The organism is Streptomyces sp. NBC_00104 (genome assembly GCF_045160825.1).
GTDB lineage: Bacteria > Actinomycetota > Actinomycetes > Streptomycetales > Streptomycetaceae > Streptomyces.
Map to the genome: position 1 here is coordinate 7,295,605 of NZ_CP108215.1, position 228,132 is coordinate 7,523,736.

The 228,132-nt window shown below is 70.7% G+C and carries 209 protein-coding genes, 2 tRNA genes, 2 pseudogenes and 1 riboswitch (1 of these 214 only partly in view); of the genes and pseudogenes, 124 read left to right on the forward strand and 89 right to left on the reverse strand.

Annotated elements, in window-relative coordinates; genetic code table 11:
• A protein-coding gene (locus OG272_RS32110; RefSeq protein WP_405895356.1) for a SpoIIE family protein phosphatase crosses the window boundary here: on the forward strand, positions 1-2,714 show its 3' portion. Its footprint begins 67 nt before the window's first position; only the last 2,714 of its 2,781 coding nucleotides appear in the window; its start codon lies beyond the left edge, outside the window; the stop codon is at positions 2,712-2,714.
• 50 nt (positions 2,715-2,764) lie between these two features.
• Here OG272_RS32110 and OG272_RS32115 read toward each other — a convergent pair whose 3' ends face one another.
• Complete coding sequence (locus tag OG272_RS32115) at positions 2,765-5,089, reverse strand: hypothetical protein (protein WP_405895357.1); 2,325 nt, start codon at positions 5,087-5,089, stop codon at positions 2,765-2,767.
• Positions 5,090-5,214: 125 nt separating this feature from the next.
• Between OG272_RS32115 and OG272_RS32120 the strand changes: the two genes are divergently transcribed.
• Positions 5,215-5,493 carry a hypothetical protein gene (locus OG272_RS32120; protein ID WP_405895358.1) on the forward strand — a complete coding sequence of 93 codons (279 nt, stop codon included), beginning with the start codon at positions 5,215-5,217 and terminating at the stop codon, positions 5,491-5,493.
• A gap of 261 nt (positions 5,494-5,754) precedes the next feature.
• On the opposite strand, the gene OG272_RS32125 is transcribed toward OG272_RS32120, so the two are convergent.
• From OG272_RS32125 to OG272_RS32140, 4 genes are all read right to left on the reverse strand, one after another.
• Positions 5,755-6,531, reverse strand: coding sequence for a succinate dehydrogenase/fumarate reductase iron-sulfur subunit (locus OG272_RS32125; RefSeq protein WP_327727956.1), 777 nt, complete (start codon positions 6,529-6,531; stop codon positions 5,755-5,757).
• A 22-nt stretch (positions 6,532-6,553) separates the two neighbouring features.
• A complete protein-coding gene (locus OG272_RS32130) occupies positions 6,554-8,521 on the reverse strand; it encodes a fumarate reductase/succinate dehydrogenase flavoprotein subunit (protein WP_327727955.1) in 1,968 nt (655 codons plus the stop codon).
• Positions 8,521-9,357, reverse strand: coding sequence for a hypothetical protein (locus OG272_RS32135; protein ID WP_405895359.1), 837 nt, complete (start codon positions 9,355-9,357; stop codon positions 8,521-8,523). The genes OG272_RS32130 and OG272_RS32135 overlap by 1 nt, the downstream gene beginning before the upstream one ends.
• 73 nt (positions 9,358-9,430) lie before the next feature.
• Positions 9,431-9,721, reverse strand: coding sequence for a hypothetical protein (locus OG272_RS32140; RefSeq protein WP_326577962.1), 291 nt, complete (start codon positions 9,719-9,721; stop codon positions 9,431-9,433).
• 508 nt (positions 9,722-10,229) lie between these two features.
• Between OG272_RS32140 and OG272_RS32145 the strand changes: the two genes are divergently transcribed.
• From OG272_RS32145 to OG272_RS32210, 14 genes are all read left to right on the forward strand, one after another.
• The gene (locus tag OG272_RS32145; RefSeq protein ID WP_405895360.1) at positions 10,230-12,596 is read left to right on the forward strand and encodes an ABC transporter family substrate-binding protein; all 2,367 of its coding nucleotides are present in this window, start codon (positions 10,230-10,232) and stop codon (positions 12,594-12,596) included.
• A gap of 125 nt (positions 12,597-12,721) precedes the next feature.
• Positions 12,722-13,072: a type II toxin-antitoxin system RelE/ParE family toxin gene (locus tag OG272_RS32150; protein ID WP_326577958.1), complete on the forward strand. Its 351-nt coding sequence runs from the start codon at positions 12,722-12,724 to the stop codon at positions 13,070-13,072.
• A 47-nt stretch (positions 13,073-13,119) separates the two neighbouring features.
• The gene (locus OG272_RS32155; protein WP_327732126.1) at positions 13,120-13,374 is read left to right on the forward strand and encodes a helix-turn-helix transcriptional regulator; all 255 of its coding nucleotides are present in this window, start codon (positions 13,120-13,122) and stop codon (positions 13,372-13,374) included.
• A gap of 143 nt (positions 13,375-13,517) precedes the next feature.
• The gene (typA, locus tag OG272_RS32160; protein ID WP_326577955.1) at positions 13,518-15,425 is read left to right on the forward strand and encodes a translational GTPase TypA; all 1,908 of its coding nucleotides are present in this window, start codon (positions 13,518-13,520) and stop codon (positions 15,423-15,425) included.
• Between the two features lie 702 nt (positions 15,426-16,127).
• Entirely contained in the window at positions 16,128-17,168 is a 1,041-nt protein-coding gene (locus OG272_RS32165; protein ID WP_327727952.1) for an ABC transporter permease, read from the forward strand.
• Between the two features lie 105 nt (positions 17,169-17,273).
• Complete coding sequence (locus OG272_RS32170) at positions 17,274-19,076, forward strand: ABC transporter substrate-binding protein (RefSeq protein WP_327727951.1); 1,803 nt, start codon at positions 17,274-17,276, stop codon at positions 19,074-19,076.
• 108 nt (positions 19,077-19,184) lie between these two features.
• Positions 19,185-20,162, forward strand: a complete 978-nt coding sequence (locus OG272_RS32175) for an ABC transporter permease (protein WP_327727950.1) — start codon at positions 19,185-19,187, stop codon at positions 20,160-20,162.
• Between the two features lie 10 nt (positions 20,163-20,172).
• Positions 20,173-21,234, forward strand: coding sequence for an ABC transporter ATP-binding protein (locus tag OG272_RS32180; RefSeq protein WP_328223981.1), 1,062 nt, complete (start codon positions 20,173-20,175; stop codon positions 21,232-21,234).
• A 13-nt stretch (positions 21,235-21,247) separates the two neighbouring features.
• Positions 21,248-22,390 (forward strand): oligopeptide/dipeptide ABC transporter ATP-binding protein, encoded by a 1,143-nt coding sequence (locus OG272_RS32185; RefSeq protein ID WP_327727948.1) that lies wholly within the window; start codon positions 21,248-21,250, stop codon positions 22,388-22,390.
• Between the two features lie 204 nt (positions 22,391-22,594).
• Positions 22,595-23,227 carry an HAD-IA family hydrolase gene (locus OG272_RS32190; protein ID WP_328223982.1) on the forward strand — a complete coding sequence of 211 codons (633 nt, stop codon included), beginning with the start codon at positions 22,595-22,597 and terminating at the stop codon, positions 23,225-23,227.
• Between the two features lie 54 nt (positions 23,228-23,281).
• Positions 23,282-23,404: a hypothetical protein gene (locus OG272_RS32195; protein WP_326577941.1), complete on the forward strand. Its 123-nt coding sequence runs from the start codon at positions 23,282-23,284 to the stop codon at positions 23,402-23,404.
• An 8-nt stretch (positions 23,405-23,412) separates the two neighbouring features.
• Positions 23,413-23,712: a hypothetical protein gene (locus tag OG272_RS32200; RefSeq protein WP_327727946.1), complete on the forward strand. Its 300-nt coding sequence runs from the start codon at positions 23,413-23,415 to the stop codon at positions 23,710-23,712.
• The gene (locus tag OG272_RS32205) at positions 23,709-24,908 is read left to right on the forward strand and encodes a zeta toxin family protein (protein ID WP_327727945.1); all 1,200 of its coding nucleotides are present in this window, start codon (positions 23,709-23,711) and stop codon (positions 24,906-24,908) included. The genes OG272_RS32200 and OG272_RS32205 overlap by 4 nt, the downstream gene beginning before the upstream one ends.
• Before the next feature lie 69 nt (positions 24,909-24,977).
• The gene (locus tag OG272_RS32210) at positions 24,978-25,361 is read left to right on the forward strand and encodes a VOC family protein (RefSeq protein ID WP_405895361.1); all 384 of its coding nucleotides are present in this window, start codon (positions 24,978-24,980) and stop codon (positions 25,359-25,361) included.
• A gap of 29 nt (positions 25,362-25,390) precedes the next feature.
• Here OG272_RS32210 and OG272_RS32215 read toward each other — a convergent pair whose 3' ends face one another.
• A complete protein-coding gene (locus tag OG272_RS32215) occupies positions 25,391-25,975 on the reverse strand; it encodes a Uma2 family endonuclease (protein ID WP_405895362.1) in 585 nt (194 codons plus the stop codon).
• Between the two features lie 62 nt (positions 25,976-26,037).
• Positions 26,038-26,472, reverse strand: coding sequence for an ATP-binding protein (locus OG272_RS32220; RefSeq protein ID WP_405895363.1), 435 nt, complete (start codon positions 26,470-26,472; stop codon positions 26,038-26,040).
• 123 nt (positions 26,473-26,595) lie between these two features.
• On the opposite strand from OG272_RS32220, the gene OG272_RS32225 reads away from it, so the two are divergent.
• The 7 genes from OG272_RS32225 to OG272_RS32255 all read left to right on the forward strand — a co-directional run bounded on the left by OG272_RS32225 (position 26,596) and on the right by OG272_RS32255 (position 33,755).
• Positions 26,596-27,480, forward strand: coding sequence for a helix-turn-helix transcriptional regulator (locus OG272_RS32225; protein WP_327750221.1), 885 nt, complete (start codon positions 26,596-26,598; stop codon positions 27,478-27,480).
• 11 nt (positions 27,481-27,491) lie between these two features.
• A complete protein-coding gene (locus OG272_RS32230) occupies positions 27,492-27,701 on the forward strand; it encodes a DUF397 domain-containing protein (RefSeq protein WP_327727941.1) in 210 nt (69 codons plus the stop codon).
• A gap of 394 nt (positions 27,702-28,095) precedes the next feature.
• Positions 28,096-29,742, forward strand: a complete 1,647-nt coding sequence (locus OG272_RS32235) for an ABC transporter substrate-binding protein (protein ID WP_327727940.1) — start codon at positions 28,096-28,098, stop codon at positions 29,740-29,742.
• A gap of 6 nt (positions 29,743-29,748) precedes the next feature.
• Positions 29,749-30,672 (forward strand): ABC transporter permease, encoded by a 924-nt coding sequence (locus OG272_RS32240; protein ID WP_327727939.1) that lies wholly within the window; start codon positions 29,749-29,751, stop codon positions 30,670-30,672.
• Complete coding sequence (locus OG272_RS32245; RefSeq protein ID WP_327727938.1) at positions 30,665-31,678, forward strand: ABC transporter permease; 1,014 nt, start codon at positions 30,665-30,667, stop codon at positions 31,676-31,678. Before OG272_RS32240 ends, OG272_RS32245 begins: the two co-directional genes overlap by 8 nt.
• A 9-nt stretch (positions 31,679-31,687) precedes the next feature.
• On the forward strand, positions 31,688-32,689 hold the full coding sequence (locus OG272_RS32250; RefSeq protein WP_405895364.1) for an ABC transporter ATP-binding protein: 1,002 nt from the start codon (positions 31,688-31,690) through the stop codon (positions 32,687-32,689).
• Positions 32,664-33,755, forward strand: coding sequence for a dipeptide ABC transporter ATP-binding protein (locus OG272_RS32255; protein WP_327727937.1), 1,092 nt, complete (start codon positions 32,664-32,666; stop codon positions 33,753-33,755). The genes OG272_RS32250 and OG272_RS32255 overlap by 26 nt, the downstream gene beginning before the upstream one ends.
• 160 nt (positions 33,756-33,915) lie before the next feature.
• Here the strand turns inward: OG272_RS32255 and OG272_RS32260 are convergent, their stop codons facing one another.
• Entirely contained in the window at positions 33,916-36,033 is a 2,118-nt protein-coding gene (locus OG272_RS32260; protein WP_327727936.1) for a prolyl oligopeptidase family serine peptidase, read from the reverse strand.
• Positions 36,034-36,257: 224 nt separating this feature from the next.
• Between OG272_RS32260 and OG272_RS32265 the strand changes: the two genes are divergently transcribed.
• From OG272_RS32265 to OG272_RS32280, 4 genes are all read left to right on the forward strand, one after another.
• Positions 36,258-36,452 carry a hypothetical protein gene (locus OG272_RS32265; RefSeq protein WP_005480627.1) on the forward strand — a complete coding sequence of 65 codons (195 nt, stop codon included), beginning with the start codon at positions 36,258-36,260 and terminating at the stop codon, positions 36,450-36,452.
• 127 nt (positions 36,453-36,579) lie between these two features.
• Entirely contained in the window at positions 36,580-37,551 is a 972-nt protein-coding gene (gene mshB / locus OG272_RS32270) for an N-acetyl-1-D-myo-inositol-2-amino-2-deoxy-alpha-D-glucopyranoside deacetylase (RefSeq protein ID WP_327727935.1), read from the forward strand.
• Between the two features lie 64 nt (positions 37,552-37,615).
• On the forward strand, positions 37,616-38,047 hold the full coding sequence (locus OG272_RS32275; RefSeq protein ID WP_326577914.1) for a DUF6113 family protein: 432 nt from the start codon (positions 37,616-37,618) through the stop codon (positions 38,045-38,047).
• A gap of 250 nt (positions 38,048-38,297) precedes the next feature.
• On the forward strand, positions 38,298-40,376 hold the full coding sequence (locus OG272_RS32280) for a hypothetical protein (RefSeq protein WP_327727934.1): 2,079 nt from the start codon (positions 38,298-38,300) through the stop codon (positions 40,374-40,376).
• A 201-nt stretch (positions 40,377-40,577) separates the two neighbouring features.
• On the opposite strand, the gene OG272_RS32285 is transcribed toward OG272_RS32280, so the two are convergent.
• Genes OG272_RS32285 through OG272_RS32295 form a run of 3 tightly spaced genes read right to left on the reverse strand, consistent with a single transcriptional unit; the run spans position 40,578 to position 42,723 of the window.
• Entirely contained in the window at positions 40,578-40,706 is a 129-nt protein-coding gene (locus OG272_RS32285; protein WP_405895365.1) for a hypothetical protein, read from the reverse strand.
• Between the two features lie 29 nt (positions 40,707-40,735).
• Complete coding sequence (locus OG272_RS32290) at positions 40,736-41,587, reverse strand: transglutaminase-like domain-containing protein (RefSeq protein WP_326577910.1); 852 nt, start codon at positions 41,585-41,587, stop codon at positions 40,736-40,738.
• A gap of 17 nt (positions 41,588-41,604) precedes the next feature.
• Positions 41,605-42,723 carry a GNAT family N-acetyltransferase gene (locus tag OG272_RS32295; protein ID WP_327727932.1) on the reverse strand — a complete coding sequence of 373 codons (1,119 nt, stop codon included), beginning with the start codon at positions 42,721-42,723 and terminating at the stop codon, positions 41,605-41,607.
• Between the two features lie 140 nt (positions 42,724-42,863).
• Between OG272_RS32295 and fdxA the strand changes: the two genes are divergently transcribed.
• Together fdxA and OG272_RS32305 are read left to right on the forward strand one after the other, a co-directional pair.
• Positions 42,864-43,181: a ferredoxin gene (gene fdxA, locus OG272_RS32300; RefSeq protein WP_005480604.1), complete on the forward strand. Its 318-nt coding sequence runs from the start codon at positions 42,864-42,866 to the stop codon at positions 43,179-43,181.
• A gap of 177 nt (positions 43,182-43,358) precedes the next feature.
• Complete coding sequence (locus OG272_RS32305; RefSeq protein ID WP_405895366.1) at positions 43,359-44,459, forward strand: bifunctional succinyldiaminopimelate transaminase/glutamate-prephenate aminotransferase; 1,101 nt, start codon at positions 43,359-43,361, stop codon at positions 44,457-44,459.
• Between the two features lie 65 nt (positions 44,460-44,524).
• Here OG272_RS32305 and OG272_RS32310 read toward each other — a convergent pair whose 3' ends face one another.
• Both OG272_RS32310 and OG272_RS32315 read right to left on the reverse strand, forming a co-directional pair.
• Positions 44,525-44,938 (reverse strand): ATP-binding protein, encoded by a 414-nt coding sequence (locus tag OG272_RS32310; RefSeq protein WP_326577900.1) that lies wholly within the window; start codon positions 44,936-44,938, stop codon positions 44,525-44,527.
• Positions 44,939-45,250: 312 nt separating this feature from the next.
• Positions 45,251-46,201: a heavy metal transporter gene (locus tag OG272_RS32315; protein ID WP_326577898.1), complete on the reverse strand. Its 951-nt coding sequence runs from the start codon at positions 46,199-46,201 to the stop codon at positions 45,251-45,253.
• Between the two features lie 208 nt (positions 46,202-46,409).
• Between OG272_RS32315 and dapE the strand changes: the two genes are divergently transcribed.
• Both dapE and OG272_RS32325 read left to right on the forward strand, forming a co-directional pair.
• A complete protein-coding gene (dapE, locus tag OG272_RS32320) occupies positions 46,410-47,489 on the forward strand; it encodes a succinyl-diaminopimelate desuccinylase (RefSeq protein ID WP_327727930.1) in 1,080 nt (359 codons plus the stop codon).
• A 132-nt stretch (positions 47,490-47,621) separates the two neighbouring features.
• On the forward strand, positions 47,622-48,380 hold the full coding sequence (locus OG272_RS32325; RefSeq protein WP_326577894.1) for a TIGR00730 family Rossman fold protein: 759 nt from the start codon (positions 47,622-47,624) through the stop codon (positions 48,378-48,380).
• Between the two features lie 186 nt (positions 48,381-48,566).
• On the opposite strand, the gene folP is transcribed toward OG272_RS32325, so the two are convergent.
• The gene (gene folP, locus OG272_RS32330) at positions 48,567-49,427 is read right to left on the reverse strand and encodes a dihydropteroate synthase (protein ID WP_327727929.1); all 861 of its coding nucleotides are present in this window, start codon (positions 49,425-49,427) and stop codon (positions 48,567-48,569) included.
• 119 nt (positions 49,428-49,546) lie between these two features.
• Here folP and OG272_RS32335 point away from each other — a divergent pair, with 119 nt between their 5' ends.
• Positions 49,547-49,897: a DivIVA domain-containing protein gene (locus OG272_RS32335; RefSeq protein WP_326577890.1), complete on the forward strand. Its 351-nt coding sequence runs from the start codon at positions 49,547-49,549 to the stop codon at positions 49,895-49,897.
• Complete coding sequence (locus tag OG272_RS32340; protein WP_327727928.1) at positions 49,894-50,481, forward strand: DNA-3-methyladenine glycosylase I; 588 nt, start codon at positions 49,894-49,896, stop codon at positions 50,479-50,481. The genes OG272_RS32335 and OG272_RS32340 overlap by 4 nt, the downstream gene beginning before the upstream one ends.
• Before the next feature lie 70 nt (positions 50,482-50,551).
• Here the strand turns inward: OG272_RS32340 and OG272_RS32345 are convergent, their stop codons facing one another.
• Positions 50,552-51,355, reverse strand: coding sequence for an enoyl-CoA hydratase-related protein (locus tag OG272_RS32345; protein WP_326577886.1), 804 nt, complete (start codon positions 51,353-51,355; stop codon positions 50,552-50,554).
• Between the two features lie 373 nt (positions 51,356-51,728).
• Between OG272_RS32345 and OG272_RS32350 the strand changes: the two genes are divergently transcribed.
• Positions 51,729-51,896: a DUF3117 domain-containing protein gene (locus tag OG272_RS32350; protein WP_003966491.1), complete on the forward strand. Its 168-nt coding sequence runs from the start codon at positions 51,729-51,731 to the stop codon at positions 51,894-51,896.
• Positions 51,897-52,008: 112 nt separating this feature from the next.
• Here OG272_RS32350 and OG272_RS32355 read toward each other — a convergent pair whose 3' ends face one another.
• A complete protein-coding gene (locus tag OG272_RS32355) occupies positions 52,009-52,710 on the reverse strand; it encodes an O-methyltransferase (protein ID WP_326585633.1) in 702 nt (233 codons plus the stop codon).
• A gap of 270 nt (positions 52,711-52,980) precedes the next feature.
• Here OG272_RS32355 and sigE point away from each other — a divergent pair, with 270 nt between their 5' ends.
• The 5 genes from sigE (at position 52,981) to OG272_RS32380 (ending at position 59,244) form a co-directional block, all read left to right on the forward strand.
• Positions 52,981-53,682, forward strand: a complete 702-nt coding sequence (gene sigE, locus OG272_RS32360; RefSeq protein ID WP_086755380.1) for an RNA polymerase sigma factor SigE — start codon at positions 52,981-52,983, stop codon at positions 53,680-53,682.
• Entirely contained in the window at positions 53,679-54,884 is a 1,206-nt protein-coding gene (locus tag OG272_RS32365; protein WP_327727927.1) for an anti-sigma factor, read from the forward strand. Before sigE ends, OG272_RS32365 begins: the two co-directional genes overlap by 4 nt.
• A 1,011-nt stretch (positions 54,885-55,895) precedes the next feature.
• Positions 55,896-57,581 (forward strand): trypsin-like peptidase domain-containing protein, encoded by a 1,686-nt coding sequence (locus tag OG272_RS32370; RefSeq protein ID WP_405896103.1) that lies wholly within the window; start codon positions 55,896-55,898, stop codon positions 57,579-57,581.
• A 234-nt stretch (positions 57,582-57,815) separates the two neighbouring features.
• A complete protein-coding gene (locus tag OG272_RS32375) occupies positions 57,816-58,283 on the forward strand; it encodes a sec-independent translocase (protein WP_327727925.1) in 468 nt (155 codons plus the stop codon).
• A gap of 283 nt (positions 58,284-58,566) precedes the next feature.
• Positions 58,567-59,244, forward strand: a complete 678-nt coding sequence (locus OG272_RS32380; protein ID WP_327727924.1) for a hypothetical protein — start codon at positions 58,567-58,569, stop codon at positions 59,242-59,244.
• Between the two features lie 119 nt (positions 59,245-59,363).
• Here the strand turns inward: OG272_RS32380 and OG272_RS32385 are convergent, their stop codons facing one another.
• From OG272_RS32385 to OG272_RS32395, 3 genes are read right to left on the reverse strand one after another with little or no spacing between them, the layout of a single operon-like run.
• Positions 59,364-60,497: an Mrp/NBP35 family ATP-binding protein gene (locus OG272_RS32385; RefSeq protein WP_326577728.1), complete on the reverse strand. Its 1,134-nt coding sequence runs from the start codon at positions 60,495-60,497 to the stop codon at positions 59,364-59,366.
• A 43-nt stretch (positions 60,498-60,540) separates the two neighbouring features.
• Entirely contained in the window at positions 60,541-61,245 is a 705-nt protein-coding gene (locus OG272_RS32390) for a DUF1003 domain-containing protein (protein ID WP_326577727.1), read from the reverse strand.
• Entirely contained in the window at positions 61,235-62,539 is a 1,305-nt protein-coding gene (locus tag OG272_RS32395; RefSeq protein WP_326577726.1) for a magnesium transporter MgtE N-terminal domain-containing protein, read from the reverse strand. The genes OG272_RS32390 and OG272_RS32395 overlap by 11 nt, the downstream gene beginning before the upstream one ends.
• Positions 62,540-62,715: 176 nt before the next feature.
• On the opposite strand from OG272_RS32395, the gene OG272_RS32400 reads away from it, so the two are divergent.
• Positions 62,716-63,474 carry a hypothetical protein gene (locus OG272_RS32400; RefSeq protein ID WP_327727923.1) on the forward strand — a complete coding sequence of 253 codons (759 nt, stop codon included), beginning with the start codon at positions 62,716-62,718 and terminating at the stop codon, positions 63,472-63,474.
• Positions 63,475-63,778: 304 nt separating this feature from the next.
• Here OG272_RS32400 and OG272_RS32405 read toward each other — a convergent pair whose 3' ends face one another.
• Both OG272_RS32405 and OG272_RS32410 read right to left on the reverse strand, forming a co-directional pair.
• Positions 63,779-64,336: a hypothetical protein gene (locus OG272_RS32405; RefSeq protein ID WP_405895367.1), complete on the reverse strand. Its 558-nt coding sequence runs from the start codon at positions 64,334-64,336 to the stop codon at positions 63,779-63,781.
• A 101-nt stretch (positions 64,337-64,437) separates the two neighbouring features.
• Entirely contained in the window at positions 64,438-65,562 is a 1,125-nt protein-coding gene (locus tag OG272_RS32410; protein WP_327727922.1) for a magnesium and cobalt transport protein CorA, read from the reverse strand.
• Between the two features lie 587 nt (positions 65,563-66,149).
• Here OG272_RS32410 and OG272_RS32415 point away from each other — a divergent pair.
• The 4 genes from OG272_RS32415 to OG272_RS32430 all read left to right on the forward strand — a co-directional run bounded on the left by OG272_RS32415 (position 66,150) and on the right by OG272_RS32430 (position 69,519).
• Positions 66,150-66,734 carry a suppressor of fused domain protein gene (locus OG272_RS32415; RefSeq protein ID WP_326577723.1) on the forward strand — a complete coding sequence of 195 codons (585 nt, stop codon included), beginning with the start codon at positions 66,150-66,152 and terminating at the stop codon, positions 66,732-66,734.
• Between the two features lie 242 nt (positions 66,735-66,976).
• Positions 66,977-67,618: a DUF6758 family protein gene (locus OG272_RS32420; RefSeq protein ID WP_326577722.1), complete on the forward strand. Its 642-nt coding sequence runs from the start codon at positions 66,977-66,979 to the stop codon at positions 67,616-67,618.
• A 251-nt stretch (positions 67,619-67,869) separates the two neighbouring features.
• Positions 67,870-68,730, forward strand: a complete 861-nt coding sequence (locus tag OG272_RS32425; RefSeq protein WP_327727921.1) for a PHP domain-containing protein — start codon at positions 67,870-67,872, stop codon at positions 68,728-68,730.
• A 183-nt stretch (positions 68,731-68,913) separates the two neighbouring features.
• On the forward strand, positions 68,914-69,519 hold the full coding sequence (locus tag OG272_RS32430) for a MarC family protein (RefSeq protein ID WP_327727920.1): 606 nt from the start codon (positions 68,914-68,916) through the stop codon (positions 69,517-69,519).
• Between the two features lie 106 nt (positions 69,520-69,625).
• Here the strand turns inward: OG272_RS32430 and OG272_RS32435 are convergent, their stop codons facing one another.
• Positions 69,626-69,778 carry a hypothetical protein gene (locus OG272_RS32435; RefSeq protein ID WP_327727919.1) on the reverse strand — a complete coding sequence of 51 codons (153 nt, stop codon included), beginning with the start codon at positions 69,776-69,778 and terminating at the stop codon, positions 69,626-69,628.
• Positions 69,779-70,016: 238 nt separating this feature from the next.
• On the opposite strand from OG272_RS32435, the gene OG272_RS32440 reads away from it, so the two are divergent.
• Entirely contained in the window at positions 70,017-70,922 is a 906-nt protein-coding gene (locus tag OG272_RS32440; RefSeq protein ID WP_326585630.1) for an NYN domain-containing protein, read from the forward strand.
• Here the strand turns inward: OG272_RS32440 and OG272_RS32445 are convergent.
• The 3 genes from OG272_RS32445 to OG272_RS32455 form a co-directional block, all read right to left on the reverse strand.
• Entirely contained in the window at positions 70,919-72,010 is a 1,092-nt protein-coding gene (locus tag OG272_RS32445; protein ID WP_405892648.1) for an IS630 family transposase, read from the reverse strand. The two genes, OG272_RS32440 and OG272_RS32445, sit on opposite strands and share 4 nt — an antisense overlap.
• 112 nt (positions 72,011-72,122) lie before the next feature.
• Positions 72,123-73,001 carry an alpha/beta fold hydrolase gene (locus OG272_RS32450; protein WP_327727917.1) on the reverse strand — a complete coding sequence of 293 codons (879 nt, stop codon included), beginning with the start codon at positions 72,999-73,001 and terminating at the stop codon, positions 72,123-72,125.
• Positions 73,002-73,305: 304 nt separating this feature from the next.
• On the reverse strand, positions 73,306-75,768 hold the full coding sequence (locus tag OG272_RS32455; protein ID WP_405895368.1) for a DEAD/DEAH box helicase: 2,463 nt from the start codon (positions 75,766-75,768) through the stop codon (positions 73,306-73,308).
• A gap of 481 nt (positions 75,769-76,249) precedes the next feature.
• On the opposite strand from OG272_RS32455, the gene OG272_RS32460 reads away from it, so the two are divergent.
• A complete protein-coding gene (locus OG272_RS32460; protein ID WP_326577716.1) occupies positions 76,250-77,017 on the forward strand; it encodes a ferritin-like fold-containing protein in 768 nt (255 codons plus the stop codon).
• A gap of 143 nt (positions 77,018-77,160) precedes the next feature.
• Here OG272_RS32460 and OG272_RS32465 read toward each other — a convergent pair whose 3' ends face one another.
• The 4 genes from OG272_RS32465 to OG272_RS32480 all read right to left on the reverse strand — a co-directional run bounded on the left by OG272_RS32465 (position 77,161) and on the right by OG272_RS32480 (position 79,135).
• Entirely contained in the window at positions 77,161-77,433 is a 273-nt protein-coding gene (locus OG272_RS32465) for a hypothetical protein (protein ID WP_326577715.1), read from the reverse strand.
• Between the two features lie 209 nt (positions 77,434-77,642).
• Positions 77,643-77,870 (reverse strand): DUF3107 domain-containing protein, encoded by a 228-nt coding sequence (locus OG272_RS32470; protein ID WP_326577714.1) that lies wholly within the window; start codon positions 77,868-77,870, stop codon positions 77,643-77,645.
• 202 nt (positions 77,871-78,072) lie between these two features.
• A complete protein-coding gene (locus OG272_RS32475) occupies positions 78,073-78,714 on the reverse strand; it encodes a TetR/AcrR family transcriptional regulator (RefSeq protein WP_326577713.1) in 642 nt (213 codons plus the stop codon).
• 202 nt (positions 78,715-78,916) lie between these two features.
• Positions 78,917-79,135, reverse strand: coding sequence for a hypothetical protein (locus OG272_RS32480; protein ID WP_326577712.1), 219 nt, complete (start codon positions 79,133-79,135; stop codon positions 78,917-78,919).
• 308 nt (positions 79,136-79,443) lie between these two features.
• Here OG272_RS32480 and OG272_RS32485 point away from each other — a divergent pair, with 308 nt between their 5' ends.
• The 7 genes from OG272_RS32485 (at position 79,444) to moeZ (ending at position 89,543) form a co-directional block, all read left to right on the forward strand.
• Entirely contained in the window at positions 79,444-80,745 is a 1,302-nt protein-coding gene (locus OG272_RS32485) for an alpha/beta fold hydrolase (RefSeq protein WP_405895369.1), read from the forward strand.
• 446 nt (positions 80,746-81,191) lie between these two features.
• Positions 81,192-82,589 carry a DUF3152 domain-containing protein gene (locus tag OG272_RS32490; RefSeq protein ID WP_405895370.1) on the forward strand — a complete coding sequence of 466 codons (1,398 nt, stop codon included), beginning with the start codon at positions 81,192-81,194 and terminating at the stop codon, positions 82,587-82,589.
• A 210-nt stretch (positions 82,590-82,799) separates the two neighbouring features.
• On the forward strand, positions 82,800-84,953 hold the full coding sequence (locus OG272_RS32495; RefSeq protein ID WP_405895371.1) for a DUF3492 domain-containing protein: 2,154 nt from the start codon (positions 82,800-82,802) through the stop codon (positions 84,951-84,953).
• A complete protein-coding gene (locus tag OG272_RS32500) occupies positions 84,950-86,407 on the forward strand; it encodes a hypothetical protein (RefSeq protein WP_405895372.1) in 1,458 nt (485 codons plus the stop codon). Before OG272_RS32495 ends, OG272_RS32500 begins: the two co-directional genes overlap by 4 nt.
• 197 nt (positions 86,408-86,604) lie before the next feature.
• Entirely contained in the window at positions 86,605-87,564 is a 960-nt protein-coding gene (locus OG272_RS32505; protein ID WP_326577707.1) for an NAD-dependent epimerase/dehydratase family protein, read from the forward strand.
• The gene (locus tag OG272_RS32510; RefSeq protein WP_327727911.1) at positions 87,552-88,301 is read left to right on the forward strand and encodes a spherulation-specific family 4 protein; all 750 of its coding nucleotides are present in this window, start codon (positions 87,552-87,554) and stop codon (positions 88,299-88,301) included. The genes OG272_RS32505 and OG272_RS32510 overlap by 13 nt, the downstream gene beginning before the upstream one ends.
• Before the next feature lie 63 nt (positions 88,302-88,364).
• Complete coding sequence (gene moeZ / locus OG272_RS32515; protein ID WP_326577705.1) at positions 88,365-89,543, forward strand: adenylyltransferase/sulfurtransferase MoeZ; 1,179 nt, start codon at positions 88,365-88,367, stop codon at positions 89,541-89,543.
• Between the two features lie 101 nt (positions 89,544-89,644).
• Here moeZ and OG272_RS32520 read toward each other — a convergent pair whose 3' ends face one another.
• The 3 genes from OG272_RS32520 to OG272_RS32530 all read right to left on the reverse strand — a co-directional run bounded on the left by OG272_RS32520 (position 89,645) and on the right by OG272_RS32530 (position 95,771).
• The gene (locus tag OG272_RS32520) at positions 89,645-91,159 is read right to left on the reverse strand and encodes an alpha/beta hydrolase (protein ID WP_327727910.1); all 1,515 of its coding nucleotides are present in this window, start codon (positions 91,157-91,159) and stop codon (positions 89,645-89,647) included.
• Between the two features lie 118 nt (positions 91,160-91,277).
• Complete coding sequence (locus OG272_RS32525) at positions 91,278-92,828, reverse strand: alpha/beta fold hydrolase (RefSeq protein WP_327727909.1); 1,551 nt, start codon at positions 92,826-92,828, stop codon at positions 91,278-91,280.
• Positions 92,829-92,960: 132 nt separating this feature from the next.
• Entirely contained in the window at positions 92,961-95,771 is a 2,811-nt protein-coding gene (locus OG272_RS32530; protein WP_326577702.1) for a lysylphosphatidylglycerol synthase transmembrane domain-containing protein, read from the reverse strand.
• Between the two features lie 185 nt (positions 95,772-95,956).
• On the opposite strand from OG272_RS32530, the gene OG272_RS32535 reads away from it, so the two are divergent.
• Positions 95,957-96,322, forward strand: coding sequence for an MGMT family protein (locus tag OG272_RS32535; protein ID WP_405895373.1), 366 nt, complete (start codon positions 95,957-95,959; stop codon positions 96,320-96,322).
• Positions 96,323-96,633: 311 nt separating this feature from the next.
• A complete protein-coding gene (locus OG272_RS32540) occupies positions 96,634-100,023 on the forward strand; it encodes an ATP-dependent DNA helicase (RefSeq protein WP_327727907.1) in 3,390 nt (1,129 codons plus the stop codon).
• A gap of 48 nt (positions 100,024-100,071) precedes the next feature.
• On the opposite strand, the gene OG272_RS32545 is transcribed toward OG272_RS32540, so the two are convergent.
• Entirely contained in the window at positions 100,072-101,286 is a 1,215-nt protein-coding gene (locus tag OG272_RS32545) for an IS110 family transposase (protein ID WP_405893262.1), read from the reverse strand.
• Between the two features lie 246 nt (positions 101,287-101,532).
• Here OG272_RS32545 and OG272_RS32550 point away from each other — a divergent pair, with 246 nt between their 5' ends.
• The 3 genes from OG272_RS32550 (at position 101,533) to nudC (ending at position 107,631) form a co-directional block, all read left to right on the forward strand.
• A complete protein-coding gene (locus OG272_RS32550) occupies positions 101,533-105,165 on the forward strand; it encodes a UvrD-helicase domain-containing protein (RefSeq protein WP_327727906.1) in 3,633 nt (1,210 codons plus the stop codon).
• Positions 105,166-105,175: 10 nt separating this feature from the next.
• On the forward strand, positions 105,176-106,588 hold the full coding sequence (locus tag OG272_RS32555; RefSeq protein ID WP_327727905.1) for a dipeptidase: 1,413 nt from the start codon (positions 105,176-105,178) through the stop codon (positions 106,586-106,588).
• Positions 106,589-106,683: 95 nt separating this feature from the next.
• Positions 106,684-107,631, forward strand: a complete 948-nt coding sequence (gene nudC, locus OG272_RS32560; protein ID WP_326577697.1) for an NAD(+) diphosphatase — start codon at positions 106,684-106,686, stop codon at positions 107,629-107,631.
• Positions 107,632-107,644: 13 nt separating this feature from the next.
• Here the strand turns inward: nudC and OG272_RS32565 are convergent, their stop codons facing one another.
• Complete coding sequence (locus OG272_RS32565) at positions 107,645-107,887, reverse strand: mycoredoxin (RefSeq protein ID WP_086758502.1); 243 nt, start codon at positions 107,885-107,887, stop codon at positions 107,645-107,647.
• 219 nt (positions 107,888-108,106) lie between these two features.
• Between OG272_RS32565 and OG272_RS32570 the strand changes: the two genes are divergently transcribed.
• The 5 genes from OG272_RS32570 to OG272_RS32590 all read left to right on the forward strand — a co-directional run bounded on the left by OG272_RS32570 (position 108,107) and on the right by OG272_RS32590 (position 112,039).
• The gene (locus OG272_RS32570; protein ID WP_327727904.1) at positions 108,107-110,329 is read left to right on the forward strand and encodes an ATP-dependent DNA helicase UvrD2; all 2,223 of its coding nucleotides are present in this window, start codon (positions 108,107-108,109) and stop codon (positions 110,327-110,329) included.
• A 164-nt stretch (positions 110,330-110,493) separates the two neighbouring features.
• Complete coding sequence (locus OG272_RS32575) at positions 110,494-110,817, forward strand: hypothetical protein (protein ID WP_326577695.1); 324 nt, start codon at positions 110,494-110,496, stop codon at positions 110,815-110,817.
• Between the two features lie 173 nt (positions 110,818-110,990).
• On the forward strand, positions 110,991-111,359 hold the full coding sequence (locus OG272_RS32580) for a WhiB family transcriptional regulator (RefSeq protein WP_005480495.1): 369 nt from the start codon (positions 110,991-110,993) through the stop codon (positions 111,357-111,359).
• Positions 111,356-111,679 (forward strand): hypothetical protein, encoded by a 324-nt coding sequence (locus OG272_RS32585; RefSeq protein ID WP_326577694.1) that lies wholly within the window; start codon positions 111,356-111,358, stop codon positions 111,677-111,679. The genes OG272_RS32580 and OG272_RS32585 overlap by 4 nt, the downstream gene beginning before the upstream one ends.
• 150 nt (positions 111,680-111,829) lie before the next feature.
• Complete coding sequence (locus OG272_RS32590; protein WP_327727903.1) at positions 111,830-112,039, forward strand: hypothetical protein; 210 nt, start codon at positions 111,830-111,832, stop codon at positions 112,037-112,039.
• A 76-nt stretch (positions 112,040-112,115) separates the two neighbouring features.
• On the opposite strand, the gene OG272_RS32595 is transcribed toward OG272_RS32590, so the two are convergent.
• Both OG272_RS32595 and OG272_RS32600 read right to left on the reverse strand, forming a co-directional pair.
• Positions 112,116-113,471: an AarF/ABC1/UbiB kinase family protein gene (locus tag OG272_RS32595; RefSeq protein ID WP_326577692.1), complete on the reverse strand. Its 1,356-nt coding sequence runs from the start codon at positions 113,469-113,471 to the stop codon at positions 112,116-112,118.
• On the reverse strand, positions 113,464-114,729 hold the full coding sequence (locus OG272_RS32600; protein ID WP_326577691.1) for a TOMM precursor leader peptide-binding protein: 1,266 nt from the start codon (positions 114,727-114,729) through the stop codon (positions 113,464-113,466). The genes OG272_RS32595 and OG272_RS32600 overlap by 8 nt, the downstream gene beginning before the upstream one ends.
• A 218-nt stretch (positions 114,730-114,947) precedes the next feature.
• Here OG272_RS32600 and OG272_RS32605 point away from each other — a divergent pair, with 218 nt between their 5' ends.
• The 4 genes from OG272_RS32605 (at position 114,948) to OG272_RS32620 (ending at position 118,893) form a co-directional block, all read left to right on the forward strand.
• Positions 114,948-115,544: a M48 family metallopeptidase gene (locus OG272_RS32605; RefSeq protein WP_326577690.1), complete on the forward strand. Its 597-nt coding sequence runs from the start codon at positions 114,948-114,950 to the stop codon at positions 115,542-115,544.
• Between the two features lie 257 nt (positions 115,545-115,801).
• Complete coding sequence (locus OG272_RS32610) at positions 115,802-117,427, forward strand: TerD family protein (protein ID WP_327727902.1); 1,626 nt, start codon at positions 115,802-115,804, stop codon at positions 117,425-117,427.
• 8 nt (positions 117,428-117,435) lie between these two features.
• Positions 117,436-118,113: an AIM24 family protein gene (locus OG272_RS32615; protein ID WP_326577688.1), complete on the forward strand. Its 678-nt coding sequence runs from the start codon at positions 117,436-117,438 to the stop codon at positions 118,111-118,113.
• 27 nt (positions 118,114-118,140) lie between these two features.
• Positions 118,141-118,893 (forward strand): AIM24 family protein, encoded by a 753-nt coding sequence (locus tag OG272_RS32620; protein WP_326577687.1) that lies wholly within the window; start codon positions 118,141-118,143, stop codon positions 118,891-118,893.
• A 146-nt stretch (positions 118,894-119,039) separates the two neighbouring features.
• Here OG272_RS32620 and OG272_RS32625 read toward each other — a convergent pair whose 3' ends face one another.
• Together OG272_RS32625 and OG272_RS32630 are read right to left on the reverse strand one after the other, a co-directional pair.
• Entirely contained in the window at positions 119,040-119,555 is a 516-nt protein-coding gene (locus OG272_RS32625) for an NUDIX hydrolase (RefSeq protein WP_327727901.1), read from the reverse strand.
• Entirely contained in the window at positions 119,552-120,967 is a 1,416-nt protein-coding gene (locus tag OG272_RS32630; RefSeq protein WP_326577685.1) for a zinc-dependent metalloprotease, read from the reverse strand. The genes OG272_RS32625 and OG272_RS32630 overlap by 4 nt, the downstream gene beginning before the upstream one ends.
• Positions 120,968-121,157: 190 nt before the next feature.
• On the opposite strand from OG272_RS32630, the gene OG272_RS32635 reads away from it, so the two are divergent.
• The 4 genes from OG272_RS32635 (at position 121,158) to OG272_RS32650 (ending at position 124,508) form a co-directional block, all read left to right on the forward strand.
• Positions 121,158-122,270 carry an SDR family oxidoreductase gene (locus OG272_RS32635; RefSeq protein ID WP_326577684.1) on the forward strand — a complete coding sequence of 371 codons (1,113 nt, stop codon included), beginning with the start codon at positions 121,158-121,160 and terminating at the stop codon, positions 122,268-122,270.
• Positions 122,271-122,477: 207 nt separating this feature from the next.
• On the forward strand, positions 122,478-122,936 hold the full coding sequence (locus tag OG272_RS32640) for a molybdenum cofactor biosynthesis protein MoaE (protein ID WP_326577683.1): 459 nt from the start codon (positions 122,478-122,480) through the stop codon (positions 122,934-122,936).
• Positions 122,937-123,190: 254 nt separating this feature from the next.
• Positions 123,191-123,337, forward strand: coding sequence for a hypothetical protein (locus tag OG272_RS32645; protein ID WP_328224804.1), 147 nt, complete (start codon positions 123,191-123,193; stop codon positions 123,335-123,337).
• 73 nt (positions 123,338-123,410) lie between these two features.
• On the forward strand, positions 123,411-124,508 hold the full coding sequence (locus tag OG272_RS32650; RefSeq protein WP_326577682.1) for a PDZ domain-containing protein: 1,098 nt from the start codon (positions 123,411-123,413) through the stop codon (positions 124,506-124,508).
• Positions 124,509-124,615: 107 nt separating this feature from the next.
• On the opposite strand, the gene OG272_RS32655 is transcribed toward OG272_RS32650, so the two are convergent.
• A complete protein-coding gene (locus tag OG272_RS32655) occupies positions 124,616-125,158 on the reverse strand; it encodes a PPA1309 family protein (protein ID WP_405895374.1) in 543 nt (180 codons plus the stop codon).
• Positions 125,159-125,321: 163 nt separating this feature from the next.
• On the opposite strand from OG272_RS32655, the gene OG272_RS32660 reads away from it, so the two are divergent.
• The 4 genes from OG272_RS32660 (at position 125,322) to OG272_RS32675 (ending at position 131,010) form a co-directional block, all read left to right on the forward strand.
• Positions 125,322-128,255, forward strand: coding sequence for a UPF0182 family protein (locus OG272_RS32660; protein WP_327732123.1), 2,934 nt, complete (start codon positions 125,322-125,324; stop codon positions 128,253-128,255).
• 44 nt (positions 128,256-128,299) lie between these two features.
• Positions 128,300-128,373, forward strand: a tRNA-Met gene (locus tag OG272_RS32665).
• 180 nt (positions 128,374-128,553) lie between these two features.
• The gene (locus tag OG272_RS32670) at positions 128,554-130,542 is read left to right on the forward strand and encodes a tetratricopeptide repeat protein (protein ID WP_405895375.1); all 1,989 of its coding nucleotides are present in this window, start codon (positions 128,554-128,556) and stop codon (positions 130,540-130,542) included.
• 394 nt (positions 130,543-130,936) lie between these two features.
• Positions 130,937-131,010 (forward strand) — tRNA-Met (locus tag OG272_RS32675).
• Between the two features lie 163 nt (positions 131,011-131,173).
• Here the strand turns inward: OG272_RS32675 and OG272_RS32680 are convergent.
• The 3 genes from OG272_RS32680 to hisN form a co-directional block, all read right to left on the reverse strand.
• Positions 131,174-131,590 carry a Fur family transcriptional regulator gene (locus tag OG272_RS32680; RefSeq protein ID WP_326577679.1) on the reverse strand — a complete coding sequence of 139 codons (417 nt, stop codon included), beginning with the start codon at positions 131,588-131,590 and terminating at the stop codon, positions 131,174-131,176.
• 290 nt (positions 131,591-131,880) lie between these two features.
• Positions 131,881-132,273 (reverse strand): CBS domain-containing protein, encoded by a 393-nt coding sequence (locus OG272_RS32685; RefSeq protein WP_327727899.1) that lies wholly within the window; start codon positions 132,271-132,273, stop codon positions 131,881-131,883.
• A gap of 202 nt (positions 132,274-132,475) precedes the next feature.
• The gene (gene hisN / locus OG272_RS32690) at positions 132,476-133,276 is read right to left on the reverse strand and encodes a histidinol-phosphatase (RefSeq protein WP_326577677.1); all 801 of its coding nucleotides are present in this window, start codon (positions 133,274-133,276) and stop codon (positions 132,476-132,478) included.
• A 417-nt stretch (positions 133,277-133,693) separates the two neighbouring features.
• Here hisN and OG272_RS32695 point away from each other — a divergent pair, with 417 nt between their 5' ends.
• Positions 133,694-134,320, forward strand: a complete 627-nt coding sequence (locus OG272_RS32695; protein ID WP_326577676.1) for a TetR/AcrR family transcriptional regulator — start codon at positions 133,694-133,696, stop codon at positions 134,318-134,320.
• 13 nt (positions 134,321-134,333) lie between these two features.
• Here OG272_RS32695 and OG272_RS32700 read toward each other — a convergent pair whose 3' ends face one another.
• The 12 genes from OG272_RS32700 to OG272_RS32755 form a co-directional block, all read right to left on the reverse strand.
• Positions 134,334-134,657: a multidrug efflux SMR transporter gene (locus tag OG272_RS32700; RefSeq protein ID WP_326577675.1), complete on the reverse strand. Its 324-nt coding sequence runs from the start codon at positions 134,655-134,657 to the stop codon at positions 134,334-134,336.
• A gap of 119 nt (positions 134,658-134,776) precedes the next feature.
• Complete coding sequence (gene rsgA, locus OG272_RS32705) at positions 134,777-135,790, reverse strand: ribosome small subunit-dependent GTPase A (RefSeq protein ID WP_326577674.1); 1,014 nt, start codon at positions 135,788-135,790, stop codon at positions 134,777-134,779.
• 16 nt (positions 135,791-135,806) lie between these two features.
• Entirely contained in the window at positions 135,807-137,138 is a 1,332-nt protein-coding gene (aroA, locus tag OG272_RS32710; RefSeq protein ID WP_327727898.1) for a 3-phosphoshikimate 1-carboxyvinyltransferase, read from the reverse strand.
• A gap of 157 nt (positions 137,139-137,295) precedes the next feature.
• On the reverse strand, positions 137,296-138,018 hold the full coding sequence (locus OG272_RS32715) for a M50 family metallopeptidase (protein ID WP_405895376.1): 723 nt from the start codon (positions 138,016-138,018) through the stop codon (positions 137,296-137,298).
• 647 nt (positions 138,019-138,665) lie between these two features.
• The gene (locus OG272_RS32720; RefSeq protein ID WP_327727897.1) at positions 138,666-138,872 is read right to left on the reverse strand and encodes a hypothetical protein; all 207 of its coding nucleotides are present in this window, start codon (positions 138,870-138,872) and stop codon (positions 138,666-138,668) included.
• A 1,117-nt stretch (positions 138,873-139,989) separates the two neighbouring features.
• Positions 139,990-141,426 carry an IS1380 family transposase gene (locus OG272_RS32725; RefSeq protein ID WP_405896104.1) on the reverse strand — a complete coding sequence of 479 codons (1,437 nt, stop codon included), beginning with the start codon at positions 141,424-141,426 and terminating at the stop codon, positions 139,990-139,992.
• A gap of 350 nt (positions 141,427-141,776) precedes the next feature.
• A complete protein-coding gene (locus tag OG272_RS32730; RefSeq protein WP_327727895.1) occupies positions 141,777-142,631 on the reverse strand; it encodes an NAD(P)H-binding protein in 855 nt (284 codons plus the stop codon).
• Between the two features lie 61 nt (positions 142,632-142,692).
• Positions 142,693-144,153 carry an FAD-dependent oxidoreductase gene (locus OG272_RS32735; protein WP_327727894.1) on the reverse strand — a complete coding sequence of 487 codons (1,461 nt, stop codon included), beginning with the start codon at positions 144,151-144,153 and terminating at the stop codon, positions 142,693-142,695.
• A 185-nt stretch (positions 144,154-144,338) separates the two neighbouring features.
• The gene (locus OG272_RS32740; RefSeq protein ID WP_327727893.1) at positions 144,339-145,547 is read right to left on the reverse strand and encodes a hypothetical protein; all 1,209 of its coding nucleotides are present in this window, start codon (positions 145,545-145,547) and stop codon (positions 144,339-144,341) included.
• Entirely contained in the window at positions 145,544-146,551 is a 1,008-nt protein-coding gene (locus tag OG272_RS32745) for an LLM class F420-dependent oxidoreductase (RefSeq protein WP_327727892.1), read from the reverse strand. The genes OG272_RS32740 and OG272_RS32745 overlap by 4 nt, the downstream gene beginning before the upstream one ends.
• Before the next feature lie 11 nt (positions 146,552-146,562).
• Positions 146,563-147,789, reverse strand: coding sequence for a cytochrome P450 (locus OG272_RS32750; RefSeq protein ID WP_327727891.1), 1,227 nt, complete (start codon positions 147,787-147,789; stop codon positions 146,563-146,565).
• Positions 147,790-147,962: 173 nt separating this feature from the next.
• Complete coding sequence (locus OG272_RS32755; RefSeq protein ID WP_327727890.1) at positions 147,963-148,667, reverse strand: TetR/AcrR family transcriptional regulator C-terminal domain-containing protein; 705 nt, start codon at positions 148,665-148,667, stop codon at positions 147,963-147,965.
• Between the two features lie 228 nt (positions 148,668-148,895).
• On the opposite strand from OG272_RS32755, the gene OG272_RS32760 reads away from it, so the two are divergent.
• The 17 genes from OG272_RS32760 to rsrA all read left to right on the forward strand — a co-directional run bounded on the left by OG272_RS32760 (position 148,896) and on the right by rsrA (position 162,550).
• Positions 148,896-150,359 (forward strand): MFS transporter, encoded by a 1,464-nt coding sequence (locus OG272_RS32760; RefSeq protein WP_327727889.1) that lies wholly within the window; start codon positions 148,896-148,898, stop codon positions 150,357-150,359.
• A 366-nt stretch (positions 150,360-150,725) separates the two neighbouring features.
• The gene (locus OG272_RS32765) at positions 150,726-151,532 is read left to right on the forward strand and encodes a response regulator transcription factor (protein WP_327727888.1); all 807 of its coding nucleotides are present in this window, start codon (positions 150,726-150,728) and stop codon (positions 151,530-151,532) included.
• A 258-nt stretch (positions 151,533-151,790) separates the two neighbouring features.
• Complete coding sequence (locus tag OG272_RS32770; protein ID WP_327727887.1) at positions 151,791-152,462, forward strand: TcmI family type II polyketide cyclase; 672 nt, start codon at positions 151,791-151,793, stop codon at positions 152,460-152,462.
• The gene (locus tag OG272_RS32775) at positions 152,459-153,730 is read left to right on the forward strand and encodes a beta-ketoacyl-[acyl-carrier-protein] synthase family protein (protein WP_327727886.1); all 1,272 of its coding nucleotides are present in this window, start codon (positions 152,459-152,461) and stop codon (positions 153,728-153,730) included. Before OG272_RS32770 ends, OG272_RS32775 begins: the two co-directional genes overlap by 4 nt.
• Entirely contained in the window at positions 153,727-154,920 is a 1,194-nt protein-coding gene (locus OG272_RS32780) for a ketosynthase chain-length factor (RefSeq protein ID WP_327727885.1), read from the forward strand. The genes OG272_RS32775 and OG272_RS32780 overlap by 4 nt, the downstream gene beginning before the upstream one ends.
• A gap of 77 nt (positions 154,921-154,997) precedes the next feature.
• Positions 154,998-155,261 carry an acyl carrier protein gene (locus OG272_RS32785; RefSeq protein ID WP_327727884.1) on the forward strand — a complete coding sequence of 88 codons (264 nt, stop codon included), beginning with the start codon at positions 154,998-155,000 and terminating at the stop codon, positions 155,259-155,261.
• Positions 155,262-155,340: 79 nt separating this feature from the next.
• Positions 155,341-156,126, forward strand: coding sequence for an SDR family NAD(P)-dependent oxidoreductase (locus OG272_RS32790; protein ID WP_327727883.1), 786 nt, complete (start codon positions 155,341-155,343; stop codon positions 156,124-156,126).
• Positions 156,127-156,155: 29 nt separating this feature from the next.
• Positions 156,156-157,106: an aromatase/cyclase gene (locus OG272_RS32795; protein WP_327727882.1), complete on the forward strand. Its 951-nt coding sequence runs from the start codon at positions 156,156-156,158 to the stop codon at positions 157,104-157,106.
• Positions 157,103-158,011, forward strand: a complete 909-nt coding sequence (locus OG272_RS32800) for an alpha/beta hydrolase (RefSeq protein ID WP_405895377.1) — start codon at positions 157,103-157,105, stop codon at positions 158,009-158,011. Before OG272_RS32795 ends, OG272_RS32800 begins: the two co-directional genes overlap by 4 nt.
• 83 nt (positions 158,012-158,094) lie before the next feature.
• Entirely contained in the window at positions 158,095-158,496 is a 402-nt protein-coding gene (locus OG272_RS32805) for a lipocalin-like domain-containing protein (RefSeq protein ID WP_327727880.1), read from the forward strand.
• Positions 158,493-158,684 (forward strand): hypothetical protein, encoded by a 192-nt coding sequence (locus tag OG272_RS32810; RefSeq protein ID WP_327727879.1) that lies wholly within the window; start codon positions 158,493-158,495, stop codon positions 158,682-158,684. The genes OG272_RS32805 and OG272_RS32810 overlap by 4 nt, the downstream gene beginning before the upstream one ends.
• The gene (locus OG272_RS32815) at positions 158,681-159,412 is read left to right on the forward strand and encodes a 4'-phosphopantetheinyl transferase superfamily protein (RefSeq protein ID WP_327727878.1); all 732 of its coding nucleotides are present in this window, start codon (positions 158,681-158,683) and stop codon (positions 159,410-159,412) included. The genes OG272_RS32810 and OG272_RS32815 overlap by 4 nt, the downstream gene beginning before the upstream one ends.
• Positions 159,405-159,545 carry a hypothetical protein gene (locus OG272_RS32820; RefSeq protein WP_327727877.1) on the forward strand — a complete coding sequence of 47 codons (141 nt, stop codon included), beginning with the start codon at positions 159,405-159,407 and terminating at the stop codon, positions 159,543-159,545. Before OG272_RS32815 ends, OG272_RS32820 begins: the two co-directional genes overlap by 8 nt.
• A 214-nt stretch (positions 159,546-159,759) precedes the next feature.
• Complete coding sequence (locus OG272_RS32825; RefSeq protein WP_326577671.1) at positions 159,760-160,575, forward strand: SOS response-associated peptidase; 816 nt, start codon at positions 159,760-159,762, stop codon at positions 160,573-160,575.
• Between the two features lie 82 nt (positions 160,576-160,657).
• Positions 160,658-161,302 carry an alpha/beta family hydrolase gene (locus OG272_RS32830; RefSeq protein ID WP_405895378.1) on the forward strand — a complete coding sequence of 215 codons (645 nt, stop codon included), beginning with the start codon at positions 160,658-160,660 and terminating at the stop codon, positions 161,300-161,302.
• Positions 161,303-161,570: 268 nt separating this feature from the next.
• Positions 161,571-162,242: an RNA polymerase sigma factor SigR gene (gene sigR / locus OG272_RS32835; RefSeq protein WP_013000816.1), complete on the forward strand. Its 672-nt coding sequence runs from the start codon at positions 161,571-161,573 to the stop codon at positions 162,240-162,242.
• Positions 162,239-162,550 carry a mycothiol system anti-sigma-R factor gene (rsrA, locus tag OG272_RS32840; RefSeq protein ID WP_033525449.1) on the forward strand — a complete coding sequence of 104 codons (312 nt, stop codon included), beginning with the start codon at positions 162,239-162,241 and terminating at the stop codon, positions 162,548-162,550. Before sigR ends, rsrA begins: the two co-directional genes overlap by 4 nt.
• Positions 162,551-162,636: 86 nt before the next feature.
• Here rsrA and OG272_RS32845 read toward each other — a convergent pair whose 3' ends face one another.
• Positions 162,637-163,002, reverse strand: a complete 366-nt coding sequence (locus OG272_RS32845; protein WP_327727874.1) for a hypothetical protein — start codon at positions 163,000-163,002, stop codon at positions 162,637-162,639.
• 196 nt (positions 163,003-163,198) lie between these two features.
• Between OG272_RS32845 and OG272_RS32850 the strand changes: the two genes are divergently transcribed.
• From OG272_RS32850 to def, 7 genes and pseudogenes are all read left to right on the forward strand, one after another.
• Positions 163,199-163,540, forward strand: coding sequence for a hypothetical protein (locus tag OG272_RS32850; RefSeq protein WP_327732122.1), 342 nt, complete (start codon positions 163,199-163,201; stop codon positions 163,538-163,540).
• On the forward strand, positions 163,537-164,373 hold the full coding sequence (locus tag OG272_RS32855; RefSeq protein WP_327727873.1) for a DUF4388 domain-containing protein: 837 nt from the start codon (positions 163,537-163,539) through the stop codon (positions 164,371-164,373). The genes OG272_RS32850 and OG272_RS32855 overlap by 4 nt, the downstream gene beginning before the upstream one ends.
• A gap of 362 nt (positions 164,374-164,735) precedes the next feature.
• Positions 164,736-164,873, forward strand: coding sequence for a hypothetical protein (locus tag OG272_RS32860; RefSeq protein WP_326577666.1), 138 nt, complete (start codon positions 164,736-164,738; stop codon positions 164,871-164,873).
• A gap of 53 nt (positions 164,874-164,926) precedes the next feature.
• Positions 164,927-165,316: a roadblock/LC7 domain-containing protein gene (locus OG272_RS32865; protein ID WP_326577665.1), complete on the forward strand. Its 390-nt coding sequence runs from the start codon at positions 164,927-164,929 to the stop codon at positions 165,314-165,316.
• Positions 165,317-165,639: 323 nt separating this feature from the next.
• Positions 165,640-166,432: pseudogene (locus tag OG272_RS32870) on the forward strand (metal-dependent phosphohydrolase); the annotation flags it as partial.
• 127 nt (positions 166,433-166,559) lie between these two features.
• Positions 166,560-167,567, forward strand: coding sequence for a hypothetical protein (locus tag OG272_RS32875; RefSeq protein WP_326585627.1), 1,008 nt, complete (start codon positions 166,560-166,562; stop codon positions 167,565-167,567).
• 138 nt (positions 167,568-167,705) lie between these two features.
• A complete protein-coding gene (gene def / locus OG272_RS32880; protein WP_326577664.1) occupies positions 167,706-168,356 on the forward strand; it encodes a peptide deformylase in 651 nt (216 codons plus the stop codon).
• Between the two features lie 52 nt (positions 168,357-168,408).
• Here the strand turns inward: def and OG272_RS32885 are convergent, their stop codons facing one another.
• On the reverse strand, positions 168,409-169,371 hold the full coding sequence (locus tag OG272_RS32885) for a helix-turn-helix domain-containing protein (RefSeq protein WP_327727872.1): 963 nt from the start codon (positions 169,369-169,371) through the stop codon (positions 168,409-168,411).
• Between the two features lie 93 nt (positions 169,372-169,464).
• Here OG272_RS32885 and OG272_RS32890 point away from each other — a divergent pair, with 93 nt between their 5' ends.
• On the forward strand, positions 169,465-169,635 hold the full coding sequence (locus tag OG272_RS32890) for a hypothetical protein (protein WP_326577662.1): 171 nt from the start codon (positions 169,465-169,467) through the stop codon (positions 169,633-169,635).
• Between the two features lie 64 nt (positions 169,636-169,699).
• Complete coding sequence (locus OG272_RS32895) at positions 169,700-170,500, forward strand: hypothetical protein (RefSeq protein ID WP_326577661.1); 801 nt, start codon at positions 169,700-169,702, stop codon at positions 170,498-170,500.
• A gap of 10 nt (positions 170,501-170,510) precedes the next feature.
• Here the strand turns inward: OG272_RS32895 and OG272_RS32900 are convergent, their stop codons facing one another.
• The 7 genes from OG272_RS32900 to OG272_RS32930 form a co-directional block, all read right to left on the reverse strand.
• Positions 170,511-171,518 (reverse strand): ribonucleotide-diphosphate reductase subunit beta, encoded by a 1,008-nt coding sequence (locus OG272_RS32900; RefSeq protein WP_327727871.1) that lies wholly within the window; start codon positions 171,516-171,518, stop codon positions 170,511-170,513.
• 56 nt (positions 171,519-171,574) lie between these two features.
• Positions 171,575-173,986 (reverse strand): ribonucleoside-diphosphate reductase subunit alpha, encoded by a 2,412-nt coding sequence (locus OG272_RS32905; RefSeq protein WP_327727870.1) that lies wholly within the window; start codon positions 173,984-173,986, stop codon positions 171,575-171,577.
• A gap of 145 nt (positions 173,987-174,131) precedes the next feature.
• Positions 174,132-174,221: riboswitch (cobalamin riboswitch) on the reverse strand.
• 88 nt (positions 174,222-174,309) lie between these two features.
• A complete protein-coding gene (locus tag OG272_RS32910) occupies positions 174,310-174,816 on the reverse strand; it encodes a GNAT family N-acetyltransferase (protein ID WP_327727869.1) in 507 nt (168 codons plus the stop codon).
• 83 nt (positions 174,817-174,899) lie between these two features.
• Positions 174,900-175,889: a nucleoside hydrolase gene (locus OG272_RS32915; RefSeq protein WP_327727868.1), complete on the reverse strand. Its 990-nt coding sequence runs from the start codon at positions 175,887-175,889 to the stop codon at positions 174,900-174,902.
• A gap of 190 nt (positions 175,890-176,079) precedes the next feature.
• Positions 176,080-177,705, reverse strand: coding sequence for a monocarboxylate uptake permease MctP (gene mctP / locus OG272_RS32920; protein WP_326577656.1), 1,626 nt, complete (start codon positions 177,703-177,705; stop codon positions 176,080-176,082).
• Positions 177,702-177,971: a DUF3311 domain-containing protein gene (locus tag OG272_RS32925; RefSeq protein WP_327727867.1), complete on the reverse strand. Its 270-nt coding sequence runs from the start codon at positions 177,969-177,971 to the stop codon at positions 177,702-177,704. Before OG272_RS32925 ends, mctP begins: the two co-directional genes overlap by 4 nt.
• 227 nt (positions 177,972-178,198) lie before the next feature.
• Complete coding sequence (locus OG272_RS32930; RefSeq protein ID WP_326577654.1) at positions 178,199-178,963, reverse strand: GntR family transcriptional regulator; 765 nt, start codon at positions 178,961-178,963, stop codon at positions 178,199-178,201.
• A gap of 369 nt (positions 178,964-179,332) precedes the next feature.
• Between OG272_RS32930 and OG272_RS32935 the strand changes: the two genes are divergently transcribed.
• From OG272_RS32935 to OG272_RS32950, 4 genes are all read left to right on the forward strand, one after another.
• The gene (locus tag OG272_RS32935; RefSeq protein ID WP_326577653.1) at positions 179,333-180,613 is read left to right on the forward strand and encodes an extracellular solute-binding protein; all 1,281 of its coding nucleotides are present in this window, start codon (positions 179,333-179,335) and stop codon (positions 180,611-180,613) included.
• Between the two features lie 226 nt (positions 180,614-180,839).
• Complete coding sequence (locus tag OG272_RS32940) at positions 180,840-181,832, forward strand: sugar ABC transporter permease (RefSeq protein WP_327727866.1); 993 nt, start codon at positions 180,840-180,842, stop codon at positions 181,830-181,832.
• The gene (locus tag OG272_RS32945; protein ID WP_326577651.1) at positions 181,829-182,671 is read left to right on the forward strand and encodes a carbohydrate ABC transporter permease; all 843 of its coding nucleotides are present in this window, start codon (positions 181,829-181,831) and stop codon (positions 182,669-182,671) included. Before OG272_RS32940 ends, OG272_RS32945 begins: the two co-directional genes overlap by 4 nt.
• 8 nt (positions 182,672-182,679) lie before the next feature.
• Positions 182,680-184,227, forward strand: coding sequence for a glycoside hydrolase family 3 protein (locus tag OG272_RS32950; protein ID WP_405895379.1), 1,548 nt, complete (start codon positions 182,680-182,682; stop codon positions 184,225-184,227).
• A 150-nt stretch (positions 184,228-184,377) separates the two neighbouring features.
• On the opposite strand, the gene nagB is transcribed toward OG272_RS32950, so the two are convergent.
• Entirely contained in the window at positions 184,378-185,163 is a 786-nt protein-coding gene (gene nagB / locus OG272_RS32955) for a glucosamine-6-phosphate deaminase (RefSeq protein WP_326577648.1), read from the reverse strand.
• 29 nt (positions 185,164-185,192) lie between these two features.
• On the reverse strand, positions 185,193-185,642 hold the full coding sequence (locus tag OG272_RS32960) for an SDR family oxidoreductase (RefSeq protein ID WP_328223994.1): 450 nt from the start codon (positions 185,640-185,642) through the stop codon (positions 185,193-185,195).
• Between OG272_RS32960 and OG272_RS32965 the strand changes: the two are divergent.
• Positions 185,587-185,737: pseudogene (locus OG272_RS32965) on the forward strand (TetR/AcrR family transcriptional regulator); the annotation flags it as partial. The gene OG272_RS32960 and the pseudogene OG272_RS32965 overlap by 56 nt on opposite strands.
• A gap of 513 nt (positions 185,738-186,250) precedes the next feature.
• Positions 186,251-187,717, forward strand: coding sequence for a PAS domain-containing sensor histidine kinase (locus tag OG272_RS32970; protein WP_327732121.1), 1,467 nt, complete (start codon positions 186,251-186,253; stop codon positions 187,715-187,717).
• Positions 187,718-187,920: 203 nt separating this feature from the next.
• On the opposite strand, the gene OG272_RS32975 is transcribed toward OG272_RS32970, so the two are convergent.
• Positions 187,921-188,178: a WhiB family transcriptional regulator gene (locus OG272_RS32975; protein ID WP_003992873.1), complete on the reverse strand. Its 258-nt coding sequence runs from the start codon at positions 188,176-188,178 to the stop codon at positions 187,921-187,923.
• A 318-nt stretch (positions 188,179-188,496) separates the two neighbouring features.
• On the reverse strand, positions 188,497-189,468 hold the full coding sequence (locus OG272_RS32980) for a diacylglycerol kinase family protein (protein ID WP_327727863.1): 972 nt from the start codon (positions 189,466-189,468) through the stop codon (positions 188,497-188,499).
• A gap of 121 nt (positions 189,469-189,589) precedes the next feature.
• Here OG272_RS32980 and OG272_RS32985 point away from each other — a divergent pair, with 121 nt between their 5' ends.
• The gene (locus tag OG272_RS32985) at positions 189,590-190,042 is read left to right on the forward strand and encodes a hypothetical protein (protein ID WP_327727862.1); all 453 of its coding nucleotides are present in this window, start codon (positions 189,590-189,592) and stop codon (positions 190,040-190,042) included.
• Positions 190,043-190,080: 38 nt separating this feature from the next.
• Here OG272_RS32985 and OG272_RS32990 read toward each other — a convergent pair whose 3' ends face one another.
• The 3 genes from OG272_RS32990 to OG272_RS33000 form a co-directional block, all read right to left on the reverse strand.
• Positions 190,081-191,235, reverse strand: a complete 1,155-nt coding sequence (locus OG272_RS32990) for a SigB/SigF/SigG family RNA polymerase sigma factor (protein ID WP_326577644.1) — start codon at positions 191,233-191,235, stop codon at positions 190,081-190,083.
• Positions 191,232-191,645: an anti-sigma regulatory factor gene (locus OG272_RS32995; protein WP_200304968.1), complete on the reverse strand. Its 414-nt coding sequence runs from the start codon at positions 191,643-191,645 to the stop codon at positions 191,232-191,234. The genes OG272_RS32990 and OG272_RS32995 overlap by 4 nt, the downstream gene beginning before the upstream one ends.
• A 316-nt stretch (positions 191,646-191,961) precedes the next feature.
• Positions 191,962-192,222 (reverse strand): UBP-type zinc finger domain-containing protein, encoded by a 261-nt coding sequence (locus OG272_RS33000; protein ID WP_326577643.1) that lies wholly within the window; start codon positions 192,220-192,222, stop codon positions 191,962-191,964.
• 59 nt (positions 192,223-192,281) lie between these two features.
• Between OG272_RS33000 and OG272_RS33005 the strand changes: the two genes are divergently transcribed.
• Entirely contained in the window at positions 192,282-193,877 is a 1,596-nt protein-coding gene (locus tag OG272_RS33005; protein ID WP_405895380.1) for a Na+/H+ antiporter, read from the forward strand.
• A 36-nt stretch (positions 193,878-193,913) separates the two neighbouring features.
• On the opposite strand, the gene OG272_RS33010 is transcribed toward OG272_RS33005, so the two are convergent.
• Both OG272_RS33010 and OG272_RS33015 read right to left on the reverse strand, forming a co-directional pair.
• The gene (locus OG272_RS33010; protein ID WP_405895381.1) at positions 193,914-194,837 is read right to left on the reverse strand and encodes a 1-aminocyclopropane-1-carboxylate deaminase/D-cysteine desulfhydrase; all 924 of its coding nucleotides are present in this window, start codon (positions 194,835-194,837) and stop codon (positions 193,914-193,916) included.
• Between the two features lie 56 nt (positions 194,838-194,893).
• Positions 194,894-195,484 carry an N-acetylmuramoyl-L-alanine amidase gene (locus OG272_RS33015; protein WP_327727859.1) on the reverse strand — a complete coding sequence of 197 codons (591 nt, stop codon included), beginning with the start codon at positions 195,482-195,484 and terminating at the stop codon, positions 194,894-194,896.
• 295 nt (positions 195,485-195,779) lie between these two features.
• Here OG272_RS33015 and OG272_RS33020 point away from each other — a divergent pair, with 295 nt between their 5' ends.
• Both OG272_RS33020 and OG272_RS33025 read left to right on the forward strand, forming a co-directional pair.
• Positions 195,780-197,186: a family 2B encapsulin nanocompartment shell protein gene (locus OG272_RS33020; RefSeq protein ID WP_326577639.1), complete on the forward strand. Its 1,407-nt coding sequence runs from the start codon at positions 195,780-195,782 to the stop codon at positions 197,184-197,186.
• 123 nt (positions 197,187-197,309) lie between these two features.
• The gene (locus tag OG272_RS33025) at positions 197,310-198,701 is read left to right on the forward strand and encodes a family 2 encapsulin nanocompartment cargo protein polyprenyl transferase (RefSeq protein WP_405895382.1); all 1,392 of its coding nucleotides are present in this window, start codon (positions 197,310-197,312) and stop codon (positions 198,699-198,701) included.
• Positions 198,702-198,870: 169 nt separating this feature from the next.
• On the opposite strand, the gene OG272_RS33030 is transcribed toward OG272_RS33025, so the two are convergent.
• On the reverse strand, positions 198,871-199,461 hold the full coding sequence (locus tag OG272_RS33030; RefSeq protein ID WP_405895383.1) for a TetR/AcrR family transcriptional regulator: 591 nt from the start codon (positions 199,459-199,461) through the stop codon (positions 198,871-198,873).
• 128 nt (positions 199,462-199,589) lie between these two features.
• On the opposite strand from OG272_RS33030, the gene OG272_RS33035 reads away from it, so the two are divergent.
• The 4 genes from OG272_RS33035 (at position 199,590) to OG272_RS33050 (ending at position 202,500) form a co-directional block, all read left to right on the forward strand.
• A complete protein-coding gene (locus OG272_RS33035) occupies positions 199,590-200,174 on the forward strand; it encodes a dihydrofolate reductase family protein (protein WP_405895384.1) in 585 nt (194 codons plus the stop codon).
• A gap of 103 nt (positions 200,175-200,277) precedes the next feature.
• Positions 200,278-200,625 carry a hypothetical protein gene (locus tag OG272_RS33040; protein ID WP_326585987.1) on the forward strand — a complete coding sequence of 116 codons (348 nt, stop codon included), beginning with the start codon at positions 200,278-200,280 and terminating at the stop codon, positions 200,623-200,625.
• A 184-nt stretch (positions 200,626-200,809) separates the two neighbouring features.
• Positions 200,810-201,223, forward strand: a complete 414-nt coding sequence (locus tag OG272_RS33045) for a YciI family protein (RefSeq protein WP_326577635.1) — start codon at positions 200,810-200,812, stop codon at positions 201,221-201,223.
• A 44-nt stretch (positions 201,224-201,267) separates the two neighbouring features.
• Positions 201,268-202,500 carry a sigma-70 family RNA polymerase sigma factor gene (locus OG272_RS33050; protein WP_328506142.1) on the forward strand — a complete coding sequence of 411 codons (1,233 nt, stop codon included), beginning with the start codon at positions 201,268-201,270 and terminating at the stop codon, positions 202,498-202,500.
• Positions 202,501-202,642: 142 nt separating this feature from the next.
• On the opposite strand, the gene OG272_RS33055 is transcribed toward OG272_RS33050, so the two are convergent.
• From OG272_RS33055 to sodN, 4 genes are all read right to left on the reverse strand, one after another.
• Positions 202,643-203,434, reverse strand: coding sequence for a VOC family protein (locus tag OG272_RS33055; protein WP_327732120.1), 792 nt, complete (start codon positions 203,432-203,434; stop codon positions 202,643-202,645).
• Positions 203,435-203,571: 137 nt separating this feature from the next.
• Positions 203,572-204,036: a VOC family protein gene (locus OG272_RS33060; protein WP_327727855.1), complete on the reverse strand. Its 465-nt coding sequence runs from the start codon at positions 204,034-204,036 to the stop codon at positions 203,572-203,574.
• A 9-nt stretch (positions 204,037-204,045) separates the two neighbouring features.
• Positions 204,046-204,471: a helix-turn-helix transcriptional regulator gene (locus OG272_RS33065; RefSeq protein ID WP_326577632.1), complete on the reverse strand. Its 426-nt coding sequence runs from the start codon at positions 204,469-204,471 to the stop codon at positions 204,046-204,048.
• A gap of 198 nt (positions 204,472-204,669) precedes the next feature.
• Positions 204,670-205,065 carry a superoxide dismutase, Ni gene (sodN, locus tag OG272_RS33070; RefSeq protein WP_005480378.1) on the reverse strand — a complete coding sequence of 132 codons (396 nt, stop codon included), beginning with the start codon at positions 205,063-205,065 and terminating at the stop codon, positions 204,670-204,672.
• A 144-nt stretch (positions 205,066-205,209) separates the two neighbouring features.
• Between sodN and sodX the strand changes: the two genes are divergently transcribed.
• A complete protein-coding gene (gene sodX, locus OG272_RS33075) occupies positions 205,210-205,644 on the forward strand; it encodes a nickel-type superoxide dismutase maturation protease (protein WP_327732119.1) in 435 nt (144 codons plus the stop codon).
• Here sodX and OG272_RS33080 read toward each other — a convergent pair.
• Positions 205,548-206,177, reverse strand: coding sequence for a CGNR zinc finger domain-containing protein (locus OG272_RS33080; RefSeq protein WP_326577631.1), 630 nt, complete (start codon positions 206,175-206,177; stop codon positions 205,548-205,550). The genes sodX and OG272_RS33080 overlap by 97 nt on opposite strands.
• A gap of 118 nt (positions 206,178-206,295) precedes the next feature.
• Between OG272_RS33080 and OG272_RS33085 the strand changes: the two genes are divergently transcribed.
• Positions 206,296-207,054: a class I SAM-dependent methyltransferase gene (locus tag OG272_RS33085; protein WP_326577630.1), complete on the forward strand. Its 759-nt coding sequence runs from the start codon at positions 206,296-206,298 to the stop codon at positions 207,052-207,054.
• Between the two features lie 71 nt (positions 207,055-207,125).
• Here the strand turns inward: OG272_RS33085 and OG272_RS33090 are convergent, their stop codons facing one another.
• From OG272_RS33090 to OG272_RS33100, 3 genes are read right to left on the reverse strand one after another with little or no spacing between them, the layout of a single operon-like run.
• Positions 207,126-207,887 carry an amino acid ABC transporter ATP-binding protein gene (locus OG272_RS33090; protein WP_326577629.1) on the reverse strand — a complete coding sequence of 254 codons (762 nt, stop codon included), beginning with the start codon at positions 207,885-207,887 and terminating at the stop codon, positions 207,126-207,128.
• A complete protein-coding gene (locus OG272_RS33095; protein WP_326577628.1) occupies positions 207,884-208,825 on the reverse strand; it encodes an amino acid ABC transporter permease in 942 nt (313 codons plus the stop codon). The genes OG272_RS33090 and OG272_RS33095 overlap by 4 nt, the downstream gene beginning before the upstream one ends.
• 36 nt (positions 208,826-208,861) lie before the next feature.
• Positions 208,862-209,827 carry an ABC transporter substrate-binding protein gene (locus OG272_RS33100; protein WP_326577627.1) on the reverse strand — a complete coding sequence of 322 codons (966 nt, stop codon included), beginning with the start codon at positions 209,825-209,827 and terminating at the stop codon, positions 208,862-208,864.
• Positions 209,828-210,434: 607 nt separating this feature from the next.
• Between OG272_RS33100 and OG272_RS33105 the strand changes: the two genes are divergently transcribed.
• Together OG272_RS33105 and OG272_RS33110 are read left to right on the forward strand one after the other, a co-directional pair.
• Positions 210,435-211,676 (forward strand): NADP-dependent malic enzyme, encoded by a 1,242-nt coding sequence (locus OG272_RS33105; protein ID WP_326577626.1) that lies wholly within the window; start codon positions 210,435-210,437, stop codon positions 211,674-211,676.
• A gap of 289 nt (positions 211,677-211,965) precedes the next feature.
• Positions 211,966-212,931, forward strand: a complete 966-nt coding sequence (locus tag OG272_RS33110) for a zinc-binding dehydrogenase (RefSeq protein ID WP_327727854.1) — start codon at positions 211,966-211,968, stop codon at positions 212,929-212,931.
• Positions 212,932-213,103: 172 nt separating this feature from the next.
• On the opposite strand, the gene OG272_RS33115 is transcribed toward OG272_RS33110, so the two are convergent.
• Positions 213,104-214,231, reverse strand: coding sequence for a helix-turn-helix transcriptional regulator (locus tag OG272_RS33115; RefSeq protein WP_327727853.1), 1,128 nt, complete (start codon positions 214,229-214,231; stop codon positions 213,104-213,106).
• A gap of 1 nt (position 214,232) precedes the next feature.
• Complete coding sequence (locus tag OG272_RS33120; protein WP_327727852.1) at positions 214,233-215,267, reverse strand: DUF4097 family beta strand repeat-containing protein; 1,035 nt, start codon at positions 215,265-215,267, stop codon at positions 214,233-214,235.
• Positions 215,268-215,499: 232 nt separating this feature from the next.
• On the opposite strand from OG272_RS33120, the gene OG272_RS33125 reads away from it, so the two are divergent.
• Positions 215,500-216,351, forward strand: a complete 852-nt coding sequence (locus OG272_RS33125) for a hypothetical protein (protein ID WP_327727851.1) — start codon at positions 215,500-215,502, stop codon at positions 216,349-216,351.
• Positions 216,352-216,391: 40 nt separating this feature from the next.
• Here the strand turns inward: OG272_RS33125 and OG272_RS33130 are convergent, their stop codons facing one another.
• Positions 216,392-216,574 (reverse strand): DUF6104 family protein, encoded by a 183-nt coding sequence (locus OG272_RS33130; RefSeq protein ID WP_327727850.1) that lies wholly within the window; start codon positions 216,572-216,574, stop codon positions 216,392-216,394.
• A 156-nt stretch (positions 216,575-216,730) separates the two neighbouring features.
• Between OG272_RS33130 and OG272_RS33135 the strand changes: the two genes are divergently transcribed.
• The 3 genes from OG272_RS33135 to OG272_RS33145 are packed head-to-tail and all read left to right on the forward strand — an operon-like array spanning position 216,731 to position 218,838.
• Complete coding sequence (locus OG272_RS33135; protein WP_326577568.1) at positions 216,731-217,186, forward strand: hypothetical protein; 456 nt, start codon at positions 216,731-216,733, stop codon at positions 217,184-217,186.
• Positions 217,170-217,940 (forward strand): hypothetical protein, encoded by a 771-nt coding sequence (locus tag OG272_RS33140; RefSeq protein ID WP_405895385.1) that lies wholly within the window; start codon positions 217,170-217,172, stop codon positions 217,938-217,940. Before OG272_RS33135 ends, OG272_RS33140 begins: the two co-directional genes overlap by 17 nt.
• Positions 217,941-217,950: 10 nt before the next feature.
• The gene (locus tag OG272_RS33145; RefSeq protein ID WP_326577564.1) at positions 217,951-218,838 is read left to right on the forward strand and encodes a transporter substrate-binding domain-containing protein; all 888 of its coding nucleotides are present in this window, start codon (positions 217,951-217,953) and stop codon (positions 218,836-218,838) included.
• A gap of 104 nt (positions 218,839-218,942) precedes the next feature.
• Here the strand turns inward: OG272_RS33145 and OG272_RS33150 are convergent, their stop codons facing one another.
• The 5 genes from OG272_RS33150 to OG272_RS33170 all read right to left on the reverse strand — a co-directional run bounded on the left by OG272_RS33150 (position 218,943) and on the right by OG272_RS33170 (position 227,868).
• On the reverse strand, positions 218,943-222,710 hold the full coding sequence (locus tag OG272_RS33150; protein WP_405895386.1) for a multifunctional oxoglutarate decarboxylase/oxoglutarate dehydrogenase thiamine pyrophosphate-binding subunit/dihydrolipoyllysine-residue succinyltransferase subunit: 3,768 nt from the start codon (positions 222,708-222,710) through the stop codon (positions 218,943-218,945).
• Between the two features lie 561 nt (positions 222,711-223,271).
• The gene (locus OG272_RS33155; protein ID WP_326577560.1) at positions 223,272-224,423 is read right to left on the reverse strand and encodes an ATP-binding protein; all 1,152 of its coding nucleotides are present in this window, start codon (positions 224,421-224,423) and stop codon (positions 223,272-223,274) included.
• 66 nt (positions 224,424-224,489) lie between these two features.
• Entirely contained in the window at positions 224,490-225,227 is a 738-nt protein-coding gene (locus OG272_RS33160; RefSeq protein WP_326577558.1) for a response regulator transcription factor, read from the reverse strand.
• Positions 225,228-225,358: 131 nt separating this feature from the next.
• Positions 225,359-226,033 carry a spermidine synthase gene (locus tag OG272_RS33165; protein ID WP_326577556.1) on the reverse strand — a complete coding sequence of 225 codons (675 nt, stop codon included), beginning with the start codon at positions 226,031-226,033 and terminating at the stop codon, positions 225,359-225,361.
• Between the two features lie 80 nt (positions 226,034-226,113).
• Entirely contained in the window at positions 226,114-227,868 is a 1,755-nt protein-coding gene (locus tag OG272_RS33170) for a glycoside hydrolase family 3 protein (RefSeq protein ID WP_405895387.1), read from the reverse strand.
• Between the last annotated feature and the right edge of the window lie 264 nt (positions 227,869-228,132).

Consider the following 228,132-nt stretch of genomic DNA (forward strand, 5'->3'; position numbering starts at 1 on the left):
CCGAGGCCGCAGACGATTCCGGCCTGGGCGGAGCCACTCGCGACAGCGGGGCCGCACGCGACAAAACGGGCGACGACCCGACGGGTCGTGCGTCCGAGGGGCGTGCGTCCGGGAGTCGTGCGTCCGGCGTGCGGGTCGGTGATGCCGGCGCTTCCGCCGGTGGCGCGGGCGTCATGGGTGGTCACGGCACCGGTGACTCGATGTGGCAGACCAGCCCGCCCGGGTCCATGTACGACTACATCAAGGTGGCTTCGTTCTCGATCGGTCCTGACGGGCTCATCGACCAGTGGAGCCTGCGGGCCGAGCAGTTGTTCGGCATATCGGCGCGGCGGGCCGTGGGCATGGACCCCATCGAGGCGTTCATCGACCCCGACCGGCGTGAAGAGGGCCAGCGGAAGATGGCCGAGGTCCTCGACGGCCGGGAGTGGACCGGGGTGGTCCCCTTTCGCGTGCCGGGCCCCGACGGGGTGGAGGGACTCGCCGAGGTCTATGTGATGCCCACCACCGTGGAGGGTGGCGAACGGGCCGCCGTGTGCATCGTCGTGGACGTCCGGACCCTGCGCCGGATAGAGACCGACCTTGCCGCTTCGCAGGCAATTTTCGGCCAATCTCCGTTCGGGTTCCTTCTGATAGACACCGATCTTCGGGTAAGGCGTGCCAACCAGCGCTTCGCCTCCATCTACGGCGGCGAGGTCGACGACCACCGCGGCCGGGGCGTCCACGACTATCTGCAGTCCCCGGAGGCCGAGCGGGTCGAGGCGACCCTGCGGCGCGTCATGGAGACCGGCGACTCGATCACGGACATGCACATCACGGGCTTCGTGCCCGGCTCCGAAGAGCGCCGCCACTGGTCCATCAACCTCTTCCGCGTGCACAGCGGAACCGGCCGTCCCATCGGCATCGCCTGGCTCGCCACCGACATCACGGCCCGCCGCTCCGCCGCTCGTGAAGCGGCCGCCGCCCGGCGGAATCTCGCCCTCCTCAACGAGGCCGGGACGCGCATCGGCAACTCCCTCGACCTGGAGACCACCGCCCGCGAACTCCTCGACGTCGTCGTCCCCGGTTTCTGCGACCTCGCCACCGTCGACCTCTACCAGGGCCTCCTGATGGGCGACGAGACCCCGCCCGGACTCGCCGACGGCAGCGCCGAACTGCGCCGGGTCGCCTTCGCCAGCGCCGTCTCCGACGCGCCCTTCGTCGGCGGCCCCGCCCCCGTGCGGGTCGGCGCGGTGCACCACTACCCGTTCAACTCCCCCTGCGCCGACGCCCTGCGCACCGCACGCCCCCAGCAGGTGCCCGAGGAGGGCAACCTGATCCAGTCGACGCTCGCGGTGCCGATGGTCGCGCACGACACCGTCGTGGGGCTCGTGCAGTTCTCGCGCACGAAGGGCAGCGAGCCGTTCGGCGATCGCGACCGGGGCCTCGCCGTCGAGCTGGCCGCACGCGCCGCCGTCTGTATCGACAACGCGCGCCTCTACCGCCGCGAGCACGAGCGCGCCCTCATCCTGCAGCGCTCCCTGCTGCCGCCGGGCGACCCCGAGGCCTCCGGGCTCGACATCGCCTGCCGCTATCTGCCGGGCAACGCGGCCACCGAGGTCGGCGGCGACTGGTTCGACGTCATCGAACTCCCCGGCCACCGCACGGCACTCGTCGTCGGCGACGTCATGGGCCGCGGGCTGCGGGCAGCGGTGGCGATGGGCGAACTTCGTACGGCTGTTCGTACGTTGGCCCTGCTGGACCTCGAACCCGCCGAGGTCCTCTCGGCGCTCGACGAGATCGCCCGCGGCCTCGGCACCCCCGGCGGCGGCCAGTCGGCCTCCCGCACGTCCGCCGGCCGCCCCCGTGACAAGGACCTCTCCGAGGTCTACCTCGCCACCTGCGTCTACGCCGTCTACGACTCGGTGACCCGCCGCTGCACCTTCGCCAACGCGGGCCATCTGCCGCCGGTGCTGGTCGAGCCCGGTGAGAGCGCGCTGATGCTCGACGTGCCGCCCGGCATGCCGCTCGGCGTCGGCGGCGAGCCGTTCGAGGAGGTGGAGGTCGAACTACCCGAAGGCGCACTGCTGGCGCTCTACACGGATGGACTGGTCGAATCGCGTGACCATCCCCTCGACGAGGGCCTCCAGGCGTTCGTGGGCGCGCTCACCGACCCCGCCCAACCGCCGACCGCGCTGCGCGCCGACACACCCCGGTCGCTGGAGGATGTCTGCGACCACGTCCTCAACACCCTCGACACCCACCACGGCGAGGACGACATCGCGCTGCTGATGGCTCGTGTCCAGGGGCTGCCGGAGGACTCCGTCGGCGACTGGACCCTGCCGCGTGAGCCGCGCAGCGTGGGCCGCGCCCGTGAGTACGCGCGGGGGCGGCTGCAGGCCTGGAACCTCGAGCCGCTCATCGACACGGCGGAACTGCTGGTCAGCGAGCTGGTCACCAATGCGTTGCGCTATGGCGAGGGCGAGATACGGCTTCGGATGCTCCTCGACAGGACGCTTGTCTGCGAGGTGTGGGACGCGGGTCTCGTGCAGCCGCGTCGGCGCCGGGCCCGCGACACCGACGAGGGCGGACGCGGACTGCAGCTCGTCGGGCTGCTCTCCGCGGCGTGGGGCTCACGGCGTACGCCGCGCGGCAAGACCGTGTGGTTCGAACTGCCGTTGCCGGGTGGGGAGAACGGGCTGACGGATCCGGCGGAGGCGTTGCTGAGCCTGTTCTAGCGGTTCGGTTGCGGTTTTTGCGGTTCTCGCCTTCGTCGCCGGACCGCTTGTCAGAACTGGCCGCCTGATGTCCTGCGGGCGCGGGTCGCTGTTCCGCCGTAGCAGGCCGGGCCCCGTAGGTCGGCCCGGCCGGTGCCGTCGCGGGTCTCGCCGAGGATGATGCCGCCCAGGAGGGCGCCGGCCAGGCCGTCGCCGACCGGGCCGCCGTACGGGTTGCCGTACGCCCGTACGTCCTGCTCGGCCAGGTTCCGGGCCTCCTGGGCGAGAGCGTGGGCCTGGGCCAGTTGCGGGTGTCCGGTGTTCTCGGCGGCCCTGTCGATCTCGTCGGTTTGGTGGGCCCCGCCGGTCTTGTCGGTTTCGTGGGTCTCGTGGGTCTCGTCGGGGTCGGCGGAAAGCGTTGCCACCGCCTGCGCCAAGTGCCGTTCCGCCTCCGACAGTCGGGTCCTGGCCTTCGCGCCCACCGCCCCCCGGTGCGTGGTGATGAAGTCGGCCGCGGCGGCGACCGCGCTGCGGGACGGGAGGAGCGGGCGGCCCTGGCTGCGGAGGACGTCGAGGGGGTCGTCGTACGGGCCGGTGTGGGGGGCGCCCTGCTGCGCGAGCTCGCCGGCGCGTGCCAGCTCGGCGGCGAGCCGCTCCACCCCGGTCACGAACAAGTCCGCCTGGTCGATCGCGCCCTCGGCGGCCCGCAGGTGGACGGCCGCGGTGTCCAGGTCGCCCGGGTAGGCGGCCTGGCGGGCCCGGTTCAGCTCGGTGGTGGCGAAGACCAGACGGTCCTTGGCCTGCTCGACGTGGCCGGTGACGGGGAGGGAGGCGGCGGGGGCGTAGCCGTCGCGGAGGGCGGTGAGGGTGGTGGCCGCGGTCGCCGTACGGCCGGTCAGCTCGCGGAAGCGGGCCTCCGCGCACTCCAGGGCCGGGGTGATGTCGCGCTCCAGGGACCGGAGTTGATCGAAGGCGGGGGTCGCCGTGTCGAGCCGCCGCTGTGCCGTCGTGCACCGCGTGAGGATCTCCTCCAGCAGCGCGCGTTCCTCGTCGGGCGCCAGGGCGTCGCTCTCCTCGTCCAGCCGTTGACCCGCCACGAAGGCCGCCACCAGCTCACCCCGCGCATCCGCCAGCGCCTCCACGAACGGTTGCACCGCGTCCAGCGCCGCGGGAGTCTCCGCGAAGGGCTTGGCCAGATCCAGCACAACCCGCCCCTCCGGGCGCCACAGGACCGGGCCGGCCACCGCCGACTCCTTCTCGTGTGGTTCGGTGTCGTCGGTGCCGGGCTGCCCTTCGGCGTGCGGTTGGGTGGTGTTGGTACCGGCCGACCTCTCTGCGTGCGGCTGGGGGGCGTCGTGGCCGGTGGGGCTCGCCACGGACGTTCCGGCGTCGTCGCGACCCGCCGCCCCCTCGGCGTGTGGTTCGGTGTCGTCGGTAGCAGCCGACCCTGCCGCGGACGGCACGGGGTCGCCGTGGTCGGCGGGGCGCGCTGCGGATGGTTCGGCTTCGTCGTGGCTCGCCGGGCTCGCCGGGCTCGCCGGGTCGGGTTCGGCTTCGTCGTGGTCCGTCGGTCCGTCCGGGAGCGGCTCGGCGGCCCCCTGGCCCGGTCGGGCCGCCGCGAAGCGGAGTTCCTCGGCGCTCGTGCGGACGCTGTCGTCGGTCTCGACGAGCAGCCGCTGGGCTCGGCGGTGGAGGTCGGGCAGCGGGGTGGTCAGCGGTTCGAAGACGCCGGTCGGGGTCGTACGCACCTGGGCGCGGCGCCTGCGTCGTACGAGTGAGTACGTGGCCACGGCGACCGCCGCCCCCGCGGCGGCCACCGGCAGGATCAGATCCACCCCGGAGGCCTCGTCGTCAGTGGGAGCCGCCCCGCCGTCGGCCGGAGTCACGGACCGCGCGCCGACAGCCGCGGGTGCCGGCGACACCGCGTCGGCCGGGGACAAGGGTCCACTGCCGCCAGGAGCCAGGAGCCGTTCGTCGCTGCCCGGAGGCGTGGGTTGCTCGCCGATGGCCGGAACGGTGGACTGTCCGGTGCCGCTCGGGCCCTTGGGTGGGTTGGCGCCGCCGGGGGCCACGAACCGCTCGCCGTCGCCCGGAGTCACGGGTCGTTCGCCGTCACCCGGTGCCACGGCACGCCCGCTGGCGGCCGGAGGCACGGGGGGTCTCCTGTCGGAGGCCGGAGCTGCCGGATGCCCGCTGATGGTCGGCTCCACGGCCCTGAGCACGGACCGCTCGTCGGCGCTCGGTGCCGTGGCAGGCCCCTCGGCGGCCGTCTGTGTCGTCGTGGGCAGCAGGAGCCAGGCCATGGCTGCCAGCCCGCCGAACGCGGTGTGGGCCAGGCGCACGGCTATGTGCGACGTGGCGCTCCGCGCTCGGCTCTTTCTCAGACGCGACGTCACATTTGGGAGCGTATGGCCGGTGTCGCGCGGCCGCGAGTGGGATGGGGCGGAGTGGGGGAGGCGGAGCCTGGTGTCGGTGACGAGGGCATGCCGTGATCGACGTTCGCACGGGGGAGGCGGGCAGCGTGACGCGCATCGTGATCGGGTGCCTCGCGGCGGCCCTGGCGGCCACCGCCGTGTCCGGCGCCGTGTCCGGCGTCCTCGCGATCCGTACGCGGTGGATGTTGCCGTTGCCGTTGCCGTTGCCGTTGCCGTTGCCGTTGCCGCGCCGCGCCGCGCCGCGCCGCGCCGCGCCGCGCCGCGCCGCGCCGCGCCGCGCCGCGCCGCGACGCGGCCGGTTCCGTGGGGCCACGCTTCGCTCGCCCGCCGCGCGGGAATGCGCCCGTGGTGCTTCGGCAGGATGACCGAGCGCGCGGAGGGGTTCGGGCTGGCGGGCCTGATCCTGCTCGCTCCTCACGAACGCGGTGCTGTCGTACCTCGCGACCCGCCCCGGTCGCGTCACCACCCCATGACGGCCGCGCGCGGACCGGCCCTCACCCGCAACGACCCGACGCCCGGGCCCGAGCCCGCGCCGCCGTGGCTGCGGGCCGCCACCTCGCCGCGCCGCCGCCGCTGTGCCGCGACCGCGCGGCGGGGAGCGGAAGGGCACCCACGTTCTCGGGCCCTCACCCCGCCGAGGAACGCCTCCTGATCTTCGAGCCCAGCCACACCAGCGGGTCGTACTTGCGGTCGGCGGCACGTTCCTTGAGGGGGATCAGCGCGTTGTCCGTGATCTTGATGCCTTCGGGGCAGACCTCGGTGCAGCACTTGGTGATGTTGCAGTAGCCGAGGCCGTGTTCGTCCTGGGCCGTCTTCTTGCGGTCCAGGCCGGTGTCCTCCGCCGCGTCCAGCGGGTGCATGTCGAGTTCCGCGACGCGCATCAGGAAGCGCGGGCCCGCGAAGGCCGGCTTGTTCTCCTCGTGGTCGCGGACGACATGGCAGGTGTCCTGGCAGAGGAAGCACTCGATGCACTTCCGGAACTCCTGCGAGCGGTCCACGTCCTCCTGCATCATGCGGTACTCGCCGGCGCCGAGCTTCTCCGGCGGTACGAAGGCCGGGACCTCACGCGCCTTGGCGTAGTTGAAACCCACGTCCGTGACCAGGTCGCGGATCACGGGGAAGGCCCGCAGCGGCGTCACGGTGATCGTCTCGTCCCGCTCGAACACCGACATCCGGGTCATGCACATCAGCCGGGGGCGACCGTTGACCTCCGCCGAGCACGAACCGCATTTGCCCGCCTTGCAGTTCCAGCGGACGGCGAGGTCGGGGGCCTGGGTCGCCTGCAGACGGTGGATGATGTCGAGCACCACCTCGCCCTCGTTGACCTCGACCTCGAAGTCCTCCAGGCCGCCGCCCCGCACATCGCCCCGCCACACCTTGAAGCGGGCCTGGTAGCCGCTCATGACCGCGACTCCTCGTAGCTGCTCACTCGTACAGCTCCTCTTCGGCGAGGTACTTGACCAGCTCCTCCTTGTCGAAGAGGGCGAGCAGGTCGGGACGGATGGCTTCGGTGGTCTCACGGGTGAGGTCGATCCGGCCGACGACCGCGTGCGTGGCCGCCGGCCCGCCCGTCGGGTCGGTGAGCCGGCAGAGCAGATTGATCCGGCGCCAGTCACGGTCCATCGCCGGGTGGTCCTCGCGGGTGTGGCCGCCACGGGACTCCGTGCGTTCCAGCGCGGACCTCGCCACACACTCGCTGACCAGCAGCATGTTCCGCAGATCCAGGGCGAGATGCCAGCCGGGGTTGAACTGCCGGTGCCCCTCCACCCCCGCCCGGCGCGCCCGCACCCGTAGATCGGCCAGCTTCTCCAGCGCCTGCTCCATCTCGCCCTCGCGGCGGATGATGCCGACCAGGTCGTTCATGGCCTGCTGGAGCTCCTGGTGGAGGGTGTACGGGTTCTCCGGCGGCCGTCCCTCCTCCTGCCCCGGCGCCGGGCCCTCGGCGGAGAACGGGCGCAGTGCCTCGGCGGCGGCCGTGTCGACCTCGATGTCGTCCACCGGGGGGCGCGAACCGGCGAGGCCCGCCGCGTACTCGGCCGCGTGCAGCCCGGCCCGGCGGCCGAACACCAGCAGGTCGGAGAGGGAGTTGCCGCCCAGCCGGTTGGAGCCGTGCATACCGCCGGCCACCTCACCAGCCGCGAACAGGCCCGGCACCCCGCGCGCCGCCGCCGTGTCCGACTCGACCGCGATCCCGCCCATCACGTAGTGACAGGTGGGTCCGACCTCCATCGCCTCCGCCGTGATGTCGACGTCCGCCAGCTCCTTGAACTGGTGGTACATGGAGGGGAGTCGGCGGCGGATGGTCTCGGCCGGCATCCGGGTGGACACGTCCAGGAAGACCCCGCCGTGCGGCGATCCCCGGCCCGCCTTCACCTCGGCGTTGATGGCCCGCGCCACCTCGTCACGCGGCAGCAGCTCGGGCGGGCGCCGGTTGTGGTCCGGATCCTCGTACCAGCGGTCGCCCTCCTCCTCGGACTGCGCGTACTTCTCCTTGAAGACGTCCGGGATGTAGTCGAACATGAACCGCTTGCCCTCGGAGTTCCTGAGCACCCCGCCGTCCCCGCGCACCGACTCCGTGACGAGGATGCCCTTCACCGACGGCGGCCAGACCATGCCCGTCGGATGGAACTGCACGAACTCCATGTTCAGCAGGGGCGCGCCCGCGAGCAGGGCGAGCGCGTGGCCGTCGCCCGTGTACTCCCACGAGTTCGACGTCACCTTGAAGGACTTGCCGATGCCACCGGTGGCGATGACGACGGAGGGTGCCTCGATGACGAAGAACCGGCCCGACTCGCGCTCGTAGCCGAAGACACCGGAGACCCGGCCCGCGGCGGAGCCGCCGTCGGATGCCGTGTCCTTCAACACCCGGGTGATCGTGCACTCCTGGAAGACTTTCAGCCGGGACTCGTAGTCACCGGTCTCCTTGTGGTCCTCCTGCTGCAACGCCACGATCTTCTGCTGGAGGGTGCGGATCAGCTCCAGGCCCGTACGGTCGCCCACGTGGGCGAGGCGCGGGTACTCGTGGCCGCCGAAGTTGCGCTGCGAGATGCGGCCGTCCTTCGTACGGTCGAAGAGGGCGCCCCAGGTCTCCAGCTCCCACACCCGGTCGGGGGCCTCGCGCGCGTGCAGCTCCGCCATCCGCCACTGGTTGAGGAACTTGCCGCCGCGCATGGTGTCGCGGAAGTGGACCTGCCAGTCGTCACCGGAGTTGACGTTGCCCATGGCGGCGGCGATGCCGCCCTCGGCCATCACCGTGTGGGCCTTGCCGAACAGGGACTTGCAGATCACGGCCGTACGGGCGCCCCGCTCACGGGCCTCGATCGCGGCGCGCAGTCCGGCACCGCCGGCCCCGATCACGACGACGTCCCACTCCTGTCGATCGACCACGGACATCAGAACAACCTCGGATCGTCGAAGGCGCCGGACGCGACCAGGTACACGTAGAAGTCGGCGAGCGCCACGCTCACCAACGAGGCCCAGGCGAGCTGCATGTGACGGGCATTCAGTTTCCCGACCCACTGCCACATCCGGTAGCGCACGGGATGTTTGGAGAAGTGCTTGAGCTTGCCGCCGACGATGTGCCGGCACGAGTGGCAGGAGAGGGTGTACGCCCAGATCAGCACGATGTTGACGAGGAACACGAGGGTGCCGAGGCCCATGTGGCCCCACTCGTAGTGCTCGTCGCGGAAGGCCAGCACGGTGTCGTAGGTGAGGATGCCGGCGACGAGCAGGGCGGCGTAGAAGAAGTACCGGTGGAGGTTCTGCAGGATCAGCGGGAACCGGGTCTCACCCGAGTACTTCTTGTGCGGCTCGGCCACCGCGCAGGCGGGCGGGGACGCCCAGAAGCCGCGGTAGTAGGCCTTGCGGTAGTAGTAGCAGGTCAGGCGGAAGCCGAGCGGGAAGATCAGGATGATGATCGCCGGTGAGATGCCCCACCAGCCGCCGAAGATCTCCCAGTTGGGGCCGCCGTGCATGGGCTCGCAGCGTTCCGCCAGACAGGGCGAGTAGAACGGCGAGACGTACGGGGCCGCGTAGTAGTGCTCGTCCGCGAAGGCCCGCCATGTCGAGTAGACGATGAAGGCCAGCAGTCCGGCGGCCGTGGCGGCGGGGGCCAGCCACCATCGGTCGGTGCGCAGATGCGGGGCGGAGATCGCGGCGCGCGTACGGGTCCGCACGCCGCCGCGCTGTGGAAGGGGTTCTGTTGCCGGTGGTTCCGTACCAGTGGCCAACGGGGGACTCCCGGTCGGGTTCTTGGCGTCTCGGGTTCTCGGGCTCGGGTTTCGGGGTGGTCGGTTACGGCGGTCAGGGTGCGCGGCGGTCGCGGGCGCCGAGGCCCTCGTCGTCCGAGTCCGTCCACAGCGAGCTGTCGTACGGGGTGTCGGAGATGGGGACCAGGTCGGGGCGGCGCGGCTTCGCCAGGGCGGGAGCGGCCTCGCCCAGCAACGCGATGCTCTCGCGCAGGTGGTCGGCGTCGGTTCGGACGCGGCGTATCTCCAGGCCGCTGCCGCCCAGTTGCTGTTCCAGGCGACGTACGGACCGGGTCAGTTCGTCCAGGCAGCGCCGGACCGACGTCAAGTCGTCGTGCACGGACATGACTTGCCCTCGCTTTCACGGGGTGGTGGCCCCAAGGCGGCAACGTTCATGCGCCTGCGAGTGTCGCGCGTCACACCGGCCGGTGGGAAGCGGTGTGCGGGGTTCTTTTACGTCCGGGGAGCTCGGGGGCGTCCGTGCGTCGGCGCGTGCGGGTGGTGTGTGGTTGCTCGCGCAGTCCCCCGCGCACCCAAAAAGATCGGGCCCCCGCGGGCCTGAAAAGCACGGGGCGCAGCCCCTGCTTTTCAGGGGCGCGGGGAACTGCGCGGGCAACCGCTACGCACCCGCGGCCGCCATACGACCGACCCCCCCGAGCTCCCCCGGCGCAAAGGAACGCCGCGTTGGGCCGCACGGGTGGGTTCCGGCGCGTCCCTCGTCGTGTCGCCGGTCCTACAAGAACCCCGTCCTCTTCAGTGGGCCGCATCCGTCTGATCAGCTCCATATACCGCCGAACGTGATCAGAGCCACCCCCGTCCCCGTTCTCCCACCGCGGAGCGAGGAGGTCGCAGTGATGCCGATTCCCCACGACCGCGTTCGACCGCGCGCCGCGCGCCGCTCGTTGGCGTTCCTGGCCGCCGGCGTGCTCACGATGCCCGTGCTGAGCGGATGCGGTGAGGAGGACCCGGCGGGCAGACCCGTCGCCGGACCGGACATCGCGCCGGCCGCGCGGAACCTCGTCGCCGACGGCGGCACCCTGCGCTGGGCCGTGGACGCCGTACCGGAGACGTTCAACACGTTCCAGGCGGACGCCGACCCGGCCACGGCGCGGATCGCCGGCGCCGTCCTGCCGTCGATGTACCGCCTCGACACCAGCGGACGCCCCCAGGCCCACCCGGACTACCTGGAGTCCGCGAAGGTGGTCGACCGCGAGCCCCGGCAGGTCGTCCTCTACAAACTGAACCAGCAGGCGGTGTGGAGCGACGGCCGGGAGATCGGCGCGGCCGACTTCGCCGCGCAGTGGCGGGCCCTGTCCGGCAAGGACTCCGCGTACTGGACGGCCAGGAACGCCGGCTACGAACGCATCGAGAAGATCGAACGGGGCGACAACGACCTCGAGGTCCGGGTCACCTTCGCCCGTCCGTACGCCGACTGGAAGTCGCTGTTCTCGCCGCTGTACCCGAAGCAGGTGATGGGCACCCCGGACTCCTTCAACGACGGCGCCCGCAAGAAGCTCAAGGTCACCGCCGGGCCGTACGCGCTGAAGGACATCGACCGCAAGGGCGGCGAGGTCACACTCACCCGCAATCCCCGCTGGTGGGGCCGCCCCGCCAAGCTCTCGGAGCTGGTCCTGCGTGCCGTACCGCGCACCGAGCGGGCCAAGGCGCTGGCCGAGGACAAGGTCGACATCGCCGAGATCGACGCGGCGCAGGCCGAGCAGATCATGCTCGCCTCCCGTGACGAGAAGGGATCGCGGGGCGCCGGGCCTCTCACGCGGAGCGGTTCTCCGGCCGAGCACGGTGCCACGGCCCGGAACGGCTCCCCCGCCCACGGGCCCGGCTCCGGCGTGACCCCCGCGACGTCGATGCGGTCCTGGGCCATCGCGCACGGCTCGGACAAGGCGGCCGCGGACGACGAGATCACCGCCCGGAAGAAGCGGCGCGAGGCGCTCGCCGCGTACACCGCCCAGCAGTCCGCCCTGCGCGGCTTCGTCGTCCGCCGGTCCCTGGAACCCGCCTTCACCCAGCTCGCCCTGAACGGTTCCGAGGGCCCCCTCGCCGACGAGCGCGTCCGCCGTGCCGTGGCCCGCGCGATCGACCGGAAGAAGCTCGCCGCCCTCGTCCTGAAACCCCTGGGCCTGCCCGCCGTCCCCGTCGGCAGCCACCTCGCCCTCGCCGGCCAGGCCCACTACGCCGACAGCAGCGGCGCTCTCGGCGGCCAGGACACCGACGAGGCGCGGGCCCTCCTCGCCGACGCCGGATGGGAACAGGGCGGCCCCCTCAAGCCCGTCGCGGAGAGCAGGAAGGCGGCCGGCGCGGAGGGAGAGGAGACCACGGAGAAGGGCGCCCCCGGCTCCAACGGCTCCCCATCCGCCTCCGCCTCGACCTCAGCCTCGGCCTCTAAGCCCGCCTCCGCCTCCGCTTCGGCCTCGGCCTCCCCTTCCGCCTCCACCTCGGCCCCGGCCTCCAAGCCCGCCTCGGCCTCCGCCTCCGCTTCCGCGGACGAGAGCACGTACACCGTCGGCGAGGACAACAAGCCGTACGACGCCGACGAGAACCTCGCCCAGGACGGCAAGCAGTTCAAGCCGGGCGGCGCGCCCGGCGCGTACGCGCCGCAGGGGACACGGGCGCCCGCCGGCACCGCGCGGGGACCGCTCGCCAAGAACGGCAAGCTGCTGACGCTGCGGTTCGTGCTGCCGTCGGGGCCGGGCACGGAGTCGCTGCGGGCCGTCGGTGAGCGGATCGCGGTCATGCTGGAGCGCGTCGGGATCAAGACGGAGATCTCCAAGGTCGCCGACGAGAGCTACTTCAAGGACCACATCGCGAACGGGCAGTACGACCTCGCGCTGTGGTCCTGGCCGACCTCCGCGTACCCCGCCACCGACGCCCGGCCGATCTACGCCAAGCCGGTACCGGCCGCCGACGGCTCGCTGAGCGTCGAGCAGAACTACACGCGCGTCGGCACGGACCGGGTCGACCAGCTCTTCGACCAGGCCGTGGCCACCCTCGACGAGTCGAAGACCCGCTCCCTGATCCGTAAGGCGGACGCCCGCATCTGGGCCGCGGCCGGGTCCATCCCCCTCTACCAGCGGCCCCAGCTCGTCGCCGCCCGCAGCGGCCTCGCGAACGCGGGCGCCTTCGGCTTCCAGACCCCGGTCTACGAGGACATGGGGTTCCTGAAGAAGGGCGCGAAGGGACCGGTGCGGCCCACAGGAAAGTAGGGGATCAACCCTGCGTACTCCGGCCGCTGCCCTGTACGACACGGGGCGGCGGCCAGGCGCACGATGGAGTGAACCCGGGGCCAATCGATCTCGGGCGGGCCCCCTGTGGCCATAGCGTCGATGCTATGACGTGGGGTACGGTCGAACTTGAGCCGGAGGTCGCCGAATGGCTTGGCGGACTCGACGACAAACGCTGGGCACAGGCGCTCATGCACCTTGACCTGTTGGAACAGCGAGGAGTCCACCTCGGCGAGCCGTACACCCGTCAGCTCGACGGCAAGCTCAGGGAACTGCGTTTCTACTGTGGCGCCGCGCGCGTACGGATCACGTACTGGATCGCCACCGGGCGACGCATTGTCATGCTCACCGTGTTCGCGAAAACGAGGATGCGTGAGTTCGTCGAGGTGGAGCGGGCTCGCCAGGCGATGAAGAAGTGCCAGGCTGAAGGCCACACAGTGGACGAGGAGGAGCTGTGACGGAAACCGGGCGAACCAGCCTCACGGATGCCCGCCGGGCCCGGCCCATGACTCACGAGATCGAGGAGGAGTACGCGGCCGCGCAACTGCGTTTCGCTCTCGGTGAGGCCGTGCGCGCCCGGCGACAGGAGCTCGGTCTTTCACAGCGGGAAGTCGGTCGACGAGCGGGTATGACTCAATCGGCAGTGGCCCGCTTCGAGGGCGGGGGAACCGTACCGACCTTCCCTGTCCTCGACCGTCTCGCACGGGCTCTGGGTCTCGAACTGAGGGTGGAGCTGTCGCCGCAGATCAGGAGTGCCTGAGCCGGCCCGGAACCCCTGTGGAGGCCTTCTCCCCGGCGGCCCCGTACCATGGGGTGAGGCCGTGGCGTGTCCAGCCCGGCAGGGTCCGCGCGACACAGATGTCAGCGCAGGCCGTCCTCACACTCCGGGAGAAGCGCCTCAATATGGCCACGCGCCACGACATCCGCAACGTCGCCATCGTCGCCCACGTCGACCATGGCAAGACCACTCTGGTCGACGCCATGCTCAAGCAGGCCGGTGCCTTCGCCGCGCACGCCGCCGAGTCGCTCGACGACCGCATGATGGACTCGAACGACCTGGAGCGTGAGAAGGGCATCACGATCCTCGCCAAGAACACGGCGGTGAAGTACCACCCGAAGGATGGCGGCGACGTCATCACCATCAACATCATCGACACCCCCGGCCACGCCGACTTCGGCGGTGAGGTCGAGCGCGGTCTGTCGATGGTGGACGCGGTCGTGCTGCTCGTCGACGCCTCCGAGGGGCCGCTGCCGCAGACCCGCTTCGTGCTGCGCAAGGCCCTCAAGGCCCGGCTGCCCGTCATCCTGTGCATCAACAAGACGGACCGGCCCGACTCGCGCATCGACGAGGTCGTGAACGAGGCGTACGACCTCTTCCTCGACCTCGACGCCGACGAGGACCAGATCGAGTTCCCCATCGTCTACGCGTGTGCGCGTGACGGTGTCGCCTCGCTGACCAAGCCGGAGGACGGCACGGTCCCCGCCGACAGCGACAGCCTGGAGCCGTTCTTCTCCACGATCCTGTCGCACGTCCCGGCCCCGGAGTACGACGTGGAGGCGCCGCTCCAGGCGCACGTCACCAACCTGGACGCCGACAACTTCCTCGGCCGTATCGCGCTGCTCCGCGTCGAGCAGGGCGAGCTGCGCAAGGGCCAGACCGTCACCTGGATCAAGCGTGACGGCACGATGTCCAACGTCCGCATCACCGAGCTGATGATGACCGAGGCGCTCACCCGCAAGCCCGCCGAGGTGGCCGGCCCCGGTGACATCTGCGCCGTCGCCGGTATCCCGGACATCATGATCGGTGAGACCCTCGCCGACCCCGAGAACCCGATCGCGCTGCCGCTGATCACGGTCGACGAGCCGGCGATCTCGATGACCATCGGTACGAACACCTCGCCGCTGGTCGGCCGCGGTGGCACCGGCAAGGGCGCGGAGAACAAGGCCGCGGTCAAGGACCGCAAGGTCACCGCCCGTCAGGTCAAGGACCGTCTGGACCGCGAGCTGGTCGGTAACGTCAGCCTCCGTGTCCTCGACACCGAGCGCCCTGACGCCTGGGAGGTCCAGGGGCGTGGCGAGCTGGCGCTGGCCATCCTGGTCGAGCAGATGCGCCGTGAGGGCTTCGAGCTGACCATCGGCAAGCCGCAGGTGGTCACCAAGGTCGTCGACGGCAAGGTCTACGAGCCGGTCGAGCGCATGACGATCGACGTGCCCGAGGAGCACATGGGCGCGGTCACGCAGCTCATGGGCGTCCGCAAGGGCCGGATGGACAACATGTCGAACCACGGCTCGGGCTGGGTCCGCATGGAGTTCGTCGTCCCCTCCCGCGGCCTCATCGGCTTCCGTACGGAGTTCCTGACCGGCACGCGCGGCACGGGCATCGCCCACTCCATCCACGAGGGCCACGAGCCGTGGTTCGGCACGCTGACGACCCGTAACAACGGCTCGCTCGTCGCCGACCGCTCCGGCGCCGTCACCGCGTTCGCGATGACGAACCTCCAGGAGCGCGGCGTGCTGTTCACCGACCCCGGCACCGAGGTCTACGAGGGCATGATCGTCGGTGAGAACTCGCGTTCCGACGACATGGACGTGAACATCACCAAGGAGAAGAAGCTCACGAACATGCGGTCCTCCTCGGCCGACTCGTTCGAGGCGATCGTCCCGCCGCGCAAGCTCTCCCTGGAGCAGTCCCTGGAGTTCTGCCGCGACGACGAGTGCGTCGAGGTGACCCCGGAGGCCGTACGCATCCGCAAGGTCAACCTGGACGCCCGCGAGCGCGCCCGGGCCGCGAGCCGCGCCAAGCACGGCTGACGGACCGAGAGCCGGCCCGGCCACCCGCCGTCCGCGGGGGACCGGGCCAGGCCGTGCTCGGGGGCGCTGTGGCCCGTCGTGGGCGCCATGTGCCGCCGTCGTGGCGACAGTTGAGCGTGTGCCCCTGCCCAAGGATTCGATCGGTCGGGGGCCTCCTCCGTTCGTTGCTACGCGTGTAGACTGGTAAGCCGCAGCACGTACCGGAGTGTCTGTCGACACTTCTGCACTTCTGTACTTCTGTACTTCTGTCGAAGCGTCAAGAAGTCCCGGTTCTCCGCCTCGTGGAGGGTCGGGCTTCAGGCGTACCCGCATGCAGGGGAGGTCCCGTGGGGATACTGGGGATTCCGAGAAGGGTGCGAAGGGTGTGCGGGGGAGGCTGGACTTCCGGCCGGGACCCTTCGGTTCACTGTCGGTGAGCTGTGAAGCGCTGTTCGGATATCGGTGATCCAGCGATCAAGTTTCGGACATGTAAACAAAAATCGTTCCCTGTATGTCCGATTCGTCTATTTCGGAACTTGCCTGTCAAGCGCGCGTAGGTGTCAATCTTTGCAATTTTTGCTCAAAATATGGACGGTAGGGAGATCCCTATGCCTTCCGCCCTTGACGCGCGTTGACCCACTTGGCGAAAGTTCCCCCAAACCACAGAACCTGCCGGTATCTGTGCTGCGCTCAACTCTCCAACCCCCCGGGGGAAGAACAGACATGACCAGTCCAACCAAGGCCGAGGGCTCCGGGTCCGCGGTCGCCTTGGACCCCGAGCTCGAGACGGCCACCGAGGCCGCCAAGGGTGAGAAGAAGCTTGAGGGTCGTTCCCCCGGCCAGTTGATGTGGCAACGGTTCAAGCGGGACCGTACGGGAGTCATCTCCGCGTGCGTAGTGATTTTCTTCTTCGTGATCGCCGCGCTCGCGCCGGTCATCGCGAAGCTGTACGGCAAGAATCCCTACACGCTCTACGCGCAGGAGCCCGACTTCCCGTTCCTGCTCGACGACTTCGCGATGCCCACCGGTTCGTTCGGTGGCATGTCGGGTGAGTTCTGGTTCGGTGTCGAGCCGAAGCTGGGCCGCGACGTGTTCACGATGTTGCTGTACGGCATGCGGACCTCGCTGTACATGGCGGTCATCGTCACCGTGGCCAGCGTGGTCACCGGTGTCCTCATCGGCATGATCGGCGGCTACTTCGGCGGTCGGGTCGACTACTGGGTCGGCCGGATCACCGACTTCTTCCTCGGCTTCCCGCAGCAGCTGTTCTTCATCGCCTTCATGCCCGTGGTCACCGCGCTGTTCGTCGACCCGCGCGACGAGACGCCGACCTACCTGCGGGCCGTGTCCATCATCCTGGTGATGTGGTTCCTCGGCTGGATGGGCCTGGCCCGTCTGGTGCGCAGCTCGGTTCTCTCGCTGCGGGAGCGCGAGTTCGTGGAGGCGGCCAAGGTGTCCGGGGCCTCGCCCTGGCGCATCGTGCGCAAGGAGATCCTGCCGAACATCGTCACCCCGATCCTGGTGCAGGGCACCTACATCCTGCCCAGCACGATCCTCTCCATCGCCTTCCTCTCGTTCGTAGGTGTCGGCTTCGTCGAGCCCACCCCCGACTGGGGCCGCATGTTCGCGGTCGGCGCCGACGTCTACGAGCAGGACCCGATGTTCATGGTCTTCCCGGGCGTGGCGATGGTGGTCTTCGTGCTCTGCTTCAACCTTCTCGGCGACTCCGTCCGGGACGCATTCGACCCCAAGACCGGACGGTAATCGTCCATTGGTGGGTGGGGGGACTGCCACCCCCGATCCGGGTTCACCCCCGGGCCGTCAGGCAGTACTCGTGGACAACTATCAACAGGTAGGTGCATAGGCATCATGAAGCCCATCAGAAACCGCACCACGCGCGCCGTGGCCGTCGCCCTCGTGGCCGGCTCGCTGGCGCTCGCCGGCTGCGCGGACAACGGCAAGAGCGAGACCAAGGACAACTCCAAGTCCCAGGACGACGCCGCCGAGCAGTCGAAGCCTGTCGCCTACGGTGACGCCGCCGCCTCCACCGGTCCGGCCGAGCCGGTCAAGGGCGCCAAGCCCGGCGGTGTCATCAACGTGTACGCGCAGTCGGACATGACCCACCTGGACCCGGGCCAGATCTACGTCTCCGACGCCGGCCAGATCGCCAACCTGCTGCACCGCGGGCTGACGAACTACCAGGAGGACGACAAGGGCAACCTGACGGTCGTCGGTGACATCGCCACCGACTCCGGCACGTCGTCCGACGGCGGCAAGACCTGGACGTACAAGCTCAAGGACGGCGTCAAGGACGAGGACGGCAACGCCATCACCTCGGCCGACGTCCGCCACACCATCGAGCGCCAGTACTCCAAGGTCATCTTCGACGGCCCGTCCTACGTCCAGAGCTGGCTGTCGGGCTCCGACTACCGCAAGGCGCTGCCGGACGGCCCGTACAAGGGCAAGCACCTGCCGGACTCCGTCCTGGAGACCCCGGACGACAAGACGGTCGTCTTCCACTTCGACCAGCCGCGCCCGGACCTGCCGCAGGCCCTGGCCATGGCCGGTTACGCCATCGTGCCCGAGAAGCAGGACACGAAGGAGAAGTACGACAAGGCTCCGGCCGCCCTTGGGCCGTACAAGATCTCCGAGTACAAGGCGGGCAAGTCGCTGACCCTGGTCAAGAACGACCAGTGGGACGAGAAGACGGACTCGGTGCGCCACCAGTACGTCGACGGCTACCAGTTCACCACCACCATCGACCAGGCCAGCCAGACCAAGCGTCTGATCGCCGACCAGGGCGAGGCCAAGAACGCCATCCAGTTCACGGACTCGGTGGACCCGGCCCAGCTGTCCACGGTCATCGGTAACGCCGCCGCCAAGAAGCGCACCATCCAGGGCTACCAGCCCTACGTGTGGCAGATGACCTTCAACCTCGACAGCGCCAACATGAAGGACAAGAAGGTCCGCGACGCGATCACCTACGCGCTCCCGTCCCAGGCCATGGTCCAGGCCGACGGTGGTCGCTACGGTGGTGAGGTCGCCGGCGGTCTGATGGCGCCGACCCTCCCGGGCTACGACAAGTCGTACGACCCGTTCGGCAAGCTGAAGAAGCCCAACGGTGACCTGGACAAGGCCAAGGAGCTGCTGAAGGAGGCGGGTGTCAAGGACGGCACCAAGCTCGCCTACGCCTACTCCAACACCCCGCGCGGCCAGGCCCAGATGGTGATCATCAAGGACACGCTGGCCAAGCTCGGCTTCGACGTCCAGGCCAAGGAGATCGACCGGGCCAGCTTCTACGAGCAGATCGGCAAGCTGGACAACCCGTTCGACCTCTACATGACCGGCTGGGGCCAGGACTGGTCCTCCCCGTCCACGGTCATCACCCCGGTCTACGACGGCACCCTCATCGCCGACGGTGCCTCGAACTACTCGCACATCAAGGACGCCAAGGTCGACGCCCTCATCGAGAAGGCGCTGTCCGAGGAGCCCGAGGCCGCGGCCAAGACGTGGGAAGAGGCTCACCACCGCATCGTGGAGGAGATCAACCCGGCCGCCCCGGTCTACTACTCGAAGCAGATCCAGCTCTTCGGATCGAACATCGGCGGTGCCCGGTACAGCACGGAGTCGAGCTACATCGACATCAACGACCTGTTCCTGAAGCAGCCGTAATCCGTCAGTCCGGCTGATCCGCGGGGGTGTGCGCCAGGCGGAGCGCACCCCCGCGGTCGGTACCACCCCCTCCGACCGCCGCGTTTTCGAAGAGAGCATCCACCCGCCATGCTTCAGTTCCTCATCCGCAGGCTGATCGGCGCCGTCGTCATCATGTTCTTGATCGGCGCCTTCACGTTCTTCCTGTTCTATACGATCCCCCAAGACTTCGCGCAGCTGTCCTGCGGCAAGAACTGCTCCCCCGAGAACATCGCGGTCATCAGAGAGAACCTCGGCCTCGACAAGTCCATCGCCACGCAGTTCTGGGACTTCATGTCCGGCATCGTGGTCGGCCGCGACTTCGCGGTGGGGCACTGCTCCGCGCCGTGCCTGGGCGTGTCCTTCCAGAGCGGTGACTTCGTCTGGGACTCCATCGTCGACAGCTTCCCGCTCACCCTGTCGCTGACCCTTGGCGGCCTGGTCATCTTCCTGGTGCTGGGTCTTGGCGCCGGTCTCATCGCCGCCTGGAAGCGCGGTACCGCCGTCGACAAGGCCGTCAGCGGCGCCTCGATGGTGCTCAGTTCGTTCCAGATCTACTTCCTCGGCCCGATCGTCCTCGGCATCTTCGTGTACAGCACCGGCTGGTTGGAGAGCCCCAAGTACGTGCCGTTCACCGAGGACCCTGCGGGCTGGTTCATGGGCTTGTTGATCCCCTGGGCCGTCATGGCCACGATCTTCACCGCCCAGTACACGCGTATGGCCCGCTCGACGATGATCGAGCAGCTGTCCGAGGAGCATGTCCGCACGGCCCGGGCCAAGGGCATGAGGCAGCGGTACGTATTCTTCCGTTATGCCTGGCGTGGTTCGCTCATCCCGATCGTCACCATCATCGGTATGGACCTGAGCGCGCTCCTGTCCGGCGCGGTGGTCACGGAGTACACCTTCGACCTGGCCGGCATCGGGCGTCTCGCGGTCGAGTCCTCGACCGGCAAGGACATCCCGCTGACGATGGGCGTGATGCTGTTCGGCGCGTTCTTCATCCTGATGCTGAACATCATCGTGGACATCGCCTACGCCTACATCGACCCGCGCGTGCGCCTCAGCTAGGAGAAATACCGTGACCACTCTGACCAAGACCGAAGGTGAGAAGGCCCCGACCGGGCCGGAGGCCTTCCTCTCGGTCCGCGACCTGCGGGTGCGGTTCTCCACCGAGGACGGCATTGTCAAGGCCGTCGACGGGCTCTCCTTCGACGTCGAGCGCGGCAAGACGCTGGGCATCGTGGGCGAGTCGGGCTCCGGCAAGTCCGTGACCAACCTGACCGTCCTCGGCCTGCACAACCCCAAGACCACCACCGTCGAGGGCGAGATCATCCTCGACGGGAAGGAACTCGTCACCGCCAAGGAGAAGGAGCTGGAGCAGCTCCGCGGCAACAAGGTGGCGATGATCTTCCAGGACCCGCTGACGGCGCTCTCGCCGTACTACACGGTGGGCCGGCAGATAGCCGAGCCGTTCATGAAGCACACCGGCGCCTCCAAGAAGGAGGCCCGGCAGCGGACGATCGAGATGCTGGCCAAGGTCGGCATCCCGCACCCGCAGACGCGGGTGGACGACTACCCGCACCAGTTCTCCGGCGGTATGCGCCAGCGCGCCATGATCGCCATGGCGCTGGTCTGCGACCCCGACCTGCTGATCGCGGACGAGCCGACCACCGCGCTCGACGTGACGGTGCAGGCCCAGATCCTCGACCTGCTCAAGGACCTCCAGCAGGAGTTCGGCTCCGCGATCATCTTCATCACCCACGACCTCGGCGTCATCTCCGACATGGCCGACGACCTGCTGGTGATGTACTCGGGCCGGGCCGTGGAGCGCGGCAGTGTCCGTGAGGTGCTGCGCGAGCCCAAGCATCCCTACACCTGGGGCCTGCTCAGCTCGATGCCCCGCCTCGGCGGCGACACCGCGCAGGCGCTCACGCCGATCCCCGGCTCCCCGCCCAGCCTGCTCAACCCGCCCACCGGCTGCCCGTTCCACCCGCGCTGCGCGTTCACCGGTGAGGTCACCGGCAACCGGTGCAGCACCGAGCGGCCCCCGCTCGGTCAGGGGCGCGACTCCGCCTGCCACCTGACGGCGGAGCAGAAGCAGACCATCTTCATCGACAAGATCCAGCCTCGGCTGCGCTAGGGAGAACCGAGACATGAGCGACAACCTCACCCTCCCCGCGCAGCAGGGCTCCAAGGACACCGCGGCCGAAACGCTCCTCAGGGTCGAGGGCCTGACGAAGCACTTCCCCATCCACGGCGGCTTCCCGATCAAACGCAAGGTCGGCGCCGTCCAGGCGGTGGACGGCATCGACCTGACCGTCGGCGTCGGCGAGAGCGTCGGCCTCGTCGGTGAGTCGGGCTGCGGCAAGTCGACCACCGGCCGGCTGATCACGAAGCTGATGGAGCCCACCGGCGGGAAGATCACCTACCGGGACCAGGACATCACGCACGCCTCGCGCAAGCAGCTGGCGCCGGTGCGGTCCGAGATCCAGATGATCTTCCAGGACCCCTACTCCTCGCTGAACCCGCGGCAGACGGTCGGCACGATCATCAAGTCGCCGATGGAGGTCAACGGGATCAATCCCGAGGGCGGCCGGGAGAACAAGGTCCGCGAGCTCCTCGAACTGGTCGGCCTCAACCCCGAGCACTACAACCGCTTCCCGCACGAGTTCTCCGGCGGTCAGCGCCAGCGCATCGGGGTCGCCCGCGCGCTCGCCCTGAACCCGAAGCTGATCGTCGCGGACGAGCCGGTCTCGGCGCTGGACGTGTCGATCCAGGCGCAGGTCGTCAACCTGCTCCAGAAGGTCCAGGACGAGCTGGGCATCGCGTTCCTCTTCATCGCCCACGACCTCGCCATCGTCCGGCACTTCTCGAAGCGCGTCGCGGTCATGTACCTCGGCAAGATCGTCGAGGTCGCCGACCGTGACTCGCTGTACAACCGGCCCCGGCACCCGTACACCCACGCCCTGCTCTCGGCGGTGCCCGAGGTCGCCATCGACGACGAGGCCGAGGTGAAGGAGCGGATCCGGCTCGCCGGTGACGTGCCCTCGCCGATCTCGCCGCCGTCCGGCTGCCGCTTCCGCACCCGCTGCTGGAAGGCGCAGGACAAGTGCGCCTCCGAGGAGCCGCCGCTGGTCCAGCTCTCCGGCAACCTGGACGGCCACCTGACGGCCTGCCACTTCCCGGAGGACCCCACGACCGAGGCCCGCGCCGAGGACGTCGTCCTGGACCCGGCGTTGAAGGCGCTGGAGGACAGCGGGGCGGAGGGGTCCGGCGCGAAGGTCACGAAGGACTGACGACTGACCTGATCGAGTCCTTGAGGGCTCGTCGTACGACGGTGATGATCCCGGTACCGGGGTCGGGACCGGTGCCGGGGCCGAACCGCCCCGCCTCCGACTCCCGCATCGCCGCTGTGCGACGAGCCCTGTTTTGTGTGGACGAACCGCTGGGATGGACTGCTTTCGACGGGGGCGTGCGAACGGATGGGTTCCGGACGGGTGATGGACGACGGTACGGCGGCCGCCGTCCTCTTCGACGTGGACGGGGTGCTGATCGACACCGCCGACGCGCACGGGCGGGTCTGGCGGGCCTGGGCGCGGGCGCGGGGACTGGACCCCGAGGCCGTGTGGCTGGCCACGCAGGGGCGGCGGCGGGCGGACATCCTGCGGCTGGTGGCGCCGGAGCGCGATCCGGCCGGGGAACACCGGGCTCTGGACCGGCTGATGGCGACCGAGGAACCCGGCTTCCGCGCCTTCGACGGGGCCGCCGGGCTGTTGCGCGCCCTGCCGCCGGGCCGCTGGGCCGTCGTCACCTCCAGCCGCGCTGGGCCCACCGCCGCGCGGCTCGCCCGTACGGGGCTGGTCGTGCCAGAGGTACGCGTCTGCGCCGAGGACGTCTCCGAGGGGAAGCCGTCGCCCGAGGGCTATCTGACCGCCGCCGCCCGCCTGGGCACCGACCCGGCCCGGTGCCTGGTCGTCGAGGACGCGCCGGCGGGCATCGCGGCGGGGCTCGCGGCCGGCTGCACGGTGTACGCGGTGGCCTCCACCCACCGGCCCGAGGAACTCCGGGACGCGCACGTGTGTTTCGGGTCGCTGAGGGAGGCGGCGGGGGCGGTTCTGCGGGCCGTGGGCTGAGCAGGAACCCGGGCCGGAGACGGCACCGGCGGTGAATTCGGTGGCGGAGCCACCGTGGATGCCGGGACCCTGGCCGGTGGCGGAACCGTGGCCGGAGGCGCCGACGTGCTGGAAGAGGAGGCCGGGGCGCAAGAGACCGTCGGCCCGATACGCCGTACCCACGTCACCGAGGAGTGATCCCGTACATGCCCGAGCCCGATGACCTGCGCAGCCACGACCTCTCCGTCCTCTCCGAACAGTCCGCCCGAGACCTGGACTCCGCCGAGGGCATCCTCGGCCTGCTGACCGGCTGGGCGGCGGAGCGGTTGCGGCTGGCCCGGGAGGCGGCCGAGCCGGAACCGGAGGCGGTCGCGCGCTGGACGGCGGAGAACGAGCGGTACGCCGAACTGCTGCGGCAGGTAAGGAAGTTGACCCCCGATGAGCTGCGGCGCGTGGTCGAGGAGCTGGGCCCGGTGGCCCGGCGGGCCGTGGAGGAGGGGCGGTGACGGGGGAGGAGCCCGGGAGAGCCGAGGGAGCCGGAGCGGGGCCTCGGTCGCGGGCTTCGGGTCCCGGGGCGCAGCCCACGGCGCCCGAACCACCGTCCCCCGACCCGTTACGGCACGCCCTCCCGCCCGACCGGCACCGGCAGGTCTACCGGGAGGTGATCGCCCCGGCCGTGCTGGTCGGGGAAGGGTCCGAGCGGCCGAAAGTGATCGTGCTCGGCGGACAGCCGGGCTCCGGGAAGTCCAATGTCGCCCGGGCCCTCGTCGGCGACCGGGACGTCGTGAAGATCTCCAGCGACGGCATCCGTGAACTGCACCCCAAGTGGCCGGAGTTGCTGCGCGCCGATGACACCACGGCCGGCTTCTACACCCATCACGACGCCCGTGCCTGGGTGGAGACCGCGATCGGGGACGCCGTCGACCGGCGGCTCGACGTGCTGTTCGACACCGCCCAGGACGATCCCGAGCGCACCCGGCGGCTGCTGAACCGGTTCCGTGAGGCCGGGTACGAGATCGACGTGGTGTTCGTCGCCGGGGGCTCCGCGCTGAGCCGACTGGGTGTGCTGGAGCGTTACCACACCGACCGGCTGGCCCAGGGCGGCGCCCGCTTCGTCGAGAACCCCGACCGCTCGTTCCCCGGTGTTCTCGCCAGCGCCCGGGTCATCGACGAGGAGCGGCTCGCGGACTCGGTGACGGTCTACCGCCGCGACGGCACCGCCCTCCACCACAACACTCTCGGCCCCGACGGTGACTGGACCCGGCCCACCGGCACGGACACCGCCCTGCGTACGGAACGCGAACGTTCGTGGACCCGGGCCGAGTCGGAGTGGTTCGCCACCACGGCGGAGAAGCTCGCCAAGGTCAAGCCGGAGGAGCTGGGCGAGCCGATCCAGCCGCGCTGGCGGGGGCTCGTCTCGGACGCGGTCGCCGCCTCCCAGCCGTACGCCGACCCGTCGGTGGCCGACCGGCTGCACCGCCTGCGAACGGCCCTCCAGCAGCCGGCACCGGGGGCGGCCGCAGGGCCCGGTGTCTCCTCGGCGGCGACGATGCGGTCGTCGGGCGGGGCCGCGAGCCGTACGCCGGGCACTCCTGGGACCCCGGGGCCGCACCGGCCCCCGGGCCTCCCGGCGGCTTCCAACCGCCCTCCCACGAACCAACCGCCGAACAACAACAATCCCGGCCCGACCCGGAACCGTTGAATCACCTGTCTCACCGAGTTACCCCACGCACCTGACGCACCCGCTCACCGACTCACACGGAGATACCAGTTGAGCCCGAAGCCCACCACCATCCACAGCCTCACCTTCGACTGCACCGGCGACCCGTACGACCTCGGCCTCTTCTGGAGCGAACTGCTCGGTCGGCCGCTGGCCGACGACGACAAGCCCGGTGACCCGGAGGCCCTGATCGCGGACCCGGCCGGTGGCCCGAGGCTGCTGTTCGTCCGGGTGCCCGAGGGCAAGTCGGCGAAGAACCGGCTCCACTTCGATCTGAAGCCGCACGGCCGCACCCGGGCCGAGGAGGTCGAGCGGGCGGTCTCCCTCGGGGCCCGGCTGATCGCGGACCACACTCGGCCCGACGGCGGCGGCTGGGTCACGCTGGCCGACCCCGAAGGGAACGAATTCTGCGTGGAGAGGGGAGAGTTGGGCTGAATGGCCGCAGCAGTGCCCCGGTCAGCGCGTCAGGTTGAGCTGTTTCCCGCCTTGCCGTAGCGGCGGAATGCGGCGGTCTCCACCGTCCATACGCCGAACGGCACCTTGTCGCCGAAGATGTACGGATCCTTGCGCGAGTAGCGTCCCTTGCACGGTTCGGAATGCACCTCGATCGTGCCCGTGCGAGGGTCGACGATCATGTAGTGGGCGATCCCCATGGCGGGGTACTCGGTGAGCTTCTCGCCGTAGTCGTTGTCCGGGTTGGACGGCGAGACGATCTCGATCACGGCCAGGACCTGGGTGGCGTCCACGGTCAGGCCCTCCTCGTCGAGCACCTCTTCCGGGATGACGACGGCGTCAGGGCGCCGCATGCGGCCGATCGACGGGTGCTCGATCTCGGGCCCGTTCGCGCAGATGTAGCCGGGGTGTGTGCTGCGGAGCTGCTCGTCCAGCTGTTTGCAGATGCGGCGGACAGCGCCCTCGTGTCGCTTCGAAGGGCTCATCATCGCGAGGGAGGGGCCGGCGGGGCCGATCTCGACGATCCATGACCCTTCGAGGTGCTCGGCGTATGCCATGAGCTCCTCGGCGATCGCGCGCATCTTCGCGTACTCCATGTCCCGAGAGTAGCGAGCGGACATACGTGCCGCCTCTTGCCCGGTCGGTTCCGCGGACCGCCTCACCTTTCTTCCTTCGGCACCACGCTGAACCACACCGCCTTGCCGTACAGGTACTCCCGTACGCCCCACTCGTCGGCGCACGCCTCGACGATCCCGAGCCCGCGCCCGGCCTCGGCGTCGTCGCTCCGCTGCCGGGCCTCGCTGGGGGCGGGGCATCCGAGGCCGTGGTCCCAGACCGAGACGGTGAGGGTCTCGGGGGTGCGCTCCACGTTCACGTAGGCGTCGGTGGGGGAGTGCCGGTACGCGTTGGTGACCAGCTCGGAGGCGAGGAGTTCGACCGTGTCGGCCACGCACCCGAGGCGGGTCGCGCGCAGCAGTGCGCGGAGGGCGGCTCTGACCACGGAGGCGGCACGCGGGTCGTGGGGGATGAGGAAACCGTACGACCAGTGAGTTTCCGGGAGTTCAGGGGTGCCGGGAGAATCGGGCGTGCGCATGTGGCAGCCTCCAGAGTGAGGTCATGCTGTGACTGGCTCCTCACTCACCGTAGGTGAAGTGGTGTGAGTTATTCAACCTGACTGGGTGGAATGATGGTTGGTGGATGAGGGAGGTGGGGGAATGTGGGGCTAAGAGCTGATCCGACGTACCGGCAGAGGCGTTTCGGCCTGGAATTGCGCAGGTTGCGCGAACGGGCCGGGTTGTCGTCGACTGAGGCCGCTGCTCTGCTCGGCATGAGGCAGCCTCAGCTCAGCAGTGTCGAGGCGGGGAGGACTGGGCTCGCTTCAGAACGCGTCCAGCGACTTGCACAAGCTGAAGGTGCGAGTTCTCAAACCTTTGTTCAGGCGTTGATCGATCTTGGGCAAAGGTCAGGTAAGGGATGGTGGAGCGACTACCGGAAGGTGCTGAGCTCGGCGCACCTGGACCTGGCGGAGTTGGAGGACGGTGCCCGCTCCATGGTCACCTACGAGCCGATGTTCGTCCCCGGCATCCTGCAAACACGCGACTACGCCGAAGTCATCCACCGGGCCGGATATCGGCCGATGGGCGACGAGGGGCGGGCGGCTGCCGTCCGCTTCCGGGTGCGACGTGGTGGCTTGCTGACAGGCGAGCGTCCGCCAAGCCTTCACGCAGTGGTCCATGAGGCGGCGCTCAGCATGTCGCTGGGGGAGCCCCAGGTGATGCGTGATCAGTTGCTGTATCTGGTCGAGCTGGCCCGGTTGCCGCATGTGACCATTCAGATCCTGCCGTCCGACGGTCCCGTCCCGTTCGGTACGGGATTCGTGCTGCTCACGCCGCAGGTGCGGGAGTTGGGGACTGTCGTGGTCTCCCACATCGAGAAGTCGCTGTACCTCGACGATGGGGAGGCGCTGTCCAGGTACGGGGACTGGTTCGCTACGTTGGCCGGATCGGCGCTGCCCGCCGTCGACCCGGATGCGTCGCCGGACGTCTGTGTGGCCAAGGGGTCGCTCGGCCTCCTGCAGCGGATTCTCTACCCCCTCCTGTAGAAAGGGCTTGTATGTCTGACTTCAGTTGGCAGAAGTCCAGCTTCAGTGAAGGTGGCGCCGCGAACTGTGTCGAAATCGCCGCCGCCACCACCAGTCGCGTCCACCTCCGTGAGAGCGCAACCCCCGAGACCGTCATAGCCACCACGTCCGCGGCTCTGCATGCCTTCCTCGGCGGAATCAAGGGCGAGACTCTCGGCCGGGCCTCGCGTCGCACAGGCTGAAGCGGCCGGCCCGACCCCCGCCGAAAAGGCGGCTCGCGGGGCACTCGGCCCCAGTCGTCGGCCAGTGGGCGCCCAGTCCCACAGCGCAAGCATGAAGACCCCAGGTGGCGGCCGGTCCGGGTGGGACTCCGCGGACGCTTGTGGCCAGACCCGTCCTCGGGCAGGGCAAGGCCCGGCGGGTGGGCGTGCAGACGTGGGCGACCCCGACCCCGACCGCGGTGCCACGTCGGACGCAGTGAGTGCGTACATCCGGATGGACGTGTTCCCCCGGACGGGCCGAGTGATGTGCGCTATGTGTGCAACCGGTTGATATTGGCCGGTAACGGAACAGCGCCCCGGCGCTGGAGCACAGCGCAGTACCGCAGACCACTGCGCACTCACGAGGAGGCACCCCATGCGTGGAGCCACACACGCCCGATGGATCGCCGGCGCGGTGGCGGTGGCTCTCGCCGCGACCGCCTGCGGGGGCGGGGACGACGACAGTGACAGCGGCAGCGGCAGCGGGGACACCGGCGCGGTGCTCAGCTCCTCCTGGGGCGACCCGCAGAACCCGCTGGAGCCGGCCAACACCAACGAGGTGCAGGGCGGCAAGGTGCTCGACATGATCTTCCGCGGGCTGAAGCGGTACGACCCCAAGACCGGTGAGGCGAAGGACATGCTCGCCGAGGAGATCGAGACGACCGACTCGCAGAACTTCACCATCACCGTCAAGGACGGCTGGACCTTCAGCAACGGCGAGAAGGTCACCGCCAAGTCCTTCGTGGACGCCTGGAACTACGGGGCGAGCCTGAAGAACAACCAGAAGAACGCGTACTTCTTCGAGTACATCGAGGGGTACGACAAGACGCACCCCGACGACGGCAGCAAGCAGAGTGCCGACACCCTCTCCGGGCTGAAGGTCGTCGACGACAACACCTTCACGGTCAAGCTCACCCAGAAGTTCTCGACCTTCCCCGACACCCTCGGCTACAACGCCTTCGCCCCGCTGCCGCAGTCGTTCTTCACCGACCACGACGCCTGGCTGAGCAAGCCCGTCGGCAACGGCCCGTACGCCGTCGACTCGTACACCAAGGGCTCCCAGCTGTCGGTCAGGAAGTGGGACGACTACCCCGGCGATGACAAGGCGCAGAACGGCGGCGTGGACCTGAAGGTCTACACCGACAACAACACCGCCTACACCGACCTGATGGCGGGCAACCTCGACCTCGTCGACGACGTCCCCGCCGCCCAGCTGAAGAACGTCGAGGCCGACCTCGGCGACCGGTACATCAACACCCCGGCCGGCATCATCCAGACCCTGTCCTTCCCGTTCTACGACGAGGACTGGAACAAGGAGGGCTCGGACAAGGTCCGTGAAGGGCTCTCGCGGGCCATCGACCGCGACCAGATCACCGACACCATCTTCCAGAAGACCCGCACCCCCGCCACCGACTGGACCTCCCCCGTCCTCGGCGAGGACGGCGGCTACAAGAAGGGCCTGTGCGGTGACGCCTGCGAGTACGACGCGGACGCCGCCAAGAAGCTGATCGAGGAGGGCGGCGGCCTCCCCGGCGGCCAGGTCAAGATCACGTACAACGCGGACACCGGCTCCCACAAGCAGTGGGTCGACGCCGTCTGCAACTCCATCAACAACGCCCTCGACAACGACAAGGCGTGCGTCGGCAACCCCGTCGGCACCTTCGCCGACTACCGCAACCAGATCACCCAGCGGAAGATGAGCGGCCCCTTCCGCGCCGGCTGGCAGATGGACTACCCGCTCATCCAGAACTTCCTCCAGCCGCTGTACTACACCAACGCCTCCTCCAACGACGGCAAGTGGTCCAACGCCGAGTTCGACAAGCTCGTCGACGAGGCCAACGCCGAGTCCGACACGGCGAAGGCCGTGCAGACGTTCCAGCAGGCCGAGGAGGTCGTCCGGGACAACATGGCCGCCATCCCGCTCTGGTACCAGAACGGCAGTGCGGGCTACTCGGCGCGCCTGTCCGACGTCTCCCTGAACCCGTTCAGCGTGCCGGTGTACGACCAGATCAAGGTCGGCTGACCTCCCGTGGGACGGTACGTCGTCCGGCGCCTGCTGCAGATGATCCCGGTCTTCGTGGGCGCCACACTCCTGATCTTCCTGATGGTGAACGTGATGGGCGACCCCATCGCGGGCCTCTGCGGCGATCGGGAGTGCGATCCGGCGACGGCCGCCCAACTACGCCGTGAGTTCGGCCTCGACATGCCCGTCTGGCAGCAGTACCTGACCTACATGGGCAACGTCTTCACCGGCGACTTCGGCACCGCGTTCAACGGGCAGGAGGTCACCGAGCTGATGGCCTCCGCCTTCCCCGTCACCATCCGGCTGACCATCGTCGCCATCCTCTTCGAGGTCGTCGTCGGCATCACCCTCGGTGTCGTCACCGGCCTGCGGCGCGGGCGGCCCGTCGACACCGGGGCGCTGGTGGTCACCCTGGTCGTCATCTCCGTCCCCACCTTCGTCACCGGTCTGCTGCTCCAACTGCTGCTGGGCGTCGAGTGGGGCTGGATCAGCCCGTCGGTCTCCTCCGAGGCCCCCTTCGACGAGCTGATCGTCCCCGGGCTCGTCCTCGCCTCCGTCTCCCTGGCGTACGTCACCCGTCTGACCCGGACGTCCATCGCGGAGAACACCCGCGCCGACTACGTCCGCACCGCCGTCGCCAAGGGGCTGCCCCGGCACCGGGTGATCCGCAAACACCTGCTGCGGAACTCCCTGATCCCCGTGGTCACCTTCATCGGCACCGACATCGGCGCCCTCATGGGCGGCGCCATCGTCACCGAGCGGATCTTCAACATCCACGGCGTCGGCTACCAGCTCTACCAGGGCATCCTCCGCCAGAACACCCAGACCGTCGTCGGCTTCGTGACCGTCCTCGTCCTGGTGTTCCTGCTCGCCAACCTGCTCGTCGACCTCCTCTACGCCGTACTCGACCCGAGGATCCGCTATGCCTGAGCCGCAGCCCGAGGAGCCGCACGTATCGGGCGGCGGGCGCGCCGCGGAGGACGGGGCGATCGCCGCGACAGGGTTGGACGGCACCATGGACCTGGCCACCACCGAGGGGGAGACCCTGGAGAAGAGCCTCGGCGAAGCGGACCACGGGGACCCCTCCGACAAGGCCCGCAGCCTCTGGTCCGACGCCTGGCGCGATCTGCGCCGCAACCCCGTCTTCATCATCTCGGCGCTGGTGATCCTCTTCCTGGTCGTCATCTCCCTCTGGCCGTCGCTGATCGCCTCCGGCAACCCGCTCAAGTGCGACCTGTCCAAGGCCCAGGAGGGCTCGCAGCCCGGCCACCCCTTCGGCTACGACGGCCAGGGCTGCGACGTCTACACCCGTACCGTCTACGGGGCGCGGATCTCCATCGCCGTCGGCGTCTGCGCCACGCTCGGGGTCGCGCTCCTCGGATCGGTGCTCGGCGGGCTCGCCGGGTTCTTCGGCGGGTTGTCGGACTCGTTCCTGTCCCGGATCACCGACGTCTTCTTCGCGATCCCCGTGGTCCTCGGCGGCCTGGTGCTGCTGTCCGTGGTCACCAGCAACTCCGTCTGGCCGGTGATCGGCTTCATGGTGCTGCTGGGGTGGCCGCAGATCTCCCGCATCGCCCGAGGCTCCGTCATCACCGCCAAACAGAACGACTACGTCCAGGCGGCCCGCGCGCTCGGCGCCTCCAACTCCCGCATGCTGCTGCGCCACATCACCCCGAACGCCGTCGCCCCGGTCATCGTCGTGGCCACCATCGCCCTCGGCACGTACATCGCCCTGGAGGCGACCCTCTCCTACCTCGGCGTCGGCCTGAAACCGCCCAGCGTCTCCTGGGGCATCGACATCTCCGCCGCCTCCCCCTACATCCGCAACGCTCCCCACGCGCTGCTGTGGCCCTCCGGGGCCCTGGCGATCACTGTCCTGGCGTTCATCATGCTCGGCGACGCGGTGCGCGACGCCCTCGATCCGAAGCTGAGGTGAGTCGTCGTCATGCTGCTGGAAGTGCGGGATCTGCATGTGGAGTTCAGGACGCGGGACGGGATCGCCAAGGCCGTCAACGGGGTCGACTACGGGGTGGACGAGGGGCAGACCCTGGCCGTGCTCGGGGAGTCCGGCTCCGGGAAGTCGGTCACCGCGCAGGCGATCATGGGCATCCTCGACATGCCGCCCGGGAGGATCACCGGCGGCGAGATCCTCTTCAAGGGCCAGGACCTGCTGAAGCTCAAGGAGGAGGAGCGCCGCAAGGTCCGCGGCGCCGAGATGGCGATGATCTTCCAGGACGCGCTGTCGTCCCTGAACCCCGTGCTGAGCGTCGGCGACCAGCTCGGCGAGATGTTCGTCGTGCACCGGGGCATGACGAAGAAGGACGCCCGCGCCAAGGCCGTCGAGCTGATGGACCGGGTCCGCATCCCGGCCGCCGGGGAACGCGTAAGGGACTATCCGCACCAGTTCTCCGGCGGCATGCGCCAGCGCATCATGATCGCCATGGCGCTGGCCCTCGAACCCGCGCTGATCATCGCCGACGAACCGACGACCGCACTGGATGTCACCGTCCAGGCCCAGGTCATGGACCTGCTGGCCGAACTCCAGCGTGAACTGCGCATGGGGCTCGTCCTCATCACCCACGACCTCGGCGTCGTCGCGGACGTCGCCGACCGCATCGCCGTGATGTACGCGGGCCGGATCGTGGAGTCCGCCCCGGTCCACGACATCTACAAGGCCCCGGCCCACCCCTACACCCGCGGCCTCCTCGACTCGATCCCGCGCCTGGACCAGAAGGGCCAGGAGCTGTACGCGATCAAGGGCCTGCCGCCCAACCTCATGCGCATCCCGCCCGGCTGCGCCTTCCACCCCCGCTGCCCCATGGCCCGCGACCTGTGCCGGACCGACGTACCCCCGCTGTACGACGTGGAGCCGTCGGACGGGATCCGGACGAGCGCCTGCCACTTCTGGAGGGAGTGCCTCGATGACCACGAAGGCCACACCGGCTGAGCCGATCCTGGAGGTCAACGGCCTGGTCAAGCACTACCCGCTCACTCGGGGCATTCTCTTCAAGAAGCAGGTCGGCGCGGTGAAGGCCGTCGACGGCGTCGACTTCGCCCTGGGTGCGGGGGAAACCCTCGGCATCGTCGGCGAGTCCGGCTGCGGCAAGTCCACGGTCGCCAAGATGCTGGTCAACCTGGAACGGCCGACGGCCGGTTCGATCCGCTACAAGGGCGAGGACATCACCAGGCTCTCCGGCAAGGCCCTCAAGACCGTCCGCCGCAACATCCAGATGGTCTTCCAGGACCCGTACACCTCCCTCAACCCCCGCATGACCGTGGGCGACATCGTCGGAGAGCCGTACGACATCCACCCCGAGGTCGCGCCCAAGGGAGACCGCCGGCGCCGGGTGCAGGAACTCCTCGACGTGGTCGGCCTCAACCCCGAGTACATCCACCGCTATCCGCACCAGTTCTCCGGCGGGCAGCGCCAACGCATCGGCATCGCCCGCGGGTTGGCGCTCCGCCCGGAGATCATCGTCGCCGACGAACCCGTCTCCGCCCTCGACGTCTCCGTCCAGGCCCAGGTCATCAACCTGCTGGACCAACTCCAGGGCGAGTTCGGACTGTCGTACGTCTTCATCGCGCACGACCTGTCCATCGTGCGGCACATCTCCGACCGGGTCGGCGTGATGTACCTCGGACGGATCGTGGAGATCGGCCGCGACGCCGAGATCTACGATCACCCGACGCATCCCTACACCCAGGCACTGCTGTCCGCCGTGCCCGTGCCGGACCCCGAGGCGCGCGAGCACCGGGAGCGGATCATCCTCTTCGGCGACGTGCCCTCCCCGACGAACATCCCGTCCGGGTGCCGCTTCCGCACCCGCTGCTGGAAGGCCCAGGAGCGCTGTGCGCTGGAGGTTCCGCTGCTCGCGGTCCCGGCGGAGTTCCGGCTCACGGCCGGCCCGGCGGCCCATGACTCGGCCTGCCATTTCGCGGAGGAGAAACAGGTGGTGCCGCCGGAGGAGCCGAGCGACGATCCCGAGGACGATCATAGGGATGGGTCGGAATAGACGTACAAATACGCACCAAATGCGTTAACACACAGGCAACTTGGCTGACGCCGTTCCGATATACGGACGCGGGAGTCTAAATCGCGTACGGCCGTGCGGGTGCCGTAAACGGGCCGGGGCTCGCCATGTAGCCCCGGCCCGTTGCCGTGCCCGACCGTCCCTACGCCGGCCCCAGCGAACGCTTCAGGAAGTCCACCTGGAGCAGCAGCAGGTTCTCCGCGACCTGTTCCTGGGGGGTGATGTGGGTGACCCCGGAGAGCGGCAGGACCTCGTGGGGGCGGCCGGCCGCGAGGAGGGCCGAGGACAGGCGCAGGGCGTGGGCGAAGACGACGTTGTCGTCGGCGGTGCCGTGCACGATCATCAGGGGGCGGTGCGGCTCGGCGGGCGCGGACAGCCCCTGGTCCGTGATCAGCGAGCTCTTCGCGTACGCCGCCGGTGCCTTCGCCGGATCGCCCAGGTACCGCTCGGTGTAGTGCGTGTCGTACAGCCGCCAGTCGGTGACCGGGGCGCCCGCGATGCCCGCGTGGAAGACGTCCGGGCGGCGCAGCACCGCGAGGGCCGCGAGCCAGCCGCCGTACGACCAGCCGCGGATCGCCACCCGGGACAGGTCCAGCGGATGCGACGTCGCGAGGTCGTGCAGCGCCTCCACCTGGTCGTCCAGGGAGAGCGTGAAGTCGCCGTCGATCTCCTTCTCCCAGGCGGGGGAGCGGCCGGGGGTGCCGCGCCCGTCGGCGACGACCACCGCGAAACCCTGGTCGGCGAACCACTGCGAGGTGAGGTGCGCGTTGTGGGCGGCGAGCACCCGGGGGCCGTGTGGACCGCCGTAGGGGTCCATGAGAACCGGTAGGGGTGTGACCCCGTCGTAGTCCCTCGGCATAAGCAGGGCGCACGGTACGCGGCGTGCGCCCCCCTGTGTAAACAGCACGCGCGGTGACACACCGGGATCTTCCGCATAAGACGCTACGGTCGCCACGCGCTTGCCGGCCCGCAGCACCTGCACCTGGGTGCCCGCCTTCTCCGGAACGGCCGAGACGAGCACGGTCACGTCCCCGGCGCGCACCGCCGAGTGCACGCCGGGCTCCTGCGAGACGCGCTCCATGCCCAGCTCGTTCACGCGGTAGACGTGGATCTCCCCGATCTCCGGATCGGCCGCCGCCGCCCCGGCCGACGCGGAGACCAGCACATCGGCGTCGGCCACGTCGAGAACCGCGCGGACGTGCAACTGCGGTCCCGTCAGCGGGCGTTCACCGACCGCCAACACCCGCGCGCCGCCCTCGTCCGCGACACGCACGAGCCGCCCCGACGGACTCCACGCGGGCACCCCGGGGAAAAGATCAAGCCAATGTGGATCTTCGTCGGCGTGCACCATCCGGGTCGCCCCCGTGTCCGGGTCCACGGCCAGGAACAGCTGGCTGAGCTGGTCCCGCGCCTGCACCAGGATCAGCGGCGCACCCGCCGCTGACCAGTGCACATGCGCCAGATACGGGTAGCGCGCCCGGTCCCACACGACCTCCGTGCGGGACCCGGACAGGTCGATCACGAAGAGCCGTACGTCCGCGTTGGCGGTCCCGGCCACCGGATACGCCACCCGCTGCGGGTCCCTTTCCGGCTGCGCGGGGTCCGAGATCCACCAGCGGCGCACCGGCGTGTCGTCCACGCGCGCCACCAGCAGGCGGTCCGAGTCGGGCGACCACCAGAAACCACGCGAACGGCCCATCTCCTCGGCCGCGATGAACTCCGCCAGGCCGTGGGTGACGTTCTCCGGGCCCTCCTCGGTGAGCGCCCGATCGTCACCGCCCTCCGCCTCGACGACCCGCAGCGCGCCCTGGGCCACATACCCGACGTACCGGCCGTCGGGGGAGGGGCGGGGGTCGATCACCGGTCCGGGGACGGGGAGTTCACGCGCCGTGCCGACCCGCAGCTCGGCCACGAAAAGCCGCCCTGACAAGGCGAAAGAGGCCACCTCCACGGCCGCGTCGGTCGCGTATCCGACGATCCCGGCGCCGCCCTCACGGCTGCGCTCACGGCGTGCGCGCTCCTCGGCCGACAGCTTCTCCGAGACGCCGGCGAGCAGCGAGACCGGGTCGGCCGCCACTCGCTCGTCGCCGTCCGGGAGGTCCAGAACCCACAGCTTGCCGGCCCGCTCGGAGCCGGACGAGGACCGCAGGAACACCACGCGGGAACCGTCCGGCGCGACGGAGAACGCCCTCGGCGCGCCGAGGGAGAAACGTTGTGTCCGGGCGTGTCGGCGGGGAAAGGACTCGGGCTGGGTCGTCATGCCCCGACCATATTGGCCATGCGCCCCCTTGTGCGGCCGTGCGCCGATCGATGCGCGCGTATGGATAGTTATGATCACTACCGCTGGGTGGGTATGAACCTGCTGGCTGCTGTATGGATTTACAACTGCGTCACCCACGTCACCGGTTGACGACGGTCCCGCCGTCAGCCCTCGACAACTGCTTCGCTCCCCAGGTCCCAGGGAACTTTTGGAGGTGAGCCGCCGTGGCACTCTCGATTTCGGCGGTGGTGCTGCTGGCGATCATCGTCTTCATCCTGATCAAGAAGTCAGGGTTGAAGGCACCACACGCGATCATCTGCATCCTGCTCGGCTTCTATCTCGCCTCCTCGACCATCGCGCCGACGATCAGCGAGCTGACGACCAACATCGCGGGCATGATCGGCAGTATCAAGTTCTGACTCCTCCGGCCGCCGGGGTCCGTCCCGGGACCTGTTCCACCAGGCCCTCGACCCCCGCGGCCGACCGTTCCTGTGAATGACCGCGCCCGGCACGGGCGCGGTCAGAGGGCCTCGTAGGGTGGGCCCCATGACGGATCTGCCCTCCCCCGGCCGTCGGCCGGGGGGACACCCCTCTCGCGTCGCCCGCCGACTGCTCCTGGTGCACGCGCACCCGGACGACGAGTCGATCAACAACGGCGCGACCATGGCCAAGTACGCGGCCGAGGGAGCGCGGGTGACGCTGGTGACCTGCACCCTCGGCGAAGAGGGCGAGGTCATCCCGCCCCGTCTCGCCCACCTCGCGCCCGACCGTGACGACACGCTGGGCCCGTACCGGGTGGACGAGCTGGCCGAGGCCATGAAGGAGCTCGGCGTCACCGACCACCGCTTCCTCGGCGGCCCCGGCCGCTACCGCGACTCCGGGATGATGGGTGTCGAGCAGAACGAGCGGCCCGGTGCCTTCTGGTCCGCCGACGTCGACGAGGCCGCCGCCCACCTGGTCCGGGTGATCCGCGAGGTACGCCCCCAGGTCCTCGTCACCTATGACCCCAACGGCGGATACGGCCACCCCGACCACATCCAGGCCCACCGCGTCGCCATGCGCGCCGCGGACCTGACCCCCGACCCGGACTTCCGCCCCGACCTGGGCGAGCCCTGGGAGATCGCCAAGGTCTACTGGAACCGGGTGCCGCGCGGGGTGCTCCTGGAGGGCTTCGGCCGGCTCCGCCGCGATCTCGCCGAGCCCGGACGGCTGCCCTTCAAACAGGCCGCGAGCGTCACCGATGTGCCCGGAGTGGTGGACGACCACATCGTCACGACCGAGATCGACGGCACCGGCTTCGCGGCAGCGAAGGCCGCCGCGATGCGCGCGCACGCCACCCAGATCGAGGTCGACGAGCCGTACTTCATCCTCTCCAACCAGCTGGCCCAGCCCCTCCTGACCACCGAGTACTACGAGTTGGTACGCGGCAGACGCGAAGGCGGGAGCCGGGAGAGCGACTTGTTCGAGGGGATTCCCGGCATTTCTTTCGAGGAACGGCAGAACGGAACGGCCCTGTGATGCGTACGCATGTGTATGACAAACGAGTGGCGCGCTCGCACGACTGCCGAGAGGCGGGCCGGCGATGAACGCGAAGGACCGTCCGACGGGCGGGCAAGGCAGTACGCTCGCGGAACCGTTGACGTTTCCCCCACTGGGGCGGGCCGCCGCCCACCTGGGGCTCTTCGTGCTGGGAGCCGTGGTCGGCGTGGCCGGCGGACTGCTCCAAGCGGCCTGGTTCCCCGGCGGGTTGCTGCTCGCGCTGCTCGGCGCGGCCGGGCTCTTCCTGGGCGGCGCCCGGGCGACGGGCGGCCGAGCGGGGGCCGTTGCGCCGGCCGTCGGCTGGATGATCTCCGTCGTCCTGCTGACGTCCACCCGACCGGAGGGAGACTTCCTGTTCGGCGCGGGAGCCGGGTCGTATCTTTTCCTGCTCGGCGGCATGGCTGTGGCTGTGATGTGCGCCACCCTTGGACGGGGGCGGCAACCGACCGGGCACGACGCCCGACTTGGGAAGTGACGTACTACTTCGCCGCGGTACCCAGGTGCGGGTCCCGTGATGGTTTCCCACGCGGTCGTGGGATACGCGCCGGAAGTGGCCAGTATGGTGGTGCGCGCCGCCGAGCTGCCCGCTGAGTTGAGGTCGTGACGGGCGGCGGAGCAAACCGGGAGAACCTGCCTTGAGTCGTGAAACTGACACTTCGTCCTCCGGGGCCAATGGGCGCGGCAGCACCGCGTACCCGTCGGGGACACCGCCGTACGGCACGCCCATGGCCACCGAGGCCGGCGCCGACGCGGCCCGGTCGGCCGCGGGCGAGCGACCGGACGGACCCAAGACCGAGACCACGCTGACGACGCGGGTCCGGATCAACATCCCCGGGTCGCGCCCGATCCCGCCGGTCGTCGTCCGCAAGCCGGTCGGCGACGGCGAGGGCGCCGCGGACGACACCGGGTCCGTGTCGGAGACCACCGGCACCACGGCCATGCCCGTGTTCACGGAGCCCCCGGCGCCCGCGCCGGTGCCCGACGCACCGGGCGACGACAAGCCCGCCAGCGACTGGTTCGCGCCCCGCAAGGGCTCCACCCCGCCGCCGAAGGGCGCGGGCGGCGGTGCCAGCAACGGCGCAGGGTTCTCCACCGGGCCCCTCGGCGGCACCGGACCCGGCACGCCGGGCGGCCCCGGCCCGGGCGCCCGCCCCGGCGGCGCGGGCGGCCCCGGCGGCGCACAGCCCGGCGGCCAGCGCCCCGGTGCGAGCGCCGGCCCCCGGCCCGGAGGTACGAACGGCGCCGGGCTGCCCGGTGCCACCGGCGGCCAGCCGGTCGCTCCCGGCCACGGCGGCGGCACCGGCTCCTTCGACGTCTCGGCCGCGCTGGCCGGCACCAAGCCCGAGCGCGACGACCTGCCGTACTTCTCGGACAACGGCGGCCGCCCCGGCGGCCCGAACGGCCGCTCCGGCCCGTCGGGCCCCACCGGCGGCCCCGTCACCGGCGACAGCCCGCTCGGCCCGCCGCCCGCCCAGGGCGGCTCCGGCAACCCCGGCTACCAGGGCAACCCCTTCGGCGGCCCCGACGCCGACTTCTCCGCGCCCGGTGCCTCCGGCACCTACGCCCGCCCCGGCGGCGGCCTCAGCGACGACACCGCCGTCCTCACCCCGCAGCGGCCCGCCCCCGAGCCGGGCACTCCGGGCTACGGCGGCCCCGGCCCCCTCGTCGACAACCCCTCCGGGCACACGCTGACCAGCGGTATCCCGGTCGTGCCCCCCGGCACCCAGGGCACGCCCTTCGGCGCGGGCGGCCCCGACGGCGCGGTGCAGCACACCCCGCCGAAGCTGCCCGACCCCGGCCCGCAGCAGAAGGCCGGCTCGGGGAAGAACGCCAAGGCGTCGAAGCCGGCCAAGAAGAAGGGCCGCAGCAAGCTCGGCCTGGTCGTCGGCGGTGTGATCTTCCTCGGCGGCGGTGTCTACGGCGCCGGTCTGCTGATGAACCACTCCGACGTCCCCAAGGGCACCACCGTCCTCGGCGTCGACATCGGCGGCGGCACCCGTGACGAGGCCGTCAACAAGCTCGACCAGGCCTTCGGCAAGAGCACGGACGAGGCGCTGAAGCTCTCCGTCGACGGCGAGACCGTCTCCCTCAAGCCCGACCAGGCCGGACTCCAGTTCGACAAGCAGGCCACGGTCGGCGCCGCCGCCGTCAGCGACTACAACCCCGTCTCCGTGATCGGCGCGCTCTTCGGTCAGAAGCGCGTCGTCGACCCCGTCATGCCCGTCGACGAGGAGAAGCTGGAGGCCGCCCTGCGGCGCGCCGCAGGCAGCTCCGGCTCGGCGAGCGACGGCACCGTCAAGTACGAGGCCGGCAAGGCCGTGGCCGTCTACGGCAAGGCGGGCAAGGGCATCGACGTCGACAAGTCCACCGACGCCGTCGAGGAGGCCTACCGCACCCAGGTCGAGACCGGCAAGGCGGCCGTCGTGCAGCTGCCGACCACCACCAAGGAGCCGTCGGTCGCCAAGGCCGAGGTCGACCGGTTCATGAAGGAGTTCGCGGAGCCGGCGATGTCCGCCAACATCGTCGTGCAGACGAACCCCGCGAGCAGCGTCCCGCTCCCGATGAGCCCGGAGAACTCCCTGTGGAAGTTCCTGACCGTCAAGAACATCGACGGCAAGCTCGTCGACTCCTATGACGAGAAGGCCCTCAAGGACCTCTACGGCAGCACCTTCGACGACGTCCGCATCACCCGCGCCAACGGTGAGAAGACCCCGGTCACCGTCGAGGACGTCTACGGCGCCATCCGTCTGGCCCTGAGGAGCAAGACGGACCGCACGGCGGTCATCGAGACGGACCCCAGCTAGCCGGTCCGATCGGCATCGGGCAGGGGGCACCCGGCACACGCCGGGTGCCCCCTTGTCGCTGTCCCGGGTATGGCCTCTGTCATGCCGGGGTCAGGACCGCCGACACCGCCGACCGCACCCCCGCCCGCCGACGATGGTGCCCATGACGACCACGACGACGGCCACCGACTCCGCGGTGACCGCCGGCGGGCCGCGGCGGCGTCAGGGACGCGGGGAACCGCGCGGCCGGCCACCACGCACCCGCACCCGCACCCGCACCCGCACCCGCACCCGCACCCGCACCCGCACCCGCACCCGCACCCGCACCCGCACCCGCACCCGCACCCGCACACAACGACTCCCCAGGCGATCGGGCACCCTCAGTTCAGCAGGGCCCGAGCCGCGTCCGCCTGCCTCCGCATCTTCTCGGCCGCCCCGGAATCGACCTCCGCCACCACCTCCGCATAGGCCTCCAGCTCGGCAGCTCCCCGGACGAACTCCCCCCGCTGGACCAGCAGCCGCGCCCACTCGTACCGCAACCGCGCCGGATGCGAGGGCATCGCCAGCGACAACTCCAGCGCCCACAACGCGACATCCGACCGCTCGGGCCGCGCGGCCGCCCACGCCCGCACGTTGTTGAGGATCCGCACCACCACGTCCAACGGATCGGCGGGACTCAGCATCCCGGGGTCCAGCGGCGCCCCCGTAGCCCCCGCGACCAGCACCTCCGCGTCGGTCCCGCTCAGCACCCGCCCCCCGTCGAACGGATCGGCGAGCACCTGTTCCTCACGCGGCCCGAACCCCACCACGAAGTGCCCCGGCAGCGCGACCCCGTACACGGGCGCCCCCGCCCGCCGGGCCACCTCCATCCACACCACCGACAACAGGATCGGCAGCCCCCGCCGCCGTACGAGCACCTGGTGCAGCAGCGACGACTCCAGCCGCTGGTAGTCCGCGGCGGCACCACGGAACCCGCACCGCTCCCCGAGCAGTTCGGCCGCCGCGACCGCCCAGGCCCGGGGCCCGTCGGGCCGGTACGGCATCAGCCCGGCGAGGCGGTCGAGTTCGATCTCGGCGGCGTCGATGCCCGCCTCGTCCAGCGTCCCGTCGCCCGCCGCCCCCACCAGCAGACACAGCAGGGCCAGGTCGGGCCGCTCGGCCCGCGCCTCCTCCGCGAACCGCCGCCGCACCTCGGCGGCCCGCTCCGGCTCGGGGGGACGTGGCGCCGGCACAGCGGCGTGGTGCCCGCTCACGACGATCGATACGGCTCGGTGCCGGTGCCGGTGCCGGAGCCGGAGTCTGAGCCCGAGCCCGATGCGGAGCCGGGGTCGGAATTCGAGCCCGAGCCCGAGGCGGGGCCGCCACCGTGACCGGTGTTCTCCGGCTCCCGGTAGTGGTGATACGAGTGATGCGCCGCGAACCCCATCCCCGCGTACAACGCCCGCGCCCCCGAGTTGTCCGTCTCCACCTGCAGCCAGCCCGCCGAGGCCCCTTCGTCCAGCGCCCGCCGCGCCAGCGCGGCCATCACGGTCGTGGCGAGCCCTTGCCGCCGCTGGGCGGGATCGACCTCGACGGCCGAGAACCCGGCCCACCGTCCGTCCACGACACACCGGCCGATCGCGGCCGGCCCCGCACCCCCGGCCCCCGGCACGGTCGCGAACCACACCGAGGGGCCGCTCCCGAGCACCTTCAGCGCGATCTCGCCGAGCCCCTTGCGCTGGTAGCGGCCGAGCCACGCCTCGTCCGCCGTCCGGGAGAGTCCGACCCCGGCCGCCTCCCGGTCCGCCACCGGCGCGAGCGCCCCGATCCACAGCTCGGCGGTGACGTCCCGCACCCAGCCGCGGTCCGCCACCTCGGCGCACAGCAGCTCCTGCGTGCCCTCGGCGCCCGTGGCCAGCTGGAGGAACGCGGGCAGCCCCCGGGCCGCGTACCAGGTCCGTACGGCCGTCAGCGCGTCGTCCAGGGGCAGGCCGGGGTCTCCGAGCGGCAGCACCGAGTTGGCGCGCCGGGTGAACCCGGCTGCGGCCCGCAGCTCCCACTCACCGAGCGGCTCCCGCTCGACCGGTTGCCAGGCCCGCGCGGCGACCCGCGCCAGCTCCTCGTACGAGGCGGCGGGCCCGCGCCGGCGGGCGGGGGCGGCGGGCACGACCTTCCCCGCGACCAGCGAGGACTCCTCGATCCGCACGCGCTCCCCGTCCCGACGGGTGATCAACAGGACACCGTCGTCCCATGATGTGAGAACACCAACCGTGTCGGTGAATTTCCCACCCCCGGCGGCATCCTCGTCCACGCGCCGCACGGACACGCGTTTGCCCACGTCAGCAGCGGAGACACGGATCTCGAGCCGTCCACCGACAGAGATTTCCACAGGTCCGTCCACCCCTCCTGTTCGGATCATGCCCCGGAACGGAGATACTAGGTGTGGGCATCGACGACGCCGCGCTCCCGCGCGCCAGGCGGCGGAGCCTGAGGAGGCCCGCCGGCGCCCTATCGAGGAGGAACGACAGCGTGACCTACGTCATCGCGCAGCCTTGTGTCGACGTCAAGGACAAGGCATGTATCGAAGAGTGCCCGGTCGACTGCATCTACGAGGGTCAGCGGTCCCTCTACATCCACCCGGATGAATGCGTCGACTGCGGTGCCTGCGAGCCGGTGTGCCCGGTTGAGGCGATCTTCTACGAGGACGACACCCCGGAGGAGTGGAAGGACTACTACAAGGCGAACGTCGAGTTCTTCGACGAGCTCGGCTCGCCCGGTGGTGCCAGCAAGCTCGGCCTGATCGAGCGCGACCACCCCTTCGTCGCCGCACTGCCGCCGCAGGCCTGAGAGCGACGCCGCGGGCCCGGGGCACGGCCCCTGCGGCCCGCAGCCGCGCCGCCTCGGTCCCGTACGGCCCGATCACCATGATCGCCGTACGGGACCGAGGCGTTCGCCGTACGAGCGGTACGTACGCGCCCGTCCCGCCGCTCGGGAACGTACGTACGAGAAAGTGAGTCAGATCCCGTGTCCGCAGTCAGCGACCGACTCCCCACCTTCCCCTGGGACAAGCTGGAGCCGTACAAGGCGACGGCCGCCGCTCACCCCGGTGGGATCGTCGACCTCTCCGTCGGCACCCCCGTCGACCCGGTGCCCGACCTGATCCAGAAAGCTCTGGTCGCCGCGGCGGACTCGCCGGGCTACCCCACCGTGTGGGGCACGGTCGGACTGCGTGACGCGATCACGGGCTGGCTGGAGCGCCGCCTCGGCGCCCGGGACGTCACCCACCACCACGTCCTGCCGATCGTCGGCTCCAAGGAACTGGTCGCCTGGCTCCCCACCCAGCTGGGCCTCGGCCCCGGCGACCGGGTCGCCTACCCGCGCCTGGCCTACCCGACGTACGAGGTGGGCGCCCGCCTCGCCCGCGCCGACCACGAGAGCTACGACGACCCGACGGCCCTGGACCCGGCCGGCCTCAAGCTCCTCTGGCTGAACTCGCCGTCCAACCCCACCGGCAAGGTCCTCTCCAAGTCCGAGCTGACCCGGATCGTCGCCTGGGCCCGCGAGCACGGCATCCTGCTCTTCTCCGACGAGTGCTACCTGGAGCTCGGCTGGGACGCCGACCCGGTCTCGGTCCTCCACCCGGACGTGAACGGCGGCTCGTACGAGGGCATCGTCGCCGTCCACTCCCTCTCCAAGCGCTCCAACCTGGCGGGCTACCGCGCGGCCTTCCTCGCCGGCGACCCGGCGGTCCTCGGCCCCCTGCTCCAGATCCGCAAGCACGGCGGCATGATGACCTCGGCCCCCACGCAGGCCGCCGTCGTCGCCGCCCTCGGCGACGACGAGCACGTCCACGAGCAGCGCGCCCGCTACGTGGCCCGGCGCACGGCCCTCCGCGAAGCCCTCGTCTCCCACGGCTTCCGCATCGAGCACAGCGAGGCCAGCCTCTACCTGTGGGCCACCCGGGGCGAGTCCTGCTGGACCACCGTCGCCCACCTCGCCGACCTCGGCATCCTCGTCGCCCCCGGCGACTTCTACGGCCCCGCCGGCGACCACCACGTACGCGTGGCCTTCACGGCGACGGACGAGCGGGTGGCGGCAGCGGTGGAACGCCTGTCCCAGGCCTAGGGCCTGCCGCACACGGCCCGAAGGGGCCCGGGGAATCTCCCCGGGCCCCTTCGACGTACGGCAGGTCAGCCGAGCGGGCTCTGCGCCGGCAGCTTCCCCGTGGGCAGTCCACCCTTGGTGGCCGTCTTGGAGGTGTCACCCAGAACGGTGCCGGCGGAGCCGGCGGTCTCCCCGGCGGCCTTCTGCGCGACGGGCGTCGTCGTCTTGACGGCCTTCCCGCCGGTCTTGCTCACGGTCGGCAGGGTCTGCTTGGCCGCCTTGCTGCCGGCGTCGCTCGCGACCCCGGTGACGTTCTGCGTCGCGCCGTCCACGGTGTTGCCGGCGTTCGTCCCGTCCACGGCGGACAGGCCGCCCAGGTTCGGGGTGGCCGGCAGTTCGGGCGCCGCACTCGCGGAGCCGGCCGCACCGACCACGGAGGCCGCTCCCGCTGCGGTCAGCAGCGCGGCACGGGCGATCCGGCGGGTCAGGGGGAGGGACATGGTGCTCCTTTGACGGAAGAGAACGTGGAAGTGTCCGACCGTGCCCGGGAGTTGACCGTTCCGGGCTCGGACGCAGTGACTACCGCTCGAAGCCCCTGAAGGTTGCGGCGACCCGACGTAAAGAGTTTGCAATGCGTCGCATTATCGAATGCGAATCTATGCGGACAAACGCCACCCGGTCCGACAGTCTGCTGAATCCTTACGGCCCTGTGTTCTCAAGGATTTCCGCGAGACGAGGGTGAGCAGGCGAAAACCTGCGCACCCCGTCCACTCGCCGCGCCGCGCGTACCCCGCACGGGTGAGCCGCGCGGCCTACTGTCCAGTGACGATTCGGACCTCGGCGGTGGAGCCGGCCGCGTCGCCCGACGTGCCCTCGGCCTTGCGCCACGCACCGGCCCGGCCCTCGGCGACCCACTCCCGGCCCGCGTACGAGACGCGCCCGACGCCCAGGCGGGAGGAGTTCGCCACGGCCCAGTGCGCCAGCTCCCAGCCGCGCCGCCGGGCCTCCTGGGCGTCCCCGGCATCCCCGGCGTCCTTGAGGGGGATGGTGACGGTCCCGGCGACGGGGGAGACGCTCGGACGCGGCGACGGGCTCGCCTGGGCGGAGGCACCGTCCTCGGAGTCGACGACCGCCCCGGCCGACTCGAACGCGTCGTCCCCGAAGTCCCGCGCGAGCGCGCCGCGCACGGCGTCCGGACCGCCCGCGAGGGCGGTGCCGGTGCCGGTCGTGTCCCGGCGCCCCTCGCACGTCAGCGTGGCCGCCGACCGCCCGGTCAGCGCGGCGGCGAGCAGCGTGGCGTCCGGCTCGTGCTTGGCGTACGCCTCCGGGTAGCCGCTGCGCTGCACCCGCTGGGCGGCGACCGTCAGCGGCAGCTGCTCGTAGTCGTCGACCTTGACGAGGTGCTCGTAGAACTCGCCCGCCGCGTACACCGGGTCCTGGATCTGCTGCGCGGTGCCCCAGCCCTGCGACGGCCGCTGCTGGAAGAGGCCCAGGGAGTCCCGGTCGCCGTGCGCGATGTTGCGCAGGCCCGACTCCTGGAGCGCGGTCGCCAGCGCGATCGTCACGGCCCGCTCGGGCAGCTCGCGCGAGGTGCCGACCGCCGAGATCGTCGCCGCGTTCGCCGCCTGCTCGGGCGTGAACTCGTACGACGCCCCGTCGTCCGCCCCGGACACGACCACGCACCGCGGTGTGCCGTTCCCCCCGGTCAGGTACTGCACGGTGAGATACGCCCCGATCGCGACGAGCACGACGAAAGCCGCCATGAACTGCAGCACGCGACGGCCGCGACGGCGGGGGCGGGGACCTGGGGGGAAGGGGTACGGCTCTGACACGCGGTCCAAGGTACTGGAGAGTAATGGCCCTCGTGCAGGAGTTGTGAACAGTGATGTGAACAGGGAGGCGGGAGTGACGGGAGTGACCGGATCCCCTCCCCGGGCGGCCCCTCCCCGGCGGCGCGTTAGGGTCGGTGACATGGCCGAGACCCCGATTGACCTCACGCTGGACGCCGCGCGGCTCACCGCGCAGCTCGTCGACTTCCCCTCCGAGAGCGGCACCGAGAAGCCCCTCGCGGACGCGATCGAGACCGCCCTGCGTGCCCTGCCGCACCTCACGGTCGACCGGTTCGGCAACAACATCGTCGCCCGTACGCACCTGGGCCGCGCGGAGCGCGTGATCCTGGCCGGCCACATCGACACGGTCCCCATCGCGGACAACGTCCCCTCCCGCCTCGACGAGGACGGCGTCCTGTGGGGCTGCGGCACCTGCGACATGAAGTCCGGCGTCGCGGTCCAGCTGCGGATCGCGGCCACGGTCCCGGCCCCCAACCGCGACCTGACCTTCGTCTTCTACGACAACGAAGAGGTCGCCGCGGACCTGAACGGACTGAAGCACGTCTCCGAGGCCCACCCCGAGTGGCTGGAGGGCGACTTCGCGGTCCTCCTGGAACCCACGAACGGCGAGGTCGAGGGCGGCTGCCAGGGCACCCTGCGGGTCCTGCTGACGACCAAGGGCGAGCGCGCCCACTCCGCCCGCGGCTGGATGGGCTCCAACGCCATCCACGCGGCGGCCCCGATCCTGGCGAAGCTGGCGTCGTACGAACCGCGCTACCCGGTGATCGACGGCCTGGAGTACCGCGAGGGCCTGAACGCGGTCGGCATCTCGGGCGGCGTCGCCGGCAACGTCATCCCCGACGCGTGCGTGGTGACGGTCAACTTCCGCTACGCGCCCGACCGCACGGAGCAGGAGGCCATCGCCCACGTTCGGGAGGTCTTCGCCGACTGCGGGGTCGAGGAGTTCATCGTCGACGACCACAGCCCCGGCGCGCTGCCCGGCCTGTCCCACCCGGCGGCCGCGGCCTTCATCGAGGCCGTCGGAGGCACCGCCCAGCCCAAGTACGGCTGGACGGACGTCTCCCGCTTCAGCGCCCTCGGCGTCCCGGCCGTCAACTACGGCCCCGGCAACCCGCACTTGGCGCACCGCCGCGACGAACGCGTGGACCCGGCGAAGATCCTGACGGGCGAGGAGCGTCTGAGGTCCTGGCTGACGGCGTGATCCACGGGTACGACCACTGGTCCAACCACCTGTACGGGGTGGCGGATCGCGGCGGACACGCTCACGTCCCCCGTCCGTAACCCGTATGGATCTACGCTGAGGTGAACCACCAGCACGGCGGAGGGAGCGGACATGGCGACCGGCAACCCCGAGGGTAAGAAGCAGCCACCGGAGGAGCAGCGGCTGGGGCCGGTGCTGCGCAGACGCGGCCAGGTTCAGGCGAGCACGACGGACCAGCGGCTGCTGGACGCGGGCGGCCCCTCGGACTGGGTCCACACGGACCCCTGGCGTGTCCTGCGCATCCAGTCCGAGTTCATCGAGGGTTTCGGCACCCTCGCCGAACTCCCGCCCGCGATCAGCGTCTTCGGCTCCGCCCGTACGCCGGCCGACTCACCGGAGTACGAGGCGGGCGTCCGGCTCGGCCGCGGCCTGGTGGAGGCCGGCTTCGCCGTGATCACCGGCGGTGGCCCGGGCGCGATGGAGGCGGCCAACAAGGGTGCCCTCGAAGCGGGCGGCATGTCCGTCGGCCTCGGTATCGAGCTCCCCTTCGAGCAGGGCCTCAACCCCTACGTCGACATCGGCCTCAACTTCCGCTACTTCTTCGTGCGGAAGATGATGTTCGTCAAGTACGCGCAAGGCTTCGTGGTCCTCCCCGGCGGCCTCGGCACCCTCGACGAACTCTTCGAGGCCCTCACCCTCGTCCAGACCCAGAAGGTCACCCGCTTCCCCATCGTCCTCTTCGGCGAGTCCTACTGGAGCGGCCTCGTCGACTGGCTCTCCAACACCCTCATCGCCCAGGGCAAGGCGTCGGAAAAGGACCTGACCCTCTTCCACGTGACGGACGACGTGGACGAGGCGGTGGCCCTGGTCTCGAAGGAGGCGGGCCGCTAGGCGGTGTCTGCCCCGCGCCCCGAAAGGGGCGCGGGCAACTGCGCGATCAACCCCGACGCACCCGCACCCGCCCACGCACCCGACGACCCGGGTAGACGGGCGGGGCCAAAGGGGCGCAGCCCCTTGAGGACGGGACGGGACGGGACGGGACGGGACGGGTAGGGGTGGCGGGGGCGAGAAAAAGCCCTAGGCCAGCCCCCGCCGAGCCACGGCAGGCCCCCGATACCCCGCGATGGCCCCCACCATCTCCACCACCTCACGGGTCTCCGCGACCTCGTGCACCCGATACACCTGGGCCCCCAGCCACGCGGACACCGCGGTGGTGGCCAACGTCCCCACCACCCGCTCCTTCACCGGTTTGTCCAGCGTCTCGCCCACGAAGTCCTTGTTGGACAGCGACACCAGCACCGGCCACCCCGTCGCGACCATCTCCCCGAGCCGCCGAGTCGCCTCCAGACTGTGCCGCGTGTTCTTCCCGAAGTCGTGCCCCGGATCGATCATCACGGACTCCCGAGGCACCCCCAGCGCCACCGCCCGCTCCGCCAGCCCCACGGTCACCCGGAGAATGTCGGCCATGACGTCGTCGTACTCGACCCGATGCGGTCGCGTACGAGGCTCCGCCCCGCCCGCGTGCGTACACACCAGCCCCACCCGATACCGCGCCGCGACCTCCGCGAGCCGCGGATCGACCCCGCCCCACGCGTCGTTGAGCAGATCCGCCCCGGCCTCGCACACGGCCTCACCGACCTCGTGCCGCCAGGTGTCGACGCTGATGACCACCTCGGGAAACCGCCGCCGCACCTCCGCGACGAACCCCACGGTCCGCCGCGCCTCCTCCGCCGCGGTCACTTCCTCCCCGGGCCCGGCCTTCACCCCGCCGATGTCGATGATGGCCGCGCCGTCGGCGACCGCCTGCTCCACGCGTGCGAGCGCCGGCTCGTCCCGGAAGGTGGCACCCCGGTCGTAGAAGGAGTCCGGCGTCCGGTTCACGATCGCCATGATCACCGGCTCGTGCGGGCCGAATTCCCGCTTGCCCAGCCTGAGCATTCGCTGTGACCTTTCCCAGTACGTTCCGTGGATCGACGGGCTTGCCCGACCGCCTGCGACCTTAACTGTCAGACTCGCATGGCACGATCGGAGCCGAACACACTCGAGGGGACCCAGCGATGTTCATGTTCTTGTTCCTGGTCGTCGCGCTGGCGGTCGTGGTCGCCGCGGTGACGCTCGCCGTGGTGGGCGGCGGCGACAACGCGGTGCTGCCGGAGGCCTCGGGCGAGCGGCTCCAGGACCCGCTTCCGGCGGACCGCCCGGTCAACCGCGCGGACGTCGAGGCGCTCCGCTTCCCGGTCGCCGTCCGCGGCTACCGCATGGTGGACGTGGACGACGCCCTCGGCCGCCTCAGCGCCGAGATCGCCGAGCGGGACGCCCGTATCGCCGACCTGGAGTCCGCGCTCGCGGGCGCCCGCGCGGCGACCGTGACCTCGCTGCACAAGCCGGAGGAGGGCGACCACCAGTGAGCGACGGCACCGCCCTCGCCGGCCCCGACGGGGGACTCCGCTGCCCCTGGGCTCTGTCCACCGAGGACTACGTCGCGTACCACGACGAGGAGTGGGGCCGCCCGGTCCACGGCGACGACGCCCTGTACGAGCGGCTCTGCCTGGAGGCCTTCCAGTCCGGCCTCTCCTGGATCACCATCCTGCGCCGCCGCGAGGGCTTCCGCTCCGCCTTCGCCGACTTCAAGATCGCCTCGGTCGCCATGTTCACGGAGGCCGACCAGGAACGCCTCCTCGCCGACCCCGGCATCATCCGCAACCGGGCCAAGATCGAGGCGACCGTCGCCAACGCGCGCGAGCTGTCCACCTGGGCCCCCGGCGACCTGGACGAACTGATCTGGTCCCACGCCCCGGACCCGACGACCCGCCCGGTGCCGAGGAATCTCGCGGACGTCCCGGCGGTCACCCCCGAGTCCACGGCCCTGTCCAAGGCGCTCAAGAAGCGCGGCATCCGCTTCGTCGGCCCGACCACGGCGTACGCGCTGATGCAGGCCTGCGGCCTGGTGAACGACCACCTGGACACATGCGTGGCCAGGAGCGCCCTTTAGGCGGCGGGGGGAACCGCGCGCTCCACAACTGCCGCATCGCGATCACGCCCGCAGTTCCCCCCCGCACCCCTTACCGCCCCGAATACTTCGGCTTCTCCTTGTTCACGAACGCCTGTACGGCGATCCCGTGATCCTCGGAGGACCCCGCCCGCGTCTGCAGCTCGTCCTCCTTCTCCAGAGCCTCCTCCAGAGAATGCGTGAGCCCGAACGCCAGCGACTCCTTCAGCGCCGCGTAGGCCACGGTCGGCCCCTCGGCCAGCGCGCGAGCGACCTTCGCCGCCTCCGACGCCAGCGCCGCCGCCGGCACGACCCGGTTCGCGATCCCCAGCTCGAACGCGTCCTGGGCGCTGATGCTGCGCGGGAAGAGCAGCAGATCGGCGGCCCGGCCGGGGCCGACCACACGCGGCAGGGTCCACGAGATCCCCGAGTCGGCGGTCAGCGCGACCCCGGCGAACGACGTGTTGAAGGAGGCCGTGTCGGCGACGACACGGAAGTCCGCGGCGAGGGCGAAGCCGAAGCCGGCCCCGGCCGCCACCCCGTTCACGCCCGCCACCACGGGCTTGCCCATGCCGGTCAGGGCCTTCACGACGGGGTTGTAGTGCTCACGGACGGTGGACATGGTCTGCCGGGAGCCCGTCTCCTTGTCCTGGATCAGCAGCCCGATGTGCTCCTTGAGGTCCTGGCCCACGCAGAACGCCCGGTCACCGGCGGCGGTCAGCAGCACCGCCCGTACGGCGTCGTCCCCGGCGGCGGCCTCCACGGCCTCCCGCAGCGCCACCTTCGTCGCGATGTTCAGCGCGTTCATCGCCTCGGGGCGGTTCAGCGTGATCGTCGCGAGTCCGTCGTGCACCTCGTAGAGCACGGTGTCGGCCATGGGGTTCCCCTCCGGTCGCGGCTGACGACGTACTGGTCAGTACGCCCTCGTCACAGCACAGCATGGCGGAGATCACGGGTGACGACCGGGGCCTGACGTGTGACCTGCGTCAAAGAATCACCGATGGCCGAGCGCCGACCCGGGACCGTGCGGCGGCGCAGTATCGCAGCCACATCGCCGAATTGAGTGGTTTTGCTCGCGCGCGTTGCCCAAGCGATGCCGACTGATGTTGGTCATCGGGTCATGCGATGCGGGATAATGGCCTGGAAGCAATGTGTTCGATGCCGGTGTCGCGTGTCCCCAGGTGGGCCCGCGCCTGCCCTCCCGGGCCGTCGGCTTAGGCGATGAGCTGGTTTCAGGAAGGGGTACGAGCATGGCGGCCATGAAGCCGCGGACGGGCGATGGCCCGCTCGAGGTGACCAAGGAGGGGCGGGGCATCGTCATGCGCGTTCCGCTCGAAGGCGGCGGTCGGCTCGTCGTCGAGCTGACCCCTGACGAGGCCGACGCCCTCGGCGATGCCCTCAAGAAGGTCGTCGGCTGACACGCGAAGCGACCATACCCTTTCAGTCGCCCCGGCACCGCCGCACTCGGCGGTGCCGGGGCGCTGTTGTGCCGGGGGTGAAACGGGGCAGGTCAGCGCCCTGAAAGGGGCCTCAGCGCTTGACCGCGCAGAGCAGGCCGTCGCCCACCGGAAGGAGGGACGGCACGAGTTCGGGGCTCTCCCGGACCGTGCGCAGCAGTTCCCGCAGACGTATGACCTCGGTCGGCTGGGGGTTGGAGTCGACCGTGCGGCCGCTGGCGAAGACGCCCTCGAAGGCGACGAGGCCACCGGGCCTGAGCAGGCGCAACGATTCAGCGAGGTAGTCGAGGCTCTCCAGCCGGTCGCCGTCGCAGAAGACCAGGTCGTACCCGGAGTCCGCGAGCCGGGGCAGGACGTCCAGGGCGTGGCCCGGGATGAAGCGCGCGCGGTTGCTGGCGAAGCCGGCCGCGCGGAACGCCTGCCGGGCGAACTGCTGGTGTTCCGGCTCCGGATCCACGGTGGTCAGCACCCCGTCCGCCCGCATGCCGTGCAGCAGATGGATCCCGGAGACACCGGTGCCGGTCCCGATCTCCGCCACCGCCTTCGCGTCCACGGTGGCGGCGAGCACCCGCAGCGCGGCGCCCGTGCCGGGCGACACCGAGCGCAGCCCTGCGTCCCGGGCCCGTTCGCGGGCCCAGTGCAGCGCTTCGTCCTCGGCGACAAAGGCGTCGGCGAACGCCCAGCTCGTCAGCCGGTTGCCGGTAATGACCCTCTCCTTATGTCCCCGTGGTTGCCTGGGCGTGACTGTATCCGTTGCCGTCGGGAACCTGCTGATGGGACCGGTCGTTTAAAGGGATGAGTGAGTGACGGGGGCCGCGACGGGGGGCACGGGATGGATCGGTCGGACGACCAGGCGCGGGCATCGACGCAGGTGCTGGCCGAGCCATATGGGCCGCATCAGCCCTTTGAGGCCCATCGGCGCACATCGATTTCCTATAAAACCGCTTATCCGGAGCTAACGGGCGAGGTGGCTATGGTAGGGGCTCCACTGGACACCACCAGAGCCGATAGGGGAGGTGCGGCTGCGCCTGTGGATCGGGGAGGAGTGCTGCGGCGCTTTCTCGGTTCGGCAGGCAGGCCGAAATCCGTGAACGACACCGCTGACCACAGCCACGCCGCCGTCGCACAGACCGCGACCTTCACCACGGACGCGCACGCGCAGGCGTGGACTCCGCCCACCTGGGAGGAGATCGTCAGCACCCACAGCGGCCGCGTCTACCGGCTCGCCTACCGTCTGACCGGCAATCAGCACGACGCCGAGGACCTCACCCAAGAGGTCTTCGTCCGCGTCTTCCGCTCCCTGTCGACGTACACGCCCGGCACCTTCGAGGGCTGGCTGCACCGCATCACCACCAACCTCTTCCTGGACATGGTCCGGCGCAAGCAGCGCATCCGCTTCGACGCCCTCGGGGACGACGCGGCCGAGCGGCTGCCCAGCCGAGAGCCCACCCCGCAGCAGATCTTCAACGACGCGCACTTCGACGCCGACGTCCAGCAGGCCCTCGACACCCTGGCGCCGGAGTTCCGCGCCGCCGTCGTCCTCTGCGACATCGAAGGGCTGTCGTACGAGGAGATCGCCGCGACCCTGGGCGTCAAGCTCGGCACGGTCCGCTCCCGGATCCACCGCGGCCGCTCCCAGCTCCGCAAGGCCCTCGCGCACCGCTCCCCGGAGGCCCGGGCCGAGCAGCGCCGCGGGTTCACGGTGCCGCGGGTGCCCGTGCTGGGAGGAGGGGGCGCGACCGCGTGAGTGGATCCCGTCCTACGCCTGCCGAGCAGCACCTGGGAGACCGTCTCTCCGCCCTGATCGACGGAGAGCTCGGTCATGAGGCGCGTGACCGCGTCCTGGCACATCTCGCCACCTGCGCGAAGTGCAAGACGGAGGCGGACGAGCAGCGCCGCCTGAAGAACGTCTTCGCGGAGGCCGCCCCGCCGCCTCCCTCCGAGAGCTTCCTGGCCCGTCTCCAGATGCTCCCGGCGGGCGGCGACGGCGACGGCGGCTCCCCGCTGTCCGGTGGTTTCGGAGGAAGACTCGGGGGTGCGGCCGGTGGGCCGGGCCTGCCCGGTGACGCCTCCGACTCCCGGGACTTCGCCGACTTCGGCGTCTTCGGTCCCGGCGGCGACGCCTTCGGATATGTCCCGTCGGGACCACACGGCGGCGCGCTGACGCCGTCGGAGGGTCGCGGACTGCTCGGCGGCGGCCGAGGGCCGTCCGGTGGCCGCGGGTTCCTCGGTGACCGGGGCTTCCTGAGCGGGCGCGGCTTCCTCGGCGACCGAGGGGCGCTGGGCGACCGCGGCTTCCTGGGCGGCGCACGCGGCCTCTCCGGGGACGCGGACGGCCGTCCCGACCGGGAGGAAAGAGCCGCCGACGACACAGGAGTCACGGGTGACCGTGGCTTTCGGATCCATGACGTGAGCCGACAGGAGGCCGAGCGTTCGGCCTCGCGCGGCAGGCGGTTCGCCTTCGTGGCGGCCGGCGCGGTGTCGCTGGCCGCGATCGCCCTGGGCGGCGTGACCAACGGGATGCCCGTCGAGACGGCGGGCGCCCGGGGCGGCTCCGGCGCCGGCAGCAATGTCACACCGCTGCGGACGCAGGCCTCGGGCACGCTCCCGTCCCCCGAGTCGCAGCGTCGCCGGGGCGCGGTCGGGCCGCTGCTCGGGCAGGGCCAGCAGTCCCTGGGTGAGGTGCCGATCGCCCCGACGGAGATCTCCGCCCCCCTGCTGCCCGGAGTCCCCGATCCGGCCGGGCAGGACCGTCAGGCCGTACACCCGTTGACCGCACCGGTGTTGGCCGGCGCCGCGGTCATGTCCCCGCTCATACGTCCGCTCACCGCCGCACCGCCGCTCCAGCTGACCGACTGGTCCTCGGCACCCGAGCTCACGGGACCGGGCCTGCTGACGGCCCCCGACACCACCTCGTCCTCCACACCCACCTCGCCCGTCCTCCGCTGACCCGAGTTCTGCGCGCCGGCCCGCGAACCTGGTTGAATCCAGAGTGGGCCGTGTCCGCTCGGGCCGGTTCCGGCCTGCGGTACTCGGTGAACGGTGGGCGGCGGGCCGGTCCTTGGGGCGGGCCCCAGGTGTGGGGAGAACATGAACGAGGGGAAGCCCACGAAGGCGAAATGGTGGAGCCGCCCCCGAGCGCACGGCGCGGGGGACGGCACGACGGGGGATCACTCCGGACCTACAGGGTCCACTGAGTCTGCGGAAACCCCCGGCTCCACAGGGGCGGCCGGGGTGCCTGCGGGTGCGGCCCGGGAAGGGAACGCCGAGGGCGATTTCGAGTTGGAACGCCCGGCGACGGCGACGGCGCCTGCCCCCGGCGAGACCGACTCCGACTTCGAACTGGCCCGCCCGGCCTCCGAAGCCCCGCTCCGCCTGGGCTCCACGGCGAACCCGGGCGTGGACGGCGACCCGGACGGCGACTTCGAACTGGAGCGACCGGCCGAGGCGAATGCGGGGCGTGCGGCAGCGGCCGAGGCGAGTCCGTCGGGCGAGCCCGGCATGGCCGGTTCCACCGGTGGCGCAGCCACCGCCGTGGCCGCCACCGCTGTCGCCGATGCCCGGCCGTCGGGCGAGACGGGGGCCCTGAGCGCCCCTGGAGCGCCCTCTGAGCGCCCCAAACCCCTGCACGACCCCGATCCCTACAGCACCCCGCCGTACGGCGAGCCCGGCCCCTGGGCGCCCGCTCCGCCGGTCCAGCACCCGGCGACGACTCCCGCACACGGCACGCACGTCCAGACGGCGGCTCCGGCGCAGGGCGTGCCCGCGGTGGTGGGGGCGACGCCGACGCAGGGTGGGTCGGCGTCGCCGGTCGCCTCGACAGACCGTGGGGCCGCTCCGGCGGTCGCCTCGACGCACGCCGGAGCGAACCCGCCGGCTGCCCCTACGCCAGCCGGTGCACCCTCAGCCGCCGCACCCCCGCACACCGACGCGACCTCGGCGATACCTCCGCCCGCGCCGGTGACCCCGGCCCACGGCACCGCCGCCGTACCGCCGGCCACTCCGCAGCCCACGACGGCGGTCCCGTACCCGGACACACCTCGGCCCGCTGCGGCGCCGTATCCGGAGGGGGCCCCGCACACGGCGGCCTCGTACGCGGAGGCCCCCCAGGGCGCGACACCTCCGTTCTCGGACGCGTCCCCGCCTGCCGCGGCTCCGTACCCCGACGCCTCTCAGCCCCCAGGGGCCTCCTACGCGTATCCGTCCCAGCCGGGGCCGCCGCCCTTCGGGGACTCGGCGCAGGCCGTGCCGCCTCCGTACGCGGGTGGGGCTCAGCCAGCTCCGCCTCCGTACGGGGGAGGGGCTCAGTCCGCGCCGCCTCCGTACGCGGAAGCGGCTCAGCCGGTGCCTCCGCCTTACGCGGGCGGAGCCCAGTCCGCGCCGCCTCCGCAGGCGGGTGGGGTCCAGCCCGCGCCGACCGCCTACGCCGATCCCGCTCAGGCTCTCCGAGCCGCGCCGCAGGGGCCCTGGCAGAACTACGACCCGTGGGCCGGGTCGGGGTCGTTGCAGCAGAACGGGGCCGCGGTGGACGACGTGGCGCGGCGGCGCCGGCGCAGGGGGAAGGTCCTGTTGGCCGGGGCCCTGCTGATCGCCGTCGTGGCCGGCGGTATCGGCGGGGCCGTGGGTACGTATCTGGAGCGGAACGGCGGTGTCGGGGCGGTCGAGCTGCCGCAGACCAGTGACGGGGTGACGGGACGGGCGCCCGACAGCGTCGCCGGGATCGCCGCCAGCGCGCTGCCCAGCGTCGTGACCCTGCATGTGAGCGGGGACAGCGCCCAGGGCACCGGCACCGGATTCGTGCTCGACGAGCGCGGCCACATCCTCACCAACAACCACGTCGTCGACCCCGCCGGCACGAGCGGGGACATATCGGTGACGTTCAGCGGCGGCGAGACGGCCAAGGCCACCATCGTCGGCCGGGACACGGGGTACGACCTGGCCGTCGTCAAGGTGTCCGGCGTCAGCGGACTCAAGCCACTGCCCCTCGGCAACTCGGAGGAGGTCCAGGTCGGCGACCCGGTCGTCGCCATCGGCGCTCCCTTCGACCTGGCCAACACCGTCACCTCCGGCATCATCAGCGCCAAGGAGCGGCCCATCACGGCCGGCGGCGAGGGCGGTGACGTGAGCGACGTGTCGTACGTGGACGCGCTGCAGACCGACGCGCCGATAAACCCCGGCAACTCCGGCGGCCCGCTCCTGGACGGCAAGGCCCGGGTGATCGGCATCAACAGCGCCATCCGGTCCGCCGGCAGCTCCGAGTCGGACGGCGGGCAGGCCGGTTCGATCGGGCTCGGCTTCGCGATACCCATCAACCAGGGCAAGCGGGTCGCCGAGGAGCTGATCAACACCGGCAAGGCCACCCACCCGGTGATCGGTGTCACCCTCGACATGGACTACTCGGGTGACGGCGCGCGCATCGGCGACGACGGCGGATCGGGGGTGACCTCGGGCGGCCCCGCCGACCGGGCGGGCATCCGCTCGGGTGATGTCATCACCGAGGTCGACGGCCAGCGCGTCCACTCCGGCGACGAACTGATCGTCAAGGTCCGCGCCCACCGGCCCGGCGACCGGCTGGAGCTCACCCTCCTGCGCAACGGCAGGGAGCGGACGGTCACTCTCACTCTCGGCTCGTCCGGCGGCGACTGACCGTGAGGCGGCGGCCACGACGGCGGGACGTACTGAAGGCAACTTCACAGGCGGGGGCCCCACACCCCCTCCTGCCAGGCAAACAGCTGGGAAAACCCGTCGTCCGGTCGTGGTCGGCAGCCGCCGGACAGTACCGGATCGGCAGGATCGCCGGGTACCGTGGATCCGGCCCGGACCACGGAAGACCTGCCGAGGCCCGCGGATCGGGACCGAGGACATGCCAAGGAGCTTCAGGTGTTCAATGACATAGGTGCGCTCGAGGTGGTGACGCTCGTCGTCCTCGCCGTGCTCGTCTTCGGTCCGGACAAGCTCCCGAAGGTGATCCAGGACGTCACGCGGACGATCCGCAAGATCCGCGAGTTCTCGGACAGCGCCAAGGCGGACATCCGCAGCGAACTCGGACCGGAGTTCAAGGACTTCGAGTTCGAGGACCTCAACCCCAAGACGTTCCTCCGCAAGCAGCTGGACAACGACGAACTGGGGCTGAAGGAGATCCGCAGCGGCTTCGACCTGAAGAAGGAGATGGCCGATCTGACGGACGCGGTCCACGGCCGCGAGTCCGACTCGGCGTCCACCCCCGCCCCCGCCGCCATCGGTTCCGGCTCCGACGGCTCCGCGTCGGGCTCGTCCGGCGGAACCATCGACATGACCAAGAAGCCCGAGCCGGCCGAGCGTCCGCCGTACGACATGGACGCCACCTGAGCGGTACACCGCCCGCCGCCCGTACCGCCTCCGGCCTGCCCTTCCGCGCCGTACACCCGTGTGCTGCCGCGCCCCCGTACGTGATGCGATTCATACCGTCACGCGACCTCGTACGGCCCGAACCCGCCCGTACGCCGTCCTGCGCGCCGGGCGCTTTCCCTGCTGCTCGGAGAGCTGTGGCTATGCTGCCCAGTTGTTGTGCGGACTGTAAGAAGAGCGAGCGACGACGCCCGAGGGGGGCGGGCCGCTCCGGTCCGTCGAGAGCTAGGAGGCGTCCGGGCACATGGAGACGACGAGTCGGGTAGGCGCGCAGGCGTCGGCCGCGGAGGGCGGACAACAGGTCCCCTCCGCCCGCCGCACGGTCGACAGCTACCTGCTGGCGCCCTTCCCGTGGTACGGCCTCGACGAGGCCTTCACGGGGCCGCGCTGGCTGATGCAGGTCGGTATGTCGGCGGAAGGAGCCGTCGAGCACGGCTCGATCGGACACGGCGACGAGCCCTCGGTGCGCAACGAGTACACCGCCGGGTCGGACGACGAGGCCAAGGAGCGGTTCGCGGTCGTGGTGACCGTCGCGGCGAACGACGTGCGCCGCAGCGCGGACGGCACCGGTGTGCTGGAGGCCACGTCGGTCTCCTCGGCGGCGTGGCTGGCGGGTGTCGGACTGCTGACCTTCACCTGGCCCGGGCAGCTGGACCACTCCCTGCGGGACGACTGGCTGGATCAGCAGACCGAGACGGCGTGGGTCCTGGCGGACGATCTCGCCGGGGCGGACTGGTCGACGCTGTCGCTGCCGGTGGACGGGGTGCCCACGCCGTTCCACTACCGGGAGTCCGAGTTCGGGTGGGTGCTCGCCGGGTCCACGTCGGAGGGGGTGCACGTGGGGGCGTACGGGAGAGGGATGAGCGCGTACGGGATCGCTTTCGCCATGATCAAGGACATCGCCTCGTACGCCGCCGAGTAGCGGAGCGAGCCGAGCCGAAGGGGCACCGCGTCGTGCTGGTGCGGTGCCCCCTCTTCGCCGTAGGGCGCAGGGTGTGCCCGGCTGCGGGCGCGGGGAGCGCCCTCAGCCGCGTAGCGGGCCTAGAACTTGTTCCTCGGGGTGATTCCCAGGCTCATGCCCGACAGGCCCCTCTGACGGCCGCCCAGCTTGCCGGCGATGGCGCGGAGGGCGGCGCCGGCGGGGGAGTCGGGGTCGGACAGGACGACGGGGCGGCCATCGTCGCCGCCCTCGCGGAGGCGGACGTCGATGGGGATGCTGCCGAGGACCGGGACCGTGGCACCGGTGGTGCGGGTGAGGCCGTCGGCGACGGACTGGCCGCCGCCCGTGCCGAAGACGTCGACCATCTCGTCGCAGTGCGGGCAGGGGAGGCCCGCCATGTTCTCGACGACGCCGACGATCTTCTGGTGGGTCTGGACGGCGATGGAACCGGCGCGCTCGGCGACCTCGGCCGCCGCCTGCTGGGGGGTCGTGACGACGAGGATCTCGGCGTTCGGGACCAGCTGCGCCACCGAGATGGCGATGTCGCCCGTGCCCGGCGGGAGGTCGAGGAGCAGGACGTCCAGGTCGCCCCAGTAGACGTCCGAGAGGAACTGCTGGAGGGCGCGGTGGAGCATCGGGCCGCGCCAGACCACGGGGGTGTTGCCCGGGGTGAACATGCCGATCGAGATGACCTTCACACCGTTCGCGGACGGCGGCATGATCATGTTCTCGACCTGGGTGGGGAGGCCGTCGGCGCCCAGCATGCGGGGCACGGAGTGGCCGTAGATGTCGGCGTCGACGACACCGACCTTGAGGCCGTCGGCCGCCATGGCCGCCGCCAGGTTCACCGTCACCGAGGACTTGCCGACGCCGCCCTTGCCGGACGCGACGGCGTACACCCGGGTGAGGGAGCCCGGCTTGGCGAACGGGACCTCGCGCTCGGCCTGGCCGCCGCGCAGCGCGTTCGCCAGTTCCTTGCGCTGTTCGTCGCTCATGACGTCGAGTTCGACGTCGACACGGGTGACGCCCTCGACCCGCGACACCGCCTCGGTCACGCGCTGGGTGATCGTCTCGCGCATGGGGCAGCCGGAGACCGTCAGGTACACGGCGACCGCGACCGCTCCGTCCGCGCCGATCTCCACGGACTTCACCATCCCGAGTTCGGTGATGGGGCGGTTGATCTCGGGGTCGTTCACCGTCGACAGTGCTTCGCGCACCGCGTCTTCCGTAGCCATAAGGACGATGGTACGGCGACGCGAGGGGCCGCTGGGAGCCCCGTCAGCGGTCGCCCATGTCACGTCCGCGCGGATGTTCCGGCGGGAATACGGTCCGGGTCTCGCGCGGACCGTCACCGTCGCGCTCGTGCAGTTCCCTGACCAGGTCGTGGAGCTCCGAGCGCAGCCAGTCGCGGGTGGCGACCTCGCCGAGGCCGATGCGCAGCGCGGCGATCTCCCTGGTGAGGTACTCGGTGTCGGCGATCGAGCGCTCGTTCTGCTTGCGGTCCTGTTCGAGGTTGACCCGGTCGCGGTCGTCCTGCCGGTTCTGCGCGAGGAGGATCAGCGGGGCGGCGTACGAGGCCTGCAGGGAGAGCATCAGGGTCAGGAAGATGAAGGGGTAGTGGTCCCAGCGCAGGTCGCGTGGGGCGAAGACGTTCCACAGCACCCACAGGATGATGACGACCGTCATCCAGACGATGAACCGCCCGGTGCCCAGGAACCGCGCGATCCGCTCCGACAGCCGTCCGAAGGCCTCCGGGTCCCACTCGGGCAGCAACTTGGGCCGGCGCGGCAGCGGTTGGTCGAGCCGGGTACGCGGGCGGGCGGTGGCCCCGGAGAGCGTGCGCTCCCGCTGGGGCGCCCCGGAGGGCGACGTGCGCTCCCGCGCTCCCGCGCCGGAGTGTGCCCGCTCACGCCCCGCGTGCCGCCCGTCCCGCCCACCGTGCCGCCCGTCACGTCCCTCGCGGCCGTCCCGTTCAGGAGCCATGGGCGGCCCCCTCGTCGTCGACTGCGACGCCGTCGTCCTCGTGCAGATGGAACTCCGCCTCCCGCCAGTCCTCGGGCAGCATGTGGTCCAGTACGTCGTCCACGGTCACCGCGCCCAGCAGCGAGCCGCTCTCGTCGACCACGGGCGCCGCGACCATGTCGTACGTCGCGAAGAACCCGGCGACGGCCCGCAGCGCCGCCTCCGGGTCCAGTGGCTGGAGATCGTCGTCGAGGATCGAGCCGACCAGGGTGTACGGCGGATCGCGCAGCAGCCGCTGGAAGTGGACCGTGCCGAGGTACTTGCCGGTCGGGGTCTCGTCCGGCGGCCGGCACACGTACACCTGGGCGGCGAGCGCGGGGGACAGGTCGGCGTTGCGGACCCGGGCGAGCGCGTCGGCGACGGTCGCGTCCGGGCGCAGCACGATCGGTTCGGTGGTCATCAGACCGCCGGCGGTCTTCTCCTCGTACGCCATGAGCCGCCGAACGTCCGCCGCGTCGTCCGGCTGCATCAGCGTCAGCAGCCGCTCCTGCTCGTCCTCCGGGAGTTCGGCGAGGAGGTCGGCGGCGTCGTCCGGGTCCATGGCCTCCAGGACGTCGGCGGCCCGCTCCTCCTTGAGCTTGCCGAGGATCTCGATCTGGTCGTCCTCGGGCAGCTCCTCCAGGACGTCGGCGAGCCGGTCGTCGTCGAGGGCGGCGGCGACCTCGGCCCGGCGCTTGGGGGAGAGGTGGTGCAGCACGTTGGCCAGGTCGGCCGGGCGGAGCTGCTCGAAGGTCGCGAGGAGGTTCTCGGCGCCCTGCCCGTGCTCCTCCAGGGAGAACCCGGTGACCGCCGACCACTCCACGGTCAGCGTCTCGCCCTTGTGACGCCGGAAGGCGCCCCCCTTGCCCTTCCGTACGAACACCCGGTCGATCTCCCAGTCCCGGCGGGCCGGCAGCTGCTGCACCGAGATGTCGCGGACGGTCACCTCCTCGCCGGTCTCGACGAGGGTCACGCGCCGGTCCAGAAGCTCTCCGATGACCAGCCGTTCGGTGGGGCGCTGCTCGAACCGGCGCACGTTCACGACACCGGTGGTGATGACCTGGCCGGATTCGACGCCGGTGACCCGGGTCATGGGCAGGAAGATCCGGCGGCGGGTGGACAGTTCGACGACCAGACCGAGCAGGCGCGGCGGTTTGCGCCCCACCCGCAGGATGGCCACCAGATCCCGGACTCGGCCCACCTGGTCGCCGTTCGGGTCGAAGACGGCGACGCCGGAGAGGTGGGAGACGAAGATCCGGGGCGCCACTGCCGCCATGAGCCGCCCCTTTCCTTCCCGTCGCGAGGGGATTGTCCGCCGAGGAGGGCTTCAGGCTAGCCCGTCCCGATCGGATACGCCCTGGTGAGCGGTGCGGACGGACTGGCTCAGTGGTGTGCCGGGAGCCCCGGTACTCTGCGGTACGCCTGGACTCCCCACGAAGAGGTGCATCGCCCGTGACTGTGATTCCCCGTACCCGAAGGGCCGCACTGGTGAGCGCCGTCTGCACCCTGGTGGTCGGCGGGCTGGGGCTCACGGGGTGCAGCGAGGATCCGGACGAGGGCACCAACGGGGTCGGCAAGCTGGAGCCGGCGAAGATCCAGAGCACCACGAAGGCGGTGGCCACGGCGGCGGACACGGTCCGGCTGTCCGGAGCCGTGGTGAGCAACGGCAGGACCTACAAGCTGGACATGCGCCTGAAGGAGGACGGCGGCACGGGCTCCGTGACGTCGGAGGGCTCCACCTTCCGGCTGCTGAAGGTCGGCGAGCACCTCTTCCTGAAGGCCGACGCGGACTTCTGGGACCACCAGGACTCCGGGAAGGGCGGCGAGGGCCACGGCGATTCGGAGGCGGCCGCCGCGGACAAGCTGGACGGCATGTATGTGAAGGTGCCGACCGGGGACCCCGCCTACAGGCGGTTCAGCGGCTTCACCGACAAGGACGTCCTCCTCAACAGCCTGCTCACCCTGCACGGCACGCTGTCCACCGACGGCCGCCACGAACAGTCCGGCACCCGCACCATCCGCATCACCGGCGACAAGGGCTCCGGCGGCACCCTCGACGTCTCCCTCGAAGGCACCCCCTACCCCCTCCGCCTCGTCCGCGCCGGAGACGCCGGCACCATCCTCCTCTCCGACTGGGGCAAGGACTTCACCCTGGAGGAGCCGGACGAGAAGGCAGTGGTGGACTACGGCCGGCAACTGCCGACGTCGTAACACGACACCGCGCTGCCTGCGCGGGCGTACCGCGCCTCTATAGGGGCGTACCGCGGGTCTACACGGGCGTACCGCGCGCGCCTGCGCGGGACCGCCGCCTCCGAGAGCCGGCCGCGCTGCTTCGCCGCTCGGCTCTGCTCCGCCGCACCGCCGGCTCACTGATCTCCGCCGCGGTGGTGATGAGCCACGCCTCCGGTTTCGGGTGGTGCCGAACCCGGCCGGGCCCACCACCCGGGCGCCTGGGCGCGATCCGGCGCCCGGCCCGATCCACGACACGAAGCAGGCCTCGATCAGGACCCGGCTCTCACTGCCTGCGCTTGCGGCGGCCGAAGAGCAGGCGCGGGACCGCCGCCGGAATGGGCCGGCGCGTCGTCGCGGGTGTCGGGGCCGGCCGCTCCGCCAGGTCGTCGTCGGGCAGCGGCAGGGTCGTACCCGTCGGCTGCAGGCGGAGCACACGGCATTCGCGGGCCCAGCGGGCCGGCATCGCCTCGCCGTCGGGGGCGTTGAGGCGTTTGCCCTTGAGCTCGGACACGGCGGCCTCCCACTCGGGGGAGTCCGGGGCCAGTTCGACGACGCTCGCGGCCCAGCTGACCAGCCGCCCGCCCTTGTCCTTGCTGCGAACGGTCACCACAGCCGAGCCCCCGTCGACCAGCCCCGGCAGCGGCTGCTCACCCGGCCCGTCGCCCACGACACACGCCGCACCCTCGTGCCAGACGTGCCACAGCGCCCGCGACGGCACACCCCGGCCCTCGTGCGTCGGCACCCCGTCACCCCGCGCCCAGATGAGCCCGGACTTCTTGGTGGCCTCTTCGACGAGGGCCCGATCGAGCAGCACATCGGCGGTCAGCGAGTCGGCGGTCATGGGGGCAGCCTAACCGTGCCCCACGCAAGCGGACCGTGCCCTCTCGAAGGCACCCGGCCCGCTGCCCCGCCCCCGGTGCCGCCGCCCCGGCCCGCGCCGGGCTACAGCCATCCGTTGCGCTTCAGCGTCCGGTGGATGCCGAGGCAGAGCGCGACCGTGACGCCGAGGACCACCGGGTAGCCGAACTTCCAGTGCGTCTCCGGCATGTAGTCGAAGTTCATGCCGTACACGCCGCACACCATCGTCGGTACGGCGATGATGGCCGCCCACGACGTGATCTTGCGCATGTCCTCGTTCTGCGCGACGGAGGCCTGCGCCAGGTTCGCCTGGAGGATCGAGTTGAGGAGCTCGTCGAAGCCGACGACCTGCTCCTGGACGCGGGCGAGGTGGTCCGCCACGTCACGGAAGTACTTCTGGATGTCCGGGTCGATCAGCCGCATCGGCCGCTCGCTCAGCAGCTGCATGGGCCGCACCAGCGGCAGCACCGCGCGCTTGAACTCCATGACCTCGCGCTTGAGTTGGTAGATCCGGCCGGCGTCGGTGCCCCGGGGCGTGCCCTTGCGCCCGGGAGAGAACACCTCCGTCTCCACCTCGTCGATGTCGTCCTGCACGGCGTCCGCGACCGCCACGTACCCGTCGACGACGTGGTCGGCGATGGCGTGCAGCACGGCCGACGGGCCCTTGGACAGCAACTCCGGGTCGTCCTGCAGCCGGTGACGCAGCGCCCGCAACGAGCCCTGCCCGCCGTGCCGGACGGTGATGAAGAAGTCCCGCCCGGTGAAGCACATGACCTCGCCGGACTCCACGACCTCGCTGGTGGCGGTGAGTTCGTCGTGCTCGACGTAGTGGATGGTCTTGAAGACGGTGAACAGGGTGTCGTCGTAGCGCTCCAGCTTCGGCCGCTGGTGCGCGTGCACCGCGTCCTCCACGGCCAGCGGGTGCAGCCCGAACTCGGCGGCGATACCGGCGAATTCGGCCTCCGACGGCTCGTGCAGGCCGATCCAGACGAAACCGCCGTCGCGGCGCACCTGACGGATCGCCTCGTGCGGGGTCAGGTTGCGCTCGAAGGTGACGCGCGCACCGTCGCGGTAGACGGCACAGTCCACGACGGCCGTCACCGCCTCCGCCGGACGCGTGGTGTCGTACACGCCCCCGTCCTTGCGGAGCGACAGTCGGGCGGGACGGGACGGGCGGACCGCGGCGCGCAGGTTGTGGATCATCGACATGAGCAGGCTCCTTCGCAACGAAAGGCCGCCGACGACGGTTGGAACTACCCGGAATGGGGACGTTTTGACTGCGGATGTTTGGCACGTCCACAAAGCGGGGAGCACCGCACCGTCGCGGTGACAGCTTCGCTTGATTCAGATCAGGCGACGGCCGACCGGTGAGAGCCGGAGACGTCTGATCGGCGATTCGGATCAAGACGGGAAAGAAGTGCTCTTCCGATGCGCGACGACCGGCGAGCGGCACGAAGCGAGTGAGGGTGGTAGCCAGCGGAGCGAGAACTACGGCTACGGCGACAGCTACGGAACTCGGCGAGCGGAAGAGCGGGTGGTACTGCCAGGTCGACTTCGGTCCATCGCAGCCCCACCTCCTCCGGCCGGTCCCTCGTAAGGGACGTTCCATACCCCGTTCGGGGTTCCCCGTAAGGGAGTCAGTCTTTTCGGTCCGGGGCGCGAAGGCATGAGAAGCCTTGAGTGCGAGGCTTCTGAGTGCTGCCCGCATGCTGTCCCGACCGGCGCCCCAGACTAACAGTCGGCTGAAGTGTCAAGGCGCCCGTTTGCCGGTTCCTGACGAGTTCTATGCTCGGCTCATGGCTGATGTTCTTCCGTTGGTGGAGGCCCGTTTGCGCACCGCGCTGGGCGAACCGGACGCGCGCGCCGCGGTCACCTTCCTCGGCACCGACCGCATCGAGGTCCTCCGTTTCACCGACGGCGACGTCGTCCGCTACGCCACGCTCGGCATGTCCGCCCAGCCGATGGCCGACCCCACCGCGGTCCTCGCCGACCCCGTCAAGGGCCCCCGCGCGGAGCTCGTCCTGTCCGTGCGGCACGGCGTCGCCGACACCGACAAGGTGCTCCGCCCGCTCGCCGTGCTCGCCGCGTCGCCGCAGGTCGAGGGTGTGATCGTGGCCCCCGGTGCCTCCCTCGACGTGGGTGGTCCGCTCTGGCCCGGCGCCCCCTTCACCTCGGTCCTCGTCGCCGAGTCCGGCGGCCTGGTCGAGGACCTCGAACTCGACGCCCCGGCCGACCCCGTACGGTTCCTGCCCCTTCTCCCGATGACCGCCAACGAGGCCGCCTGGAAGCGGGTGCACGGCGCCCAGGCACTCCAGGAGCGCTGGCTCACCCACGGGACGGACCTCCGCGACCCGGGCCGCACATCGGTCCGCCTGGACTGACCGGACCGCCCGACACGACTTCCCCGTGTGACGGACGGCACGCCATACGTGACCGGAGGCCGCTCGACAGGTGGCCGAAAACAACCGCTTCCCTTGACCGTGTGGGTAGTTGATTCCGTTGGTCGGTCCGAGGGGCCGTCCGCCGGCCGGAGTCCGGCGTCCGTGCGCGGAATGTGACGCGCACACGCCGGACGGGTGATCGTCCTTGACGCGAGGAAGCACGGGGAGGACCGTTGGGCCCTATGAGGGGCGAACCCAGTTGCCCGAAGTGTGGTGGCCGGGTCAGGGCTCCCGGCCTCTTTGCCGACTCCTGGCAGTGCGCCGCGCACGGGACGGTACACCCGCTGCAGCCCGTGATCCCGCCCAGCGTCGAGGCCCTCAGTGTCGTGGTGCACCGCGCCAAGGTGCCGGTCTGGATGCCGTGGCCGCTGCCCGTGGGCTGGCTGTTCACGGGTGCCGCCTTCGCCGGGGACGACCGCAGCGGCGGACGTGCCACCGCCGTGGCCTGTTCCGGTCCCGGTCCGCTCGGGGGCGTGGGAGAACTCGTCCTCATCGCGGAGGAACTCGGCGTCGGTCTCGGTGCCCGGTACGCGGGCATCGACGGGCCCGATCCCGGGCCGTATCTGAGCGTCGAGAAACCGCCCCAGGCGAAGGTGCTGGCCGCGGGGCGGCCGACACCGCTGTGGCATGTCACCGGCACACCGGACGACCGGGCGGTCTTCGCGGGCGAGGCGCTCGGGCTGTGGCTGTGGGCGGTCGTGTGGCCCGAGCAGACCGGGTTGCTGATGTACGACGAGCTGGTGCTGACGGATCTGCGGGATGCGGGGGCGGAGGTGGAGCTGCTGCCGTGCGGGGCGCTGTCGCCTCGGATCCTGGAGCCGTAGGGCGTGGATGCTGGAACCGTAGGGCGCCCATGGGGTGAGGGCTTCGGGTGCTCGGGCGGCTGCGAGTCGTTCTTGGCTGGTCGCGCGGTTCCCCGCGCCCCGGACTCCGCTGCCCCTGGCCGGGAATGGCAGTAGCCCCTTCCGCGCGCCTGTAGGGGGCACTCCGGGGTTTCAGGTGTGACAGGAGTGGTCCGGAAGGGCGTTATCCTTGAGCGTCCGCTTCCGTTTCGTCTGCGCCTGGAGTCCGAGTCGTGCGTATCGATCTGCACAGCCACTCCACGGCTTCCGACGGCACGGACACCCCGGCCGAGCTGGTGCGGAAGGCGTCCGCGGCAGGGCTGGACGTCGTCGCGCTGACCGACCACGACACCACGCGCGGGCACGCCGAGGCGATCGCCGCGCTGCCCGAGGGGCTCACGCTGGTCACCGGCGCCGAGCTGTCCTGCCGGCTGGACGGCGTCAGCATGCACATGCTGGCCTATCTGTTCGACCCCGAGGAACCCGGGCTGCTCGCCGAGCGTGAGCTGGTCCGGGACGACCGGGTCCCGCGGGCCCGCGGGATGATCGCCAAGCTGAACGAGCTGGGCGTGCCGGTGACCTGGGAGCAGGTCGCGCGGATCGCTGGCGGCGGTTCCGTGGGGCGGCCGCACGTGGCCACCGCCCTCGTCGAACTCGGCGTCGTACCGACCGTGAGCGACGCCTTCACGCAGCAGTGGCTCGCCGACGGCGGCCGCGCCTACGTCGAGAAGCACGAGACCGACCCCTTCGAGGCGATCCGGCTGATCAAGGGCGCCGGTGGCGTCGCCGTCTTCGCCCACCCCGCCGCCGTCAAACGCGGCCGGACCGTGGCGGAGTCCGCCATCGCCGAGCTGGCCGCCGCCGGGCTCGACGGCATCGAGGTCGACCACATGGAGCACGACCCGGCGACCAGGGCGCGGCTGCGCGGCCTGGCGAAGGAGCTGGGACTCCTCACCACCGGATCCTCGGACTACCACGGCAGCCGCAAGACCTGCGTGCTCGGCGAGTACACGACCGATCCCGAGGTGTACGGGGAGATCACCCGGCGGGCCACCGGAGCGTTTCCCGTCCCGGGGACCGGCGGAGCCCGCTAGCCCGTCCGTTCGTGGGACGGCACCCGGCGGCTGTCGGCTGTGCCCACCCTCCCCCAGCTCTCCACCCCGTTCGAGCCGGGCGGTGCCCTCATCGCCCTGCGGAAACGATTGCCCACAGTGGTTACCGGCCATCACACTGGGCTGCCCTCTTTCCTTCGTTCTTGACTCTCGCAAGGCACCTCTGTGTTCGATCTCGCCGTCTTCGGTTCCCTCTTCCTCACTCTCTTCGTGATCATGGATCCCCCCGGGATCACCCCGATCTTCCTCGGGCTCACCGCCGGGCGGCCCGCGCGCACCCAGAAGCGGATGGCATTCCAGGCCGTCTGTGTGGCCGGAGGCGTGATCACCGTCTTCGGGCTGCTCGGGCACCAGATCCTGGACTATCTGCATGTGTCCGTGCCGGCGCTGATGATCGCCGGCGGGCTGCTGCTTCTGCTGATCGCGCTGGATCTGCTGACCGGCAAGACGGACGAGCCGAAGCAGACGAAGGACGTGAACGTCGCGCTCGTGCCGCTGGGGATGCCGCTGCTGGCCGGTCCCGGGGCGATCGTGTCGGTGATCCTGGCGGTGCAGAAGGCGGACGGCGTGGCCGGTCAGATGTCCGTGTGGGCCGCGATCCTGGCGATCCACGTCGTGCTCTGGCTGACGATGCGGTACTCGCTGCTGATCATCCGGGTCATCAAGGACGGCGGCGTGGTGCTGGTGACCCGCCTCGCGGGCATGATGCTCTCCGCGATCGCCGTGCAGCAGATCATCAACGGTGTCACCCAGGTCGTGCGGGGCGGTTGAGCGGCTCGGCCCGGCCGGTCCGCCGGGACGGACCTGTGGCGGACATAGCAGAGCCCCGTACGGCGTCGTGCCGTACGGGGCTCTGAAGTGTGAACGGATCCGCGTACTACGGGGCGGTCACGTCTGCCGGGCGGATCCAGAGGCGCTGCCCGATGGCGGCGGCCTGCTGCACGATCCGGTTGACGGAGGCGGCGTCCACGACGGTGCTGTCCACGGGTGTACCGCTGACGTCGTCGAGTCGCAGAATTTCGAAGCGCAAGGGCTTCTCCCTTCGTCTGGTCATCCTCCTAAGGAGAACTACTGGTGGTGGTTCGCGGGTCGTCGGTGCCCGTGTTCCATGAGGAGTCAACGGCATGCGTGTGACAAACATTCCCTACGCTAAGGAAAATTTTCGAGAAGCTAATTACTAGCCGGTAAGCGGTAGGCGTGGGGATGCCTGCCCGGAGGCGAGAAGACTGACTGGGACCGGTTGTGTTCGTAGCGTGACCGCCGGGACAATGGGGGTGATGAACGACGACCTCACGGCGCTCGGCGCCCGCATCGACCGTACGAACGAGCTGCTTCACCGCATGCTCGCCGAGGTGGCGAAGACGCCCTCGACCCACGCGATCTTCGTCGATGCCGGGTATCTGTACGCGGCCGCCGGACGGCTCGTCGCGGGGACGGAGGACCGGCGGTCCTTCGACCTCGACGCGGAGGGACTCATCGACGCGCTGATCGACAAGGCCCGCACGATCTTCGCGGACAGCCGACTGCTGCGGGTCTACTGGTACGACGGGGCGCGCCGCCGCATCCATACGGCGGAACAGCAGACGATCGCCGAACTGCCGGACGTGAAGGTGCGACTGGGTAATCTCAACGCCAACAACCAGCAGAAGGGCGTCGACTCCCTGATCCGCACCGATCTGGAGTCACTGGCCCGGCACCGCGCGATCAGCGACGCCGCCCTCCTCGGCGGCGACGAGGACCTGGTCTCGGCGGTCGAGGCCGCGCAGGGGTACGGGGCGCGGGTCCACCTGTGGGGCATCGAGGCCCCCGAGGGCCGCAACCAGGCCGAGCCGCTGCTCTGGGAGGTCGACAGCCAGCGGACCTTCGACCTCGACTTCTTCAAGCCGTACGTGTCACGGCGGGCCGCCGCCACCTACGAGACCCCCACCGGCGCCCGCCCCACCCGCGAGGACGTTCGCTTCGTCGGCGCCCAGATCGCCGCGAAGTGGCTCGCCTCCCGGGGCCGGGAGACCCTGCAGGAGCTTCTCCACGGCCACCCGTACCTCCCCGGCTCCGTCGACCAGGACCTGCTCGTCGAGGCGGAGGGACTGCTCCAGTACTCGCTGCGGGGGCAGGCGGACCTGAGACGGGCACTGCGGGACGGGTTCTGGGAGCACCTCCGAGCGCAGTACTAGTGTTCCGAGTCGGGAATTCTGTTCAGATAACTGGCGAGGCGTTCGAGGATCTCGTCTGCGGTCTTCGTCCAGACGTAGGGCTTCGGGTCGGTGTTCCAGGCGGCGATCCAGTTGCGGATGTCCTTCTCCAGGGCTTGGACGGACCTGTGAACGCCGCGCCGTATCTGCTTGTTGGTCAGTTCGGCGAACCATCGCTCGACGAGGTTCAGCCAGGACGAGCCGGTCGGTGTGAAGTGCAGGTGGAAGCGGGGGTGGGCCGGCAGCCACTTCTTGATGGCGGGGGTCTTGTGGGTGGCGTAGTTGTCGCAGATGAGGTGGACATCCAGGTCGGCGGGCACCTCTTTGTCGAGCTTGGTGAGGAACTTCTTGAACTCCTCAGCCCGATGTCTGCGGTGCAGGGAGCCGATCACTTTGCCGGTGGCGACCTCGAGGGCGGCGAACAGGGTGGTGGTGCCGGCGCGGACGTGGTCGTGGGTCACCCGCTCGGGAACCCCGGGCATCATTGGCAGCACGGGCTGGGATCGGTCCAGGGCCTGGATCTGCGACTTCTCGTCGGCGCAGAACACCAGGGCCCGCTCGGGCGGGTCCAGGTAAAGGCCGACGACATCGTGGACCTTGTCGACGAAGTACGGATCGGTCGACAGTTTGAAGGTCTCCGACCGGTGCGGCTGCAGGCCGAAGGCCCGCCAGATCCGTGAAACCGACGACTGCGAGAGGCCCGTCTCCTTCGCCATCGACCGCGTCGACCAGTGCGTTGCGTTCTTCGGAGTGGATTCCAGCGTCTTGGTGACTACCGCGGCAACCTGCTCGTCCGTCACGGTCCTTGGGCCGCCCGGACGCGGCATGTCACCCAGACCGGCGATCCGGTACTGCACGAACCGGGCCCGCCAGCGGCCCACCGCATGGGGTGTGGAACCGAGCTGAGCAGCCACGTCCTTGTTCGAGGCGCCCTCGGCGCAGGCCAGGATGATCCGACACCGCAACGCCCATGCCTGCGGCGTGGAACGTCGCCGCACCCACTCCTCGAGTGCGGCCCGTTCTTCGTCCGACAGTGTCAACTCGGCCTTCGGCCGCCCCGTCCGTGCCATGGAGCAAGCCTATACATCTGAACAGAATTCCCGACTCAGAACACTAGCAGCGAGCGCGGTACCAGGAGTACGGGACGGTACGGGAGGCGGCTGCCGGGGCCCTGCCGCCGGGTCAGCCGGTGGTGATCCCGTCCCAGAAGGCGACGAGGGCGTCCGCCGTCGCCTTCGGCTGATCGGTGTTGGGGGAGTGCTCGGCGTCCCGGATGACGGTGCGGTGGGCGGCCAGTCGTACGGCCATGTCGTCGATGACCGGGATCGGCCAGGTGTCGTCGTGTTCGCCGGACAGCACGTGCTTGGGCAGGTCCACGGCGGCCAGTTCGGCGACACGGTCGGGTTCCGCGCAGAGCTGGCGGCCCGTGGCGATGAGCTGGGCGGGGCTGGTGGTGAGCCAGCGGCGGCGCAGGTCGGCGCGGTCGTCCAAACCCTCGTCGAGGGCGCCGGTCTCGCTCTCCTCCGGCTCCGGGGCCTCCATCGCCTGGATGGCCTCCCACACCTGCTCCATGTCCATCACGGCCAGGGCGTCCCGCAACAGCGTCACGCGCTGCTGCTGGCCGACCGAGATATGGGCGGGGCCCGAGGCCATGAGGGTGAGCGAGGCGAACAGGGAGGCGTCCTGCAGCACGGCGGCGCGGGAGATCTGACCGCCGAGGGAGTGACCGACGAGGTGCAGCGGGCCGCCGTCGCTCACGGCCTCCGCCTGGGCGAGCAGATCCTTCGCCAACTCGGCCTGCGCGTACGGCGCTTCGTCGTCCTCGGCACCCGGGCTCTCGTACTGCCCGCGTCCGTCCACCGCCACCGTCCGGTACCCCGCCTCCGCCAACGGTTCATGCAGCGCGATGAAGTCCTCTTTGCTTCCGGTGAACCCCGGCACGAGCAGCACGGTCCCCTTCACCGCCACCCCCGCCTCGATCACGGCGAACTCCCCACGAGGGGTACGCAGAAGATGGGCGCAGGCACCGGCGGGCGGAGTGAAGGACGGGGGACGGCTCATGGAGGGAGGGTAACCGTCGCCCGAACCGGCTGACCGCGCCACCCCTTCGCCCGCGAGGGGTTCGCCATGGGGCGCGTGGGCCGAGGCTGCTCGGGCATCACCCCTGTAAGGCGGGGCGCAGCCCCCTGCCTTCCAGGGGCGCGGGGAACCGCGCGAGAACCCCCACCGGACCCGCCGCTGGGGGTCCGAGGGGCGCAGCCCCTTGGGGATGGGACGGGTAGGGGCGGCGGGGGCGAGGAAACCCTGGAAACGCCGAAGGCCCGGCCCCCCGAGGGGAACCGGACCTTCACTCGGCCGAATCGGCTCAGCTCTCCGCAGCCTCCACGGCAGCCACAGCCTTCCGCGTCCGACGCCGCGGCGCCGGAGCCTCACCCGTCTCCTCGACGGCGGCAACCGAAGCCGCAGCCTTACGCGTACGACGCGGCTTCGTGGCCTGCTCCTCCGTCGGCTGGGCCGGAACCGCACCCTCGACCGAAGCCGCAGCCGCAGCCGCGGCCTTCCGGGTGCGGCGGCGTGGTGCGGGTGCCTCGACGGTGTCGGCGGCGGCCTCGGCGGCGGTGTCCGTGGCCTCGACGACGGCTTCGGCGGCTTTGCGGGTGCGGCGCCGGGGCTTGGCCGGGGCTTCCTCGGCGACGGTCTCCTGGACCACGGCCTCGGCGGGCGCGGCGGCCTTGCGGGTCCGGCGACGCGGCGTGGCCGGGGTCTCGGCGGCGGCCGCCCCCTCGGCCGTGTCGAGCGCGGCCTCGGCAGCGGGCGCCACGGCGGCCTCCGCGACCTTGCGGGTCCGACGACGAGGCGTGGACGTCGCCTCCTCGGCGACGGCCTCCACCCCGCTCTCGGCGGCCTCCGCGACAGTCTTGCGGGTGCGGCGGCGTGGTGCGGGTGCCTCGACGGTGTCGGCGGCGGCCTCGGCGGCGGTGTCCGTGGCCTCGACGACGGCTTCGGCGGCTTTGCGGGTGCGGCGCCGGGGCTTGGCCGGGGCTTCCTCGGCGACGGTCTCCTGGACCACGGCCTCGGCGGGCGCGGCGGCCTTCCGGGTGCGGCGACGCGGCGTGGCCGGGGCCTCGGCCGCCGGCTCGGCGACGGTCGCGCCCTCGGCCGTGTCGAGCGCGGCGTCCGCACCGGGCGCGGCCTCGGCGACGGGAGCCTCGACGGCCTCCACCGACTTGCGGGTGCGGCGGCGACGCGGCTTGGCGGCTTCCTCGACCGACTCGGCGGATGTGCCCGCGACGGTCTCGACCACGGCCTCGGCCCGCTCGGCCGGCGTGCTCTCGACCGTCTCGGCCACCGCCTCGGCGGCGGGGTTCGCCCCGGCACGGGTGCGGCGGCGACGGCGAGGCGTACGGGACTCGGACTCGGCGGAGTCGGCGCCCGGCGTCTGCGCGGACTCCGACGGCTCCGTGACCGCGGCGGCCTCCGGGGACACCCCGTCGACGGTGGCACCACCGCGCGTACGGCGGCGACGACGCGGCGTACGCGCCGGGCGCTCACGCTCACGCTCACGCTCACGCTCGCGCTCGGCGGCGGGCGCGGGGCCGGAGGAACGGCCGCCACGACCGCGCGGACCGCGCCCGCCCGTCTCGCCGAGGTCTTCCAGTTCCTCCGCCCCGAGCCCGGCGCGCGTTCGCTCCGAGCGCGGCAGGACACCCTTGGTGCCTGCGGGGATGTTCAGTTCCTCGAAGAGGTGCGGGGAGGTGGAGTACGTCTCCGGCGGGTCGTTGAACCCGAGGTCCAGCGCCTTGTTGATGAGCTGCCAGCGCGGGATGTCGTCCCAGTCGACGAGGGTGATCGCGATGCCCTTGGCGCCCGCGCGGCCCGTACGGCCGATGCGGTGCAGGTACGTCTTCTCGTCCTCGGGGGACTGGTAGTTGATGACGTGGGTGACACCCTCGACGTCGATGCCGCGGGCGGCGACGTCGGTGCAGACGAGGACGTCCACCTTGCCGTTGCGGAAGGCACGCAGGGCCTGCTCGCGGGCGCCCTGGCCGAGGTCGCCGTGGACCGCGCCGGACGCGAAGCCGCGCTGCTGGAGCTGGTCGGCCAGGTCGGCCGCCGTCCGCTTCGTACGGCAGAAGACCATCACGAGACCGCGGCCCTCGGCCTGCAGTATGCGCGCGACCAGCTCGGGCTTGTCCATGTTGTGCGCGCGGTAGATGTGCTGCTTGGTGTTCGCGACCGTCTTGCCCGCGTCGTCCGGCGCCGTGGCGCTGATGTGCGTGGGCTGCGACATGTAGCGGCGCGCGAGGCCGATGACCGCGCCCGGCATGGTCGCCGAGAACAGCATCGTCTGGCGCCGGGCCGGAAGCATGTTGATGATCTTCTCGACGTCGGGCAGGAAGCCCAGGTCGAGCATCTCGTCGGCCTCGTCGAGAACCAGGCACTTGACGTGCTTCAGGTTCAGCTTCTTCTGGCCCGCGAGGTCGAGGAGCCGCCCGGGGGTGCCGATGACGACGTCCACGCCCTTCTTGAGGGCCTCGACCTGGGGCTCGTAGGCGCGGCCGCCGTAGATCGCGGTGACGCGCACGTTGCGCACCTTGCCGGCGGTCAGCAGGTCGTTGGTGACCTGGGTGCACAGCTCGCGCGTGGGGACGACGACGAGCGCCTGCGGCGAGTCGACGAGGTCCTCGGGCTTGGCGCGGCCGGCCTCGACGTCGGCGGGGACGACGACGCGCTCGAGGAGCGGGAGACCGAAGCCCAGTGTCTTGCCGGTGCCGGTCTTGGCCTGGCCGATGACGTCGGTGCCGGTGAGGGCGACCGGGAGCGTCATCTCCTGGATGGGGAAGGGGGTGATGATGCCGACGGCCTCAAGGGCTTCGGCCGTCTCGGGAAAGATTCCGAGATCTCGGAAAGTCGTAGTCAGGGTGCTGCCTCTTCTGTGTACGCGGTGTGAGGCGAGCGCGGGGGTCGTGTCGGACCGTGCCGGGGACGTCGGCCACCGCACGGGCGGGCCGTGTGGCACGGGACCACTGCCGACGCTCTAGCGCTCATACCGCTGAGGGGTTCCCTCCGGACGCCGTACGCAGAGTGCCGTACGGAAAAGGAGGGCTGTCGGGTCGGAGCCGATCGGGCCACCGACCGGGCATCCTCATGCGTGCGGCCTGTCGAGACACGTTCGAACTACGTCGACGTACCAGCAGGCGCATTACCACCATACCCCGGAATCGCGCATATGCGATGGCCGATTTGGTCACGTAGTCGTCGTCACACTGAATGACCACGCTCTTCCGCCTTGGGGGGAGCGGGCTATTGTGCGCTTCATGACCACGTCTGACAAGCCTGAGAACGCCGTCGGCAGCGAGTCCGCCGACACCGCCGAGGTCACCGGGATCGCCGCCCAGGACTGGGCCCGGGCCTCCGCCGACCCGCAGTACCGCGCCGCGGTGGTGGACCTGCTGGGTGCGCTGGCGTACGGGGAGCTGGCGGCGTTCGAGCGGCTCGCGGAGGACGCGAAGCTGGCGCCGACCCTCACCGACAAGTCGGAACTGGCGAAGATGGCGGCGGCCGAGTTCCACCACTTCGAGAGGCTCCGGGACCGGCTCACCGAGGTCGGCGAGGAGCCGACGCGGGCCATGGAACCGTTCGTCGACGCGCTCGACGGCTTCCACAGGCAGACCGCGCCGTCGGACTGGCTGGAGGGGCTCGTCAAGGCGTACGTCGGTGACTCGATCGCCAGCGACTTCTACCGGGAGGTCGCCGCCCACCTCGATTCGGACACGCGCGGGCTGGTGCTCGCCGTGCTCGACGACACCGGGCACGCCGGGTTCGCCGTGGAGAAGGTGCGCGCCGCGATCGACGAGGACCCGCGAGTGGGCGGGCGACTGGCGCTGTGGGCACGGCGGTTGATGGGGGAGGCGCTGTCGCAGTCGCAGCGGGTGGTGGCCGACCGGGACGCCCTGTCCACGATGCTCGTGGGTGGTGTCGCCGACGGGTTCGATCTGGCCGAGGTGGGGCGGATGTTCTCGCGGATCACTGAGGCGCACACGAAGCGGATGGCCGCGCTGGGCCTCGCGGCCTGAGCCGGGGGCGCCTAGGGCCCTTCTGATGGCTCTAGTCGCCGTGGGGTGAAGTGTCGTCCTGCGGGTGCGGGGTTCGTCGCGGCTGGTCGCGCAGTTCCCCGCGCCCCGTGACGTGGGGCTTCGTCCCTGCCGGACGGCCTTCCTCACGCCGTCGCGGAGCTGCTGCGTCGAAATCGTTCCGTCGGGCGCAGGAGCAGGGACAGGGAGGCCGCCGCGACGACCAGTGCGCCGGCGAGGATCAGCAGGTAGTTCGCGGAGCCGAGTGCCGTGTGGGTGAGGAAGGCGCCGAAGAGGGCGCCGGCGGTGCCGGTCGGGAGGACCAGGGTGCGGGACGGCAGGCGGTGCGGCAGCCGGTAGGCGGCGGCGCAGGCCAGGGCGAAGCCGAGGAGTGCGGATCCGAGTGCTTCCAAGAACATGATCGGGTTCCCTCCCGCACGGCCTGGCCTGGGCAAATCGGTCGTAGCCGGTACTACCCGCGAGTCAGGGAACGCAACCATCGTCGGTGCATGAGATGTGGTGGCCCTGTGCGGTTCGGCCTGTGCGAGCCATGAGGAGCGGGCGCAGGGAGGGGGCCCGGTGGTTTCACACCACCGGGCCCCCTCCCTACGCCTCTTGTGCCTCTTGACTACAGCGCGCTGAAGCCCACCTTGCGGACGGCCGACTCGCCGATGTCGACGTAGGCGAGACGGTCGGCCGGGATCAGGACCTTGCGGCCGTGCTCGTCCGTGAGGCTCAGCAGCGCCGACTTGCCGGCCAGCGCCTCGGCAACGGCACGCTCGACCTCCTCGGCACTCTGACCGCTCTCCAGAACGATCTCGCGGGGCGCGTGCTGCACGCCGATCTTGACCTCCACGGCTATGTCCCTCCGACGGTCAGTGAAATGCGCGGGCTTCCGCGCCGTACGCAGCACACATTAGCCCGGTGAGGGGACGTACACGCTCCGCCTGAGAACGCCAGGAGCGAACAGAGCGCGGGAACAAAACCCCGGGACCAGGGCTGTGCCGAGGCGGCGGGCCCGGGGTCGCACCGTCGGTGCCGTCGATCAGCGCTGTCGGTCAGTGCTGGTCGATGCCGTGCAGGGGGAAGCCCGCGATGCCGCGCCAGGCCAGCGAGGCCAGCAGCTGGACCGCCTGCTCGCGCGGGACGCTGCGGTCGCTGTGCAGCCAGGACCGCGCCACCACCTGGGAGAGGCCGCCCAGTCCCGAGGCGAGGAGCATCGACTCCGCGCGGGAGAGGCCGGTGTCCTCCGCGATGACGTCGCGGATGGCCTCGGCGCACTCGTTGGTGACCTTGTCGACGCGCTCGCGCACGGCGGGCTCGTTCGTCAGGTCGGACTCGAAGACCAGCCGGAAGGCACCGCCCTCGTCCTCGACGTACGCGAAATAGGCGTCCATCGTCGCCAGGACCCGCTGCTTGTTGTCGGTCGTCGACGCCAGCGCACCGCGTACGGCCTGGATCAGGGACTCGCAGTGCTGGTCCAGCAGCGCCAGGTAGAGGTCGAGCTTGCCGGGGAAGTGCTGGTAGAGCACCGGCTTGCTGACTCCGGCGCGCTCGGCGATGTCGTCCATCGCAGCCGAGTGGTAGCCCTGGGCCACGAAGACTTCCTGGGCGGCGCCCAGCAACTGGTTCCGTCGGGCTCGGCGCGGCAGGCGTGTGCCCCGCGGGCGCGCCGCCTCTGTCTGCTCGATGGCTGTCACGCCGCCTCCCAAGATCGTCCACATGCGGGTGTGCGCCGCGCCGCCATCGTACTTTTCGGTAACCCGGGTGTGCGCGGTGCGAGCGCAGAATTTCACGGACCGGACAGCGGGGAAAGTGCCGCGGACCATATCGAACAGGGGCAGGACGGGCAGAAAGGAAGCCCTTTCTCGTCACCGGTCGTCGTCCCTGGTGAGGATCGGGTTACCGGTAGTCGTCCTCGTCCAGGGAGACTACTCGTGCCTGCTCCGCCAGGTCGGCCTCGTTGGCGGCGCCGGGGTCGGCGTCGGTGAGCGGGTCGTCCCGGTCCTGGGCGATGTCCGTGTGCTGCTCGGCGGCGTCGGCCTCGGGGGCCTCGACGTCGTCCAACTCCATGGAGTCCTCCTCGGGGAAGGTGTCGGGTTCGGTCGGGTCGACGGCCATCGTGGGTTCCCCTTCCTGTGCTGCCCCGGCGTCGCCGGTACGTCCCCGGAGGCGGTGGGGGCCACGTACGGGTGCCCTCTTCGCGGGCCTGGATGCAGGCTCATGTGCCTGCTTATGAGCCTGTTTCATGAGTCTGGGAGACAGGTGGTCGTGGCGCTGTGTGGTTCGGCGTGATCAGGCGGTAAGTGCTCGGCCCTCGCGGCGAGTGCTGCACGCCCCGGTACCCCTTGAGAAGTGGCTGATTTGTGGCACGTTCTGTGACGGCGAACACATGAGCCACTGCGTGATCGTCTCGTAACATTGCCCGCATGTCCTCGACCGAGCTGCCGTCCCTGCTGACCGCCACCGCGTCGCCGAAGGCGAGTGCCGTGCGCGTGGCGCCCGGTGAGCGACTCAGGTCGGTTCGGCTACCGGGGATCACGCTGTCGGTGCGGTCGAGACCGCCGGCGCGCGAAGGACTGCCGCCCGCCGTGTACGTGCACGGCCTGGGCGGTTCCTCGCAGAACTGGTCCGCCCTGATGCCGCTGGTCGACGGCCTCGTGGACAGCGAGGCGCTCGATCTGCCCGGCTTCGGCGACTCGCCGCCGCCGGACGACGGCGACTACTCCGTCACGGGCCACGCGCGCGCGGTCATCCGGTACCTCGACTCCGCCGGGCGCGGCCCGGTGCACCTCTTCGGCAACTCCCTCGGCGGCGCGATCACGACCCGCGTCGCCGCCCTGCGCCCCGATCTCGTCCGCACCCTGACCCTCGTGTCGCCCGCCCTGCCGGAGCTGCGGGTGCAGCGGACGGCCGTGCCGACCGCGATGCTCGCCCTGCCGGGCATGTCGGCGCTCTTCACCCGCTTCACCAAGGGCTGGAGCGCCGAGCAGCGCGTACGGGGCGTCACGGCGCTCTGCTACGGCGACCCCGGCCGGGTCACGGAGGAGGGCTTCCGCAACGCCGTGGAGGAGATGGAACGGCGGCTCCAACTGCCGTACATGTGGGACGCGTTGACGCGTTCCGCCCGTGGGATCGTGGACGCGTACACCCTGGGCGGGCAGCACTCGCTGTGGCGCCAGGCCGAGCGCGTCCTCGCCCCGACCCTCCTCGTCTACGGCCGCCGCGACCAACTCGTCGGCTACCGCATGGCCCAGCGTGCCGCCCGCTCCTTCCGCGACTCCCGCCTCGTCTCCCTGCCGGACGCGGGACACGTGGCGATGATGGAGTACCCGGAGGCCGTTGCCGCCGCGTTCCGTGAACTGCTGGCGGATACGGGGAAGTCGAGCGGCGGGGCGGACCAGGTGTCGGTGTCGGTGCCGGTGGGTTCGGGGCGGAGAGGCTGGGATCTGGATGCGGATTCGGCTTCCGCTGCCGCTTCGGCTGCAACTTCGGCTTCCGCTGCCGCTTCGGCTGCAACTTCGGCCTCGGCTTCGACTTCGGGTTCAACTTCGGCTTCGGCTACGGTGAGTTCTGCTCGTGCTGCGGCTTCGAGCGCGGGTTCGGATTCGGCTCCGGGCGACGGTTCGAGTGAGGGTGGTCCGGTGGGCGACGGTGGATCGGCCGGCGTCGACGGCGGCGAATCGGTCGCCGAAGAGCCTCCCAAGGGGTCACCCGGCGTGGGGAGCTGAGGCGCGGCGTGGGACGGCACAGCCGCAAGGGGCGGGCGCCGAAAGGCGAGACGGACGAGATGAGCACAGCCCGGACGGCGACGTCCGCCGGTACGGGTGACCGCGAACCGGCGCCACGCGCACCGGAAGCCCAGGGAGCCCCGCGTGCGGGCGGACCGGGTTCCCGGGGCGCCGGGAGCACCTCGGCTCCGGCGGCGCAGGCGGGAGCGCAGTCGCCAGGCGGCACCCCGTTGCCCCGCAGGTACGACGGGACTCCGGGCCAGGGGATTCCACGGTTCACCGGGGGTGCGCCCGGGATACAGGGGCCGCGTTCCCCTGACGGCACCCCCGCGCACGGCTTCCCGCGCCTGCCCGGTGGCACCCCGGCGCACGGCGCGCCCCGTTACGCCGACGGGACTCCGGCGCACGGCTTCCCGCGCCTGCCTGACGGCACTTTGGCGCACGGGATGCCCCGTCTCCCCGACGGTACGCCCGCGCACGGCTTCCCCCGTCTCCCCGACGGTACGCCCGCGCACGGCTTCCCCCGGCTCCCGGACGGCACCCCGGACCGCGGCTATCCGGTGAGTCGTGGCGGGCACCCCGAGCAGCGTGAAGCGGGCGGGGGTTGGGGGCACTCGGGTGGTGGTGGGCGCCGGACGGGTGCCGAACACGGCGTGGCGCACGGGGCTCCTGCGGGGGCCCCGTATGGTGTGCCGGGCGAGGCGGCACCCCCCGGCGCCCCGTACGGCGTGCCTCCCGAGCGTTCCGGCCGCCGCCTCCCCATTCCCCGGCAGCGGCAGGAGACCATGCCCCCCGGAGGCCCCCGCCAGACCTATCTGGACGCCTTCGACGAGGTCGACGACGTCTTCGCACCCGGTCGGACACACCGTGCGGCGCCCGGTGCCGATGCCGACGGCCGGGTCGAGGCGGCTTTCGCGGAGAAGCCGCTGCAGGAGAAGCCGTCGCGAGAGGAGCCGCTGCGGCAGAAGCCGTCGCGGGCGTCGGGTGAGCAGCCTCCGGGCGATGACTCCGAGGACGTGGAGACGGCGAAGGGCGGCAAGGGGCGGGCGTTCGCCGGGATCGCGGCCGCCGCGGTCACGACCGTGCTGGCGGTCGTCGTGGGCGGACAGATGGCCGGTGGACAGGATGACGGCACCGCCACGCAGTCGCAGGCCGCCGACGCCGGCGAACGTGCTGTGCGCGACGCCTCGCGCAGCGACAACCGGCCCACACCGTCCAGTTCGCCGAGCCCGAGTGCGACGCCGCTGTCGTACGACCAGAAGATGGGCAAGAAGTACGAGCTCGCCGCGGATCTCGAGGGTGGCGGGAAGTTCGAGGCGGTCAAGGGCTTCGACAAGGCGCCGGGGGTGGGACGGAAATACCGCTACCGGGTCGACGTCGAGAAGGGGTTGGGGCTGGACGCGGGGCTGTTCGCCGACGCCGTGCAGAAGACCCTGAACGACGAACGGAGTTGGGCCCACGGTGGCGGCCGGACGTTCGAGCGGATCTCCTCGGGGACACCCGACTTCGTGATCACGCTGGCGAGCCCGGGCACCACCGCGACCTGGTGCGCCAAGTCGGGGCTCGACACGACCGTGGACAACGTCTCCTGCGATTCGGCCGCCACCGAGCGCGTGATGATCAACGCGTATCGCTGGGCCCAGGGTTCGGAGACGTACGGCGACCAGATCCACGCGTACCGGCAGATGCTGATCAACCACGAGATCGGCCACCGCCTCGACTACCCCCATGTGACCTGCGACAAGGACGGCGAGCTCGCCCCCGTCATGCAGCAGCAGAGCAAGTTCCTGACCTATGACGGGATCACGTGCAAGGCCAATCCCTGGCCGTACCCCGGGAGTTGACGAGAGCCCGCGCAAGCCGACGCGGCGTGATCGATTGATCCCTTAGCGCGACAAAACGCGTCCCGCTGGGGAAAGTTACGACCGTTCACCCCTTTTGGTGGTGTGATGGACAACCGTCCGTCGCACCACCGCCTTGTCCGCATACGTTCGTCCCGCTGCGGGCCGCCGGGTGAACGGCGGCTCCTCAAACGGGAGATCGGGGGTGCACGCGTGCGCATCGGACTGCTTACGGAGGGTGGCTATCCGTATGTGAGCGGTGACGCCAGGCTCTGGTGCGACCGACTCGTACGTGGGCTGGCGCGACACGAGTTCGACATCTACGCGCTCAGCCGGAGCGAGCGGCAGGAGGACGAGGGCTGGCTCCCGCTGCCGCCGCAGGTCAACCGGGTCCGCACGGCACCGCTGTGGACGGCCGAGGGCGACGGGGTCGTCCACGGCCGCCGGGCGCGGAGGCGCTTCGCGGAGGCCTACGGCGAGCTGGTGGCAGCGCTGTGCTCGGGGGGAGTGGGCGGTCCCGACGGTGGGGCTGGTGTGGCCGGGTTGCTCGGCGGTGCCCGTGGAGCCGAGGGGGCCGAAGGCGTCGAGAAGGCTTCCGAAGGTGGGGCGGGGGCTGAGGCGGACCGTTTCGGCAACGCGCTGTACGGGCTCGCCGAGCTGGCCCGTGACGAGGGCGGACTGGTCGGCGCGCTGCGCTCCGAGGTCGCGGTGCGCACGCTGGAGCGCGCATGTCGTGCGCCGGGCGCACTGCGAGGGGCGCGCGAGGCTCGCGTACCGGATCTACTGGCGGTCGCCTCACATCTGGAACGCGCCCTGCGCCCCCTCTCACTCGACTGGTACGGGGACGACGGGCTCGGCTCGGTCGACCTGTGCCACGCGGCGGCGGGTGGCTCGGCCGCGCTGCCCGGGCTGTTGGCCCGCCACTTCCACGGGGTTCCGCTGCTGGTCACCGAGTACGGCGTGCCCCTCCGGGCGCACTACCTCGGGACCTCGGGAGAGGCGCCGGTGCGCGCGCTGCTCGCGGCCTTCCACCGCCGGCTGACCGCCGAGGTCTACCGGCAGGCCGCCTGTCTCACCCCCGGCAACACCCATGCCCGGCGCTGGCAGGAGCGCTGCGGCGCCGACCGCGCCGGCATCCGGACCGTCTACCCCGGCATGGACGCCGCCCGCTTCGCGGCGGTCGGCGAGTCACCGGAGTGCGCGGATCCGCACACGCTGGTGTGGGTCGGCCGCATCGAGCCCGCCAAGGACCTGATCTCGTTGCTGCACGCCTTCGCCGAGATCCGCCGGGCGGAGCCCAAGGCGCGGCTCAGGATCGTCGGAGCGGCAGCGGGGGCCGAGGCCGCCGCCTATCTGGGCCACTGCAGGGCCCTGGCCGCGCAGCTCTTCCCCGACGAGGCGGACGGCGTCCACGCGATCGGCGACAACCCCGTCTCCTTCGAGGAGATCGGCGACCCGGCCGTCCCCGACCTGGCCGAGGCCTACGCGGTGGGTGCGGTGGTCGTGCTGTCGAGCGTGGTCGAGGGCTTCCCGATCAGCCTGGTCGAGGCCATGTTCTGCGCCCGGCCAACGGTCTCCACCGACGTGGGCGCGGTCGTGGAGGTCATCGGCGGCACCGGGCTCGTCGTCCCACCGCGCAATCCGCGGGCGCTCGCCGAAGCGTGCGTGGCGCTCCTGCGAGAACCCGCGCGCCGTGCGCGCCTGGGTGCGGCCGCGCGCGCCCGCGCCCTCGAACTCTTCACGGTGGAGCAGAACGTCGCGGCATTTCGTGGCATCTACCTCGAAATCGTCTCCCAGGCCCCGGTGCGCAAGGTCGTCCTCGACGACACCGGCGAGCCCCTGCCCTTCGGATCCCCCGCCGAGGCCCATGTGCCCGGCCACTGGACCGATTCCCGCCTGGTGGCGGGCGGCCTCGGGATCGCGGGGGTTGCCGGTGTGGCAGGGGTTGCGGGAGTCGCCGGTGCCGCGGGCCTGGGCGGGGTTGCCTCGGGGAGGCCGCGCTGGGCGATGGGGGCGTCCGAGCGGGCGACGGCGCCCGAGCGTGGGACGACACCTGTGCGTGGGGCGACACCTGTGCGGGACACGGCTTCGGTGCCGGGTGCGACGCCGGCGGTGGGGTCTGTGCCCGGCCCGGGTTCGGGGTCGGGGGCGGGGACGGGGGCGGGGGCGCAGTCGGCTTCCGTGCCTGGTCCGTCTCCGGCTTGGGGTTCCGTGTCTGGTCCGGCACCGGCTTCGGGTCCCGTACCCGGTCCGGCGTCGGCGCCTGTCGCCGCTGCGCCGTCGGGATCGGCTCCGGTCCGGGCTGCGGAGAGGCCTCCGGGGACGGCGGCCGGGGATCCGGTGCCCGCGGGGGAGGGGACGCGATGAGCGAGCTGCGGCTGGACGGGGTCGATGGCTTCGACGGGGTGGAGCGCTCGGACGTACTGGATCGCGCGGACCTACTGAGCCGCGTGGACGGACTGGGCCACGCGGACGGACTGGGCCACGCGGACGGGAGGGGCGAGTCGGACGGGCTGGGTGGGCCGGTGGCGGCGCGCGCTTCGAGCCTGAGGGAGCGGTCGGGCGAACCGGCCCCGCGAGGGCCGTCGGGTGAGCCCGGGACCAAGGGCTCGCCCGGTCCGAAGGCCCCGCCGGATGCCATGACTTCGCCCCGTCTCCTGGCAGCACAGGACCTGGTCGCCTCACCCGACCCCACCCTGGGACCGGCCGACGACGACCCCGCCGCAGCCGCACTTGGGTCCACCCCCCGACGCGGTGCCGTCGACCCCGTGAAGGCCCTGATGCACCGGCACCGGGAACTCTGCGAGAGGGCGGTGGACTCCTTGGAGATCGCCGCCGGGCTGGAGGCGCACGGGGTGACCGACCGTACGGCTGCCCGCTTCCGGCACCGGGACGTGTTCTCGCTCGCCGAGGAGATGTATGCGCGGGTGTCGCGTGACGGGGAGGAATCCACGAAGCGCGAGCCGGCGCCGAGTGCGCCCGGCGCGCGCGGTGGATGGGCGGTCCTCGCCCTCCTGCCGGGCGCCCTGTGCGCGGCGGCCGTGGTCGGAATTCGGCTCACCGACGGCCAACCCCGTCTCGCGGTCGCCGCCCTCGGCGCCCTCGGCGCCCTCGCGGTGGCGCTCGGCCTCCGCGTGGCCCTCGACCGGGGACCACTGCGCGCCCCGTCCGGCCCGGCCGGTCGTACCCGCGCCTGGACCTGCTGGCTGATCGCGTACGCGATCCTCGGCGACGGCCTGCTCGCCGCCGGTCTCCACGGCGGCCCCCACGGCCTCTGGCCGCCGGCCGTCGCACCCGTGCTCGCACTCGCCCTGTCCTGCGCGCCCGCTGTCTGGTGCGCCCACCTCCTGGCCGTACGCGCCCGCCGCAAACTCGCCACCAGCCGAGGCCTCGCGGAGTTCGCCGACTCCGTGCAGCCCCTGATCCTCGGCGTGTTCGCGCTCCACCTCTGTGCCCTGTCCGCCCTGCTCGCGCTGTGCGGCGCGGTCCTGGACGAGCCCGCCGGGTACGCCGGCGCCGGTGCCCTCGGCGCCCTCCTACTGCTCGCCCGCCTCCTCACCGCGCACGGGTTCACCCAGGCCCCGGCCCTCGCCCTCCGGACAGCCGCCCTGGGCGAGGCGCTCGGGCTGGGCACGGTCTTCGCGAGCCGCCTGCCGGGCTGCTCCCTCCTGTCCGTCCCCGTCGAGACAGTCGCCGACGCCTGGGGTGTCGGGGCCGTCCCCGCTCTCGTGTGCGGCGCCGCCGCGCTCGTCCTCCTCGTCCACACCACCCGCACCCTGACCCGGGCCTCGGCCCACGCCCTGCCCTCCGGGGCCACCTGACCCATCCGGGGCTCCGCACGACGGCCGCATACCGCCGCGCGAAGCCCGGGCCCGACCGACGCGCCGGACTTCCGTCCGCGCGCCCCTCCCGCGGAGCCGACACCGCGGGCCCACCTCATCACTCACGGCACCACCCCATAAGGAGAACGCCAGATGATCACCTCCCGAACCGGAGAACCCGCCCCGGGAGCCGCCCGATGAGGGTCCTGCTGATCGGAGCCAACGGATACCTCGGCCGCTTCGTCGCCGAACGCCTGCTCGCCGACCCGGCCGTGCAGCTCACCGCCCTCGGCCGCGGCGACGACGCCGACGTACGGTTCGACCTCGCCACCGGCAGCCCCGGCGCGCTCACCCGCTTCCTGGACGCCGTCCACCCCGGAGTCGTCGTCAACTGCGCCGGAGCCACCCGCGGCGGCGCCCGCGAACTCACCCGGCACAACACCGTCGCCGTCGCCACCGTCTGCGAGGCCCTGCGCCGCAGCGGCTGCGGGGCACGCCTGGTGCAGCTCGGCTGTGGTGCCGAGTACGGGCCCAGCCAGCCCGGCTCCTCCACCGCAGAGGACGCCGTGCCCCGTCCCGGCGGTCCGTACGGCGTGAGCAAGCTCGCCGCCACCGAACTCGTCCTCGGCTCCGGCCTGGACGCCGTGGTCCTCCGCGTCTTCTCGCCCGCCGGCCCCGGCACACCCGCCGGCTCCCCGCTCGGCCGCCTCGCCGAAGCCATGCGCCGCGCCATGCAGTCCGGCGACGGCGAACTCAAACTCGGCGGCCTCGGCGTCCAGCGCGACTTCGTCGACGTACGCGACGTCGCCCGCGCCGTCCACGCCGCATCGCTCTCCGCGGCCCAGGGCGTGATCAACATCGGCTCGGGCCGCGCCGTGCGCCTCCGCGACGCCGCGGCCGTCCTCGCCCGCGTCGCCGGCTACGGCGGAGCCCTCCACGAACTCGACGCCCCGCCCGGCCCCATCAGGCCCACCATCGGCCACCCCCGCCCCGAACCCGACCACGCCGCCCCCGTCTCCTACCCCTACCCGGACGGCTGCGGCAGCTGGCAGCAGGCCGATGTGCGCACCGCCCGCGACCGGCTCGGCTGGCGGCCCCGCATCAACCTCGAGGAGTCCCTCGCCGACATCTGGATGGAGGCGGCATGCCGTATCTGACCCCCGCCTCCTCCGGCATCGCGAGCACCGGCTTACGGCTCGGCTTCGGCATCCCCGGCTACGCCCACCCCCTCCTCGCTCCCCTGGAATGGGGCAAACTCACCCGCCCCGGCACCCCCCTGCACTGGGTCGTCCTGAACGTCTCCGACGGCCCCGGCACCCGTCCCGACCCGCACTGTCTGGAAGCCGCCGGACGGCTGCGGAACACGGGCGTGCGGGTTCTCGGCCATCTGGACGTGACCTATGGGGCGCGCGCCTTCGCCGAGATCGCCTCCGACGCCCGCCGCTACCTCGACTGGTACCAGGTCGACGGCTTCCTCCTGGACCGCTGCCCCACCGAGCGCAGCGCCCTCCCCGAGACCAGCCGCACCGTCACCGCGCTCCGCGCACTCCTCGGCGGCGGCCATGTCGTCCTCGGCCACGGCACCCACCCGTATCCCGGCTATGCCGAGACCGCCGACCAACTGGTGACCTTCTCCGGCCCCTGGAGCGAATACCGCTGGTCGCAGGTGGCCGAGTGGACCGCCGACCATCCGCCCGAGCGCTTCTGCCACTTCGTCCACGGTGTCCCGCGCGGCCACCTCGACGAGGCGCTGCGCACAGCCCGCTGGCAGGGCGCCGCCACGATCTACTTCACCGACCGCACGGACCGCGGCGGCAGGATCGACCCCTGGGAGACGATGCCCGGCTACTGGGACGAAATCGTCTCGCTGGTTGGAACGGGTGTCTCGGAATGAAAAAGGGCGTGGCAGTGTTACGGGGAGAACAACTGTAGTGATTGACCGACCAACGGAGTCCCCGTGTCGCTGCCACCCCTGGTCGAGCCCGCTTCCGAGCTCACCGTAGACGAGGTCCGCAGGTACTCCCGCCACCTGATCATCCCCGATGTCGGGATGGACGGGCAGAAGCGGCTGAAGAACGCCAAGGTGCTCTGTGTGGGCGCCGGCGGCCTGGGCTCGCCGGCGTTGATGTACCTGGCCGCGGCGGGCGTCGGGACGCTCGGCATCGTGGAGTTCGACGAGGTCGACGAGTCGAACCTGCAGCGCCAGATCATTCACAGCCAGGCCGACATCGGCCGCTCGAAGGCCGCGTCCGCCCGTGACTCCGTCCTCGGCATCAACCCGTACGTGAACGTGATCCTCCACGAAGAGCGGCTCGAGGCCGAGAACGTGATGGAGATCTTCAGCCAGTACGACCTGATCGTCGACGGCACGGACAACTTCGCGACCCGCTACCTGGTCAACGACGCGGCCGTGCTGCTGAACAAGCCGTACGTCTGGGGCTCGATCTACCGTTTCGACGGCCAGGCCTCCGTCTTCTGGTCCGAGCACGGCCCCTGCTACCGCTGCCTCTACCCGGAGCCCCCGCCGCCGGGCATGGTCCCCTCCTGCGCCGAGGGCGGCGTCCTCGGTGTGCTGTGCGCGTCCATCGGCTCCATCCAGGTCAACGAGGCCATCAAGCTCCTCGCGGGCATCGGTGAGCCGCTGGTCGGCCGCCTGATGATCTACGACGCCCTGGAGATGCAGTACCGCCAGGTCAAGGTCCGCAAGGACCCCAACTGCGCGGTCTGCGGCGAGAACCCCACCGTCACCGAACTCATCGACTACGAGGCCTTCTGCGGCGTCGTCTCCGAGGAGGCCCAGGAGGCGGCCGCCGGCTCGACGATCACTCCCAAGCAGCTCAAGGAGTGGATCGACGACGGTGAGAACATCGAGATCATCGACGTCCGCGAGATCAACGAGTACGAGATCGTCTCCATCCCGGGCGCCAAGCTGATCCCGAAGAACGAGTTCCTCATGGGCACCGCCCTGGAGGCCCTCCCGCAGGACAAGAAGATCGTCCTGCACTGCAAGACGGGGGTCCGCAGTGCGGAAGTCCTCGCGGTCCTGAAGTCGGCCGGCTTCGCCGACGCGGTCCACGTCGGCGGCGGCGTGATCGGCTGGGTCAACCAGATCGAGCCGAACAAGCCGGTCTACTAGACACACGCCTTCCGGAGAGGGGCTCGGCACCACCGGTGCCGGGCCCCTTCCCGCTGCCGTCCGGACCAGCGCGAGCCGGCGACCGTCCCGAGACGGAACATCTAGGTGCAGACCTTGCCGTCCTTCGGCACCGCCCCGTCCAGCAGATACGCGTTCACCGTCGAATCGACACAGCTGCTGCCGCTGCCGTACGCGCCATGGCCCTCGCCCTTCCAGGTGAGCATCACACCCACGCCTTCGCCCAGTTCCTCGGCCATCTTCCGCGCGCCCTCGTAGGGCGTCGCCGGGTCCCCGGTGTTGCCCACCACGAGGACGGGCGCCGCTCCCGGTGCGCTCACCTCCGGCGAGTCCGTCAGGCCGGGCACCGGCCAGTCGTGGCACCAGCCCGCGGTGTCCCAGCCGAGGAACTCGCCGAAAACGGGCGAGATCTCCCGGAACTCGGGCAGCAGCTTCTTCGTCTCCTGCGAAGTCGGCCGCTGCTTCTGGTCCAAGCACGATATGACCCGTTGGGAGTGGGTCGTCGTGCCGTAGTGGCCCGAGGGGTCACGCTCGTTGTACCCGTCGGCCAGCGCGAGCAGCTCGGTGCCGTCGCCGTCCTCGGCCGCGTCCAGTGCGCTGGTCAGGGTGGGCCAGCTCTGCTCGCTGTAGAGCGGCAGGACGATGCCGGTGGTCGCCAGGGTCTGGGTGAGTTCGCGGCCGGACGTCGTCGCCAGCGGCTCGGCGTCGATCCGCTCCAGCAGGTCCTCGATCTTCCGGGTGCCCTCCTCGGGGTCCTGGCCCGTGGACTTCAGGTAGTTGTCGAGGGCGCGCTGGAAGCCCAGGGCCTGGTTCCTCGCGTGGCCCATCGTGTCGGCGGTCGGGTCGACCACCGCGTCCAGGACCAGGCGTCCCACGTTCTTGGGGAACAGGTGGGCGTAGACCCCGCCGAGTTCGGTGCCGTACGAGATGCCGAGGTAGTGCATCTTCTCGTCGCCCAGGGCCTGGCGCATGACGTCCATGTCGCGGGCGGTCTCGGCGGTCGAGACATGAGACAGCAGCTTGCCCGCGGCCTTCTCGCAGCCCGCGCCGAAGCCGGCCGCGTCCTCGAAGAAGGCCGTCTCCTCGGTCGCGTCGTCCGGTGTCGCGTCCACCGACTCGCCCGCCTGGATCTCCTTGTCGCCGCGGCAGCGCACCCCCTCGCTCTCGGCCACCCCGCGCGGATCCCAGCTCACCAGGTCGTACCGCTTGTGCAGTTCGCTCGTGAGCGCCGCGTACGACGGCAGCATGGACACGCCGGAGCCGCCGGGCCCGCCGAAGTTGAACAGGAGGGAGCCGAGACGTTCGTCGGTGTCGCCGGTCGCCTTGCTGCGGATCAGCGCGAGTCCGATCGTCCCTTCGTCCGGGTTCGCGTAGTCCAGCGGCACCTTCAGCGTCGCGCACTGCCAGTCGTCGCCCGGTGCCGGTCCCTCCGCAGTCTCCTTGCAGCGCTCCCAGTCGAGCTTCTGGGGCGCCGGTGACGATGCCGGGGCCTTCCCGTCGCTCGCCTCGTCGCCGGCTCCGTCGTCCGTGCCGCCGCTACAGCCGGCGATCAGCAGCACGGCAGCGGCCAGAGCCGCCCCCCGTGGAAAACGCGCCATGAGCACTTCCCCCCTCTCGCGATACCCGTCCACCGGATGTCCCGAATGGCAGTCATGCCATGGTATGCGGACTGCCGTGAAGGGTGAGAGCGCCTGTGGATAACGCTCTGACCTGCATTTACGAACAGATCGTGCCGGTCTTCGGTACCTTCCCCGTCAGCAGGTAGCCGTCCACGGCCGTCTGTACGCAGGCGTTTCCGCTGCCGTACGCGCCATGCCCCTGTCCTTTGTACGTCAGCTCGATCCCGACCCCCGCCCCGAGCGCCTCGACCATCTTCCGCGCGCCCCCGTACGGCGTGGCGGGGTCACCCGTGTTGCCGATCACGAGGATCGGCGCCGAGCCGGGAGCGCGCACGTCGGGATGGTCCGCCGCACCGGCGACGGCCCAGTCGGCGCAGCCGAGCATGGACCAGGCGAGCCATTCGCCGAAGACGGGGGAGGCCGCCCGGAACTCGGCCAGCCTCGCCTCCACGTCCTCGGTGGTGTAGCGCGGCTTGTCGTCCGCGCAGTTGATGGAGACGTTCGCCGCGGTGATGTTGCTGTACTCACCGTTCTCACTGCGCCCGTTCAGCGAGTCGGACAGCAGCATCAGCAGCTGGCCGTCCCCGTTGTACGCCTGCTCCAGGCCCTCCGTCAGGTACTGCCAGAGGTCCTGGGAGTACAGGGCCTGGGCGATACCGGCCGTCGCCTCCGACTCGGTCAGGTCGCGGGGGAAGACTCCGGTGATCGGTTTGCTGTCGAGGTCGCCGAGCAGCTTGACGATCCGGTCCTCGACGTCCTGCTCGGTGTCGCCGACCGGGCAGCCCTCCGCCTGTGACACGCAGTCCCGGGCGTAGTTGTCGAGCGCCAACTGAAAGCCCTTGGCCTGTCCGAGCGAGCCCTGCTCCGCCGTCTGCGTCGGGTCGACGACCGCGTCGAACACGGCCCGTCCGACGTTCTCGGGGAACAGGTGGGCGTAGACGCCGCCGAGTTCGGTGCCGTAGGAGAAGCCGAAGTAGTGGAGTTTGTCGTCGCCGAGGACCTGGCGCATCAGATCCATGTCGCGGGCCGCGTCGGTGGTGCGGACGTGCGGGAGGGTCTTGCCGGAGTTCTCCTCGCAGGCGGAGTTGAAGGCTTTGGTGTTGTCGACGAACTCCGTCCGCTCGGCCGCGTCGTCCGGTGTCCCGTCCTGCTGGAAGTACTCGTCGAGTGCCGCGTCGTCCTCGCACCGGACGCCGGCGCTGCGGCCGACGCCACGCGGGTCGAAGCTCACCAGGTCGTAGCGGGTGCGCAGTCTCCCGTAGTCCTCGCCGAAAGAGGGGAGCGTCTTGACGCCGGACAGGCCGGGGCCGCCGAAGTTGAAGACGAGCGAGCCGATGCGCCGGCTCTCGGTGCCGCTGGACCTGGCCCGGATCAGCGCGATGCGGATCGTGTTGCCCTTTGGGTCGTCCCAGTCGAGAGGGGCCTTCATGGTCGCGCACTGCCAGACGTCGCCGTCCGGCAGCGGGGAGGGAGCGGTGCCGCCGCCCTCGGACTCGGACGGCGCCTCGCAGGTCTTCCAGCTCAGTTTCTGGGCCGTCAGGTCATGGTCGTCGCCCTTGGCGTCGTCGCCGCAGCTCGCCGCCGACAGGGACAGCAGGAGGGCGGTGGCGGTCACGATGACGGCACGTGGCCGGGGCGAGAGGGGCATGCACCCATCCTGGAGGCGCCCGGGTCGTCGTGCTCGGGGCGCGGGCCGTGCGGGTGAGACACGAGGATGGGTCGCCACGCGCGCGTGGGCGCGTGAGTTCCGGAAACGGGGCCCACGCGCGCGTGGACCCGCCTAGAGCGCGCCCTTTCGTGACAGTTGGTTGAAGGCCAGCCATCCCGGCAGCACGGGAAGCCACAGGGTCAGCAGGCGGAACAGCAGCACCGCGGGCGCGGCGACCTCCTTGGGGAGGCCGACGGCGATCAGGCCGACCGTCAGCGTGGCCTCGACCGCACCCACACCGCCCGGGGTCGGCGCGGCGGAACCCAGCGCGTTGCCCGCGAGGAAGACGACCGCCACGCTCGCGATGCTGATCGACACGTCATCGTTGCCGAACGCGCGGATCGAGGCGTCCAGGCACATCACGAAGCAGCCGGTGAGCAGCAGCATGCCGCCGATACCGGTGACCAGCTTCTGCGGCCGCTGCAGCACGTCGAGCATGCGCGGCACGACACCGGCGAAGAGCGACCGCACGCGGGTGACGACGAACTTGCGCAGGAACGGGATCGACGTCATCACCAGGACGAGCACCGCGACCGTCAGCAGGCCGGCGATGACGGTGCGGGACGGCGACAGGGACGGTGTCTTCTCGGTGCCGGTCAGATAACCGAAGGCCAGCAGCATCAGGATGTGGCAGCCGAGCCCGAAGAGCTGCGACGCGCCGACGCTCGCCACCGCGAGCCCCGGCCGCACCCCCGCACGCTGCAGGAAGCGTGTGTTGAGCGCCACACCGCCCACCGCTGCCGGTGCCACGATCTTGACGAACGATCCGGCGACCTGCGCCGCGATCGTCCGCAGGAACGGCACCCGCTCCGGCACGAAACCCAGCAGGCTCATCGCCGCCGCGACATAGCTCAGCGCGGAGAAGAACACCGCCGCGGCCACCCAGCCCCACTCGGCGTTCTCGATGAGCGGTCCGAACTCGATGTGGGTGAGCTGGGTCAGCAGGAAGTACGCGCCGATCGCGCCGGCGATGAGACTGATCAGCGTGCGCGGCTTGACCCGCTCCAGCCGTACCGGTTCGACCGGTGCCTGGGGCCTGATGAGCAGCACCTGGTGGCGGATCTGGGTGAGCAGGTCCTCCTCCCGGGCCTCCTCTAGGGCCTCGTCGATCGCCCGCTTCTCGGCCCGCTGCTCGGCCCGTACGGCTTTCTTGTCCGCCTTGCCGGGCTCGGCGGCCCTGCTGTGCTCCTCCGCGCGGGCCTGCTTGGCCAGGTGGGACGCCTCCAGGACCGCCTCGCGCTCACGTTCGGCGCGCTCCCGGGCCAGTCTGCGCAGGGTCGCGCGCGTGGAGCGTGAAAGGGCGATGGGCTGGAGCAGTGGCAGGCAGTCGGCCACCGCGTCGGGGCCGAGCACACTCACGGCCGAGGCCACCGCGCGTTCGGCGCCCACCCGCAGGCCCAGTGACGTCAGCAGCTGGGAGACGTCCATGCGCAGCACCAGGTCGCCGGCCGCGATCTCGCCGACGCGCAGATCGGTCAGGATCACCGTGCCGGAACGATCCACCAGGATCGCGTCGCCCACGAGCCTGCGGTGCGCGATGCGCCGCGACTGCAGTGCCTTCACCTGGTGCCAGGTGTCCGACATCAGCTCGTCGGTGACCTCGTCGTCCGCCAGGGAGTCCAGGGTGCGTCCGCCGGTGTGCTCGTAGACGAGCATCACGGCGTCCGGTCCGAGCTCGGAGGTCGCGATCAGCTTGGGCGCGTTGGCTCCGGCCGCGATGGCCGCGTACGCGAGGAGGGCCTCCTGCTCCAGCGCCTGGCGCAGCGACTGGAGGCTGCGGCGGGTGGTGATGCCACGCAGCGTCAGCCGCCGCCACACGCGGTAGAAGAACCCCTGTGCCTGCTGTTCCCGGTCCACGACGGTGACGTCCAGGGGTGGGCCGTCCTCCAGCGTCACGAAGTACCGGCGGCCCCGGTCGCCGCCCTCCGCCGTCTCCGGGACCTCCTCACGGGCCGCGCTCACCGGCTTGAAGCCGACCCGCCTGAGGCCGGCCATCAGGGTCCGGCCGGTCGGGCGTACGTTCGGGGAGCCGACCGCGTACAGCGTCCCGTAGGCGACGGTCCAGCCGATCAGCACCGTCAGGATGATCGAGAACGGTGTCGTGTAGCCGGTGACCAGCATCGAGAAGGCGTCCAGCAGCAGCACGATCCACAGCACGGCCCGCCATCGCGGTCTGCGGGACATGCCCACGGCGGTCATGTACGCGATGACCGGGGCGAGGTAGCCGTGCACGGGGTCGGTGAGGGCGTGGATGTCGCCGGGGGAGGGCTGGGTGAGGGCCTCCTGGATCGAGTCCGGGGCGGCCCTGGCGACCCACAGGTCGGTCGCCAGCGTCACACCGTGCGCCAGGACCGCCGCGAGCACGCCGTCGGCGATGCGCAGCCCGTCCCGCTTGATCAGCCGCTCGATCGCGAAGGCGACCGGCACCAGCAGGATCGCGATGCTCGACCCGAGGCCCGCGAGTTTGATCAGAAGATCGGGCGCCTGCCCCGTGCCCTTGCTGATGTCCTGCTCGAGCCCGGAGGTGGTGCCGTGGGCGAAGGCGGCGATCGCCAGCAGGACGATGATCCCGAGGATGCCGACCGACAGCCGCATGAGGTCGGAGGGACGGTGCACGCGCGCGGGGAGCAACGGTTCGTCGCCCTCGACCTCCTCGGCGTGGGCCTCCCCCGTGTCTTTCTCGTCCTGCTCGTCCTGCTCGACCTGCTGCTTCTGGTCCTCGTGCGTCTTGGAGGAGCCGCTTTCGGCCAAGGGCGGGGTCGTGCCGGGCGCCTTCTCCGAGACGTTGTCGGCGCCCTCGTCGCCCCCCTCGGCGGCGTTCGGGCGCGACGAGGCGTCAGAGGTGCCCGCCGCGTCATCGGGGTGCACGCTCTGCTGCTTCATCGTCTCTTCTTGGTCTCGTATCACCAGTCACCGCCCGCACGATGGTGGCATGCCCGGTGGGCACACAGGGGCATCAGGGTGCAATGCGGGGGCGCACAGTCTGCCCGAAGACCGCCCCCGGGGCGAGGGACGCCCACGTCGGTCACCACGTCCCATTGTCGGTGGGGTGGGGCAGGATGGGGCGGATGAGCGAGGAGAGCCTTCCGGCGGACGCCCTGCCGGAGTACGCGGAGCGGGTCCTCGAGGTCACCGACCTGATCCCGCCAGGGCGGGTCATGACGTACGGGGACGTCGCCGAATGGCTGGGGGAGGGCGGCCCGCGCCAGGTGGGCCGCGTGATGGCCCTCTACGGCGGTGCGGTGCCATGGTGGCGGGTCGTCCGCGCCGACGGCGTCCTGCTGCCCGGCCACGAACTGAGAGCCCTGGACCACTACCGCGCGGAGGGCACCCCCCTGCGCGAGGCGAGCCGCACCACTGAGGGCCATGTGCCGCGCGTCGACATGAGACGAGCGCGCTGGGACGGCGACGGTCGCGCGGAGGGTCACACCTGACAGCTTCCGGCATCCGGCGGACCCGGGTGCGACGCCTGGTCCGTACGGGGGAAGCGGGGCACGTCGGCGGGATGCCGTACGTTCGTGGGGCGAGGGACGCAGGTGCCGCGCGAGTCGGGAGGGAACAAGAGGAAGCTCTGCTTCCGTACCACCCGTCGGCGTAGCGTCGGCTGCGCGTGTCCCTCTCACCCCGCGGCCACCGCCCTCACCGCGCGAGGGGCCTCGCACCCGTTTCCCGACCACCACCCCGTGACGCCGGCGCACCGCGTCGGCAGTGACACCTCGCACACCCACCAGGACCGGCGAACCACGTGAGCTCCTCTTTCTCCACCAGGCGCCTGTCGCACACCCAGGTGCGACAGGGGAGCCGTGGCGCTTACCGACTGGTGCGTACCCCACCACCCCGAACGGACCCCCCTCGTCTGGACGCCGAGCAGCGCGGCGTGGTTGACCACGAGACCGGCCCTCTGCTCGTCCTCGCAGGTCCGGGCACCGGCAAGACGACCACGCTCGTCGAGTCCGTGGCGGCCCGCGTCGCCCGCGGAGCGGACCCCGCGCGCGTGCTGGTCCTGACCTTCAGCCGCAAGGCGGCCGTGGAGCTCCGCGACCGCATGGCGCTGCGCATGGGCGCCGCGCGCGCCCCGCAGGCCACCACGTTCCACTCGTTCTGCTACGCCCTCGTCCGCGCCCACCAGGACATCGACCTGTTCGTCGAGCCCCTGCGGCTGCTGTCCGGCCCCGAACAGGACGTGGCGGTCCGTGAACTGCTGGCGGGCCAGCCCGACCTGGAGCGCCTGGGGCTCGCGCATGTGCGCTGGCCGGACGAACTGCGCGCCTGTCTGACCACGCGCGGGTTCGCCGACGAGGTCCGCGCGGTCCTCGCCCGCAGCCGCGAACTGGGCCTGGCGCCCGAGGACCTGCGGGCCTTCGCTCGCCGCATCGGCCGCCCGGACTGGCTCGCGGCCTCCGCCTTCCTCGCCGAGTACCTCGACGTCCTCGACCTGCAGGGGGTGCTCGACTACGCGGAACTGGTCCACCGGGCCGTGCTCCTGGCCGGTCGCCCCGGCGTCGCAGAGCACCTGGCCGCCCAGTACGACGCGGTCTACGTCGACGAGTACCAGGACACCGACCCCGCGCAGGTACGGCTGCTCGGGGCCCTCGCGGGCGGCGGGCGCACCCTGGTCGCGTTCGGTGACCCCGACCAGTCGATCTACACCTTCCGGGGCGCCGACGTGAACGGCATCCTGGAGTTCCCGCAGGCCTTCCCGCGCGCGGACGGCCGCCAGGCCCCGGTCGCGGTCCTCCGGAACTCCCGCCGCTCCGGGGCGGGCCTGCTCGCCGCCACCCGTCTCCTCACCCAGCGCATGCCGCTCACCCGCCTCCCCGCCGAGAAGGTACGGGCCCACCGCGAGCTCAGGCCGGTGCGGGACGGGGGGAGCGTCGAGGTCTACACGTACCCGACGCAGGGCACCGAGCTGGACAACGTCGCGGACGTCCTGCGCCGGGCCCACCTGGAGGACGGTGTCCCCTGGAGCGAGATGGCGGTCCTGGTGCGCGCCGGTGCCCGCACGATCCCCTCGATCCGGCGCGCCCTCACCTCCGCGGGTGTCCCCCTGGAGATCGACGGCGACGACCTGCCCCTGCGCCACGAACCGGCCGTACAGCCCCTCCTGACGGCACTGCGGGCGGTGGCGCGGGCGGAGCTGGGGGAGGAGGCACGGGTGGAGTTGGGGGAGGAGGCCCCGACGACCTCGGCCGAGGAGACCGGCGATTCATCCGGTACACCCGATATGTCCCTCGCGTCAGACGTGCCCGACTCGCGGTCCTCCTGGCTCGACACCGAGACCGCGCTCAACCTTCTCGCCTCCCCTCTCGCGGGCATGGACACCGCCGATCTGCGACGTCTCGGCCGCGCGCTGCGCGAGGAGGAGCGGGCCGGCGGCAACCCCGTACCGCCGCCCTCGGACGAACTGCTGGCACGCGCGCTGGCGGAGCCGGAGCGGCTGGTGGCGCACGACCCGGTGTACGCGCGGGGCGCGCAGCGCCTGGGCGCGCTGCTGCGGAAGGCCCGTGAACGCCTCGCGGGCGGCGGTACGGCCGAGGAGGCGTTGTGGGAGCTGTGGGACGGCACGCCGTGGCCCAGGCGACTGGAGCGGGCCGCCAGGCGCGGTGGCGCGGCCGGGCGCAACGCGGACCGTGATCTCGACGCCGTGTGCGCGCTGTTCGCCACGGCGGCACGCGCGGAGGAGCGCACCGGCGGCCTCGGCGCCCTCAACTTCCTGGCGGAGATCGAGGCCGAGGACATCGCCGCCGACACACTCACCGGGCGGGCCGTCCGCCCTGACGCCGTACGCCTGATGACCGCGCACCGGTCCAAGGGCCTGCAATGGCGCCTGGTCGTCGTCGCGGGCGTGCAGGAGGGCCTGTGGCCGGACCTGCGCCGTCGCGGCTCCCTCCTGGAGGCCGACCGCATCGGCCGCGACGGGCTCGCCGAACCGCTCACCCCGGGCGCGCTGCTCGCGGAGGAACGCCGGCTGTTCTACGTGGCCGCCACGCGCGCGCGTGAGCGCCTCGTCGTCACCGCCGTGAAGGCCCCCGCCGACGACGGCGACCAGCCCTCCCGCTTCCTCGCCGAACTCGGCGTCGAACCCAAGGACGTCACCGGCCGCCCCCGCCGCCCGCTGTCCGTGGCCGCCCTCGTCGCCGAACTGCGCGCCACGACGGTGGACCCGCGCGTGTCGGACACCCTCCGTGAGGCCGCCGCCCTGCGCCTGGCGCGACTGGCCGCGCTGAGCGACGAGGACGGCCGCCCGCTCGTGCCGTCGGCGCACCCGTACCGCTGGTGGGGCATGTTCGAGCCCACCGAGAGCAAGGTGCCGCTCAGGAACCGCGACCAGCCCGTCGTACTGTCCGGCAGCGCCCTCGACCAGCTCGCCAACACGTGCGCCCTGCAGTGGTTCCTCGGCCGCGAGGTGAAGGCCGACGCGCCCGCGACCGCCGCCCAGGGCTTCGGCAACGTCGTGCACGTCCTCGCCGACGAGGTCGCCTCCGGACGCACCCCCGCCGACCTCGACGTCCTCATGGAGCGCCTCGACTCCGTGTGGAACGCGCTCGCCTTCGACGCGCCCTGGAAGTCGGAGCAGGAGAAGCAGCACGCGCGCGCGGCGCTCGAACGCTTCCTGAAATGGCATGTCATGGACCGCACGGGGCGGGCCCCGGTGGCCAGCGAGCACGACTTCGACGTCACCCTCGGGGCGGGCGACTACGAGGTGCGCATCCGGGGCTCCATGGACCGCGTCGAGGCCGACACCGAGGGTCGCGCGTACGTCGTCGACTTCAAGACGGGCAAGCAGCCCGTGAGTTCCGCCGAGGTGGCCCGTCACCCCCAGCTCGCCGTGTACCAGCTCGCGGTCCGCGAGGGAGCCGTCGACGAGCCCTTCGGTGGCGTACGCCCCGAACCGGGCGGTGCCGAACTCGTCCAGCTGCGGCAGGGCGCGGCCAAGAAGAACGGTGGCGAGACCGTTCCCAAGGTGCAGGCCCAGGAACCGTTGGAAGGGGAGTGGGTGGGAGACCTCCTGGCCACGGCCGCCGGCAAGGTCCTGGACGAACGTTTCTCCCCAACCACCGGACAACACTGTGCACACTGCGCGTTCCGGGCATCGTGCAGTGCTCGCCCGGAGGGCCGTCACGTGGTCGAGTGACACCCGCCCGCAGGGCGACCCGGCACCCGCTGAAGCTCCTATTGGCTGTCAAGCAGTGGTGAGCCAGTCGCGGTAGACGTTGGCGAGGTCGTCGTCGCGGCGTGTGCCGCGTTCGATGCCGGAGATGACGGTGGGCCAGACACCGAAGTGGTGGGCGGCGGCGGTGAGGGTGATGTTCTTGGCCTGGCGTGCGGGCCGCAGGTCCGCGATGTCGGGGACCGTGACTGTGGTGGTGAGGTAGCGGAACACTTCACGGGCGATGGCCCGTTTGAGGAGCCGGATGATCTCCTTCTTGGTGCGGCCTGCTGTGGTTTGGCGGGCCACGTAGTCGCGGGTGCGGCGGTCGCTGGACATGCGGACGAGGGCTATCCGGTAGAGGGCCGCGTTCGCGGCCCGGTCGCCGCCTCGTGAGAGGCGATGACGGTTGGTTTTGCCGCTGGAGGCGGGCACGGGGGCGACGCCGCACAGAGCTGCGAAGGACGCCTCGGTGCGCAGGCGGTCCCGGTTGCCGCCGGCGGTGATCAGCAGCTGGGCCGCGGTGTCGGGGCCGACGCCGTAGGCGGCCCGCAGGCCCGGATTGTGTCCGGCGACGATGTCGTCGAGGGCGGCGGTGAGGTCGTCGTGCTCGGCGGCCAGGGCCTTCACGCGTCGGGCGAGGCTCTTCAGGGCGGTCAGGACGGCGGTGTGGACGGCGTCTCCAGTGGGACGCAGGCGTGCCAGGGTGTCGATCAGCGGTTTGCCGCCGAGGGCCCGGTAACGGGCGCGGATGGTGTCGGGGGCGCCGATGAGGATGTGGCCGATCTGGTTCATGGCGGCGGTGCGGGCTTTGACCGTGGACCGGGCGGCGTTGTGGAGGGCTCGTATGCCGGTGACGGTCTCGTCCTTGGGTGCGCTCGATGCGCGTCCGGAGAGTGCGGCGCGGGCGGCGGCGTAGGCGTCGATGGGGTCCGACTTGCCGCTGCGGCGGCGTTCGGCCCGGTCGGGGCGGTTGACCTCGATGACGGTCAGACCGTCGGCGCGGGCGGCGCGGGTGAAACCCGTTCCGTAGGACGCGGTGCCTTCGACGCCGATCGCGGCCACGTCTCCGTGTGCGGACAGGAACGCGAGGGCTGCCGCGTATCCGGCGGAGGTGGTGGGGAACTCGGCGTCGGCGAGATGGCCGCCGTTGCCGGTGACGACCGCGACATGAACGGTGTCGGCATGGGAGTCCACGCCGCCGAACACCCACTGGCCGGCCATGTCTGCTGTGCCCGCTGATGTCATGCTGGAGATGCCTTCCTAGCCGGAGGCGGCACCGGCCGGGTGGGGCAGACAGGACATTGAGGGGGCTTCTGACCAAGCTCCTATCAGGTCATGTTCCACCTGGCCGGAGCCATGGAGAACGGGCCCCGGCAGCCGGACGGTACAGCCGGAAGACAACCCAGCAGGGTGTCAGTCAGTGGCAGAGCCACGACCACCGGAACCCGCTTACGAGTATCAATGTCAGTGGCCGGCGCTAGCCTCTCTGGAATGTCCGCCCGTATCAGCGACCCCGAGCAGCTCAAGGAGCTCCTCGGCATCCCGTTCACCCCGGAGCAGACGGCCTGCATCATCGCGCCGCCCGCCCCGCAGGTGATCGTGGCCGGAGCCGGGTCGGGCAAGACCACGGTGATGGCCGCGCGCGTGGTGTGGCTGGTCGGCACCGGACAGGTCGCCCCCGAGCAGGTGCTCGGCCTGACCTTCACCAACAAGGCGGCCGGCGAACTCGCCGAGCGCGTACGCAAGGCCCTGGTCAGAGCGGGCATCACCGACCCGGACGTGATCGACCCGGACAACCCGCCGGGCGAGCCGGTCATCTCCACGTACCACGCCTTCGCGGGCCGCCTCCTGACCGACCACGGCCTGCGCATCGGCCTGGAACCCAGCTCCCGGCTCCTCGCCGACGCCACCCGCTACCAGCTCGCCGCGCGCGTCCTCAGGGAGTCCCCCGGCCCGTACCCGGCACTGACCCGCTCCTTCCCGGACCTGGTCGGCGACCTGCTGACGCTCGACTCCGAACTCGCCGAGCACCTCGTACGACCCGAGGACCTGCGCGCGTACGACGCCGAACTGCTGCGCGAGCTGGAGGGCGCCAAGCTCACCAACGCGGACCTCCGCAAGGTCCCCGAGGCCGCTGCCGCCCGGCGTGAACTCACCGGACTGGTGGGCCGCTACCGCGCGGCAAAACGCGAGCGGGACCTCCTCGACTTCGGTGACCAGATCGCCCTGTCCGCCGACCTCGCCCGGCTCCCCGAGGTGGGGCGCATCCTGCGGGACGAGTTCCGGGTGGTCCTGCTCGACGAGTACCAGGACACCTCGGTGGCCCAGCGCGTCCTGCTGGCGGGCCTGTTCGGCGGCGGCACCGGCCACCCCGTGACCGCGGTCGGCGACCCCTGTCAGGCCATCTACGGCTGGCGTGGAGCTTCGGTGGCCAACCTCGACGACTTCCCCGAGCACTTCGCCCACCCCGACGGCCGCCCCGCGACCCGCCAGGCGCTCAGTGAGAACCGTCGCAGCGGCGGCCGTCTCCTCGACCTCGCCAACGGACTCGCGCAGCCCCTGCGGGCCATGCACGCGGGCGTGGAGGCCCTCCGGCCCGCCCCAGGAGCCGAAGGCGACGGCGTGGTCCGCTGCGCCCTGCTGAATACCCACGCCGAGGAACTCGACTGGATCGCCGACTCGATCGCCCACCTCGTGCGCACCGGCAAGGAACCCGGCGAGATCGCGGTCCTGTGCCGCACGGCCACCGACTTCGCCGAGATCCAGGGCGCGCTCGTCGCCCGTGACGTCCCGGTCGAGGTGGTCGGCCTCTCCGGGCTGCTCCACCTCCCCGAGGTCGCCGACCTCGTCGCCGTCTGCGAAGTCCTCCAGGACCCCGGCGCCAACGCCTCCCTCGTCCGCCTCCTCACCGGCCCGCGCTGGCGGATCGGCCCACGCGACCTCGCCCTCCTGGGGCGCCGCGCCAGGCTGCTCGTCTCCCACGCGCGCGTGGACGGTGACGACGACCCGGACCGCCGGCTCGCCGCAGCCGTCGAGGGTGTCGACCCGTCCGAGGTGATCTCGCTGGCGGACGCGCTGGACACGTTTCTGGAGCTCCCGCTCGAAGCCGAAGGGGAGGACGACGGGCTGCCGTTCTCGCCGGACGCGCGCGTACGGTTCGCCCGGCTCGCCGCCGAACTGCGCGACCTGCGCCGCTCGCTCGCCGACCCGCTCATGGACGTCCTCCACCGGGTGCTCGCCGTCACCGGCCTGGAGGTGGAACTCTCCGCCTCCCCGCACGCGCTCGCCGCCCGCCGTCGCGAGACCCTGTCCAACTTCCTGGACATCGCCGCCTCCTTCGCCACCAACAGCGCCGGAGAGGCCACACTGCTCGCCTTCCTCGGCTTCCTGCGTACGGCCGCCCAGTATGAGAAGGGCCTCGACAACGCCCTGCCGGGCGGCGAGAACACCGTCAAGGTGCTCACCGCCCACAGGTCCAAGGGCCTGGAGTGGGACGTCGTCGCCGTCCCCGGCCTGGTCACCGGCACCTTCCCCAGTACCCAGGGCCGGGAGAAGTGGACCGCCCAGGGCAAGGTCCTGCCCCACGAGCTGCGCGGCGACGCCGACACCCTTCCCGACGTCGAGGCCTGGGACGCGCGCGGTCTGAAGGCCTTCCAGGAGGCCATGAAGGACCACCAGCACACCGAGGAACTCCGCCTCGGCTACGTCACGTTCACCCGCCCCCGCTCCCTGCTCCTCGGCTCCGGCCACTGGTGGGGCCCTTCCCAGAAGCGCCCGCGCGGGCCGTCCGGCTTCCTCAAGGCCCTGTACGACCACTGCGTCGCCGGACACGGCGAGATCGAGGCCTGGGCCGACGAACCCGAGGAGGACGCCGAGAACCCCGCCCTCCACGATGCGGCCGCCGACCACGCCTGGCCCCTGCCGCTCGACGACACGGCCCTGATGCGCCGCCGGGCGGCCGCCGAGACCGTACTGGCCCACCTGGAGCGGGCCGCCTCCCGCGAGGACACGTATCCGGACGCCGCCCAGCGCCCGGACCCTCACTCCTACGACGATCCGGACTGGCCACCTCCGCCGGACGAGGAGGCCCTCCACGAGGACGACGACTTCCCGGACGGCTTCCCGGATGACGTCTCCTACGAGGAGGAGGACGGCTTCCCGGCGGACATCCCCGAGAGCATCCACGACGAGGACACCGGCGACTGGCACTCCTGGTCGCCGAACCGCCCCGCACAGGCCCCCCACGCGCGCGGGGGGCACGCCGCACCGAACGCGCGCACGCCGGCCGTGCCGCACGCCCGCAGGCACCCCGCCGCGTCCGGACTCACCCCCGAGGAAGCCCGCACCGTCGCCTCCTGGGACCGCGACCTGGACGCCCTCGCCGGAGAGCTCATGCGGGCCCGCGCGAAGGTCACCGACGTACCCCTGCCGGCCTCGCTGACCGCCTCGCAGCTGATGCGTCTGGCCGCCGACCCGGACGGCTTCGCCCAGGAGCTCGCGCGCCCCATGCCACGCCCCCCGCAGCCCGCGGCCCGTCGCGGCACCCGTTTCCACGCCTGGGTCGAGGCTCGCTTCGAAGCGCTCCGGCTGCCCATGCTGGAGCCCGAGGACCTGCCCGGCAGCGAGGCCGAGATCGCCGACGAACGGGACCTGGAGGCCCTCAAGGAGGCCTTCGAACACACCCCGTACGCCCACCGCACGCCGTACCGCGTGGAGGCACCCTTCCAGCTCGGCATCGCCGGACGCGTCGTACGCGGCCGCATCGACGCCGTCTACCGGGAGAGCGACGGCGACGGGACGACGACCTACGAGATCGTCGACTGGAAGACCAGCCGCACCCGCACCGCCGACCCGCTCCAGCTCGCCGTCTACCGGCTCGCCTGGGCCGAGCAGCAGGGTGCGCCGCTGGAGTCCGTCGGCGCAGCCTTCCTGTACGTCCGTACAGGGGAGGTCGTACGGCCCGAGAACCTCCCCGACCGGGACGCACTGGAGCGGCTGCTCCTGGAGGAGCCCGACGCCGACGGGAGACCGGTTTCGGCCACAGAGGGGCCCGAGTCGTCGCCGGACGGGTCGGGGACGGTCACGGACGAACCGCCGGACGAGCATGTCGGTGCGGGCCGATAGGCTCGTGGGCATGAGCCAGCCCGTTGACAGCGACGTCAGCGTCGTCCGTACGTACGTCGAGAACCACCGTGCCGCCTTCCTCGACGACCTCGTGGAATGGCTGCGCATCCCGTCGGTGTCGGCCCAGCCCGAGCACGCGACGGACGTACGACGCAGCGCCGACTGGCTGGCCGCCAAGCTCCGGGAGACCGGGTTCCCCACCGCCGAGATCTGGGAGACGCCGGGCGCCCCCGCCGTCTTCGCGGAGTGGCCCTCCGAGGACGCCGACGCCCCCACGGTCCTGGTCTACGGGCACCACGACGTACAGCCCGCGGCGCGCGAGGACGGCTGGGACACCGAGCCGTTCGAGCCGGTGATCCGTGGAAACCGTCTCCACGCGCGCGGGGCGGCCGACGACAAGGGGCAGGTGTTCTTCCACACACTCGGCGTCCGCGCCCACCTCGCCACCACCGGCCGCACCGCCCCCGCCGTCCACCTGAAGATGCTGATCGAGGGCGAGGAGGAGTCCGGCTCACCGCACTTCCGCGCCCTCGTCGAGGAGCACGCCGAGCGGCTCGCCGCCGACGCGGTGCTCGTCTCCGACACCGGCATGTGGGCCGAGGACACCCCTACCGTGTGCACCGGCATGCGTGGCCTCGCCGAGTGCGAGATCCAGCTGTACGGCCCCGACCAGGACATCCACTCCGGCTCCTTCGGCGGCGCCGTACCGAACCCGGCCACCGAGGTCGCCCGTCTCGTCGCCGCCCTCCACGACGAGCACGCGCGCGTGGCGATCCCCGGCTTCTACGACGGCATCGTCGAACTCACCGACCGCGAGCGCGAACTCTTCGCCGAACTGCCCTTCGACGAGGAGCGGTGGCTGCGCACGGCCAGATCCACGGCGACGCACGGCGAAGCCGGACACACCACCCTGGAGCGCGTCTGGGCCCGCCCGACCGCCGAGGTCAACGGCATCGGAGGCGGCTACCAGGGCGCGGGCAGCAAGACGATCATCCCGTCCTCCGCCATGGTGAAGCTGTCCTTCCGCCTGGTCGCCGGCCAGGACCCGGACCACATCCAGAAGGCCGTCACCGCCTGGGCCGCCGAGCGGATCCCCGCCGGGATCCGCCACGAGATCACGTTCAGCGGCTCCACCCGCCCCTGCCTGACGCCCCTGGACCACCCGGCCCTGCGGTCGGTCGTGCGGGCCATGGGGCGTGCTTTCCAGCAGCCGGTCCGCCACACGCGCGAGGGGGGCTCCGGTCCCGCCGCCGACCTCCAGGAAGTCCTCGACGCACCCGTGCTCTTCCTGGGCATCTCCGTCCCCTCCGACGGCTGGCACGCCCCCAACGAGAAGGTCGAACTCGACCTGCTCCTCAAAGGCGTCGAGACCAGCGCATACCTCTGGGGCGAACTGGCCCGAGGCGGCCGCGAGGCACACTGAAGAAGGCCTCGCACACCCCAGCGCACCCGCCCACCGCACGCCCCGCCGCACCGCCCGCCCAATCAACCGTTTCACCGGGGGAGTTGGAAGCACCCGTGACCACCTGGACCGACCACACCGCCGACCGACCCATCGCGCTCACCGCCCCCAGCGGCATCGACCGGGCTGCCCACCACCGCCTCGACGAGGCCTGGCTCGCGGCGGCGTGGAGCCACCCCACGACCCGCTGCTTCGTGGTCTCCGGCGGTCAGGTCCTCATCGACGAGACCCCTGACGGCACCACCGAACTCGTCATGATCCCCTCCTTCGAGGCCCCGCTCACCGAGGCACACCGCTACTTCCTGGGCACCGACGCCGACGGTGTGAGCTATTTCGCACTTCAGAAGGACGCGCTGCCCGGCCGCATGGACCAGTCCGCGCGCCCGGCCGGACTGCGCGAGGCGGGCATGCTGCTGTCTCCGCGCGACACGGGCCTCATGGTGCACGCGGTCGGCCTGGAGAACTGGCAGCGCACCCACCGCTTCTGCTCCCGCTGCGGCGAGCGCACGGTCATCGCGGCGGCCGGCCACATCCGCCGCTGCCAGGCCTGCGGCGCCGAGCACTACCCGCGCACGGACCCGGCGGTGATCATGGCGGTCACGGACGACGAGGACCGCATCCTGCTCGGCCGCCAGGTGCACTGGCCCGAGGGCCGCTTCTCCACGCTCGCGGGCTTCGTGGAGCCCGGTGAGTCCATCGAGCAGTCCGTGCGGCGCGAGGTCCACGAGGAGGTCGGCATCACTGTCGGTCAGGTCGAGTACATCGCCAGCCAGCCCTGGCCCTTCCCCTCCAGCCTCATGCTGGGCTTCATGGCCCGCGCCACCTCGACCACCGTGGACGTCGACGGGGACGAGATCCACGAGGCCCGCTGGTTCTCCCGAGAAGAGCTGCGGGCCGCGTTCGAGTCCGGGGAGGTCCTGCCTCCCTACGGCATCTCGATCGCGGCCCGGCTGATCGAACTCTGGTACGGCAAGCCCCTCCCGACGCGAGGTCACATCGGCTAGGACTCGTCCGCGGTTATGCGCCGATCTTCTGCTTGACCTGCGCCAGCGAGGGGTTCGTGAGCGTCGAACCGTCCGGGAAGAGGACGGTGGGGACCGTCTGGTTCCCCCCGTTCGCCTTCTCTACGAACGCGGCAGACTCCGGGTCGTGCTCGATGTTGATCTCGTTGTACGTGATGCCCTCGCGGTCCATCTGGCTCTTCAGCCGACGGCAGTAGCCGCACCACGTGGTGCTGTACATCGTCACAGTGCCCGGCATATCGCTGGCGCTCCTTCACGGTCTGAGGGGTGCGTGGTCGCAGTGAGTGGAACGTACGCGCCAGGCCCGCCATTCCCTTACGCGGGTGGCGTCCACCACCGCAGCCGGCACACCCGGCCCCACCGGAACGCGGGGGCGCCTGCCGCATTAGTACGACCGCGAGGGCCTGCCTGTGGACAACCTGCTCAGCCGTCTCCGGCGACCTGGCAGCATGGCCGTGTGACAGCAGCAACGCACTCCACCCTCTTCCCGCGGGTCCCCGACTCGGCCGACGCGGTGCTCGAAGGGCTCGACCCCGAGCAGCGCGCGGTGGCGACCGCCCTGCGCGGTCCGGTGTGCGTGCTGGCGGGCGCCGGCACGGGCAAGACCCGGGCGATCACCCACCGCATCGCCTACGGCGTGCGTGCCGGGATGCTCCAGCCCGCCAGCGTGCTGGCCGTCACCTTCACCAACCGCGCCGCCGGAGAGATGCGCGGGCGCCTGCGCCAGCTCGGCGCCGCCGGAGTCCAGGCCCGGACGTTCCACTCGGCCGCGCTGCGCCAGCTCCAGTACTTCTGGCCGAAGGCCGTCGGCGGTGGCATGCCACGCATCATCGACCGCAAGATCCAACTCGTCGCGGACGCGGCCGCCGCGTGCCGCATCCGTCTCGATCGCAACGAGCTGCGGGACACCGCCGCCGAGATCGAGTGGTCCAAGGTCACCCGGACCATCCCCGCCGACTACGCCGCCGCGACCGCCAAGCACGGCCGCGAGGCCCCCCGCGACCCGGCCGAGATCGCCCAGATCTACACGATGTACGAGGACCTCAAACGCGAGCGCGCCGTCATCGACTTCGAGGACGTCCTCCTGCTCACGGTCGGCATCCTCCAGGACCGCCACGACATCGCCGAGCAGGTCCGCTCCCAGTACCAGCACTTCGTCGTCGACGAGTACCAGGACGTCAGTCCCCTCCAGCAGTGCCTCCTGGAGCTGTGGCTCGGCGACCGGGACGACCTGTGCGTCGTGGGCGACGCCAGCCAGACGATCTATTCGTTCACTGGCGCAACTCCCGACCATCTGCTCGACTTCCGCCACCGCCACCCCGGGGCCACCGTCGTCAAGCTCGTCCGCGACTACCGCTCCACCCCGCAGGTCGTCCACCTCGCCAACGGGTTGCTCTCCCAGGCCCGCGGCCGCGCCGCCGACCATCGCCTCGAACTGATCTCCCAGCGCCCACCGGGCCCCGAACCGCGCTATACCGAGTACACCGACGAGCCCGCCGAGGCCGAGGGCGCCGCCCGCCGCATCCGCGCTCTCATCGCCTCCGGTGTCCCCGCGAGCGAGATCGCCATCCTGTTCCGCACGAACTCCCAGTCCGAGACCTACGAGCAGGCCCTCGCGGACGCCGGAGTGCCCTATCAACTGCGCGGCGCGGAAAGGTTCTTCGACCGCCCCGAGGTGCGCAAGGCATGGGCCGCGCTGAGAGCCGCCGCCCGCTTCGGCGGCAACGACACCCTTCTCGAGGACGCTGTCGACCTTCCCTCACAGGTACGGGCCGTGCTGTCCGGCGAGGGGTGGACAAGTGAACCACCGGCGGGCTCCGGCGCGGTCAGGGAACGCTGGGAGTCCCTTGCGGCCCTGGTGAACCTGGCCCAGGACTTCGCCGCGGCCAGGTCCGACGCCACGCTCGGCGACCTGGTGGCGGAACTCGACGAACGGGCCAACGCCCAGCACGCCCCGACCGTCCAGGGCGTCACCCTCGCCTCACTGCACTCCGCGAAGGGCCTGGAGTGGGACGTCGTGTTCCTGGTGGGGGTCGCCGAGGGCATGATGCCGATCACCTACGCGAGAACGGACGAACAGATCGAGGAGGAGCGACGACTCCTCTACGTGGGCGTCACCCGAGCGCGCGAACACCTCTCCGTCTCCTGGGCCCTGTCCCGGGCGCCCGGCAGTCGCCCCAACCGCCGCCCCAGCCGCTTCCTCAACGGCCTGCGCCCCGGATCCACCGCGACGGCGGGCCGGACCGGCACGGGCGGCCCCGGGGGCGTCGAACTGGGCTCGGCGGGGGGCCGGACGAGTGACCGCGCGGGCGGCGACGCCGAGGTGGCTCCATGCCGCACCAGCCGGACCCCGGCACGCTGCCGTGTCTGTGGACGCACCCTGCGGGACGCCGGCGACATGAAGCTGATGCGCTGCGAGGACTGCCCCTCCGACATGGACGAGGGCCTCTACGAGCGGCTGCGCGAGTGGCGCGCGGTCCAGGCACAGCGCAGCGGCCAACCGGACTTCTGTGTCTTCACCGACCGGACGCTGATGGCGATCGCGGAAGCGGGGCCGAGTACTCCGGTTGAACTCGGTCGCATCCCCGGCGTTCGCGCTCGTAAGCTGCAGCGGTACGGCGCCGATGTTCTCGACATCTGCGCAGGTCGGGAGCCTGGGTACGAGGACGAGAACGACTGATACGAACTCGTCGAAAAAATAGTTTGCGCATGCCCCAGCAATCCCCATAGGTTCTTAGGCACGAGAGCAGCGGCCTTCTCGAAGGCCCTGGTTTCGTGATGTACTTCATACCCGTCGGATTGGTTCACGCCGGTCCCCAAAGACGCCGAGAGGAGGCGAGTCCAGTGATCAGCATCAACACCAGCTTCATCAGCCCGGTCAAAATGACCGATCGCTCGGCCGTCTCCCTGTGCATGCTCGGCGTCTCGAACCTGGGCACCGGTCTGTCCGCCATCAGTGGCGGCCGTCCGGCGTCCTCCGTGTCTCTGGCGGGTCTTCCCGTCCGTGAGCGCAATGAGCGACCGACCAAGGCACTGGAAGCAGCAGTAACGGCACAGGCGCATGCCTATGCCTTTGCGGCGGCCGGTGCCGGATTCCGGAAGCAGACGACGCAGCACCACCTGATGTGGGCCTTCCGTGGGCCTGAACCCTGGAGTGATCCAGCCTGATCGACGATCAGGCCGGCGCCTTCAGGGCCGCGGAACCCCACCCGGGATCCGCGGCCCTTCTGTTTGTCCCCGACCGGGGGCTGCAGAGCGAAGGGGCCTCGGGACAAGAAAAGAACCCGGTACCAGCCGCCACCGGCCAACAGGCCGGAACGACCAGACGAGGAAGACCAACCGTGCAACTCGAAGCGCACGCCCCGTCCGTACCGCCTTCCGAAACGATCCCCCCGCCCGGCCTCACGGAGGACTCCACCTTGACCCCGCTCACCGCGCTCACCGCGCTCGACGACGCCATCGAGAACCTCGGCGTACCCGTCCCCTGCCGTTCCTACGACCCGGAGGTCTTCTTCGCCGAGTCGCCGGCCGACGTCGAGTACGCCAAGTCCCTCTGCCGCACCTGCCCGCTGATGGAGGCTTGCCTCGCCGGCGCCAAGGAGCGGCGTGAGCCCTGGGGCGTCTGGGGTGGCGAGCTCTTCGTCCAGGGTGTCGTCGTGGCCCGCAAGCGGCCTCGTGGTCGCCCGCGCAAGAACCCGGTCACGGCATGAACATCACCGGAACGATCGACCGCCCTCTCACGCACGACCCCAAGAAGCAGGCCCCGATGAAGCCGTCCACGAGCGAGCCCGTCGGCTCCGCGACTCCGGATTTCACCACCACCGGTGCGAACGACTCGCGCCAGAACAGGACCCGAGAGATGCATCTCATGCCAGAAGCCCTGGCTCGTGCGCATATGCACGAGCGCCTGCACCAGGCCGAGCAGGAACGCCGGGCCATGCGCCTTGCGGTCGCTCAGCGGATGCAGCGCCGGGCCGAGCGCGCCTCGATGCGCGCCCGCCGTGCGCTCGCCATGGCGGTCATGCAGTAGCCGCAGCGCGGCAACCGGCATGAACCAGCCTGGTCAGGCACACCACAACCATGCATAGCAGTGGCTCCCCGCGGGGGCCGGTCCGAGCGGACCGGCCCCCGCGGTGCGTGGTGACGACGGATCCGTCGGCTGCGCCGATATCGTCGCCGCGTGACGAGTCTTTCCGGGGACAGCGACCACGGCAGCCCAGCCGGAGAACCCCAGACCCTCATGTGCGCCCGCTGCGGCACCACCGCCGAAACCCCTCAACCCCTGTGGATCTGTTCCGTAGAGAACGGCGCACGGCATTACTTCTGCGCGGCCTGCGCCCGTGAGAACCTACGGGCGATCGAAGGCCGGCTGGACTCGGCCTGGTGGTGAGCCCCGTCCTCGGACTGGCTCCGCGCTCCTGACCCGGATCGCGGAGACAGCCGACGAGCCGCCGCTGCTCGAACCGCTACGCCTCCGCGACCGACTCGTCCTCCTCCTCTTCGTACAGGAAGCCTGGCAGCCACTCCTCCAGTTCGTCGCGCATCCGGACCGTCGCGCCGAGTTGGCACAGGACGCCGATGGTGCTCAGGGTCACCCGGTGGATGAGGAGGTAGGACGGGGGCAGGTTCAGTTGCTTGCCCAGCTGATGGGCGGGGGAGCGGGGGTCGGCGATGCGGGCGGCCTGACTGCGCATCCAGCCGCGGGCGAAGGCGAACTCGTCGGCCCTGGCCGGCTCGATGATGGGAAGCAGATAGTCGAGGACCGCGTCCGGGTCCAGGTCTATCGACTCCTTCACGAAGCCTTCCGTGCGGAGCATCTCGTAGACCGCCTCGGCCTCGCCCTCGATGGTCAGCCGCAGGGACTCACCGATGTGGGTCGGCAGGCCGCCCGGCAGACGGTCCACCGTGCCGAAGTCGAGGACGCCGAGGCGCCAGCCGCTCTTCTCGTCCGGCAGGAGGCGGAAGTTGCCCGGATGCGGGTCCGCGTGCAGGAGGCCGGTGCGGGCCGGGCCCGAGAAGAGGAAGCGGGTCAGCAGCTGGCCCGCCCGGTCGCGCTGCTCCTGTGTGCCGTCGGTGATCACCTCGGAGAGGGGCGTGCCCTCCATCCATTCGGTCACCAGCACCTGCTCGCACTGGTGCACCACGGCCGGGACCACGACGTCCGGATCACCCGCGAACTCCTCCGCGTGTGCCTGCTGGGCCTGGGCCTCCAGACCGTAGTCGAGTTCTTCGGAGACACGGTCCCGCAGCTCCGCGATGAGCGGCTTGATGTCCATCCCGGGGATCAGTGGGCCCAACAGGCGCGCGAACCGGCTGAGTTGGCCGAGGTCCGAGAGGAGCGCCTCGCCCGCGCCCGGGTACTGCACCTTGACGGCGACCGCACGGCCGTCGTGCCACACCGCGCGGTGCACCTGACCGATCGAGGCCGCGGCGGCCGGCTTCTCCTCGAACTCCAGGAACAGCTCCCGCCAGTCCTTTCCGACACGCTCCTCCAATACGGAGTGCACCGTCCGGGTCGGCATCGGGGGTGCCGCGTCCTGGAGCTTCGTCAGGGCCGCGCGGTAGGGGCCCGCGACCTCCTCGGGGAGCGCCGACTCGAAGACGGACAGGGCCTGCCCGAACTTCATCGCGCCGCCCTTCAGCTCGCCCAGGACCTTGAACAACTGCTCCGCCGTGCGCTGCTGGAGTTCTCGGCCCACGAGCTCCGCCGACTCGCCGACGATTCGCTTGCCGAGTCCCCAGGTGGCCCGGCCTGCGATGCCGAGCGGAAGCGCGGCGAGCTTGGCGGTCCGGGTGACCGCCTTCCGGGGAAGATCAGACATGCGCCCTCCAAGTCCCAGCAGGCCGTGCCGCGTGTGCCTTGCGGGACAACCTCGTTGACCGCTGATGCCCCGCCATTGTCTCGTGCGCCTCCCCGTCCTTTGCGGTGTGTTCCCCGTTACCTTTCCCGGCGGCATCTTTTTCAGCTGCCGAGCAGGCACACGCCGGGTGCGGCCACACCGGGCGGGGGTGCCAGTCGAACCCCGGCACCGAGACCTCCCAGCGGGCGCCCGCACTGGACGGCGTCTGCCCGTCGAGGAACGCGAGCGCATGTCCCGCGGCCAGCCCGGCGACGGTCGTGGCCAGAGCCAGATCGCAGGCCTCGAGCTGGTGGGGGCGACCGGATCGCCACTGTGCGACCAGCCGCGGCCAGGTCTCGTCGCGGTCGGCACGGCTGTGGTCGAGGCAGCCCGCGCAGCCCGTCTCGCCGGGCAGGACCAGGGGGCCGACCACACCTGTGCCTTCCACCACACCGGCATAGAGGTGTGGTGTGCCCGACGCGATGAGCGGCTCGGCGGCATCGGGCTTGGGGGCGTGGACGTCGACACCGGTGCGTGGGGCGAGGATCACCAGCGAGAACCCGGACTCCTCGCGGAGGCGGTCCAGCGGCAGGTCCTCGGACGGGCCCGCAGGCGGCCGGGGGCCGCGGCGGCGCCGGGGCGGGCGGTCGGGCGCCGCGTGGCGAGCGGCTCGGCGTGCCGCCATGTCCCTGCGCTCGCCGATCGACTCGGCCGGCAGGCCGCCCGGCGAGACGTCCCCTGGCTCGACCCTGCCGACATCGCGGACCTCGACCTCACCGATGCCTGCCCCCGACAGCAGGGAGGCGAGCACCGCCCCCACGCGCCCAGCGCCCCGTACCTGCACTCTCAGTGACCGGCGGGCGGCCAGACGCTTCATGGCGTCGCCCGGCTCGGGCGCGATCAGAGAGAGCGTGGCGGCGTCCGGGCGCAGCCGGTCCAGGACCCCGGGTTTGGCGCGCAGGTCGTCCGCGGCCGGACCGCCGCCCGTCGCGTCGTCCAGCAGGCCGGACCGGGACAGGCGGTCCACCAGACCGTCCACATGACCGTCCGGCAGGCCCATGCGGCGCCCCTCGTCGCGCAGGAGCGGCAGTCCGCGGGTGCCGTCGAGCAAAGCGAGGAAACTGCCTGTCGCCGTGTCCATCGGGCCCAGCACCATGGCGTGCGCCGGTGCCAGACCGAACTGCACGGTGTTGAGATCCCGCCAGCCGCGCCGGAGCGCGGGCTTCACCATCGGATGCATGATCGGCCCCCGAAGCCAGAGATGAGTCTCCGTGTGTCGACGGTGCGAGTGCCTGGTCCGCCGACGAGTGCCAGCATGCACGGACCGAGACGAAGCCTGTCGAGAGTTGTCCACAGGCGACGGCATTCGTCGTACAAATCAGGCGCTCGGAGTGCGGATCGATATCGAACCGTCCCGGAGACGGGACTTCCCCCGTGTGCAGCGGGTAACGTCGGGGCGTGCCCGCCGACCCACTGCACCGCGCCGGAAAGCCACAGCGCAGCACGACGAGCCAGCCGCCGAGCGGCTCGCGGGCGAGCGCGATCGAGGTCCGCAGGAGCGCGCGACGGCGCAGAACGGTCTCCGCGTACCGCGAGGGCGACCGCACCGTCGTGCTCATTCCCGCTCGGATGTCCGAGGCGGAGGAGCAGCGCTGGGTGACCGTCATGCTCGACAAGCTGGCCGCGCAGGAAAGCAAACGGCGCCTCGGTGACGCCGAACTGGCGGAGCGCGCCGCCCGGCTCTCGGACCAGTACTTCGGGGGGCGCGCCCGGCCCACCGCGGTCCGCTGGGTCACCAACCAGAACACCCGCTGGGGCTCGTGCACCCCGGCCGAGGGCAGCATCCGTCTTTCGCACCGGCTGCAGGGCATGCCCGAGTACGTCGTCGACTACGTCCTCCTCCATGAACTCGCACACCTGCTCGTACCAGGTCACGGGCCTCGGTTCTGGCAGCTGCTGGAGGCGTATCCGCGTACCGAGCGTGCGCGTGGCTACCTCGAAGGGGTGGTTGCCGCCGACCGGCTGCCGCATCCGCCGGTCGCGCGGGACGAGTAACGCCCGCGTGGCCGTCCGGTGGAACCCGGGTCGCGGCCTGCGGCGTGAAGGCTGCCACGGCCTGCGGCGTGGGGCGAGTGCCGTGAAACGGGCACTTCACGCGCGCGTGTGTGCGTTTGTGGGACCGGTGACCGAAGTCGCGCTTTTGTACCGGCTCTGTACCGGCCTCGTACGCCTCAGGACTTTGCGGTTAGCCTGGCGCGACGCACTCGCAGGCGTACGCACTTTCGGGACGGGATGGGGGACGGTCGTTACGCATGGCCAGGGAATTCCAACGCGGCCACAAGGCCAAGATCAGTGACCTCACCGCGGGTACGGATCTGTATGTAGGTGTACAGATCTCCGGCCCCGGGCTGACCTTCGACATCAGCTGCTTCGGTCTGGACGCCGACGAACGGCTGTCGGACGACCGCTACTTCGTCTTCTTCAACCAGCCGAAGACCCCCGAGGAGTCGATCCAGCTCCTGGGTGCGCAGTCCGGCGACACGGAGTCCTTCCGCGTCACTCTCGACAAGATCCCGCCCCAGATCCAGAAGCTGTCCTTCACGGCGACGGTCGACGGCAACGGACAGATGTCGCAGATCGCCCCCGGCTACGTCCGCATCGTCGCGGGTGGCGAGGAGGTGGCCCGGTATCCGTTCGACGGCTCGGAGTTCTCCACCGAGCGCGCCGTGATGCTGGGCGACTTCTACCTGAAGGACGTGTGGCGGTTCGCGGCCGTCGGACAGGGCTTCGACGGCGGTCTCGACGCGCTGCTGAAGAACTTCGGCGGCGAGGTCGCCGAGGAGGAACCCGCCGCCGCACCACAGCAGCCGCAGGCCGACGCAGCACCCGGCTTCGCCCCGCCCGCGTTCGGTGCCCCTGCCCCTGCCCCTGCCGCTCCGGCTCCGGCCCCCGCGCCCGCGCAGGGGTTCGCGCCCCCGGCGCCTTCGCCCTCCGTGCACGCTGCGCCCACCATCGTCGCGCCCCTGAACACGCAGCCCGGCGGCACCGTTCCGCCCCCGGCCGCACCCGCACCGCAGGGCGGTCCCTTCACTCCGCCCGGCGCCCCGCCGCAGGGTGGGCCCTTCACTCCGCCCGGCGCCCCGCCCCAAGCCGGACCCTTCACGCCTCCTGGCGCGGCTCCGCAAGGCGGCCCGTTCACGCCCCCCGGCGCTCCCGGGGCCTTCCCGGGGCAGGCACAGCCCTTCGGTGGCGGTACGCAGCTCGCGCCCGTGCCTCCGGAGGCGGGACTGCGGGTCGTCCTCACGAAGTACTCCGAGGCTCCCGTCGGAGACCGCTGGACCGAGCAGAACCCGCAGCTCGTGCGGACGACGCTCACCAAGGGTGCCAACATCCTCGCCAAGCAGGGGAGCATGGTCGCCTACCAGGGCGACATCGACTTCGCCCACAAGGGTTCCGGCCTGCTCGGCAAGTTGACGGGCCAGCTCACCGGACAGGGCATGGCCCTGATGCGCTGTTCCGGAGACGGCGAGGTGTTCCTCGCGGACGAGGGCAGCCACCTCTTCGTCATCCGCCTGGAGAACGAGCAGCTCTACACCAGCGCGCGCGGCGTCCTCGCCTTCGACGAGGCGCTCGACACCGAGATCCGCCGTATCGAGGGCGCCGGCCTGCCCGGCGGCGGTCTCTTCAGCATGCTCTTCTCCGGCACGGGAGCGGTCGTCGTCAAGACCCGCGGCATTCCCGTAGTTCTGCCCGTCGGTCCGGCCACCTACGTCGACGGCAACGCCGTCATCGCCTGGTCCGCCGGCGCGCAGGCCGTCACCACCACCTCGCTCAGGCTGCGCCGTTCCGGGTACGCCCGGCAGACCCAGGAGGCCGTGAACCTCCAGTTCCGCGGTGCCCCCGGCAACTTCGTCGTCGTCCAGCCCTTCGAGGTGTGAGGCAGAGCATGGACCTCCAGACACTCAACGCGCACCGCTCCACGTCCACCGGCGCCCGCATGAGCGTGCACAGCTCCAAGACGCTCAAGGTCACCATGGTCAGCGGTCAGGACCTGCTGGCCAAGGCCGGCTCGATGATCGCGTACGACGGCTACGTCCAGTTCGACGGCCCGCCCGCCACGCTTCGCCGTAGCGCGGAGGAGATGGTCACCGGCGAGGGCGGCAAGCTGATGCTCTGCCGGGGCGACGGGGAGCTGTACCTCGCCGACTACGGCGGTGACGTCCTCATCCTCCACCTGAACAACGAGGCACTGTCCGTCAACGGCCCCACCCTGCTGGCCTGCGACGCCTCCCTCCAGCTCACCATCGAGCCGGTCAAGGGCCTCGCCAAGCTCTCCGGCTCGGGCCTCACCAACCTCGTGGTCCGCGGCACCGGATGGGTCGCCCTGGTCAGCCGGGGCGTGCCGATCTCCCTCGACTGCGCCGAGCGGGAGACGTACGTCGACCCGGACGCGCTGATCGCCTGGACCGACGGCCTCGACATGAAGGCCCGCCGGACCATCAAGGCCAGTGCGCTCATCGGCCGGGGCAGCGGGGAGGCCTTCCAGATCGGTTTCAAGGGGCGGGGCTTCGTGGTCGTCCAGCCCAGCGAGGACACCGGCGACCGTTTCAAGATCCGTGGCTGACCGGGGCTGAGAGGAGAACAGCACACCATGCACAGCACACTCTTCGCGCACATCCCGGTGAACCACACCGAGCGCTACACACTGCAGAACCCACAGCTGCTCAAGACCGACGTCACCATCGGCAGCAGTCCCGTCCTGGCCCGCCAGGGCGCGATGGTCGCCTTCGAGGGGCAGGTCGACTTCGACAGCCAGTACCGCAACCGCAGCTGGCGCAACGCCGAGCGGATGACGGGCGAGCGGCTCGAACTCATGCGCTGCAAGGGCAACGGGATCGTGTATCTCGCCAACTTCGCGCAGTACCTGCACATCATGGAGGTCGGCAGAGGCATCACCGTCGACTCCTCCGCGGTCCTCGCCTTCGACGGCTCCCTGAACGTCGGCATCGTCGCGGTGGACAGCGCCGTCGAGGTGGCCTCGGCCGGGGCGTACAACCTGGAGCTGTCCGGTGGCGGCAAGGTCGTCCTGATGACCTCGGGTGCGCCGCTCGCTCTGGAAGTGACGCCGGAGAAGAACATCTGCGTCGACTCGGACGCCGTCATCGCCTGGTCCACCTCGCTGCGTACCCAGCTCCAGGCGCCGACCTCCACCTCCGCCGTGTGGCGCCGCAGGGGCTCCACCGGAGAGGGCTGGGAGATGCACTTCGGGGGTACCGGGCACGTCCTGGTGCAGCCGAGCGAGCTGCTCCCGCCCCAGCACCTGCGGACGTCCGGAGTGCTTGGACAGTTCGGCATGGGCGGCGGCGGGCTGAGCGGGAACTCCCTCGGGGGCAGCCGCAACTGATCAGTCGGCGCGTCGGTTCGGCGCATGGGTAAGGGGCGTCCGCCATGGCGGACGCCCCTTACCGCGTCCGTCCCCCCGGCGGGGGCCTGCCCGCAGCCCGTCGGCGGCACACCGTCAGATCGCCGACCCCACACGAAAGAGCGAGGTCAGAGCCGTTCCCGCGTAGCCTCCACCAGGCGTACGACCGACTCGTCGGCCACGGTCGGCACCTCGTCGTACGCGAACCAGCGCAGGTCGAGGGACTCCTCGCTGATCGCTTCCACGGCGTCGGCCGGGGCGAGGGCCGCGTACTGGACGTCGAGGTGCCAGGCGCACGGGGTGTGGTGGCGGTCGAGGCGGACCGGGCCGCCCGGCAGGAGCGACAGGCCCGTGATGCCGGACTCCTCCGTGGCCTCCCGGAGGGCGGAGCCCGCGAGGGTGGTGTCCTCGGGCTCGCAGTGCCCGCCCATCTGCAGCCACATGCGCAGCTTCTTGTGGAGAGTGAGCAGCACCCGGCCGTGCTGGGGGTCGATCACCAGACCGCTCGCCGTGATGTGTCCGGCGCCGCACGCCTTCCACATGCCGTCCGGGTGGGCCGCGAGGTGGTCGAGATACGCCTGGCGCAACTCGGCCTGGTCCTCGTAGCTCTTCAGTACGAGGACCGCGTCGTCGTGCAGGCTCACTCGGTGTCGTCGTCCTTCTTCTTGAGGTCCGGCTTCTCGGTGGAGCCGCCCGCGGCCTCGCCGAGCATCTTGTCCAGCTCGGAGAAGTCCAGCTGCTCGCGATGGACGAAGCCGTCCGGGTCGTCCAGGTCGGAGGCGGTGGGCAGCATGTCGGGGTGGGCCCACAGGGCGTCACGGCCGTCGACACCGCGCGCGTCCGTGAGGGACGCCCACAGGCGGGAGGCGTCGCGCAGGCGGCGGGGGCGCAGCTCCAGGCCGATCAGCGTCGCGAAGGTCTGCTCGGCCGGGCCACCCGTGGCGCGACGGCGGCGCAGGGTCTCGCGCAGGGCGTCGGCGGACGACAGGCGCGGTTTCGCGGCGGCGTGCACCACCGCGTCCACCCAGCCCTCCACCAGCGCCAGAGCGGTCTCCAGACGGGCCAGGGCGGCCTTCTGCGCGGGGGTGTCCTCCGGCTGGAACATGCCCTGCTGGAGTGCCTGCTGCAACTCCTCGGGGTTCTGCGGGTCGAACTGGCCGACCACGTCCTCCAGCTTGGCCGTGTCGACCTTGATCCCGCGCGCGTAGCCCTCGACCGCGCCGAACAGGTGCGAGCGCAGCCACGGCACATGGGCGAAGAGCCGCTGGTGGGCGGCCTCGCGCAGGGCCAGATAGAGCCGCACCTCGTCCTTGCCGACGCCCAGGTCCTTGCCGAACGCCTCCATGTTGATCGGCAGCAGCGCGGCCTTGCCGGCCGGGCCGAGCGGCAGGCCGACGTCGGTGGAGCCGACGACCTCGCCCGCGAGCACGCCCACGGCCTGCCCGATCTGCTGGCCGAACATGGCGCCGCCCATCGACTTCATCATGCCGATCAGCGGGCCGGCCATGGCCTGCATCTCCTCCGGCAGGATGTCGCCCATGGCGCCGCCGACCCGCTCGGCGACCGGGTCGACGAGTTCCTTCCAGGCGGGCAGGGTGGCCTCCACCCATTCCGCGCGGCTCCACGCCACGGCGGAGCCCGCGCCGGACGGCAGGGACGTCACGTCGTCGAGCCACAGATCGGCCAGGCGGACGGCCTCCTCCACGGCGGTGCGCTCGGCGGGGCCGACACTCACGTCCTTCGTGCCGTCGGCCGTCCCCTGGGAGACCGTCTGGCGGGCGATCTGCTTGGCCATGTCCCAGTTCACCGGGCCGCCCTCGTACGAGAGCATCTGGCCCAGCTGCTGGAAGGCGGCGCCCAGGTCGTTGGGGTTCATGGAACCGAACATCGCGGCGAACGGATTGTCGGCCCCGGGACCGCCGGCTCCGGGGAACCCGAAGCCGAACGGGTTGGCCGGTCCCTGACCACCACCGCTCTCCTGGTCCTTCTTCTTGCCCTCGTCGCCGTCGTCCGGCTCCTCCGGCGGAAGGCCGAATCCGAATGGGGTGTCACTCACGGGATTCCTCGGCTGATAGGGCCATCGGTTTTCTCCGACGGCACGGCTGCCCGAACACCACCCAGCGTAGACACCACGGCGGGTTAAGGCCTCAGTGCTCCGCCGACCGAAGGCCTGCGGCAGGATGGATGCCACCTGGTACGTACGCGTCACCCGCGTTCGTACTGAAGACAACCGCTGGAGACGCCCGGTGAGTTCCCCAGATCCACAGGTTCGCGCAGCGCGAAACCACTCAACCAGTCCCGCCGCGCGCGGGCCCGTCGTCGCGGTCACCGGTGCCGCGTCCGGCGTAGGAGCGCTGCTCACCGAGCGGCTCGCCGAGTCCGACGAGATCCGGCAGGTCATCGCCATCGACGAGCGGCGCGGCGAGTGCGCGGCCGCCACGTGGCACATCCTGGACGTGCGGGACCCGGCGATCGCCGAGAAACTGCGCGGGGCGGACGTCGTGGTGCACCTCGCCGTCGACCTCGACCTGGGCACCGACTCGGCGGCACGCAGCGCGTACAACGTGCGCGGCACGCAGACCGTGCTCACGGCGGCCGCTGCGGCCGGGGTGCACCGGGTCGTGCTGTGCACCTCGGCGATGGTCTACGGGGCGCTGCCCGACAACGAGCTCCCGCTCTCGGAGGACGCCGAGCTGCGGGCGACCGCCGAGGCCACCGGGGTCGGCGACCTGCTGGAGATCGAGCGGCTCGCGCGCCGGGCGCCCCGCGCCCATCCGGGCCTCAATGTCACCGTCGTCCGCCCGGCGACCCTTGTCGGGGGCACGGACACGGCGCTGACCAGGTACTTCGAGTCGCCTCGGCTGCTGGTGGTGGCCGGGTCGCGGCCCGCCTGGCAGTTCTGTCACGTCGAGGATCTGTGCGGTGCGCTGGAGTACGCCGTGCTGGAGAAGGTCGACGGGGAGCTGGCCGTCGGATGCGAGGGGTGGCTGGAGCAGGAGGAGGTCGAGGAGCTCAGCGGGATCCGGCGCATGGAGCTGCCGTCCGCGGTCGCCCTCGGGGCCGCTGCCCGGCTCCACCGGATCGGGCTGACACCGTCCCCGGCCGGGGATCTGGCCTACACGATGTATCCGTGGGTCGTGAGCGGGAGCCGGTTGCACGACGCCGGCTGGCGGCCGGTGTGGACGAACGAGGAAGTGCTCGCGGAGCTGCTGGAGGAGGTCGCCGGGCGGCACACCGTGGCCGGGCGGCGGCTGGGGCGCAAGGACGCGACGGCCGCGGGCGCGGCGGGCGCGACGGTGGCGCTGCTGGGCACGGCGGCGTTGGTGCGGCGGGCGCGGAAGGCTCGGGGGCGGCGCTGAGGGACGCGCGCCCCTTGCTGTGGCTGCGGGGCGCGTTTGCGCTTGCCGCCGCGCGCAGGGTGCCGCCGCGCGCCCCCGTGCCGCCCGCCCCGGCGCGATCGCCCGAACACCGCTGCGTACGTCTGTAGGTCACTCCAAGCCGCCACGCGCGCGTGACTGCGGTTGTGACCGTGTCGGGCCGGGCCGTGAGTGGGGCACGATGGGGGTATGGCAGTGAATGATGATCATCCTGGTGAGCAGGGGGCCGAGGAGCCCGTCAAGCTGATCGGGATTCGAGAGACGGCGCTCTCCCTCGACGAGGTGTTCCGGGCGGTCGGGGACGACGCGGCCGGGGGGACCGCGCTGTTCGTGGGAACCGTGCGGAACCACGACGGCGGAACCGATGTCGACGCGCTCGGCTATTCGTGTCACCCGACGGCCGAGGCCGAGATGCGGCGGATCGCGGAGAAAGTGGTCGCCGACTACCCGGTGCGGGCACTCGCGGCCGTGCACCGGGTGGGGAACCTGGCGGTCGGGGACCTCGCGGTGGTCGTCGCCGTGTCGTGTCCGCACCGGGGCGAGGCCTTCGAGGCGTGCCGCAAACTGATCGACGATCTGAAGCACGAAGTGCCCATCTGGAAGCACCAGAAGTTCTCCGACGGCACCGATGAATGGGTCGGCGCGTAGCGCCGTCGGTGAGGGGTGGTGGTCGGGCGACGGGAGGGCGGGTCGGCGCGTAGCGCCGTCGGTGAGGGGTGGTGGTCGGGCGACGGGAGGGTGGGCGCCTGCTGAAGCCGTGACCGGAATGCGCCTGCGCGCGTTCCGGTTGCGTAACCCGCCCCCCGGCGCGAGCGTTGACGGAGCGGACGGATAATCTGCTGATCAGTCAGTTGTGGTTGCTTGATAGGGGTTGGGAGGCCGGCATGGCGGCGCTCGCCTGGTTGCTGATTCCACTCGTGGCCGCGATCGGTGCCGGACTGTGGGGTGGCTGGGCCGGCCGGAACCGCAGGAGCATCGAGGACGGCACCGAGCTCGCGGGCTACTCGCGCTTCCGCGAGGCCATGGAGCGGTCCCACTCCGGCGGCTAGCGGCATCCTGCCCGCACCCCCGGACGGACGGCCCCGACAGTGCGCGGACAGGCCTGTCCCGTACTGTCGTTCCATGCCACGCCGCACCGCGACGATGCTCGCTTCCACCCTGATGCTGATCGCGCTCCTGTGCGCGGGTGTGATCATTCCCGTGCCCTACGCGGAGATGTCACCGGGGCCGACGGTGAACACGCTGGGGGAGCACGACGGCGAGCCGGTGCTGCAGATCTCCGGACGCAAGACGTACGCGACGACCGGCAACCTCAACATGACCACGGTCCGCGTCACCAGCGCCGACTACAGGATGAACCTCGTCGAGGCCGTGTACGGCTGGCTGGCACACGACAACAAGGTCGTGCCGCACGACACGCTGTACCCGGACGGCAAGACCGAGGAGCAGTCGACCCAGGAGAACGCCGAGGAGTTCAGCCAGTCCCAGGAGAGCGCCAAGGTCGCGGCCCTGGAGGAGCTGGACATCCCGGTGAAGTCCTGGGTGATCGTCTCCACCGTCGTCAAGGACTCCCCGGCCGAGGGCAAACTGCACGCCGGTGACGTGATCAAGTCCGTCGACGGTACGGCGGTCAAGGCGCCCGAGGACGTGGCGAAGCTGGTCACGAAGCACAAGCCGGGCGAGGACGTCGACTTCCTCATCGTGCCCGCCAAGGCGCAGGCCGCCGCCGAGAAGGCGAACAGGACGGCGACCGAGACCGACAAGGTCACGATCACCACGGCCAAGTCGGACGACTCGGGCGAGGAGCGGGCGATCGTCGGGATCTCCGCCGGGACCGACCACACCTTCCCGTTCACCATCGACATCAAGCTCGCCGACGTCGGCGGCCCGAGCGCCGGACTGATGTTCGCCCTCGGCATCTACGACAAGCTCACGCCGGGCAACCTGACGGGCGGCAGGTTCGTGGCCGGCACCGGCACGATCGACGACGAGGGCAAGGTCGGTCCCATCGGCGGTATCGAGATGAAGACGGTCGGCGCGCGCGACAAGGGTGCCGAGTACTTCCTCACGCCCAAGGACAACTGCGCCGCGGCGGCCAAGGACACCCCCGACGGACTGACCCTCGTCAAGGTCGACACCATCGACGACGCGCTGGGAGCCCTGAAGGACATCCGCTCCGGCGACACCGCCGACCTGCCGAAGTGCACCACCAAGGGCTGACGGGGACGGACGTGCACGCGCGCGTGGGGGCGCTCCGGAAGACCGGGGGCGCCCCCACCGCCGTACCCGGGCCCTTGCCCGGGACCCCGTCGGCAGAGTTCCGGCGATCAGTCCACGAAGGTCGCGGACAGGGCCTCCGCCAGGCCCGGGACCAGCTCGGGGCCGGTGAGGACCTCGGTGGGGGTGTCCTTCTCGCGCAGGCGCAGGGCCGAGTCGCGGGAGCCGTCACGGAGGACGGCGACCGTCATGCGGACCTCCTGGCGGTCCGGGTGGGCGGCGACCCACTGGGCGAGGCGGGCCCCGTCGAGGTTCTCGGGGACGGACGTCTCGGCGGACGGCGGCAGCATCAGCCGCTCCACGGTCAGCGCGCAGCCGACCACCGCGTCGGGCCAGGCGATGGTGCCGAGGAACTCGTCCAGCGCCTTGCCGGCGGGGATCTCGTCCTGCTCGATCGGGGTGAGACCGGCGGTCTCGGACTCGTCCTGAAGGCCGAGCTGGGTCGCGAGGGCGGGTTCCTGGGACCGCAGACGCGCGGTATCCACGAGGGCGAAGAGGCGAGCGGGCTGGTCCCAGCCGAGGCCCGAGGCGTACTCGTCGATCTCGAGCACGGCCCGGGTGAGGGGGTTCGCTGCCATGGGAGTGTTGGACATGGTCACAATCCTGCCTCGTTCGTTCCCGGAAGCGGGAACCGAGTAAAGCGTGAGTAAGTTGCATAGGTGAGGCCCCTGCGATCACGGGGCCCGCTGGAGGGTCCGTAGACGCGGGCCTGACGTATCGACAGCGAACTTCGAGGTGCGCACCTTGGCTTTCCAGATGCCGGACCGCGGCGGAGGCCCGACGGGGCCGCGGATCAGAGTGGGCCGACCGTCCCGACGTGTCCGGACGCTGCTCATGACGCTGGGCGTCCTTGCCGTCCTCGGCATGGCGTTCGTCATGTTCGCGGGGTTCTGGACGGACTGGCTCTGGTACCGGTCGGTGAAGTATTCGTCCGTCTTCACCACCACGCTCTGGACGAAGATCGGGCTCTTCTTCGTCTTCGGTCTGCTCATGTCGGCCTCGGTCGGCTTCAATATCTGGCTCGCGCACCGGCTACGGCCGCCGCTGAGCGCGATGTCGATGGAGCAGCAGAGCCTCGACAGGTACCGCATGGGCATCGCGCCCTACAAGAAGTGGCTGCTTCTCGGGATCACCTCCCTGGTGGGCCTCATCGCCGGCGCCTCCGCCTCCGGGCAGTGGCGCACCTGGCTGATGTGGGTCAACGGAGTCTCGTTCGGCCAGAAGGACCCCCAGTTCGACCTGGACGTCTCTTTCTACGCCTTCGACCTGCCCTGGTACCGCTTCCTGCTCGGCTTCGGCTTCGCCGCCGCCGTGCTCTCGGTGATCGCGGCCGCGCTCACGCACTACCTGTACGGCGGCCTCAGGGTCACCTCCCCGGGCGCGCGTGCCACGGCAGCGGCCACCGGGCACCTGTCGGTGCTCCTGGGCATCTTCGTCACCCTGAAGGCGGTCGCGTACTGGCTCGACCGGTACGGGCTCGCGGTGAAGTCCAGCGACTTCAAGGCGACGGGCAACTGGACGGGCCTCAGGTACGTCGACGCGAACGCGTACCTGCCCGCCAAGACGATCCTGTTCTGCATCGCCGCCATCTGCGCGCTGCTGTTCTTCGCCACCATCTGGCGGCGTACCTGGCAGCTGCCGGTCATCGGCTTCGGCCTGATGGTGCTCTCCGCGATCCTCATCGGCGGGCTGTACCCGGCGATCGTCCAGAAGTTCCAGGTCCAGCCGAACGAGCAGGCCAAGGAAGCGCCGTACGTCGAGAAGAACCTCTCGGCGACCCGGCAGGCCTACGGCATCGACGGGACCGAGGTCGAGGAGTACTCCGGTGTGAGCGACACCACGGACAAGGCCAAGCTCCGTGCCGACGCCGACACCACGGCGAGCATCCGCATGCTCGACCCGAACATCGTCTCGCCGACGTTCCAGCAGCTCCAGCAGATGAGGAACTACTACGCGTTCCCCACGAACCTGGACGTCGACCGGTACAGCAATGAGGACGGCGCGGAGCAGGACACGGTCATCGGTCTGCGCGAGCTGAACCTCGCCGGCATCCCGAAGAACAACTGGATCAACGACCACTTCCGCTACACCCACGGCTACGGCGTGGTCGCCGCCAAGGGCACCGAGGCCACCTCCGGCGGCCGTCCGGTGTTCACGGAGTCCGACCTGCCGTCCAAGGGCGACCTCGGCAAGTACCAGCAGCGGGTCTACTACGGCGAGAAGACCACCCAGTACTCGATCGTCGGCGGTCCCCAGGACGAGATCGACTACTCCGACGACAGCGGTGAGAAGACCACCAGCTACAAGGGCAACAGCGGGATCAACCTCTCCAGCCCGGTCAACCGGGCCGCGTACGCGGTGGCGTTCAACGAGCCGCAGATCCTCTACTCCGGTGCCATCGGCGAGGGTTCGCGGATCCTGTACAACCGCACGCCCAAGGAGCGCGTCGAGGCGGTCGCCCCCTGGCTGACCATCGACGGCGACGCCTACCCGGCCGTCGTCGACGGGAAGATCCAGTGGATCGTCGACGCGTACACCACCACCAACGGCTACCCGTACGCCTCCCGCACCACCCTGGGCGACACGACGGCCGACTCTCTGACCGCGGACAACAGTCAGCGGGCGGTGGTGGCCCAGCAGAACCAGGTCAACTACATCCGCAACTCGGTGAAGGCGACCGTCGACGCGTACACCGGCGAGGTCAAGCTCTTCCAGTGGGACACTCAGGACCCGGTCCTGAAGACCTGGATGAAGGCCTTCCCGGGCACGGTGGAGCCGAAGGAGGACATCTCCGACTCGCTCCTGGCCCATCTGCGGTACCCGCAGGACCTGTTCAAGGTCCAGCGTGAACTGCTGACCCGCTACCACGTGAAGGACGCCGAGACGTTCCTCAGCGGCAGCGAGGTGTGGCAGGTCCCGGACGACCCGACCAACACCTCGGGCAACGCGGTGCCGCCGTACTACCTGAGCATGAAGCTGCCGGGCCAGACGGCACAGGCGTTCTCGCTGACCACGACGCTCACGCCCAACGGCCGGGACAACCTCAGCGCCTTCGTGTCGGTCAACGCCGAGGCGGGCACCAAGGACTACGGCAAGATCAGAATTCTGAAACTGCCGACCAGCGAACCGATCGACGGACCGAAACAGGTCCAGAGCCAGTTCAACTCCGAACAGGACATCGCCGAGACCATCAGCCTCCTCAAGAGAGGTGACTCCCAGGTCGAGTACGGCAACCTCCTGACGGTCCCGCTCGACGGCGGACTGCTCTACGTGGAGCCCGTCTATGTGCGAGGCGGCGGACTCAAGTACCCGCTGCTGCGCAAGGTCCTGGTCACCTACGGCGGCAACACGGCCTTCGAGGACACCCTCGACGCGGCGCTCAACAAGGTGTTCGAAACCGAGGGTCCGACCACCGAGCCACCGGTCGACGACGGCGACGAGGGCACCGACGAGCCGCCGCCGTCCGGCGATCCGACGGTCCAACAGGCCCTGGAGGAAGCCCAGAAGGCGTTCGACGAGGGCCAGCAGGCCCTCAAGGACGGCGACTGGGAGGCGTACGGCCGGGCCCAACAGGCCCTGGAGGACGCGCTGAAGCGGGCCGAGGACGCGCAGTCCAAGGCCGACGGGACCGGCGGCAGTGGCAGTGAGGACAGCGACCAGAGCGGTGACGGAGGCTCCGGAAGCGGCTGATGCAAAGCTCCACCCCGCGCCGTGGTACGGTTGCAACACAACGGCGCGGGGTGGAGCAGCTCGGTAGCTCGCTGGGCTCATAACCCAGAGGTCGCAGGTTCAAATCCTGTCCCCGCTACTGAAGTTGAAGGCCCGGATCCTCTCAAGGATCCGGGCCTTCGACGTGTTGTCGGGGGTGTTGGTGAATTCTGTGTTTGACTTGTCGCTCTGTGGGCATGTCGACAAAACGCTGTAGTGACCTCAATGGCTGCGGTATACCAGGTGTACCCAGGTTGCAGGTGGTGCGACGATGGACGTTATGGGGGACAAGGCAACTCTGTTGGAGACAGGGCGGTTTGCGCAGCCTGCCGACTTTGCGCTGCCTGCCGCCGACTTCGTGGTGCCCGCCGAGTCCGTTTCGTCGGTCGAGTCCGTGCAGGCGGCGGACGAGACGGCCGACGCCGTCGAGGAGGCGCGTCAGCGGCTCGCCGCCGAAGCCGGTGACGCCGAGGCGATGAGCGTCCTCGGAGCCATGCTGCTGCGCCGCGGAGACCTCGACGGAGCCGAGCCCTATCTTCGGGGCGCCACCGCGGCCGGGGACCGCGCGGCCGCCAACAACCTGGGTGTCCTGCTGCACCAGCGCGGATACGCCGACGAGGCCGCCAGCTGGTGGCGGATCGCGGCCGTCGCCGGGTCCGCCGCCGCGGCGCACGCGCTCGGCCGGCACCACCGTGAGCGCGGCGACGAGCCGGCCGCCGAGTACTGGCTGCGCCAGTCCGCCGAGCAGGGCCACGCACTGGGCGCGTACGCCCTCGCCGATCTGCTGGAGCACCGCAGCGACGCCGCCGCCGAGCGGTGGATGCGGGTCGCCGCCGAGCGCGGGCACCGCGAGGCCGCGTATCGCCTCGCGCGAGAGCTCGACCAGCGTGCCGAGCAGGAGGAGCGCGCGGCGGCGCGCGAGGGGCGCAGGATCGCGCGCGCGGCGTTCGAGATCGGGAGCGCGAGCCGGGAGGCCGCCCGCGAGGCCCGTCCGGTCGTCCGTGAAGGCCGTGCCGCCGCGCGCGCCGCAGAGCCCGGTGCCGACAACGGAGTCGGGGGCGCCGCCGAGGAGGCCGAGCAGTGGTACCGCCAGGCCGCCGCGCGCGGGCACCGGCGGGCCGCCCTGCACCTCGGGGCGATCCTGGAGCGGCGCGGGGAGCTCAAGGAGGCCGGGCGCTGGTATCTGACCTCCGCCAAGGACGGCGAGCCGCGCGCCGCCTGCGCGCTCGGGTTCCTGCTGCGGGACGCGGGCGACACCGAGAGCGCGGCCGTGTGGTGGCTGCGGGCCGCCCAGGACGGCGACGGCAACGCGGCGAACGCGCTGGGCGCGCTGCACGCCGAGCGCGGTGAGACGCAGACCGCCGAGCGGTGGTACCGGGCCGCGATGGACGCCGGTGACGTCAACGGCGCGTTCAATCTCGGGCTGCTCTGCGCCGAGCAGGGGCGGACCGCGCAGGCCGAGCAGTGGTACCGGCGGGCCGCGTACGCCGGGCACCGGGAGGCGGCGAACGCGCTGGCCATCCTGCTGCTCCAGGTCGGGGACGCGTCCGGGGCCGAACCGTGGTTCTCCAAGGCCGCGGAGGCCGGCAGCGTGGACGCCGCCTTCAACCTGGGCATCCTGTTCGCCGGGCGGGGCGACGACGTGAAAGCGCTCGTCTGGTACGAGCGAGCGGCTGCCGCCGGGCACACCGAGGCGGCGCTCCAGGTCGCCATCGCGCGGCTGCGGGACGGCGACGAGCGGGCCGCCGAGCGGCATCTGCGGTGTGCCGCCGGTGGGGGCAGTGCGGAGGCCGCGTACCGGCTGGCCGCCGTGCTCGACGCGCGCCGGCCGCCCGCTCCCGCGCATGAGCTGGGGGAGCCGGTGCGGGAGAAGAACGAGTGCGAGGAGTGGTACGAGAGGGCCGCGTCGCAGGGACATCGGCGGGCGCAGGTGCGGGTCGGGATGCTGGCCGCGGCGCGGGGGGACGTCGTCGAGGCGGCACGGTGGTATCGGGTCGCGGCGGAGTCCGGGTCGCGGAACGGGGCGTTCAATCTGGGGCTGCTGCTGGCTCGGGAGGGGAGCGAGCCGGAGGCCGCGGTGTGGTGGGCGCGGGCCGCCGACGCGGGGCATGGGCGGGCCGCTTTGCGGCTTGCTCTCGTCTACGCGCGTCGGGGTGAGCTGGTGGAGGGGAAGCGGTGGGCCGATCGGGCCGCTGCCCTCGGGCCGGCGGAGGTCGCGGAGCGGGCGGCGCGGTTGCGGGATGCGTTGCGGGACGAGTTGTCGGCGTAAGCGCTTCTGGTGCCGGGCCGCTGCGCGGGGCTCGGGGGTGCGGGGGCGCCCGGCGGCTGCGGCTGGGCGGGGGTCGGTCTCGCTCGCCGGCGCTTGCGGGGTGCCGCCCGCGCCCACCCGTGCCGCCGGGCCACCCCGGCGGCGCGACTGCTCGCGGCGACGACAGGCAGGCCTGTGCCGGGCCCTGCACCCCTGCAGGGTGGGTGTCGCCTCCCTCGGGCGACTGCCCGCGGCCGGGGCAGGTGGGACCCGCGCCCGCACTGCTGGGTGGGGCGGTCAGCGGTGCGTTGCCCGAGGGCGGGACGGGGTGGCCGGCCGCGGAGGTGCAGGTCAGGGCTGGTGCCCAATGGATTTGCGCTGGTCGGTGGCGGTGACGTAGTGTTCAGTTCATCGCCGCGGGGTGGAGCAGCTCGGTAGCTCGCTGGGCTCATAACCCAGAGGTCGCAGGTTCAAATCCTGTCCCCGCTACTGAAGGCCGAGGGCCCGGAACCGATCAGGTTCCGGGCCCTCGGTGTATCGCGGTATTGGCAACCTGATCAGGTTGACTGATCAGGTTGACTGATCAGTGTGCAGAGAGAAGCCCCCGGCCGTATCGGCGCCGGGGGTTTTGGTGTGTCGTGCGGCGGTGGGCCTACGCGGTCGTGCAGGTCGGGCAGACGCCTCGGTAGGTGACCTCTACGTCCGAGACGGTGAAGCCGAAGCGCTCGGAGGAGGGGAGGTCGGCCAGAGGGTTGCCCGTGGGGTGGACGTCGCGGATCGTGCCGCACCGGGCGCAGACCAGGTGGTGGTGCGGGCGGTGCGCGTTGGGGTCGTACCGCTTGGCGCGCTTGTCCGTGGCCACCTCGAGCACCTCACCGAGGGAGACCAGCTCACCCAGGGTGTTGTACACGGTCGCCCGGGAGATCTCGGGCAGTTTGGCGACAGCGCGCGCGTGCACCTCGTCGGCCGTCAGGTGGACGTGTTCGCCTTCGAGGACCTCGGCCACGACACGTCGCTGCGCGGTCATACGCCATCCGCGTCCGCGCAGCCGCTCCAGAAGGTCACTCATACCGGTCAGCCTAACAGCAAGGGGGAACAGTTCCCGAACAGGTGTGACTTTGGAGCTTGACTTGACTTGGATTTTGTCCAATATAGGATCGGGTTCTGTCAGGAAAGGCTTCGGCAAGCGCCTGGAGGTCGCAGTCCAGGCCCTGTGCGGCCGACCCGGGGTTGGACCGCTTGTCGTTGAGGACGGGCCGGGATCTCGTTCCGAGGTTCCCGGCCCGTTCGCGCGTCCGTGGGTCGCGCGCGTGGGTCCGTGGGTTCACGAGCCCGCGCGTTCGTGTGCCCGGAGGCTCTCTAGGCGGGTGTGGGCTGTCGGGCCGGTGACCAGCAGCGGATGATGTCGCGGACCGAGACGATGCCGACGGGTGCGCCCTGGTCGAGGACGATCAGGTGGCGGAAACCGCCATGGGTCATGGCGCGGGCCGCTTCCTCCAGGGTCCAGGACGGCGCGGCGAACACGACGTCGTTGGTGGTGTGGGCATGGGCGCGTTCGGCGTCGGGGCTCTGGCCCAGGCCGACGGAGTTGAGGACGTCGCGTTCGGTCAGAATGCCGAGTCCGCCGGCGTCCGGGTCGAGGACCACGGCCGCGCCGATCCGGCGAGCCGACATCAGTGCGGCGGCCTGGCGGAGGGTGTGATCGGGACCGATGGTGAGGACCAGTGTGCTCATGGCGTCGCGGACGAGCATGGAGTTCAGCCACCTCCTGGGGTACCCCGGCGACAGATAGTTCAGGCCCGGCGCCGGAGGCGCCTGTTGAGCGCTGCACAAGTTCACAAGCGGGGGAACTCTCAATGTGGCAGGTAAAGCGGAGGTCAACAAGGGGGCGTGCGTGGTCAGTTCGGGGCGCCCCGGGATCACTCCGGGGCGTCGTCCGCGTCAAAGGGCAGGTTCAGTGGCGCTCGTTCAGGTATCCCAGCAGCTCGTCGTGGAGCAGGCCGTTCGAGGCCGCCGCGTTGCCGCTGTGCGGGCCGGGGCGGCCGTCGAGTCCGGTGAAGCTGCCGCCCGACTCGGTGACGATGATCGCGTTGGCGGCCATGTCCCAGAGGGAGAGTTCGGGTTCGGCGCAGATGTCCACCGCGCCCTCGGCGACCAGCATGTACGGCCAGAAGTCGCCGTACGCGCGCGTGCGCCACACCTCGCGGGTCAGGTCCAGGAAGCCGTTGAGGTGGCCGCGCTCCTCCCAGCCGCTGAGGGAGGAGTACGCGAAGGAGGCGTCCGACAGCTCGGCGACGCGGGAGACGTGCAGGCGGGAGGCCGAGCTGAGGCTGCGGCCCGTGAAGGCGCCGTGGCCCTTGGCGGCCCACCAGCGGCGGCCCAGGGCGGGGGCGGAGACGACGCCGACGACGGGCTGGTAGCCGCCCTCGGCCGCCTCCATCAGGGAGATCAGGGTGGCCCAGACGGGGACGCCACGGACGTAGTTCTTGGTGCCGTCGATCGGGTCGATCACCCAGCGGCGGGGGCCGGTGCCCTCGAGGCCGTACTCCTCGCCGAGGATCGCGTCTCGGGGGCGGGCGCGCTGGAGTTGGCCGCGGATGAGTTCCTCGGTGGCCTTGTCGGCCTCGCTCACCGGGGTCATGTCCGGCTTCGTCTCGACCTTCAGGTCGAGGGCCTTGAACCGGGCCATGGTGGTCGCGTCGGCGGCGTCCGCGAGGACGTGGGCGAAGCGGAGGTCGTCGAGGTAGTCGGCCATGTGGCGAACGGTATCTGCCGAGGTCGGTACGGGGCTACAGGGGGCCGGAGGTCGGTTGGGGGGTGCGGGGGTTGGGGCGGCGACGGTCGGGCACCCGGGGGTCGTGCCGGGCGGGGGCGGGTGTCGTTCACCGGCGCCCGCCGGGTGCCCCGCGCCCACCCTCACCCCCGCTCGGCTTCGATCGAGCGGGGGTGCCCCCGTCGCCCCCGGCGGCACGACTGCGCGCAGCCACGGCAGGCGGCCACGCTCCGCGGCTGCCGTCGGCGGGGTGGGTGGGCGGGGTGGGTGGGCGTGGTGGGAAGGGGCCCGCGTGCGTTGGCTGATGTGCGCCCCTGGGGACCGCCGTGAACCCTTGACAGTGACTTGATGCGCGTCAAATCTGAGGGCCAGAGCCGCCCGCTCGCATTCAGGGAGGCGATGATGCCTGCAGCGCGGGAAACGTTGTTGGACGCCGCTTACACGGCGCTGGTGCGCCGGCCGTGGTCCACGGTGCGGATGGTGGACGTGGCGGCGGTGGCCGGAGTGTCACGTCAGACGCTGTACAACGAGTTCGGCAGCAAGGACGGGTTGGCCAGGGCCCTGGTCCGGAGGGAGGCGGACGGCTATCTGGCGGGCGTCGAGCGGGCGCTGGCCACCCCCGCGGACACCCGGGACCGGCTGGCCGCGACCGCCGAGTGGACCGTGGCGGCCTCCCGGAACAACGCGCTCGTTCGCGCCATGCTCACCGGCTGCTGGAGCGAGCGGCTGCCCTCGCCGACGCTGTCGGCGGTGCCCTCGTCCTCCGTGGTGCCCGCCCAGCGCCGCGCGGACGGGCCGCTGCCCGCGCCCGCCGACTTCGTGGCCCTGGTGCGCGAGCGGGCCGTCGCCGTGCTGTCCGCGCCCGGCACCCCCAGGTCGGACACGGGGGAGCTGGCCCGTTGCTGCGAACTGGCCGTGCGGCTCGCCCTGTCGTGCGTGGCGGCGCCCCCGGGTGACGGCGGGGTCACGGATCTCGTACGGACCGCGCTGCCCCGCCAGCTCAGCCGGCCTCTCCACCATCTGTAGGCCCGGTCGCGAACTACCGCGCCGAACCCGACAGTTGCAGGCCCACGACCCCCACGATCACCAGGCTGATCGAGACGATCTTCAGCGTCGACACGATGTCCCCGAGGAAGATCATCCCGTAGATCGCGGTGCCGGCCGCGCCGATGCCCGTCCAGACGGCGTAGGCGGGGCCGACGTCGAGCTTCTTCAGGGAGAGGGTCAGCAGGCCGAAGCTGCCGAGCGCGAAGACGCAGAAGGCGACCGTGGGCCAGAGTCTGGTGAAGCCGTGCGAGAGCTTGAGGCAGACGGCGAACCCGGTTTCCAGAAGTCCCGCCACGACCACCAGCAGCCACGCCATGTCTCGTCCTCCCGTGTCCCCACGCTCCGTGACCGCTTCGTGTGCTCTCGTCCGGTCGGGCTCCGACTTGGTGCGATTATGCACTTACCGGGTAGAGAGGGGCGCAAACAACGCGGAGGTCAGTCGCCTTCCCGTCGTTCGCGTGTCGAGAGCAGCCTGCGCAGGGAGTAGAGCCGGGCCGGGTCCGCGTGACCGTCCGCCACCCACTGGTCCAGCGCGCAGTCCGGCTCGTCGTGACCGCACGCACGCGGGCAGCCCTCGGTGCCCGGCACCAGATCCGGGAAGGCGTTGATGACCCGCGAGGGGTCGATGTGGGCGAGACCGAACGACCGTACGCCCGGGGTGTCCACCAGCCAGCCGCCGTGCGAGTCCGCCAGGGGGAGGGCCAGCGCCGAGGTCGTGGTGTGCCGGCCGCGGCCCGTCACCGCGTTCACATGGCCGGTCGTACGGCGCAGGTCCTCCGGGACCAGGGCGTTGACCAGGGTCGTCTTGCCCACGCCCGAGTGACCCACGAAGGCGGTGATCTTGCCGTCGAGGTGTTCGCGCACGTGGTCGGCGGTGTCGTCGGCCTCCAGTTCCTGGCGGCTCGTCACCACGTACGGGATGTCCAGGTGGCCGTAGAGCTCCAGGAGTTTGTCGGGCGAGGCCAGGTCCGACTTGGTCATGACCAGCAGGGGGGTGAGGCCGCCGTCGTACGCCGCCACCAGACAGCGGTCGATCAGCCGGGGCCTGGGCTCCGGGTCGGCGAGGGCGGTGACGATGGCGAGCTGGTCGGCGTTGGCGACGACGACGCGCTCGTACGGGTCGTCGTCGTCGGCCGTGCGGCGCAGCACCGACGTGCGGTCGGCGATGCGGACGATCCGGGCGAGTGTGTCCTTCTTGCCGGAGAGGTCGCCGACGAGGGCGACGATGTCGCCGACGACCGCGGCCTTGCGGCCCAGTTCGCGGGCCTTCATCGCGAGGATGACCTGGCCGTCGACGAGGCAGGTCAGCCGGCCCCGGTCGACGGTGAGGACCATGCCCTCGGCGGCGTCCTCGTGTTTGGGGCGGATGTGCGTACGGGGACGGTTGCCCTTGCGGTTCGGGCGGCTGCGGATGTCGTCCTCGTCGGTGTGCTTGCCGTAACGGCGCATGATCCCGGTCCGCCCGTCAGTTCTTCCCGAGCATCCCGGTCCACAGGTCGGGGAAGTCCGGCAGGGTCTTGGCCGTCGTCTCCACGTTCTCGATCCGCACCCCGTCCACGGCCAGGCCGATGATCGCACCGGCCGTGGCCATGCGGTGGTCGTCGTAGGTGTGGAAGACACCGCCGTGCAGGGGGCGCGGGCGGATGTGGAGGCCGTCGGCGGTCTCGGTGACGTCGCCGCCGAGTTCGTTGATCTCCTTGGTGAGCGCGGCCAGGCGGTCCGTCTCGTGGAGGCGGAGGTGGGCGACGCCGCGCAGGGTCGAGGGGGAGTCGGCGAGGGCGGCGACCGCCGCGATACCCGGGGTCAGCTCGCCGACCTCGCCCAGGTCCACGTCGATGCCGTGGATCGCACCCGAACCGGTGAACACCAGTCCGTACTCGGTCAGTTCGCAGGTGCCGCCCATCTCCGTGAAGATCGCGCGGAGCTGGTCACCGGGCTGGGTGGTGCGCGCGGGCCAGTCGGGGATGACGACCTTGCCGCCGGTCACCAGGGCCGCCGCCAGGAACGGCTGGGCGTTGGAGAGGTCCGGCTCGATCGTCAGGTCGCGGCCGAGCAGCGCGCCCGGCGTGACCCGCCAGACGTTCGCCTCGCCGCCCGACTCCGGGGTGTCCACCTGCGCGCCGACCGAGCGCAGCATGTCGACGGTCATCCGGATGTGGGGGAGGGACGGCAGGGTCGCGCCGATGTGACGGACCTCGACGCCCTGGTTGAAGCGGGGGGCCGACAGGAGAAGCGCCGACACGAACTGCGACGACGAGGACGCGTCGATCGCCACCGGACCGCCGTCCAGGGCACCGCCGCCGTGCACCGTCAGCGGGAGGGCGCCCCGGCCGTCGTCGTCGATCCGCGCGCCGAGGGCGCGCAGGGCGTCGATCACGCCGTTCAGAGGGCGCTCGTACGAGCGGGGGTCGCCGTCGAACCGGATGGGTCCGTCGGCGAGGGCGGCCACCGGGGGGAGGAAGCGCATGACCGTGCCGGCGTTGCCGACGTCCACCGTGGCCGGGCCGTGCAGGCCGGTGGGGAGGACGCGCCAGGCCTCGCCGGAGCCGCCCGCGCCGGACGAACTGGAGGAGACGGTCTCCTCGATGCCGACGCCCATCGCGCGCAGCGCGGCCGCCATCAGGAGGGTGTCGCGGGAGCGGAGGGGGCGGCGGAGCCAGCCGGGCTCGCTGGCGAGGGCGGCGAGTACCAGGGCGCGGTTGGTGACCGACTTGGACCCCGGGACGTGGACCGTCGCGTCGACGGCTCCGCTCGCGTAGGGGGCGGGCCAGAGGGCGGGCTGTGCGTTCAGGGCCATGGGGCCCACTTTAGTGGGGGTTCGCTCCGCCGGGTTGAGCCGGGAGCCCGGGTCGGCTCTTGTCCGCGGGTCCGTCGTGGCTGGTCGCGCCCACGCGGCGGAGCCAAAGCGTCGGGACAGCCCCGCGTCCTTTTCGGGGCGCGCCTCGACCCCGGCGTCAGAGGTTCAGCAGCCAGCGGCCGCCGCCCAGCAGCGCGCAGACCGAGACCACGTGGAACATCAGGAGCCAGACCGTCGCCGGCACATGGGTCAGGCGGGAGAGCTGGTCCGCGTCGGAGTCGCCGGCGCCTCCTCGGCGGCGCTTCGCCTGGAGCTCGAACGCCGGGCGGACGCCCCCCAGCAGCAGGAACCAGACCACCGCGTAGGCGAAGGTGGCCTGGACCTGGGGGCCCGCCAGCCAGGAGACGACGACGAAGGTGCCGCCGGTGACGACGACCGTCAGGGCGCCGTAGGCGTTGCGGATCATGACCAGCATGGCGACCAGCAGGATCGTGGAGAGCCAGAGCAGGAGGGTGATGCGGCCGGAGCCGAGGAGGGCGGCGCCGCCGAGGCCGAGGAGCGGGGGCGCGGTGTAGCCGGCGGCGGCGGTGAGGATCATGCCGAGGCCGGTGGGCTTGCCGCGGCTGACCGTGAGGCCGCTGGTGTCGGAGTGCAGCCGGATGCCGGTCAGGGTGCGGCCGGTGAGCAGCGCGATCAGTCCGTGGCCGCCCTCGTGCGCGATGGTGATGGCGTTGCGCGAGAGCCGCCAGACGCCGTGCGGGACGATCGCCGCCAGCGCGGCGACGGCGGTGGCTATGACGACCCAGAGGTCGGGGTCGGGCTGGGTGCCGAAGACCTCGTCCCACAGGGAGGCCAGCGAGGTGACTGCGGTGCTTTCCATGTTCTGCGGTGGCTCCTCGGGGTCGCGATCGATCGGGGCCGGCGCGGCGCGCCATCGTCGGGGGCGGTGGTCGGGTGACGGGTGGGCCTGGCAGTGTGGCACTTATGTGCGGACGCTATCTGAGACGCCGAGTTAGCAGCGATCGTTCCTGACAGCAAACATGCAGGTCACAGCTTTAGAGCCTCGGAGCGATCCGGGGCTCTTTCTCTACCCGTGCTGACTTTGTGCTGACCTGGAGGCACCTGTGATCACCCCAGGAAACCCGTTCTGTGCTGGGTCGGTGCTGATCTCTTTGCACGGTCCGGCTCGGGCAGACGTTGCCGCAGCGGTCGACCGCCTCGTCTGTGTGTAACGAAGAGTCGTCGCGGACCCACCACCGCAACACGTCGGCGTCGGCGTCGGGAGAATACGTCCTGGCCCGTGAGTGCGAGCCTCGTGCCGATCACGGCGCGCCTCGGTGGTCCGGATGTGGCTGCTCACCCAAGGACGCCTTTCAGAGCGCGGTTGGCGACCGGCCCCGGGCTTCGGCCGCGCCCCACTCCCTGTAGAGCGCGCCGGCTGATCTGCACGCCGGTGATTTCACCCGCTTCGATGCTGCGCGGTGTGAGCTTAGGCGCATCGTGGGCATTTGCGAGGGCGCCTACTCGTCAGTAGCTTCGCTCGCGGAATTTGTAGCTGGTGAAAGCGGCGGCCAGAGTGATGGTGAAGCCGATGGTCCGGAGCTCATGTCGGCGCCTACCCACTTGCCCGAAGTGCTCCGGTGCAGTCGTGTAGGGGAGGCCGTCGAGCCGGAGGTCGGTGAGAAAACGTAGGACGAGATCGGCGTATTCGGCTTCCCGTTCGAGGTGCACCATGTGGTCGGCGTTGCGGACGAGGAGGAAGGTCGAGCCGGCGATGGAGGCTGCACAACACGGTTTTCGTCCGGCGTGCTGACGTCGTCGTGTTCACCGGTGAACACCAGGGCACGCACCGCGTCGATGCCCCCGGCCGGGAGCGGGTCCGGGCCGAGCAGACACCGATCGCAGACGGCATGGCGGCTGGCCTCGGCCGGGGTAATGCGGGCGAACTGCCGATGCAGCAGCCTTGCCACAGCGGGTGCCTGGGAAATCTGGTCCCGGCGGACGGTGTTGAGCAGGGTGGCGACGGCTCGGGCCGACTCACGCTTGTGTCGGCTGTGTGCGTCGCGGCCACTGCCGCAGGCCCTGCTGACATTGGCGCCAGGAGGTCTCCTACTCCGCATCTCGACGCCGTTGAGAAGGAGTTGCGCGCCGTTGCTCAAGGCCCGCGACATGCACTGCACGAGCCTCGCGGAGACCGGTCGACCTCACAGCCTCGAGGTGAGCAGAGAACTGCGTACGTCCCTCGTCGCCGACTGCCTGCGCGTCCTGGGCCGCGGCCATCTGCTCACCGAGACGGTCCTTAACCTCTGACCAAGAGGCGAGAACTTCGCAACAGCCGTCCGGCGGCGGCGGCGGGTACTGCGAGACGGCGGGACCAAGGGGCGCCGTTCACCGCGTAGGCCAGAGCCTCTTCGTACGGCATGGCCAGACCCTCGACAATGACCGCCTCGTCCGCCTCATCTGCTCGTTTCCGATCTTCTGGCGGATCAGGTTTTCCCAGGAGGCGGGCCGCGCACAGGAAGTCCCGGCCGCTGGCACCGCTGACGCGAGAACGTCGATTGCTGGGGATGTCGGCGGGGCTGTGCACCGGTACGCGACTGGTGGCAGTGAAGACCCTGCGTGACGACTGGTCGCCTCACGACGTGCGCTACCGGTTCGCCCCGGCGGCGCTCGGCAACGGTGCTGACTGGTGCTGACCTTAGCCTCGCCGTTTCGGTTGGGTCGGTGAGGGGTCGCTGAGGGGCAACTGTCGGGTGACCGACGCGATTTCGGTTTTCGGGCATGACGGAGTCCCGGCGCGATGGTCGGGTTCTCCAGGTCCTTCGGGTCGTGGCGGACGGGGGTTTGCCGGTCAGCCGGCGGGACGGGGCAGGGCGGCGAGGCGGTGGAAGGCCGTGGCCAGTTCGTTTCGCCAGGGCCAGGTCGCCGATATCCGCAAGCGTAGGCGTCGGCCGCCGCGGGTGAGGCGGGCTGTGACGTGCAGGAGCCGGTAGCGGAGCTTCTTCGGCTCGGCGGTGGCCAGTTCCCCGTCCAAGAGGAGGACACGGGTCCAGGCCATCAGGTCGATCGCCGCGAGGCTGAGTTCGAGCCAGACGGTGTTGACGCCGAAGTCGCGGGAGGGGAAGCGGCCGAAGCCGGTGGTCTTGCCGCACCGGATGCGGTCCTCGACGGTGGCATGCCCGCGGTGACGGACCTCCAGGAACTGGGCGGAACCGCCGCCGCAGTACGGGGTGTCGGTGAGGAACACCTGATGCCGCAGGCCCTCGTCCTGGTCGAACAGGGACAGCTGGGCTCCGGGGTGCGGCCGCTCCCGGCGCACGATGATGCGGGTGCCGGGCGGGTAGCCGTCCAAATCGATCATCCCGGTCAGCTCGGCGACCTCGGCGCCATCACGCAGTGTCCCGTCCTGGTCCAGGGCGGGATGCCAGAGGCGGTCGGGCATGGCCCGGACAGCGCGGCGGACCGGCTCGGTGACCGCGTATCCGACCGAGAAGGAGGTACGAATTCCTCGTTTCCGCACGTCGCGGACGTGAGCGAGGAAGGCTTTCGCGGATCCGGCGCTGTCGGCGCGGACCAGGATGTCGGTGCCGTGCCGGTGAGCGTCGGGGATCTGCGCGAGCGCCTGGTCGAGCACCGCAATGTGATCGGCGGCAGTGTTGGCTCCGGAGTTCCCCGGCCGCAGCCGGCCGGACACGGCCTCGCCGGTGTTCGCGAGGAAACACAGCAGCGGATGGAAGCCGAAGCCGCCCTTATAAGTCGGGGCGGCCTGTTCCTTCTCCGAGTGGCAGGTAATCAGCGTGGCGTCGAGGTCCAGGACCAGGCCGGGAAGCTCGCGTCCGCCGGCCCGGACAGCGGGTATGCCCGCGCCGGTCTCGGCGGCCTGCATCCAGGCGACTTCCCGGGCTGCAGCGCGCGCCGCTCGCAGTGAAGCGAGTGCAGCCTTGTCGATGTCGGCGAGCAACCGCCAGGCCGTGGGCGTGGAGGCGACGGGGCCGAACACCTCGCCCTGGTCCCGCAGCACGGCCAGATCCGCGATCGCCTCACCGCCATCGGCGAGCATCACCGCGAGATCGGTGGCGACCCGGCCCGGATCATGCCCCGTCCCGCGCGGCCGAAGCGGCCTGAGAGCGGTGGAGTACGCGGCGGTCAGCCCGGTGGCATCAGCGAGATCCGCCAGCAACCGTGCCCCGGCATGCCCGACCACCCCCGAACCAACGGCACTGACATGGACCTTGGGACGCAACCCGATAGCCTGCACGTAGAAAGTGCCCTCCGTCTGGACCGACAGAACCCCTCAGCAAGGTTCATCGTCCCCGGTCAGGAAGGCACTTTCGCGTTTCCGCCGCAAAGCCAGGCGTACCCAAGTGAAACGGCGAGGTTAGCGACATGATTTGACGTTTCTGCAGGTCGGAGGGGTGTTATATATGTCGCGGACGGTATTTGAGACGCCGACGTAGCGGCGATCGTTCCTGACGGCATGCGCCCGCGCGGTGCCGACCGAGAATCAGCCGAGGCGGGGCGCCTGCCTCCGGACCGCGGCGGGAGCGGCGCAAGGCGGCCCAGGCCCGAGGCAGCCAGGCAGCAGAGAAGGAGCCGTACCCGTTCTGGGTTCGGCTCCTTCATGTCGGAGGTCTGCCGTCAGGCAGCGGTGAACGCTGTACGGTGTTCCAGCGCCCAGTCGGCGAAAGCCGTCGGCGGACGGCCGGTGACCCGGGCGACCGTGTCCGTCACCGGGGCGGTGGTGCCGACCGAGGCGGCGTACGTGCCGAGGACGGAGTCGACGAGGCCGGGCACTCCGAACGAGCCGTACTGCTCCTCCAGCTGGGTCCGAGCGGCATCGCCGACCAAGTCGACGACGGTCACCGGACGACCGATTGCCGCCGCGATCAGTTCGACCTGCCGGCGCTGCGTCATCGACTCCGGGCCGGTGAGCTCGTACGTCGCGCCCTCGTGTCCATCGGACAGCAGGGCCTTGACGGCGACGGCCGCTATGTCCCGCTCGTGGATCGGCGAGACCACGCTCTCGGCGTACGGGACACGGACCTCACCGCCCTCGCGGATCGCGGGGGCCCACTGCAGCACGTTGCTCGCGAAGGCGCCCGGCCGCAGCACCGTCCGGGCGAGACCGCTGTCCTCCACCGCCCGTTCGACCGACAGGTGCATGAGCCCGATCGGACTGGCGGTCTCACCGGGCTCGCTCACCGCGGCGGACGACAGCAGCACCACGTGCTTGACGCCGCAGTCCCCGGCGAGGCGCAGGAAGCCGACGACGCCGGACGGGTTGGGGAACAGGAAGAGCTTCTCCACGCCCGACAGCGCGTCCCCGAACGAACCGGGGTCGTCCAGGTCCCCGGCGCGCACGTCGACGCCCGCGGGCAGTCCGGCGGTCTTCGGGTTCCGGGAGGTGGCCCGCACCGGGGCACCGGCCGCGAGCAGCAGCTCGACGACGTTGCGGCCGACGTTACCGGTCGCGCCGGTCACCAGAATGGTCATGAGGTGGACTCCTACGTGGGGAAGTGGGACGCACACGGCCGGCGCCCAGGCCGGCCGCGGGTCAGGTCCGGGGCGCGCCGAACCAGCGGTGGAGTGCTTCCGTGAGCGGCGTGCCGGACACCCAGCAGACGTAGCCGTCGGGGCGCACCAGCACAGCCTCGGCACCCAGGCCGGGCAGCTCCGGTACTTCCACGGCGTCCACCCGGCCCGTCCAGGGGGCCGACTCGGCGACGAGTTCCGTCCGCGTGGTCAGCAGGACGCCCTGCCCCTGCTGGAACAGTTCGCTGACCCAGCGGCCGTCCGGCAGGGCGAAGTCGGTGAGCCGGGCGCCGACGGGCTCGTCGCCGCCGAGGTCGTAGCGGATGGAGAGCCCGGAGATCGCCCCGCCGAGCAGGCGGTTGGCCTCCGGCAGTTTGATCAGCTGGGTGAAGATCTCCCGCAGCGCCTCATGCTCGATGCCTTTCTGGCCGAGGGCGACCTGGGCCCGGGTGTTCGTGAGGACGGCGGCGCCCACCGGGTGGCGTTCACCGTGGTAGGTGTCGAGCAGCCCTTCGGGGGCCCAGCCGGCGATCTCGGCGGCCAGTTTCCAGCCCAGGTTCATCGCGTCCTGCACGCCGGTGTTGAGTCCCTGTCCGCCGAGCGGCAGGTGGACGTGCGCGGCATCGCCGGCGAGGAAGGCCCGTCCGACGCGGTAGTGCTCCGCGAGACGCGAGGCGTCGCTGAACCGGGAGGCCCAGCGCACCTCCTTGACCTCGGTGTCCGAGCCGTAGAACTCCTGGATCGCGGCGATGACCTCGTCCTCCGGCACCTTCGCGCGCTGGTCGTCGATCACTTGGTCGGCGACGCTGTAGAAGATGCGGTGGACGTTGTCCGACTCCTTGCCGATGGGGAAGATGTTCGCGAACGACCCGTCAGGGCGCATCCGGGGAGAGCCCTTGGTGTCCCAGGTCGTGGCGATCCCCTCACCGGTGAGGCCCAGCACCACGTCGGAGACGGTGCCGAACCACCGCGCGTCCAGCCCGGGGAACTCGACGCCGAGGTGCTTGCGGACGAAGCTGCGGCCACCGTCGCAGCCCGCCAGATAGCGTGCCTCGATCCACTTCCCGCCAGTCTGGACGCGGACCCGCTCCTCGTCTTGGTCGATGCCGGTGACCTCCGAGTTCCACTGAACCCGCACCCCCAGTGCGGCGAGGTGCTCCTCCAGCACGTTCTCGACCTCGGCCTGCGGAATGGCCACCTGGTACGGGTAGCGGGAGTTCCAGCCGTCCAGCGTCAGCGGCACGGGCAGGTGTGCGAAGTGGGTGGTCTCCAGGCGGGCCCTGGCCTGCTCCTCCGCGCCGTCGAGCATGCCGCGCAGGGCCAGCATCTCCGCAGTGCGGGGGTGGAGGTTCAGGGCCCGGCTCTCGCCGGTCCGGCCGGGGCCCTTGTCGAGCAGGGCCACGCGTGCGCCGGCGAGGGCCAGCTCGTGGGCCAGCGTCAGACCGGTGGGTCCGGCGCCCACCACGATCACGTCAGCGTCCATTACGGGTTCCTCTCTGCCTTCCAGTTCTGAACAACGTTCTATCAGTGAACGTTGTTCTTTTACAAGTACAGCGTTCTCCGCAGGCCGTCAGGAGCCGATCACGTTCTCCTGTGGGCCTGCGAGGACACTGGGGCGCGACCGCGACTACCGCGAGCCGCGCTGCTCCGCGGCTCGCGGCAGGTGGGTCACCAGCTGTGGGTCGGGGCGAGACCCCACGCGTCGAGTTCCGCCTCGACCAGCCCGTGTCCGACCGAGACGCCGGCGGACTGGAAGCCGATGGACACCGTCCCCCCGGCCCTGAGGACGAAACAGTTCATCCGGCCGGGCGGCCCCCCGGCGCCCGACACCGTGCGGAAGAGGACACCCAGGGCGGGGCCGAAGACGTCCCTGGCCTCCGGCAGCATCTCGCCGGCGTTGGACAGCGCGGCATCGGTCTGCGGATAGCCGGTGAGGTGCCGGCCGACTACCTCGGCGTACACCGCCTTGCTCAGCCGGCGGATGTGGGCCAGGTCGGTGTAACGCCCGCGCAGGCCGGCCAGCCGCAGCGTGGCGATCCCGACCATGTTGGAGGACTCCAGGTCGTCGGGCCGCCGGAAGCTCACGGGCAGCCCGACCGTGAACGGCCCGCCCGACTCGGTGGTGCCCCGCGCGGCGCGCAGGATGTTCGCGGTCATGGCGAGCATCAGCCCCGTCACGCTGCCCCCGCCGCTCTGCGCCACCCGCTCGGCGTCGGCGGCCGACACGGTGAAGGCGAGCCGGGAGCGGACCGGCGCCGCGCCCTCTGCCTGCCGTGAACGGCCGAGCAGCATCCGGGTGGCCGTGGCGGGTACCCCGGCGACCTTGCCGCGCAGCCGGGACAGGGTCAGCCGGGAGTACGTCCACATGCCTTCCGTCACCACGTCGGTGAGGTCGTCGATCAGCGACGGCTGCCCGGAGCGCCACTGTCGAGCGGTCTCCCGGGCGGCGAGTGTGGCCGCACCGATGAGGCCCTGGCCGTCGGTCAGCGCGTGCGAACCCACCAGGGACACCACGGAAGTGCCGTCGCCGACATGAGCCGCGCTCAGAACCCAGCCGCGGCCCGCATGGGCGTCGAGATCGACCCGGCAGGCAGCGTCGGCCCAGTCCATCACCTCCTCCGGGGCGATCGTCCGAGGTGAGACACGCAGGGCGGAGCAGTCGGTGTGCCGCTCCCAGACCGGACGGGCCAGCGGCAGCCGGGCCGTCCGCATCCGGCGGTTCAACGGGCCCTGGGCCAGGTTGGCGTGGAACTTCCGCAACGCTTCGGGAGCCGACCGGCCCTGCACCCGCCAGAGCAGCTGCACCGGGGGGTCGATCCTCAGCTGTTGCATCAGTACATCGCCTCCGGTGAAGCGCTGCGATCCGGCCATGTTCATGTCGTCGTCCCCGTCTCCGGCGCGAGCCCGACCAGCGGGGCCAGCGTGCGCCCGGCCAGTGCGATGGCGTCCGGATCGTGCCCGTTGACGAGCATGTTGGCCATGAGCCCGTCGATGCCGTGGCACAGCACCCGCTCCTGGAGCTGCTCGGTGACCTCGGCCGGGGTGCCGACGAAGAACCGGTCGCTCGCCGCAGCCCGTTCGGAGTCCGTCAGTTCCCCCACGTTCACGCCCGACCTGGCCAGCGCCTCCTCCAGCAGCTTGCGGGCCCGCTCGCCGTCCTCGTCGATGATCAGCGGCGTGGCGAAGCTGGTCTCCAGCGTCGCCGGATCCCGGCCGGCCTCGGCGCACCGCGTCCGCAGCGCCGCCATCTTCCGCGGCAGCTCGGAAGTCGTGCAGATGATGTTGAGGTGGTCGGCGTGCCGGGCGGCGAAGGCGAACGTCTTCTTCTCGCCACCGCCTCCGAGCAGCAGCGGTACGTCATCCCGGACCCGGGGCTCGTTGATGGCACCCTCGGCGCGGAACCAGCGCCCCTCGACTCGCGGCCGCGCCCCGCGCAGCATCGGGACGACGACGCCGAGCGCCTCCTCGAACCGGCCGAATCGCTCGGCGAGGGTACCGAACTCGTAGCCGTACTCGCGGTGTTCCTGCTCATGCCAGCCGGCGCCGACGCCGAGCACGGCGCGCCCCTGGCTGATCACGTCGAGCGTGGTGACCATCTTGGCCAGCAGGGCGGGATTGCGGTAGCCGATGCCGGTCACCATGGTCGACAGCTGCACACGGCTGGTGGCCGCAGCCAGCGCCCCGAGGAGGGTGTACGCCTCCAGCATCGGGCCGTCGGGCGGACCGATCAGCGGCGGCTGGTAGAAGTGGTCCATCGTCGTGACCAGGTCGAACCCGGCGTCCTCCGCGGCGCGCACCTGGGCGACCAGTGCGGGGAAGAGGCCGGTGACCGTCTCCGTGTGATGGAAGTACGGGATGTGATAACCGAGACGTATGCTCACGTGCTGGTCTCCTACCAGGTGACGGGAAGTTCGACGGGGCCGAAGAACTGGCCGAAGTACTTGTAGGGCAGGGCGTCGGGTTCGGCGGCGAGCCGCAGCTCCGGGACGCGGTGGAAGAGGCGGTCGAGGATCACCTGGAGCTCGGTGCGCACGATGTTCTGGCCGAGGCACTGGTGTGCTCCGTAGCCGAACGCGACATGGCGGGTGCCCGAGGCTCGCCCGATGTCGAAGCGGTCGGGGTCGGGGAAGGCGTCGGCGTCGCGGTTCGCGGGCAGGGTGGGAATCATGACACCGTCGCCCGCGCGGATGCGGACGCCGCCGATCTCCACGTCCTCCAGGGCCAGCCTGAGCGGCCCGGTGTCGGTGATCGACAGGAAGCGTAGGAGTTCCTCGACCACGGCTGGCGTGCGGGCCGGGTCGGTGGTGAGCTCGTTCAGCTGCTCCGGGTTGGCCAGCAGGGTGAGCACCGACAGCGAGATCATCGCGGCACTGGAGGCGTGTCCGGCGATCTGCAGGAGCTGCACCAGACTGGCGAGTTCGAAACGGTCGGCGACCCCTCCGTGCTCCCGGCGGGACCGGTCGATCTGACGGCTGAGGAAGTCGTCGGCCGGACTCTCCTCCTTGGCCGCGATGACACGGTCGAGGTGGGCGTGCAGGGCCTCGGCGGCGGCCCGCTGGTCGTCCTCCGTCCGAGCCTCGCGCAGCATCTTCCCGGTGTTGCGCTCGATGGCGTCGAGGTCGTCCGCCGGAACACCCAGGAACGCCTCGAGCACCAGTGTGGGTACGGGGCCCGCGAGGTGCGCGACGAGGTCGACCGGCCGGTCCGGCTGCTCCAGCATCCGGTCGATCGCCGTGTCGACGATGCGCTGGATCCGCGGCTTCATGGCGTTGATCTTGCGCACGGAGAACTCGCCGAGGACCGCGCGGCGGGCCTGGGAGTGCTCGGGTCCGTCCATGTTCACGAGAAACGGCGAGAAATAGGTCAGCGCCTTGAGTCCGCCCGGAGAAAGTTCGGGAAATCCGGGCCGAAGTTTCTCGGAACTGAAACGGGCATCGGAAAGCACCGCTCGGGCGTCTTCGTTCTTGGTGATGAGCCAGGCGCGGCGCCCATCGGACATGCGGACCTGGTGCACCCGGCCGCCCGCCTCGTCCAGTTTCCGATACGTCTCCGGAACGCTGAACGGGCAGGTGCGGAGTATGGGAAATTCCGGGGCAGCGTCCACTGCGATCTCATTCATGACAATTCCCTTGGGTATGCCGAGGGGGGATGACATGAACGGTAGCGCGGCGAATTTTCCCTCAGGGTCAGACCAGAGTCAGCTCTTTGTTAATTCTGAACCTGGGAAACTGCAGGGAATCGGTGACGGAAAAAGCCGGTCCCGGGATTGCGGCTGCGGAGGCTGCGGGGCGGTCAGTCCGTGACGAACGTCGCCAGCCCGGAGATCAGCATGTCCAGGCCCAGTTCGAACCTGCCGTCGCTGTCGGTGTCCAGCATGACGTCCACGTTGCCGACGATGGACGGGAACCGGTCCGCGGGCAGGGACGCGAAGTAGTCGCGGACGGGATCGATCCAGTCGTCCAGGTCCTTGTTCGCCAGGCGCCAGCCCTCGTAGACGTCGGCCGTCGTGTACAGGGTGAGCCGGTGCAGGGCCCAAGCCGCGATCTTCGGGGGGACGCCCACGTTCAGCAGGACCGACAGCAGCCGCTCGGTGATGGCCACGCCGATGGCGGTGGGCGGGAAGGCCGCGAAATTGTAGAGGGCGACGTCGCCGTGGGCGGACAGCACGCGCTGCATCTTCGTGTAGTGCGCCTTGAGGTCCGCGTCCCACTGCCCGGTGACCTCCGGGACGCCGACCTCCTTCATCACCCGCTCCAGCACCAGGAGCAGTAGCTCCTCGCGGTTGCGCACGTGCGCGTAAAGGCTGGACGCGACCACGCCCAGGTCGCTGGCGATCCGGCGCATGGTGACAGCGGCACTGCCCTCGGTGTCGACGACCGCGAGCGCGGCGTCGACGATCCGCTCCGCCGTGAGCGGAGCACGTTGGGGAACCTCGGTTTTCCGGCGCACCTCCCATGGCGGGAGGGGTACCTCGGCGGAGTTCGACTTCTGACGCATCACGGAGACCTTACCGGTGAGGGGGCGCCGAGGGCGCGGGGTCGGATCGGGGCGGTTCGGATTTGGGTTGACGGAGAACGCCATTCTACCGTAGAACAGTGTTCGTTTGCAGGCAGGCGTTCGGTCAAAGGGAACAATGTTTCTACGCTCGCACGACGTTCGCCGCGCAGCACTCGCCGCGCTGCCGGCGGCACTGCCCACTGTCCCGACCCCCCCCAGGAGGTCAGTATGTCCACCACTGAAACGCCGCAGGCCGTGGCCTTGCCGGAAGGCCCTGCGTTCTCTGCCAGGCGGGCATGGGCGGCCGTCGGCATCATCCTCGTCGGCGAGGTCATGGATCTGCTCGACTCCCTGGTCACGACCATTGCCGGGCCGACGATCACGCGTGACATGGGCGGCTCGCAGGAGTTCATCCAGTGGCTCGCGGCCGGGTACACCATCGCCATGGCCGCCGGACTGCTCGTCGGCGGGCGGCTCGGCGACAAGTACGGGCGCAAGAACCTCTTCCTGACCGGTCTGGCCGGCTTCACCGTGACCTCGCTGGTCTCGGCGCTGGCGACCAACCCGGAGACCCTGATCACCGCCCGGATCCTGCAGGGTCTGCTGGGTGCGCTGATGGTGCCGCAGGCGCTCGGCATCATCAGGAGCCTCTTCCCGCCGGACAAGGTCGGCATGGCCTTCGGGGTGACCGGGCCCGTGATGGCGCTGTCCGGTGTGGCCGGGCCGATCATGGCGGGCTGGCTGGTCGACGCAGACTACTTCGGCTGGAGCTGGCGGATGATCTTCGCGGTCAACCTACCGGTCGGTGTCCTCGCCCTGGTGGCCGGGTTCGTCCTGCTGCCAAGGTCGCAGCGGCAGCGGGACCTCGAGATCGACATGGTTGGGGCGCTGATCGCCGCGGCTGGGATGGCCGCCGTGATCTTCCCGCTCGTGCAGGGCCGTGAGCTCGGCTGGCCCTGGTGGGTGTTCGTGCTGCTGGCCGCCGGCATCGGTACTCTCGCCGGCTTCGTCCGCCACCAGTACCACCGGGCGGACAAGGGCCTGTCGACGCTCGTCCTTCCCGCACTCTTCGGGAAGAAGGCCTTCGTCTCCGGGCTGTTCATCGGCATCCTCTTCTTCAGCGTCATGATGGGCGGCGCGCTGCTGTTCGGCCTCTTCTTCCAGCTCGGTCTCGGGATGAGCCCGCTGAAGGCGGGCCTCGCCACGATCGCGCAGGCGGCGGGCATGCTGCTCGGGTTCGGGTTGTCCCAGGCGCTCGGGATGGCGCGACGGACCATGTTCATCGGGTTCGCCGCCACCGCCGTCGGTCTGCTGGCGGCGCTGGGAACGATCGCCGTGCAGGACGATCCGGTGAACGCTTGGTGGCTGTCGCCCGCCCTCGCGGTGATCGGTGTCGGTTCCGGACTCGCCATCGCGCCGTTCTTCGACATCGTGCTCTCGGGTGTCGATGAGGGGGAGACCGGCTCCGCCTCGGGCACCCTGACCTCCGCCCAGCAGGTGGGCAACGCGCTCGGCGCCTCCGTACTCGGCACGGTCTTCTTCTCCGTCCTGAACGGGCGGCGCGGAGAGGGGGCGTCGGCCTTCACGGCGGCGACCTCGGCGGCGCTTCTGGTGGCCCTCACGCTCGTCGCGGGCGCCGCCCTGTGCACCCGGTGGCTGCCCGAGCGGGCTGTACGGCCCGTGGAGGGGTGACGGTGCCTTCCTCCACAGCGAATGCACCGGCACCTTTTCGTTACGGCGCGGTATTGGACGCGTTGCATCGCGCTACTCCGAATGAATTCAGCCACATGGCAGGCTTCTCTGTGGCATTCGATGGGACATGATCGACGGTCTTCCGGCTCGGATGTCCGCGTGTTAGCGTGACGAGCGGCATTCCTGGCGGATCCGTTCCGAACCATACGGAAAAAAGCTCGTACCAGGACCTCGGAGTACCTGCCTGTTCGCCCGCGGTCGGCAATGAAGCCGCCGTGAGTTCCGACCGGCAAATCCTGATCGACTTCTACGAGAAGAAGATCAGGACGTCTCCTGTCTCACATCCATGATCATGGGGGTAGATGGATGGAACAGCGTACTGAGATATCGGAAAGTGGCATACTCACGGTTGCTGCCGGCGGGGCCGATCGGCAGCGGTACCGCGGAGGCGCCGGCCTGCTGCCGACGCGGCCCCTCCCGGTCTCGTTCCCGGCCTTCGACACCTGGCAAGTGCTCCTCGTCGAGAGTGAGCAGCGGCAGCAAGAGCTGCTCAGACAGGCGCTGGGCCGGCATGTGCACCAGGTGACCTGCGTCGATACGGGTGCCAAGGCGCTTGAGGTCTACGACCAGGCGGACGTGGTGCTGCTGGGTCCCGACCTTCCCGACATCGACGGGCTGGAGGTGTGCCGGGCGATCCGGGTCACCTGTGACACCCCGATCATCGTCATCACGGACCGCTCGTCCGAGTTGGATTGTGTGCTGGCCCTCCAGGCCGGGGCCGATGACTATGTGGTCCAGCCGTACGGATTCCGGGAACTCATGGCCCGGATGGACGCGGTGATGCGACGGGCGACACGACACCGGCAGGGCGAGCACGTCATCGAGCGCGGCCCGTTGCGGATCGACACGCTCACCCGTGAAGTGCGGCTGGACAGCCGGCTGATCCCGATGAGCCGCAAGGAATTCGACCTGCTCCACCTGCTCGTGGTCAATCCCGACAGTGTCGTCTCGCGCGAGCGCATCATGCGCCAGGTCTGGGAGAACTCCTGGTCCCGACGTACGATCGACACGCACGTCAGCAGTATCCGCCAAAAACTCGGTGCAAAGTCCTGGATTCTCACTGTGCGCGGTGTCGGCTTCCGTATTGGGCGGGGCGTGCCCATGATGCCGTAAAGAGAGGGAAAAGAGAAAGAAAAGATTTCACCGGCCGCCGCCGCAGCTCACCCAGCTGCGGCGGCGGCCTTTTCCATGCCCTGACCTGCCGGTCTGACCTTTCCCTGACATAAAGCTGAGTTAGGCGTGTGGAGACCTGACTGTTCCCGCCATTGGAAATGTAGAAGTCATGAAGTGGATTGGGTTGAGAGTGTGCTGAGCTCTGGTGAATAGTTGATTGCGTAATCCGATGCGTCGGAACAGAACGGGAGGTAGGACATGTTCACTGTGGTGAGCGTGGGCAGACTGGACGAGGATTGCAGCAAGGAGATAGCAGAGATCTTCTCCGACTTTGATGCGGTCACCGCGCCCCGGGTATCCGGGCTGAAGCGTCGGCAGCTGTACGCCTACTACGACGTCTTCGTCCATATTCAGGACTTCACCGGAGAGAGCGCCGGCGCGGCGGCCGACGAAGCGGCGAAGGAATTCCGGGGGACCGAACTCAGCGAGCGGCTGGCACCGCTGGTCACGGCCTACAACCCGACCGTGGCCGACGACCGTGCCGTCGCTTTCTACCACTGGGAGGGCGAGCCGTCGGTCGACAAGGAGACCGGCTTGCACAGCACGGTGATCGTGAACCGGGTCGCCGACGAGGTCATCCCCGAGGTGGCCCGGCTCTTCGGCGAACTGGACGCCACCGACTTCCCGTACCGGATGGGCACCCGGCGCCGGCAGCTGTTCGCGTACCAGGGCGTGTACTTCCACATCCAGGACTTCCCGAGCGAGAACGGCACCGCCGTGATCGACCAGGCGTGGAAGGAGGCCGACCCCCGCTTCGTGAAGATCTGCGCGGACCTGGACCCGCTGGTGAAGAAGTACGCCCCGGAGCGCTGGCGCTCCACGGCCGACCAGATCGCCGCCCGCTTCTACCACTGGGAGGCGGCGCAGTGACCGCGCGACGAGTCGTCATCACCGGCGTCGAGGTCCTCGCCCCCGGCGGGGTCGGAGCCCGGAAGTTCTGGGAGCTGCTGACCGAGGGACGCACCGCGACCCGGGGCATCACCTTCTTCGACCCCTCACCGTTCCGCTCCCGCGTGGCCGCCGAGGTCGACTTCGACCCGTACGCGCACGGCCTGACTCCGCAGGAGGTCCGGCGGATGGACCGGGCCGCCCAGTTCGCGGTGGTCGCCGCGCGTGGCGCCGTCGCCGACAGCGGCCTGGCCCTCGACGGGTACGACCCCTACCGGATCGGCGTCACGGTCGGTACCGCCGTCGGCTCCACCATGAGCCTCGACGAGGACTACCGGATCGTCAGCGACGACGGCCGCCTCGACCTGGTCGACCACACCTACGCCGACCCGCACTTCTACAACTACTTCGTACCGAGTTCCTTCGCGGCCGAGGTCGCCCGCACCGTCGGCGCGCAGGGACCGAGCAGCGTCGTGTCGGCGGGCTGCACTTCCGGGCTCGACTCGGTCGGCTACGCCGCCGAGCTGATCCGCGAGGGCACGGTCGACGTCGTGGTCGCCGGCGCCACCGATGCGCCGATCTCGCCGATCACTCTCGCCTGCTTCGACGCCATCAAGGCAACCACGCCACGCAACGACGAGCCGGAGCACGCCTCCCGGCCCTTCGACGGCACCCGCAACGGGTTCGTGCTCGGCGAGGGCGCCGCGGTATTCGTGCTCGAGGAACTCGGGAGCGCGCAGCGCCGGGGCGCCCGTGTCTACGCGGAGATCGCGGGATACGCCACCCGAAGCAACGCGTACCACATGACGGGCCTGCGCGCCGACGGCGGGGAGATGGCCGAGGCGATCACCGTCGCCCTCGACGAGGCCCGGATGAATCCCACGGACATCGACTACATCAACGCGCACGGCTCGGGGACCAAGCAGAACGACCGCCACGAGACCGCCGCGTTCAAGCGCAGCCTGGGCGACCACGCGTACCGGACACCCGTGAGCTCCATCAAGTCCATGGTGGGGCACTCGCTGGGCGCGATCGGATCCATCGAGATCGCCGCGTCGATCCTCGCGATCCGGAACAACGTCGTACCGCCCACGGCGAACCTGCACACTCCCGACCCCGAGTGCGACCTGGACTACGTGCCGCTCACCGCCCGCGATCAGCTCGTCGACACCGTCCTCACGGTCGGCAGCGGCTTCGGCGGGTTCCAGAGCGCCATGGTGCTGGCCCAGCCTGAAAGGAGTGTGGCGTGACGGCCTCAGTGGTGGTGACCGGCCTGGGTGTGGCGGCGCCCAACGGACTCGGTGGCCAGGATTTCTGGAACGCTACCCTCGCCGGCAAGAGCGGCCTCGGCCCGCTCACCCACTTCGACGCCTCCGGGTACCCGGCGCGGCTCGCCGGCGAGATCGGCGACTTCGTGGCCGAGGGGCAGCTGCCCAGCCGGCTGATGCCCCAGACCGACCGGGTCACCCGGCTCTCCCTCGTCGCGGCGGACTGGGCGCTCGCCGACGCCGGTGTGCGGCCGGCCGAACTGCCCGAGTTCCGCATGGGCGTGAGCACCGCGAGTTCGGCGGGCGGGTTCGCGTTCAGCCAGCACGAGCTGAAGAACCTGTGGAGCAAGGGCAGCCAGTACGTCAGCGCGTATCAGTCGTTCGCCTGGTTCTACGCGGTCAACACCGGCCAGATCTCCATCCGCAACGGCATGAAGGGCCCCAGCGGCGTGGTCGTCACCGACCAGGCCGGTGGGCTGGACGCGGTGGCCCAGGCCCGGCGCCAGATCCGCAAAGGCACCTCCCTCGTCGTCGCCGGCGCCGTCGACTCGCTGCTCTGCTCCTGGGGATGGGCCGGACTGCACACCAGCGGCCGCCTCAGCACCGCCGACGAGCCGACCCACGCCTACCTGCCCTTCGACGACCGGGCTGCCGGCCACGTGGCCGGTGAGGGCGGCGCCCTGCTCATCATGGAGTCGGGTGACTCCGCGAGGGCCCGCGGCGCCAGGGTGTACGGCGAGATCGCCGGGTACGCCGCCACCTTCGACGGACGCGAACCCGGTCTGCGCAAGGCCGTGGAGCTCGCCCTCGTGGACGCGGCCGTGACCGCCGCCGACGTGGACGTGGTGTTCGCCGACGCGGCGGCGGAGACGGAGCTCGACCGCGTCGAGGCCGAGGCGATCGTCGAGGTCTTCGGGCCGCACGGCGTACCGGTCACCGCGCCGAAGACGATGACGGGACGGCTGTACGCCGGAGGCGCGGCGCTCGATCTCGCCACGGCCTTCCTCGCCCTGGGCGAGGACACGATCCCGCCGACGGTCCACACCGAGCCGGCCGAACGCTACGGCCTCGACCTGGTCGTCTCCCAGCCCCGCGCCGCCCGCCTGCGCACCGCGCTCGTCCTCGCCCGGGGCCACGGCGGCTTCAACTCGGCGATGGTCGTGCGCCGCTGAGCGCACCGCCACAAGCCCGGCCGCACCCCCGATCCAGCCGTATCAGGAACAGGCAGAAACAAGAAAGAAGGCTCCCCATGTCCCGCATCTTCACGCTCAACGACCTCAAGCGGATCCTCCTCGAAGGCTCCGGCGCCCCCGACGGCACCGGCCTTGAAGGGGACATCCTCGACGCCGACTTCGCCGACATCGGCTACGACTCGCTCGCCCTGCTGGAGACCGCCAGCCGCGTCGAGCGCGAGTACGGCATCGAGCTGGACGAGACCGTCGTGGGGGAGGCGAGCACGCCCCGCGCCCTCCTCGAGGCCATCTCCGCCCACCTGCTCGCTCAGGCCGCCTGACCACGCCGCCGCGGAGCGACGCCTCAGCGCGCCACCGCAGCTCGAGACCACAGTGAAACTCGCAGGGAAATGAGGGGAAATGACAGAGCAGAAGAGCCGGGTCGTCCTGGTGACGGGTGCCACCAGCGGCATCGGTCTGGCCGTCACCCGGCTGCTGGCCGGGCAGGGGCACCGGGTGTTCATCGGGTCCCGCACCGAGGACAAGGTCGTCACGACCGTCAAGCAGCTCCAGGAGGAGCAGCTCGACGTGGACGGCGTCGTCCTGGACGTGCGGTCCCCGGACTCGATCCGCGGATTCGTCCAGGCGGCCGTCGAGCGGTTCGGCACGGTCGACGGGCTCGTCAACAACGCGGGGATCCCGGGCGGTGGAGTCACGGCCGACATCTCCGACGAACTGTGGGACGACATCGTCGACACGAACCTCAACAGCGTGTTCCGCCTGACCCGCGAGGTGCTGACCACGGGCGGGCTGCGGCACAAGGACTGGGGGCGCGTCATCAACATCGCCTCCACGGCCGGTAAGCAGGGCGTCGTCCTGGGTGCCCCGTACTCCGCGTCCAAGCACGGCGTCGTCGGTTTCACCAAGGCGCTGGGCAACGAACTGGCTCCCACCGGCATCACGGTCAACGCCGTCTGCCCGGGCTATGTCGAGACCCCGATGGCCGAGCACGTACGGCGGAACTACTCCCGCCTGTCCGGTGCCTCTGAGGCGGCGATCCTGGAGAAGTTCCAGGCCAAGATCCCGCTGGGCCGGTACTCCACCGCCGCGGAAGTGGCGGGTCTGGTCGGCTACCTGATGACCGACACGGCGGCGTCCATCACCGCCCAGGCCCTGAACGTCTGCGGCGGCCTCGGCAACTTCTGATCACCTACCGAGCACGAAGGAGTCCAACCATGCCGTCGGAGCTGCACGAGTCCCGTCACGAGATCAAGATCTCGGCCCCGGCCGAAACCGTCTACCGCATGCTCGCGCATGCCGAGGACTGGCCCCGTCTCTTCCCCCCGAACATCTACGTCGACCAGGTGGAGCGCGGCGAACGCGAGGAGCGCATCCGCATCTGGGCGACGGCCGGCGACACCGTCAAGAACTGGACGTCGCGCCGGACCCTCGACCCGGAGAACCTCCGCATCCGGTTCCGGCAGGAGGTCAGCACGCCCCCCGTGGCGGCGATGGGCGGCACCTGGCACATCGAGGCGCTCCCCTCCGGAGACGCGCTGGTGCGCCTCGACCACGACTACCAGGCGGTCGACGACGAGAGCCTCGCCTGGCTCGACGACGTCGTGGACCGCAACTCCCGCGCCGAGCTCGAGTCGCTGAAGGTGACAGCCGAGTCCGACGGTACTGCCGACGCGCTGACCTGCTCCTTCGAGGACACGGTCACGATCAGGGGCGCCGCCCGCGACGTGTACGACTTCATCGACCGGGCGGACCTGTGGACAGATCGCCTGCCGCACGTCCTCGCGGTGCGGCTGGAGGAGCCGGCACCGGGGCTGCAGACGCTCGAGATGGACACCTTGTCCAAGGACGGCACCTCGCACACCACGAAGTCGTACCGCGTGTGCCTGCCGCACCACCGGATCGCCTACAAGCAGGTCACGCTGCCCGCCCTGATCTCGCTGCACACCGGCAGCTGGACCGTTACGCCGACCGAGGACGGCGTGACGGCCTCCTCGCAGCACACGTTCACGGTCAAGACCGAGAACGTCGCGAAGATCCTGGGCGCGGACGCGACCGTACAGGACGCGATCGACTACGTCCGCACGGCGCTCAGCACCAACAGTATGGCGACCCTCGGTCTTGCCAAAGCGTTCGCCGAGGAGCGTGCCGGGGGCGACCGTCCATGACGGTGGCACAGCCGGCCGCCACGGCGGGAGTGCGTGGCATCACCCTCGACGCGGACGGCATCACCCTGTCCGGGTTGCTCGCCCTCCCGTCACAGGCTCCGTGCAGGGCGATGGTGGTCGCCCTGCACGGAGCCGGGATGAGCTCCTCGTATTTCCACGGACCGTCCCACCCTGACACGTCGTTCCTCGACCTCGCCACGAGCCTCGGGTTCGCGGCGGTGGCCGTGGACCGCCCGGGCTACGGCCTGTCGGCCCGGCAGCTGCCCCAGGGGCAGGGGATCGCGGAACAGGCGGCGACGCTCAGCGCGGCCCTGCGCTTCCTGGCGGCGCGGTTCGACACGGGCAGCGGCATCTTCATCCTCGCCCACTCCTTCGGTGGCAAGCCGGCGCTGCGGATCGCCGCGGACGGCATGGTTCCGGAACTGCTCGGGCTCGACATCTCCGGGTGCGGCGGCGAGTACGCGGTGCCGTTCAGCGCCAGGGACACCCACGGGCGACGGAGCTGGCGGCTCAACTGGGGGCCGCTGCGGCTGTATCCGCCGGGGACGTTCCGGGCCAGTGGCAGCGTCGTCGCCTCGATTCCGCCGCGCGAGCTCGCGGACGCCGTCCGCTGGACGCAGGAGTTCTCCGAGTTCGCCGAGCGGATCCGCGTGCCCGTCCGGTTCACCTTCGCCGAGCACGAGGCCTGGTGGCAGCACGACCAGCAGGCGGTCGCCCGGCTGCGGTCACGGCTGAGCTCGGCGCCCCGCGTGGTGACGGACCATCAGCCCGACGCCGGCCACAACATCAGCCTCGGCTGGACGGCCCGCGCCTACCACCTCAGAGCCCTCGGCTTCGTGGAGGAGTGCGTGCAGGGGCGGGAGTCGGAACGGAGCCCCGCGCTGATGTCCTCCGACAGTGCCTGACACCGCCGGCGGGTTCCCCAGGCCGCCGGCCCCGACCGCACGGACGACCCGATCAGACTCACGTGAGGAAAGCAGGACCGGACATGACGCAGGACATCGTCGGTGTGTGGCATCTGGACGCCTTCCATGACGTGGACGAGGCCGGGCGGCCCGTGGGTGAGGGCCCACTGGGGCCGTCCCCGTCGGGCATGCTGATCTACACGCCCGACGGCCACGTCTCGGTGAGCATGATGCCCACCGCACCGGCTTCGCCACCCGGCCCGTCGTACATGGGGTACGCGGGCGAGTGGCGGGCACAGGATGGGAAGGTCGTGCACCATATCCGGATCTCGTCGCGCCCCGACTGGATCGGCATCGAGCAGTCGCGGGACGCCGAACTCGACGGGGACGTCCTCACCGTCCGCGCCACCCGGGAGGCGGACGCGCGTCCGCAGCGGCGGGTCCTCGTGTGGCGCAGGGCCGATCGGTCGGGGGGTACCCGATGAGCGCCTTGGCGGACACCATCGTCGGGACGGCCGAGGACGCCGACCACCCGCTGCTGATGGCCCTGAGCATCTTCGCTCCCGGAGCGGTGCACCATACGGCCACCGGTCCGCAGGACGCTGCGGCCGAGGGCAGGACCGCCGCCACGGTGGCCGCGCACCTGGGACGGCTGGGACTGGAGGGCACATGACCCCCGTCGCAGCCTCGCCCCGCGTGCTGCTCCTCGCGCACGATCTGCGCACCCCGGGCACCGAGGAGCTCGCGCGCACCGTGTCCGAGCTGCTGGCGCCGGCCGAACGCGAGCACGTCCTGCGAAAGCGGTTGGCCGCGGACCGGACCCGCTCGCTGATCGGGCAGTGGCTGGCCCGCCGGGCGGCCGCACGGATCGTCGGCGCGCCGTGGACGACCGTGTGCACCGGACGGCGCCTCGGCGGGCAGCCCTATGTGGTGGGCAGGCCGCAGGTGTCGCTGAGCATCGCGCACAGTGGCCGGTACGCGCTGGCGGCCGTGGCCCTGGGGGCGCGGGTCGGAGTTGACACGGAGCAGGTGGCGCGCGTCACCCGGCTGCCCGACGACGCCTTCCTCGGCCCAGGTGAGCGGGCGGCCCTGCACGCCGTGCCGCAGGACGAGGAACGCCGGGCTGCCCTGTGGGTGCTGAAGGAGGCGGCGGCCAAACTGACCGGCCAGGGCCTGCGTGCGGGCCTGCGGAGCATCGGCTTCGAGTGCTCGGGGGCCCGCTTCCCGCTCGTCGCGCGCACCCCCTATGCAGCGGCGCAGTTCAGAGCCTTCCGGCTCCCTGGCGGGTACGTCGCCGCGGTGGGCGTGTCTGCGGGCGAACCGCCGAGGGAACCGGTGTTCGTAACCCCCGTTCGTGAGACAGCCCCGGAGACCGGAAGGACGGACCGCTTTCATGAATGATCTCGTGCGGCAGATCAGCATCGGCAGGGACGACGACCACCTCGTTACACCCGAGCGGGTGCCCCGTGGCGACGGGGGCCAGGACGACCAGGACGAGGAGTGGGAGCAGCACATATGGCGCAGTGTCAACTGAGCGCGGGCAGGTTCCGGCCCGCCTGGCTGGAGAAGCGGTGCCTCCGGCTCACGGCGGGCCGCAGGCTCCCCTGGTGGCCACTCGGACTCCTCGTCCCCCTTCCGTAAAGTGGTGAAGGCCCTGGGGTACGAGTGGATGTGGCGCTGACCAGCACTTGTGCTGACTCGGTGCTGACTGAGGTAGCCGTTTTCGCAGGTCGGAGGGGTGGTTTCATATGTGCGGACGGTATGCGTCGAGTCGTAGGCCAGAGGATCTCGCAGGAGTCTTTGAGATCGAGAAGTGGGAGCCGGAGGAGACCCTGGAACCCGACTACAACGTGGCTCCCACCAAGGAGGTCTACGCGGTTCTCGACCGCCCTTTGAAGGACGCCGAGGACAAGAGGCCGGTTCGCCAGCTGCGGAAGCTGAAGTGGGGTCTGGTCCCCTCCTGGTCCAAGAACCCCGAGGGCGCCGCCCGGATGATCAACGCCCGTGCGGAGACCGTGCACGAGAAGCCGTCGTTCCGCCGTGCCTTCGCCACCCGGCGCTGCATCCTGCCCGCCGACGGCTACTTCGAGTGGGTCACCGGCACGGGCGAGCGGGAGCTGGAGGTCGAGGGGAAGAAGAAGCGGCCGCGCAAGCAGCCGTACTTCGTGCTGCCGGCCGACGGGTCCGTCTTCGCGATGGCCGGGCTGTACGAGTTCTGGCGGGACAAGACGCTGCCGGACGACCACCCGCGGGCCTGGTGGGCGACCTGCTCGGTGATCACGACGGAGGCCGAGGCGACCCCGCTGGCCGTGGCCCCGGAGGACGGCCCGCACGCGTTGGCCGAGATCCACCCCCGGATGCCGCTGATGCTCACGCCCGACCGCTGGGACGGCTGGCTCGATCCCGCCCGTACGGACCTCGACGACCTGCGCGGGCTGCTCGAACCGCCGCCCGCCGGGCTGATGCGCGCCTACCCCGTCTCCACGGCCGTCAGCAACGTCCGCAACAACGGTCCGGAGCTGCTGAAGGAGCTGGAGGGGCCCGAGGAGGGCACACTGTTCTGACGTGACCGAGATCAAGTCAGCGAGTTCAGCGAGTTCCGTGAGTTCCGTGAGTTCCGTGAGTTCCGTGAGTTCCGTGAGTTCCGTGAGATCAGCGACCTCAGCGAGAGAAGAGATCGAGACCGAGGCCGGTACGGCCCGCCTCACCCGGTACGAGGCCAAGAGGCCGAAAGTCGTCCTCGCCGTCAGTCACGGTGCCGGTGGTGGGATCGAGGCGCGTGATCTCCAGGCCCTCGCCGCCGTCCTCCCGGCGCACGGGGTGACCGTCGCCCTGGTGGAGCAGCCGTGGCGGGTGGCCGGGAAGAAGCTGGCGCCCGCGCCGAAGACGCTGGACGTGGGCTGGCGGGGGCTGTGGCCCGCGCTGGCGAAGCCGGGACTGCCGGTGATCGCCGGCGGGCGGAGTGCCGGGGCCCGGGTGGCCTGCCGTACGGCGACGGAGCTGGGCGCGGCGGCCGTACTGGCGCTGAGCTTTCCGCTGCACCCGCCGGGCAGACCGGAGAAGTCCCGGGCCGACGAGCTGCTCGGGGCCGGGGTCCCCACGCTCGTCGTCCAGGGCGGGAACGATCCGTTCGGGAGGCCGGAGGAGTTCCCGGAGGGCTCGTACGGGCTCGTGGAGGTGCCGTACGGCGATCACGGGTTCGCCGTGCCGAAGCGTGCGCCCCTCGGGCAGGAGGAGGCGCTGATGGTGATCACCGAGGGTGTCGTGGAGTGGATCGCGTCACTCGGATGACCGGTCCGGCGGTGGACGGGAATGCGGAGCGACGGGCCTCTGTTGTGCGGATCAGACAGCGCGAAAGACCGTGCTGACCGCCGTAGGAGAGGAAGTCCGCCGCATGGGTTCGACCTATTGCCCGAGCCGCAGCAGCCGCGCTGACCTGGACTGGACGGTGCTGCATGCGGCCAAGAGCGCGCCTGTTCGGGCGGCGGCGGGCATGGATCGTCGTCTATCCTCCGATTCTGGTGGTACCGGTTTCGGTATCGCACAGACGCTGGAGGAGGTGGGTCCGGTCACTGGGACCGACGCAGGGACCGAACGGGGCCAGGCGGAGCAGCCCGAGGGCACCGAGACCGCCGCGGAGCGCAGCGCCCGGTTCGAGCGGGACGCTCTCGAATTCCTCGATCAGATGTACTCGGCCGCGCTGCGCATGACGCGCAACCCGGCCGACGCCGAGGACCTGGTGCAGGAGACGTACGCGAAGGCGTACGCGTCCTTCCACCAGTTCCGTGAGGGCACCAACCTGAAGGCCTGGCTGTACCGCATCCTCACGAACACCTTCATCAACTCGTACCGCAAGAAGCAGCGCGAACCCCAGCGCAGCGCGGCCGAGGAGATCGAGGACTGGCAGCTGGCGCGCGCCGAGTCGCACATGTCGACCGGGCTGCGCTCCGCCGAGTCGCAGGCGCTCGACCACCTGCCCGACTCGGACGTGAAGTCGGCGCTGCAGGCGATCCCCGAGGAGTTCCGCATCGCGGTCTATCTCGCCGATGTCGAGGGCTTTGCGTACAAGGAGATCGCCGACATCATGGGGACACCCATCGGTACGGTGATGTCCCGGCTGCACCGTGGCCGCCGTCAACTGCGCGGCATGCTCGAGGACTACGCCCGTGACCGTGGGCTGGTCCCGGCCGGCGCCGGAGAGTCGAACGAAGCGAAAGGCTCGGGCTCATGAGCTGCGGAGAGCCGCACGAGACGGATTGCAGCGAAATCCTCGATCATCTCTATGAGTTCCTCGACCGAGAGATGCCCGACTCCGACTGCACCAAGTTCGAGCACCACTTCGAGGAATGCTCTCCCTGTCTGGAGAAGTACGGACTCGAACAGGCCGTCAAGAAGCTGGTCAAGCGGTGCTGTGGGCAGGACGACGTGCCCACCGATCTGCGCGCCAAGGTGATGGGCCGGATCGATCTGATCCGGTCGGGACAGACCGTGCCCGAGCACGATGTGACGGCCTCGCCGGTCACCCCGCAGGAGAGCTGATCACTGAGCCCGTTCCGGGAACGGCCGTCCGGCCGTTCCCGGAACGGGCTCTGTCGTCGAGTCGGGGTGGGGTGGGTGGGACGGGCTCAGACCTCGAGGCCGTTCTCGATGCGCTTGAGGCCGTGCCGGGCCAGCGCCAGGTTGCTGCGGGAGCGGTCCAGCGCGAGGTAGAGGAAGAGCGACCCCTTGCTGCTGCTCAGCGGGCGGATCAGGTGGTACTGCCGGCCCAGCGTGATCAGGATGTCCTCGATCACGTCGTTCATGTCCAGCGAGGTGAGCGTGCGCATCTTGGAGCGGACGACCTCGGTGTTCCCGGCCGCCGCGAGTTCCAGGTCGAGCTGCTGCCCGCCGCCGAGGGTGCCGAGGGACATTCCGCTGTCGTAGTCGACCAGCGCGACCCCGATCGCACCGTCGAGGGCCATGGCTTCCTTGAGCGCGGTCTCGATGTTCATCTTGCTGCCCCAATTCCTCAGTGCTGCTGACCGGTCACTGTCCGGCCAACTACGATCGAACACGAGTGATTCACCGGTCACAAACATCAACTTTGTTAAGTGTTGCGGAAGTTGGCGTTCAAAGTACTGTGCGGCGCGTGGACGTGGAGGGCGAATGGGGGGACTTGAGGAAAGGAAGCCGGCGCTCCAGGCCTCCCTGGACCGGCTTCTCGACTCTCCCGGCGTCACCGGCGTCGCCCTGATCGACGCGGTCACGGGACTCACCTACGCCACCGCGGGCGACGCCGCCCAGGCGGGGACGGGGGCGGAGTGCTCCGATCTCGCCACCCTCATCTCCGAACGGCTCGGCGCGGCGGGAGCCGAGGGGGAGTTGGAAAGCGTGGTCATGACCAGCAGGAGACGCCATCAGGTGCTGCTCTCCGTGAACCGGCCGGCCGGCGACCCGCTGTTGCTCGCGGCCGGTCTCGACCGCGACCGGGCGAACGTGGCCCTGGCACTGCGCAGCCTCGGCGACCGGGCCCGAGAGGTGCTGGCGTGAAGTCTCCCTCGGCACGCAACGTACCCGCGCTTCTGCAGGCACTGCACCAAGAGGGCTACACCGGCACGGTACGGGTCTCCGGCTCCCCCGGTGGCACGATTCATCTGCGGGACGGCCTGATCGGCGCGATCGAGACACCGGGCGCGCCGACCGCGACGTCCGTGCTGCTCGCCTCGGGCCGGATCGACGACGACGCCTGGCTGGCCGCCTGCGCCGCCGAACCCGACGCAGACCGGCTCGGCCTCCACCTGTCGGCCGCCGGTCTGATCGGCGCCGCCGAGCTGGAGGTCGTCTGCACGGCGGCCGTGTTCGACGGGGCCTTCGCGATGGCGCTCAGCCCGCCCGGTGGCTGGGAGCTGACCGAACGGCAACCCACCCTCCTCGCCCGGCCCGGCATCGAGCCGCGGCCGCTGGCCGAGGAGACCACCCGCCGTATGGCACTGCTGACCCGGCTGTGGGGTCCCGCGGGCGAACTGGCCCGCGTCCGGCCCGGACCGGTCGACGGCCGCGGCACCGCGGACCACGAGGGCCGGCTGACTCGACGCCACCGGGACCTCGTCGAGAGCGTCAACGGCCGCCGCACCCCGCGTGACCTGGCCTTCTCTCGAGGGCGCGGACTCTACGCGGTGATGCTGGACCTCATCCGGCTGGAATCGCTCCAGGCGGTCCGATGGGAGACCACGCCCGCCCCCGACAGCCGGCCCAGCACCGCGCCCCGGATTCCGCAGGGGCAGCCGCCATCCGACGAAACGTCACCACGAGCCGGTCCCCTGCCCCGACGCAGGCCCGGTGGAGGCTCTCCCACCGGAGACCTCGGAGCGAAGGGCGGGTAGTGAGCCCCCACAAGGACCCGGCCCGCAAGCGCCGCATACGCAGCAAAGCCGCCCGCCTCCGACGGCGTTCGGTCCCGAGAGCAGCCGCCGACGACCGCCCGGTCCCACCCGCCGAAGCCCCACCCGGCCCCACGAACGCAGCCCGACCGCCGTCCGCCGAGTCCGGTGGAAGGCCGGTCGAACGGCCGCCGGCCGGTGATACGGAGGTCGACCGACCTCTGTCCACCGCGCCCGGCGACAAGGCCGCAGAACGGCCGTCGCGCGCCGGACCCGGTGCCACCGCGGAACTGCCCCCGTTACCCGTGCGGGGCGCGGCACCCGATCCCGCGAGCGCCGGGAACGGCACGTCGGACAACCCGGCCGTGCCGCCCCCTTTCCCGCCCCTGTCCCTGCTGTCGGCCGAGGAACTGCTCGCCGACCAGCCCTCCGTCGAAACGCTGCGGCGTGTCCGCCGCGGGCTGCGGGCTCTCCCCGAGTCCGAACGGCACCTGCCCGACTGAGCCGCTCGGACCGCACACCCACCGCAGACGTCTGGACCAAGGAGCACGTGCCCATGACCGCACACGCATCGACCGAATCGCTGACCGGCATCCTGGCCTCGCTGCGTGACCGGGTGATGGGCGTCTCCGAGAGCGTCCTGTCCACCGTGGACGGGCTTCTCGTCGTCGCCGACGTCGACAAGGTCCACGCCGAGTCCGTCGCCGCACTGGCCGCCGCCACCCTCGGTGTCGGCCGCCGCATGGCCGACCAGTCCGGCGCCGGCGCGCTCCGCGAGGTCGTCGTCCGGTGCGGCGCCGGGCACGTCATCGTGGTCGCCGTCGGTGAGCGCACCCTGCTGACCGTCATGGGCGACGACGGCCTCGACATCGCCGCCTTCCAGCGCGAGTCCCCGGCGACCGTGGAGCAGCTCAACAAGGTGCTCGCGGCGGACGTGGCGCACTGAGGCGAAGGGCGTCCACGGTCTCGTCGACCGCCGGTGCGGTGCCGGCCGTCGGATCTCGTCACCCGGGCGGTCCGCCGACGGAGGCTGGGCCCCCGCAGTCGCTCCCGGGACGGTCGTCACGGGAGCGCCGCTTCACTCGAAGGGGCTAATCCGACCACCCCCGTCCCATGCGTTCACCCGAGCCGTCCCCTCCCGTTCCGGTCCGTCCCAGGCTCCGGCGCCTGCACTCGGGAGGTGTCATGGGGGCGGTGCCGGCATGGGCACGTGTGTACGTCCCGGTCCTCCTCGCCGGGGCCTTTCACAGGCGCCTTCCAGCCGCTGCCACCGCGCTGTGCGACGCGGTGCCGGCGGCGGCCATGGCGCACGCGCGGACGCGGTGGCCGTTCGGTCCGCTGCTGAGGAACGAGCTGCGGGCACTGCCGGGGATCGGGTCGGCGGCCCGCGCGACCGGGGTCGTCATGGCCCTGGCGGTCGGCGTCGTCGGGCTGTGGGCGCTGCCGGTGCTCGCGCTGCCACCGCTGCTCGCGCAGAGGTCGTTCCGGCACTACGCGGCCGTGCGGACCACCTACCGGCAGACCATCGCCTCGCTCGCCCGGGCCGCCGAGATCGCCGGATACGCCCCGGCCGGGCAGGTCCGGCGGGTGGCGGTGCTCAGCCGTGAGGCGGGGCGGGGCGGGAGCCGGGGGTCGGCGAGCCGGAGCCGACCGCCGGCGAGTACGCGGCGCTGATGCACGACATCGGGCAGCCGAGCCTCGTCGACCCCGTGCCGGCCGGGGCCACCGCCGGGCTCCCGGCGGCCGAGCAGCGGCGGATCACGCTGCCGGGCGGAGCGGTCGTACGGCAGACCGGCGTGGCCGCCGAGGTCGCCGAGGTCCCCGAGGTCGCGTGGTGGTGGAGCGGCAGGCGGATCCCTATCGTGAGCAGCCGGTCGGCGCGCGGATCGTGCGGGCCGCGAACGCATATGAGGAGAAAGCGCGGGCAGCAGGGCCCGAAGGGCCGCTCACGGCGCTGGAGGACCTGCGGCTGGGAACGGCTCGGGACTATCACCCGGAGGTGGTGGAATCGCTCGCGAGGGTACTGTCGAGAGACTGTCTGACCCTGCCCCCGGTGGGGTAACCCATGGGTAATGAGCGGCCCTCCATCCGGTCGTGGTTGGATGCGAGGGAGAGGGTGTACCGGGGGCGACGGCCAGCCCACTCCGATGGAACTGGCAGGCGGGAACCGTAACTGGCAGGCGGGAATCGTGAGGATCTTCGGCAAGGGACGGCATCGGCCCTCCGCCTCTTGGCGGCAGGCCACCGATCGTGCGTTCACGCTGATCGGCGACGGTCGGTACGAGGACGCGGGCGCGCTGCTGACACGTGCCGCGGACCTGGAGCCGTGGCTGTCCGAGTCCTGGTTCAACCTCGCCCTGCTGCACAAGTTCCGGCACGACTGGGAGCAGGCGCGGGCGGCCGGTCTCCGGGCCGTCGCGCTGCTCGACCGGGAGACAGGCGCGCCCGACTGGTGGAACGTGGGCATCGCCGCGACCGCCCTGCAGGACTGGCCGCTGGCCCGCCGCGCCTGGCAGGCCTACGGGTTGCGGGTGCCCGGAGGCGCCTCCCGGCCTAAGCCGGGGAGCGGTCCCGGCGACTCCGGGGAGCCGGTGGGCATGGACCTCGGCAGCGCCGCCGTACGGCTTTCGCCGGAGGGTGAGGCCGAGGTTGTGTGGGGGCGGCGGCTCGACCCCGCCCGGATCGAGGTGCTCTCCATTCCGCTGCCGTCGTCCGGGCGACGCTGGGGCGAGGTCGTTCTGCACGACGGGGTGCCGCACGGGGAGCGGACCACGGCCGCCGGGCACGCGTATCCGGTGTTCGACGAGATCGAGTTGTGGGCGCCATCTCCTGTGCCGACCTGGGTCGTGCTGCTGGAGGCGGCGACCGAGGCGGACCGGGACGCGCTGGAGCGGCTCGCGGCGGACGCCGGGTTCGCGGCGGAGGACTGGTCGTCTTCGGTGCGGTTGCTGTGCCGGCTGTGTTCGGAGTCGCGGATGCCTTCCGACGAGGGGAACGGGGAGCACCTCGATCCGCACGATCACAGTGAGCCGGGGCATCCCGGACCGCTCGGGCATGTGACGGACGGGCAGTTGTGGGCGCCGGAGCGGGAGTGCGGGATCGCCGCGCCGGCTTCGCTGGTTCGGGGGTTGCTGGACGGGTGGGTCGCGGACAGTCCGGATTCTCGTGACTGGCGGGATCTGGAAGAGGTTTGTTAGGGGGCGTGCGGTCCGTTTTCGGCCGCGGGCTCGTTGTGGTTGCTCGCGCAGTTCCCCGCGCCCCTTACGGGGCGCGCTCCCCGTACCCTGTATCAGCAACTTCACCGCTTGTTGTTTTGAGGAAGGCGTACGTCTGTCATGGCCCAGCAGGACACCGATCAGCAGCACGTGGGCGTGCTCCCCGTCGATGACGAGGGTTTCGTCGTCGACACGGAGGACTGCGAGGAGCGCGAGCAGGCGTACCGGGAGCGTGGCACGTCGCTGCCGATCACCGTGGTCGGGAACCCGGTGCTGCACAAGGAGTGCAAGGACGTCACCGAGTTCGGCGACGAACTGGCGAAGCTGGTGGACGACATGTTCGCCAGCCAGCACACCGCCGAGGGCGTGGGTCTGGCCGCCAACCAGGTCGGCGTCGACCTGAAGGTCTTCGTCTACGACTGCCCGGACGACGAGGGCAAGCGGCACACCGGCGTGATCTGCAACCCCAAGCTGGTCGAACTGCCCGCCGAGGCACGCCGGTTGGACGACAGCAACGAGGGCTGTCTGTCGGTGCCGACCGCGTACATGCCGCTCGCCCGCCCCGACTACGCGGAGGTCACCGGGCAGGACGAGAAGGGCAATCCGATCAAGGTGCGCGGCACCGGTTACTTCGCCCGCTGTCTGCAGCACGAGACCGACCACCTCTACGGCTACCTGTACATCGACCGGCTCTCCAAGCGCGAGCGCAAGGACGCGCTGCGGCAGATGGCCGAGAACGAGCCCCGGTACCCCGTGGTGGCGAACGACTGAGACGGCGAAGTGCCCGCCGAGGCGCGAGCCCGGCCGGCGCCGGGTGTCACCCTCAGGCGGCCTCCGGGCCCCGGAACGTGCGGCGGTAGGCCTGCGGGGTCGTACCCAGGGATCGTACGAACTGATGGCGCAGGGCGGCGGCGGTGCCGAAACCGGTGCGCCACGCGATCGCGTCCACCGTCTCGTCCGTCGCCTCCAGCAACCGCTGGGCCAGCAGTACCCGTTGGCGCAGGATCCAGCGGTACGGTGTGGTCCCGGTCTCCTGCTGGAAGCGGCGGGCGAACGTGCGCGGGGACATGTGCGCGCGGGCGGCGAGCTGTTCGACGGTGACCTCCTCGTCGAGGTGCTCCTCCATCCACACGAGCACCTCGCCGACCGTGTCGCACTGCGAGCGCGGCAGCGGCCGCTCGATGTACTGCGCCTGGCCGCCGTCGCGGTGCGGCGGCACGACCATCCGCCGGGCGATCTTGTTGGCCACCTCCGGCCCCTGCTCCTTGCGGACGAGGTGCAGACAGGCGTCGATGCCGGCCGCCGTGCCCGCCGAGGTGATCACCGGGTCCGCGTCCACGTACAGCACGTCCGGTTCGACCATCGCCCGCGGATACTGCCGGGACAGCTCCTCGGCGTGCAGCCAGTGCACCGCGCAGGGCCGCCCGTCCAGCAGCCCCGCCGCGCCGAGCATGAACGCCCCCGTGCACACGCTCAGCACCCGCGCACCTCGGTCGGCGGCCCGGCGCAGCGCGTCCAGCAGCTCGGCCGGGTAGGTCCGCCGCACATAGGCGTCACCCGCCGGTACGACGACGAGGTCGGCCTCGTCGAGCCGGTCCAGGCCGTACGAGGTGGAGATGGTGAACCCGGCGGGCGTACGCAGGGTCGGACCCTCCGCCGACGCGACCGCGAAGTCGTACACCGGCAGGCCCTCGTCGCTGCGGTCGACGCCGAAGACCTCGCAGACGACGCCGAGTTCGAAGGGATGCACCCCGTCCAGGAGGACGGCGGCCACGTTGTTCAGCATGCTGCCAGTGTGCCTCGGAAGTGGCAGTAATTCGAGGGGGTGCGGCAGTCCTGCCACTGTTTGTCAGGAGCGTTCGGCGCGACAGTGGTGTCCATGGAAACGACACAGCTGCAAGGACTCATCGGAACACTGGCCGTCCTCGGACTGTTCGCCCTGGTCGCACTGCCCGCGATCATCGGCGTCGTGCACGACCGGCGTGTCGACCGCCAGCTCAGGCGGGCGGCGGAACGGCGGGCCTCGCATCGCATCGCCCGCGCCGCCTGATCGCATTTCTGTTCGGATACCGGTCTCCCTCTGTGTAGCCTCTCCTCGACCCAAGGGGAGGATCATGAGACACAGAACACGCCCCGCACACGGCCGGACCCTGGCCGTGGCGGGCGGGGCGGCGGCCCTGGTGCTGTTGGCGGCGACCGGCGCCCACGCGGAGGGCCGGGGGGACGTCCGCGTGACCAAGACGGTCGTCAACGGCGGCAAGAACGTCATCGTCGGGACGTCGAAGACCATCAGGTTCCCGGTCGCCATCACCATCAAGGACAACTCCGGCGTCAAGGGGCTGACGCACGCCAGCACCTACTACGCCTACGGTGCCGAAGGCGGCGGCTTCGCCGGTTGGGACGCCACGGCCTGCAAGAAGAAGTCGTCGACCACATCGGTGTGCACGGCCACGATGTCGATCGTCCCGGCCTGGATTCCCGGCTACAGCGACGCCGACAGCAACAAGGCCGCCGGTGTCTGGCAGGTCAACGCCACCGTCAAGGCGAACGACGGCGACTACTGGATCTCCGACAACATCGCCCGGTACAAGGTCAAGCGTGCCTCGATCCTCACCACGGTCATCAAGCCCGAGAAGGTCGCCAAGGGCACGAAGATCACCGTCGCGGGCAGCCTGACCCGGGCCAACTGGGAGACCCTGAAGTACCACGGGTTCACCGGGCAGTCGGTCCAGCTCCAGTTCAAGAAGAAGGGCACCGCCCGCTACACCACCGTCAAGACGGTGAAGACGGGCAGCGCCGGGAAGATCGGCACCAAGGTCACCGCCACGGCGGCGGGCAGCTGGCGCTGGTACTTCCCCGGCACGACGACGACCGCTCGGGTCACGTCGGCCGGGGACGCGGTCACGCTCAAGTGACCTCGGCGGCCTAGAAGTCCTCGTCCAGGTCGACGGTGCCCTCCACCGCGACCTGGTACGCGGACGGACGCCGCTCGAAGAAGTTGGTCAGCTCCTGGACGCCCTGCAGCTCCATGAAGGAGAACGGGTTCTCCGAGCCGTAGACCGGGGCGAAGCCGAGGCGTGTCAGCCGCTGGTCGGCCACGCACTCCAGGTACTGCCGCATCGACTCGGTGTTCATGCCCGGCAGGCCGTCACCGCACAGGTCGCGCCCGAATTGCAGCTCGGCCTCGACGGCCTCCTTGAGCATGTCCGTGACCTGCTCCCGGAGCGCGTCGTCGAAGAGTTCCGGCTCCTCCTTGCGGACGGTGTCGACCACCTCGAAGGCGAAGGACATGTGCATCGTCTCGTCGCGGAACACCCAGTTGGTGCCGGTGGCCAGGCCGTGCAGCAGGCCGCGGCTGCGGAACCAGTAGACGTACGCGAAGGCGCCGTAGAAGAACAGGCCCTCGATGCACGCGGCGAAGCAGATCAGGTTGAGCAGGAAGCGGCGGCGGTCCGCCTTGGACTCCAGGCGGTCCAGCTTCTCCACCGAGTCCATCCACTTGAAGCAGAACTCCGCCTTCTCGCGGATGGAGGGGATGTTCTCCACCGCCGCGAAGGCCGCCGTCCGGTCCTCCGGGTCGGGGAGGTAGGTGTCCAGGAGCGTCAGGTAGAACTGGACGTGCACGGCCTCCTCGAAGAGCTGGCGGCTCAGGTAGAGCCGCGCCTCGGGGGAGTTGATGTGCTTGTAGAGCGTCAGCACGAGGTTGTTCGCCACGATCGAGTCGCCCGTCGCGAAGAACGCGACCAGCCGGCCGATCATGTGCTGCTCGCCCTCGGAGAGCTTCGCCAGGTCGGCGACGTCCGAGTGGAGGTCGACCTCCTCGACGGTCCAGGTGTTCTTGATCGCGTCCCGGTAGCGCTCGTAGAAGTCCGGGTAGCGCATGGGACGGAGAGTCAGCTCGAAGCCGGGGTCGAGGAGATTCTGGTTAGTCATTACAGTCGGCGCGAAGCGCCGTCCTCCGGGGGTGGTGGTCGGGTGGCGGGCGGGCATTACTGGCAGGCCTCGCAGGACTCGGGGTTTTCCAGGGAGCAGGCGACGGCATCCGGGTCGGTCGCCTGCTGGACGGGGATGGTCTTCTCGGGCTGGGCCGGGGTCTGCGCCTGGCCCTGTGCCTGGGCCGCGCGGGCGATACGGGTCGCGGGGCGGGAGCGCAGGTAGTACGTGGTCTTCAGGCCCGACTTCCAGGCGTACGCGTACATCGAGGAGAGCTTGCCGATGGTCGGCGTCTCCAGGAACAGGTTCAGCGACTGGGACTGGTCCAGATACGGGGTGCGGGCCGCGGCCATGTCGATCAGGCCGCGCTGCGGAATCTCCCAGGCCGTGCGGTACAGCGCCCGTACCTCGGCCGGGATCCACGCGAAGTCCTGCACCGAGCCGTTGGCATCGCGCAGCGCCTCCCGGGTGCGGGCGTCCCAGACGCCCAGCTCCTTCAGGTCCTTCACCAGATACGAGTTGACCTGGAGGAACTCACCGGACAGCGTCTCGCGCTTGAACAGGTTGGACACCTGCGGCTCGATGCACTCGTACACACCGGCGATCGAGGCGATGGTGGCCGTCGGCGCGATGGCGAGGAGCAGCGAGTTGCGCATGCCCGTCGTCGCTACGCGCTCGCGCAGGGCCGCCCAGCGCTCCGGCCAGGTGGGCTCGACGCCGTAGTGGTCGGGGTGCAGCACGCCACGGGCGGTGCGGGTCTTCTCCCAGGCCGGCAGCGGGCCATTGCGCTCGGCGAGGTCGGCGGAGGCCTCGTACGCGGCGAGCATGATGCGCTCGGCGATCCGCGTGGACAGCGCCTTCGCCTCGGGGGAGTCGAAGGGCAGACGCAGTTGGAAGAAGACGTCCTGCAGACCCATCGCGCCGAGGCCGACCGGGCGCCACTTGGCGTTGGAGCGGCCCGCCTGCTCGGTCGGGTAGAAGTTGATGTCGACGACGCGGTCGAGGAAGGTGACGGCGGTGCGGACGGTCTCGTCCAGCCGCTGCCAGTCCAGGTCGCCCGTGGCCCGGTCGACGAACGCGCCCAGGTTCACCGAACCCAGGTTGCAGACCGCCGTCTCCCCGTCGTCCGTGACCTCCAGGATCTCCGTGCACAGGTTGGACGAATGGACGACATGGCCCGGCTCGGCCGTCTGGTTGGCCGTGCGGTTGGCCGCGTCCTTGAAGGTCATCCAGCCGTTGCCGGTCTGCGCGAGGGTGCGCATCATGCGGCCGTACAGGTCACGGGCCGGAATGGTCTTCTTCGCCAGCCCGTTCGCCTCCGCCTCGCGGTACGCGGAGTCGAACTCCTCGCCCCACAGGTCGACCAGCTCGGGCACGTCGGCCGGGGAGAACAGCGACCACTGCGCGTCGGCGTTGACCCGGCGCATGAACTCGTCCGGGATCCAGTGCGCCAGGTTCAGGTTGTGCGTGCGCCGGGCGTCCTCACCGGTGTTGTCGCGCAGCTCCAGGAACTCCTCGATGTCGGAGTGCCAGGTCTCCAGGTAGACCGCGGCCGCGCCCTTGCGTCGGCCGCCCTGGTTCACGGCGGCGACCGAGGCGTCCAGTGTCTTCAGGAACGGCACGATGCCGTTGGAGTGCCCGTTGGTGCCCCGGATCAGCGAACCGCGCGAGCGGATGCGGGAGTACGACAGGCCGATGCCGCCGGCGTGCTTCGAGAGGCGGGCCACCTGGTGGTAGCGGTCGTAGATGGAGTCCAGCTCGTCCAGCGGGGAGTCGAGGAGGTAGCAGGACGACATCTGCGGGTGTCGCGTACCGGAGTTGAAGAGGGTGGGGGAGGAGGGGAGGTAGTCGAGGCGGCTCATGAGCGTGTAGAGCGCGGCGACCTCGTCGACGGCGCGGACGGTGTCGTCCTCGGCGAGGCCGGAGGCGACTCGCAGCAGGAAGTGCTGGGGTGTCTCGATGACCTTGCGGGTCAGGGGGTGCCGGAGCAGATAGCGGCTGTGCAGGGTGCGCAGGCCGAAGTAGCCGAAGCGGTCGTCGCCGGCCGGGTCGACCAGGGCGTCGAGGCGCCCGGCGTGGACACGGGTGAACTCCGCCGTGCGGTCGGCGACGAGGCCCTCCCGGTGACCCACGGCGATGGACTCGGTGAACGTCGTGACACCCTGCGAGGCGGCCTCGGCGCGGATGCCGATGGCCAGCAGCCGGGCGGCCAGCCTGGAGTACGTGGGGTCCTCGGAGATGAGGCCGGCGGCCGCCTCCGTCGCCAGCTCGCGAAGCTCCGACTCGTCGGCCCGCGCCGACCGGCCGCGCAACGCGGCGGCGGCGACCCGGCCGGGGTCGGCGTCGGGGAGGTCGGCGGTCAGCTCGGTCAGGGTCCGCAGCAACGCGGTACCGGGACCGTCGGTCTCCGTCGCCGGGGCGGCTGAAGCCAGGTCGGCTGAAACCGGTTCGGCTGGCGCGATGGTCACGTGGGGCTCTCCCTCGCTCGGCAGGTGGCCTTGCGGAAGGCAGGCAGCAGCACACGAGCGCACGGGGGCGTCGCGTCCACCGGCCCATTCCACGAGGCCCGGACGTCAGGGCACCCGGACCGGACGGCCGGGCGCGCTGTCGGCAGGTGCTCGGACTCACCAGGCGTGCGCGGATGGAGAGGTGCGCACGCGTGTACACCGTTGCGGGACAGCTCCGGATTCGCACCGGATTCCCCTGCGGCGACAGCGAGCATGAGCATACATCTAGTGCCGGGGCGCGGTGTCACCCCCACATGTTGTGTCGCGTTCGGCTTCGAGGTGTGTCAGAGCGTCAACTCATAGGTGATCAGCGTGAGGTCGGGGAGGTCGGGGAGGGGGTTCCAGTCGCGCTCGGGTGTGCGGGTGAAACCGAGCCGTTCGTAGATGCGATGGGCGGTGTGCATGGCCCGCTGGGTCGACAGCACGAGGCGTACACAACCCTCCACGGCCTGAGCCCGCTCCAGGCAGGCTCGTACGAGTGCCTCGCCGGCACCTCGCCCGCGCGCTTCCGGGGCGACCGCCAGCATCCGTATCTCGGCCTCTCCCGCGCACGCGATGTCGGCCATGAGGCCGCCCGCCGGGACGAAGGTCACTCCGCCGAGCACTCGGCCGTCCGTCACGGCCACGAGCACCTCGGCCGCGGCGGCCCGCTTCGCCACGTCACGCAGCTCATCGAGGTAGTCGTCGTTCTCCCCGAAGTCCAGCAGTCCGTCGCCGAGGTAGGCCTGTGCGGTGATCTCGCCGAGGGTGGCGTACTCGTGCGGGGTCGCCCGCCTGATCGTGATGTCCATGCGTCGCAGTGTGCACGAAGGGCGGCTTCTCGGGGCCGCGGTTTTCCACAAGCGCGGTTCGCTTGTCGGATGATCGGATTTCGTCAGGTCGTCGCAGGCCACCGCGGCAGTGTCGCCACGAAGTCCTTGCTGAAGTCACGGGTGCCCGGGCCCAGGGCGACCCGGCCGGTGGCGCGGAGGCGGGCGGTCAGGGCGGGGGACTCGGAGTAGTAGACGCGCCGGGCGGCGGCCGGCACGAACACGGTCTGGCCGCGCGTGAGTTCGCTCGCGCACTCCACGACGACGGCCCCCTCGGCGGCCTCGACGAACGCCTCGTCCCCGCAGACACCCACGGCCAGCGGATCGTGCAGCGGACAGGTGCCGTCCCCGCCGTGGCGGGTGTAGGCGTCCATGTACGTGCGCATCAGCCGGGCGGCGAGGGCCGTGCCCGGGCCCGCGGCCTCCAGCGCGGCGAGGTCGGCGGGGCGGAACAGCCAGCGGTGCGAGGCGTCCAGGTCGACCATGGTGAACGGGATGCCGGAGGAGAGCACGATCTCGGCGGCGTCCGGGTCGGCCCAGATGTTGAACTCGGCGACCGGGGTGAAGTTCCCCGGCACCTGCGCGGCGCCGCCCATGAACACGAACTTCCCGACGCGGCGGGCGAAGCCGGGGTCCTCCAGCAGCGCGACGGCCACGTTCGTCAGCGGACCGGTGGCGCACACCGTCAGCTCGCCCTCGTACTCCCGGGAGAGCCGGAGCAGGGCCTGTGCGGACGACTCCGTCGGGTGCGGGGCGGTCGAGTCGGGCAGCGTCTCGTCACCGAGTCCCGCCGGGCCGTGGAAGGCGGACGCCTCCCGGTAGGGGAGCCGGGACAGGGGGCGGCCCGCGCCGCGGTGCACCGGGACGTCTCCGTCGATGCGCAGGGCGCGGGCCAGGGCGCGGGCGTTGGCGTAGGTCGCCTCGGCGGGGAGGTTGCCGCCGACCGATGTGTACGCCCTGAGGTCCCAGAGGCCGGTGCCGAGCAGGTACTGCAGGGCCACGGCGTCGTCGATGCCGGGGTCGCTGTCGAGGACGATCGGGGTGCGAGCGCTCACCCGGCCAGCGTAGCCGGGTGTTTTCGCCCCCGCCGCCCCTACCCGTTCCCGTCTCCAGGGGCTGTGCCCCTTCGGCCCCCTTGTGCGTCTGAGAGCTCGGGGGCGGGGTTTGTACGGCGGGTGCGGGTTCTACGTGGTTGATCGCGCAGTTCCCCGCGCCCCTGAAAAGGGGCGCGGGGAACCTTGGTCTCTAGTGGCTCGTGCCCGCCGTCGCCGGCGGCAGTTCCACCTGGACGCCCGCGTCGCCCGCGTCCGCCGTGTAGTCCTCCGGCTTGGTCTCGTCGATGCCGTCGGGGGCCTTGGCGGCCCGCAGGACGAAGGTGAGGACCACGGTGACCACGACGTTCAGGACGAAGGCGGTCAGGCCGATGTAGCCGATCTCGCCGATGCCGGGGATCTCCGCCGAGGAGCCGCCGAAGTGCTTCTGCGTGGGTGAGGCGACGCCCCACGCGGCGAGCGTCCCGTAGATCATGCCGACCGCCCAGCCGGCGAGGAGGGCCCAGCGGTGGCACCAGCGGGTGAAGAGGCCGCCGACGAGGGCCGGGAAGGTCTGGAGGATCCAGATGCCGCCCAGGAGCTGGAAGTTGATGGCGACCGTCTTGTCCATGGTCAGGACGAAGGCCAGCGCGCCCACCTTCACCAGCAGGGACACCAGCTTGGAGACCTTGGTCTCCTGGGCGGGCGTGGCGTCCGGCTTGATGAAGTCCTTGTAGATGTTGCGGGTGAAGAGGTTCGCCGCCGCGATGGACATGATCGCCGCGGGGACCAGGGCGCCGATACCGATGGCCGCGAAGGCGACGCCCGCGAACCAGTCGGGGAACATCGTCTCGAACAGCTGCGGGATCGCCAGCTGGCCGTTCTGCACCTGGACCCCGGCCGCGATCGCCATGAAGCCCAACAGGGCCAGCAGGCCCAGCATCAGCGAGTACAGCGGCAGGATCGTCGTGTTGCGGCGGATGACCTCGCGGCTCTTGGACGACAGCGTCGCCGTGATCGAGTGCGGGTACATGAAGAGCGCCAGCGCCGAGCCGAGGGCCAGCGTCGCGTACGTCCACTGGTTGGCGTCGCCGGGGACGAGCGCGCCGCGCGGCTTGTCCGTCGCCGGGTTGGTCTGGCTGTACGCCTCGCCCGCCTTGGCGAAGATGTCGTCGAAGCCGCCGAGCTTGATCGGGATGTAGATGATCGCCACCGCGATGACGATGTAGATCAGGGTGTCCTTCACGAACGCGATCAGCGCGGGGGCCCGGAGGCCGGAGGAGTAGGTGTAGGCCGCCAGGACGCCGAACGCGATCAGCAGCGGCAGGTCCTTGATGAACCAGTTGGTGTTCTCACCGCCGCCGACGCCCATCACGTCCAGGACCGCCTGGATGCCGACGAGTTGCAGCGCGATGTACGGCATGGTCGCGAGGATGCCGGTCAGGGCCACCGCCAGCGACAGGCCCTTCGAGCCGAAGCGCCCGCGGACGAAGTCCGAGGTCGTCACATAGCCGTGCTTGTGGGAGACCGACCACAGGCGGGGCAGGAACGTGAAGATCAGCGGGTAGACCAGGATCGTGTACGGCACCGCGAAGAAGCCGGCCGCGCCCGCCGCGTAGATCGCCGCGGGGACGGCGACGAAGGTGTACGCCGTGTAGAGGTCGCCGCCGAGCAGGAACCAGGTGATCCAGGTGCCGAACGACCGGCCGCCGAGACCCCATTCGTCGAGGCTGTCGTTCTCGGCCTTGCGCCAGCGCGCGGCCAGGAAGCCCATGACCGTGACGGCCAGGAAGAAGAAGATGAAGACGGCGAGTGCCACGCCGTTCACGCCGTCCTTCACTTCGCGACACCCCCGCCCTGCGTCCCGGACTTACGGGCACGCTGGTCACGCTCCCACAGGACGTACGCGGTGGCGGTCAGCGCGGTGGAGATGAGCACCCAGGCCATCTGGTACCAGTAGAAGAAGGGGATGCCGATGAACGCCGGGTCCGTCTTGGCGTACGAGCCGACCCAGAGCATCGCCACGAACGGGGCGAGCAGGCACAGGGCGATGACCACTCTGACAGGTGTCACCACAGGTGGTCTCACTTCAGGCGCTTCTGACATGTCTCGGCTCCGTCCCCTCACTGATCGCCACTGATCACCTGCTCGACGCGCAGGAAATGTAAGGGACGGGTTCCGTCGTATGGAACCCCCTGTCCGGATAACGGATGCGGAGGTTGTGTGTTGAGCGGCGGCGGAACTGCTGCCTGGGGTCCGCTTCCTGTCGGTCCGATACCGAAGATCGGGAACGGCTGGTTGACCGGCGTCGGGCGATCGCGTACGGAAGTGGCTCAGTCCTGCGGACGCTTGAGCCGCGCCACGAACTTGTACCGGTCGCCCCGGTACACCGATCGCACCCACTCCACCGGCTGCCCCTCCTTGTCCAGCGAGTGCCGGGAGAGCATCAGCATCGGCAGGCCCACGTCCGTGCCCAGCAGGCCGGCCTCGCGCGGGGTGGCCAGCGAGGTCTCGATGGTCTCCTCGGCCTCGGCGAGGCGGACGTCGTAGACCTCGGCGAGCGCGGTGTAGAGGGAGGTGTACTTGACCAGTGACCTGCGCAGGGCCGGGAATCGCTTGGCACTCAGATGGGTCGTCTCGATCGCCATCGGCTCGCCGTTGGCCATGCGGAGGCGCTCGATGCGCAGGACCCGGCCGCCGGCGGTGATGTCGAGCAGCCCGGCGAGGGTGTCGTCGGCGGTGATGTAGCCGATGTCCAGCAGCTGCGAGGTGGGTTCGAGGCCCTGGGCGCGCATGTCCTCGGTGTACGAGGTGAGTTGCAGCGCCTGGGAGACCTTCGGCTTGGCGACGAACGTGCCCTTGCCCTGGATGCGTTCGAGGCGCCCCTCGACGACCAGCTCCTGCAGCGCCTGCCGCACGGTCGTGCGCGAGGTGTCGAACTCGGCGGCGAGGGTGCGCTCGGGCGGTACCGGTGTGCCGGGCGGCAGGGTCTCGGTCATGTCGAGCAGATGCTTCTTCAGGCGGTAGTACTTGGGCACGCGTGCGGTACGGACGGTCGCCCCGTTCTCGTTCTCCGCACTGTTGACGTCGGTGCTCATGCTCCGCCTTCCCGGCTCCTCGTGGCGTGATCCCTCTGTATACCTTCGCAGGCTTCGCTGGTCTAGTCCACGGAGGGGGTCTCCGCTGGTCCACTCCGCGAAGGTGCAGTGGTCTACCCGAAGAGTGTGGCTCAAGCGCGCGGTTTTCGCTGCCTTATTACATAAAGGTTCCTGCATATGTAGGTCGCATAACAGCTGGTGAGAGGGGGTTCGAGCACCCTTGACACGGCGAATGGTCTGAGCCAAGCTCCGGCGTACTGGTCTACACCATTGGTCCAGGTCCTGGCCCCATGGGCGGTACATCTGTCACCGCGGGGAGCAGGGGGGTTTGTGGCATCCCTGAGCAAGGGCATCCCTGAGGAGGGTGGCGTGAAGAGGAAGCTGACGACCGCGATCTGTGTCGCGGGCATGATGGTCTCCGTCGCGGCGTGCGGGGGCGGCGAGAGCAAGAGCTCCGACACGGGTGCGGACACCAAGGAGCTGACCGTCTGGCTCACGGTGGACGCGCAGAACAACTGGCCGGAGCTGGTCAAGGCCGCCGACGCGGCGATCGAGAAGAAGCACCCCGGGATCACCATCACGCACGAGTACTACGGCTGGCCCGACAAGAACGCCAAGCTCGACGCCGTCCTCGCCACCGACAAGGCCCCCGACGTGGTCGAGATGGGCAACACCGAGATGCTCGCCTACATGGTCAAGGGTGCCTTCGCCCCCGTCGACGCGGCGAAGTTCGACAACTCCGGTGCCTGGCTGGACGGCCTGAAGGCCTCCGTCACCTACGAGGGCAAGACCTACGGCGTCCCGTACTACGCCGGTGGCCGTGTCGCCAACTGGCGCAAGGACGTCTTCGCCGCCGCGGGCGTCAAGTCCACGCCGAAGACGTACGAGGAGCTCACCGCCGCTCTGGACAAGGTCCAGAAGAAGCGGGGCGCCAAGTTCAACGCCTGGTACCAGCCCACCCGTGACTGGTACGCGGCCATGTCCTTCGTCTACGACGCCGGCGGCTCCATAGCCGTCGAGTCCGGTGGCGAGTGGAAGGCCAACCTCTCCTCGCCCGAGTCCGTCAAGGGGCTCAACGAGTTCAAGGACGTCGTCGACACCTACATGCACGGCGACAAGACCAAGGACGAGTCCGACCGGTACATCGTCTACGGCCAGGGCAAGTCCGGCATGATCTTCGCCCCCGCCTGGGAGGGCGCGACCGCCGCGGCCAAGGAGAACGACAAGACCGGCAAGCTCGCCGGCAACGTCGAGAACTTCGTGATGCCCGGCCCGTCCGGCAAGAACCTGCCCGTCTTCCTCGGCGGCTCCGACCTCGCCGTCCCGGTGAAGTCCGACGCGCAGACCGTCGCCGCCGAGTGGATCAACGCCTTCACCGGCCCCGCCGGCCAGAAGGGTCTGATCGAGAAGGGCAACCTGCCCAACAACAAGACCGACCTCGCCACCCTGAAGGACGACCCGGCGACGGCGGTCCCGGCGACGGCGGCCGAGTCCAACTGGTTCGTCCCGATGGCACCCGGCTGGGGCCAGGTCGAGAAGGCGCAGATCCTCCAGACCATGCTGCAGTCCATCGGCACGGGCAAGCAGTCGGTCGAGGAGGCCGCGAAGGAAGCGGACGCCGCGATCGACAAGGTCATCAACAACGAGTGACGGCGACCCGCGGTCGGCCCGGCGGACGGTGCCGGGCCCGACCGGGGGCGTCACAAGCCGGTGCATGACACAGACCGGTGCGTGACACAAGCCGGTGCGTGACACCAGAAAGTGCCGCGATGGGTGGTTGGCTCGCTGCCCGTGCGTCGTGGCCGGTCGCGCAGTTCCCCGCGCCCCTTCGGGGCGCTCGCTGCCGGCCCCTCCTTCATCTGCTTAGGAGCGCGCGATGAGTGCCGCAGACACGACCGCCCCTGCGAAGGTGCCGCCCGCGCGGCCGGCGCCGCCGCCAACTCCTCCGGTGGAGACCAGGAGTTCGACCAGACGTTTGACAGGTGGAGCCGCTGTCCCCTGGGCCCTCCTGGCCCCCTGCCTGCTGATTCTCGCCGTCGTCCTCGGCTATCCGCTGGTCCGCCTCGTCACCCTGTCCTTCCAGGAGTTCGGCCAGTCCCAGCTGTGGGGATTCAAGCCCGCCGAGTCGGTCGGCCTCGACAACTTCTCCAAGGTGCTGGGCGACAGCGAGTTCTGGACGGTCGTCGTCCGGACCGTCGTCTTCGCCGCCGCCTGCGTCGTCTTCACGATGGTCATCGGCATGGCGATCGCCCTGCTGCTCCAGCGGGTCTCCGGCTGGGTGAAGATGCTCGTCAACATCGCGCTCGTGGCGAGTTGGGGCATGCCGATCATCGTGGCCACCACCGTCTTCAAGTGGCTCTTCGACTCCGACTACGGCATCTTCAACGCGCTCCTCAGCAAGCTCCCCGGCGTCGACATGATCGGTCACAACTGGTTCGCCAGCGGACCCGAGGGCCTGGCCGTCATCACGCTCCTCGTGGTGTGGGGCGCGGTGCCGTTCGTCGTCATCACCCTCAGTGCCGGACTCACCCAGGTCCCCAAGGAGTTGGAGGAGGCCGCACGCCTCGACGGCGCCGGCGCGTGGGGCGTGTTCCGCTACGTCACGCTGCCCATCCTCAAGCCGATCATCGTGATGCTCACGACCCTCTCCGTCATCTGGGACATGGGCGTCTTCCCCCAGGTCTTCGTGATGCGCAACGGCCACCCGGAGGCCGAGTTCCAGTTGCTCACCACCTACTCGTACGACAGGGCTTTCGTGGTCAACGACTACGCGCAGGGCTCGGCGATCGCCCTGCTGACCGTGCTGTTGCTGCTCGGCGTGATCGGCGTCTACATGCGCCAGATGCTGAAGATCGGAGAGGTCGAATGAGTACCGCCACCGTCTCCGGTCCCCGGAGGTCCAAGCTCGGCTGGAACCTCCTCGGCCTGTTCGTCTTCGTCACCGCGGGCTTCCCCGTCTACTGGATGCTCAACACGGCGTTCAAGCCCGCCAAGGACGCGATCGACCCCGACCCCAGCCTGCTGCCGACGTCGGTCACCTTCGCCAACTTCGGCCGGGCGCTGGACATCGCCGACTTCTGGGGCCCGGTCGGTCGCAGCCTCGTCGTCTCCCTCACGGTCGTCGTGATCGGCATCGTCGTCGGCATGCTGGCCGCCCTCGCCATCTCCCGCTTCGCCTTCCGCGGCCGGAAGGTGGTCATCGTCGGCATCCTGGCGGTGCAGATGGTCCCGCTGGTCGCGATGATCATCCCGGTCTTCCTGCTCCTGAACGACCTCGGCCAGTACGACCGCCTGACCGGCCTGATCATCACCTATCTGACCTTCATCCTCCCGTTCACCGTGTGGACCCTGCGCGGCTTCATCGTCAACATCCCGCGCGAGCTGGAGGAGGCGGCCATGGTCGACGGCTGCTCCCGCACCACCGCCTTCATCCGCGTGGTGTTCCCGCTGCTCGCACCGGGCATGGTGGCGACCTCGGTCTACGGCTTCATCCAGGCGTGGAACGAGTACCTGTACGCCCTGATGCTGATGAGCCAGCAGAACCAGACCGCGACCGTCTGGCTCGGCAACTTCACCACCAAACACGGCACCGAATACGCCCCGATGATGGCCGGCTCCACCCTGATGGCCGTGCCGATCGTCGTCCTCTTCCTCCTCGTCCAGCGCAAGATGGCCGCGGGCCTCACCGCGGGCGCCGTGAAGGGATGACCACCCCGATGACGACATTCGCCACTGGCTCGCCCGGTTCTCCCTCCGGACGGGACGGGCTCACGCGGGACGCGCTGACGGTCCTGCAGCCCGGCTTCACGGGCACCACCGCCCCCGACTGGCTGCTGCGCCGCCTCGGCGAGGGCCTCGCCTCCGTCGGCCTCTTCGGCCGCAACATCACCTCGCCCGGACAACTGGCCGCCCTCACCGCCCGGTTGCGCGCCGAGCACGAGGACGTCCTGGTCGCGATCGACGAGGAGGGCGGCGACGTCACCCGCCTGGAGGTCCGCACCGGCTCCTCCTTCCCGGGCAACCACGCCCTGGGCGCGGTCGACGACGTGGACCTCACCCGAGCGGTCGCCTTCGCCCTGGGCCGCCGCCTGGCGGAGTGCGGCGTCAACCTCAACTGGGCCCCGTCGGCCGACGTGAACGCCAACCCGTCCAACCCCGTCATCGGGGTCCGCTCCTTCGGCGCCGACCCCGGCCTGGTCGCCCGCCACACGGCCGCCTATGTCACCGGCCTCCAGGCCGCGGGCGTCGCCGCCTGCACCAAGCACTTCCCGGGCCACGGCGACACCGCCGTCGACTCCCACCTCTCCCTGCCCCGCATCGACGCGGACCGCTCGCTCGTGGACTCCCGGGACCTGGCACCCTTCCGGGCCGCCATCGCCGCCGGTTCGCGCGCGATCATGAGCGCCCACATTCTGGTCCCCGCCCTGGACCCCGACCTTCCGGCAACGTTGTCCCACGGCATCCTCACGGAGCTCCTCCGCGGCGAGCTCGGCTACGACGGCCTCATCGTCACCGACGGCATGGAGATGCGGGCCATCGCCGGCACCTATGGCATCGAACACGGCAGCGTCCTCGCCCTGGCCGCCGGCGCCGACGCCATCTGTGTCGGCGGTGGCCTCGCCGACGAGGAGACCGTCCGCCGCCTCCGCGACGCCCTCGTCACCGCCGTCCGCGACGGTGACCTCCCGGAGGAACGCCTGGCGGACGCGGCCAACCGGGTGCGGGCACTGGCGAAGTGGACGCGCTCGGCCGCCGGGGGAGCGGGCGACGGCGACGGGAGGGGGCCCGAAGCCATCGGGGAGACCGACGGCACCGGCGGGGGCGTCGGCCTCGTGGCCGCCCGCCGCGCCCTCACGACGACCTTCGCGGAGCCCCACGAGCCGCCCACCGAGCCTCTCTACGTCGCGGCCTTCACCCCGGTGGCGAACATCGCCGTGGGCGACGAGACCCCCTGGGGCGTCGGTGCGGAGCTGGCCCGCCTCCTCCCCGGCACGGACACCGGCACCTTCACGGGCGACAGCGCCGGAGCCTCCGCCCTGGCGGTCGCCGGCACCCGCCGCATCGTCGCCGTCGTCCGCGACGAACACCGCCACCCCTGGATGACCACCGCCCTCGACACCCTCCTCACCGCGCGCCCCGACACGATCGTCGTGGAGATGGGCATCCCCCAGTCCCCACCCCGGGGCGCCCTCCACATCGCCACCCACGGCGCGGCGAGGGTCTGCGGAAGGGCGGCGGCGGAGGTCATCGCGGGGGCGCGGTAGCGAATCGGCGGGGTCGGCTCGGGACCGGCAAGGGCTCCTCGCGACCACCCACCTACGAGCACCCCTCGCCCGACAGCCCATAGCTCCACGCAAGCAGGCGCCACAGCCCTTCTCACCGGGCGGTGGCGCCTGCTCGTACCCCCGGCGGCCCTAGATCCCCTGCCAGTCAGGCTTGTTGCCGTACGTGTGCCGGAAGTAGTCCGCCAGCTTCAGCTTCGACGCGGCGCCCTCGTCCACCACGACGGTCGCGTGGCGGTGGAGCTGCAACGCCGAGGCGGGGCACACCGCCGCCACCGGCCCCTCCACGGTCGCCGCGACGGCGTCCGCCTTGCCCTCGCCCGTGGCGAGCAGCACCAGGTGCCGGGCCTCCAGGATCGTGCCGATGCCCTGGGTGATGACGTGGTGCGGCACCTGTTCGATGTCGCCGTCGAAGAACCGCGCGTTGTCGATCCGGGTCTGCTCGGTCAGTGTCTTGATCCGCGTCCGGGAGGCGAGCGACGAGCACGGCTCGTTGAACCCGATGTGCCCGTCGGTCCCGATGCCGAGCAACTGCAGATCCACACCCCCCGCCTCGGTCAGCGCCTTGTCATACGCCTCGCACGCCCCCGCCACGTCCTCGGCGGTCCCGTCGGGCCCCATGAACGCGTCCATGCCGAGCCCCAACGGCTCCAGCACCTCCCGTCGCAGCACCGAGCGGTAGGACTCGGGATGCTCGGCCGGCAGCCCCACGTACTCGTCGAGCTGCGCGACCCGCGCCCGCGAGGCGTCCACGGCACCGGACCGCACCCTCTCCGCCAGCGCCTCGTAGATGGGCAGCGGGGTCGACCCCGTGGCCACCCCGAGCAGCGCATCGGGCTTCCGCCGGAGCAACTCCGCCATCGCCTCGGCTATGAGCTCGCCACCCGCCTTGGCATCCGGAACGATGACAACTTCCACGCTGGGCCTGCCGATCTGGAAAGAAGGACTCAAGAGGGCTCGACCGGAACCCGCGGGGTCAAGCGTCTCTCATGTGGTGTAGACCAATCTAGCAGGGGTGGCTCCTGCGCCACAGGGGTCGACCGGCTCGGAGCCGTCCAGTGCGGGCCGAGCAGCGAGCCCCCTGTCGCGTCGAGGCGCCGGCCCGTGATCCAGCGGGTGCCGGGTGAGGCCAGGGACGCCACCACGTCCGCGACGTCGGAGACCGTGCCGACGCGCTTGCGGGCCGAGACCGCCTCGGCGTGGGCGCGCACCGCCGGATGGGCGAGCGCCGCGCGCGTCAGGTCGGTGTCGATGAAGCCGGGTCCGACGGAGTTGGCGAAGAGGCCGCGGGGTGCCGTCTCGGCCGCGAGCGAACGGGGCAAGGTCGTGACCGCGCACTTCGCGGACACCGGCGCCACCGCCCTGGCCCGGCAGGCCGGAGCGGTCATCCAGGGCATGTCCCAGCATGTCCCGGCAGGCCCGGGACGGGGCCACCCGACAGGAGCTGGAGGCGGTCGCCGAACTCGCCCCGGCGATCCGGCCCCGTCCCTGACGTGTCACTGGACCGGTCGCGGAACCGGCTGGGGGGCAGGCCACGGCATTCCGGCCCACCCCCGGGCCGAAGCGGCTACTCTGCGTGTGAGCCGTCGGTGGATGTCGGACAAGGGAACAACAACAAACATCCGCCAACGCATGGACACACGCAGTGGTCTAGTCAACAATGCGTGGTGGAGCATGTGATCGATCAGCGGCCCCGGCCGCGGACGATCGCACGCGACGACGACAAGCCTCCGTCTTCCCCGCACAGGAAGGCGGACCGAGGACCCGGCGCTCTCTGCCCTGACTGCTCCGGATCCTCATCCTTCGGCCGACTGGGACCGCACACCCCACGGCCGATGTTGCTCCGGGCTGCGGTGCCGGGAGGGCTGAGGGTCCCTCTCAGGCGCCGCGGCCCGCGGGTGTTTCCGGGGCCCGCGGCAGCCGGTTACCGAGCCCTGACCGGCCATACCGACCACTGTTTCCGGTCATGTCCGTACTGCCAGGTACGCTCGCACACGTGCCCTCCATGAACGAACTCGTCCGCCAGCACACCGGTCTCAGCGATTCCGACCTGGAATGGCTGCATCTGCTGGTGTCGGAGTGGCAGCTGCTGTCCGACCTCTCCTTCGCCGACCTGGTCCTCTGGGTCCCCACACGTGACGGCACCCGCTATGTCTCCGTGGCCCAGATGCGCCCCAACACCGGCCCCACCTCGTACCAGGACGACATGGTCGGCCACCTGGTCCCGCGCGGCCGCCGCCCCCTCCTGGACGTCGCCCTCGACGAGGGCCGGATCGTCCGCGAGGGCGACCCGGAGTGGCGAGAGGAGGTGCCCGTACGGGTCGAGTCCATCCCGGTGCGCAGGGAGGGGCGCGTGCTCGGCGTCATCGCGCGCAACACCAATCTGCTGACCGTGCGGACCCCGAGCCGACTGGAACTGACGTACCTCCAGAGCGCCTCCGACCTGGCCCAGATGATCGCCGCGGGCGCGTTCCCGTTCCCTGACCAGCAGGTCGACATGGATGCCTCGCCGCGCGTCGGCGACGGACTGATCAGGCTCGACGCCGACGGCATCGTCCAGTACGCCTCCCCCAACGCCCTCTCCGCGTACCACCGCCTCGGCCTCGCCGCCGACCTCGTGGGCTGCCACCTCGGCCGGACGACCGCCGAACTCGCCCCGTCCCGGGGGCCGGTGGACGAGGCGCTGGCCAAGGTGGCGAGCGGGTGGGCGCCGCGCGAGTTCGAGATCGAGTCCATCGACGGGGTGATCCAGTTCCGCGCGATCCCCCTCAAGCCCAAGGGGCCGCGCATCGGTTCGCTGGTGCTGCTGCGGGACGTGACGGAACTGCGGCGCCGCGAGCGCGAGTTGATCACCAAGGACGCGACCATCCGGGAGATCCACCACCGGGTCAAGAACAACCTCCAGACGGTCGCCGCGCTGCTGCGCCTCCAGGCCCGCCGCATCGAGTCCGAGCGTGGCCGCGAGGCCCTCGAAGAGGCGGTACGACGGGTCGGGTCGATCGCGATCGTGCATGAGACGCTGTCCCAGAATCTGGACGAGCGTGTGGAGTTCGACGAGATCGCCGACCGGGTGCTCGCGATGGTCGCCGAGATCTCACCGGGCAAGGTCGCCGGCCGGCGCACCGGACGGTTCGGCATCCTGGACGCGGAGGTCGCGACCCCGCTCTCCATGGTCCTCACCGAGATCCTGCAGAACGCGCTCGAACACGGCTTCCGCGAGGGAGACACCGGAAACGTCGAGGTGTCGGCCGTGCGCGGCGGCACGACCAAGGAGACCCGTCTCCTCGTCACCGTCCAGGACGACGGCGTCGGCCTCCCCGAGGGCTTCGACCCGCACCGTTCCGGCAACCTCGGCCTGCAGATCGTACGGACGTTGGTGGAGGGGGAGTTGGGCGGCACCTTCGACATGGTCCCGGCTCCGGAGCGGGGCACCCAGGTGATCCTGGACATCCCGGTGCGCGCCCAGAAGTAGCGGCGAATACGGCGGTCGTACCCCCAGCGGGCACCACGGCTGTCGTACCGGAAACAGCACCGAGCCCCGGACCATCATGTGGTCCGGGGCTCGGGCTCGTGGCTGATTAAGCGCATCGGGGGCACTGCGCGCTGCGGCTCGGGGGCGGGAGAAGCGCACTCGCTGTGCGCGCCGCCAAGCTCAGGCTATTGCTGGGTGGGATGTCAGGCGGATGCCTGACGGGCCCGGTTGCGGGCGGCGCGGCGCTTCATGGCGCGGCGCTCGTCCTCGCTGAGACCACCCCAGACGCCGGAGTCCTGGCCGGACTCAAGCGCCCACTGCAGACACTGCTCGATAACCGGGCAGCGACGGCAGACAGCCTTGGCTTCCTCGATCTGCAGCAGCGCAGGACCGGTGTTGCCGATGGGGAAGAAGAGCTCGGGGTCTTCCTCGCGGCAAACGGCGTTGTGACGCCAGTCCATGGCTGCTACCTCTCCTTGGTATTACATGCACGTTGCTTGTGAATGTGAACGCTTTCACGAATCCCTCAACAAGTGAAGGGCCGATCACCAGACAGACTGGTGTGGTCCTGTGGATTGAGGAGGGATTCTGGCGCTTGCTTGAGCCGGTGTTGCGGGCTGTCCCGAGCGCCACGTAGAGACTCGCAAACCTCAGCGGCGGATACAACCCCTTCCGGAAAGTTTTTTTTGATTCCTCGGTGTCGACTGTGTCACAGCCGTACTTCCATGGGGTGGATCCTGGCCTAAACGTTCGAGTGGAAGGACTTTTGCCCGTTCCGCTCACACAATCACACGCAGTGCACGGCGTACGCCTGTGAACGTCACGCTCGTTCGCAGTCCGAGGTGGTCGCCGTCCATCTGGAGGGGGAGCGGGGCCTTCGAATGCAAGGTGAAGTCGGTCAGGTCATGCAGAGTAGTGGCGTGCTTGCCCTGGGGTCCGCGCTCGGGGGACGAAGTGAGCAACTGTGTGCCATATCGGGCGAGCGCGGGCGTCGACATGCGGCTGAGACCGAGCACGTCGAGACCTTTATCGAACGAGGCCTTAGGTGACGCGTACACCGGGCGATTGCCCAGAAACGTCCACGGGGACGTGTTGCAGACTATGGACAGCACAAGATCGGAAATGGGTTCCTCGTCGGCCCGCTCCAAAGTGATCGTGCCGAGTCTGCGGTGGGGCTCTTCCAGGAACTGCCGAAATGCCTGACGCAGGTAAAGAGCGTGTGTGGATTTCCGTCCACGTTCCCGCTGTTGCTCGACCCGGCCGATCACACCGGCGTCGAATCCGAAGCCGGCGCAGAAGGTGAACCAGCGGGACGGCACCGCCTCGTCCTCCGTGCCCGGCGTGCCGGCGGCCATCCCCAGGCCGACCGTGCGCTCCCGGCTCTCGCGCAGCGCGTCGAGCAGGACGCCGGTCGCCTCCACGGCGTCGTTGGGCAGGCCCAGGGCGCGGGCGAAGACATTGGTGGAGCCGCCGGGGACCACGGCGAGGCGGGGGAGGCGGTCGGGGTCGGGGCCGTGGTGCAGCAGGCCGTTGACGACCTCGTTGACCGTGCCGTCGCCGCCGAGTGCGACGACCAGCTCGATGTCGTCCTTGCCCTCCGCGGCCTGGCGGGCCAGGTCCCGGGCGTGGCCCCGGTACTCGGTCGTGACCGCCTCGAGCTTCATCTCGCTCGCGAGGGCGTGGATGAGCACATCGCGCGTACGTGCGCTTGTGGTGGTAGCCGCCGGATTGACCACGAGAAGTGCACGCATGAGTTGCAGGGTACCTACTGGGTGGTACTCGGCCCATACCGAGGTGCGGATCAAGGGGGAGATCGGGTAGTGACGATGAGCACGTGGGGGCGCGTGGAGGGGCGAGGGCTACCCTTCACGGGTGAGCCCTGAGCAGACCCCCACGCCGGACGACTCCGACGCCGAGCCCCGCCCCGGGCGGCTGACCGCCGCGGCCGCGCTGGCCACTCTGGAGGGGGTGGCCCTGCTGGTGGGCGGCGGAGCCATGCTCCTCCTCGGCTTCAACGGCGACGCGGACGACCTGACCACCGGCGTCACCGGAGGCGTCACCCTCATCGCGCTGGCCCTGCTGCCGCTGATCGCCGCGCGCGGGCTGCTGCTGCGGCGGAGCTGGAGCCGGGGGCCCGCCGTCATCACCCAGATCATGGCGCTGCCGGTGGCCTACAACCTGCTGCGCGCCGACAGCGTGGCGATCCCGGCGGGCATCGTGCTGGCCGTGGTCGCGGTGGCCGCGCTGGTCCTGCTGATCAATCCCGCGACGACCCAGGCCCTCGGAATCCAGGGGCCGGGGCGTGCGGAGGAGACGAAGCGGTAGCCGGTCGTGCGCACCGGCGTATCCGCTCCCCGTCTGCGCTACTCCTCGACCAGCAGCTTCTCCCGGAGCTGCGCCAGGGTCCTCGCCAGCAGGCGGGAGACGTGCATCTGGGAGATGCCGACCTCCTGGGCGATCTGCGACTGGGTCATGTTGCCGAAGAAGCGCAGGAGCAGGATGCGCTTCTCACGGGGCGGGAGGTCTTCGAGCAGCGGCTTCAGGGATTCCCGGTACTCGACGCCCTCCAGCGCCTCGTCCTCGGCGCCGAGGGTGTCCGCGACGGCCGGGGACTCGTCGTCGGTGTCGGGGACGTCCAGGGACAGCGTGGAGTAGGCGTTGGCCGACTCCAGGCCCTCCAGGACCTCCTCCTCCGAGATGGCCAGTTTCTCGGCCAGCTCGTGCACCGTCGGGGAGCGGCCGTGCTGCTGGGACAGCTCGGCCGTGGCCGTGGTCAGCGCGAGGCGCAGCTCCTGCAGCCGGCGCGGCACCCGCACCGCCCAGCCCTTGTCGCGGAAGTGACGCTTGATCTCGCCGACGACCGTCGGGGTCGCGTACGTGGAGAACTCCACGCCGCGGTCCGGGTCGAAGCGGTCGACCGACTTGATCAGGCCGATGGTGGCGACCTGCGTCAGGTCGTCCAGCGGCTCACCGCGGTTGCGGAACCGGCGTGCGAGGTGCTCCACGAGCGGCAGATGCATCCGGACCAGCCGGTTCCGCATCTCCGCGTACTCGGCACTGCCCTCCGGCAGGGCGCGCAGCTCTACGAACAGGGCTCGCGCCCCACTGCGGTCCTGAGGGTCGTGCCGCGTGCTCCGCACGCTCTGCGCGCCCGCCTCGTCGTGTCGCTCGTGCTCGCTCATAGTCCCGCCCGCCGTCACCGTTCCCCCAGCTCTCGACTGTGCTCGAGCGGGGGAGGCCCCAGTCCGCCCTCGTGAGGACGTGGTGCTCCGGAGGACACCCTCCGGAGCCCGTTGCCCGTCGGAGGGTGCCTCGCGCTCCTCGCCGTCGGCCGGATCCGCCCACCGAGAGGCTCCGGCCGCCGAGGACTCGTCCTCCGGGTGCGGCCGGGCCTGCTCGGGGATGCCGTCGACGCCGTCCGCCAGATGCGCCGGCGCGCTCGGACCGCCGTCATCCTCCGCGGGAAGTTCCCGTGTGCCGCGTTCTTCGTCCCGCACCGGCCCGTCCCCGTTCCTCACGCCGGCCCGGGTCCCGCGCCGCGCTGTTTGTAGAGGCTGATCGAAACGGTTTTGTCGTCGGCGACCGCGGAGGACACCTTGCCCGCCAGGGCCGACAGCACGGTCCAGGCGAAGGTGTCACGTGCGGGGGCGTGGCCGTCCGTGGTGGGGGCCGACACCGTGACCTCCAGTGAATCGTCGATGAGGCGGAAGACACAGCTGAGCACCGAGCCGGGCACGGCCTGCTGAAGCAGGATCGCGCAGGCCTCGTCGACCGCGATGCGCAGGTCCTCGATTTCGTCGAGGGTGAAGTCCAAACGTGCCGCGAGGCCGGCCGTCGCCGTACGCAGCACCGACAGGTAGGCACCCGCGGCCGGCAGCCGGACTTCCACGAAGTCCTGGGTCCCGGGCTCGCCTGCGATCTGGGACACCCTCACCTCCAAGGTGGTACAAGCTGTTTCGGGGGCCGAGGGTCGCCCCCCGGGGTAACGCGCTACGTGGTTCAGCGGTGACGCTATCGCGCTACCGAGCGTCGTGTCCTCGGGGTCCTGAGGACCCCACCCCATGCTGTCACTCATAGTAAGCCTATGAATACGCTCGGTGGCTAGAGGTCTGCGGGCCTCAAATAGGAAGAGCGCGCGCCGGATTGACGTACCCAGGCGCCGGACTGCCGAACCGTGTCACACGAGTACGTCGACGTGTCACGGGGTGACATGGTTCCGTCGTGCGACGTCTCGGCTTCGGGCGTCATACGAGTACATGGTCCACGAAGCACCAGCGCCAGCTCTCGCCCGCCTCGAACGTACGCATGATGGGATGGCCGCTCTCCTTGTGGTGTTCGGTCGCGTGCCGCATCGGCGAGGAGTCGCAGCAGCCCACGTGTCCGCACTCCAGGCAGATCCGCAACTGCACCGGGTGGCTCCCGGCGGCCAGGCACTCCGGGCAGGTCTCGCTCAGGGGATCGGGCTCGGGGTGCGGCAGCGCGTCCGCGTGCGTGCACTGTTTCATGATTGCCAGGTTACGACGGGTGCGCGGAACCTCGCGCGGAAATGAAGGCGGCGGAAGCGATGCACTTTTTGCCCTTGCTGTTGCTGGTCGCCGGGAGCGCGACGGTCGCCGGTGCCGCCCGGCGTACGCCGGTGCCCGCCCCGCTGCTGCTGGTGGCGGCGGGGCTCGCGGTGGCCTATCTGCCCGGAGTGCCGCACTACGAGCTCGATCCCGAGATCGTCCTGCCGCTGATCCTGCCCCCGCTGCTGTACACGGCCGCCAGCGACAGTTCCTACCTCGACCTGCGGGCCCAACTGCGGCCCGTGGCGCTGCTGTCGGTCGGCTACGTCCTCTTCGCGACGCTCGCCGTCGGCTGGGCCGCCTACCAGATCGTGCCGGGGATGCCGCTGACCGCCGCGCTGGTGCTCGGCGCGGTGGTGGCGCCGCCGGACGCGGTCGCGGCGACGGCGGTCGCCCGGCGCGTGGGGCTGCCGTCAAGGATCACCACGATCCTGCAGGGCGAGTCCCTGGTGAACGACGCGACCGCGATCACCGCCTACCGGGTCGCCCTCGCGGCCACCATCGGCGAGGGCGCGAGCTGGACCGGCGGCATCATCGAGTTCCTGGTGGCGGCGGTCGGCGGCATAGCGGTGGGCCTGCTGCTGATGATGCCGATCCACTGGCTGCGCACGCACCTCAGCGAAGCGCTGCTGCAGAACACCCTCTCCCTGCTGATCCCCTTCGTCGCCTACGGGCTCGCCGAGTGGGTGCACGCCTCCGGGGTGCTCGCCGTGGTCGTCGTCGGCCTGTACCTCGGCTACCGCAACTGGCAGGTCGACTTCGCCACCCGCCTCCAGGAGGAGGCCGTCTGGAAGATGGTCACCTTCCTGCTGGAATCCGCCGTGTTCGCCCTCATCGGTCTCCAACTCCCGGTCGTCCTCGAAGGTCTGGGCGAGTACGAGGGGGTCCGTGCCAGCTGGTACGCCGTGGCCCTCTTCCTCGTCGTGGTCGCGACCCGCTTCCTGTGGGTGTATCCGGCGACCTTCCTGCCGCGGATGTTGTCGCGGCGCATCAGGGAGCGGGAGGTCAACCCCACCTGGAAGGCGCCTTTCGTGATCGCCTGGGCCGGCATGCGGGGGGTCGTCTCGCTGGCCATCGCTTTCTCGATCCCGCTCACCGTGCACGGCGGGGAGGACTTCCCCGAGCGGAACCTGATCCTCTTCCTGACCTTCACGACCGTCATCGGGACGCTCGTCATCCAGGGGCTGACCCTGCCGCCGCTGATCCGGGTCCTGAAGCTGCCGGGGCGCGACCAGCAGGCCGAGACCCTGGCCGAGGCCAACGCCCAGGCCCAGGCGTCCCGGGCCGCCGAGGCCCGTCTGGACGACCTCCTCGCCAACGAGCGCAACGAACTGCCGCCCCCGCTGGTCGACCGCCTCCGCACGGTCCTGGAACGGCGCCGCAACGCCGTCTGGGAGCGGCTCGGCGCGGTGAACCCGATGACCGGGGAGAGCGTCGACCACACCTACAGCCGCCTCTCCCGGGAGATGATCGGCGCCGAACGCGCGGTCTTCGTGAAGCTGCGGGACGGCCGGTACATCGACGACGAGATGCTGCGCACGCTCCTGCGGCGACTGGACCTGGAGGAGGCGGCGGTCTATCGGGAGGCGTCCTAGACCGGTCCGACCGGTCCGACCGGTCCTGGGCCGGTCCTAGGCCGTGTGTTCCGCGAACGGGCGGCCCGTGATCACCGCGGTGACCGTCGTCCCGCGCGGGAAGGCGCCTTCCGTCGCCAGGGCGACAAGTCCGTGGAGCAACTTGGCGACATAGAGACGTTCCACGGGGAGGGAGTGGCGCGCTTCGAAGTCGTCGGCGAAGGCGTCCAGTTCGGGGGTGGTGCGGGCATAGCCGCCGAAGTGGAAGCGGTCGTCGAGACGCCAGTCGCCGCGCGGACCACCGAAAGCCTGGTCCTGGAGTCGTCGTATCTCCCCTTCGAGGAAACCTCCCTTGAGGACCGGGATCCCGAGGGCGCGCTGGTCGGGGGCCAGGCCGGCGGCCAGACCGGCGAGGGTTCCGCCGGTGCCGCAGGCGAGGGCCACGACGTCGGCCCGGCCGCGCAGTTCCGTGCCGAGGTCCTGGCAGCCGCGTACGGCGAGGGCGTTGCTGCCCCCCTCGGGGACGACGTAGGCGCCCTCGGCGTCGGCGGCGCGGAGGAGGGCGGCCAGGGTGGCCGGGTCGGACTTGTGGCGATACGTCGATCTGTCGACGAAGTGCAGGCGCATGCCGTCCGCCGTGCAGCGGGCCAGGGACGGGTTGAGGGGGCGATCGGCCAGTTCCTGACCCCGGACCACGCCGATGGTGGGCAGGCCCAGGAGGCGGCCCGCGGCGGCGGTGGCGCGCAGATGGTTCGAGTAGGCGCCGCCGAACGTGAGCAGCGGCCGGCCGGCCGCCGCGCGCAGGTTGGGGGCCAGCTTGCGCCACTTGTTGCCGACGAGCCGCGGATGGATCAGGTCGTCGCGCTTGAGGAGCAGCCGGACGCCGTGGCGGGCGAAACGCTCGTCCGCGACCTCCTGGAGGGGCGACGGCAGCCGGGGGTGCAGGACGGCGGGGTCGGGGGCGGCGGGCTGTCCGGTCACGTGCCCATTGTCGGACACATGACCGGTCGGCGTCGGCTTCGCCCGCGATCGGGCCCCTACTGCAGGCGGGCCCGGATCCGGTCTCTCATGTGGGCCATGGTGAAGCCCCGGGGGTCGACCTTGCCGGGCTGCCATTCGAGGTGGCCGATGACGGACCGCTGGTTCCAGCCGTGGTGGCGGCAGACGGCCGCGGAGACCCTTTCGATGGCGTCGAGCTGGGCCTCCGGCCAGGGGTCCTGGCCGTCTCCGAGGTTCTCGCACTCGAAACCGTAGAAGTGCCGGTTGCCGTCGGTGTTGGCCTCGTTGTCCTTCGGGAGGGCCTCCTCGGCGATCACGGCCCGCAGCACGTCGTCGTCGCCGAGGCCTGCGTGGTTGGCGCGGCCGTAGCCGACGAGGTGGACCCGGCCGTCCTTGGTGATGACGCCGTGGCACAAGGGGCCGGGCAGGCCCGAGTACCCGTCGCGGCAGATGCGGACGGTGCGCTCGCTGCCGGAGGTGACGGTGTGGTGGATCATCACGCCGTGGACGGGGCCCCAGGGGCCCACGTGGTTGCGGTTGTGATGCTCCCAGTCGCCGACCTCGACGACCCGGACGCCCTCGTTCTTGAGGACGGTGAGAAACCTGCCCGCGGACATGGGTGGGGCCATGGCCGACTCCTTCGTACTGTGCGACGGCCACGGGTCGTGGCCGCCTCGTACGCAGGCTTGTACCCCCGACGCCCTGGCGCGAGCGAGTCGCCGGCGGGGCGTGCGGGTGGATCCGGTCAGATTCGTGCGGGGCTCGGACAGGAGCGCGAGTGGTCGACAAAAACGCTGGATATGCCCACTCTTCTAAGATCCATTCCCGCTCTTTCGGGTAATAGCACCGACACGCTCCGTGATGGGAGGCTTGATCGCGAGATCGGTGACCGCGATATCAGTGCACACCCGGAGGGGAATCCGTATGTCGGTAGGCGAAGAGGTTCGCTCGCAACAGGACCAGCCGCAGCAGAGTCTCGGCACGGCCGCTGCCCGGAACCTGGCCACCACCACGAAGTCCACACCCCAGATGCAGGAGATCAGCTCGCGCTGGCTGCTGCGCACCCTGCCGTGGGTGAACGTGCAGGGTGGCACGTACCGGGTGAACAGGCGGCTCACCTACGCGGTCGGCGACGGCCGCGTCACCTTCGTGAAGACCGGCGACCAGGTCGCCGTCATCCCCGCGGAGCTCGGCGAACTGCCGGCCCTGCGGACCTACGAGGACATCGACGTGCTGGGCGAGCTGGCCCAGCGGTGCGAGCAGCGGGAGTTCGCGCCCGGTGATGTGCTGGCCGAATTCGGCAGCCAGGCGGAGGAGGTGTTCCTCCTCGCCCACGGCAAGGTCGAGAAGATCGGCACCGGGCCCTACGGCGACGACGCGGTCCTCGGCGTGCTGGCCGACGGGTCCTACTTCGGCGACCAGGCGCTGCTCGACCCCGAGGCGATCTGGGAGTACACGGCCCGCGCGGTCACCGCGTGCACGGTGCTCGTCCTGCCGCGTCGGGCCGTCGAGCAGCTCGCGGAGCGCGCCGAGAGCCTGAGCGAGCACCTTCAGGAGCAGCGCGCGATCCCGTCGCAGCGCACCAACAAGTACGGCGAGAAGGAGATCGACCTCGCCGCCGGCCACAGCGGTGAGCCGGACATCCCGCACACCTTCGTCGACTACGAGGCCGTGCCGCGCGAGTACGAACTCAGCGTCGCCCAGACCGTCCTGCGCATCCACACGCGCGTGGCCGACCTGTACAACCAGCCGATGAACCAGACCGAGCAGCAGATCAGGCTCACGGTCGAGGCGTTGAAGGAGCGGCAGGAGCACGAGCTCGTCAACAACCGGGAGTTCGGCCTCCTCCACAACTGCGAGTACGACCAGCGGCTCCAGCCGCACGACGGTGTGCCCGGCCCGGACGACCTGGACGAGTTGCTCAGCCGCCGCCGGGGAACCAAGCTGCTGCTCGCCCACCCGCGCGCGATCTCGGCGTTCGGCCGCGAACTGAACAAGCGCGGACTGGTCCCGGAGACCATCGACATCGCGGGGAACCGCATCCCCACCTGGCGCGGCGTACCGATCTACCCGTGCAACAAGATCCCGGTGACCGAGGCCAGGACCACCTCGATCATCGCCATGCGTACCGGCGAGGACGACCAGGGCGTCATCGGCCTGCGGGCCGCGAGCATCCCGGACGAGATCGAGCCCAGCCTGTCCGTGCGCTTCATGGGCATCAACGAACAGGCGATCATCAAGTACCTCGTGACGGCCTACTACTCGGCCGCGGTCCTGGTTCCCGACGCGCTCGGCGTTCTGGAGAACGTCGAGATCGGCCGCTGGCGGTGACCTTGTCCGACCGGACGCCGTGTCCCCGCCCGTCAGGGCGGGGACACCCCGGCACCACGCGCCCGGCGACAGCGGAACCGCCACCGTCCGCGGACTCTCCGAGGCGATCCCATGGGTGAGTTCATGACGGAGACGAAGCAGGGACCCGCCGAGACCCTGGACAGCGGTGGCGCACCGAGCGGCGAGATCCCGAAGCGGCGGAGGCCCGTGGCGGCTGCCCCGGCTCCGATCGAGGCGGGGGAGCCGCCGGGGGAGGGGGAAGCCGCGAGGCCCGTGGAGTCTTCGGACGTCGTGTACGGGGTGGGGGCTCCGGAGCCGGATGAGTTCCTGGATCCGGCGGGAGCCCTGGACCGGAGGGCGGCTCTGGACCCGAAGGGGGGCGGGGATCGGGATCGGAAGGGAGGTCTGGATCCCGAGGGAGCAGGAGAGCCGGCGCGGGCCGTGCCCTCCGCCGCCGACCGGGGGCCGGTCGGCCGGCCGGGCGGGGCGAGTGCGTTCGACGGGCAGGAGGCGGCGGGGATCCTGGAGCAGGCTCGGGTGTCCGTCGACCCCGAACTACGCCGGGCCGTCGGGTCGTTGCCCGGTTCGATGCGCCGGGTCGCGCGCTACCACTTCGGCTGGGAGGACGCGGACGGTACCCCGGTCGCGGGGAAGGCGGGCAAGGCGATACGTCCCGCGCTGGTCCTCGCCGCCGTCGCCGCGCTCGGCGGGCGCGAGTCCGTCGCCGTACGGGCCGCCGCCGCGGTGGAGCTGGTGCACAACTTCACGTTGCTGCACGACGACGTGATGGACCGGGACGCCACCCGCAGGCACCGGGCCACCGCGTGGACCGTGTTCGGGATCCCCGACGCGATCCTCGCCGGGGACGCGCTGCAGGCCCTGGCCCAGCGACTGCTCGCCGAGGACCCGCATCCGGCGTCGGCCGCGGCCTCCGCGCGGCTCGCGTCCTGCGTCGTCGAACTGTGCGCGGGCCAGCACACGGACACCGAGATGGAGGGACGCCGGCCCGAGGACGTGACCCTCGACGAGGTGCTCGCCATGGCCGAGGCCAAGACGGGCGCGCTGCTCGGCTGCGCCTGTGCGCTGGGCGCGTTGTACGCGGGCGCCGATGACAAGGACGTCGAGGCCCTCGACGCCTTCGGGCGGGAGGCCGGACTCGCCTTCCAGCTCATCGACGACGTGATCGGCATCTGGGGCGACCCGAGTCGCACCGGCAAGCCGGCCGGGGCGGATCTCATGGTCCGCAAGAAGTCCCTCCCGGTGGTCGCCGCTCTCGCGTCCGGCACTCCGGAGGCCGTCGAACTCGCCGAGCTGTACGGACTGCCGTACGAGGAGGGCGACCTGGAGCGCACGGCGCTCGTCGTGGAGCGGGCCGGCGGTCGCGACTGGGCGCAGAGCCAGGCGGCCGACCGTATGGCGCGGGCCATGCACGAACTGTCCCGTGCGGTCCCGGAACCGGCGTCGGCCGGTGGGCTTCTCGCGCTCGCCGAGTTCGTGACGCGCCGCAGCAGCTGACGCGGTGGCGGAGGCCGCGTGATTCCGGTGAAGCCCCGGACGCGCCGGCACCGTGGGGACCTGACCCCGCACGGTGCCGACGCCTCCGGTCAGGGCGGGTCCCGCACATCCCCACGGTGTGCGGGGCCCGTCGCGTCGTGGAGCCCGAGCGGTGGCCGGTGCCGCGGTACTAGTGCTCGGGGACGATCGTCCGCACGACGCGTTCCATCAGGCCCTCGGGGGCGGTGACACCGGGGAGGGCGTCGTCGAGGACGTCCGGCAGGGTGAGGTGTTCGAGCAGGAGGCCCTGCATGGCCAGGTAGAGGACCACGACGGTCTCGTCGCCGCCGGGGAGTCCCGCCTCGCGGTGGAACCGCATGCCGAACTCCAGCTCCCCGCGCACCGACTCGGTGTACGAGGCGTGCAGGGCCGGGCGGCGGGTGGCTTCGAGGCGCAGCTCGAGGTGGGCGAGATAGCCGGTGCGGTCCCCCGTCACGCGGGCCAGCAGGTCGCGCATGAAGGCCATGACCAGGGTCCGGTCCTTGGGCGATGCGAGCAGCTCTTCGATCACGGCCGGGTCGGGGGTCAGACGTTCCTTCAGCCGGGCGTCGATCTGGTGGAGAAGGGCGTCGCGGTCGGCGAAGTAGTTCGACGCGGTCCCCACCGGCACTCCGGCCTCGGCGTCCACCGCCCGGAACGTCAGCCCGCGCGCGCCCTCCCGCGCCAGCACCCCCACCGCCGCGTCCAGCAGAGCGGCCCTGCGCTCCGGGTTCCTGACCATCCGGGCTCCTCCCTACGTGAAGCAGTATCCAAACACCTTGCAACCACTACAGGTGAAGTACTATAACTGACGTGGTTGAGTGAGTGGCAGGGACGCGACTCACTGTCGGACGAGGGAAAGAGACCGGTTTGCGCAAGCTGACGTACTTCGTCGCCTGTTCGATCGACGGCTTCATCGGGGACCAGGACGGCGACGCGTCGTACATGTATCCCTACGTGGTGGGGGACTTCGCCGCCTACCTCAATACGGAGCACCCGGACATCAACCCGAGCCATGTGCGTCGGCTCATCGGCACCGACGGCCTGGCGAACAAGAACTACGACACGGTCGTCCAGGGCCGCGCCAGTTACGACGTGGCGTTGAAGGAGGGCATCACCAGCCCGTTCGCCCATCTGCGCGAGTACGTCGCCTCGCGCACGCTGAAGGAGTCACCCGACCCGAACGTCGAGATCATCTCGGACGACCTGGTCGGCAGGATACGAGAGCTCAAGGCGGAGGACGGCGAACTCGGCATCTACCTGTGCGGCGGCTCGGCGGTCGCGGGCGCGCTGATCGACGAGATCGACGAGCTGATCATCAAGACCTACCCGGTCGTGCAGGGCACCGGCATGCCGATGTTCGGCTCCGGGTTCGCCCTCACCGAGTTCACGCTCGACGAGGTGCGCGGCTTCGACAACGGAGTGGTGGTGCGGACGTACAGCAGGAAGCGCTGACGGGCGTCGCCGAGCGGCCGGTCCGCAGCGCACCCGAGGCCGGTCGCCGATCGTCCGCGTACGACGGGGAGCGCCCCGGCCCCGTCGGTCATACCCTGAGGACATGGGCATCGACGAGCAAGTCTGCCCGGTCTGCGGACAGCCTGTGGCCACGGTCGTACGGCGGCACAAGACGCTGGGAGCGTGGGTACCCGTGTGGCGTCCGGGTCCGTGCAGGAATCACGAGTGTGCGGCGTACGTCGACGCGGCCGTCGAGGCCGAGGAGGCAGCCGCGGAGAAGCCCCGGGCCGTGGCCCGGCGGACGAGCGCCAGCCATGGCGCGCCGGGAGATCATGGGACGCACGGTGGTCATGACGCGCACGTGGGGGACGCCGGCGCACAGGTCGAGGTGAGGCCCGAGACCGCTGAGACCGCTGAGGCGGCTGAGGCGAGGACCGAAGAGAAGACCTGACGAGGGGCTCGGCCGGGGGCCTCGGTCCGCGGCCCGAGAAGTGGGGTTCGTCGGCTCCGGAAAACCCGGGGGAACGGGGAAACGTCGCGCGAGTGTGTCGAGAAGTGTGGGACGGCTCCGACGTCTCCTGTGAGAGCCGCCCGCCGTGGGTGGTTCGAACCGAGGACGACGAAGGAGCGGACTCATGAAGTACCTGATGATGGTGCTGGGCACCCAGGCGGACTACGAGGGCATGCGCGGCAAGGCCTCCGAGCACGCCCCGGCCTGGACGCCGGAGCAGCTGCAGGCCATGTACGCCCACATGGGAGCGATCAACGACGACCTCGCCGAAACCGGGGAGATGATCGACGGGCAGGGGCTGGCCGAACCGGCCCGGACCCGGTTCGTCACGGCCGGCGCCGACGGCAAGCCGGTGGTCACGGACGGGCCGTACCCGGAGACCAAGGAACTGCTCGCCGGCTACTGGCTCCTGGACTGCGCGAGCCTGGACCGGGTCACGGAGATCGCGGCCCGCGTCGCCCGGTGCCCCGGCCCCGAGGGGCTCACGGAGTACCCGGTGGTCATCCGGCCGGTGCTGGAGGGAGCGGGGGACATCTGAGCCGACGGAAGACGGTCGGACAGCGAGAGGTTCGGCAGGTCGGGATGAACGAGGTCGAGGGCCTGCTGCGCCGGTGCGCGCCGCAGGTCCTCGGCGCGCTGGTGCGGCGGTACGGGCACTTCTACGCCGCCGAGGACGCCGTACAGGAGGCGTTGCTCGCGGCGGCCGGGCAGTGGCCGGCGAACGGAGTGCCGGACAATCCGCGAGGGTGGCTGATCAAGGTGGCCTCGCGGCGGCTGACGGACGCGTTGCGCGGTGAGGAGGCGCGGCGGCTGCGGGAGGAGAAGGCGGCCGCGTTGACGCCGCGCGACGCGTTCGTGGCGCCGGAGCCGGGGGCGGACCGGGCGCCGAACGAGGACGACACGCTGACCCTGCTCTTCCTGTGCTGTCACCCCGAACTGTCGGTGCCCGCGCAGATCGCGCTGACGTTGCGGGCGGTCGGCGGGCTGACCACGGCCGAGATCGCGCGGGCCTGTCTGGTGCCCGAGGCGACGATGGCACAGCGGATCAGCAGGGCCAAGCAGAAGGTGCGGGGGGTGCGGTTCGGGCGGCCCGACGACTGGGAGTCGCGGCTGCCCGCTGTGCTGCAGATCCTCTATCTCGTGTTCAACGAGGGATACACGGCCACGTCCGGGGCGACTCTGCAGCGGGCCGACCTGGCGGTCGAGGCGATCCGGTTGACGAGGACGGTGCATCGGCTGCTGCCCGGGGATCCCGAGGTGGCCGGACTGTTGGCGCTGATGCTGCTCACCGATGCGCGGCGGGCTGCTCGGCAGGATGCGCGGGGTGAGTTGGTGCCGCTCGACGAACAGGATCGCGGTCGATGGGACAGGGCGGCCGTCGCGGAGGGGGTCGAGCTGGTGACCCGGGCGTTGGCGGGGTCGAGGGGGACGGGGCGGGTGGGGCCGTACCAGGTGCGGGCGGCCGTCGCCGCGGTTCATGACGAGGCGGACTCGTACGACGCCACGGACTGGCGGGAGATCCTCGGGCTGTACGACGTGCTCGTGGAGCTGGTTCCCGGGCCGGTCGAGCGGCTGAACCGGGTGGTCGCGGTGGCCATGGTGCGGGGGGCGCGGGCCGGGCTCGCCGAGTTGGAGACGCTGGGGGAGGAGCCGGCGGGGATCGGGCATCGGGTGGAGGCGGTGCGGGGGCATCTGTTGGAGCGGGCGGGGGAGTGGGCGGATGCGCGGGCCGCGTACGAGTCGGCTGCGCGTCGGACGCTGAGTCTGCCTGAGCAGAGGTACTTGCTGGCGCGGGCGGGCCGGTTGCCGGGGTAGGGGGCCTGGCCCGCCGCTCTCGCCCACGCCGCCCTTGCCCGTTCCCGTCCCCAGGGGCTGCGCCCCTTCGCCCCCGCCCCCTCCCTTGCCCTGCCCGCGTCCGTCCCGTTTTCGCCGGACCCCGCCCGCCGGGGGCGCTGCGTCACCCCGCCTTCGGTGGCAGCCCGCCCGTCTCCGGGGACCGGCCCGTGAGGCAGTACGTGCCGCCTGCCGGGTCGCGCATCACGGTCCAGTGGGGGTGGCGGGCGACGAAGGTGGCGCCGAGGGCTTCGTGGTGGGCGCGGGTGGTGTCGATGTCGGCGCAGGCGAGGTCGAGGTGAGCGGAGGCGGGGCGGGCGGTGTCGAGGCGGTGGAGGAGGATGCGGAGGGGGAGGCCGGCCGGTGGGCGCAGTACGTGGAACTCCGGGAGCGAGCCCGGGTGGGATTCCCAGCCCGACAGGGCCGCCCAGAACGCGACCTCGCCTTCGAACCGGTCCGGCGCCACGTCCAGGCACACCTGGTCCAGCCGGCTTCCCTCGACCACCGGCGGCCGCACGGACTCCCCGTGCCACGGCACCGCGCAGAAGAGCTGCCCGGCGGGCGAGCGCAGCACCGCCCAGCCGTCGTGCGGTGCGACCACCCCGGCGCCGAGCCGGACCGCCCGGTCGACGAACGCGGGGACGTCCTCGACGGCGAGGTCCGGATGCGCGCCGCCGTCGCCGGACACGACACCCTGCGCCTTCACGCACGCGTCGCCCGTCTCGGGCAGCAGGGTCACGAACTCACCCTGCTCGCCCCGCGGTTCGGACAGCTCGGTCGCCGTGACCGCCGTCCAGAAGGCACACGCCCGCTCGAACCCGGCCACCGGTCGGTCGACGAAGACATACGTCCACCGAACCGCCCCGCCCGCCGCGATCCCGCCCCACCCGCCGTCCCCGCTGCCGTTCCCGCCCACTCCACCCACAGCGCCGCTCCCTCTCGTACGGTCCGGCCCTCACGGCTGAACGACTCGTACGGTCTCCCGCCGCCCCGCCCCGCGCAACGAGGTTTCCGCCGGTCCGCCGGTCCGCCGGCCCGTCGGCCCGCGTCGGCCTACGTCCGGCGCTGCATGAAGCGCAGCATGTTGCCCGCCGGGTCGCGGAAGGCGCAGTCGCGGACGCCGTAGGGCTGGTCCATGGGCTCCTGGAGGACGTCGGCGCCGGAGGCCTCGACGCGGGCGTAGAGGGCGTCGCAGTCGGTGGTGGTGAAGTTGACGCCGCGGAGGACGCCCTTGGCGAGGAGCGTGGCGATGGTCTCGCGGTCGGCGGGGGAGATGTCGGGGTCGGCGGCGGGCGGCTCCAGGACGATCTCGACGTCCGGTTGGAGACGGGAGCCCACGGTGACCCAGCGCATGCCCTCCCAGCCCACGTCACCGCGGACCTCCATGCCCAGCACGTCGCGGTAGAAGGCGAGCGCCTTGTCGTGGTCGTCGACGGCGAGGAAGCACTGGGCGAGCCTCACATCCGGAGCCGGGAGCCTGTTCGCCGCGTTCGGATCGTTCGGATCGTTCGTAGCCATGACCTCACGCTAGGACGCTTCGCCCGGTTCCGCCGTGCGTATGCGATGCCGGGTCGGCCGGGTCAGGCGCTTGGCCACGCACGCGGGGATCGCCGCGCTCTCCTCGTGCGAGCGGGCGCGGTACGCGCTCGGCGTCTCGCCCACCAACTCCGTGAAGCGGGAGCTGAAGGAGCCCAGCGACGTACACCCCACGGCCATGCACACCTCGGTGACCGTGAGGTCGCCGCGGCGCAGCAGCGCCTTGGCGCGCTCTGTCCGGCGGGTCATGAGATAGCCGTACGGGGTCTCGCCGAAGGCCGCGCGGAAGCTGCGCTGGAAGTGCCCGGGGGACATCAGCGCGGTGCGGGCGAGGGCCGTCACATCCAGCGGCTCGGCGTACTCGCGGTCCATGCGGTCCCGCGCCCGCCGCAGCCGCACCAGATCGTCCCGGTTCATGCCGACAGCATCGCACCGACCACTGACACAACGGGGAGGAAAGGGGGGCGATCGCCGGGGAGCGAGCGTCCGGCAGGTCCGGAGAACAGGACCGCACCCGGACCGTCATGGACGCCGTGTTCGGCAGCCTGCGGACCGGGTGCGGACAGGATGACCAGACGACCAAGGAAATCGCAGGTCAAACGGCATGATCGAAGATCAGGCCTTCTTGGTCTCCCAGAAGATCTTGTCGATCTGGGCGATGTAGTCGAGCGCCTTCTGGCCCGTCGCCGGGTCGGTCGACGCCTTGGCGGCCGAGAGGGCCTTGAGGGCGTCGTTGACCAGCTGGTGCAGCTCCGGGTACTTCTCGAAGTGCGGAGGCTTGAAGTAGTCGCTCCACAGCACCGAAACGTGGTGCTTGGCGAGCTCGGCGCGCTGCTCCTTGATGACGGTCGCGCGAGCCTGGAAGTGAGGGTCGTCGTTGGCGGCCATCTTGTCCTGCACGGCCTTCACCGACTCCGCCTCGATGCGGGCCTGGGCCGGGTCGTACACACCACAGGGCAGGTCGCAGTGGGCGCTGACCTTGACCTTGGGGGCAAACAGGCGGGAAAGCATGGAGCATTCCTTCCTCGTGATCGTCTTCTCAGGTGGGACATTACTCCCTGCGAGAGAGGTTTTCGCGAGTGCCCCCATGGGCTTAGGACAAAAGTCCGGGGTCAGACTGGGACTGTGGAGGAACGAACCGGGGAGGTGCCGGGGATGCCGGAGCTGTCGCAGGAGAGCGAGCGGGGGAGGGCCCTCCTGCCCTTCGGGGTGGCCGAGGTCACGGGACCGTCCATGGTTCCGACGCTGCGTCACGGGGACCGGCTGCTCGTCCACTACGGGGCCCGCCTGGGGGTCGGTGACGTGCTGGTGCTGCGGCATCCCTTCCAGCAGGACCTGCTCGTGGTCAAGCGGGCCGCCGAGCGGCGCGACGGCGGCTGGTGGGTGCTCGGGGACAACGCGTACGCGGGCGGGGACAGCACCGACTACGGGGTCGTGCCCGACGAACTCGTGCTCGGCAAGGTCCGGTTCCGGTACCGGCCACGGCCGGACGGTCAGCGCTCGCCGTTCGCGCTCGCCGGCTGGGCGCTGTCGGCGGCCCGCCCCGTGTTCTGCGACCGGTCGGCCTCCAGGCGTTTGCGGGCCCGGTAGGCCGCCACGTTGGCCCGGGTCGCACAGCGGTCGGAGCAGTAGCGCCGGGAGCGGTTGGTGGAGGTGTCGAGGTAGGCGTTGCGGCACGGCGCCGCCTCGCACAGGCCGAGCCGGTCCACGCCGTACTCGGTGAGGTGGAAGGCGAGGCCCATCGCGGCGATGGCGGCATAGCCCGCGGTCGCGTTCGAGGGATGGTCCGCCAGGTGCATGTGCCAGAGCGGGCGGCCGTCGTCGTCCCGGTGGTTGTGGCCGGAGATCTGCGGGCTCACCGGGAACTCGAGCAGGAGGGAGTTCAGGAGGTTCACCGCGAGCGTCTCGTCGCCGCCGTCGGCCGCCTCGAACACCGAGCGCAGCCGGGCTCGTACGCCCCTGAACCGGGTCAGATCGGCGTCCGCCGCACGGCGGGCGGCCTCCTGATTGGCACCGAAGAGCTCACGCACCGCGTCGACCGTGGTCAGGGAGTCCTTGCCGCGACCCGGCTCCTCGCTGTTCACGAGCCGTACGGCATAGTCCGAGTAATAGGCCAGTTCCACTTGTAGTCCTTACGGGGGAGCTCTATTGTCGTGGGGCGGGTCAGGTAATAGCTGCTCGTGCTTACAGGGTATTACGCGGTAGGTGGATGAAGCGGTAGCGCGAGGAAGGGGACCTCACATGACCACCACGACCGGGACCGACTGGCATGCCTGGCAGGAGAGCTGGGACCGACAGCAGGAGATGTATCTGCCGGACCGTGAGGAGCGGTTCCGGGTGATGCTGGACATGGTCGAGGCCTTCGCCGGCCCCGAGCCCCGCGTCCTCGACCTCGCCTGCGGTACGGGTTCCATCACGTCCCGGCTGTTCGCGCGGTTCCCGAAGTCCGTCAGCACCGGCGTGGACCTCGACCCCGCGCTCCTCGCCATCGCCGAAGGCACCTTCGAGGGCGACCGGCGGGTCACCTTCGTCACCGCCGACCTCACCGACCCCGACTGGACGACCCGGCTGCCGTACGACTCGTACGACGCCGTCCTGACGGCCACGGCCCTGCACTGGCTGCACAGCGAACCCCTCGCCGCCCTCTACGGTCAGGTCGCGGAACTCGTCCGCGACGGCGGTGTCTTCATGAACGCGGACCACATGATCGACGAGTCCACGCCCCGGATCAACGCGGCGGAGCGCGCGCACCGGCACGCGGGTATGGAACAAGCCAAGGCGGACGGCGTCGTCGACTGGGCCGCATGGTGGCAGCTCGCCGCCCAGGACCCCGTCCTCGCCGCGCCGACGGCCCGCCGTTTCGAGATCTACGGAGAGCATGCCGACGGCGACTTCCACAGCGTCGACTGGCATGCCCGCGTCCTGCGCGAGAAGGGCTTCGCCGAGGCCCGCGCGGTGTGGTGCTCGCCCTCCGACTCGCTGGTGCTGGCGGTGAAGTAGGCCGCCCCGCCCGTGTACACGAGTGAGGGGCGGTACGGGATTCCGTACCGCCCCTCACCTGTGCGTACCGGTCAGAGGACCTTGGACAGGAACGACTGGGTCCGCTCCTCCTGAGGGTTCGTCAGCACGTCACGGGGGTTGCCGGACTCGACCACCACACCCCCGTCCATGAAGACCAGGCTGTCGCCGACCTCGCGGGCGAAGCCCATCTCGTGGGTGACGACGACCATCGTCATGCCGGACTCGGCCAGGTCGCGCATGACGTCGAGGACGTCACCGACCAGCTCCGGGTCGAGCGCCGACGTCGGCTCGTCGAAGAGCATCAGCTTCGGCTCCATGGCCAGCGCCCGGGCGATGGCCACGCGCTGCTGCTGGCCGCCGGAGAGCTGGGACGGGTAGTTGCCCGCCTTGTCGCCGAGACCGACGCGCTCCAGCAGCTCGCGGGCGCGCTCGCGGGCTTGGGCCCTGCTGACGCCCTTGACCTGGACCGGCGCCTCCATGACGTTCTCGGTGGCGGTCATGTGCGGGAACAGGTTGAAGCGCTGGAAGACCATGCCGATGTCACGGCGCTTGACCGCGACCTCGCTGTCCTTGAGCTCGTAGAGCTTGTCGCCCTTCTGGCGGTAGCCGACCAGCTCACCGTCGACGTACAGCCGGCCGGCGTTGATCTTCTCAAGATGGTTGATGCACCTGAGGAACGTGCTCTTGCCGGAGCCGGACGGGCCGATGAGGCAGAACACCTCGCCGGTCTGCACCTCCAGGTCGATGCCCTTGAGGACCTCGACGGGGCCGAACGACTTGTGGATGCCCTCGGCCTTCACCATGGCGGTCATGCCGAGACTCCCTTCGGGCGGCGCACGGGCAGCACGGCCGTCTTGAAACGCTGCATCGGTGTCGGCGGGAGGGTCCGGGAGGAGCCCTTCGCGTAGTACCTCTCCAGGTAGTACTGCCCGACGCTGAAGATGCTGGTCAGGACCAGGTACCAGGCGGCGGCGAGGAACAGCATCTCCACGATGGCGCCCGAGCCCTGGCCGATGTCCTGGGCCGCCTTGAGCAGATCCACGAACTGCACCGTCGAGACGAGCGACGTGGTCTTCAGCATGTTGATGACCTCGTTGCCCGTGGGCGGCACGATCACGCGCATCGCCTGCGGGATGACGATCCTGCGCAGCGTCTTGGAGTGGCTCATGCCGAGCGCGTGCGACGCCTCGGTCTGGCCCTCGTCGACCGACAGCAGACCGGCGCGGCAGATCTCCGCCATGTACGCGGCCTCGTTGAGACCGAGGCCGAGCAGCGCCGTCAGCAGCGGCGTCATGAAGGACGACCAGTAGTCCTTGTAGATCGGGCCGAGGTTGATGTACTCGAAGACCAGGCCCAGGTTGAACCAGACGAAGAGCTGGACCAGGACCGGCGTGCCACGGAAGAACCAGATGTAGAACCACGCGATCGACGAGGTCACCGGGTTCCTGGACAGCCGCATCACGGCGAGCAGGATGCCGCCGACGATGCCGATCACCATGGACAGCACGGTGAGCAGGAGGGTGTTCAGGACACCCTCGATGATGCGGTCGTCGAAGAAGTACTCGGGGATCACGCCCCAGTTGATCTTCTTCGCCTGCGCGAACGCGTAGATGATCGAGCCGAGCAGAGCGAGCGCGATGGCCGCGGACACATAGCGCCCCGGGTGCCGGACCGGAACGGCCTTGACGGCCTCCGGGCCGGCGGGGGGAGTGTCCGAGGGACCGTCCGTCTTGCTGACGTCAACAGTCACGGGTGGAGCCTTTGCCTTTCAGAACCGAGCCGAGAATCAGGAGCCGCCGTTGACCTTGGCCTCGGTGATCGCGCCGTCCTCGACGCCCCACTTCTTGATGATCTTCTCGTACTCGCCGTTGTCGATGATCGCCTGGACGGCGGCCTGCAGCGCGTCACGCAGCTCGTTGTTGTCCTTGGCGACGGCGATGCCGTAGGGGCCGGCCTCGACCTGGTCGCCGACGATCTCGAAGTAGTCGCCGCCGCCCGAGGTCTTCACCGAGTACGCGGCCACCGGGTAGTCGGCGGAGACGACGTCCGCGCCCTTGGAGCGCATCCGGGTCTCGGCCTCGGGGTTGGTGGCGAAGTCCTCGATCTTGAGGGCCTTCTTCTTGTCGTCCTTGCACTTCTTCGCCTGGTCCTTGGCGAGATCGTGCGAGAACGTGTTGCGCTGCACGGCGATCGTCTTGCCGCAGAGGTCGTCCCAGGTCTTTATGCCCTGGTCGTCGCCCTTGTTGGTGTACAGCGAGACACCCGCGGTGAAGTAGTCGACGAAGTCGACGCCGGCGCCGACCTTCTTGCCGGTGTCGCCGTCGATGCCCTCCTGGCGGTCCTTGGTGTCGGTCATGGCCGACATCGCGATGTCGTACCGGTTGGCCGCCAGGCCACCGATGAGGGTGTCGAAGGTGGCGTTCTGGAACTTGAAGTCCACACCGAGCTGCTTGCCCATCGCGGCGGCGATGTCGATGTCGATGCCGACGACCTTGCCGGATGCGTCCTTGTACTCCACCGGCGCGTACGCGATGTCCGAACCGACGTTGATCACGCCCTTGTCCCGGAGGGCCGCGGGGAGCTTGGCGGCCAGCGGGGCCGCGCTGGTGGACGTGGAGTCGGAACCGTTGTCCTTGCTCTTGGTCTGGTCACCGCAGCCGGTGAGCAGCAGGGCGCCCGCGACCGCGATCGCTCCGACCGCGGCTGTCCGGGAGCGCAGGCCGGTCGTACGACAGGTGGTGCTTGCGGTCATGGTGGGTTCCTCCGGCGGGGTGGTGTGGAGTTGCCGACAGGTCGACGATTAACACGCGTCTTCGAGTGTGGCGACCTCGTGTGATTACGGCATCTTGCCATTCGGTCATGCGCATTCAGGTGACCAGCCATGTCAAAATCGGATAACGGGCGACCCCCGAATGACCCACGAACCGCTGCGGACCAGGTGATCACGCCGGATCCTGTGCGGAGATTCTCCCTTCCGGCCGGAAGATCTTCGGTGCATCTCAGGATGCGGTCGGCTGTGAACTCCGCACACGTGGCTGTACTGGACTTGTCGTGATGTAACCGACTTGTCCCGTCATCCGTCGATGAGTCGAACCAACCATGATCGTCTTCAAATAACCTTCGAGTTGTGACCTTCGAGGTATGAAGACGTATGGACTCGTCGCCGGTGCCGTCCGTCCGGTAAGAAGGTTCCTTACACCCCTCATCCGGGGCCCAGGGCGCGTGTGCGGCGCGCCCGTCGCGTCTGAGCCCGCAGGCGTCGCCGTACGTACCGGTGACCTGGGCCTTACGCGGTGCCCGCCCGCCCCGAACCGGGAGCGGTTCACCCTCAAACCATGAAGACCTAAGGGGTACAAAAAGTGGCAGCGGAGATTGTCAATCCTCGCACCGACAGCGGCGACGGCAGTACGGGTCAGGAGGGCGGCGGGGAGCCCCTCAATTCCCTCGACTCCTTCGACCCCGCCTTCGCGCTGCACCGCGGCGGCAAGATGGCCGTGCAGGCCACCGTGCCGATCCGGGACAAGGACGACCTGTCCCTCGCCTACACGCCCGGCGTCGCGCGGGTGTGCACCGCCATCGCCGAGCGGCCGGAACTGGTCAACGACTACACCTGGAAGTCCTCGGTCGTCGCCGTCGTGACGGACGGTACGGCGGTCCTCGGTCTCGGCGACATCGGCCCCGAGGCCTCCCTCCCCGTGATGGAGGGCAAGGCGATCCTGTTCAAGCAGTTCGGCGGCGTCGACGCGGTGCCGATCGCGCTCGCCTGCACGGACGTCGACGAGATCATCGAGACCGTGGTCCGCCTCGCACCCTCCTTCGGCGGCGTGAACCTCGAGGACATCTCCGCGCCCCGCTGCTTCGAGATCGAGAAGCGGCTCCAGGAGCGCCTCGACATCCCCGTCTTCCACGACGACCAGCACGGTACGGCCGTCGTGACGCTGGCGGCCCTGCGGAACGCCGCCCGGCTGACCGGCCGTGGCCTGGGCGATCTGCGGGCCGTGATCTCGGGTGCGGGCGCGGCCGGTGTGGCCATCGCCAAGATGCTGCTGGAGGCCGGTCTCGGCGACGTCGCGGTCGCCGACCGCAAGGGCATCGTCTCCGCGGACCGTGCGGACCTCACCCCGGTCAAGCGCGAGCTCGCCGAGCTCACCAACCGCGCCGGCCTCTCGGGCTCCCTGGAGGACGCCCTCGCGGGTGCGGACGTCTTCATCGGCGTCTCCGGCGGGACGGTCCCGGAGGAGGCGGTGGCCTCGATGGCGGAGAACGCGTTCGTCTTCGCCATGGCCAACCCCAACCCCGAGGTGCACCCGGACGTGGCCCACAAGTACGCGGCCGTCGTCGCGACCGGGCGCTCCGACTACCCGAACCAGATCAACAACGTCCTCGCCTTCCCGGGGATCTTCGCGGGCGCCCTGCAGGTGCGGGCCTCCCGGATCACCGAGGGCATGAAGATCGCGGCGGCCGAGGCGCTGGCGTCGGTCGTCGGGGACGACCTCGCGGCCGACTACGTCATCCCCTCGCCGTTCGACGATCGGGTCGCCCCGGCGGTCACCGCGGCGGTCGCGGCGGCGGCTCGGGCGGAGGGTGTGGCCCGGCGCTGATCTCAGGGGCGGTGCGGGGTTCTTCGCCCCCGCCGCCCCTACCCTCCCCCACTCTCGGCTTCGCTCGAGCGGGAGGTGCCCCCACCGTCCCCAGGGGCTGCGCCCCTTCGACCCCAGGTGCGGGTTCGGTGGGGCTTCTCGCGCAGTTCCCCGCGCCCCTGAAAAGCAGGGGCTGCGCCCCGTGCTTTTCGGCCCCTGTGGCCGGCCCTCACCTGCCCCGAGGCGACGGGACGCGTGTCACAGCGCTCTTCGGTTCCTTCGCTCCCGGCATGGCCCTATGGTCAGGCGCATGTTCGCTGCCTATGCCGCCCGCATCGACCGTGACCGACCGCTCGACGGACTGGAGTTGGGCGACCGCCCGGCCCCGGAGCCCAGGCCCGGCTGGACGACCGTCAAGGTGAAGGCCGCCTCGCTGAACCACCACGATCTCTGGTCCCTGCGCGGCGTCGGCCTCGCGGAGGACAAGCTGCCCATGATCCTCGGCTGTGACGCCGCCGGTGTCGACGAGGACGGCAACGAGGTCGTCCTGCACTCGGTGATCGGCCAGACCGGCCACGGGGTCGGCCCCGAGGAACCCCGCTCGATCCTCACCGAGCGCTACCAGGGCACCTTCGCCGAACTCGTCTCCGTCCCCACCTGGAACGTGCTCCCCAAGCCCGCGGAACTCTCCTTCGAAGAGGCCGCCTGCCTGCCCACCGCCTGGCTGACGGCCTACCGCATGCTCTTCACCAACGCGGGCGTACGCCCCGGTGACTCCGTCCTCGTCCAGGGCGCCGGCGGCGGTGTCGCGACCGCCGCGATCGTGCTGGGCAAGGCGGCGGGGCTGCGGGTGTTCGCCACCAGCCGCGACGAGGCCAAGCGCAAGCGGGCCCTGGAGCTGGGCGCGGTGGAGGCGCTGGAGTCGGGGGCGCGGCTGCCGCAGCGCGTCGACGCGGTCATCGAGACCGTCGGCGCCGCCACGTGGTCCCACTCGGTGAAGTCGCTGCGTCCTGGCGGCAGCCTTGTCATCTCGGGCGCCACCAGCGGCGATCGCCCCTCCCACGCCGAACTGACCCGTATCTTCTTCCTCGAACTCAAGGTCGTCGGCTCCACCATGGGCACCAAGGACGAGTTGGAGGATCTCCTCTCCTTCTGCGCCGCGACCGGCGTCCGCCCCGTCATCGACGAGGTCCTGCCCCTGGACCGCGCCCGCGAGGGCTTCGAACGCCTGGCGGCGGGCGACCAGTTCGGCAAGATCGTGCTCACCAGCCCCTGACGGACTCTGTCGAGACGACGGCCGGCCCGGCCCTGCGGGCCGGCCGTCGTCATGTCGACCGGGGTCGACAGGGCCGTGGTGTCTGGCGATGGTACGTCGCGGGCCGACCCGTTCGGCGTGGCTTGTCGCGCGGTTCCCCGCGCCCCTGAAGGGGGTCGCGCCCCTTCGCGGATCAGGCCTTGGGGGTCCGTAGAACCACTCCGATGTGGGCCGCTGCCGTCGACAGGTGGCGGCGAGTGTCGCGGAGTTGGTCCTCTGTCACGCCGTGGTCGCGGGCCGCGTCGCGGATGTCGTCGCGGAAGCGGTCCAGGAGGCGGTCGAGGTCGCGGGCCGGGTCGCCCGTGGGGGTCTCGTGCACCCAGGCGGGTTCGTAGTCGGCCGGGAACTCCTCGGGGGTGGTCGAGTATGCGGGCTCCCCGGCGCCGGTCCGTGCTCCGGGCCTGCTGTCGGCGCCGGAACCCGCTGAGGCTCCAGCCCCGGTGGCTGTGCTCGCGCCGGTCGCCGGCCCCGAACCCGCACCCGTCCGCCCGAAGCCGAAGTCCTTGCCGAACTCCTTTCCGAAGTCCTTCCCGAACTCGCCGAACTCCTTGGCCAGTTCGGTCAGGCCCTCGCGCACCCCCGTCGGCCAGTCGCCCCGGGTGAAGTGGTCCTGGACGTGGTCCTGGACCCGCTTGGCGATGCGCTGGAGCTCCTCCTGGGCCTGGGTGCGGGCGTGCTCCTGAGCCTCCTTGGCCTGCCGGCGGGCGCGCTGGGCCTCCTCGCGGGCGCGTCGGCTCTCGTCCTTCGCGCGCCGGGCCTGTTCCTTCCACTCCTGCTTCACGCGGCGCATCTCCTCCTTCGCGGCCCGCCACGACTCGCTGTCGGCGTACTCCCCGAGCGGGCCCTGCTCCCCACCGCTCGCCCCGGTGCCCTTGCGGGCCTCGGAGGCCGCCGCCCGCATCTCGCGGCGCAGGTCGCCCGCCGCACCCCGGACGTCGGCCCGGATCTCGGCGGCCAGCTCCGCCACCGACTCGCGGATCTCCAGCTCCAGGTCGGCCAGCTCACCGCTGCGGTCGGCCAGTTCGGCGCGGCCCGCGTCCGTGATCGCGTACACCTTGCGGCCGCCCTCGGTGGTGTGGGTGACCAGGCCTTCGGCCTCCAGTTTGGCCAGGCGGGGGTAGACGGTGCCGGCCGAGGGCGCGTACAGGCCCTGGAAGCGTTCCTCCAGCAGCCGGATCACCTCGTAGCCGTGGCGCGGCGCCTCGTCCAGCAGCTTCAGCAGATACAGCCGCAGGCGTCCGTGGGCGAAGACGGGAGGCATGTCAGAGCACCTTCTTGTCGGTCGTACGAGTGGTCGTGCCGCCGGCCGCCCCCTCGGTCGTGCCGTCCGGGGCGGGGGAGTCGGCAGACGGATTGTCGGTCACGGGGGTGGTGTGGGTGGGGGCGGGCTGGTTCTCGGTGGGGGTGCCGGACTCGGTGCCGCCTTCCGCGGTGACCCGGCCCGCTCCCAGGTCGCCGCTCCCCGGCTCCTCGTCCCACGGCTCGTGCTCCCCCGGTGGCCTGCGCAGGAGGGCGATGGAACCGGAGACGGTGGTGGCCTTGAGGCGGCCGTTGCCCGGGCCGAGGCGGCCGGTGACCTTGTGGGCGCCCCAGGGACCGCTGACGCGGAGGTCGTCGAAGGCGTTGGAGATGGTGCCGCTGGCGGTGTTGGCCTCGACCTCGGCGTCGGCGGGGTGGGGGAGGCGGATGGCGATCTCGCCGGAGACGCTGGTGAGGCCGACGTCGGTGGGGCCGCCGGTGGCGTCGAGGTCGAGGATGATGGAGCCGCTCACCGAGTCGGCCTTCACGGTGGGGCAGGAGCCCTCTATGACGGTCAGATCACCGGAGACGGAACTGAGCCGGAGGTCGCCCGTGAGGGCCTGCGCCTCCACGTTCCCCGAGACCGTCGTGGCGCGGACCGGGCCCGACAGGCCGACCAGGGTGGTGTCGCCCGAGATGCCCTTCACCTCCGTACGCCCGCCCAGCCCGGACACGACGGCGGTGGCGCCGACCACGCCCACCTCGACAGGGGTGCCCGTCGGGACGGCGAGCGACACCAGTACGTCGCGCCGCCGGCCCTTGCGGTCGAGCCACTTCAGGAAACCCTTCCAGGGCAGGTCGTCGTAGGCCACGGTCAGTGTGCCGTCCTGCTGTGTCACCGTCAGAGGCGGGCCCTCGATGTCGGACACCTCCAGACGGGCGGAACCTTCGTCGGTGCCCACCACGTTCACCGTTCCGTTGACGACTCGCACATGCAGTGCCGTCACCGGTTCGTCGAACGTGAGCTTCCGCGGCTCGGCGACGGACCACTCGGACATGGTGCTGACCTCCTCGACAGACCCGACACGACAGAACACGCCATACGCGCAATGCGCGCCATACGCGCCATACGCGCCATACGCGCCGTACGCGCAACGCGCGCCGAACACACGACACACGCAATATCGCGTCTTCCGTAATTCACGATATATCGTGGTCACGGAAAGTCAAGACACCCGTTCTGGTGATCCCGTTGGGATATATACGGGCAAATCGAACTAGCGTGGGTGCATGTCGACGGAACGCTCCCCGGGATCGCGTGACCCCTGGCCCGCCCCCGCCCCCGGCGCGCTGCTGCTCTGCCGGGCGGATCCAGATTCCGTCGCCCCCGTCGCCCAGCTGCTCCGCGAACGGATGCTGCTCACCCCGGCCGGCCCGGAGTGGGCCGCGCTCGTGCCCGAGGGGAAGCCCTGGCTGCAGGGCGACGAACCCGTCGACCGTGTCGTCACCGGCTGGGCGACCGCACTCGCCGTCGGCGCCCCCTGGCCCGTGCTCGCCCTCTGGTGGGATGCCGACCGTTGCGGCTACACCCTCGCCGCAGGCTTCCGCCGCACCGTCGGCTATGTATGGCTCGCGAACGGCACCCCGGTCGGTGAGGGCGAGGCGATGCGCACCTTCGCCGCCCGCCTGGGCCTGGATCCGGTGCTCGACGCACAGTCCCTCGACGCCCTCACCAGGCCCGACCCGGGAGCGGACGCCCGCGCCCGTCTGCTGGGCCTCCTGGCCGTCCTCGCCCACGCGGGAGTGGGCCTCCCCGCGGGCCTCACCCCGGGCGAACCCGCCGACCGGCTCCGCGAGGTCGCCCGGGTCCAGCCCGGCGTCCAGCGCATCGAGTGGACCGGCTGGCGCGGGGCCGTCCGCTCGGAGCTCGACGCCCTCGAACGCGGCCGCCTCGGCCCCTGGCTCCCCTGGGCCGGCACCTCCAGAGCCCGCGCCCTGGCCACCGGCCAACTCCTCGCGGGCCTACCGCTCACCGCCTGGGGCCTGTACCGCCGAAGCCCCGGCTGGCTCCTCTCGGGCGGCCTCCTGGTCGCCCACGGCGCCCTCGGCCTGCTGTACGACCTGGCCCACCCGCGCGACTGACCGTCCCCGGGGGCCTTCTTCGGGGGCCTTCTTCGGGTGGCTACTCGTCCTCGTCCTCGTCGTCCAGCCGCGCCAGCCACGTCGCCAGCCGCTCCACGGGCACCTCGAAGTCCGGGTTCAGGTCGACGAACGTCCGCAGCTGCTCGGCGAGCCACTCGAAGGTGACCTCTTCCTTGCCGCGCCGCTTCTCCAGTTCCTCGATGCCGCGGTCGGTGAAGTACATGGCTCGCTCTCCTGGGTGCGTACGTGGTCGTTGTGCCGCTCACAGCGTACGAAATCGATCGACGCCTCTCGGACGTGCGCGTCCGCGGCTATGGTGTGCGCCAGGCGATTCATGGGCAACTGCCCTATTTCGTACGCCTGTTCATGGAGCGATGAGATGTCCGAACTGATAACGGCCGTCGGCCAGCTGTCCCCCTACCTGAGCGCGGCCGCGGCCTCGATGGGGACGGCCGTACTCGTCACGGCCAGGGATCAGCTCGCGGTCAGCGCCGTACGCGGCGGCCGGACGTTCCTGACGGCGGCCCTGCGCCGCCGGGACGGCGCGGCCGGTCCGGGGGACGAGGAGGCCTCCGGCGTCGCGGGCGTACTCGAAGGGCTCACCGACGACGAGCGTGCCCTTCTGGAGGAGGCCGTGGGGCGCTGGCTGGCCGGGAGCGACCTGAGCGCCGCCGCCCTGGAGGCACAGGTCGTGCGGGCCGCGAGGTTCGGGCGGGGCGGTGACGTCCACGTCACGGCCCACGGGAAGCATGCGATGGCGGTGGGACGGGTCGAGCGCGATCTCACCATCTCGTTCGGGGCGGACCCACGAGCGGCAGATGACCCAGCCGACTGACAGCGTCCCGAAGAGCCGCCACGAGGAACCCCCCGAGGACCGACGGCCCGGGGTCTGGGGGCAGGGCCGCTGGGTGACGGCCGTCGGACAGGTGCTGGGCAACTTCGTGGTCAGCCTGGTCGTGGGCGACGCGCTGAAGGACGCCGCCGAGGGTGTGCGGAGCTGGCGGGGGTGGAACTGGCTGCCCTTCCTCGTGGTCCTCGCCCTGGGCGGCACCGCCCTGCTCCGCGCGCAGGGCTCCTCGGGGCAGTTGCCGGGGGTGTGCGTGATGCTCGCTGTCGCGACCGCGGCAGCCCTGGTGCGGGTGGCGGGCTTCCGGCGCCCGGCGGCCATCGCCGCCCTCGTCTCGGCGCTGTCCCTGGCTCTCGCGGCCGGTGCGCTGGTGCGGGCGGAGTATCTGCGCGGGCACGGCGAGGTCGACGTCGAGGGACGGACGACGGTCACGCCCGACCGGCCGCTGACGGACGGGGAGACGCTCGACGTGGTGGTGCGGGGCGGGGTGGCCCGTACCCATCTGCGCCTCGTCCTCTCGGTCGCGGAGGCCTTCCCGGACACGCAGTTCTGCACCCCGGACACCTCTCTCGACGTCGCCCTGGACGGGGGCCGTGCCGCCGTCACCGACGTCACCTCGGGCGAGGCGGTCGACCTTCCGCTGGGTGGGGTCCGGCCCGACGCCCGGGTACGAGTGGTGGTCCGAGCGCCCCACGGCTGCCAGATGCGAGTGACCGTCCACGACGCCGTCCTGCACGGCTGAAGGAGACCGAATGACCTGGAACACCCGTTGGATCTTCGCGGCCTCGGTGGCCCTCTTCGTCTGCAGCGCGACCGGCCTCGTGTGGGGCGGGATATCGGACGAGCGGAGTCCCACGTTCCTCGGCACGGAGCAACCCAGGGTGGGCATGCACAACGACCTGCCGGGCATCTCCTTCGAGGAGAACTACAAGCGCTTCGGCTTCGATTCCGAGGTGTTCCGGGCGGCCATGAAGGGGCTGGAGATGAAGGAGGACGACGCGACGCTGACCAACGTGTCCTCCGAAGGCCGTATGTCGAAGCTGGAGGAGGGCCGGCTCGACATGGTGGTCGCCAGTTTCTCCATCACCCCGGAGCGTATGAAGGTGATCGACTTCGCCGGGCCGTACGCCACCACGTACCAGGGGTTCCTGGTGGGGCCCGAGGGCGCGGGCATCAAGGAACTGAGCGACCTGAGCGGCAAGATCGTGTGCTCCTGGGAGGGCAGCACGTCCGAGGAGGTGCTGCGGCGCTTCGAGCTCGCCGACATCGAGGCGAGGACGCTCCTCGACGCCTCCGACTGTGTCCAACAGCTCAGGGAGGGGAAGGCCGACGCGGTCTTCACCGATCAGATGATCCTCCATGGTTTCGCGGACCTTCACACCGCCGACGGACTCAGGGTGGTGCCGGGCCTGACGATCGGCGGGCCGCAGCACTGGGGTATCGGTCTGCCCAAGGGACACCGGACGGACTGCCTGAGACTGCGCGAGATCGTGAAGGACTACGTCACCGGCAGCCAATGGAAGGACGACTTCAAGGCGTGGCTGCCGGGCATCCCCGCCCAGGACCCGGCCTGGATCGGTGACTACCGGCCGAGCCCCGCGGCGATCGATGCCCGATCGTGCAGGGACAGCATCCCCTGACACCGCCTGGCATCCCCTGACGCCGGACGGCGGAAAAAGCCGCGGGCCCGGGCCGAGTGAAGATCACTCGGCCCGGGCCCGCGGCATGACCGGAGGTCAGAGGCTCACGCCTCGAACACCTCACGCACCAACTGCTCCTGCTCCGCCTGGTGCCGCTTCGCGGAACCCACCGCCGGCGAGGAGCCGTGCGGGCGGGAGATACGGCGCAGGCGCTCGCCGTGCGGGACGTCCGCGCCGACCGCGAGGTCGAGGTGGTCGATCAGGTTGAGCGCGATGAACGGCCAGGCACCCTGGTTCGCCGGCTCCTCCTGGGTCCAGAGGTACTTCTCGGCGTTGGGGTACTTGTTGACCTCCGCCTGGACCTCGGCCCCCGGGAGGGGGTACAGGCGCTCGATGCGGATGATCGCCGTGTCCGTGACGCCGCGCTTCTGACGCTCGGCCTCCAGGTCGTAGTAGACCTTGCCGGCGCAGAAGACGACCTTCTTGACCGCGTTCGGGTCGACCGAGTCGTCGCCGATGACCGGGCGGAACTCGCCGCTCGTGAACTCCTCCGCCTTCGACGCGGCGGCCTTGAGGCGCAGCATCGACTTCGGGGTGAAGACGACCAGCGGCTTGTGGTGCGGGTTGTGCACCTGCCACCGCAGGAGGTGGAAGTAGTTCGACGGGGAGGTCGGCATGGCGACCGTCATGTTGTTCTGCGCGCACATCTGGAGGAAGCGCTCCGGGCGGGCGGACGAGTGGTCCGGGCCCTGGCCCTCGTAGCCGTGCGGGAGCAGCAGGGTGACGCCGGACGTCTGGCCCCACTTCTGCTCCGCCGACGAGATGAACTCGTCCACGACCGTCTGGGCGCCGTTGACGAAGTCGCCGAACTGGGCCTCCCACATCACCAGGGACTCGGGACGGGCGAGCGAGTAGCCGTACTCGAAGCCCATCGCCGCGTACTCGGAGAGCAGGGAGTTGTAGACGTTCAGCCGCGCCTGGTCCTCGGAGAGGTACATCAGCGGCGTGAACTCCTCGCCCGTCTCACGGTCGATGATCACCGCGTGACGCTGGCCGAAGGTGCCGCGCTGCGAGTCCTGGCCGGCCAGGCGGACCGGGGTGCCCTCCAGGAGGAGGGAGCCCACCGCGAGGGTCTCGCCCATGCCCCAGTCGATCGTGCCGTCCTCGACCATGGCCGCCCGGCGCTGCAGCTGCGGCAGCAGACGCGGGTGGGCGGTGATGTGGTCCGGGACGTTGACCTGGGACTCGGCGATGCGCTTGACGGTCTCCGCCGTGATCGCGGTGTTCACCGCGACCGGGAAGCCGTCCTGCGGGTCGTGGACCTCGCCGGACGTCGGCTGCGCGGTGGCCTCGCGGACCTCCGTGAAGACCTTCTCCAGCTGGCCCTGGTAGTCCTGGAGGGCCTGCTCGGCCTCTTCCAGGGTGATGTCGCCGCGACCGATGAGGGACTCGGTGTAGAGCTTGCGCACCGAGCGCTTCTTGTCGATCAGGTCGTACATCAGCGGCTGGGTGAAGGCCGGGTTGTCCGACTCGTTGTGACCGCGGCGGCGGTAGCAGATGAGGTCGATCACCACGTCCTTGTTGAACGCCTGGCGGAACTCGAAGGCCAGACGGGCCACACGGACCACGGCCTCCGGGTCGTCGCCGTTCACGTGGAAGATCGGGGCCTCGATCATCCTCGCCACGTCCGTCGCGTACATCGACGAGCGGGACGACTCCGGGGCGGCCGTGAAGCCGACCTGGTTGTTGATGACGATGTGGACCGTGCCGCCGGTGCGGTAGCCGCGCAGCTGCGACATGTTCAGGGTCTCGGCCACCACGCCCTGGCCCGCGAAGGCCGCGTCGCCGTGCAGGGCCACCGGCAGGACCGTGAAGTCCGTGCCGCCCTTGTTGATGATGTCCTGCTTGGCGCGCGCGACGCCCTCCAGGACCGGGTCCACGGCCTCCAGGTGCGAGGGGTTCGCGACCAGGCTGACCTTGATCTGCTCGCCGTCCAGGCCCGTGAAGGTGCCCTCGGCGCCCAGGTGGTACTTCACGTCGCCGGAGCCGTGCATCGACTTCGGGTCGAGGTTGCCCTCGAACTCGCGGAAGATCTGGGCGTACGACTTGCCGACGATGTTCGCCAGGACGTTCAGGCGGCCGCGGTGGGCCATGCCGATGACGACCTCGTCGAGACGGGACTCCGCCGCCGAGTCGATGACCGCGTCCAGCAGCGGGATGACGGACTCGCCGCCCTCCAGGGAGAAGCGCTTCTGGCCGACGTACTTCGTCTGCAGGAAGGTCTCGAAGGCCTCCGCCGCGTTCAGCCGGCGCAGGATGCGCAGCTGCTCCTCGCGCTCCGGCTTGGTGTGCGGGCGCTCGATGCGGTCCTGGATCCAGCGGCGCTGCTTCGGGTCCTGGATGTGCATGAACTCGACGCCGGTCGTACGGCAGTACGAGTCGCGCAGGACGCCGAGGATGTCGCGGAGCTTCATCAGGGACTTGCCCGAGAAGCCGCCGACCGCGAACTCGCGCTCCAGGTCCCACAGGGTGAGCCCGTGCTCGGTGATGTCCAGGTCGGGGTGCTTGCGCTGGCGGTACTCCAGCGGGTCGGTGTCGGCCATGACGTGGCCGCGGACCCGGTAGGAGTGGATCAGCTCGAAGACGCGGGCGGCCTTCGTGACGTCGTCGTCGTGCGACGCGTCGATGTCCTTGAGCCAGCGGACCGGCTCGTAGGGGATGCGCAGGGCCTCGAAGATCTCGTCGTAGAAGCCGTTCTCCCCGAGGAGGGAGTTGGCGACGACGCGGAGGAACTCGCCGGAGGCGGCGCCCTGGATGACCCGGTGGTCGTAGGTCGACGTGAGCGTCATGACCTTCGCGATGCCGAGCTTGTTCAGCGTGTCCTGGGACGTGCCCTGGAACTCGGCCGGGTAGTCCATGGAGCCGACGCCCATGATGACCGACTGGCCGGGCATCAGGCGGGGCACGGAGTGGACGGTGCCGAGGCCGCCGGGGTTGGTCAGGGAGACCGTGACACCGGTGAAGTCGTCCATCGTCAGCTTGCCGTCACGGGCGCGGCGGACGATGTCCTCGTAGGCCTGCCAGAACTCGAAGAAGTTCAGCGTCTCGGCCTTCTTGATGCCCGCGACGACCAGCTGGCGGTCGCCGTTGGGCTTCACCAGGTCGATGGCGAGGCCGAAGTTGACGTGCGGCGGCTTGACGAGGGTGGGCTTCCCGTCCTTCTCCGCGTAGTGCCAGTTCATCGACGGCATGGCCTTGATGGCCTGCACCATCGCGTAGCCGATCAGGTGCGTGAAGGAGATCTTCCCGCCCCGGGCGCGCTTGAGGTGGTTGTTGATGACGATGCGGTTGTCGAACAGCAGCTTCACCGGGACGGCGCGCACGGACGTGGCCGTGGGCAGTTCCAGGGAGGCGTTCATGTTCTTCGCGACAGCGGCGGCGGGGCCGCGCAGCGTGATCAGCTCCGGGCCGTCGGCGGACGCGGCGGGCGCGGCCTGCTTCGCCGGGGCGGCAGCCGCCGGCTTGGCGGGCGCGGCGGCCGCGGGCTTCGCCGGGGCCGGGGCCGGAGCGGCGGCGGGCTTCGGGGCAGCCGGGGCGGGTGCGGCCTGGGCCGGGGCGGCGGGTGCCGCGGGTGTGGTCGCTGCGGCACCCGTGGCCGCAGTGCTCGCCGGAGCCGGGGCGGCAGCGGCGCCTGGCTTGTAGTCGGCGAAGAAGTCCCACCAGGCTCGGTCTACCGAGTTCGGATCCTGGAGGTACTGCTGATAGATCTCGTCGACGAGCCACTCATTCGGTCCGAAGGCCGCGGCGGGGTTCTTACCCGCTTGGTCTGCGTCGGTCGAGATGCTCGAGTTACTGGGGGACTGTGGCGACACGGCGGCAACCGCCCTCTTCCGCTTCACAAGGTGATGGACAGCGGGAATTAAGGCTACGCCCCCGTGGCCGGGAAGGTCAGGCCGAGTCCGCTCTTCGTCGCGTAAGTCACATCGGAAAGCGTGTTTCGGGGGTGGAAATGGCGGGAAACAAGCGTGGTTCCGGTCTGGAACGGGTGTGGGGGGGCGGGTGCCGGGCATGCGTCGGGTGGGGCCTGCGGGTATGTGGACGCGGCCCTCTGCCTGAACGCACCTGATCACACGTGTCCCGCTGGGCGGATCGGCCGTGGATCTTGTGGCTCCGCTTCGAACTTTACGTCAACTTGGCAGAGAAGTAAGCCCCGGGAGGATGAGCGATATCCGGCAAGGGTGGGGGGATTCAGCCAGGTGCGATGTGGGTATCGCGGGATATTTCGCCCCCGCCGTGGGTGAGTGGTCGGCCGCGGGTCGTGTGGGGTTGCTCGCGCAGTTCCCCGCGCCCCTGAAAAGCCTGCGGCTGCCCGGGGCCTCAAAGGCTGCGGTTGCCCGGGGCCCGGAACGCCTTGCTCTGTCCCGGACGGGGGCTCAGACCTGTACCGGGCGCTGGCCGGGCTGTGCGGACACCCCCGGCAGGACAACCCGGATGCGGCAGCCCTTGGGGGACTCGGCGACTCCGATGCGGCCGCCGTGGAGGTCGACGGCCCAGCGGGCGATGGCCAGGCCGAGGCCGGTGCCGCCGTCGCTGCCGGGGCCGTGGGGGGAGCTGACGGCGCCGCGGTTGAAGCGTTCGAAGACGCGGTGCCATTCGGATTCGGGGATGCCGGGGCCCTCGTCCAGGACTTCGAGGTCCAGGGACTCGGGGGTGGGGCCGCGGCGGGCCTTCACGGTGACGCGGCCGTGCGCCGGGCTGTGCTTGACCGCGTTGTCGATGAGGTTGGCGACGACCTGGTGGATGCGTTCGGGGTCGGCGTTGGCCGTGAGCTCCGGCGGGTGGACGTCCAGGTGCAGGTGGACGTCGGTACGGGTGTGGTTGCCGGAGCCGGAGGTGATGCCGCCGCGGGCCGAGGAGACCATCTGGGCCTCCTTGAGGACGCCCGAGAGATACGGCCAGACCTCGAAGCGGCGGCGGCGCAGGGGGACCACCCCGTTGTCCAGCCTCGACAGGTCGAGCAGCGTCTCCACCAGGCGGCCCAGGCGATCCGTCTGCTTCAGGGCCGTGCGCATCGTCTCGGGGTCGGCCTGGGTGACGCCGTCGACGATGTTCTCCAGGACCGCGCGCAGGCCGGCGATCGGCGTGCGGAGCTCGTGGGAGACGTTCGCCACGAGCTCCTTGCGCTGGCGGTCCTGGGCCTCCAGCTCGTCGGCCATGAGATTGATCGTGTGAGCGAGGTCACCCAGTTCGTCCCGGCGGTTCTCGCTGACCCGGCGGGTGTAGTCACCGCGCGAGATGGACCGGGCGACCGCGTTCATCTCGTCCAGGGGGGCGGTGAGCGAATGCGCCACGAACTGCGTAATCAAGAGCGTGGCGATCATCGAGAAGACCATGATGAAGCGCAGCTCGGTCTTGGTCTGCACCGCGATCATCGACAGACCGGTCGTGATCAGGACCGAGATGACGACGAGCGCGCCTAGCTTCGTCTTGATCGAGAAGGGGCGCAGACCGCCGAGCGGTCCCGCGCCCTTCCGCGACTGCGCGCCACCGAGGTTCCGCGACCTCGGGTCACCGACTCCGCTCATCACGCCACCAGCCCCCTGTGCCTACGTGCCTGCGTATGTCCTGCGCACGCGGTGCGAGCACGGGTCTCAGGGATTCGGGGTCTCCAGGGCATACCCCACACCGTGCACCGTGCGGATCCGCTCCGCGCCGATCTTCCGCCGCAGTGCCTTGATGTGGCTGTCCACGGTCCGCGTCCCGGACGCGTCCGCCCAGTCCCACACCTCGGCGAGCAGCTGCTCGCGCGAGAGTACGGCACGCGGGGTGTTCGCGAGACATACGAGCAGGTCGAACTCGGTGGGCGTGAGGTGTACGTCCTCGCTGCGCACCCGGACGCGGCGCTGCGCGTGGTCGATCTCCAGCTCGCCGAGACGCAGGATGCCCGAGCGCGGCGTGGTGGCGGCCAGCGCGGCCCGCTCCACCCGGCGCAGCAGGACGTGCACGCGCGCGGCCAGTTCACGCATGGAGAACGGCTTGGTCATGTAGTCGTCGGCGCCGACGCCGAGCCCGACCAGCATGTCCGTCTCGTCGTCCCGGGCGGTGAGCATCAGCACGGGGACGGGCCGCTGGGCCTGGACGCGCCTGCACACCTCCAGGCCGTCGAAGCCGGGCAGCATGATGTCGAGGATCAGCAGGTCGGGCTGCCAGGCCTCCGCGGTGTCCACCGCGGCCGGTCCGTCGGACGCGGTCTGCACGACGAAACCCTCGGCGCGCAGGCGGGCCGCGATGGCGTCGACGATCGTCGGGTCGTCCTCGACCACGAGCACCCGGCGCTGCGCGCCCGGGGTCGCTGTGGTGCTGCTGTGGGTGGTGTGTGTCTGCTCCATCGCCCGCCCCTGTGTTGCTTTCCGGAATCCGTGGGGTGATCCCTTGACTGCGCGTGGGTGCGCATGACTGCGATTGACGCTTGAATGATCGGCGTCAGGCAAGCAGGGTACGGGCAGTCACCGCACCAGGGCTATCCAGGTCGGACAGCGAGGTGCACCACGTCCGGAACTCCTCGGGCAACCGGGATCTCTTCGGTACGCACCTGTTGGAACCCGGCATTCCGCAAGGTTTCCTCGAATTCCGCGGAAGGCTGCGCCGACCACACGGCAAGCACCCCACCAGGCCTCAACACCCTTGCACAGCTTGCCAATCCGGCAGGTGAGTACAGGTTTTCGTTGGCCTCGGAGACAGTCCAGTCGGGCCCGTTGTCGATGTCCAGGCAGAGCGCGTCGAACGTGGCGGACGTCTCATTGACGTAGGCGACGAGATCGGCTTCCACGATGTCCGTACGGGGGTCCGCGAGCGCTCCGGCGGACACCTCGCCCAGCGGTCCCGCGCGGTGCCACTCGATGACGGAGGGTTCGCGTTCGACAACCGTGATCGTTCCCCAGCGCGGATCCGCGGCGGCGTGGGCGAGCGAGAAACCGACGCCCAGGCCCCCGATCAGCACACGTGGCCGAGAACGGCCGGTCAGCGCGTCGAGGGCGGCGTCGACCAGCAGCCGCTCCGAGCGGCCGTCCGAGGTGTCCATCAGGAAGCACCCGTTGGCGATGATCTGCAACAGCTCCCCGTGCCGCCGCAGCACGACCTCGCCGTAGGGGCCCTCGCGCCGGTCGATGACTTCGGGTTCGTCGGTGATGGGCATCCCCCCATCCTTACGTGTCCGTGGCGCGGGGGCGGCCGAATTGCGGCGCCCCGGTGACGACCCGCCACGACTTGGCGTGATCAGAGCGCCAGGCCGTGGCCGTACGGGAAGACCGGATCCTCGGTGTCGTTGGGTACGTCCGCGCGGGACGCCTCCACCGCCGCCATGGAACGCGGCAGTTCGAAGGGCAGCCGGCCCTCGGCCCGGGCCCGTCCGAAGGCCACGTCGAGCAGGGCCGCGTCGCTGGCCCCGTAGTCGGCGACGAGCGCGGCGGCCTTCGCGGCGATCTCCGGGAGTACGGCGGGCCGCTCCAGGTTGACGCAGACCAGCGTGGGCACGGCCTCCAGCAGCGCCAGGATCTCCTTCAGCCGCTCTTCACCGAACGCCAGCGACCCGGAGTGGAAGAAGGACTCGAAGACCCCCGGCCGCTCCTCGTACGGCGTGCGCAGCCGCAGCACGGCCACGTCCGCGTGGGCCGGATCGGTCACGACATTGCCGTACAGGGACGCCGTCTGGGCGCCCACGCCCTCGACGTAGAGGTTCGGGCGGTCGGTGAGCGGGAGGAGGGAGTGGTTGGTCAGGACGGTGAGCGAGCGGCGCTGGGCCGTCTCGCCGAGGGCGGTGAACTCGCTCGCGCCGACGGTCTCCTCGGCGCGGTCCGGGTCGACGTACCGCCTCTCGAAGAGGCCGAGGACGAACTTCTCGCGCAGGAGCCGGCGTACGGAGGCGTCGATCCGCTCCTCGGGGATCCGGCCGGAGCGGACCAGCTCGACGATCACCTCGGGGCACTGTTCGCCACCGAACTGGTCGGCGCCCGCGTCCAGGGCCTTGGCGGCGCGTTCGGCGACGGTCAGGTGCTCGACGCCCCAGGCGTGGGCCTCGTGCGGCTCGCCGGCGATGGACGTATCGGTCAGCAGGCCCCAGCCGGTGCAGATGACGCCGCCGAAGCCCAGGCGTTCGCGCAGCAGCCCGGTCAGCACGTCCCGGTTGAAGCCGAAGCCGACCTCCTCCCAGTCCGCCACGCCGACCGGCCGGCCGTAGGAGGGCATCACCTGGGAGCAGCCGGCCTCGACGGCCGCCCTGAAGGGCGCGAGGTGGTCGTCGCGCAGGCCGCCGGGATAGATCTGGTCCTTGCCGTGCGGGAAGTGCGGGTCCTCGCCGTCCTGCTGGGGGCCGCCGCCGGGGAAGTGCTTGACCATGGCGGCGACCGAGCGCGGGCCGAGCCGGGGCCCCTGCAGGCCGCGTACGTACGCCCGGACCAGCGCGCTCGTGACCTCGGCGGACGAGCCGAAGGTGCCGGACTGGCGGGACCAGCGGGGCTCGGTGGCGAGGTCGATCTGCGGGTGCAGGGCGACGCGGAAGCCGACGGAGAGGTATTCGCGGCGGACCGTGTCGCCGAACCTCTCCACCAGCTCCGGTTCGCCGATCGCGGCCAGGCCGAGGGGTTCGGGCCAGGCCGAGAAGGCACCGGAGCCGGAGGAGGCGCCCGGGTTGTCGGTGAACGAGTGGCGCGGGTCGGTGGAGAGGGTGACCGGGATGCCCAGCCGGGTGTCCGCCGCGAGGGCCTGGAGCCGGTTGACCCACTCGGCCGTCTCCCGGACCCCGTACTGGCCCAGGAGATTGAAGTGGGTCAGATGGCCCTGCGTGACCAGCTCGTACGTACCGTGCCGGAGGAACGACCCCTCGCCGGCCTCGGCCAGTGTCCCGTCCCGGTTCATCGTCAGCATCGCGTGGAAGAGCTGACCCGCCTTCTCCGCCAGGGTCATCCGGCCCAGCAGGTCGTCCACCCGCTCGTCGAGGGGACGGTTCGGGTCGCGGTACGGGGCTGTGGACATCCGGGATTCCTTGCGCGAGACGGTGGCCGAGCGGGGTGCGCGGTGCGGGCGGGCCGGTGCGGGGGCTACTCGACCGAACGGACGAACCGGACGGCGAGGGCGCCCAGGATCGAGGCGACCGCGCCGAAGAGGAAGAGGGCGCTGTAGTTGGAGCCGTTGCCTCCGACGGCCGGCAGGCCCGGGGCGATGATCGGGACGGGGGGCGAGGGACGGGGGACGGGGGACGAGGGACGAGGGCGGCATCGGCGCCGCGCAGGCGAGTTC

What these genes read in the sequence shown, in the direction of transcription:
- OG272_RS32970 (WP_327732121.1), top strand. Translation starts at nt 186,251, where the DNA reads ATGAACGAACTCGTCCGCCAGCACACCGGTCTCAGCGATTCCGACCTG.
- aroA (WP_327727898.1), bottom strand. Translation starts at nt 137,138, where the DNA reads ATGGCCCTGAACGCACAGCCCGCCCTCTGGCCCGCCCCCTACGCGAGC.
- OG272_RS32755 (WP_327727890.1), bottom strand. Translation starts at nt 148,667, where the DNA reads ATGCGTCAGAAGTCGAACTCCGCCGAGGTACCCCTCCCGCCATGGGAG.
- OG272_RS32140 (WP_326577962.1), bottom strand. Translation starts at nt 9,721, where the DNA reads ATGTCCGTGCACGACGACTTGACGTCGGTCCGGCGCTGCCTGGACGAA.
- OG272_RS33020 (WP_326577639.1), top strand. Translation starts at nt 195,780, where the DNA reads ATGTCGGTAGGCGAAGAGGTTCGCTCGCAACAGGACCAGCCGCAGCAG.
- OG272_RS32390 (WP_326577727.1), bottom strand. Translation starts at nt 61,245, where the DNA reads ATGGCTCCTGAACGGGACGGCCGCGAGGGACGTGACGGGCGGCACGGT.
- OG272_RS32925 (WP_327727867.1), bottom strand. Translation starts at nt 177,971, where the DNA reads ATGTCAGAAGCGCCTGAAGTGAGACCACCTGTGGTGACACCTGTCAGA.
- OG272_RS32800 (WP_405895377.1), top strand. Translation starts at nt 157,103, where the DNA reads ATGACGGTGGCACAGCCGGCCGCCACGGCGGGAGTGCGTGGCATCACC.
- OG272_RS32155 (WP_327732126.1), top strand. Translation starts at nt 13,120, where the DNA reads ATGACTCACGAGATCGAGGAGGAGTACGCGGCCGCGCAACTGCGTTTC.
- OG272_RS32175 (WP_327727950.1), top strand. Translation starts at nt 19,185, where the DNA reads ATGCTTCAGTTCCTCATCCGCAGGCTGATCGGCGCCGTCGTCATCATG.
- OG272_RS32585 (WP_326577694.1), top strand. Translation starts at nt 111,356, where the DNA reads ATGAACATCACCGGAACGATCGACCGCCCTCTCACGCACGACCCCAAG.
- OG272_RS32670 (WP_405895375.1), top strand. Translation starts at nt 128,554, where the DNA reads ATGGGGGACAAGGCAACTCTGTTGGAGACAGGGCGGTTTGCGCAGCCT.
- OG272_RS32845 (WP_327727874.1), bottom strand. Translation starts at nt 163,002, where the DNA reads ATGAACATCGAGACCGCGCTCAAGGAAGCCATGGCCCTCGACGGTGCG.
- OG272_RS32345 (WP_326577886.1), bottom strand. Translation starts at nt 51,355, where the DNA reads ATGGCCGACACCGTGCTCTACGAGGTGCACGACGGACTCGCGACGATC.
- def (WP_326577664.1), top strand. Translation starts at nt 167,706, where the DNA reads ATGGCCCAGCAGGACACCGATCAGCAGCACGTGGGCGTGCTCCCCGTC.
- OG272_RS32185 (WP_327727948.1), top strand. Translation starts at nt 21,248, where the DNA reads ATGAGCGACAACCTCACCCTCCCCGCGCAGCAGGGCTCCAAGGACACC.
- OG272_RS32700 (WP_326577675.1), bottom strand. Translation starts at nt 134,657, where the DNA reads ATGGCGTGGCTGCTGGTGGTCGTGGCGGGACTTCTGGAAACCGGGTTC.
- OG272_RS32350 (WP_003966491.1), top strand. Translation starts at nt 51,729, where the DNA reads ATGGCGGCCATGAAGCCGCGGACGGGCGATGGCCCGCTCGAGGTGACC.
- OG272_RS32750 (WP_327727891.1), bottom strand. Translation starts at nt 147,789, where the DNA reads ATGAATGAGATCGCAGTGGACGCTGCCCCGGAATTTCCCATACTCCGC.
- OG272_RS33170 (WP_405895387.1), bottom strand. Translation starts at nt 227,868, where the DNA reads ATGTCCACAGCCCCGTACCGCGACCCGAACCGTCCCCTCGACGAGCGG.
- OG272_RS32685 (WP_327727899.1), bottom strand. Translation starts at nt 132,273, where the DNA reads ATGCTCGTCCGCGACGCCATGAGCACACTGGTCCTCACCATCGGTCCC.
- OG272_RS33040 (WP_326585987.1), top strand. Translation starts at nt 200,278, where the DNA reads ATGGGCATCGACGAGCAAGTCTGCCCGGTCTGCGGACAGCCTGTGGCC.
- OG272_RS32720 (WP_327727897.1), bottom strand. Translation starts at nt 138,872, where the DNA reads ATGGTGCACCTCGAACGGGAAGCCGAATACGCCGATCTCGTCCTACGT.
- OG272_RS32545 (WP_405893262.1), bottom strand. Translation starts at nt 101,286, where the DNA reads ATGACATCAGCGGGCACAGCAGACATGGCCGGCCAGTGGGTGTTCGGC.
- OG272_RS32595 (WP_326577692.1), bottom strand. Translation starts at nt 113,471, where the DNA reads ATGTCTGATCTTCCCCGGAAGGCGGTCACCCGGACCGCCAAGCTCGCC.
- OG272_RS32510 (WP_327727911.1), top strand. Translation starts at nt 87,552, where the DNA reads ATGCCGTATCTGACCCCCGCCTCCTCCGGCATCGCGAGCACCGGCTTA.
- OG272_RS33005 (WP_405895380.1), top strand. Translation starts at nt 192,282, where the DNA reads ATGCACTTTTTGCCCTTGCTGTTGCTGGTCGCCGGGAGCGCGACGGTC.
- OG272_RS32215 (WP_405895362.1), bottom strand. Translation starts at nt 25,975, where the DNA reads ATGGAGTACGCGAAGATGCGCGCGATCGCCGAGGAGCTCATGGCATAC.
- OG272_RS32930 (WP_326577654.1), bottom strand. Translation starts at nt 178,963, where the DNA reads ATGAGCACCGACGTCAACAGTGCGGAGAACGAGAACGGGGCGACCGTC.
- OG272_RS33015 (WP_327727859.1), bottom strand. Translation starts at nt 195,484, where the DNA reads ATGGCCCCACCCATGTCCGCGGGCAGGTTTCTCACCGTCCTCAAGAAC.
- hisN (WP_326577677.1), bottom strand. Translation starts at nt 133,276, where the DNA reads ATGGCCGACTACCTCGACGACCTCCGCTTCGCCCACGTCCTCGCGGAC.
- OG272_RS32790 (WP_327727883.1), top strand. Translation starts at nt 155,341, where the DNA reads ATGACAGAGCAGAAGAGCCGGGTCGTCCTGGTGACGGGTGCCACCAGC.
- OG272_RS32620 (WP_326577687.1), top strand. Translation starts at nt 118,141, where the DNA reads ATGCACAGCACACTCTTCGCGCACATCCCGGTGAACCACACCGAGCGC.
- OG272_RS32130 (WP_327727955.1), bottom strand. Translation starts at nt 8,521, where the DNA reads ATGTCCGTGGTCGATCGACAGGAGTGGGACGTCGTCGTGATCGGGGCC.
- OG272_RS32280 (WP_327727934.1), top strand. Translation starts at nt 38,298, where the DNA reads ATGGCCACCGAGGCCGGCGCCGACGCGGCCCGGTCGGCCGCGGGCGAG.
- OG272_RS32975 (WP_003992873.1), bottom strand. Translation starts at nt 188,178, where the DNA reads ATGGACTGGCGTCACAACGCCGTTTGCCGCGAGGAAGACCCCGAGCTC.
- OG272_RS33045 (WP_326577635.1), top strand. Translation starts at nt 200,810, where the DNA reads ATGAAGTACCTGATGATGGTGCTGGGCACCCAGGCGGACTACGAGGGC.
- OG272_RS33155 (WP_326577560.1), bottom strand. Translation starts at nt 224,423, where the DNA reads ATGAGCGGAGTCGGTGACCCGAGGTCGCGGAACCTCGGTGGCGCGCAG.
- OG272_RS32405 (WP_405895367.1), bottom strand. Translation starts at nt 64,336, where the DNA reads ATGACCGCCGACTCGCTGACCGCCGATGTGCTGCTCGATCGGGCCCTC.
- OG272_RS32785 (WP_327727884.1), top strand. Translation starts at nt 154,998, where the DNA reads ATGTCCCGCATCTTCACGCTCAACGACCTCAAGCGGATCCTCCTCGAA.
- OG272_RS33000 (WP_326577643.1), bottom strand. Translation starts at nt 192,222, where the DNA reads ATGAAACAGTGCACGCACGCGGACGCGCTGCCGCACCCCGAGCCCGAT.
- OG272_RS32415 (WP_326577723.1), top strand. Translation starts at nt 66,150, where the DNA reads ATGGCTGATGTTCTTCCGTTGGTGGAGGCCCGTTTGCGCACCGCGCTG.
- OG272_RS33065 (WP_326577632.1), bottom strand. Translation starts at nt 204,471, where the DNA reads ATGAACCGGGACGATCTGGTGCGGCTGCGGCGGGCGCGGGACCGCATG.
- OG272_RS32230 (WP_327727941.1), top strand. Translation starts at nt 27,492, where the DNA reads ATGTCTGACTTCAGTTGGCAGAAGTCCAGCTTCAGTGAAGGTGGCGCC.
- OG272_RS32980 (WP_327727863.1), bottom strand. Translation starts at nt 189,468, where the DNA reads ATGCGTGCACTTCTCGTGGTCAATCCGGCGGCTACCACCACAAGCGCA.
- OG272_RS32885 (WP_327727872.1), bottom strand. Translation starts at nt 169,371, where the DNA reads ATGCTGAACAACGTGGCCGCCGTCCTCCTGGACGGGGTGCATCCCTTC.
- OG272_RS32660 (WP_327732123.1), top strand. Translation starts at nt 125,322, where the DNA reads ATGCCGGACCGCGGCGGAGGCCCGACGGGGCCGCGGATCAGAGTGGGC.
- rsgA (WP_326577674.1), bottom strand. Translation starts at nt 135,790, where the DNA reads ATGCGCCGTTACGGCAAGCACACCGACGAGGACGACATCCGCAGCCGC.
- OG272_RS32890 (WP_326577662.1), top strand. Translation starts at nt 169,465, where the DNA reads ATGGAAACGACACAGCTGCAAGGACTCATCGGAACACTGGCCGTCCTC.
- OG272_RS32895 (WP_326577661.1), top strand. Translation starts at nt 169,700, where the DNA reads ATGAGACACAGAACACGCCCCGCACACGGCCGGACCCTGGCCGTGGCG.
- mshB (WP_327727935.1), top strand. Translation starts at nt 36,580, where the DNA reads ATGACGGATCTGCCCTCCCCCGGCCGTCGGCCGGGGGGACACCCCTCT.
- OG272_RS32245 (WP_327727938.1), top strand. Translation starts at nt 30,665, where the DNA reads ATGCCTGAGCCGCAGCCCGAGGAGCCGCACGTATCGGGCGGCGGGCGC.
- OG272_RS33100 (WP_326577627.1), bottom strand. Translation starts at nt 209,827, where the DNA reads ATGACCGCAAGCACCACCTGTCGTACGACCGGCCTGCGCTCCCGGACA.
- OG272_RS32200 (WP_327727946.1), top strand. Translation starts at nt 23,413, where the DNA reads ATGCCCGAGCCCGATGACCTGCGCAGCCACGACCTCTCCGTCCTCTCC.
- folP (WP_327727929.1), bottom strand. Translation starts at nt 49,427, where the DNA reads ATGCTCAGGCTGGGCAAGCGGGAATTCGGCCCGCACGAGCCGGTGATC.
- OG272_RS32490 (WP_405895370.1), top strand. Translation starts at nt 81,192, where the DNA reads ATGCCCCGTCTCCCCGACGGTACGCCCGCGCACGGCTTCCCCCGTCTC.
- OG272_RS32695 (WP_326577676.1), top strand. Translation starts at nt 133,694, where the DNA reads ATGATGCCTGCAGCGCGGGAAACGTTGTTGGACGCCGCTTACACGGCG.
- OG272_RS32650 (WP_326577682.1), top strand. Translation starts at nt 123,411, where the DNA reads ATGCCACGCCGCACCGCGACGATGCTCGCTTCCACCCTGATGCTGATC.
- OG272_RS32735 (WP_327727894.1), bottom strand. Translation starts at nt 144,153, where the DNA reads ATGGACGCTGACGTGATCGTGGTGGGCGCCGGACCCACCGGTCTGACG.
- OG272_RS32275 (WP_326577914.1), top strand. Translation starts at nt 37,616, where the DNA reads ATGAACGCGAAGGACCGTCCGACGGGCGGGCAAGGCAGTACGCTCGCG.
- OG272_RS32255 (WP_327727937.1), top strand. Translation starts at nt 32,664, where the DNA reads ATGACCACGAAGGCCACACCGGCTGAGCCGATCCTGGAGGTCAACGGC.
- OG272_RS32480 (WP_326577712.1), bottom strand. Translation starts at nt 79,135, where the DNA reads ATGGCCGTCGACCCGACCGAACCCGACACCTTCCCCGAGGAGGACTCC.
- OG272_RS32150 (WP_326577958.1), top strand. Translation starts at nt 12,722, where the DNA reads ATGACGTGGGGTACGGTCGAACTTGAGCCGGAGGTCGCCGAATGGCTT.
- OG272_RS32385 (WP_326577728.1), bottom strand. Translation starts at nt 60,497, where the DNA reads ATGGCTACGGAAGACGCGGTGCGCGAAGCACTGTCGACGGTGAACGAC.
- OG272_RS33110 (WP_327727854.1), top strand. Translation starts at nt 211,966, where the DNA reads ATGTTCGCTGCCTATGCCGCCCGCATCGACCGTGACCGACCGCTCGAC.
- OG272_RS33050 (WP_328506142.1), top strand. Translation starts at nt 201,268, where the DNA reads ATGAACGAGGTCGAGGGCCTGCTGCGCCGGTGCGCGCCGCAGGTCCTC.
- OG272_RS32125 (WP_327727956.1), bottom strand. Translation starts at nt 6,531, where the DNA reads ATGAGCGGCTACCAGGCCCGCTTCAAGGTGTGGCGGGGCGATGTGCGG.
- OG272_RS33140 (WP_405895385.1), top strand. Translation starts at nt 217,170, where the DNA reads ATGACCCAGCCGACTGACAGCGTCCCGAAGAGCCGCCACGAGGAACCC.
- OG272_RS32260 (WP_327727936.1), bottom strand. Translation starts at nt 36,033, where the DNA reads ATGACGACCCAGCCCGAGTCCTTTCCCCGCCGACACGCCCGGACACAA.
- OG272_RS32525 (WP_327727909.1), bottom strand. Translation starts at nt 92,828, where the DNA reads ATGCCCCTCTCGCCCCGGCCACGTGCCGTCATCGTGACCGCCACCGCC.
- OG272_RS32325 (WP_326577894.1), top strand. Translation starts at nt 47,622, where the DNA reads ATGGCGACCGGCAACCCCGAGGGTAAGAAGCAGCCACCGGAGGAGCAG.
- OG272_RS32310 (WP_326577900.1), bottom strand. Translation starts at nt 44,938, where the DNA reads ATGTCCCTCCCCCTGACCCGCCGGATCGCCCGTGCCGCGCTGCTGACC.
- OG272_RS32410 (WP_327727922.1), bottom strand. Translation starts at nt 65,562, where the DNA reads ATGTCGATGATCCACAACCTGCGCGCCGCGGTCCGCCCGTCCCGTCCC.
- OG272_RS32420 (WP_326577722.1), top strand. Translation starts at nt 66,977, where the DNA reads ATGAGGGGCGAACCCAGTTGCCCGAAGTGTGGTGGCCGGGTCAGGGCT.
- OG272_RS32760 (WP_327727889.1), top strand. Translation starts at nt 148,896, where the DNA reads ATGTCCACCACTGAAACGCCGCAGGCCGTGGCCTTGCCGGAAGGCCCT.
- OG272_RS33085 (WP_326577630.1), top strand. Translation starts at nt 206,296, where the DNA reads ATGACCACCACGACCGGGACCGACTGGCATGCCTGGCAGGAGAGCTGG.
- OG272_RS32640 (WP_326577683.1), top strand. Translation starts at nt 122,478, where the DNA reads ATGGCAGTGAATGATGATCATCCTGGTGAGCAGGGGGCCGAGGAGCCC.
- OG272_RS32535 (WP_405895373.1), top strand. Translation starts at nt 95,957, where the DNA reads ATGAGCGAGGAGAGCCTTCCGGCGGACGCCCTGCCGGAGTACGCGGAG.
- sodN (WP_005480378.1), bottom strand. Translation starts at nt 205,065, where the DNA reads ATGCTTTCCCGCCTGTTTGCCCCCAAGGTCAAGGTCAGCGCCCACTGC.
- OG272_RS32550 (WP_327727906.1), top strand. Translation starts at nt 101,533, where the DNA reads ATGTCCGCCCGTATCAGCGACCCCGAGCAGCTCAAGGAGCTCCTCGGC.
- OG272_RS32900 (WP_327727871.1), bottom strand. Translation starts at nt 171,518, where the DNA reads ATGACTAACCAGAATCTCCTCGACCCCGGCTTCGAGCTGACTCTCCGT.
- OG272_RS32395 (WP_326577726.1), bottom strand. Translation starts at nt 62,539, where the DNA reads ATGGCGGCAGTGGCGCCCCGGATCTTCGTCTCCCACCTCTCCGGCGTC.
- OG272_RS32565 (WP_086758502.1), bottom strand. Translation starts at nt 107,887, where the DNA reads ATGCCGGGCACTGTGACGATGTACAGCACCACGTGGTGCGGCTACTGC.
- OG272_RS32610 (WP_327727902.1), top strand. Translation starts at nt 115,802, where the DNA reads ATGGCCAGGGAATTCCAACGCGGCCACAAGGCCAAGATCAGTGACCTC.
- OG272_RS32945 (WP_326577651.1), top strand. Translation starts at nt 181,829, where the DNA reads ATGAGTACCGCCACCGTCTCCGGTCCCCGGAGGTCCAAGCTCGGCTGG.
- OG272_RS33025 (WP_405895382.1), top strand. Translation starts at nt 197,310, where the DNA reads ATGACGGAGACGAAGCAGGGACCCGCCGAGACCCTGGACAGCGGTGGC.
- OG272_RS33125 (WP_327727851.1), top strand. Translation starts at nt 215,500, where the DNA reads ATGTCGACGGAACGCTCCCCGGGATCGCGTGACCCCTGGCCCGCCCCC.
- OG272_RS32555 (WP_327727905.1), top strand. Translation starts at nt 105,176, where the DNA reads ATGAGCCAGCCCGTTGACAGCGACGTCAGCGTCGTCCGTACGTACGTC.
- OG272_RS32730 (WP_327727895.1), bottom strand. Translation starts at nt 142,631, where the DNA reads ATGACCATTCTGGTGACCGGCGCGACCGGTAACGTCGGCCGCAACGTC.
- OG272_RS32165 (WP_327727952.1), top strand. Translation starts at nt 16,128, where the DNA reads ATGACCAGTCCAACCAAGGCCGAGGGCTCCGGGTCCGCGGTCGCCTTG.
- OG272_RS32715 (WP_405895376.1), bottom strand. Translation starts at nt 138,018, where the DNA reads ATGGAAAGCACCGCAGTCACCTCGCTGGCCTCCCTGTGGGACGAGGTC.
- OG272_RS32250 (WP_405895364.1), top strand. Translation starts at nt 31,688, where the DNA reads ATGCTGCTGGAAGTGCGGGATCTGCATGTGGAGTTCAGGACGCGGGAC.
- OG272_RS33135 (WP_326577568.1), top strand. Translation starts at nt 216,731, where the DNA reads ATGTCCGAACTGATAACGGCCGTCGGCCAGCTGTCCCCCTACCTGAGC.
- OG272_RS32505 (WP_326577707.1), top strand. Translation starts at nt 86,605, where the DNA reads ATGAGGGTCCTGCTGATCGGAGCCAACGGATACCTCGGCCGCTTCGTC.
- OG272_RS32615 (WP_326577688.1), top strand. Translation starts at nt 117,436, where the DNA reads ATGGACCTCCAGACACTCAACGCGCACCGCTCCACGTCCACCGGCGCC.
- OG272_RS32450 (WP_327727917.1), bottom strand. Translation starts at nt 73,001, where the DNA reads ATGAGCCGTCCCCCGTCCTTCACTCCGCCCGCCGGTGCCTGCGCCCAT.
- typA (WP_326577955.1), top strand. Translation starts at nt 13,518, where the DNA reads ATGGCCACGCGCCACGACATCCGCAACGTCGCCATCGTCGCCCACGTC.
- OG272_RS32960 (WP_328223994.1), bottom strand. Translation starts at nt 185,642, where the DNA reads ATGCCCTGGATGACCGCTCCGGCCTGCCGGGCCAGGGCGGTGGCGCCG.
- OG272_RS33160 (WP_326577558.1), bottom strand. Translation starts at nt 225,227, where the DNA reads ATGGAGCAGACACACACCACCCACAGCAGCACCACAGCGACCCCGGGC.
- OG272_RS32655 (WP_405895374.1), bottom strand. Translation starts at nt 125,158, where the DNA reads ATGTCCAACACTCCCATGGCAGCGAACCCCCTCACCCGGGCCGTGCTC.
- OG272_RS32440 (WP_326585630.1), top strand. Translation starts at nt 70,017, where the DNA reads ATGGGGGTGATGAACGACGACCTCACGGCGCTCGGCGCCCGCATCGAC.
- OG272_RS32380 (WP_327727924.1), top strand. Translation starts at nt 58,567, where the DNA reads ATGGAGACGACGAGTCGGGTAGGCGCGCAGGCGTCGGCCGCGGAGGGC.
- dapE (WP_327727930.1), top strand. Translation starts at nt 46,410, where the DNA reads ATGGCCGAGACCCCGATTGACCTCACGCTGGACGCCGCGCGGCTCACC.
- OG272_RS32485 (WP_405895369.1), top strand. Translation starts at nt 79,444, where the DNA reads ATGTCCTCGACCGAGCTGCCGTCCCTGCTGACCGCCACCGCGTCGCCG.
- sodX (WP_327732119.1), top strand. Translation starts at nt 205,210, where the DNA reads ATGCCGGAGCTGTCGCAGGAGAGCGAGCGGGGGAGGGCCCTCCTGCCC.
- OG272_RS32335 (WP_326577890.1), top strand. Translation starts at nt 49,547, where the DNA reads ATGTTCATGTTCTTGTTCCTGGTCGTCGCGCTGGCGGTCGTGGTCGCC.
- OG272_RS32795 (WP_327727882.1), top strand. Translation starts at nt 156,156, where the DNA reads ATGCCGTCGGAGCTGCACGAGTCCCGTCACGAGATCAAGATCTCGGCC.
- OG272_RS32465 (WP_326577715.1), bottom strand. Translation starts at nt 77,433, where the DNA reads ATGTTCTTGGAAGCACTCGGATCCGCACTCCTCGGCTTCGCCCTGGCC.
- OG272_RS33165 (WP_326577556.1), bottom strand. Translation starts at nt 226,033, where the DNA reads ATGCCCATCACCGACGAACCCGAAGTCATCGACCGGCGCGAGGGCCCC.
- OG272_RS32445 (WP_405892648.1), bottom strand. Translation starts at nt 72,010, where the DNA reads ATGGCACGGACGGGGCGGCCGAAGGCCGAGTTGACACTGTCGGACGAA.
- OG272_RS32145 (WP_405895360.1), top strand. Translation starts at nt 10,230, where the DNA reads ATGCCGATTCCCCACGACCGCGTTCGACCGCGCGCCGCGCGCCGCTCG.
- OG272_RS32530 (WP_326577702.1), bottom strand. Translation starts at nt 95,771, where the DNA reads ATGAAGCAGCAGAGCGTGCACCCCGATGACGCGGCGGGCACCTCTGAC.
- OG272_RS32520 (WP_327727910.1), bottom strand. Translation starts at nt 91,159, where the DNA reads ATGGCGCGTTTTCCACGGGGGGCGGCTCTGGCCGCTGCCGTGCTGCTG.
- OG272_RS32600 (WP_326577691.1), bottom strand. Translation starts at nt 114,729, where the DNA reads ATGCATCCGATGGTGAAGCCCGCGCTCCGGCGCGGCTGGCGGGATCTC.
- OG272_RS32220 (WP_405895363.1), bottom strand. Translation starts at nt 26,472, where the DNA reads ATGCGCACGCCCGATTCTCCCGGCACCCCTGAACTCCCGGAAACTCAC.
- OG272_RS32805 (WP_327727880.1), top strand. Translation starts at nt 158,095, where the DNA reads ATGACGCAGGACATCGTCGGTGTGTGGCATCTGGACGCCTTCCATGAC.
- OG272_RS33130 (WP_327727850.1), bottom strand. Translation starts at nt 216,574, where the DNA reads ATGTACTTCACCGACCGCGGCATCGAGGAACTGGAGAAGCGGCGCGGC.
- OG272_RS33115 (WP_327727853.1), bottom strand. Translation starts at nt 214,231, where the DNA reads ATGCCTCCCGTCTTCGCCCACGGACGCCTGCGGCTGTATCTGCTGAAG.
- OG272_RS32770 (WP_327727887.1), top strand. Translation starts at nt 151,791, where the DNA reads ATGTTCACTGTGGTGAGCGTGGGCAGACTGGACGAGGATTGCAGCAAG.
- OG272_RS33030 (WP_405895383.1), bottom strand. Translation starts at nt 199,461, where the DNA reads ATGGTCAGGAACCCGGAGCGCAGGGCCGCTCTGCTGGACGCGGCGGTG.
- OG272_RS32765 (WP_327727888.1), top strand. Translation starts at nt 150,726, where the DNA reads ATGGAACAGCGTACTGAGATATCGGAAAGTGGCATACTCACGGTTGCT.
- OG272_RS32190 (WP_328223982.1), top strand. Translation starts at nt 22,595, where the DNA reads ATGGACGACGGTACGGCGGCCGCCGTCCTCTTCGACGTGGACGGGGTG.
- OG272_RS32810 (WP_327727879.1), top strand. Translation starts at nt 158,493, where the DNA reads ATGAGCGCCTTGGCGGACACCATCGTCGGGACGGCCGAGGACGCCGAC.
- OG272_RS32500 (WP_405895372.1), top strand. Translation starts at nt 84,950, where the DNA reads ATGAGCGAGCTGCGGCTGGACGGGGTCGATGGCTTCGACGGGGTGGAG.
- OG272_RS32740 (WP_327727893.1), bottom strand. Translation starts at nt 145,547, where the DNA reads ATGAACATGGCCGGATCGCAGCGCTTCACCGGAGGCGATGTACTGATG.
- OG272_RS33060 (WP_327727855.1), bottom strand. Translation starts at nt 204,036, where the DNA reads ATGGCTACGAACGATCCGAACGATCCGAACGCGGCGAACAGGCTCCCG.
- OG272_RS32950 (WP_405895379.1), top strand. Translation starts at nt 182,680, where the DNA reads ATGACGACATTCGCCACTGGCTCGCCCGGTTCTCCCTCCGGACGGGAC.
- OG272_RS32940 (WP_327727866.1), top strand. Translation starts at nt 180,840, where the DNA reads ATGAGTGCCGCAGACACGACCGCCCCTGCGAAGGTGCCGCCCGCGCGG.
- OG272_RS32825 (WP_326577671.1), top strand. Translation starts at nt 159,760, where the DNA reads ATGTGCGGACGGTATGCGTCGAGTCGTAGGCCAGAGGATCTCGCAGGA.
- OG272_RS32815 (WP_327727878.1), top strand. Translation starts at nt 158,681, where the DNA reads ATGACCCCCGTCGCAGCCTCGCCCCGCGTGCTGCTCCTCGCGCACGAT.
- OG272_RS33090 (WP_326577629.1), bottom strand. Translation starts at nt 207,887, where the DNA reads ATGACCGCCATGGTGAAGGCCGAGGGCATCCACAAGTCGTTCGGCCCC.
- OG272_RS32170 (WP_327727951.1), top strand. Translation starts at nt 17,274, where the DNA reads ATGAAGCCCATCAGAAACCGCACCACGCGCGCCGTGGCCGTCGCCCTC.
- rsrA (WP_033525449.1), top strand. Translation starts at nt 162,239, where the DNA reads ATGAGCTGCGGAGAGCCGCACGAGACGGATTGCAGCGAAATCCTCGAT.
- OG272_RS32235 (WP_327727940.1), top strand. Translation starts at nt 28,096, where the DNA reads ATGCGTGGAGCCACACACGCCCGATGGATCGCCGGCGCGGTGGCGGTG.
- OG272_RS32455 (WP_405895368.1), bottom strand. Translation starts at nt 75,768, where the DNA reads ATGACGCTCCCGGTCGCCCTCACCGGCACCGACGTCATCGGCCAGGCC.
- OG272_RS32820 (WP_327727877.1), top strand. Translation starts at nt 159,405, where the DNA reads ATGAATGATCTCGTGCGGCAGATCAGCATCGGCAGGGACGACGACCAC.
- OG272_RS32315 (WP_326577898.1), bottom strand. Translation starts at nt 46,201, where the DNA reads ATGGCGGCTTTCGTCGTGCTCGTCGCGATCGGGGCGTATCTCACCGTG.
- OG272_RS33120 (WP_327727852.1), bottom strand. Translation starts at nt 215,267, where the DNA reads ATGTCCGAGTGGTCCGTCGCCGAGCCGCGGAAGCTCACGTTCGACGAA.
- OG272_RS33145 (WP_326577564.1), top strand. Translation starts at nt 217,951, where the DNA reads ATGACCTGGAACACCCGTTGGATCTTCGCGGCCTCGGTGGCCCTCTTC.
- OG272_RS32910 (WP_327727869.1), bottom strand. Translation starts at nt 174,816, where the DNA reads ATGGACATCACGATCAGGCGGGCGACCCCGCACGAGTACGCCACCCTC.
- OG272_RS32865 (WP_326577665.1), top strand. Translation starts at nt 164,927, where the DNA reads ATGACCGCACACGCATCGACCGAATCGCTGACCGGCATCCTGGCCTCG.
- OG272_RS32680 (WP_326577679.1), bottom strand. Translation starts at nt 131,590, where the DNA reads ATGAGTGACCTTCTGGAGCGGCTGCGCGGACGCGGATGGCGTATGACC.